General features: G+C 73.3%; 136 protein-coding genes, 1 tRNA gene, 1 rRNA gene, 6 pseudogenes and 2 riboswitches. Of the genes and pseudogenes, 93 read left to right on the top strand and 51 right to left on the bottom strand.

What is annotated here, in order from left to right; all coding sequences use genetic code 11:
• The first annotated feature begins 160 nt into the window (after nucleotides 1-160).
• The 3 genes from rrf (at nucleotide 161) to IE271_RS12535 (ending at nucleotide 1229) form a co-directional block, all read left to right on the top strand.
• Nucleotides 161-277: ribosomal RNA gene (gene rrf / locus IE271_RS12525) — 5S ribosomal RNA — on the top strand.
• Nucleotides 278-410: 133 nt separating this feature from the next.
• Nucleotides 411-1073, top strand: a complete 663-nt coding sequence (locus tag IE271_RS12530) for a DegT/DnrJ/EryC1/StrS family aminotransferase (RefSeq protein WP_190190457.1) — start codon at nucleotides 411-413, stop codon at nucleotides 1071-1073.
• 83 nt (nucleotides 1074-1156) lie between these two features.
• Nucleotides 1157-1229: transfer RNA gene (locus IE271_RS12535), tRNA-Thr, on the top strand.
• A gap of 80 nt (nucleotides 1230-1309) precedes the next feature.
• On the opposite strand, the gene IE271_RS12540 is transcribed toward IE271_RS12535, so the two are convergent.
• A complete protein-coding gene (locus IE271_RS12540; RefSeq protein WP_190190337.1) occupies nucleotides 1310-4060 on the bottom strand; it encodes a SpoIIE family protein phosphatase in 2751 nt (916 codons plus the stop codon).
• A gap of 298 nt (nucleotides 4061-4358) precedes the next feature.
• Here IE271_RS12540 and IE271_RS12545 point away from each other — a divergent pair, with 298 nt between their 5' ends.
• The 9 genes from IE271_RS12545 (at nucleotide 4359) to IE271_RS12585 (ending at nucleotide 19412) form a co-directional block, all read left to right on the top strand.
• The gene (locus tag IE271_RS12545; RefSeq protein ID WP_190190338.1) at nucleotides 4359-9854 is read left to right on the top strand and encodes a HAMP domain-containing protein; all 5496 of its coding nucleotides are present in this window, start codon (nucleotides 4359-4361) and stop codon (nucleotides 9852-9854) included.
• Nucleotides 9855-10142: 288 nt separating this feature from the next.
• A complete protein-coding gene (locus tag IE271_RS12550) occupies nucleotides 10143-10826 on the top strand; it encodes a response regulator (RefSeq protein ID WP_190190339.1) in 684 nt (227 codons plus the stop codon).
• A gap of 485 nt (nucleotides 10827-11311) precedes the next feature.
• A complete protein-coding gene (locus IE271_RS12555) occupies nucleotides 11312-14056 on the top strand; it encodes a DNA translocase FtsK (RefSeq protein ID WP_190190340.1) in 2745 nt (914 codons plus the stop codon).
• A gap of 263 nt (nucleotides 14057-14319) precedes the next feature.
• A complete protein-coding gene (locus tag IE271_RS12560) occupies nucleotides 14320-15201 on the top strand; it encodes a helix-turn-helix domain-containing protein (RefSeq protein WP_190190341.1) in 882 nt (293 codons plus the stop codon).
• Between the two features lie 107 nt (nucleotides 15202-15308).
• Nucleotides 15309-16781: a 30S ribosomal protein S12 methylthiotransferase RimO gene (gene rimO / locus IE271_RS12565; protein WP_190190342.1), complete on the top strand. Its 1473-nt coding sequence runs from the start codon at nucleotides 15309-15311 to the stop codon at nucleotides 16779-16781.
• Nucleotides 16778-17683 (top strand): CDP-diacylglycerol--glycerol-3-phosphate 3-phosphatidyltransferase, encoded by a 906-nt coding sequence (gene pgsA, locus IE271_RS12570; RefSeq protein ID WP_190190343.1) that lies wholly within the window; start codon nucleotides 16778-16780, stop codon nucleotides 17681-17683. The genes rimO and pgsA overlap by 4 nt, the downstream gene beginning before the upstream one ends.
• A complete protein-coding gene (locus IE271_RS12575; protein WP_190190344.1) occupies nucleotides 17680-18225 on the top strand; it encodes a CinA family protein in 546 nt (181 codons plus the stop codon). The genes pgsA and IE271_RS12575 overlap by 4 nt, the downstream gene beginning before the upstream one ends.
• 109 nt (nucleotides 18226-18334) lie before the next feature.
• A complete protein-coding gene (locus IE271_RS12580; protein WP_190190345.1) occupies nucleotides 18335-18709 on the top strand; it encodes a helix-turn-helix domain-containing protein in 375 nt (124 codons plus the stop codon).
• Nucleotides 18710-18878: 169 nt separating this feature from the next.
• Nucleotides 18879-19412, top strand: a complete 534-nt coding sequence (locus tag IE271_RS12585; protein WP_190190346.1) for an AAA family ATPase — start codon at nucleotides 18879-18881, stop codon at nucleotides 19410-19412.
• A gap of 726 nt (nucleotides 19413-20138) precedes the next feature.
• Here IE271_RS12585 and IE271_RS12590 read toward each other — a convergent pair.
• Together IE271_RS12590 and IE271_RS12595 are read right to left on the bottom strand one after the other, a co-directional pair.
• The gene (locus IE271_RS12590) at nucleotides 20139-20972 is read right to left on the bottom strand and encodes a DNA-formamidopyrimidine glycosylase family protein (protein WP_190190347.1); all 834 of its coding nucleotides are present in this window, start codon (nucleotides 20970-20972) and stop codon (nucleotides 20139-20141) included.
• A gap of 163 nt (nucleotides 20973-21135) precedes the next feature.
• Nucleotides 21136-26184: an ATP-dependent helicase gene (locus IE271_RS12595; RefSeq protein ID WP_190190348.1), complete on the bottom strand. Its 5049-nt coding sequence runs from the start codon at nucleotides 26182-26184 to the stop codon at nucleotides 21136-21138.
• Between the two features lie 292 nt (nucleotides 26185-26476).
• On the opposite strand from IE271_RS12595, the gene IE271_RS12600 reads away from it, so the two are divergent.
• Genes IE271_RS12600 through IE271_RS12610 form a run of 3 tightly spaced genes read left to right on the top strand, consistent with a single transcriptional unit; the run spans nucleotide 26477 to nucleotide 28472 of the window.
• Complete coding sequence (locus IE271_RS12600; RefSeq protein WP_190190349.1) at nucleotides 26477-27370, top strand: AraC family transcriptional regulator; 894 nt, start codon at nucleotides 26477-26479, stop codon at nucleotides 27368-27370.
• The gene (locus tag IE271_RS12605) at nucleotides 27340-28167 is read left to right on the top strand and encodes an AzlC family ABC transporter permease (protein WP_229919294.1); all 828 of its coding nucleotides are present in this window, start codon (nucleotides 27340-27342) and stop codon (nucleotides 28165-28167) included. Before IE271_RS12600 ends, IE271_RS12605 begins: the two co-directional genes overlap by 31 nt.
• Entirely contained in the window at nucleotides 28164-28472 is a 309-nt protein-coding gene (locus tag IE271_RS12610; protein ID WP_190190350.1) for an AzlD domain-containing protein, read from the top strand. Before IE271_RS12605 ends, IE271_RS12610 begins: the two co-directional genes overlap by 4 nt.
• A gap of 102 nt (nucleotides 28473-28574) precedes the next feature.
• Here the strand turns inward: IE271_RS12610 and IE271_RS12615 are convergent, their stop codons facing one another.
• Nucleotides 28575-29567: a hypothetical protein gene (locus IE271_RS12615; protein ID WP_190190351.1), complete on the bottom strand. Its 993-nt coding sequence runs from the start codon at nucleotides 29565-29567 to the stop codon at nucleotides 28575-28577.
• A 78-nt stretch (nucleotides 29568-29645) separates the two neighbouring features.
• Between IE271_RS12615 and IE271_RS12620 the strand changes: the two genes are divergently transcribed.
• The 4 genes from IE271_RS12620 to recX all read left to right on the top strand — a co-directional run bounded on the left by IE271_RS12620 (nucleotide 29646) and on the right by recX (nucleotide 33772).
• Entirely contained in the window at nucleotides 29646-29840 is a 195-nt protein-coding gene (locus IE271_RS12620) for a DUF3046 domain-containing protein (RefSeq protein WP_190190352.1), read from the top strand.
• 60 nt (nucleotides 29841-29900) lie between these two features.
• Nucleotides 29901-31169, top strand: a complete 1269-nt coding sequence (locus IE271_RS12625) for an AI-2E family transporter (RefSeq protein WP_190190353.1) — start codon at nucleotides 29901-29903, stop codon at nucleotides 31167-31169.
• Nucleotides 31170-31708: 539 nt separating this feature from the next.
• The gene (gene recA, locus IE271_RS12630) at nucleotides 31709-32833 is read left to right on the top strand and encodes a recombinase RecA (protein ID WP_190190354.1); all 1125 of its coding nucleotides are present in this window, start codon (nucleotides 31709-31711) and stop codon (nucleotides 32831-32833) included.
• A 3-nt stretch (nucleotides 32834-32836) separates the two neighbouring features.
• Nucleotides 32837-33772, top strand: coding sequence for a recombination regulator RecX (recX, locus tag IE271_RS12635; protein ID WP_190190355.1), 936 nt, complete (start codon nucleotides 32837-32839; stop codon nucleotides 33770-33772).
• A 325-nt stretch (nucleotides 33773-34097) separates the two neighbouring features.
• Here the strand turns inward: recX and IE271_RS12640 are convergent, their stop codons facing one another.
• The 8 genes from IE271_RS12640 to IE271_RS12670 form a co-directional block, all read right to left on the bottom strand.
• The gene (locus tag IE271_RS12640; protein WP_229919303.1) at nucleotides 34098-34529 is read right to left on the bottom strand and encodes a rhodanese-like domain-containing protein; all 432 of its coding nucleotides are present in this window, start codon (nucleotides 34527-34529) and stop codon (nucleotides 34098-34100) included.
• A gap of 104 nt (nucleotides 34530-34633) precedes the next feature.
• Complete coding sequence (locus IE271_RS12645) at nucleotides 34634-35215, bottom strand: cupin domain-containing protein (RefSeq protein ID WP_190190357.1); 582 nt, start codon at nucleotides 35213-35215, stop codon at nucleotides 34634-34636.
• Between the two features lie 68 nt (nucleotides 35216-35283).
• Nucleotides 35284-35583, bottom strand: coding sequence for a putative leader peptide (locus IE271_RS43940; protein WP_351280308.1), 300 nt, complete (start codon nucleotides 35581-35583; stop codon nucleotides 35284-35286).
• A 31-nt stretch (nucleotides 35584-35614) separates the two neighbouring features.
• Nucleotides 35615-37276, bottom strand: coding sequence for an FAD-dependent monooxygenase (locus IE271_RS12650; RefSeq protein ID WP_190190358.1), 1662 nt, complete (start codon nucleotides 37274-37276; stop codon nucleotides 35615-35617).
• Nucleotides 37277-37473: 197 nt separating this feature from the next.
• Nucleotides 37474-38424: an amino acid ABC transporter permease gene (locus IE271_RS12655; protein ID WP_190190359.1), complete on the bottom strand. Its 951-nt coding sequence runs from the start codon at nucleotides 38422-38424 to the stop codon at nucleotides 37474-37476.
• Entirely contained in the window at nucleotides 38421-39089 is a 669-nt protein-coding gene (locus tag IE271_RS12660) for an amino acid ABC transporter permease (RefSeq protein WP_190190360.1), read from the bottom strand. The genes IE271_RS12655 and IE271_RS12660 overlap by 4 nt, the downstream gene beginning before the upstream one ends.
• A 75-nt stretch (nucleotides 39090-39164) precedes the next feature.
• Nucleotides 39165-40001: a glutamate ABC transporter substrate-binding protein gene (locus IE271_RS12665; RefSeq protein ID WP_190190361.1), complete on the bottom strand. Its 837-nt coding sequence runs from the start codon at nucleotides 39999-40001 to the stop codon at nucleotides 39165-39167.
• A 38-nt stretch (nucleotides 40002-40039) separates the two neighbouring features.
• Nucleotides 40040-40816 carry an amino acid ABC transporter ATP-binding protein gene (locus IE271_RS12670; RefSeq protein WP_190190362.1) on the bottom strand — a complete coding sequence of 259 codons (777 nt, stop codon included), beginning with the start codon at nucleotides 40814-40816 and terminating at the stop codon, nucleotides 40040-40042.
• 288 nt (nucleotides 40817-41104) lie between these two features.
• Here IE271_RS12670 and IE271_RS12675 point away from each other — a divergent pair, with 288 nt between their 5' ends.
• Together IE271_RS12675 and IE271_RS12680 are read left to right on the top strand one after the other, a co-directional pair.
• The gene (locus IE271_RS12675) at nucleotides 41105-41791 is read left to right on the top strand and encodes a response regulator transcription factor (RefSeq protein ID WP_190190363.1); all 687 of its coding nucleotides are present in this window, start codon (nucleotides 41105-41107) and stop codon (nucleotides 41789-41791) included.
• Nucleotides 41792-41800: 9 nt separating this feature from the next.
• The gene (locus IE271_RS12680; protein WP_190190364.1) at nucleotides 41801-43222 is read left to right on the top strand and encodes a sensor histidine kinase; all 1422 of its coding nucleotides are present in this window, start codon (nucleotides 41801-41803) and stop codon (nucleotides 43220-43222) included.
• Here IE271_RS12680 and IE271_RS12685 read toward each other — a convergent pair.
• The gene (locus tag IE271_RS12685) at nucleotides 43212-44210 is read right to left on the bottom strand and encodes a TAXI family TRAP transporter solute-binding subunit (RefSeq protein ID WP_190190365.1); all 999 of its coding nucleotides are present in this window, start codon (nucleotides 44208-44210) and stop codon (nucleotides 43212-43214) included. The two genes, IE271_RS12680 and IE271_RS12685, sit on opposite strands and share 11 nt — an antisense overlap.
• A 159-nt stretch (nucleotides 44211-44369) precedes the next feature.
• On the opposite strand from IE271_RS12685, the gene miaB reads away from it, so the two are divergent.
• Together miaB and IE271_RS12695 are read left to right on the top strand one after the other, a co-directional pair.
• Nucleotides 44370-45887, top strand: coding sequence for a tRNA (N6-isopentenyl adenosine(37)-C2)-methylthiotransferase MiaB (gene miaB, locus IE271_RS12690; RefSeq protein ID WP_190190366.1), 1518 nt, complete (start codon nucleotides 44370-44372; stop codon nucleotides 45885-45887).
• A gap of 343 nt (nucleotides 45888-46230) precedes the next feature.
• Nucleotides 46231-46956 carry a class III extradiol dioxygenase subunit B-like domain-containing protein gene (locus IE271_RS12695; RefSeq protein ID WP_190190367.1) on the top strand — a complete coding sequence of 242 codons (726 nt, stop codon included), beginning with the start codon at nucleotides 46231-46233 and terminating at the stop codon, nucleotides 46954-46956.
• A gap of 142 nt (nucleotides 46957-47098) precedes the next feature.
• Here IE271_RS12695 and IE271_RS12700 read toward each other — a convergent pair whose 3' ends face one another.
• On the bottom strand, nucleotides 47099-47527 hold the full coding sequence (locus IE271_RS12700; RefSeq protein ID WP_190190368.1) for a hypothetical protein: 429 nt from the start codon (nucleotides 47525-47527) through the stop codon (nucleotides 47099-47101).
• 181 nt (nucleotides 47528-47708) lie between these two features.
• Between IE271_RS12700 and miaA the strand changes: the two genes are divergently transcribed.
• The 6 genes from miaA to hflX all read left to right on the top strand — a co-directional run bounded on the left by miaA (nucleotide 47709) and on the right by hflX (nucleotide 56054).
• Nucleotides 47709-48647 carry a tRNA (adenosine(37)-N6)-dimethylallyltransferase MiaA gene (miaA, locus tag IE271_RS12705; RefSeq protein WP_190190369.1) on the top strand — a complete coding sequence of 313 codons (939 nt, stop codon included), beginning with the start codon at nucleotides 47709-47711 and terminating at the stop codon, nucleotides 48645-48647.
• A 108-nt stretch (nucleotides 48648-48755) separates the two neighbouring features.
• Nucleotides 48756-49307 (top strand): hypothetical protein, encoded by a 552-nt coding sequence (locus IE271_RS12710; protein ID WP_190190458.1) that lies wholly within the window; start codon nucleotides 48756-48758, stop codon nucleotides 49305-49307.
• 254 nt (nucleotides 49308-49561) lie between these two features.
• Nucleotides 49562-50431 carry a diaminopimelate epimerase gene (dapF, locus tag IE271_RS12715; RefSeq protein ID WP_190190370.1) on the top strand — a complete coding sequence of 290 codons (870 nt, stop codon included), beginning with the start codon at nucleotides 49562-49564 and terminating at the stop codon, nucleotides 50429-50431.
• A gap of 202 nt (nucleotides 50432-50633) precedes the next feature.
• On the top strand, nucleotides 50634-52763 hold the full coding sequence (locus IE271_RS12720) for a RelA/SpoT family protein (protein ID WP_190190371.1): 2130 nt from the start codon (nucleotides 50634-50636) through the stop codon (nucleotides 52761-52763).
• 67 nt (nucleotides 52764-52830) lie between these two features.
• Complete coding sequence (locus IE271_RS12725) at nucleotides 52831-54336, top strand: M1 family metallopeptidase (protein WP_190190372.1); 1506 nt, start codon at nucleotides 52831-52833, stop codon at nucleotides 54334-54336.
• A gap of 221 nt (nucleotides 54337-54557) precedes the next feature.
• Nucleotides 54558-56054, top strand: coding sequence for a GTPase HflX (gene hflX, locus IE271_RS12730; RefSeq protein WP_190190373.1), 1497 nt, complete (start codon nucleotides 54558-54560; stop codon nucleotides 56052-56054).
• A 126-nt stretch (nucleotides 56055-56180) separates the two neighbouring features.
• On the opposite strand, the gene IE271_RS12735 is transcribed toward hflX, so the two are convergent.
• The gene (locus IE271_RS12735) at nucleotides 56181-57404 is read right to left on the bottom strand and encodes a trypsin-like serine peptidase (protein WP_190190374.1); all 1224 of its coding nucleotides are present in this window, start codon (nucleotides 57402-57404) and stop codon (nucleotides 56181-56183) included.
• 352 nt (nucleotides 57405-57756) lie between these two features.
• Between IE271_RS12735 and IE271_RS12740 the strand changes: the two genes are divergently transcribed.
• From IE271_RS12740 to IE271_RS12750, 3 genes are all read left to right on the top strand, one after another.
• On the top strand, nucleotides 57757-59157 hold the full coding sequence (locus IE271_RS12740; RefSeq protein ID WP_190190375.1) for an aminotransferase class III-fold pyridoxal phosphate-dependent enzyme: 1401 nt from the start codon (nucleotides 57757-57759) through the stop codon (nucleotides 59155-59157).
• A gap of 75 nt (nucleotides 59158-59232) precedes the next feature.
• Nucleotides 59233-60072 carry a GNAT family N-acetyltransferase gene (locus IE271_RS12745; protein ID WP_190190376.1) on the top strand — a complete coding sequence of 280 codons (840 nt, stop codon included), beginning with the start codon at nucleotides 59233-59235 and terminating at the stop codon, nucleotides 60070-60072.
• Between the two features lie 108 nt (nucleotides 60073-60180).
• Nucleotides 60181-62154 carry an ATP-dependent DNA helicase gene (locus IE271_RS12750; RefSeq protein ID WP_190190377.1) on the top strand — a complete coding sequence of 658 codons (1974 nt, stop codon included), beginning with the start codon at nucleotides 60181-60183 and terminating at the stop codon, nucleotides 62152-62154.
• A gap of 172 nt (nucleotides 62155-62326) precedes the next feature.
• Here the strand turns inward: IE271_RS12750 and lexA are convergent, their stop codons facing one another.
• Nucleotides 62327-63109: a transcriptional repressor LexA gene (lexA, locus tag IE271_RS12755; protein ID WP_190190378.1), complete on the bottom strand. Its 783-nt coding sequence runs from the start codon at nucleotides 63107-63109 to the stop codon at nucleotides 62327-62329.
• A 528-nt stretch (nucleotides 63110-63637) separates the two neighbouring features.
• On the opposite strand from lexA, the gene nrdR reads away from it, so the two are divergent.
• Together nrdR and IE271_RS12765 are read left to right on the top strand one after the other, a co-directional pair.
• Nucleotides 63638-64198 carry a transcriptional regulator NrdR gene (nrdR, locus tag IE271_RS12760; protein WP_190190459.1) on the top strand — a complete coding sequence of 187 codons (561 nt, stop codon included), beginning with the start codon at nucleotides 63638-63640 and terminating at the stop codon, nucleotides 64196-64198.
• Between the two features lie 152 nt (nucleotides 64199-64350).
• Nucleotides 64351-67245 carry a vitamin B12-dependent ribonucleotide reductase gene (locus IE271_RS12765; RefSeq protein ID WP_190190379.1) on the top strand — a complete coding sequence of 965 codons (2895 nt, stop codon included), beginning with the start codon at nucleotides 64351-64353 and terminating at the stop codon, nucleotides 67243-67245.
• A 235-nt stretch (nucleotides 67246-67480) separates the two neighbouring features.
• On the opposite strand, the gene IE271_RS12770 is transcribed toward IE271_RS12765, so the two are convergent.
• Nucleotides 67481-68014: a TerD family protein gene (locus tag IE271_RS12770; protein WP_190190380.1), complete on the bottom strand. Its 534-nt coding sequence runs from the start codon at nucleotides 68012-68014 to the stop codon at nucleotides 67481-67483.
• A gap of 154 nt (nucleotides 68015-68168) precedes the next feature.
• Between IE271_RS12770 and IE271_RS12775 the strand changes: the two genes are divergently transcribed.
• From IE271_RS12775 to IE271_RS12790, 4 genes are all read left to right on the top strand, one after another.
• A complete protein-coding gene (locus tag IE271_RS12775) occupies nucleotides 68169-68774 on the top strand; it encodes a YdbC family protein (RefSeq protein WP_190190381.1) in 606 nt (201 codons plus the stop codon).
• Between the two features lie 338 nt (nucleotides 68775-69112).
• Nucleotides 69113-69796 carry a histidine phosphatase family protein gene (locus IE271_RS12780; RefSeq protein ID WP_190190382.1) on the top strand — a complete coding sequence of 228 codons (684 nt, stop codon included), beginning with the start codon at nucleotides 69113-69115 and terminating at the stop codon, nucleotides 69794-69796.
• Nucleotides 69786-70757, top strand: coding sequence for an ADP-ribosylglycohydrolase family protein (locus IE271_RS12785; RefSeq protein ID WP_190190383.1), 972 nt, complete (start codon nucleotides 69786-69788; stop codon nucleotides 70755-70757). The genes IE271_RS12780 and IE271_RS12785 overlap by 11 nt, the downstream gene beginning before the upstream one ends.
• Before the next feature lie 692 nt (nucleotides 70758-71449).
• Nucleotides 71450-72910 carry a DUF4153 domain-containing protein gene (locus tag IE271_RS12790; RefSeq protein ID WP_229919295.1) on the top strand — a complete coding sequence of 487 codons (1461 nt, stop codon included), beginning with the start codon at nucleotides 71450-71452 and terminating at the stop codon, nucleotides 72908-72910.
• 242 nt (nucleotides 72911-73152) lie between these two features.
• Here the strand turns inward: IE271_RS12790 and IE271_RS12795 are convergent, their stop codons facing one another.
• Nucleotides 73153-74703, bottom strand: a complete 1551-nt coding sequence (locus IE271_RS12795) for an MFS transporter (protein ID WP_190190385.1) — start codon at nucleotides 74701-74703, stop codon at nucleotides 73153-73155.
• Nucleotides 74704-74898: 195 nt separating this feature from the next.
• Here IE271_RS12795 and IE271_RS12800 point away from each other — a divergent pair, with 195 nt between their 5' ends.
• From IE271_RS12800 to IE271_RS12810, 3 genes are all read left to right on the top strand, one after another.
• Complete coding sequence (locus tag IE271_RS12800) at nucleotides 74899-75564, top strand: TetR/AcrR family transcriptional regulator (protein ID WP_190190386.1); 666 nt, start codon at nucleotides 74899-74901, stop codon at nucleotides 75562-75564.
• Between the two features lie 116 nt (nucleotides 75565-75680).
• Nucleotides 75681-76382 carry a ribonuclease HII gene (gene rnhB, locus IE271_RS12805; RefSeq protein ID WP_190190387.1) on the top strand — a complete coding sequence of 234 codons (702 nt, stop codon included), beginning with the start codon at nucleotides 75681-75683 and terminating at the stop codon, nucleotides 76380-76382.
• Between the two features lie 68 nt (nucleotides 76383-76450).
• Nucleotides 76451-77086 (top strand): hypothetical protein, encoded by a 636-nt coding sequence (locus IE271_RS12810; RefSeq protein WP_190190388.1) that lies wholly within the window; start codon nucleotides 76451-76453, stop codon nucleotides 77084-77086.
• Nucleotides 77087-77608: 522 nt separating this feature from the next.
• Here IE271_RS12810 and IE271_RS12815 read toward each other — a convergent pair.
• Nucleotides 77609-78235 (bottom strand): hypothetical protein, encoded by a 627-nt coding sequence (locus IE271_RS12815; RefSeq protein ID WP_190190389.1) that lies wholly within the window; start codon nucleotides 78233-78235, stop codon nucleotides 77609-77611.
• A 425-nt stretch (nucleotides 78236-78660) separates the two neighbouring features.
• Entirely contained in the window at nucleotides 78661-80817 is a 2157-nt protein-coding gene (locus IE271_RS12820) for a RecQ family ATP-dependent DNA helicase (protein ID WP_190190390.1), read from the bottom strand.
• A 133-nt stretch (nucleotides 80818-80950) separates the two neighbouring features.
• Here IE271_RS12820 and IE271_RS12825 point away from each other — a divergent pair, with 133 nt between their 5' ends.
• The 7 genes from IE271_RS12825 to IE271_RS12855 all read left to right on the top strand — a co-directional run bounded on the left by IE271_RS12825 (nucleotide 80951) and on the right by IE271_RS12855 (nucleotide 93004).
• Nucleotides 80951-82981 carry a DUF4192 domain-containing protein gene (locus IE271_RS12825; RefSeq protein ID WP_190190391.1) on the top strand — a complete coding sequence of 677 codons (2031 nt, stop codon included), beginning with the start codon at nucleotides 80951-80953 and terminating at the stop codon, nucleotides 82979-82981.
• A gap of 233 nt (nucleotides 82982-83214) precedes the next feature.
• Complete coding sequence (locus IE271_RS12830; protein WP_229919296.1) at nucleotides 83215-85332, top strand: glycogen debranching N-terminal domain-containing protein; 2118 nt, start codon at nucleotides 83215-83217, stop codon at nucleotides 85330-85332.
• A 129-nt stretch (nucleotides 85333-85461) separates the two neighbouring features.
• The gene (locus IE271_RS12835; protein WP_190190393.1) at nucleotides 85462-86223 is read left to right on the top strand and encodes an NUDIX hydrolase; all 762 of its coding nucleotides are present in this window, start codon (nucleotides 85462-85464) and stop codon (nucleotides 86221-86223) included.
• 120 nt (nucleotides 86224-86343) lie between these two features.
• Nucleotides 86344-88446, top strand: coding sequence for an ABC transporter ATP-binding protein (locus IE271_RS12840; RefSeq protein ID WP_190190394.1), 2103 nt, complete (start codon nucleotides 86344-86346; stop codon nucleotides 88444-88446).
• 163 nt (nucleotides 88447-88609) lie between these two features.
• Nucleotides 88610-89497: a FadR/GntR family transcriptional regulator gene (locus tag IE271_RS12845; protein ID WP_190190395.1), complete on the top strand. Its 888-nt coding sequence runs from the start codon at nucleotides 88610-88612 to the stop codon at nucleotides 89495-89497.
• 958 nt (nucleotides 89498-90455) lie between these two features.
• Nucleotides 90456-92000 carry an RNA polymerase sigma factor gene (locus IE271_RS12850; protein ID WP_190190396.1) on the top strand — a complete coding sequence of 515 codons (1545 nt, stop codon included), beginning with the start codon at nucleotides 90456-90458 and terminating at the stop codon, nucleotides 91998-92000.
• A gap of 173 nt (nucleotides 92001-92173) precedes the next feature.
• A complete protein-coding gene (locus IE271_RS12855; RefSeq protein WP_190190397.1) occupies nucleotides 92174-93004 on the top strand; it encodes a S1 family serine peptidase in 831 nt (276 codons plus the stop codon).
• A 138-nt stretch (nucleotides 93005-93142) separates the two neighbouring features.
• On the opposite strand, the gene IE271_RS12860 is transcribed toward IE271_RS12855, so the two are convergent.
• Nucleotides 93143-93373, bottom strand: a complete 231-nt coding sequence (locus IE271_RS12860) for a DUF7455 domain-containing protein (protein ID WP_190190398.1) — start codon at nucleotides 93371-93373, stop codon at nucleotides 93143-93145.
• 442 nt (nucleotides 93374-93815) lie between these two features.
• On the opposite strand from IE271_RS12860, the gene IE271_RS12865 reads away from it, so the two are divergent.
• The 3 genes from IE271_RS12865 (at nucleotide 93816) to IE271_RS12875 (ending at nucleotide 98445) form a co-directional block, all read left to right on the top strand.
• Entirely contained in the window at nucleotides 93816-95939 is a 2124-nt protein-coding gene (locus tag IE271_RS12865; protein ID WP_190190399.1) for a DNA gyrase/topoisomerase IV subunit B, read from the top strand.
• Between the two features lie 431 nt (nucleotides 95940-96370).
• Complete coding sequence (locus tag IE271_RS12870; protein WP_229919298.1) at nucleotides 96371-96856, top strand: DUF485 domain-containing protein; 486 nt, start codon at nucleotides 96371-96373, stop codon at nucleotides 96854-96856.
• Nucleotides 96853-98445 (top strand): monocarboxylic acid transporter, encoded by a 1593-nt coding sequence (locus tag IE271_RS12875; RefSeq protein WP_190190400.1) that lies wholly within the window; start codon nucleotides 96853-96855, stop codon nucleotides 98443-98445. The genes IE271_RS12870 and IE271_RS12875 overlap by 4 nt, the downstream gene beginning before the upstream one ends.
• A 66-nt stretch (nucleotides 98446-98511) precedes the next feature.
• Here IE271_RS12875 and IE271_RS12880 read toward each other — a convergent pair.
• The 6 genes and pseudogenes from IE271_RS12880 to IE271_RS12905 form a co-directional block, all read right to left on the bottom strand.
• Nucleotides 98512-98679 (bottom strand): annotated as a pseudogene (locus IE271_RS12880) (helix-turn-helix domain-containing protein); the annotation flags it as partial.
• 19 nt (nucleotides 98680-98698) lie between these two features.
• A complete protein-coding gene (locus IE271_RS12885; RefSeq protein ID WP_190190401.1) occupies nucleotides 98699-99382 on the bottom strand; it encodes a response regulator in 684 nt (227 codons plus the stop codon).
• Complete coding sequence (locus IE271_RS12890) at nucleotides 99379-101100, bottom strand: sensor histidine kinase (RefSeq protein WP_190190402.1); 1722 nt, start codon at nucleotides 101098-101100, stop codon at nucleotides 99379-99381. The genes IE271_RS12885 and IE271_RS12890 overlap by 4 nt, the downstream gene beginning before the upstream one ends.
• 116 nt (nucleotides 101101-101216) lie before the next feature.
• The gene (locus IE271_RS12895; protein WP_190190403.1) at nucleotides 101217-102167 is read right to left on the bottom strand and encodes a ferredoxin family protein; all 951 of its coding nucleotides are present in this window, start codon (nucleotides 102165-102167) and stop codon (nucleotides 101217-101219) included.
• 232 nt (nucleotides 102168-102399) lie between these two features.
• Nucleotides 102400-102636, bottom strand: coding sequence for a hypothetical protein (locus IE271_RS12900; protein ID WP_190190404.1), 237 nt, complete (start codon nucleotides 102634-102636; stop codon nucleotides 102400-102402).
• Between the two features lie 280 nt (nucleotides 102637-102916).
• Entirely contained in the window at nucleotides 102917-103429 is a 513-nt protein-coding gene (locus tag IE271_RS12905; protein WP_190190405.1) for a DUF6082 family protein, read from the bottom strand.
• 350 nt (nucleotides 103430-103779) lie between these two features.
• Between IE271_RS12905 and IE271_RS12910 the strand changes: the two genes are divergently transcribed.
• On the top strand, nucleotides 103780-104994 hold the full coding sequence (locus IE271_RS12910; RefSeq protein WP_190190406.1) for a CobW family GTP-binding protein: 1215 nt from the start codon (nucleotides 103780-103782) through the stop codon (nucleotides 104992-104994).
• Between the two features lie 7 nt (nucleotides 104995-105001).
• On the opposite strand, the gene IE271_RS12915 is transcribed toward IE271_RS12910, so the two are convergent.
• A complete protein-coding gene (locus IE271_RS12915) occupies nucleotides 105002-107455 on the bottom strand; it encodes a DNA gyrase/topoisomerase IV subunit A (RefSeq protein WP_190190407.1) in 2454 nt (817 codons plus the stop codon).
• 286 nt (nucleotides 107456-107741) lie between these two features.
• Here IE271_RS12915 and IE271_RS12920 point away from each other — a divergent pair, with 286 nt between their 5' ends.
• The 4 genes from IE271_RS12920 (at nucleotide 107742) to IE271_RS12935 (ending at nucleotide 112569) form a co-directional block, all read left to right on the top strand.
• Nucleotides 107742-109115, top strand: a complete 1374-nt coding sequence (locus IE271_RS12920) for a M16 family metallopeptidase (protein ID WP_190190461.1) — start codon at nucleotides 107742-107744, stop codon at nucleotides 109113-109115.
• Nucleotides 109112-110500 carry a M16 family metallopeptidase gene (locus tag IE271_RS12925; protein ID WP_190190408.1) on the top strand — a complete coding sequence of 463 codons (1389 nt, stop codon included), beginning with the start codon at nucleotides 109112-109114 and terminating at the stop codon, nucleotides 110498-110500. The genes IE271_RS12920 and IE271_RS12925 overlap by 4 nt, the downstream gene beginning before the upstream one ends.
• Nucleotides 110501-110692: 192 nt before the next feature.
• A riboswitch (cyclic di-AMP (ydaO/yuaA leader) is annotated at nucleotides 110693-110853 on the top strand.
• 12 nt (nucleotides 110854-110865) lie between these two features.
• Nucleotides 110866-111633: a M23 family metallopeptidase gene (locus tag IE271_RS12930; protein WP_190190409.1), complete on the top strand. Its 768-nt coding sequence runs from the start codon at nucleotides 110866-110868 to the stop codon at nucleotides 111631-111633.
• Nucleotides 111634-111882: 249 nt separating this feature from the next.
• Complete coding sequence (locus IE271_RS12935) at nucleotides 111883-112569, top strand: GntR family transcriptional regulator (protein ID WP_190190410.1); 687 nt, start codon at nucleotides 111883-111885, stop codon at nucleotides 112567-112569.
• A gap of 345 nt (nucleotides 112570-112914) precedes the next feature.
• Here IE271_RS12935 and IE271_RS12940 read toward each other — a convergent pair whose 3' ends face one another.
• Nucleotides 112915-113196 carry an HPr family phosphocarrier protein gene (locus tag IE271_RS12940; RefSeq protein WP_190190411.1) on the bottom strand — a complete coding sequence of 94 codons (282 nt, stop codon included), beginning with the start codon at nucleotides 113194-113196 and terminating at the stop codon, nucleotides 112915-112917.
• Nucleotides 113197-113356: 160 nt separating this feature from the next.
• On the opposite strand from IE271_RS12940, the gene IE271_RS12945 reads away from it, so the two are divergent.
• From IE271_RS12945 to IE271_RS12960, 4 genes are all read left to right on the top strand, one after another.
• Nucleotides 113357-116167 (top strand): bifunctional acetate--CoA ligase family protein/GNAT family N-acetyltransferase, encoded by a 2811-nt coding sequence (locus tag IE271_RS12945; RefSeq protein ID WP_190190412.1) that lies wholly within the window; start codon nucleotides 113357-113359, stop codon nucleotides 116165-116167.
• 105 nt (nucleotides 116168-116272) lie between these two features.
• Nucleotides 116273-116860 carry a DUF5998 family protein gene (locus IE271_RS12950; protein ID WP_190190413.1) on the top strand — a complete coding sequence of 196 codons (588 nt, stop codon included), beginning with the start codon at nucleotides 116273-116275 and terminating at the stop codon, nucleotides 116858-116860.
• On the top strand, nucleotides 116860-118098 hold the full coding sequence (locus IE271_RS12955) for an alkaline phosphatase family protein (RefSeq protein ID WP_190190414.1): 1239 nt from the start codon (nucleotides 116860-116862) through the stop codon (nucleotides 118096-118098). Before IE271_RS12950 ends, IE271_RS12955 begins: the two co-directional genes overlap by 1 nt.
• Nucleotides 118099-118132: 34 nt before the next feature.
• Nucleotides 118133-118801, top strand: coding sequence for a thymidine kinase (locus IE271_RS12960; RefSeq protein WP_190190415.1), 669 nt, complete (start codon nucleotides 118133-118135; stop codon nucleotides 118799-118801).
• A gap of 13 nt (nucleotides 118802-118814) precedes the next feature.
• Here the strand turns inward: IE271_RS12960 and IE271_RS12965 are convergent, their stop codons facing one another.
• Nucleotides 118815-119618, bottom strand: coding sequence for a VOC family protein (locus IE271_RS12965; RefSeq protein ID WP_190190416.1), 804 nt, complete (start codon nucleotides 119616-119618; stop codon nucleotides 118815-118817).
• A gap of 324 nt (nucleotides 119619-119942) precedes the next feature.
• Here IE271_RS12965 and IE271_RS12970 point away from each other — a divergent pair, with 324 nt between their 5' ends.
• Nucleotides 119943-120770 (top strand): sulfurtransferase, encoded by an 828-nt coding sequence (locus IE271_RS12970; RefSeq protein WP_190190417.1) that lies wholly within the window; start codon nucleotides 119943-119945, stop codon nucleotides 120768-120770.
• A 131-nt stretch (nucleotides 120771-120901) separates the two neighbouring features.
• On the opposite strand, the gene sepH is transcribed toward IE271_RS12970, so the two are convergent.
• The 3 genes from sepH to IE271_RS12985 form a co-directional block, all read right to left on the bottom strand.
• Nucleotides 120902-121915 carry a septation protein SepH gene (gene sepH / locus IE271_RS12975; protein ID WP_190190418.1) on the bottom strand — a complete coding sequence of 338 codons (1014 nt, stop codon included), beginning with the start codon at nucleotides 121913-121915 and terminating at the stop codon, nucleotides 120902-120904.
• A gap of 487 nt (nucleotides 121916-122402) precedes the next feature.
• A complete protein-coding gene (locus IE271_RS12980; RefSeq protein ID WP_190190419.1) occupies nucleotides 122403-123722 on the bottom strand; it encodes a D-arabinono-1,4-lactone oxidase in 1320 nt (439 codons plus the stop codon).
• Complete coding sequence (locus IE271_RS12985; RefSeq protein ID WP_190190420.1) at nucleotides 123682-124920, bottom strand: MFS transporter; 1239 nt, start codon at nucleotides 124918-124920, stop codon at nucleotides 123682-123684. Before IE271_RS12985 ends, IE271_RS12980 begins: the two co-directional genes overlap by 41 nt.
• Nucleotides 124921-125059: 139 nt before the next feature.
• Here IE271_RS12985 and IE271_RS12990 point away from each other — a divergent pair, with 139 nt between their 5' ends.
• Complete coding sequence (locus IE271_RS12990; protein WP_190190421.1) at nucleotides 125060-126187, top strand: ferrochelatase; 1128 nt, start codon at nucleotides 125060-125062, stop codon at nucleotides 126185-126187.
• Between the two features lie 8 nt (nucleotides 126188-126195).
• The gene (locus IE271_RS12995; RefSeq protein ID WP_190190422.1) at nucleotides 126196-126996 is read left to right on the top strand and encodes an inositol monophosphatase family protein; all 801 of its coding nucleotides are present in this window, start codon (nucleotides 126196-126198) and stop codon (nucleotides 126994-126996) included.
• Nucleotides 126997-127089: 93 nt separating this feature from the next.
• Here IE271_RS12995 and IE271_RS13000 read toward each other — a convergent pair whose 3' ends face one another.
• Nucleotides 127090-127263, bottom strand: coding sequence for a hypothetical protein (locus tag IE271_RS13000; RefSeq protein ID WP_190190423.1), 174 nt, complete (start codon nucleotides 127261-127263; stop codon nucleotides 127090-127092).
• Between the two features lie 404 nt (nucleotides 127264-127667).
• On the opposite strand from IE271_RS13000, the gene IE271_RS13005 reads away from it, so the two are divergent.
• The 4 genes from IE271_RS13005 to IE271_RS13020 all read left to right on the top strand — a co-directional run bounded on the left by IE271_RS13005 (nucleotide 127668) and on the right by IE271_RS13020 (nucleotide 131159).
• Nucleotides 127668-128321, top strand: a complete 654-nt coding sequence (locus IE271_RS13005) for a response regulator transcription factor (protein WP_190190424.1) — start codon at nucleotides 127668-127670, stop codon at nucleotides 128319-128321.
• A 5-nt stretch (nucleotides 128322-128326) separates the two neighbouring features.
• Nucleotides 128327-129574 carry a sensor histidine kinase gene (locus IE271_RS13010; RefSeq protein WP_190190425.1) on the top strand — a complete coding sequence of 416 codons (1248 nt, stop codon included), beginning with the start codon at nucleotides 128327-128329 and terminating at the stop codon, nucleotides 129572-129574.
• Between the two features lie 393 nt (nucleotides 129575-129967).
• On the top strand, nucleotides 129968-130264 hold the full coding sequence (locus tag IE271_RS13015; RefSeq protein WP_003997302.1) for a DUF4193 domain-containing protein: 297 nt from the start codon (nucleotides 129968-129970) through the stop codon (nucleotides 130262-130264).
• 13 nt (nucleotides 130265-130277) lie between these two features.
• A complete protein-coding gene (locus tag IE271_RS13020; protein WP_190190426.1) occupies nucleotides 130278-131159 on the top strand; it encodes a hypothetical protein in 882 nt (293 codons plus the stop codon).
• Nucleotides 131160-131356: 197 nt separating this feature from the next.
• Here the strand turns inward: IE271_RS13020 and IE271_RS13025 are convergent, their stop codons facing one another.
• Nucleotides 131357-131815, bottom strand: a complete 459-nt coding sequence (locus tag IE271_RS13025) for a DUF3093 domain-containing protein (protein WP_190190427.1) — start codon at nucleotides 131813-131815, stop codon at nucleotides 131357-131359.
• Nucleotides 131816-131872: 57 nt separating this feature from the next.
• Between IE271_RS13025 and IE271_RS13030 the strand changes: the two genes are divergently transcribed.
• The 6 genes and pseudogenes from IE271_RS13030 (at nucleotide 131873) to IE271_RS13055 (ending at nucleotide 136196) form a co-directional block, all read left to right on the top strand.
• The gene (locus IE271_RS13030; RefSeq protein ID WP_190190428.1) at nucleotides 131873-132457 is read left to right on the top strand and encodes a PaaI family thioesterase; all 585 of its coding nucleotides are present in this window, start codon (nucleotides 131873-131875) and stop codon (nucleotides 132455-132457) included.
• 26 nt (nucleotides 132458-132483) lie between these two features.
• Nucleotides 132484-132978 (top strand): dUTP diphosphatase, encoded by a 495-nt coding sequence (gene dut, locus IE271_RS13035; RefSeq protein ID WP_190190462.1) that lies wholly within the window; start codon nucleotides 132484-132486, stop codon nucleotides 132976-132978.
• Between the two features lies 1 nt (nucleotide 132979).
• On the top strand, nucleotides 132980-133738 hold the full coding sequence (locus tag IE271_RS13040; protein ID WP_190190429.1) for a DUF3710 domain-containing protein: 759 nt from the start codon (nucleotides 132980-132982) through the stop codon (nucleotides 133736-133738).
• 323 nt (nucleotides 133739-134061) lie between these two features.
• Nucleotides 134062-134785 (top strand): annotated as a pseudogene (locus IE271_RS13045) (alginate lyase family protein); the annotation flags it as partial.
• 229 nt (nucleotides 134786-135014) lie between these two features.
• Nucleotides 135015-135413: an OB-fold nucleic acid binding domain-containing protein gene (locus IE271_RS13050; RefSeq protein WP_190190430.1), complete on the top strand. Its 399-nt coding sequence runs from the start codon at nucleotides 135015-135017 to the stop codon at nucleotides 135411-135413.
• 3 nt (nucleotides 135414-135416) lie between these two features.
• Nucleotides 135417-136196, top strand: a complete 780-nt coding sequence (locus tag IE271_RS13055) for a DUF3159 domain-containing protein (protein ID WP_190190431.1) — start codon at nucleotides 135417-135419, stop codon at nucleotides 136194-136196.
• Between the two features lie 434 nt (nucleotides 136197-136630).
• Here IE271_RS13055 and IE271_RS13060 read toward each other — a convergent pair whose 3' ends face one another.
• Together IE271_RS13060 and IE271_RS13065 are read right to left on the bottom strand one after the other, a co-directional pair.
• Nucleotides 136631-137308, bottom strand: a complete 678-nt coding sequence (locus IE271_RS13060) for a potassium channel family protein (RefSeq protein ID WP_190190432.1) — start codon at nucleotides 137306-137308, stop codon at nucleotides 136631-136633.
• Complete coding sequence (locus IE271_RS13065; RefSeq protein ID WP_190190433.1) at nucleotides 137308-137979, bottom strand: potassium channel family protein; 672 nt, start codon at nucleotides 137977-137979, stop codon at nucleotides 137308-137310. Before IE271_RS13065 ends, IE271_RS13060 begins: the two co-directional genes overlap by 1 nt.
• A 446-nt stretch (nucleotides 137980-138425) precedes the next feature.
• Here IE271_RS13065 and IE271_RS13070 point away from each other — a divergent pair, with 446 nt between their 5' ends.
• On the top strand, nucleotides 138426-140471 hold the full coding sequence (locus IE271_RS13070) for an APC family permease (RefSeq protein WP_190190434.1): 2046 nt from the start codon (nucleotides 138426-138428) through the stop codon (nucleotides 140469-140471).
• Nucleotides 140472-140745: 274 nt separating this feature from the next.
• Nucleotides 140746-142074 (top strand): class I SAM-dependent RNA methyltransferase, encoded by a 1329-nt coding sequence (locus IE271_RS13075; RefSeq protein WP_190190435.1) that lies wholly within the window; start codon nucleotides 140746-140748, stop codon nucleotides 142072-142074.
• 364 nt (nucleotides 142075-142438) lie between these two features.
• On the opposite strand, the gene IE271_RS13080 is transcribed toward IE271_RS13075, so the two are convergent.
• The 3 genes from IE271_RS13080 to IE271_RS13090 form a co-directional block, all read right to left on the bottom strand.
• A complete protein-coding gene (locus IE271_RS13080) occupies nucleotides 142439-142963 on the bottom strand; it encodes a hypothetical protein (protein WP_229919299.1) in 525 nt (174 codons plus the stop codon).
• A 557-nt stretch (nucleotides 142964-143520) separates the two neighbouring features.
• Nucleotides 143521-144201, bottom strand: a complete 681-nt coding sequence (locus tag IE271_RS13085; RefSeq protein ID WP_190190436.1) for an NAD-dependent epimerase/dehydratase family protein — start codon at nucleotides 144199-144201, stop codon at nucleotides 143521-143523.
• Nucleotides 144202-144397: 196 nt separating this feature from the next.
• Nucleotides 144398-145276, bottom strand: a complete 879-nt coding sequence (locus tag IE271_RS13090; RefSeq protein WP_190190437.1) for a helix-turn-helix domain-containing protein — start codon at nucleotides 145274-145276, stop codon at nucleotides 144398-144400.
• Nucleotides 145277-145406: 130 nt separating this feature from the next.
• Here IE271_RS13090 and IE271_RS13095 point away from each other — a divergent pair, with 130 nt between their 5' ends.
• On the top strand, nucleotides 145407-146333 hold the full coding sequence (locus IE271_RS13095) for an alpha/beta hydrolase (RefSeq protein WP_190190438.1): 927 nt from the start codon (nucleotides 145407-145409) through the stop codon (nucleotides 146331-146333).
• A 540-nt stretch (nucleotides 146334-146873) separates the two neighbouring features.
• Entirely contained in the window at nucleotides 146874-147434 is a 561-nt protein-coding gene (locus IE271_RS13100) for an AAA family ATPase (protein ID WP_229919300.1), read from the top strand.
• A 90-nt stretch (nucleotides 147435-147524) separates the two neighbouring features.
• Here the strand turns inward: IE271_RS13100 and IE271_RS13105 are convergent, their stop codons facing one another.
• Entirely contained in the window at nucleotides 147525-147854 is a 330-nt protein-coding gene (locus IE271_RS13105; protein WP_190190439.1) for a hypothetical protein, read from the bottom strand.
• 96 nt (nucleotides 147855-147950) lie between these two features.
• Nucleotides 147951-148625 (bottom strand): hemerythrin domain-containing protein, encoded by a 675-nt coding sequence (locus tag IE271_RS13110; protein ID WP_190190440.1) that lies wholly within the window; start codon nucleotides 148623-148625, stop codon nucleotides 147951-147953.
• Nucleotides 148626-149081: 456 nt separating this feature from the next.
• Between IE271_RS13110 and IE271_RS13115 the strand changes: the two genes are divergently transcribed.
• The 3 genes from IE271_RS13115 (at nucleotide 149082) to IE271_RS13125 (ending at nucleotide 151889) form a co-directional block, all read left to right on the top strand.
• The gene (locus tag IE271_RS13115; RefSeq protein ID WP_190190441.1) at nucleotides 149082-149453 is read left to right on the top strand and encodes a DUF8129 domain-containing protein; all 372 of its coding nucleotides are present in this window, start codon (nucleotides 149082-149084) and stop codon (nucleotides 149451-149453) included.
• Between the two features lie 151 nt (nucleotides 149454-149604).
• Nucleotides 149605-150009, top strand: a complete 405-nt coding sequence (locus IE271_RS13120) for a DUF2795 domain-containing protein (RefSeq protein WP_190190442.1) — start codon at nucleotides 149605-149607, stop codon at nucleotides 150007-150009.
• A 272-nt stretch (nucleotides 150010-150281) separates the two neighbouring features.
• Nucleotides 150282-151889, top strand: coding sequence for a serine/threonine-protein kinase (locus IE271_RS13125; RefSeq protein WP_190190443.1), 1608 nt, complete (start codon nucleotides 150282-150284; stop codon nucleotides 151887-151889).
• 82 nt (nucleotides 151890-151971) lie between these two features.
• On the opposite strand, the gene IE271_RS13130 is transcribed toward IE271_RS13125, so the two are convergent.
• The 5 genes and pseudogenes from IE271_RS13130 to IE271_RS13150 all read right to left on the bottom strand — a co-directional run.
• Nucleotides 151972-152838, bottom strand: coding sequence for an energy-coupling factor ABC transporter ATP-binding protein (locus IE271_RS13130; RefSeq protein ID WP_190190444.1), 867 nt, complete (start codon nucleotides 152836-152838; stop codon nucleotides 151972-151974).
• A gap of 12 nt (nucleotides 152839-152850) precedes the next feature.
• Nucleotides 152851-153609, bottom strand: coding sequence for a cobalt ECF transporter T component CbiQ (cbiQ, locus tag IE271_RS13135; protein WP_190190445.1), 759 nt, complete (start codon nucleotides 153607-153609; stop codon nucleotides 152851-152853).
• A gap of 6 nt (nucleotides 153610-153615) precedes the next feature.
• Nucleotides 153616-154044 carry an energy-coupling factor ABC transporter substrate-binding protein gene (locus tag IE271_RS13140; RefSeq protein WP_229919304.1) on the bottom strand — a complete coding sequence of 143 codons (429 nt, stop codon included), beginning with the start codon at nucleotides 154042-154044 and terminating at the stop codon, nucleotides 153616-153618.
• A gap of 161 nt (nucleotides 154045-154205) precedes the next feature.
• Nucleotides 154206-154925, bottom strand: a complete 720-nt coding sequence (locus IE271_RS13145; protein ID WP_190190446.1) for an energy-coupling factor ABC transporter permease — start codon at nucleotides 154923-154925, stop codon at nucleotides 154206-154208.
• 31 nt (nucleotides 154926-154956) lie between these two features.
• Nucleotides 154957-155139: riboswitch (cobalamin riboswitch) on the bottom strand.
• Between the two features lie 140 nt (nucleotides 155140-155279).
• A pseudogene (locus IE271_RS13150) lies at nucleotides 155280-155600 on the bottom strand (MarR family winged helix-turn-helix transcriptional regulator); the annotation flags it as partial.
• Here IE271_RS13150 and IE271_RS13155 point away from each other — a divergent pair.
• The 3 genes and pseudogenes from IE271_RS13155 to IE271_RS13165 form a co-directional block, all read left to right on the top strand.
• Nucleotides 155600-156439: pseudogene (locus tag IE271_RS13155) on the top strand (MFS transporter); the annotation flags it as partial. The pseudogenes IE271_RS13150 and IE271_RS13155 overlap by 1 nt on opposite strands.
• Before the next feature lie 400 nt (nucleotides 156440-156839).
• On the top strand, nucleotides 156840-157181 hold the full coding sequence (locus IE271_RS41955) for a DUF7010 family protein (protein ID WP_229919301.1): 342 nt from the start codon (nucleotides 156840-156842) through the stop codon (nucleotides 157179-157181).
• Nucleotides 157182-157305: 124 nt separating this feature from the next.
• Entirely contained in the window at nucleotides 157306-158340 is a 1035-nt protein-coding gene (locus tag IE271_RS13165) for a zinc-dependent alcohol dehydrogenase family protein (RefSeq protein WP_190190447.1), read from the top strand.
• 136 nt (nucleotides 158341-158476) lie between these two features.
• On the opposite strand, the gene IE271_RS13170 is transcribed toward IE271_RS13165, so the two are convergent.
• Nucleotides 158477-162808 (bottom strand): bifunctional nitrate reductase/sulfite reductase flavoprotein subunit alpha, encoded by a 4332-nt coding sequence (locus IE271_RS13170; protein WP_229919305.1) that lies wholly within the window; start codon nucleotides 162806-162808, stop codon nucleotides 158477-158479.
• Between the two features lie 294 nt (nucleotides 162809-163102).
• Here IE271_RS13170 and IE271_RS13175 point away from each other — a divergent pair, with 294 nt between their 5' ends.
• From IE271_RS13175 to IE271_RS13190, 4 genes and pseudogenes are all read left to right on the top strand, one after another.
• Nucleotides 163103-163492: a cell division protein SepF gene (locus IE271_RS13175; protein WP_190190448.1), complete on the top strand. Its 390-nt coding sequence runs from the start codon at nucleotides 163103-163105 to the stop codon at nucleotides 163490-163492.
• 449 nt (nucleotides 163493-163941) lie between these two features.
• Nucleotides 163942-165105, top strand: a complete 1164-nt coding sequence (locus tag IE271_RS13180; RefSeq protein ID WP_190190449.1) for an AAA family ATPase — start codon at nucleotides 163942-163944, stop codon at nucleotides 165103-165105.
• Nucleotides 165102-165422 (top strand): annotated as a pseudogene (locus IE271_RS13185) (nucleotide pyrophosphohydrolase); the annotation flags it as partial. The gene IE271_RS13180 and the pseudogene IE271_RS13185, both read left to right, overlap by 4 nt.
• A 485-nt stretch (nucleotides 165423-165907) precedes the next feature.
• Nucleotides 165908-166378 (top strand): annotated as a pseudogene (locus tag IE271_RS13190) (DUF6099 family protein); the annotation flags it as partial.
• 434 nt (nucleotides 166379-166812) lie between these two features.
• On the opposite strand, the gene IE271_RS13195 reads toward IE271_RS13190, so the two are convergent.
• On the bottom strand, nucleotides 166813-166980 hold the full coding sequence (locus tag IE271_RS13195) for a hypothetical protein (protein ID WP_190190450.1): 168 nt from the start codon (nucleotides 166978-166980) through the stop codon (nucleotides 166813-166815).
• Nucleotides 166981-167269: 289 nt separating this feature from the next.
• Between IE271_RS13195 and IE271_RS13200 the strand changes: the two genes are divergently transcribed.
• The 6 genes from IE271_RS13200 to IE271_RS13225 all read left to right on the top strand — a co-directional run bounded on the left by IE271_RS13200 (nucleotide 167270) and on the right by IE271_RS13225 (nucleotide 177164).
• Nucleotides 167270-168193: an LLM class F420-dependent oxidoreductase gene (locus tag IE271_RS13200; RefSeq protein ID WP_190190451.1), complete on the top strand. Its 924-nt coding sequence runs from the start codon at nucleotides 167270-167272 to the stop codon at nucleotides 168191-168193.
• A 317-nt stretch (nucleotides 168194-168510) separates the two neighbouring features.
• Nucleotides 168511-170046 carry a 3' terminal RNA ribose 2'-O-methyltransferase Hen1 gene (locus tag IE271_RS13205; RefSeq protein WP_190190452.1) on the top strand — a complete coding sequence of 512 codons (1536 nt, stop codon included), beginning with the start codon at nucleotides 168511-168513 and terminating at the stop codon, nucleotides 170044-170046.
• Complete coding sequence (locus IE271_RS13210; protein WP_229919302.1) at nucleotides 170043-172751, top strand: polynucleotide kinase-phosphatase; 2709 nt, start codon at nucleotides 170043-170045, stop codon at nucleotides 172749-172751. Before IE271_RS13205 ends, IE271_RS13210 begins: the two co-directional genes overlap by 4 nt.
• 396 nt (nucleotides 172752-173147) lie before the next feature.
• Nucleotides 173148-174371 carry an arginine deiminase gene (locus tag IE271_RS13215; protein WP_190190453.1) on the top strand — a complete coding sequence of 408 codons (1224 nt, stop codon included), beginning with the start codon at nucleotides 173148-173150 and terminating at the stop codon, nucleotides 174369-174371.
• Between the two features lie 76 nt (nucleotides 174372-174447).
• Nucleotides 174448-175455, top strand: coding sequence for an ornithine carbamoyltransferase (gene argF, locus IE271_RS13220; RefSeq protein WP_190190454.1), 1008 nt, complete (start codon nucleotides 174448-174450; stop codon nucleotides 175453-175455).
• Nucleotides 175456-175643: 188 nt separating this feature from the next.
• Nucleotides 175644-177164, top strand: a complete 1521-nt coding sequence (locus IE271_RS13225; RefSeq protein ID WP_190190455.1) for an amino acid permease — start codon at nucleotides 175644-175646, stop codon at nucleotides 177162-177164.
• Here IE271_RS13225 and IE271_RS13230 read toward each other — a convergent pair.
• Entirely contained in the window at nucleotides 177130-177579 is a 450-nt protein-coding gene (locus tag IE271_RS13230; protein ID WP_190190456.1) for an ATP-binding protein, read from the bottom strand. The genes IE271_RS13225 and IE271_RS13230 overlap by 35 nt on opposite strands.
• A gap of 395 nt (nucleotides 177580-177974) precedes the next feature.
• Nucleotides 177975-178829, bottom strand: an 855-nt coding sequence (locus tag IE271_RS13235; protein WP_444546143.1) for an elongation factor 1-alpha C-terminal domain-related protein, incomplete at its 5' end; no start/stop codon positions are given.

Here is a 178829-nt window from a genome sequence, read left to right on the forward strand (position 1 = left end):
GGTTGATAGGCCAGATATGGAAGCACGGCAACGTGTGGAGTTGACTGGTACTAATAGGCCGAGGGCTTGTCCTCAGTTGCTCGCGTCCACTGTGTTGGTTCTGAAACCACGAACAACCCCGTCATGTCATGTGACGGTGCGGTTGAGAGTTTCATAGTGTTTCGGTGGTCATAGCGTGAGGGAAACGCCCGGTTACATTCCGAACCCGGAAGCTAAGCCTCACAGCGCCGATGGTACTGCAGGGGGGACCCTGTGGGAGAGTAGGACGCCGCCGAACAATTCTTCAAAGAGCTGGTCCGTGAACATCGTTTCACGGACCAGCTCTTTTTTTGTGTGTCACTTGGGGTTTGTCCCGCGTCACGTGGCGTTCACATTGCGCCAGGACCATCCGAGCCATGGGCACTGTAGGAATGCTGAGGGCCGCGGGCATCGGACCCGCCGACGAGGTCGTCGTGCCGGCGTTCGGGAATCCCGAGGTCGCCGAGGCCGTGATACAGACCGGCGCGACACCCGTGTACGCCGACATAGACCCGGCCACGTACTGCCTGAACCCCGACTTCGTCGACGCGGTCGTCGGTCCCCGTACCGCCGCCGTCGTCGTCGTGCACCGCTTCGGCCGGCCGGCCGACGTCGCGCGGCTGCACCGGCTCGGACAGCGCCGTGGCCTCCTGGTCATCGAGCAGAGCGAATCCGACGCGCCGTACGCCGAGGCCGAGCGGCGTCGGGCGAACGCGGCCTATCTGACCGCGCGGCTGAGCGGGGTGCGCACGCCCGAGGACGGCGACGCGCACACCTACCAGCAGTACGTCGTGCGGGTGCCGGGCAACGGAAGGCCCGACCGCGACGCCTTCGCCCGGGCCGTGCGGGCCAGGGGCGTCGAGTGCCGGGTGCCGGTGAAGACGCCCGTGCACCGCGTGCCGCTGTTCCGGCGGGACGTGTGCCTGCCGGAGACCGAGCGGGCCGCCGACGAGACGCTCTCGCTCCCCGTGGACGCCTCGCTGACCAGGCGCGAGCTGCAGCGCGTGGTGTCCGCGTGCAACGCGCTCGGAGGGCTGCTCCAGCCGGCTTTCTGAACCGGTCGGACGTGGTTGGGAGCACGTCTGTGTTCGGGGTATGATCTATTTCGTCGAAGCGGGGGGAACCCCGAAAGCGACAGGCCCCTATAGCTCAGTCGGCAGAGCGTCTCCATGGTAAGGAGAAGGTCAACGGTTCGATTCCGTTTGGGGGCTCAAAGAAAAAGGCCTCCGCCCTTTCGGGCGGGGGCCTTCGTCGTATTCCGGCCCGTCTCGCACGGGCCGGTTCCCTTCGGTCAGTCCTTCTGCAGTCCGGGCACGCGCATCGCCAGAATGGCCATGTCGTCGGACGGGGCGTCGGAGGCGAAGCGCTCCACCGCGCGCATGATGCGGGCGGCGACCGCGCCCGCCGTCAGACCGGTGCAGGTCGTCAGCACGTCCGCGAGACCGTCGTCGCCGAGCATGCGCGTGCCCTCGCGGCGCTCCGTCACGCCGTCCGTGACGCACAGCAGGACGTCGCCCGGGTCGAGCGTCACCGTCTCCTCGTACAGCTCCAGGTCGTCCATGACGCCGAGGAGCGGCTGCGGCTCGGCCGCCGACTCGACCGTGCCGTCCTGCCGCAGGCGCAGCGGCAGCGGGTGACCGGCGCAGACCACCTTCAGGACGGCGCTGCCGTCCTCCTGGGGCCACAGCTCGCCGTACAGGAGGGTCAGGAAGCGGCTGCGTTCGCCCTCGTCGAGGATCGCGGAGTTCAGGCGCTCCAGGACCGCGGGGCCGCCGAAGCCCTCGCGCGCCAGCAGGCGCAGGGCGTGCCGGGCGAGGCCGGTGACCGCGGCCGCCTCCGGGCCCGTGCCGCAGACGTCGCCGATGGCGAAGCCGTACGCGCCGTCGCGGATCGGGAAGATGTCGTAGAAGTCGCCGCCGACCTCGTTGCCCTCGCCGGCCGCCCGGTAGATGACGTCGACCTCGACGCCGGGGACGTCCGGGAGACCGGGCGGCAGCAGGCTGCGCTGCAGGGACTGGCTGATGGCCGTGCGCTCGGAGTACAGGCGCGCGTTGTCCAGGGCGAGCGCGGCCCGGCGGCTGAGGTCCTCGGCGAGCTCCAGGATCTCCTGGCGGAAGTGCTCGTCGGTGGGCTTGCCGAGCGTCAGCATGCCGATGACGCGGTTGCGGGCCACCAGCGGCAGGACGACCGTCTCGCCGCCGACCGCGGCGGCCGTCGCCAGCGTCGTGCCGATACCGGAGCTGACCGTCGCGGGTTCGTTCAGGCCCAGGCTGCGCATGGAGGTGCGCAGTGCGGCGTCGTGGGCGGCCGTGGCGGGCGCGGACCAGACGCGGGCGCCCGGGGTGGGCACCGGCGGCGGCGGGTCGATCTTCGCCAGCAGGGCCTTGAGGCCGTCGATGCGCTCCTCGTCCTCGTGCAGGACGTACGAGAGCTCCGGCTCCGAGGCCTGGTCGGCGATCGTGTAGACGGCGCACCAGGTGGCGAGGGTCGGAACGGTCATCTGCGCCATCAGGGCGAGGGTCTGGTCGCGGTCCAGCGTGCCCGCGAGCAGGTCGGAGGCCTCGACCAGGAACGACAGCGAACCGCGGCGCAGCCGCTCCAGCTCGCCCAGGCGCGCGGACTCCACGGCCAGCGCGATCCGGTCGGCCGCGAACTGCAGGCGCAGGGCCTCCTCGTTCGAGTACCGGGAGGGCGCCTCGGCCGCGACGCCCAGGGAGCCGGTGAGGCGGCCCTCGACCTTCAGCGGGACCGTGACGACGGAGCGCATCCCCGTGCCGTTCAGCAGCGGGACGGCGCCCGGGACGGCGGTGAGGTCGTCGTGGACGGAGGGCATGCGGGCCGAGCCGTAGCGGCCGGGGCCGGCCTCCACGGGGACGCGGGCGAAGCGCTGGCGGGCCGAGGGGAGCCCGGTCGAGGCGCGGACCTCGAGCTCGGTCTCGTCGTCGGTGGCCAGGAGCAGGAAGGCGGAGTCGCCGTCGAGCATGTCCCGGGCGCGCTCCACGGTGCGCTGGAGGAGGCCGTCCAGGTCGTCCGGGGCGGGGGAGCCGATGAAGACCTCGAACGGATCGGCGCCCTGGCCGCTCTCGGGAAGTGTCGTGGACTCCGAGGCGGGTAGGCGCAGCGGAGTCTGGAGGACGGCGCGCTCGTGATCCCGTACCAGCAGGCACACGGTCGACGGCTCGCCTCCCGTGTCGCGCACCCGCAGGTGGGAGGCGTATACAGGGATCACCCGGCCGTGGGCGCCGCGGATGCCGTAGCTGCCCTCCCAGCGGGAGAGTCGGAGGGCTTCGGCGATGCCGGTGCTGGTGCCGGGGGTGTGCGGCCATGCGGCGAGGTCGGTGAGCGGCTTGCCCGTGACCTGCTCGGCCGTGTACCCGAAGAGCTCCTCGGCGTCCTCGTTCCAGGCCGTGATGGTGCCGGGGCGGTCGATCTGGACGACGGCGACCCGGACCCGGCCGTCGGCGAGGGGCAGGAGGTCGGCGGGGAGCGAGGGGCCCGCGGCGCGGGTGCCGACCGGGCGCGCGGGCAGATCGAGCCGGAACCAGACCGTCTTGTGCGTGGGCGTGTACTCCACGCCCCAGCGGCCGGCGAGGGCCGCGCAGAGCTGCAGGCCGCGGCCGCCCTCGTGGTCGGGGCTGCTCATGCTGACCGCGGTGGACTGCAGGGGGACCTCGCGGTCCGGGTACCGGTCCGCGACCTCGATGCGCACGCCCTCGTCGCTGCGCAGGCACAGGACGTCCGCGGCGGTGCCGGCGTGCACGACGGCGTTGGTCACCAGCTCGCTGGTGAGGACCACGGCGTCGTCCACGATGTCGCCGAAGCCCCAGCCCTGGAGGGTGTCGCGGACGAAGGAGCGGGCGGTCGCGACGGACCGCCCCACAGGGGCGAAGCTGGCAGCCGCGCGCGCGGTGATCACAGAACTCCTTGTCCGGTTCTCTACGTACAGGCCCTCCCCATCGGCCTGCTCCTGCCGGGGCAGGGTCTCATGTCCCGTCGGCCGGGACTCCCGGGGCTGGTTCCCGGGATGCAGTCCGGTGGTCATGGTGCGGCCGCCCCTCCGATGCCTGCCCGCTCGTTCTCGTGCCACCGCCCAGGCCGGACGGACCGGCGCGGCTGGACAGCCGCATGCAAGGTTACTTACCTTCGCCGTCCGTGCGGATGCCGGTCACCAGTGTTTTGGTCCGGTGGGCGTGTGCGGACGATGTGCGAAGCTGCCGAACTGTTATGGCCTGGTTCAGCCATGGTGAAACACTGGGCAGGCTTCAGGAGAAGGTCCGAGGACGCGGAGCGGTACCCGAGCACGCCGAGCAGGAATGGTCGACCCTTGCGGGAGGGACACAGTGGAGTCTGGCGCAGCGACGCGGGGCGGCAAGACGCGCGCGAAAGGCGGACAGTCCCTGAGTAATGCGCGTAAACCACGCAATGGCACCACGACGGTCGACACGGCGGCTCTGAACCGCCTGCTGTCCGCCCTGGAGTCGATGCGCGACGGGAACTTCCGCAAGCGCCTGACGGTGTCCGGCGACGGCGTGATGGCCGAGATCGCGGCGGTCTTCAACGAGGTGGCCGACCGCAATCTGCACCTCACCGGCGAGCTGTCGCGGGTGAGGCGCATGGTGGGGCGTGAGGGGAAACTCACGGAGCGCCTGGAGACGGGAGTCTGCGAGGGCTCGTGGGCGGCCGCCATCGATCACTCCAATGCGCTGGTGGAAGACCTCGTGCGCCCCGTGTCCGAGGTGGGCCGGGTGCTGTCCGCGGTGGCGGACGGCGACCTGTCGCCGCGCATGGAGCTGCGGACGCCGACGGCCGACGGGAACGGGCAGCCGCTGCGCGGCGAGTTCCTCAAGGTCGGGCGGACGGTCAACAACCTCGTCGACCAGCTGTCGTCGTTCACCGACGAGGTCACGCGCGTGGCCAGCGAGGTCGGCACGGAGGGCAAGCTGGGCGGGCAGGCCCGGGTGCGCGGCATGTCCGGCTCCTGGAAGGACCTCACCGACTCCGTCAACACCATGGCGTACCGGCTGACGGCGCAGGTGCGCGACATCGCCCTCGTCACCACGGCCGTCGCCAAGGGCGATCTGTCCCGCAAGGTCACGGTGCACGTGGCCGGCGAGATGCTGGAGCTGAAGAACACCGTCAACACGATGGTCGACCAGCTCTCGTCGTTCTCGTCCGAGGTGACCCGCGTCGCCCGCGAGGTCGGCACGGAGGGCGAGCTCGGCGGCCAGGCGCAGGTGCCCGGGGTGGCCGGCGTCTGGAAGGACCTCACCGACTCGGTGAACCTGATGGCCGGCAACCTCACGGCTCAGGTGCGCGGGATCGCCCAGGTCACGACGGCGGTGGCCAACGGCGACCTGTCGCGGAAGGTCACGGTGAGCGCGCGCGGCGAGGTCGCGCAGCTCGCCGAGACGATCAACCAGATGACGGAGACGCTGCGCACGTTCGCCGACGAGGTGACGCGTGTGGCCAACGAGGTCGGCGGCGAGGGACGGCTCGGCGGCCAGGCGAACGTGCCGGGTGCGGCGGGCACCTGGAAGGACCTCACGGACTCCGTCAACACGGTCTTCCGCAACCTCACCACGCAGGTGAGGGACATCGCGGCCGTGACGACGGCGGTGGCCAACGGCGACCTGTCGCAGAAGGTCACGGTCGACGTGGCCGGCGAGATGCTGGAGCTGAAGAACACCGTCAACACGATGGTCGACCAGCTCTCCTCCTTCGGCGACGAGGTCACCCGCGTCGCCCGGGAGGTCGGCGTCGAGGGCGAGCTGGGCGGCCAGGCGAACGTGCCGGGCGCTGCGGGCACCTGGAAGGACCTCACGGACTCCGTCAACACGGCGTTCCGCAACCTCACCGGCCAGGTCCGCAACATCGCCCAGGTGACGACGGCGGTCGCGAACGGCGACCTGTCGCAGAAGGTCACGGTCGACGTCTCCGGCGAGATGCTCCAGCTGAAGAACACCGTGAACACGATGGTGGACCAGCTGTCCTCCTTCGCCGACCAGGTCACGCGCATGGCCCGGGACGTGGGCACGGAGGGCCGCCTCGGCGGTCAGGCGCGCGTCGACGGCGTGTCGGGCACCTGGAAGGAGCTGACCGACTCCGTCAACTTCATGGCGGGCAATCTGACGTCCCAGGTGCGGCAGATCGCCCAGGTGACGACGGCGGTGGCGCGGGGCGACCTGTCGCAGAAGATCGACGTGGACGCGCGCGGCGAGATCCTGGAGCTGAAGAACACCATCAACACGATGGTCGACCAGCTCAGCGCCTTCGCCGAGCAGGTCACCCGGGTGGCCCGCGAGGTGGGTACGGACGGCCGCCTCGGCGGTCAGGCGCAGGTGCCCGGCGTGGCCGGCGTCTGGCGCGACCTGACCGACTCCGTGAACGGCATGGCGGGCAACCTCACCGCCCAGGTGCGCAACATCGCCCAGGTGGCCACGGCGGTGGCGCGGGGCGACCTGTCGCAGAAGATCGACGTGGACGCGCGCGGCGAGATCCTGGAGCTGAAGAACACCCTCAACACGATGGTGGACCAGCTCTCGAACTTCGCCGAGCAGGTGACGCGGGTGGCCCGTGAGGTGGGCACCGAGGGCATCCTCGGCGGCCAGGCGGAGGTCCAGGGGGTCTCCGGCACCTGGAAGGACCTCACCCAGTCCGTGAACTTCATGGCGAACAACCTGACCATCCAGGTGCGCAACATCGCCGAGGTCACGACCGCGGTCGCCAAGGGCGACCTGTCCAAGAAGATCACGGTCGACGCCAAGGGCGAGATCCTGGAGCTGGTCACGACCGTCAACACGATGGTCGACCAGCTCTCCAGCTTCGCCGAGCAGGTGACGCGGGTGGCGCGCGAGGTGGGTACCGAGGGCATCCTCGGCGGCCAGGCGCACGTCCCGGGCGTCACCGGCATCTGGAAGGACCTCAGCGACAACGTCAACCTGATGGCCAACAACCTGACCATGCAGGTGCGCAACATCTCGCAGGTCGCGGCGGCCGTCGCCAACGGCGACCTGACCCGGACGGTGACGATCGAGGCGCGCGGCGAGGTCGCGCAGCTCGCCGACACCTTCAACACCATGGTCAAGACGCTGAGTTCGTTCGCGGACCAGGTCACCAAGGTCGCCCGCGAGGTGGGCACGGACGGCATCCTGGGCGGCCAGGCCCGCGTACCGGGCGTCTCCGGTACGTGGAAGGACCTGACCGAGTCCGTGAACGGGATGGCGTCCAACCTGACCGGACAGGTGCGCAACATCGCGATGGTCACCACGGCCATCGCCAAGGGCGACCTGACCAAGAAGATCGACATCGACGCGCGCGGCGAGATCCTGGAGCTGAAGACGACCATCAACACGATGGTCGACCAGCTGTCGTCGTTCGCCGAGGAGGTCACCCGGGTGGCCCGCGAGGTGGGCACCGAGGGGCAGCTGGGCGGCCAGGCGCGGGTCCGCGACGTCGACGGCACCTGGCGCGACCTGACCGAGTCCGTGAACGAGATGGCCGGGAACCTCACCCGGCAGGTGCGCGCGATCGCGCGCGTGGCCACCGCGGTGACCCGCGGCGACCTCAACCTGAAGATCGACGTGGATGCCTCCGGGGAGATCCAGGAGCTCCAGGACTACATCAACAAGATGATCGCGAACCTGCGCGACACCACCATCGCCAACAAGGAGCAGGACTGGCTCAAGGGCAACCTCGCCCGCATCTCCGGTCTGATGCAGGGCCGCCGCGACCTCGACGACGTCGCCTCGCTGATCATGAGCGAGCTGACCCCGGTGGTCTCGGCGCAGCACGGCGCGTTCTTCCTGGCGATGCCGCTGGACGACCACCGGGAGGTGGGCGCCGGGCACGACGACGCCTACGAACTGCGCATGCTCGGCTCGTACGGCTATTCGATGGGATCGATGCCGACTTCCTTCCGGCCCGGTGAGACGCTGATCGGGACGGCGGCCAAGGAGCGGCGCACGATCCTCGTCGAAAACGTGCCGCCGGGGTACCTGAAGATCGCCTCCGGGCTCGGCGAGGCGCCGCCCGCGCATGTCATCGTGTTGCCGGTGCTCTTCGAGGGACAGGTCCTCGGCGTGATCGAGCTGGCCTCCTTCCAGCCGTTCACGCAGATCCAGAAGGACTTCCTCAGCCAGATCGCCGAGATGATCGCGACCAGCGTCAACACCATCGCGGTGAACACCAAGACCGAGGTGCTGCTCAAGCAGTCGCAGGAGCTGACCGAGCAGCTGCGCGAGCGCTCCGCCGAGCTGGAGAACCGGCAGAAGGCCCTCCAGGCGTCCAACGCAGAGCTGGAGGAGAAGGCCGAGCTGCTGGCCCAGCAGAACCGCGACATCGAGGTGAAGAACACCGAGATCGAGGAGGCTCGCCAGGTGCTGGAGGAGCGCGCCGAGCAGCTCGCCGTCTCCATGCGCTACAAGAGCGAGTTCCTGGCGAACATGTCGCACGAGCTGCGCACACCGCTCAACTCCCTGCTGATCCTGGCCAAGCTGCTCGCCGACAACGCCGACAGCAACCTGACGCCCAAGCAGGTGGAGTTCGCCGAGACGATCCACGGGGCCGGCTCCGACCTGCTCCAGCTGATCAACGACATCCTGGACCTGTCGAAGGTCGAGGCGGGCAAGATGGACGTCTCTCCGACCCGGATCGCGCTCGTCCAGCTCGTCGACTACGTGGAGGCCACCTTCCGGCCGCTGACCGCGGAGAAGGGCCTGGACTTCTCCGTACGGGTGTCGCCGGAGCTGCCCGCCACGCTGCACACGGACGAGCAGCGCCTGCTGCAGGTGCTGCGCAACCTGCTGTCCAACGCGGTGAAGTTCACCGACACCGGTGCGGTCGAGCTGGTCATCCGGCCCGCGGGCACCGACGTGCCGGTCGCCATCCGGGAGCAGCTGCTGGAGGCCGGCTCGCTGCAGGACCCGGACGCGGACCTGATCGCGTTCTCCGTGACCGACACCGGCATCGGCATCGCGGCCAGCAAGATGCGCGTCATCTTCGAGGCGTTCAAGCAGGCGGACGGCACGACCAGCCGCAAGTACGGCGGTACGGGCCTGGGGCTGTCCATCTCGCGGGAGATCGCGCGGCTGCTGGGCGGCGAGATCCACGCGCAGAGCGAGACGGGCCGCGGCTCCACCTTCACGCTGTACCTGCCGCTGCACCCGAGCGAGCTGCCGCCGCAGGGCTACGGGCACCAGACGGAGACGGTGCCGGACCCGGACGCCGAGCTGGAGGGGCCGGCCGGCGACGTCCGGGCACCGCGCGTGGAGACGCCCGCCGAGGTGAAGTCCTACCAGGAGACGCAGAACGGCGCCGCCGCGCTCTTCCGGCGCCGCCGCAGGGCGCTGCCGGAGGCCGAGCAGCGGCCCGCCCTTCCGGGGCGGCCGGCGCAGCCGCAGGAGCAGCAGTGGTCCGGCAGCGGCCAGGAGGCGAACGGGGCGTCCCGGGGCGCCTTCCGCTTCGAGGGCGAGAAGGTGCTGATCGTCGACGACGACATCCGCAACGTCTTCGCGCTGACCAGCGTCCTGGAGCAGCACGGCCTGTCGGTGCTGTACGCCGAGAACGGCCGCGAGGGCATCGAGGTCCTGGAGCAGCACGACGACGTGACGGTCGTGCTGATGGACATCATGATGCCCGAGATGGACGGGTACGCGACGACGACGGCGATCCGCCGGATGCCCCAGTTCGCGGGCCTGCCGATCATCGCCTTGACCGCGAAGGCGATGAAGGGCGACCGTGAGAAGGCGATCGAGTCGGGCGCCTCGGACTACGTGACCAAGCCGGTCGATCCGGATCACCTGCTCGCGGTGATGGAGCAGTGGATGCGGGAACGGTGAAAGGAACAGGACGGTGCCCGCGCCGGGCACCGTCGGGCAGGTGATGACTGACCGTGCCCGGGGCAGTGTAAAAAGCCGGGAAAGCGGGAACCTTCTGGTCTCCCACCGCGTTTCTGCTACGTGCACGGTGACATCGCGGTGACAGGGTGTGGTGACGAACGGGGTGCGGCTACCATGACCGGCACAAGGACGGGCGGCTCAAGGGAGCCGTCCCTCGGGGCGGCCCCGGGCGCCGCCCCCAGTCCTGCGGACAGGGGAGGCCCCATGCCGGGGCGAGGAGGGCGGGCCATGGTGCAGAAGGCCAAGATCCTCCTGGTCGATGACCGGCCGGAGAATCTGCTGGCGCTGGAGGCCATCCTCTCTGCGCTCGATCAGACGCTCGTCCGGGCATCGTCCGGGGAGGAAGCGCTCAAAGCACTGCTCACGGACGATTTCGCGGTCATCCTGCTGGATGTCCAGATGCCGGGCATGGACGGGTTCGAGACCGCCGCGCACATCAAGCGGCGCGAGCGGACCCGGGACATCCCGATCATCTTCCTGACCGCGATCAACCACGGGCCGCACCACACCTTCCGCGGGTACGCGGCGGGCGCGGTGGACTACATCTCCAAGCCGTTCGACCCGTGGGTGCTGCGGGCGAAGGTCTCCGTGTTCGTCGAGCTGTACATGAAGAACTGCCAGCTGCGCGAGCAGGCGGCGCTGCTGCGGCTCCAGCTGGAGGGCAGCGGCAGGACGGCGGTCGGCGACGGAAAGGAGTCGGCCGGGCTGCTGGCCGAGCTGTCCGCGCGGCTCGCCGCGGTCGAGGAGCAGGCCGAGGCGCTGTCCAAGCAGCTCGACGACGACGCGGCGGACGCCGCGGCGGTGGCGACCGCGGCCCATCTGGAGCGCAAGCTCACGGGCCTGCGCAGGGCCCTGGACGCACTGGAGCCCGGCACGGGGAGCGGCGCGCCCTCGGTGCCTTCGCAGAGCTGACGGCAGGGCCGCGGGCCGAGACGGATCTGCAGGCCGGGACGGGTTCGGAGGTCGGGGACGCCCGGTTCTCGGGGGTCCGTCCGTTCCACACGCCCGGCTCTCGGGAAAACCGTCCGTCCCGCATGTCCGGGCTTGTCTCAGCGACACCCGTACGGCTCGTCCGTACGCCTGCCTGCGCCCGACCTCCCCACGCGACACTCGTACGGGGCCGGGGCCGGGGCCGTGCACGGCCCTCCGCGACGCTCGTACGGTCCCCGTGTCCGCAGCCCCGCCGGCCCGTTCCCGTTGCGCCGAACGGCCTCCTCGGCCGGGCGCCGCACCCGGACTCCGCGTACGGTCGTCCCGCCTCTCCCCCCGGCTTCCGCACGGCGGCGGGGTACGGCCCATGAGGCACCGTCAGTTCCCGGCCACCGGGAGGACGACACGAACGGGTGAAGCAGTGGGCACACGTGTCCGCAGGGGACTCCACCGGTAACCTCACACCCATGGCCCCACGTCAGCCCGCAGCCAGGAAGCCGCCCGCGAAGAAGGCGGCCGCACCGACGAAGGCAGTGGCGAGGAAGGCCCCCGCGAAGAAGGCACCGGCGAAGAAGGCGCCCGCCAAGAAGGCCGCGGCGAGGAAGCCCGCGCCCAGGCCGGCGCCCAGCCCCACCGGGGGCGTCTTCCGCCTGCTGCGCGCGGTGTGGCTCGGCGTCGCGCACGCCGTCGGCGCCATGTTCCGCGGCATCGGACAGGGAGCGCGGGGCCTGGACCCCGCGCACCGCAAGGACGGCGTGGCCCTGCTGCTGCTCGCCCTCATGCTGATCGTCGCGGCCGGCACCTGGTCCAGCATCCAGGGACCGGTGGGCGACCTCGTCGAGATGCTGGTGACCGGCGCGTTCGGCCGGCTGGACCTGCTGGTGCCGGTCCTGCTCGGGGTCGTCGCCGCGCGCCTGATCCGGCACCCCGAGAAGCCCGAGGCCAACGGCCGCATCGTCATCGGCCTGTCCGCGCTCGTCATCGGCGTGCTCGGCCAGATCCACATCGCGTGCGGCTCGCCCGCGCGCGCCGAGGGCATGCAGGCGATAAAGGACGCGGGCGGCCTCATCGGCTGGGGCGCGGCCACCCCGCTGACGTACACGATGGGCGACGTCCTGGCCGTACCGCTCCTCGTCCTGCTGACCGTCTTCGGGCTCCTGGTCGTCACCGCGACGCCCGTCAACGCCATTCCGCAGCGGTTGCGGCAGCTCGGCGTCCGGCTCGGCGTCGTCCAGCCGCGGCCGGAGGACGAGCCGTACACCGAGGACGACGAGCGCTACGACGAGCAGTGGCGCGAGGCGCTGCCCGCGCGTCCCCGCTCCCGCGGCCGGGGTCCCGCGCCTCAGGCGTACGACCCCGACGTCGCCGAGCAGGAGGCGCTCACCAAGCGCCGCGGCCGGCCCCGGCGGTCCGCCGTGCAGCAGCCCGACATGAACCGGCCGTTGGACGCCGTGGACGTGGCCGCGGCCGCCGCCGCGGCGCTCGACGGCGCCGTCCTGCACGGTATGCCGCCCTCGCCGGTGGTGGCGGACCTGACCAAGGACGTGGCCGTCGAGCGCGGCGAGCGCACGGAGACCACGCCGGTGCCCGCCGCGCGCGGGAAGAAGGCCCGGCCCGAGCCGCAGCGGCAGCCGCAGGAGGCGGCCGCCGACTCCGGGGTGCCCGACCTCACCAAAGCCGCCCCGGAGGTGCCGCGCGACCTGCCGCCGCGCGCCGAGCAGCTCCAGCTCTCCGGTGACATCACCTACGCGCTGCCCTCGCTCGACCTGCTGGAGCGCGGCGGCCCCGGCAAGGCGCGCAGCGCCGCCAACGACGCGGTCGTCGCCTCGCTCACCACGGTCTTCACCGAGTTCAAGGTCGACGCCCGGGTCACCGGCTTCACCCGCGGCCCGACGGTCACCCGCTACGAGGTCGCGCTGGGCCCGGCCGTGAAGGTCGAGCGCATCACGGCGCTCACCAAGAACATCGCGTACGCCGTCGCCAGCCCCGACGTGCGGATCATCAGCCCGATCCCCGGCAAGTCCGCGGTCGGCATCGAGATCCCGAACACCGACCGGGAGATGGTCAACCTGGGCGACGTGCTGCGCCTCGCGGACTCCGCCGAGGACGACGACCCGATGCTGGTCGCCTTCGGCAAGGACGTCGAGGGCGGGTACGTCATGCACTCGCTGGCGAAGATGCCGCACATGCTGGTCGCCGGTGCCACCGGCTCCGGCAAGTCGTCCTGCATCAACTGCCTGATCACGTCGATCATGGTGCGGGCCACCCCCGAGGACGTCCGCATGGTGCTCGTCGACCCCAAGCGCGTCGAGCTGACCGCCTACGAGGGCATCCCGCACCTGATCACGCCGATCATCACCAACCCCAAGCGAGCCGCCGAGGCGCTCCAGTGGGTCGTGCGCGAGATGGACCTGCGCTACGACGACCTCGCCGCCTACGGCTACCGGCACATCGACGACTTCAACCGCGCGGTGCGCGAGGGCAAGGTCAAGCCGCCCGAGGGCAGCGAGCGCGAACTCCAGCCCTATCCGTACCTGCTGGTGATCGTCGACGAGCTGGCCGACCTGATGATGGTCGCGCCCCGCGACGTCGAGGACGCCATCGTGCGCATCACGCAGCTCGCGCGCGCCGCCGGCATCCACCTGGTGCTCGCCACCCAGCGGCCGTCCGTGGACGTCGTCACCGGTCTGATCAAGGCGAACGTGCCCTCCCGGCTCGCGTTCGCCACGTCCTCGCTCGCCGACTCGCGGGTCATCCTCGACCAGCCCGGAGCCGAGAAGCTGATCGGCAAGGGCGACGGCCTCTTCCTGCCGATGGGCGCCAACAAGCCCGTCCGCATGCAGGGCGCGTTCGTGACCGAGGAGGAGGTCGCGGCCGTCGTCCAGCACTGCAAGGACCAGATGGCGCCGGTCTTCCGGGACGACGTCGTGGTCGGCGGCAAGCAGAAGAAGGAGATCGACGAGGACATCGGCGACGACCTCGACCTGCTGTGCCAGGCCGCCGAGCTGGTCGTCTCCACCCAGTTCGGCTCGACCTCCATGCTGCAGCGCAAGCTGCGCGTGGGCTTCGCCAAGGCCGGCCGCCTGATGGACCTCATGGAGTCCCGCAACATCGTGGGGCCGAGCGAGGGTTCCAAGGCGCGTGACGTTCTTGTGAAGGCCGACGAGCTGGACGGCGTGCTCGCGCTGATCCGGGGGGAAACTCAACCGTAGGAAACAAGTCGGCCCGGACACCGGCCGGATGAGGGGAAGACGGCCGGGTATCCGATCCGTGACCCACCCGTGAGGAAACAGGGAGCAACCGTTTCCCCTCGGTGCACGTCAAGTTGAGCGAGGGGGCAGATCATGGCCCCCGCTGTCGGAATGTCCGGCCATTCCGATGGCGTACAAAGTCGTACCGCCCGGTTGCCTCACCCTTTCGTACCCCCCCTAGACTGAACCTCCAGCAGGTGGCTACACGCTCGAAAGGCGCCCCCGTGTCCATCGGCAACTCCCCTGACGGCAACTCCTTCGAGGACGAGCGCCCCGTCCGAGACGAGTTCTTCGTCGACGACGAGCACCCCGTCGAGAACGACCGGCCGTCGATCGGCCGGGCCCTGCAGCAGGCGCGCCTGGACGCCGGGATGACGGTCGACGAGATCAGTACCGCCACCCGGGTCCGCGTCGCCATCGTCCATGCCATCGAACAGGACGACTTCGCCCCCTGCGGCGGTGACGTCTACGCCCGCGGCCACATCAGGACGCTGGCGCGCGCCGTGCACATCGACCCGGCCCCGCTCCTGGAGCAGTACGCCGCCGAGCACGGCGGGCGGGCCGCGCCCACGCCCGCGGCACCGCTGTTCGAGGCGGAGCGCATCCGTCCGGAACGGCAGCGGCCGAACTGGACCGCGGCCATGGTCGCGGCGATCGTCGTCGTGATCGGCTTCGTCGGCTTCACCCTCGTCAACAGCGGCGACGACAAGAGCGGGGACACGGCGAAGGTCGCCGAGGGCGCCACGGCCGTCACCAGCCGGCCCGCCACGCCGAAGCCCAGCGCGAGCAGGCCCGCCGACCCCAAGCCCGACCCCTCGGACAGCGCCATCGCCGCCGCGCCCCAGGACAAGGTGACCGTCCAGGTCAGCGCCGCCGACGGCCGCAGCTGGATCTCGGCCAAGGACCACAACGGCCGGCTGCTGTTCGACGGCACCCTGGAGCAGGGCGACAAGAAGACGTTCCAGGACAAGCAGAAGATCGACCTCGTCCTGGGCGACGCCGGCGCCGTCCAGCTGTTCGTGAACGGCAAGGAGATCGAGGACGAGTTCCAGCCGGGCCAGGTGGAGCGGCTGACGTACACGAAGGGCGACCCCGAGGTCGGCTGACGGCCGCACGGGACGCACGGGCGCAGGAGCGCGGAACGACGGGGTTGGCCGGACTCGGCCAACCCCGTCGACATGGGCCCTCCGCGGGACGAAGTAGTCTTGAGCCCATGCCTGAACGCCGTACCGTCGCACTCGTCACCCTTGGCTGCGCCCGTAACGAGGTGGACTCGGAGGAGCTCGCAGGCCGCTTGGAGGCGGACGGCTGGCACCTCGTGGAGAACGCCGAGGACGCGGACGTCGCCGTCGTCAACACGTGCGGCTTCGTCGACGCCGCCAAGAAGGACTCCGTCGACGCGCTGCTGGAAGCGAACGATCTCAAGGGGCACGGCAGAACCCAGGCGGTCGTCGCCGTCGGCTGCATGGCCGAGCGGTACGGCAAGGAGCTGGCGGAGGCGCTGCCCGAGGCCGACGGCGTGCTCGGCTTCGACGACTACGCGGACATCTCCGACCGCCTGCAGACGATCCTGTCCGGCGGCATCCACGCCGCGCACACGCCGCGCGACCGCCGCAAGCTGCTGCCGATCAGCCCCGCCGAGCGGCAGGGCGCGGGCGCGGACGTCGCCCTTCCGGGCCACGCCCCGGCCGACCTGCCCGAGGGGATCGCCCCCGCCTCCGGGCCGCGGGCCCCGCTGCGCCGGCGCCTGGGCGGCTCCCCGGTCGCCTCGGTGAAGCTGGCCTCCGGCTGCGACCGGCGCTGCTCCTTCTGCGCCATCCCGTCCTTCCGCGGCTCCTTCATCTCGCGCCGCCCCAGCGACGTGCTGAACGAGACGCGCTGGCTCGCCGAGCAGGGCGTCAAGGAGATCATGCTGGTCTCCGAGAACAACACCTCGTACGGCAAGGACCTCGGCGACATCCGGCTCCTGGAGTCCCTGCTGCCGGAGCTGGCCGAGGTGGACGGCATCGAGCGGGTGCGGGTCAGCTACCTCCAGCCCGCCGAGATGCGCCCCGGTCTGATCGACGTGCTCACGTCGACGCCTAAGGTCGCGCCCTACTTCGACCTGTCCTTCCAGCACTCCGCGCCGAACGTGCTGCGCGCGATGCGCCGCTTCGGCGACACCGACCGGTTCCTGGAGCTGCTGGACACGATCCGCTCCAAGGCCCCGCAGGCGGGCGTGCGGTCCAACTTCATCGTCGGCTTCCCCGGCGAGAGCGAGGCCGACCTGGCGGAGCTGGAGCGCTTCCTGAACGGCGCGCGCCTGGACGCCATCGGTGTCTTCGGCTACTCCGACGAGGAGGGCACGGAGGCCGCCACGTACGACGGCAAGCTGGACGAGGACGTCGTCGCCGAGCGCCTGGCGCACGTGTCGCGGCTCGCCGAGGAACTGGTCTCGCAGCGCGCCGAGGAGCGCGTCGGGGAGACCGTGCACGTGCTGGTCGAGTCCGTCGACCCCGAGGAGGGCGCGGTCGGCCGCGGCGTCCACCAGGCGCCCGAGACGGACGGCCAGGTCCTGCTCACGAGCGGCGAGGGACTGACGGTCGGCCGTATGGTCGAGGCGAAGGTGGTCGGTACGGAGGGTGTCGACCTGGTGGCCGAGCCCCTGCCGGGCTCGTCCGCGGGGACCGAGGAGGCGGGGAGATGACCGGAGTTCCGGCGTCCGCGGCGCACGGAGCCGGCGCGTCCGGCGTCCCGGGCACGACGGGCGCGCCGGGCGTCGGGGCCGTCGTGCCCGGCACCGGAGGCGTCGCCGCCCGGCTCGTCGGCGGCGACGGCGGACGCGAGGAGGCGAAGCCGATGCGGGGAGGACCCGAGAGAGCGGAGCCGCCGCGCGGTGCCACGGGGAGCGCCGAGTCCGTGCGCGCCGCGGCCGCGGCCGAGGAGGCCGTCCCCGCGCCCGGCGAGGCCGAGGGGACCAGGCCCGCGCGCGGCGGGAAGATCGCGGCCGCCGCCGTGAACCAGGCCAGCCTCTGGAACATCGCCAACATACTGACCATGGTCCGGCTCGTGCTCGTGCCGGGCTTCGTGGCGCTGATGCTCGCCGACGGCGGGTACGACCCGGCCATGCGCGCCTGGGCCTGGGCGGCGTTCGCGGTCGCCATGATCACCGACGTGTTCGACGGCCACCTCGCGCGCACCTACGACCTCGTCACCGACTTCGGGAAGATCGCCGACCCCATCGCCGACAAGGCGATCATGGGGGCGGCGCTGATCTGTCTCTCCTCCCTCGGCGATCTGCCGTGGTGGGTGACCGGGGTGATCCTGGGGCGCGAGCTCGGGATCACCCTGCTGCGTTTCGTCGTCATCCGGTACGGCGTCATCCCCGCCAGCCGCGGCGGGAAGCTGAAGACGCTGACGCAGGGGGTGGCCGTGGGGATGTACATCCTGGCGTTGACGGGGCCGCTGGCGACCCTGAGGTTCTGGGTGATGGCCGTGGCGGTCGCGCTGACCGTGGCGACCGGTCTCGACTATGTGAGACAGGCCATTGTGCTCCGGCGGCGCGGTCTGGCAGCGCGCAGGGCGGCGGCACAGGAGGCGGGCGCATGACCAACGCCGCCGCCGACGTGCTGCGACTACTGACGGTGAGGGGCGAGACCCTGGCCGTCGCCGAGTCGCTGACCGGCGGCCTGGTGGCGGCCGAGCTGGCGGCGGTGCCCGGGGCGTCCAAGGCCTTCCGGGGCTCGGTGACCGCGTACGCCACCGACCTCAAACGGAACGTCCTGGGCGTGGACGGTGCGCTGCTGGAGGCGCGCGGGGCCGTGGACCCGCAGGTCGCGGCCCAGATGGCGACCGGGGTGCGCAAGGTGCTCGGCGCCGACTGGGGGATCTCCACGACCGGCGTCGCGGGCCCCGAACCGCAGGACGGACAGCCCGTCGGCACGGTCTACGTCGCCGTCGCGGGACCCGCGGGAGCCCTCTCCGGCACGACTTCCGGCGAGAAAGTGACGCCATTGAGGTTGAACGGCAGCCGGACGGAAATCCGTAGAGAGAGTGTACGGAGCGTGCTCGCCCTGCTGCTGGAGCAGCTGGCGGGCGGACAGACCGGAAACGAGCGGGCACAGGATACGGAACAAAACGGGGGGACTTGATGTTTACAGCCCTGAGTGAACACGACATCGCTCCCCGCACGGCCGCAGCGCTAGGCGGTACGGTGGGGCGTGAAGGATGCGGCTACGCGGTCCGAGGAGGGAGCCACCGATGATTCTGCTCCGTCGCCTGCTGGGTGACGTGCTGCGTCGGCAGCGCCAGCGCCAGGGCCGTACTCTGCGCGAAGTCTCCTCGTCCGCCCGAGTCTCACTCGGCTATCTCTCCGAGGTGGAGCGGGGGCAGAAGGAGGCTTCCTCCGAACTGCTCTCCGCGATCTGCGACGCGCTGGACGTACGGATGTCCGAGCTCATGCGGGAAGTGAGCGACGAACTCGCACTCGCCGAGCTGGCCCAGTCTGCTGCGGCCACCGAGCCCGTGCCGAACCCGGTTCGGCCCATGCTGAACTCCGTGTCGGTGACCGGTGTGCCACCGGAGCGGGTGACGATCAAGGCGCCCGCCGAGGCGGTGGACGTGGTCGCGGCCTGACGTGCGTCGGCGCCCCTGACGACAGCACGGCACCGAGATACGTGGGAGGACCCCGTCCGGGGCTTCTCCGGGGACACCCGGAGGGGCGCGGACGGGGTCCTCGTGCGTGCGGGGCCGCGTGGTCTTCAGGGTCAGGGCTTCTAATGCGTCGTCCGAGTGGGGGAAATCCGTGATCGTCTGGGTGAACGGCGCGTTCGGCAGTGGCAAGACGACCCTCGTCGAGGAGTTGCGCCGCCGCCGGCCCGAGGCGCTGGTCTTTGACCCGGAGCAGATCGGCTACGTGCTCCGCGAGGTGGTCGACGTCCCCACGGGGAACTTCCAGGACCTGCCGCTGTGGCGGCGGCAGGTGGGCTCCATGGCCGCCGGACTCGTCGAGGAGTACGGGCGGACGGTGTTCACCCCCATGACGCTCGTCCGCCCGGACTACGCGGACGAGATCTTCGGGATGCTCCGGGCGGCCGGGATCACGGTCCATCACTTCTATCTCGACGTCCCCGCAAAGACCCTGACCCGGCGGATCGACGCGCGGGACCTCGTCCCGGGCGATCCGGCGCGCAACGAGGCGGTGAAGGCCTGGTGCAAGGCGCGTGTCGCCGAGTGCGCGGTGGCGGCGAAGGCGCTGCCCGAGGACACGGTGCGGCTGGACGGGGAGCGGCCCGTGGCCGAGCTGGCCACGGAGGTGCTGCGGCGGCTGGAAGCGTAGCCGTCCTTCTCTGGATGCGCGCGCCGGGAGAACGGGTGAGACTGGCGGTAACGGTCGTGCGCCGACGGACCGCGAACCCGTCGCTGTCCGTGTGCCCTCCCGCCGGGGGCGCCGGCACCTGGCGTCGGGCTGGAGGTGGCGGCCATGGCAGGGCGGATAGGGCGGTGGGGGCTGGCCGTGGGATTCGGCGGCCTGTGGTGGTGGGCGGTGCTCCGGCTGGTCCTGGCGCCCGGCGCCGGCGTGGTCGAGGGGACCGTCGCGGCCGGCGGGTGGGGGCTGAGCCTGCTGCCCGTGCACTGCGCGCCGAAGAAGGCGCGGGGGGCTTGGGCGGTGGGAGACGCCGACGCGGCCGGGACGGGTGCGACGGGGGAGGACGAAGGGATCGAGGGGGACGGGCCGTCTCCGGGGGATAGGGAGGACGGGGCGGTCCTGAGCGGGGCGGACGGACCGCCGCCTGCTACGGACGCGGAGGAGGCGTTCCCGAGGGGCGGCGGCGAACTGTTCCCCGGAGGCGGGGACGAGCCTCTTCCCGGGGGCGGGAGCGGGGGCGAACTGTTCTTCAGAGGTGGGGACGAGCCTTCTCCCCGAGGTGGGGACGAGCCGTTTCCCAGGGGCGGGGGCGGGCCTGGGGCGTCGGGTGCGGTCGGCGGCTGAGGGGCCTCGGCGCGCCGTCCCGTCCGGCCCCGCCCGGCAGCGTCCGCGGAGCCCCCGGCGTCCGCAGAGTCCTCAGCGTCCGCTGAGGGTGCGCCGGGACGTCGTCCGGCGGGCGGGGGACGGGCCCGACTGGCAGGTCGGGCACCAGTACGTGGGGCGGTCGCCGGTGCCGTCGCTCTGGTCCGCCTTGCGGACGGACGTACGGCAGCGCAGGCAGGGCCGCGGCGCGCGCCCGTACACGAAGAAGTCGATGTCGCGCAGGCCGGTGGTGTTGCGCCTGGGGCGTTCGCGGTTGGCCCCGAGGAGCTTGTGGGAGAGGACGGGAACCCGCGCGAGGAGCCCGGCGGGCAGCTCTCCCACGGGGAGCCAGGGGGTGACCCTGAGCAGGAAGCACAGCTCGCACTTGAAGACGTTGCCGATCCCGGCGAGGTTGCGCTGGTCCAGCAGGGCCTCGCCGAGGGGGCGGGCGGGGTCGCGCAGCAGGTTCTCCAGGGCCTTGCCGGGGTCCCAGTCCGGGCCGAGGAGATCGGGGCCGAGATGCCCGACCGCCCGCTCCTCGTCGGCGGTGCGGAGCAGCTCCACGACCGGCAGCCGGTAGCCCACCGCCGTGTGCTCGGCGTTGCCGAGGACCGCCCGGATCTGGTAACCGGGACCGCCGCTCCAGCGCTCGCCGGGCGCGTAGATCCGCCAGGCGCCGTCCATGCGCAGATGCGTGTGCAGCGTGAGGCCGCCCTCGACGCGGGCGAGGAGGTGCTTGCCGCGCGGCGTGACGTCGAGGACCGTGCGCCCGGTCAGGTCGGCCGTGGCGAACCTCGGCACCCGCAGGTCCGAGTGCGTCAGCACCCGGCCCGCGAGCGCGGTGTGCAGGTGGCGGGCCGCCTGCCAGACGGTGTCTCCTTCGGGCATGGCTCCAGGGTGGCACGGGGGACGCACGGACGGCTGAGCACTGCTCGGCGCTCGGCGTCCGGTTTCCGATGGCTGAGGGGGGACGGACGGGCAGGGCGGGGTGCGCGGGGCGATCGGGACAGCCTGGGTGTGGCCTTGCCCCCGTCCCCGTCCCTGCCCCCGCTCACGCGCGCAGGCGCAGGCCCCGCGGGGTCGCGTGGAAACCGGCTCCTTCCAGCAGCGTGCCGAACGGTGAGGTCAGGGCCGCCTCGCCGTTGACCTTCTCCACCGTGACCGTGCCGAGCGAACCCGCCCGGGCGGCCTCGGCCAGGGCCTCGGCGGCGGCGCGCAGGCGCGGGTCGTCCGCGGCGGTGCCGTCCGCGGACGAGGGCCAGACCAGCAGCGTCTTGCCGCCGCGCTCCATGTAGAGCGCCGGCTCGCCCTCGACGAGGACGACGAGGGAGCCCGCCTTGCGCCCCGGCTTGTGGTTCGCCCCCGCGGGCGGCTCGGGCCAGGGCAGGGCCGCGCCGTACGCGTTCGCCGGGTCGGCGGCGGCCAGCACGGTGCCGCGCGGACCGCCGCCGCGCCGGTCGCCGGGACGGTGGCGGGATGCCGGGCCGCCGGGGAAGCCGTAGGACGGCGTCTGCCGGCCGGGGCCGCCCGCGGGGGCGTACGCGTCGTAGGGGGAGGCACCGCCGTACGGAGAGGCGGCACCGGCCGGGGAGGCGGCACCGGCCGGGGCCGCCACGGTGTCCCAGGAGGCACGGCTGCCGGACGCGCCCTCCGGGACCGGGCCCGCCGGGGTGTCCCAGGTCCCGCCGTCGCCGGGTGGGGCGCCGACGGTGTCCCAGGAGGTGCCGGCGTCGGTGAACGCGTCCGGGGAACCGTGGGACCGGCCGTCGGGCCACCCCGGTGCGCCCGGTGCGACGGGTGCTGCGGGCACGGGGGGAAGGGCCTCGCCCGGTGCCCCGGCGAAGGCCGGCTCGGGCAGGGACTCACCGCGCTCACGGGCGTTCGCCACCGCGCGCAGCCGGTCCACGGCGCCGTCCATCGCGAACTGCGCGGCGCCGAGCCCCTCCACCACGTAGCCGCGGCGGGCCTGGCCGCTCTCCTCGAAGGCGGACAGGACGCGGTAGACCGCGGAGAAGCCGCCCTCCACCCCTTCCGCGGCGACCGCGCCCCGGGTCACCACGCCGTGCCGGTCCAGCAGGGTGCGGGCCAGCGCGTGCGCGCGCACGGTGGCGTCCGGTTCGGGACCGGGCAGCAGCGACCAGCGGCCGGCGACGGTCGGCGGACCCGAGCGCGAGGCGGAGCGCGCGGCCGCGGCGAGGCCGCCGTACCGCCCGCGCGGCACGGTGCGCTTCGCCCGGTGGGCGGTGGACCCGGCGGTGCGTCCCGAACCGAGGAGGGCCCGCATCGGGCCCAGGGTGTCGTTGGTGAGCCGGCCGGACCAGGCCAGGTCCCAGATCGCGTCGGCGAGCTGCGGGTCGGTGGCCTCGGGATGCGTCGTGGCGCGGACCTGGTCGGCGATCTGGCGGAAGAACAGGCCGTAGCCCCCTGCGAGCGCGGCCAGGACCGACTCGTGGAGCGCCGTCGGCTCCAGGGGGTGCGGCGCGTGCAGCAGGAGGGGCGCCGCGTCCGCGAGGTACAGCGAGACCCAGCCGTCCTTGCCGGGCAGGGCGCCGGCACCGGCCCAGACGACCTCGCCGGAGGCGGTCAGCTCGTCCAGCATCGCCGGCGTGTAGTTCGACACCCGGGACGGCAGGACGAGTCTTTCGAGGGCGGACGCGGGCACGGAGGCGCCCTGCAACTGCTCCACGGCGCGCACGAGTCCGTCGACGCCGCGCAGCCGGTGCCCGCCGCCCACGTGCTGCCACTGCGGCAGGAACTGGGCGAACGCGGCGGGCGGCACCGGCTCCATCTCGTGCCGCAGCGCCGCGAGCGAGCGGCGCCGCAGCCGCCGCAGCACCGCCGCGTCGCACCACTCCTGGCCGACGCCCGCCGGATGGAACTCGCCCTGGACGACCCGGCCGGCCGCCCCGAGCCGCTGCAGCGCGCCCTCCGTGACCGCCGTGCCGAGGCCGAAGCGGGCGGCCGCCGCGGCCGACGTGAACGGGCCGTGCGTGCGGGCGTAGCGCGCGAGGAGGTCGCCCAGCGGGTCCTTGACCGGTTCCGTGAACGCCTCGGGGACGCCGACGGGCAGGGCGGTGCCGAGAGCGTCGCGCAGCCGGCCCGCGTCCTCGATCGCCGCCCAGTGCTCGGTCCCGGCGACGCGCACGCGGATGGCGCGGCGGGCGGCGGCGAGCTCGGCGGCCCACCCCGCGTCCGCTCCGCGCTCGGCCAGTTCGGCGTCGGTGAGCGGGCCCAGCACCCGCAGCGCGTCGGCCACGCCCTCGACGTCCTTGATCCGCCGGTCCTCGGCGAGCCACTGCAGCTCGCGCTCCAGCTCCGTGAGCACGTCGGCGTCGAGCAGCTCGCGCAGCTCGGCCTGGCCGAGCAGCTCGGCCAGGAGCCGGGAGTCCAGCGACAGCGCGGCCGCGCGCCGCTCGGCGAGCGGGGAGTCGCCCTCGTACAGGAACTGCGCCACGTAGCCGAACAGCAGCGACCGGGCGAAGGGCGAGGGCTCGGGGGTGGTGACCTCGACGAGCCGCACCTTGCGGGACTCGATGTCGCCCATCAGCTCGGTCAGGCCCGGGACGTCGAAGACGTCCTGGAGGCACTCGCGGACGGCCTCCAGGACGATCGGGAACGAGCCGAACTCGCTCGCCACCTCCAGCAGTTGCGCGGCGCGCTGGCGCTGCTGCCACAGCGGGGTCCGCTTGCCCGGATTGCGCTTGGGCAGCAGCAGCGCGCGGGCGGCGCACTCGCGGAACCGGGACGCGAACAGGGCCGAGCCGCCGACCTGGTCGGTGACGATCCGGTCCACCTCGCCCTTGTCGAACGCGACGTCGGCCGCGCCCACGGGGGCCTGGTCCGCGTCGTACTCCCGGCCCGTGCGGACGGGCTCCTGGTCGAGCAGGTCCAGGCCCATCAGGTCGGCGTCGGGCAGGCGCAGCACGATGCCGTCGTCGGCGTGCATGACCTGGGCGTCCATGCCGTACCGCTCGGAGAGGCGGGCACCGAGCGCCAGCGCCCACGGTGCGTGCACCTGGGCGCCGAAGGGGGAGTGCACGACGACCCGCCAGTCGCCCAGCTCGTCGCGAAAGCGCTCCACCACGACGGTCCGGTCGTCCGGGACGTGGCCGCAGGCCTCCCGCTGCTCGGCGAGGTAGGACAGGACGTTGTCGGCGGCCCAGACGTCGAGTCCGGCGTCCCCCAGCCGCCGCCGGGCCTTCTCCTCGGGCAGGGAGCCGATCTCACGCAGGAACGCGCCCAGGGCGCGGCCCAGTTCGAGCGGGCGGCCCAGCTGGTCGCCCTTCCAGAACGGCAGCCGTCCCGGCACGCCCGGCGCGGGCGAGACCAGGACGCGGTCGCGGGTGATGTCCTCGATCCGCCAGGAGCTGGTGCCGAGGGTGAAGACGTCGCCCACGCGCGACTCGTAGACCATCTCCTCGTCGAGCTCGCCGACCCGGCCGCCGCCCTTCTTGGGGTCGGCGCCCGCGAGGAAGACCCCGAAGAGGCCGCGGTCGGGGATGGTGCCCCCGGAGGTGACGGCGAGGCGCTGCGCCCCGGGACGGCCGGTGACCGTGCCGGCCACGCGGTCCCACACCACGCGCGGGCGCAGCTCCGCGAAGGCGTCGGAGGGGTAGCGGCCCGCCAGCATGTCGAGCACGGCCGTGAACGCCGACTCCGGGAGCGAGGCGAACGGGGCGGCCCGGCGGACCGTGGCGAGCAGGTCGTCGACCTGCCAGGTGTCGAGCGCCACCATGGCCACGAGCTGCTGGGCGAGGACGTCCAGCGGGTTGGCGGGCACCCTGAGGGACTCGATGCCGCCGCTGCGCATGCGCTCGGTGACCACCGCCGCCTGCACCAGGTCGCCCCGGTACTTGGGGAAGACGACGCCCGTGGAGACCGCGCCGACCTGGTGGCCCGCGCGGCCGACGCGCTGGAGGCCGGAGGCCACCGACGGCGGCGACTCGACCTGCACGACGAGGTCCACCGCGCCCATGTCGATGCCCAGCTCCAGGCTGGAGGTGGCGACCACGGCGGGCAGCCGGCCCGCCTTCAGGTCCTCCTCGACCTGGGCCCGCTGCTCCTTGGAGACCGAGCCGTGGTGGGCGCGCGCGATGACGGGAGGGGCGCCCTGGGCCGCGCCCGAGCCGCCCATCAGCTCCGCCGGGGCGTGGTGTTCCTCCAGGGACTCGCCGGTCGCCCGCTCGTACGCGATCTCGTTGAGCCGGTTGCACAGGCGCTCCGCGAGGCGCCGGGAGTTGGCGAAGACGATCGTCGAGCGGTGCGCCTGCACGAGGTCGGCGATGCGCTCCTCGACGTGCGGCCAGATCGACGGGCGCTCGGCGCCCCCGTCCGCGTCGGCCGCCGGGGAGCCGCCCAGCTCGCCGAGGTCCTCGACCGGCACGACCACGGAGAGGTCGAACTCCTTGGCCGACGGGGGCTGGACGATCTCCACCTTCCGCCGGGGCGAGAGGAACCGCGCCACCTCGTCCACCGGGCGGACCGTCGCGGACAGGCCGATGCGGCGGGCGGGTGCGGGCAGCAGCTCGTCCAGGCGCTCCAGGGACAGCGCGAGGTGGGCGCCGCGCTTGGTGCCCGCGACCGCGTGCACCTCGTCCAGGATGACCGTCTCCACGCCCGTCAGCGCGTCGCGCGTGGCCGACGTCAGCATCAGGAACAGCGACTCCGGCGTGGTGATCAGGATGTCCGGCGGGCGCGTGGCCAGGGCGCGGCGCTCGGCCGCGGGGGTGTCCCCGGAGCGGATGCCGACCCGCACCTCGGGCTCGGGCAGGCCCAGGCGCACGGCTTCCTGCCGGATGCCGGTCAGCGGGCTGCGCAGGTTCCGCTCCACGTCGACCGCGAGGGCCTTGAGCGGGGACACGTACAGCACGCGGCAGCGCTTCTTCGGGTCGGCCGGGGGCGGGGACGAGGCGAGCTGGTCGAGCGCGGCGAGGAACGCGGCCAGGGTCTTGCCGGAGCCGGTGGGCGCGACCACCAGGACGTCCGAGCCCTCGCCGATGGCCCGCCACGCGCCGGTCTGGGCCTCGGTGGGCGCGGAGAAGGCACCCGTGAACCAGCCGCGGGTCGCGGGCGAGAAGGCATCGAGCGCAGACCTGACCATGCACCCATCCTGCACCCGCGCACTGACAATAGGCCTGATCTGCACAAATGTGTTCGCTCCGATATGTCCCGGCCAGGGCGGCCCGAGAGCGGCGGGGCGGATCCGGCGAGCCGGCGGCGGGCCCCGGCCAGGCGGACGCCGTAAAGGCCGCCCCGGCGGACGCCGTGCGGGCCGGTCCGTGCCCGGCGCCCGATGCCGTACGGGCCGGTCCGGCGGACGCCGCGCCGGCCGGTCCTGTGCTCGGAGCCGAAGGCCGTGCGGGCCGGTCCTGCGCCTGGCGCAGAATGGGGGCATGGCGGGTTCCGGGGAGCGGGCGCGGCACTGGCAGTACGCGGAACTGCCCGGTGTCGACCTGCTGCGCGCCCGCTACATCCGCAAGACCTTCGTGCGCCACACCCACGAGCACTTCGTCATCGCGGCGATCACCGACGGGGTCGAGGTCTTCCACTGCGACGGCGCGGACCGGTACGCGGGACCGGGCTCGCTGGCCCTGGTCAACCCCGACACCACGCACACCGGCCGGGCGGGCGTTCCCGAGGGCTGGCGCTACGGCGCGGTCTACCCCCCGCCCGAGCTGGTCGCCGAGATCGCCGCGGAGACCACCACGGTCCGCGGCACGCCCGGCTTCACCGCCCCGGTGCTCGACGACCCGTACGCGGCCGGACTCGTCCACGAGGTGCTGCGGGCCGCGGACGAGGGCAACGCCCTCGCCGCCGACACCCTGCTCAGGGTCGCCGTGACCCGGCTGCTGCGGCTGAACGGCGGACCGCTGCCGCAACGGGTGGTCCGTACCGCGGGCGCCAGGACCGCGGCACGCGCGCGGGCCGTGCTGGAGGAGCGCATGGCCGATCCGCCGCCCCTGGAGCGGCTCGCCGCCGACCTCGGCACCAGCCCCTTCGCACTGCTGCGCGCCTTCCGGGACGCCTACGGCATGCCGCCGCACGCCTGGCTCACCGACGCCCGGGTGCGCCGGGCGCGCCGCCTCCTGGACGCCGGCGCCTCGCCCGCCGAGGCCGCCCTGAGCGTGGGCTTCACCGACCAGCCGCACCTCAACCGGCACTTCACCCGGATCGTGGGCGTGCCGCCGGGGGCGTACCAGCGCGAGCGCAAGAACGTACAAGACCCGTACGCGCCCCCTGCCCTACCGTCCCGGGTGTGGCAGAACAGACAGCTCTCGCAGACATAAGCCAGGAAGACGCAGGAAAACCCGACTCCGCCGTCCTCAGGGACGCGCTCGGGGTCGGGGTGGCCGTCGGACTGTCCGGGTTCGCCTTCGGGGTGACGTCGGCCGGCAGCGGGCTCTCCCTGCTGCAGACCTGCGCGCTCAGCCTGCTGGTGTTCACCGGGGCCTCGCAGTTCGCCCTGGTCGGCGCGCTCGCGGCCGGAGGAAACCCGTTCACCGCGGCCGCGGGGGCGTTCTTCCTGGGCGTGCGCAACGCGTTCTACGGGCTGCGGCTGTCGCAGTTGCTGGCCCTCCCGCGCGCAGTGCGGCCGTTCGCCGCCCAGTGGGTCATCGACGAGACGACGGCCGTCGCGCTCGCCCAGTCCACCCGGCGCGGCGCCCGCATCGGCTTCACCGTCACCGGCCTCACCCTCTACCTGCTGTGGAACCTCACCACGCTGCTCGGCGCGCTGGGCGCCGACGCCCTCGGCGACACCGACGCCTGGGGCCTGGACGCCGCCGGTCCCGCCGTCTTCCTGGCGCTGCTCGCGCCCATGCTGAAGACCTTCACGGAGCGGGCCGTCGCGGCCCTCGCCGTCGTCCTGGGCCTCGGCCTGCTGCCGGTCCTGCCCGCGGGCGTCCCCGTCCTGGTGGCCGCGCTCGCGGCGCCGGCCGTCCTCTGGGCGGAGGGCCGCCGCGCCCGCAGCCGCCGCGGGACGGACGGGAGCGAACCGGCGGGGGACCACGAGGACCACGAGGACGCGGACGCGCACGGTACCGCGCACCGCAACGACCACGACGCACACGAGGAGGACCGTTGACCGTCTGGATCGCCGTCGCGCTCACCGCCGTCGGCTGCTACGCCGTCAAGCTCATCGGCCTCCTGGTGCCCGCCGGCGTGCTGGAGCGGCCGCTCGTCAAACGCCTGGCCGCCCTGCTGCCCGTGGCCCTGCTGGCCGCGCTCACGGCCCAGCAGACCTTCGCCGACAGCCGCGTACTGGTGCTGGACGCGAAGGCCGCGGGGCTCGCGGCGGCCGCGGTCGCCCTGCTGCTGCGCGCGCCCTTCCTGCTCGTCGTGGCCGCCGCCGTCCTCGTGACGGCCGGGGTGCGGGCGATGACGGGCTGACGCGCCACGGGACCGACGCACGACGGATGACGCACGACGGCTGGCACACGACGCACGACGCACGACGCATGCGCGCGTGCGTCGTGCGTCATCCGGGACCGGTCAGTCACCGGGGGCCGGTCGGCCGAGGGGCCGCCCGTACGCCCGCAGGGTCCGCAGCGCCTCGACCGTGACGATCGGACGCACCTCCAGGACGACGCCCGGGGACCACTGTCCCCGGGAGCGATCCTCACGCGCCGGGGAGCGAGGGGGGAACGGCCAGCCGCCGTCTTCCTGCTGCCCGCCTTCCAGGAAGTCCAGCGCGCGGGAGACCTCCTCGTCGGTGAACCACGCGCGCGCGAGCGACCGCGGAGTGCGCGCGTAGTGGTACGGCAGGCGGAGCCCGTCCTGTGCCGTGCCGTACGCCCCGAGGGGGTGTTGCGGCCCCTCCGGCACCCGCGCCACGAGCCGCTGCGCGCGCACCAGGCGGCCGAGCCGGCCTGCGGCCGCCTCCGCGCGCCGGCGGTCGGGCACGGCGTCCAGGAAGGCGACGGCCGCCTCGGCCTCGTCCGGACGGGGCCTCTCCAGGGACTCGACCGCCTGCCAGCAGAAGTCGGTGGCACGGAACAGCCAGGCGTGCCACACCTCGTTGCGGTGGAGAAGGCCCACCGCGGGCTCGGTGGCGAGCAGCCCGCCGGACTGCTCGCCGACGGCGGGCGCGGCCCTCCCCGCGCCGTGCGGCCGGTCGCCCGGACCGGCCGCCGGCAGGGCGCCGTCGGACGTCGAGACGGACGCCAGGTACCGGCACAGGCGCTCCGCCCGCTGCCCGCCGCACAGGCCGATCGAGTCGAGGACGCGCAGCGCGTGCCCGGCGTGGGGCGGTCTGCTGGCCGGGCCGCGCAGACCGGGGTCGAGCCCGTGCCCGTACCCGCCGCCCTCGTTGCGGTAGGCGGCGAGCGCGGTGTCGACGGTCTCGGCGCCGCCACCGAGGAAGTGGTGCGCGAAGCGGCGCTGCTCCAGCACGCGGGCGGTGAGCCGGACGAACCGCTCGGCACGGCTCAGCGCGGAGCCGGCCCGGGGCTGCGGGGGGAGCGGGGAGCCTCCTGTTTCGGCCATGCGTCAGACCGTAGGGCGGGAGACGCCCCGGCAGGCGGCCCGGCGGATCTCCACCCTCGGGAGCGGGATACTGGAGGCATGCGGTTGACGGTCTTCTGGCAGCGGATGGCGGATCACTTCGGTCCGGGGTACGCCGACACCTTCGCGCGCGACCACGTGATGTCGGGACTCGGCGGACGTACGGTCCTCCAGGCGCTCGACGCGGGCTGGGACGCGAAGGACGTCTGGCGCGTGGTGTGCACGACCATGGACGTCCCCCAGGAGAAACGCTGACGACGGCCCGGAACAGGGGTGTGGTGACCGGACACCCTTGAAGTGGGCCAGACTTGGACCGTGGCATCGACAGACGAGACCGCGCAGGTCGGGCAGCACGCGTCCCCCTTCGGCAGCGCACCGCCGCCGCAGCCGCCCCCGGCCGGTGACGCGGCGCGCGGCGCGCGCATGCCGCGCTGGCTGCCGCGGGCCATGGTGCTCGCGCTCACCCTCATCGCCTGCTTCCAGCTGGGCAGTTGGGCCTTCCACCAGCTGACCGGGCTGCTGATCAACATTCTGATCGCGTTCTTCCTGGCGCTCGCCGTCGAGCCCGCGGTGAGCTGGATGGCCGCCCACGGGGTGCGCCGCGGCGTGGCCACCGCCCTGGTCTTCCTCGCCGTGGTGATCGCGAGCACGGGATTCGTCGTCCTGATGAGCTCGATGCTCGCGGGACAGATCGTCAACATGGTCGAGGAGTTCCCGGAGTACCTCGACTCGGTGATCAACTGGATCAACGCGACGTTCCGCACGGAGCTCAGCCGCGTCGACATCCAGGACAGCCTGATCCACTCCGACTGGCTGCAGAAGTACGTGCAGAACAGCGCGAGCGGTGTGCTGGACGTGTCCGCGCAGGTGCTCGGCGGCCTCTTCCGGCTGCTCACGATCCTGCTGTTCTCGTTCTACTTCGCCGCCGACGGGCCCCGGCTGCGGCGCGCGCTGTGCTCGGTGCTGCCGCCCGCCCGCCAGGCGGAGGTGCTGCGCGCGTGGGAGATCGCCGTCGACAAGACCGGCGGCTACCTGTACTCGCGCGGTCTGATGGCGCTGATCTCGGGCATCGCCCACTACGTCCTGCTGCAGGCACTCGAGGTGCCCTACGCGCCCGTGCTGGCCGTGTGGGTGGGACTGGTCTCCCAGTTCATCCCCACCATCGGCACGTACCTCGCCGGCGCCCTGCCGATGCTGATCGGCTTCACGGTCGACCCCTGGTACGCGCTGTGGGTGCTGATCTTCGTCGTGATCTACCAGCAGTTCGAGAACTACATGCTGCAGCCCAAGCTGACCGCCAAGAGCGTGGACATCCATCCGGCGGTCGCCTTCGGGTCGGTCATCGCGGGCACCGCCCTGCTCGGCGCGGTCGGCGCGCTGATCGCCATCCCCGCGGTCGCCACCCTGCAGGCGTTCCTGGGGGCGTACGTGAAGCGGTACGACGTCACGGACGACCCCCGGGTGCACGGACGCCGGCAGCGCGGTTCGGGCGCGGCGCTCAAGCGCGTCCGGCAGGCCCTGAACGGGCCGCGGGGCAGGGTGACGCAGCCGGACGAGGAGGCGCAGGGCCCCGCCGCCCGGTAGGGCTCGCCGGGGCGAAGGGGACCCGCCGGGCCGACGGCCTGCCGGGCGGACCGCACCCGGCCGGTTCGGCCGCGGCTCGGCCGCCATCTGCCGACCGCCATCCGGCCGTCACCTGTCGATCACCGCGGACCGCGGCTCGGCCGCCACCGGTAGATCACGCCGACCACGGCTCGGCCGGCTCCCGCCGGCCGCTGCCGCCCGGCTCGATCACCTCCCGCCGACCGCTGCCGGACGGCTCCCGCCGACACCGCTCGCGGTGGCTCCCGGTCCGTCACGGCTCTCCATGGTCAAGGCCGGGCCGGGGGCCGGCGAACCCCCGCCGGAGACCGCGTGGCGCGCTTGACACAAAAATCGAACATCTATTCTTATAAAGGCTCCGGCGGGACGTTGCCCGAGTGATTCATGGGATTTTGTCCTGTTTCAGAGAGGGCGATGTCCGAGTTATCCACAGGCCGGACGGGCGTCGGGGCGCATTGTCAGTGGCAGGCGTTAGCGTCTTTGACGTGAAGCGATCGACTCAAGCAAACCGGGTGGAACCCATGGCAGGAACCGACCGCGAGAAGGCGCTCGACGCCGCGCTCGCACAGATTGAACGGCAGTTCGGCAAGGGCGCGGTGATGCGCCTGGGCGAGCGGCCGAACGAGCCCATCGAGGTCATCCCCACCGGATCGACCGCGCTGGACGTCGCCCTCGGCGTCGGCGGTCTGCCGCGCGGCCGCGTGGTGGAGGTGTACGGCCCGGAGTCCTCCGGTAAGACGACCCTGACCCTGCACGCCGTGGCCAACGCGCAGAAGGCCGGCGGCCAGGTGGCCTTCGTGGACGCCGAGCACGCCCTCGACCCCGAGTACGCGAAGAAGCTGGGCGTCGACATCGACAACCTGATCCTCTCCCAGCCGGACAACGGCGAGCAGGCGCTGGAGATCACGGACATGCTGGTCCGCTCCGGTGCGCTCGACCTGATCGTCATCGACTCCGTGGCCGCCCTGGTGCCGCGCGCGGAGATCGAGGGCGAGATGGGCGACTCGCACGTGGGTCTCCAGGCCCGCCTGATGAGCCAGGCGCTCCGGAAGATCACCAGCGCGCTCAACCAGTCGAAGACCACCGCGATCTTCATCAACCAGCTGCGCGAGAAGATCGGTGTGATGTTCGGCTCCCCGGAGACCACGACCGGTGGCCGGGCGCTGAAGTTCTACGCCTCGGTGCGTATCGACATCCGCCGCATCGAGACCCTCAAGGACGGCACGGAGGCGGTCGGCAACCGCACCCGCTGCAAGGTCGTGAAGAACAAGGTCGCGCCGCCCTTCAAGCAGGCCGAGTTCGACATCCTCTACGGCCAGGGCATCAGCCGCGAGGGCGGTCTGATCGACATGGGCGTGGAGCACGGCTTCGTCCGCAAGGCCGGCGCCTGGTACACGTACGAGGGCGACCAGCTCGGCCAGGGCAAGGAGAACGCCCGCAACTTCCTGAAGGACAACCCCGACCTCGCCAACGAGATCGAGAAGAAGATCAAGGAGAAGCTGGGCGTCGGCGTGAAGCCGGAGGAGCCGGCCGGCGAGCCGGGCGAGGACGCGGCGGTGCCCGCTGCCCCGGCCGAGCCCGCGAAGGCGGTGCCCGCTCCGGCCGCGAAGGCGGCCAAGGCCAAGGCCACGGCGGCCAAGAGCTAGTCCGTGACACGGCGGACCGACTGGGCCGAGTACGACCACCCCGCCGCCCCATGGGGGCAGGGGCGCGGGGGAGACGGCGCTCGGACCGTAGACGGTGAGAGACCGTACGGCGAAGATCCGTACGGCGACGGACCGTACGGGGGCGGATCGTACGGTGACGATGACGGAACACACGGCGGTGAGCCGTACGACGACGGGACGTACGGCGACGGAGCCGCCGACGGCGGCGGTCTGTCGGACGACAGACCGCCCCGGGGCGACGGGCTCCGCCGGAGCGGCGGGCGGTCCGGCGCCGGGCGGCGCGGCAGCGGTGGCCGGGGGGACGGCGCACGCGGCCGGGGCCGCCGCCGGAGCGGACCCGGTTCCGGCGAGTCCTCCGGCGCGCCGGAGGACGGGGACCTCCCCTCCTCGCCGAGGGGCGCGAAGGAGGAGCCTTCGACGGACCCGGCCGAGCGCGCGCGGGCGATCTGTCTGCGCCTGCTCACCGGGACCCCGCGCACCCGCAAGCAGTTGGCGGACGCGTTGCGCAAGCGCGAGATCCCGGACGACGTGGCGGACGAGGTGCTGTCCCGTTTCGAAGAGGTCGGGCTGATCAACGATGGCGCGTTCGCGGACGCCTGGGTGGAGTCCCGGCACCACGGACGGGGCCTGGCCCGGCGGGCGCTCGCGCGGGAGCTGCGGACGAAGGGCGTGGACTCGGCGCTGATCGACGAGGCCGTCGGACAGCTCGACTCCGAGCAGGAGGAGGAGACCGCGCGCGAGCTCGTCGCCCGCAAGCTGCGCTCCACCCGCGGTCTCGACCGCGACAAGCGGATACGGCGCCTCGCCGGCATGCTCGCCCGCAAGGGCTACTCCGAGGGCATGGCCCTCCGGGTGGTCCGGCAGGCACTGGAGGAAGAGGGCGAGGACACCGACTTCCTGCCGGGGGAGGACTACTGACCGGGTAAGGACTACGGGGAGTCGTCGGCGGACGGTGACGTGACGGCGCGGCGACGCGCTCGCCACCACGGAGACGCGCCGCGATGCCGCGGCGGTGTACGACACGACGGCCTGCCGTGACAGCGGGGCGACGCGCCTTCGGCACGGCGGCGGGGCGATGCGCCACCACCGCCACGGCGGCGTGGTGACGCGCGGCCGCGGCGGCACCGCATCCACCCGGTCACGTCGTTCGGTCACCCGGCCGGTGAGGCGCCACCTCGGCACCCCACCGTCACCGTCCCAGCGCAGCGCGGCGTACGCCGGACGCCCGCGCACACCGCACGGCTCAGCGCGTCACCGGCAGTCCCGCCGCGCGCCACGCCTGGAAGCCGCCGACGAGATCGGTGGCCCGGCGCAGTCCCAGCTGGTGCAGGGAGGCCGCGGCGAGGCTGGAGGCGTACCCCTCGTTGCAGATCACGACGACGCGCAGGTCGTGGCCGGTGGCCTCGGGCACGCGGTGGCTGCCCTGCGGGTCGAGGCGCCACTCCAGTTCGTTGCGCTCGACGACGAGGGCGCCGGGGATCAGGCCGTCCCGCTCGCGCAGCGCCGCGTACCGGATGTCGACCAGGAGCGCCTCGCCGGCCTGCGCGGAGGCATGGGCGTCCGCCGCCTCGATGCGCGCGTAACCCGAGCGCACGCGCTCCAGCAGCTCGTCGATCCCCACGGGCGCCTCGGACCCCGCATGAGCTTCGATCCCCGCGGGTGCCTCGGATCCGATGGGAGCTTCGATCCCCGGGGACGCTCCGGGCCCCGCGGAGGCCGCGGTCCCTGCGGATGCTTCGGACGCCACAGGCGCTCCGGACTCCCCAAACGCTTCGGGACTCACTGCCAGTCCTCCGGTCCCTCGACCTGCTCCAGGCGCAGGACCTGGCCCGTACGGCTGTAGCGGCGGATCCGCGGCAGGGGCGGGTAGTAGGCGTGCACGGAGACCGCGTGCTCCGTGGTGGACTCGTTGAGGACCTCGTGCACGTGATGGCGGCCGAAGGCGCGGCCCCTGCCGGCGGGCAGGCTCCGCTCCCGGTCCACGTCCTCGGTCAGTTCGAGGGTCCGCCAGCCGTCCGTGGGCAGCCGGGCGGCGAGGGAGTTCTCCTTCAGCTCACCCGAGGCGGTGAGGAAGGCGCCGACCGAGTCGGCGTGGTCGTGCCAGCCGGTTCCGGTGCCGGGCGGCCAGCCGATGAGCCAGGCCTCGCTGCCGCCGGGACCCTCCAGCCGCACCCAGGTACGGCCCTCGGGGTCGAGCGGGAGGGAGGCGATCAGATCGGCGTCGGCGGCGGTCCGCCGGACGAAGTCGAGCAGGTCGGCCTGCGTGGGCGCCTGGGCGGGAACGGCCGCGGCGGCCGGGGAGGCCGCGGCCGGGGGCCCGGCGGGAGCGGAGGGCGCGGGAACAGCGGGGGAGACAGACATGGGTACCGTCCTGAGGGTTCGCGTGGGCGCGCGGCAGCACGGAGCGGCGCGCGGAGGGGGATGCGAATTCAGCAGGACGGACGACACACGCAGCCCGCATAACGGACGAGGTCCATGTGGACCCTCCGCCACAGGCGCGCATAGGTGTCGGTCACGTTCCGGAGTACACCATGGAGGTCCGGGCGGGTCAACTCGCCATGACCGTTCCGGACGGCGTGCCCCTGCGAGCCCCGAGGCACCTGCCACGACCGGGGCGGACGGGAGCCGCGACAGGTGCGGCGCGGGGCGCGGGGGACGCCCGCCGGTCCTCGCGCGGCCCGCTCCCGGCCCCCGTCCTCAGCCGGTCCGCCCCTGGCCCCCGGCGACATGTCACCGGACTCCTGCGCACTCCTCGACGTCCTATTCACCGCCTCCCGAAGACGTCCTCGAAGACGTCTTCGAGGCCGGGCCCGAGGCCGGGCCCGGGGGTGAGCCCGAAGCCGCCCGCGCGGCTCTTCGCGGTCCGCCCACGGCGGCCTCGGCGGCCGCGTACAGGTCGTCCGGGTGGACCCCGCTCAGCGCGGTGACCAGATGGCCGTCCGGTCTGACCAGCAGGACGGTGTGGGCGGCGGCGCCCGGATAGCTCTCGGCGACCAGCAGCTCGGCGGCGTGCGGCAGCGCGGCCACGGCGGCCGCGAGCCGCGGCATGATCCCGGCCGACACCCAGTGCTCGCGCGCCCACACCCCGGTGCCCGGCGCGATCAGGACCACGAGCAGGGCCCCGCGGCCCATCCGGTCCCTCAGCTGCACGAACGAACCGTCCTCGGCGGTCACCCGCACGTCCTCGACCGGGGCCCCCGGCAGTGTGGCGACCTCCGTCTCCGACGCGGTGACAGGCGCCGCGAGCGGCGAGTCGGCGTACGTCCCGGGCGCGCCGAGCGGCCCGGTCCCGAGGTGCCCGTCGGTCAGCAGCGTGTCGTGGCCGCGCGCGGAGCCGGGGACGTACGAGCGCAGGGCCGAGCCGCCGCGCAGTATCGGCAGCGCCTGGTCGGCGGCGCGCAGCCGGGCGGCGACGACGGCGCGCCGCTCCTCCTGGTAGCTGTCGAGCAGTGCCTCGTGCGGGCCGTGGTGCCAGGCGAGCGCGAGCTTCCAGGCGAGGTTGTCGGCGTCGCGCAGCCCCTCGTCGACCCCCTGCGTGCCGAGCGCGCCGAGCAGGTGTGCGGCGTCCCCGGCGAGGAACACCCGGCCGGCCCGCCAGCGTCTGGCGAGGCGGTGGTGGACGGTGTGGACGCCGGTGTCCAGCAGCTCGTACGGCGGTGTCGAGCCGCCGCACCAGCCGGCGAGGGTCTCCCGGACGCGCGCCACCAGCAGCTCGGGCGTGACCAGGTCCTTGCCCGGGGGCAGCAGCCAGTCCAGGCGCCACACCCCGTCGGGCAGGGGCCGTCCGGTGATCTCCCCGGCGGACGGCCCGGACATCCGCCACGGCGGCATCCGGTGCAGCAACGCGTCGGCTCCCCAGGGGAGTTCCGTGCGCAGTGCCGCCACGGCGTGGCGTTCGACGGCCGTGCGCCCGGGGAAGCGGATGTCCTGGAGCTTGCGCACCGTGGAGCGCGGCCCGTCGCAGCCGACGAGGTAACTCCCTCTCCACCAGGTGCCCTTGGGCCCGCGGGTGTGCGCGGTGACCCCCGACGCCTCCTGCTCGACGGCGTCGACGCGGCTGTCGACGACGACGCGCACCAGCCGCTCCCCGGCGAGGGTCTCGCGCAGCGCGCCGGTCAGCACGTGCTGGGCGAGGTGCAGCGGGGCCGGCTCGCCGTCGTCGAACGTGATCTCGCGCATCACCTGCTTGCGCCGCAGGGACCGCCATCCGGCCCAGCGGCAGCCGGCCTCGCCGATCGGGAACCCGGTCAGCCGCTCCAGCAGCGCGGCGGTGTCCTCGCGCAGGACGACGCTGCGCGCGAGCCGCTGCTCGTCCTTGCCGGGGCCCTCGTCCAGGACGACGGAGGGGACCTCCTGGCGGGCCAGTGCCAGGGCCAGCGTGAGCCCGACGGGCCCCGCCCCGACGATGATCACCGGGTCCACGGCGCGGCGCCCCCTGCCCGGAACGGTGTCCAGAGTGTCTTGCCGTAACTGACGGGTGGGGCGGGGTGCGCGATCACAGAACGTATGCAACCTATTGCCGGTGCTTGCGTCAAGTGACGGAGGGCAGTGGCGATCATGCCACTGCCCTCCGTCGTTCACATTCCGTCAGCTTCCCGGCCGACGTGCGCTTTTACGCGTCAGGGGGTTTTGCGCACTCCCCCCGTACCTCCGCCGCCGCCGGCCTCGGGGCCCCGGTCGGTGCCGTGCGCGCCGACCAGCTCGCCCGCCACGTTGGTGTCCTCGACGTCGTCGACGTGGAGCACCGCGCCGGTGCTCTTCTTGCTGCGCCGGAGCCTGCCCTCCAGCCAGGAGGCGAAGCTGGTGAGGAGGAAGTTCAGCACGATGAAGACGACCGCCACCACGATGAAGCTGGGGACGACGTTCGCGAAGTTCGCCGCCAGCGTCTTGCGGGCGTTGAGCAGTTCGGTGAAGTTCAGCACGGCGCCACCGAGCGCCGTGTCCTTCACGATGACCACGAGCTGGCTGACGATCGCCGGCAGCATCGCGGTCACGGCCTGCGGCAGCAGGATGCTCGTCATGACCTGCGTCTTGCGCAGACCGATCGCCTGCGCGGCCTCGTTCTGCCCCTTGGGCAGCGACAGGATGCCCGCGCGGACGATCTCGGCGAGCACCGAGGCGTTGTAGAGGACCAGGCCCGTGACCACCGCGTACAGCGGCCGGGACTCGCTGTCGACGCCGCTGTAGTCCGAGTAGAACTGGTTGGCGAAGATCATCAGCATCAGCACCGGGATGGCGCGGAAGAACTCGACGATCACGGCGGCCGGCACCCGTACCCACCGGTGGTCCGACATCCGGGCGATGCCGAGGGCCGCGCCGAGCGGCAGGGCGATGACCATCGCCAGGGCCGCCGCCTTGAGCGTGTTGCCGAGGCCGGGCAGCAGGTACGTCGTCCAGGCCGGGCCCTCGACGAAGGGCCGCCACTTGTCCCCGTCCAGCTGCCCCTTGTCGGACATGGTCTGCCACACCCACCACAGCAGGAGCGCCAGCAGGACGGCGAAGACCACCGAGAGGATCAGGTTGCGCCGCTTGGCCCGGGGGCCGGGTGTGTCGTACAGGACGGAACTCATCGCTTCACCGCCAGTCGCTTGCCGAGCCATCCGAGAAGCAGGCCGGTCGGCAGCGTCAGCACCACGAAGCCCAGGGCGAAGATCGTGGAGATGAGGAGGAGCTGCGCCTCGTTCTCGATCATTTCCTTCATCAGCAGCGCGGCCTCTGCCACGCCGATGGCCGCCGCCACCGTGGTGTTCTTGGTCAGGGCGATCAGTACGTTGGCCAGCGGGCCGATCACCGTGCGGAACGCCTGCGGAAGCACGATGAGCGTGAGCACCTGGGAGAAGCTCAGACCCAGGGCGCGGGCCGCCTCCGCCTGGCCGACGGGCACCGTGTTGATGCCGGAGCGCAGCGCCTCGCACACGAACGTCGAGGTGTAGGCGATCAGGCCCAGCACGGCGAGCCGGAAGAACTTCGCCTCGAAGTCGTCGGCCGCGCCGAGGGCGACGCCGAAGATGTTGGAGAGGCCGAGCGAGGTGAACACGATGATGACGGTGAGCGGAATGTTCCGCACGATGTTCACGTAGGCCGTGCCGAAGCCACGCATCAGCGGCACGGGACTGACCCGCATCCCGGCCAGGACCGTGCCCCAGATCAGGGAGCCGACGGCCGAGAGCAGCGTCAGCTGCACTGTGGTCCAGAACGCCCCTAGGACGTCGTAGCCTTCAAGAAAGTCGAACACGATCTCCCGCGCTTCCGCGTGTGCCGAGGGCGGGGGCGGGCCGCCGTACCGAGCGGCCCGCCACCCCTTCCTGCCTTACTTGACGATGTCGCCGATCTTCGGGGCGGGCTCGTTCTTGTAGTCGGCCGGGCCGAAGTTGTCCTCGACGGCCTTGTCCCAGGCCTTGTCGGCGACCATCTTCTCCAGCGCGGTGTTGATCTTGTCGACCATCTCGGTGTCGCCCTTCTTGACACCGATGCCGTAGTTCTCGTTGCTCAGCTTCAGGCCGGCCAGCTTGACCTTGCCCTTGTACTGCTCCTGCGACGCGTAGCCGGCGAGGATCGAGTCGTCGGTGGTCAGGGCGTCGACCGCACCGCTCACCAGTCCGTCCATGCACTCGGAGTACGTGCCGGTCTGCTGCAGCTGGGCCTTGGGCGCGAAGTCGTTCTTGACGTTCTGCGCGGAGGTGGAGCCGGTGACCGAACACAGCTTCTTGCCGTTGAGGTCCTCGCCCTCGGTGACCTTCTCGTCCGAGCGGACCAGCAGGTCCTGGTGGGCGAGCAGGTACGGGCCGGCGAAGTCGACCTTCTTCTTGCGCTCGTCGTTGATCGAGTAGGTCGCCACGATGAAGTCGACGTCGCCGCGCTCCAGGGCGGTCTCGCGGTCGGCGCTCGGCGTCTCCTTCCACTCGATGTCCGACTCCTTGTAGCCCAGTTCCTTGGCCACGTAGGTCGCGACGTCGACGTCGAAGCCCGAGTAGCTGCCGTCGGGCTCCTTCAGGCCCAGGCCCGGCTGGTCGAACTTGATGCCGATGGTGATCTTGTCCCCGCCCCCGGAGGAGCCGCTGTCCTTGTCGCCGGAGCCGCACGCGGTGGCGGTGGCGGTGAGGGCGAGCACGACGGCCGAGGCGGCGGTGACCTTGCGGAGCTTCATGGTGAATGTCCTTTGCGTGGTGAAGAGAAGACAGGCCGTCAGTGGTGCAGGATCTTCGACAGGAAGTCCTTGGCCCGGTCGCTGCGCGGGTTGCTGAAGAACTGGTCGGGCGCGGCCTCCTCGACGATGCGCCCGTCGGCCATGAAGACCACCCGGTTCGCCGCCGATCGCGCGAAGCCCATCTCGTGGGTGACGACGACCATGGTCATGCCGTCGCGGGCCAGCTGCTGCATGACCTCGAGGACCTCGTTGATCATCTCGGGGTCGAGGGCCGAGGTCGGCTCGTCGAAGAGCATCACCTTCGGATCCATCGCCAGCGCGCGGGCGATCGCGACACGCTGCTGCTGGCCGCCGGACAGCTGCGCCGGGTACTTGTCCGCCTGCGTGCCCACGCCCACGCGGTCCAGCAGGGCCCGTGCCTTCTCCTCGGCCGCCCGCTTGTCCGCCTTGCGGACCTTCAGCTGGCCCAGCATCACGTTCTCGAGCACCGTCTTGTGCGCGAAGAGATTGAACGACTGGAACACCATGCCGACGTCGGCGCGCAGCCGGGCGAGCTCCTTGCCCTCCTGGGGCAGCGGCTTGCCGTCGATGGTGATGTCCCCGGAGTCGATGGTCTCCAGGCGGTTGATCGTGCGGCACAGGGTGGACTTGCCCGACCCGGACGGACCGATGACCACGACGACCTCGCCACGGGCGATGGTCAGGTCGATGTCCTGGAGCACGTGCAACGCACCGAAGTGCTTGTTCACGTTCTTCAGCACGACCAGGTCTTCGGCCGTGGATACGGCGTCCTTGGTCACCGATACTTCGGTCATCGGCCTCTTGCTCCGTCCTCCTCGGTTGCGGAGGACAGTAGTAACCCCGTGAGAGCAGCGTCATTACATCTGAGGGGAATCTGAGCATAACGATCGGGTAGCAACCGGCCACCGACCGTGATGACCTGCGAAGAGCCGCGTACCGGCTGGGTAACGGAAGCCCCTCGAGCGTGGCGGGGCCTTGACGCCGTCCGCCCTCATCGGCGTGACTGCCGTGGTGCACGCGCGCGCGTGCGCCGTGCCCGCACACGGACCGTACGACCGCGAACTGAACAAGAGGGGGCCGGAATGAGACTGCTGCTCGTCGAGGACGACAACCATGTGGCCGCCGCCCTGTCAGCGGTCCTGGCCCGGCACGGGTTCGACGTCACGCACGCCCGCAACGGGGAGGAGGCGCTGCGCGCGCTCGTTCCCGAGAGCGACGGCTTCGGTGTCGTCCTGCTCGACCTGGGACTGCCCGACCAGGACGGCTACGAGGTGTGCGGGAAGATCCGCAAACGCACCACCACCCCGGTGATCATGGTGACCGCGCGCGCGGACGTGCGCTCCCGCATCCACGGGCTCAACCTGGGCGCCGACGACTACGTGGTGAAGCCCTACGACACCGGGGAGCTGCTCGCCCGCATCCACGCCGTCAGCCGGCGCACCGCCTCCGAGGAGACGGCCTCGTCCCCCGAGACGGCGGTCCGGCTCGGCCCGGTCCTCATCGAACTGCCCACCCGCCAGGTCAGCGTGGGGGGCGCGGTGGTCCAGCTGACCCGCAAGGAGTTCGACCTGCTGGCCCTGCTCGCCCAGCGCCCCGGCGTGGTGTTCCGCCGGGAGCAGATCATCAGCGAGGTGTGGCGCACCAGCTGGGAGGGGACGGGACGCACCCTGGAGGTGCACGTCGCGTCGCTGCGCTCCAAGCTGCGCATGCCCGCGCTCATCGAGACCGTACGCGGCGTCGGCTACCGGCTCGTCGCCCCGGCGGCCTAGCGGGGACAGGTGCGCACCAGACTCCTCCCCCTGCTCATCGTCCTGATGGCGGCCGTGCTGCTCGCCCTCGGCGTCCCGCTCGCGGTGAGCGTGGCCGCCGCCGAGCAGCAGCGGGTCGTCGTCGACCGGATCGACGACACCGCGCGCTTCGCCGCCCTCGCCCAGTTCGTCACCGACCGGCGCGGCGGCTCCCGTCTGACCAGCAGCGACGAGCGCACCGAGACCCTGGGCAAGGAACTGCAGACCTACTACGACCTGTACGGCATCCGGGCCGGCGTCTTCTACCGCGAGTCCGACGAGGTGATGGCGAACGCGCCGGTGAACTGGTACGTGCCCAAGGAGGGCGAGGGGCGGGACGCCTTCGAGGAGGCGCGTCTGGGCCGCCGCAGCCACGATCCCGAGCAGGTGTGGCCCTGGCAGCGCGACCGGCTCGTCGTGGCCTCCCCGGTGATCAGGGACGGCGACGTCGTCGCGGTCGTGGTCACCGACTCGCCCACCGACCAGATGCGCACCAGGATCCTGCGCGGCTGGCTGGTCATCGCCGCGGGCGAGACCGCCGCCATGCTCCTCGCCGTCGGCGCCGCCCTGCGCCTGACCGGCTGGGTGCTGCGGCCCGTGCGCGTCCTGGACGCCACCACCCACGACATCGCCACCGGCCGGCTGAAGTCCCGCGTCGCGGCCGCCGGCGGCCCGCCGGAACTCCAGCGCCTGGCCCACTCGTTCAACGAGATGGCGGACCACGTCGAGGACGTCCTGGAGCAGCAGCGCGCCTTCGTCGCCGACGCCTCCCACCAGCTGCGCAACCCCCTGGCCGCCCTGCTGCTGCGCATCGAGCTGCTCGCCCTCGAACTGCCCGAGGGCAACGAGGAGATCGCCTCGGTCCGCGCCGAGGGCAAGCGGCTCGCCCGGGTCCTCGACGACCTGCTCGACCTCGCCCTCGCCGAGCACGCCGAGGCGGACCTGATGCTCACCGACATCGGCGACCTGACCGCCGAGCGCGTCGCGTCCTGGACGCCGCTCGCCGACGACAAGGGCGTACGCCTGGTCGGGACCTGCCCGCCCACGACCGCCTGGGCCGACCCGGTGGCCCTGTCCAGCGCCCTGGACGCGGTGATCGACAACGCGCTGAAGTTCACGCCGCCCGGCGAGAGCGTCGAGGTCGAGGTCGCGGCCGACGGCGAGACGTCCACCGTCGTGGTCACCGACCACGGCCCCGGCCTCGCCGACGACGAACTCGCCCGCGTCGGCGACCGCTTCTGGCGCAGCGGCCGCCACCAGAACATCAAGGGCTCGGGCCTCGGCCTGTCCATCTCCCGGGCCCTGCTCGCGGCCGGCGGCGGCACCATCGCCTACGCGCGCCACGAGCCGCACGGGCTCAGGGTGACGGTCACGGTGCCGCGCTCGGCGCCGCCCCCGGCGGCTACGGTTTGACCGAGCGGTAGTAGCGCCGCGCGCCCTCGTGCAGGTCGAGCGGGTCGGTGTAGACGGCCGTGCGCAGGTCCACCAGTTGCGCGGCGTGCACCTCGCGGCCGATCGTCCCGCGGCTGTCGATCACCGTGCGGGTCACGTCCTCGGTCAGTCCGGCGTCGGTGTCCTCCCGCGTGATGAGGAGGTTGGCCACCGCCAGCGTCGGCACGGACTGGCCCTTCTGCGCCTCCCGGTAGGCGTCGGCGGGCATCACGGAGGCCCGGTAGTAGCCGGACGCGCCGCCCTGCTCGTGCATCTCCTCCACCAGGGACTCCTCGATGGGCACCAGCCGGATGCCGAACTCCTGCGACAGGCTCGTCACCGCGCGCGTGGGCAGCCCGCCCGACCAGAAGAAGGCGTCGATCCTGCCCTCCTCCAGCAGCCGCGGCATGGCGCCGATGCCCTCGGACGACTGCTCGATGTCCGTGCGCGGGTCGAGGCCGGCCGCCTTCAGCACGTGCTCGGCGATCAGCCGTACGCCGGAGCCGCCCGGGCCTATCGCCACCCGCAGACCCTTCAGGTCCCGGACCGACTTCACCTGCGAGGTGTCCGCCACGACCACGTGCACGTAGTCGTCGTAGAGCCGCGCGCAGGCGCGCAGCAGGTCCGCGCCCGGCCGGTCGTCCGCGACGTACTGCTGCACGGCGTCCGCGGCGGCGATGGCGAAGTCGGCCTCGCCGGTGGCGACGCGGGCGATGTTCTCCTGGGACCCCTCGCTGTCCCTCAGCTCGATGTCCAGCCGCGGCAGCCGGTCCGCGAGCTCGTCGTCCAGCAGCTCCCCGTAGCGCTGGTAGACGCCGTTCCGGGTGCCCGTGCTGAAGGTCACCCTGCCGCTCGGCGAGCTCTCGCCCAGCGGCAGCAGCCACCAGGCCAGCAGCCCGAGGACGACGAGCCCGGCGGCCGAACCCCACAGGGCCCGGCGCCGGCCGACAGGGAGGAGCGCCTTGGACATGCGCGCGATCCTGCCAGGCGGGCGCCGGGCTGACCAGGGCCGGACGCCGGGGCCGGGCGGGACGGGGCACCCGGGACCGGGCGGTGGGGCGGGCGGTCCGCGGGGCCCTTCGTCCACGGGCGGGACGGGAGCACGTCCGGCACCGCCTACCCTTGTTGCATGAGCAGCAGCGACCGGAGCCTGGAAGTGGGCGTGAAGACTTACGAGGTGCGCACGTACGGGTGCCAGATGAACGTCCACGACTCCGAGAGGCTCTCCGGGCTGCTGGAGGACGCCGGGTACGTCCGGGCGCCCGAGGGCTCGGACGGCGACGCGGACGTCGTGGTCTTCAACACCTGCGCGGTGCGCGAGAACGCCGACAACCGCCTCTACGGCAACCTCGGCCGGCTCGCCCCGAAGAAGGCCGCGCGGCCCGGCATGCAGATCGCCGTCGGCGGCTGCCTTGCCCAGAAGGACCGCGACACCATCGTGAAGAAGGCGCCCTGGGTCGACGTCGTCTTCGGCACGCACAACATCGGCAAGCTGCCCGTCCTGCTGGAGCGCGCCCGCGTGCAGGAGGAGGCGCAGGTCGAGATCGCCGAGTCGCTGGAGGCATTCCCCTCCACGCTGCCGACCCGCCGCGAGAGCGCGTACGCCGCGTGGGTCTCCATCTCCGTCGGATGCAACAACACCTGCACGTTCTGCATCGTCCCCGCCCTGCGCGGCAAGGAGAAGGACCGCCGCACCGGCGACATCCTGGCCGAGATCGAGGCCCTGGTCGGCGAGGGCGTCTCCGAGATCACCCTGCTCGGCCAGAACGTCAACGCCTACGGCAGCGACATCGGCGACCGCGAGGCCTTCAGCAAGCTGCTGCGGGCCTGCGGACAGATCGACGGCCTGGAGCGGGTCCGCTTCACCTCGCCGCACCCGCGCGACTTCACCGACGACGTGATCGCCGCCATGGCCGAGACGCCGAACGTGATGCCGCAGCTGCACATGCCGCTGCAGTCCGGCTCCGACCCGGTCCTGAAGGCCATGCGCCGCTCCTACCGCCAGGAGCGCTACCTGAACATCATCCGCAAGGTGCGCGAGGCCATCCCGCACGCGGCGATCACCACCGACATCATCGTGGGCTTCCCCGGCGAGACCGAGGAGGACTTCGAGCAGACGCTGCACGTGGTCCGCGAGGCCCGCTTCGCCCAGGCGTTCACCTTCCAGTACTCCAAGCGCCCCGGCACCCCGGCGGCCACCATGGAGAACCAGATCCCCAAGGAGGTCGTCCAGGCGCGCTACGAGCGCCTCGTCGCCCTCCAGGAGGAGATCTCCTGGGAGGAGAACAAGAAGCAGGTCGGCCGCACCCTGGAGCTGATGGTCGCCGAGGGCGAGGGCCGCAAGGACGGTGCCACGCAGCGCCTGTCCGGCCGTGCCCCCGACAACCGCCTGGTGCACTTCACCAAGCCGGAGCAGGAGGTGCGCCCCGGCGACGTGGTGACCGTCGAGGTCACGTACGCCGCCCCGCACCACCTCCTCGCCGAGGGCCCCGTCCTGGACGTGCGCCGCACGCGCGCGGGCGACGCCTGGGAGAAGCGCAACGCGGCCGAGGCCGCGAAGCCCCAGGGCGTGATGCTGGGCCTGCCGAGGATCGGCGTCCCCGAGCCGCTGCCGGTCGCGGCGGGCAGCGCCTGCGGCTGCGACTGACCACGGCCCCGCCCTCGGCCCGCCTCCGTCCGGCCTCTTTGAGGGTTCCGGCCGCCCCGGCCGGCCTTTGACCGGCCCGGGCCCGGCCCGCCCCCGGACGGCCGGGCCGGTCCCGGCCGGATTTGTCCGGCCGGCCTCCGACCGGTCCGTTCCGGTCGGCCCGGCCTGATCACGGCCTGTCCCGACCCGTCCGGCCTCATCCCGGTCCAATCACGGCCTGCCCGTGACCGGGCCGGTCACAGGCAGGCCGCGCGGGGTTCCCGGCCCCGGGCTTGAGGTCGTTCCGGTGGCTTCGGCCCGGTTCCCGGCGGTGTCCGCCGCCGGGGCGCGTACGCTGCCGATCATGCTTGTCGCCGCAGCCGTCTGCCCCTGCCCGCCGCTGCTCGTGCCCGAGGTCGCCTCGGGCGCGGCACCCGAGCTGGACGCCGCCCGCGCCGCGTGCACGGACGCCCTCGGCGTGCTCTCCGCCGCGCGCCCCGACCTGCTGGTCGTCGTGGGGCCCGCCGAGCAGAGCGGCCGCGGCGTCCACGCGGAGGGCGCGCGCGGGTCGTTCCGCGCCTTCGGCGTGGACCTCGGCGTACGGCTGGGCCGCGCGGGGCGGGGCCGGGGACCGGAGGTCGCCGACCGCGAGCTGCCGCCCTCCCTCGCCGTGGCCGCCTGGCTGCTGGAGCACGCCGGCGGCATCGACGCGCCCGTCGAGGGGCTGGGCGTCGGCGACCCGCTGGACCCCGTGCTGTGCCTCGACGCGGGGCGGGAGGTCGCCGGACGGGCCGGACGGGTGGCCCTGCTGGTGATGGGCGACGGCAGCGCGTGCCGGACGGTCAAGGCGCCCGGGTACCTGGACGAGCGGGCGGAGCCCTTCGACGCGGAGGTCGCGCGGGCGCTGGGCACGGCGGACGTGGCGGCGCTGAAGGCGCTGGACACCGGCCTGGCGCACGAGCTGAAGGCCGCGGGCCGCGCCCCCTGGCAGGTGCTCGCGGGAGCGGCCGAGGGCGCGTCCCTGACCGGCGAGCTCCTGTACGAGGACGCGCCCTACGGCGTGGGATACGTGGTGGCCGCCTGGACGTAGGCGGTACAGGCGCCCGCCGCGTACCGGACCGCCGGACCGCGGCGGAGGGGAGGCGAGGGGCACTGGGCCCCCGCCTCCCCCTCCTCCTCGCCGCCGGGACCGGCCGCGGACGTACGGCGACGGCCCTCCGTCCGCGGAACGGTCAGCTGCGGGCGGCCTCGCCCGCGGGCTCGTTGTCGACGGCCCGCTCGGCCGACTGCTGCCGCGGGATCTCGACCTCGCCCGACGCCTCGTCCGGCGCCCCGCCCGACACCCTGTCCGGGGCCTCGTCGGCCGCCTCCCCGGGCGCGGCCTGTGCCGCCGACCCGGTCCGCGCCTCGTCACCGGCGGTCTCACCGGCCGTCTCCCCGGCCGTACCCGGCGCCTCCTGCGCCGTCCCCTCTTCCCGCTCTCCCCGGGGCGCCTCGGCCCCGGTCCCGGTTCCGGCCGCCGCCCCGGCCCCGGTCTCCGGCCCGGTCGCCGGTGCGCTCTTCGTGCCCTCGCCGTCGGCCACCACGGTGGCCGCCGTCTCGGCGGCCGGTGCCTCTGCGGTGGCCTTCGACCTGCGCAGGAGTCGCGCGAAAATACCCATATCCGCTCCATGTAGTGCTCGTGCGGGCGATATCCCGCGCATCCCGGTGTGCCTCGTTGCCTCGCCCGGGGCGCCGGTCCTCGAACCGGCGGTTGAAACCTCGCAACAGGCAACGAACCCGGAGCCGTGGCGTCACGTCGCTCGTTCGAGAAGGGGCGTGCGGGTTTGCGAGACTGTGGCGGTGAGTAGTGCAGCCCCCGCTCCGCGGGTCATCGCCGTCGTCGGTCCCACCGCCGCGGGAAAGTCCGATCTGGGTGTCCACCTGGCGCAGCGTCTCGGCGGCGAGGTCATCAACGCCGACTCGATGCAGCTCTACCGGGGCATGGACATCGGTACCGCCAAACTGACGCCCGAGGAGCGCGGCGGGGTCCCGCACCACCTCCTCGACGTCTGGGACGTCACCGTGACGGCGAGCGTCGCCGAGTACCAGAGGCTCGCCCGCGAGCGGATCGACGCACTGCTCGCCGAGGGGCGCTGGCCGATCCTGGTCGGCGGCTCCGGCCTGTACGTCCGCGGCGCCGTGGACCACCTGGAGTTCCCGGGCACCGACCCCGAGGTGCGGGCCCGCCTGGAGGAGGAGCTCGCGCTGCGCGGCTCCGGCACGCTGCACGCCCGGCTGGCCGCCGCCGACCCCGAGGCCGCGCGGGCCATCCTGCCCGGCAACGGCCGCCGCATCGTGCGGGCCCTGGAGGTCATCGAGATCACCGGCAGGCCGTTCACCGCGAACCTGCCCGGCCACGACTCGGTGTACGACACCGTGCAGATCGGCGTCGACGTGCCCCGTCCCGAGCTCGACGAGCGCATCGCCCGGCGCGTCGACCGCATGTGGGAGGCCGGCCTCGTCGACGAGGTGCGCGCGCTGGAGGCCCAGGGGCTGCGGGAGGGGCGTACGGCATCGCGCGCGCTCGGCTATCAGCAGGTGCTCGCGGCGCTCGCAGGGGAGTGCGGTGAGGACGAGGCGCGCGCCGAGACCGTGCGCGCCACCAAGCGGTTCGCCCGGCGCCAGGACTCCTGGTTCCGGCGTGACCCCAGGGTGCACTGGCTGAGCGGGGCCGCGACGGACGCCGGGGAACTTCCGGGGCTGGCTCTCACGTTGGTCGAACGACCGGTTACAGCCTGATCACGTCATGGCATCGGGACGCCCCGCCCGCCGTTGGGGCCTCCGGCGCCGTGCCATCATCGAGCTTCGATCGACCAAGTGGAGTCCGAGTTGGGAGGGCGCGTGGCGATGGAGGCCGGCCCTCGCGACACCGCACCAGGCGGCAAGAACGTCACCGCCGAGGGCGGTGCGCACGTCACCGTGCCGGAGCCGGTCGACGACCGGCTGGACCCGGACGGCGACCGACTGGCGCCGGACGGTGACCGGCTGACCCCGGACGGGCCGGACGATCCCCCCGGCGTGACCGACGACGGGCCCGGGCCCGACGAGATGTTCGCGGAGCCCGAGGTCGAGGTCGAGCTGCGCCCGCAGCGCAGGCTGCGCATCTGGCAGCTCGCGCCCATCGTGGGGCTCTCCGCGCTCGGCTCCCTGATGTTCGCGTTCCCGCTCGCCTTCGACTTCGGCGAGAGCGGCGCCATGATCGCCATGCTCGGCCTGCTGATCTGCTCGTGCGCGGCGGGCTGGGGCATGATGGCCGCCCGCCGCGTCGGCCACACCTGGCCCGGGCTGGCCCAGCGCGGCTCCGACCGCCGCCGGGACTGGCGGGTCGTGCTCCTGTACGCCGTGGTGGTCACCGCCGTCGTGGTGCTCGCGGTGTGGCGGGTGGCCCGCCTGCGCTGACCGGCACCGCCCCGCCGGACGCGTCCTGCGTCCCGGCGGGCCCGAGCCCGTCACCGCCTCTCCGGGAACCGTCTCCGGAGAAGCCTCCCCGAGAAGCCGTCTCGGAAGCGGCCTCTCCGAGGCACCGTCCCGGGGGCCGCCGCACCGCCTCCGCGAGCCGTCGCGCCGGCACCGTCCGGAGCGTGGCGCCGGCCGGCGTGCGACGTCGCGCCGGCCCGGCGCGAGGCGGCCCGCGGACCCCGTACGATCGAGGAATGAGCACGCGGATCGCCTTCCTCAAGGGGCACGGCACCGAGAACGACTTCGTGATCGTCCCGGACCCCGACAACACCGTCGACCTGCCCCCGGCCACCGTGGCCGCCCTGTGCGACCGCCGCGCGGGCGTCGGCGGCGACGGCGTGCTGCACGCCGTGCGCTCGGCGGCGCACCCCGAGGCCCGGGAGATGGCGGCCGAGGCGGAGTGGTTCATGGACTACCGCAACGGCGACGGCTCGGTCGCCGAGATGTGCGGCAACGGCGTACGGGTCTTCGCGCGCTACCTCCAGCACGCCGGGCACGTCACCGAGGGGGACCTCGCGATCGCCACGCGCGGCGGCGTGAAGAGGGTCCACCTCGCCAAGGACGGCGACGTCACCGTCGACATGGGCCGGGCGCTCCTGCCCGAGGGCGAGGTCTCCGTGCGCGTCGGCGGGCGCAGCTGGCCCGCCCGCAACGTGAACATGGGCAACCCGCACGCGGTCGCCTTCGTCGACGACCTCGACCACGCCGGCGACCTGCTGAGCCCGCCGCCCGTCAGCCCGGCGGCCGCCTACCCGGACGGCGTGAACGTGGAGTTCGTCGTCGACCGCGGACCCCGGCACGTCGCGCTGCGCGTGCACGAGCGCGGCTCCGGCGAGACCCGTTCGTGCGGCACGGGCGCGTGCGCCGTGGCCGTCGCCGCCGCGCGCCGGGACGGCGTCGACCCGGCCGCGACCGGGACGCCCGCCACGTACACCGTCGACGTGCCCGGCGGACGGCTGGTGATCACCGAGCGCCCCGACGGCGGGATCGAGATGACGGGGCCCGCGGTGATCGTCGCCGAGGGCGAGATCGACACGGAGTGGCTCGAAACGGTCCGGCGGTGAACCACTTCGAGATCCAAAACCGGCCAGGTCTGAACCTTCGCTCGAATGGGTGATCCGTTTCACGCTCGGCGAGAGGCGGTCGGCCGGGCGTGGTGGGCTCGGTAGCATCAAGGACCGGCCCGGACGGGGGAACGACACGGTCCCCTTCGGCGCGTACGCCGTGGGGCACCCCGTCCGCCGGTCCACGCAGCCGGAGGTGCCCATGAGTGCGGAGGCGACGAATCCCGCGACGCCAGGTCCAGTACCGGGAGCGCGGCGCAGGCGCGGCCGCCCGCGCATCGACCTGCGCCGCATCGGCCGGGCGGCGCTCCTGGGACCCGCGGCCCGCGACCGGCTGCCCGACGCGATCGGGCACGTCGTCGAGGCCCACCGCGCGCACCACCCCGAGGCCGACCTGGACCCCCTGCGCCGGGCGTACGTCCTGGCCGAGTCCTCGCACCGCGGCCAGATGCGCAAGAGCGGCGAGCCCTACATCACGCACCCGCTCGCGGTGACCCTGATCCTGGCCGAACTGGGCGCCGAGACCACGACGCTGACCGCCTCCCTGCTCCACGACACCGTCGAGGACACGGAAGTGACGCTCGACCAGGTGCGGGACCAGTTCGGCGAGGAGGTCCGCTACCTGGTCGACGGCGTCACCAAGCTGGAGAAGGTCGACTACGGGGCGGCGGCCGAGCCCGAGACGTTCCGCAAGATGCTCGTGGCCACCGGCAACGACGTCCGCGTGATGTCGATCAAACTGGCCGACCGGCTGCACAACATGCGCACCCTGGGCGTCATGCGGCCCGAGAAACAGGCCCGCATCGCCAAGGTGACCCGCGACGTCCTGATCCCCCTCGCCGAGCGGCTCGGCGTCCAGATGCTCAAGACGGAGCTGGAGGACCTCGTCTTCGCGATCCTGCACCCCGAGGAGTACGCGCGCACCCGGGAGCTCATCGCCGCCAACGCCGCCCGGGACGGCGACCCCCTCGCCGAGGTCGCGGAGGAGGTGCGCGGCGTCCTGCGCGAGGCCGGGCTCCAGGCCGACGTGCAGATCAGGCCCCGCCACTTCGTCTCCGTGCACCGCATCTCGCGCAAGCGCGGCGACCTGCGCGGCACCGACTTCGGCCGCATCCTGGTGCTCGTGAACGAGGACGCCGACTGCTACGGCGTCCTCGGCGAGCTGCACACCTGCCTCACGCCGGTGGTGTCGGAGTTCAAGGACTTCATCGCCGTCCCCAAGTTCAACCTGTACCAGTCGCTGCACACGGCCGTGGCCCGCCCCAGCGGCGAGATCGCCGAGGTGCTCATCCGCACCCACCAGATGCACAAGGTCGCCGAGGCCGGCGTGATCGCGCTCGGCAACCCCTACGCCGGGCCGCCGGAGGACCAGGCCGACAGCGACGGCGAACGCGCCGACCCGACCCGCCCCGGCTGGCTCTCCCGCCTCCTCACCTGGCAGGAGGCGGCCCCGGACCCCGACACGTTCTGGTCCACCCTGCGCGCCGACCTCGCCCAGGACCGGGAGATCACCGTCTTCCGCGCCGACGGCGGCTCGCTGGGGCTGCCCGAGGGCGCCAGCTGCGTCGACGCCGCCTACGCCCAGTACGGGGAGGACGCGCACGCCTGCATCGGCGCCCGCGTCAACGGCCGCCTCGCGACCCTGAGCACGGTCCTGCGCGACGGTGACACCGTGCAGCTCCTCATGGGGCAGGACCCCGCCTCCGAGCCCTCCAGGGAGTGGCTGGAGCACGCGCACACGCCCACCGCCCGCATCGCCATCCAGCGCTGGCTCGCCACCCACCCCGCGGCCGCCGAGACGGCCGCCGACACGCCCCGGAGCGGCGGTTCCCCCGACCGGCGCCCGCCCGCCGACGGCCCCGCCCCGCGCCCCGCCGCCGCGGACGTCGTCGTCGACCGGCCCGGCGCCTCCGTGCGCCTCGCCGGCTGCTGCACGCCCGTACCGCCCGACGGCATCACCGGCTTCGCCGTGCGCGGGGGAGTGGTGACCGTGCACCGCCTGGAGTGCGCGGGGGTCCGGCGCATGAAGGTCACGGGGCGCACCGAGGTCGCGGTGCGCTGGGGGGACACCACGGAGTGCCGCGTCACCCTGGTCGCCGAGTCCTTCGGGCGGGCCCACCTGCTCGCCGACCTCACCGAGGCCATCGCCGTGGAGGGCGTCGCCATCGTCTCCGCGACCGTCGAGCCCCCCAGCCAGCAGCGCGTACGGCACACCTACTCGCTCCAGCTGCCGGACGCCGCCCGGCTGCCCGCCCTGATGAGGGCGATGCGCAACGTGCCGGGCGTGTACGACGTGCGGCGCGCGCAGTACGCGGCGGCGGCCGCGCGGTAGCACCCGTTCGGGTGGGTGGGACGCGCGTCGCCGCCGTGGGGCGTGCGGCCGCTGATAGCCGTGGTGCATGCTGCGCACCCTCCGGACCAGGACCAGGATCCCGCGACGGCCGGCGGCGGCCCTGCTCGCCTCCGCCGCCTCCCTCTGCCTCCTCGCCGCGAGCGCCCCGCCGGCCCCGCTGGGCGTGGGCGACCGGCTCTACCCGCACCTGGGCAACCCCGGCTACGACGTCACCGCCTACGACCTGGCCTTCACCTACCCCGGCGGCAACAGCGAGCCGCTCCCGGCCGTCACCGTGATCACCGCCCGGGCGACCGCCTGGCTGGAGCGGATCAATCTCGACCACTCCCACGGGAAGGTGCGCTCCGTCGAGGTCGACGGTGCGCCGGCGGTGTTCCGGTCCGTGGGCGAGGACCTCGTGGTCACGCCCCGCGTCCCGCTGCCGCCGGGCCTCCCCTTCCGCGTCACCGTGCGGCACGACAGCGACCCGGCCCCCGGCAAGGGCGTCGAGAGCGGCTGGGTGCGCACCGCCGACGGGCTGGCCATGGCCAACCAGGCCGACGCCGCGCACCGCGTCTTCCCCGGCAACGACCACCCCTCCGACAAGGCGTTCTTCACTTTCCGGATCACCACCCCCAAGGGGTACACGGCCGTCGCCAACGGTCTGCCGACGGGCACGCGCCGGGCCGCCGGCTCCGCCACGACCTGGACGTACCGCACCCGCCACCCCATGGCCACCGAACTCGCCCAGGTCTCCGTCGGCCGCTCCGCCGTCGTGCGCCGCGAGGGACCGGACGGGCTGCCCGTCCGCGACGTGGTCCCCGCGAAGGACCGCCGGAGGCTGGAGCCGTGGCTCGCGAAGACCCCCGGCCAGATCCGCTGGATGGAGCGGAAGGTCGGCGGCTACCCCTTCGAGAACTACGGGCTGCTGGTCGCCGAGGCGCAGACCGGGTTCGAACTGGAGACGCAGACGCTCTCGCTCTTCGAGAAGCACCTGTTCACCGAGCCCGCCTACCCGAAGTGGTACGTCGAGTCGATCATGGTGCACGAGCTGGCGCACCAGTGGTTCGGCGACAGCGTCACCCCGCGCACCTGGTCCGACCTGTGGCTCAGCGAGGGGCACGCCACCTGGTACGAGGCCCTGTACGCAGAGGAGACCGCGGACCGGCCTTTGAAGGACCGGATGCGGGCCGCCTACCGGGCCTCCGACGCCTGGCGCGCCTCCGGCGGCCCGCCCGCGCGGCCCGAGGCCCCGAAGGCCGGAAGCGGCAAGATCGGCATCTTCCGGCCCAACGTGTACGACGGCAGCGCCCTGGTGCTGTACGCGCTGCGCCAGGAGATCGGCCGCCCGGCCTTCGAGCGGCTGGAGCGGGCCTGGGTGGGCACGCACCGGGACGGCACGGCGACGGCGGCGGACTTCGTGCGGCTCGCGTCGGAGATCGCAGGGCGTGACCTGGACGGCTTCTTCGAGGGCTGGCTGTACGGCGAGAAGACCCCGCCGATGCCTGGGCACCCGGACTGGCGCAGCCGGGCGCCGGAGGCGAAGGCCGGGGCCGGGGAGCAGGGGCGGTGAGCGCGGGCCGGCGGGCGCGGGCCGGGCGGCGGGAGCGCCGCCCGGCAGGACACGGGCGATAACCGGGTGACGAGACGGGCCGTACCGTGCGACCATCGTCAGGTCGACGGCGCGGCCCGCGACCGGGGCCGGGCGGAGGGAATCTCCGGGCCCTCCCGGGCGTTGTCCACTGTGACGGACGCGGTCCGTCGCACCACGTATCCCACAGACGTAAGGATCCAATGACCTCCTCTTCTTCCTTTTCCCAGGACGCGCAGAGCAGGTTCGCTCACAGTTCTCCCGAAGCGCTTCGGGCCGACGCCCTGATGGAAGAGGACGTCGCCTGGAGCCACGAGATCGACGGAGAGCGGGACGGCGACCAGTTCGACCGCTCCGAGCGCGCGGCCCTGCGGCGCGTCGCGGGCCTCTCCACCGAGCTCGAGGACGTCACCGAGGTCGAGTACCGCCAGCTCCGCCTGGAGCGCGTCGTGCTCGTCGGCGTGTGGACCTCCGGGACCGTGACCGACGCGGAGAACTCCCTGGCCGAGCTGGCCGCTCTCGCGGAGACCGCGGGCGCGCTGGTGCTCGACGGCGTCGTCCAGCGCCGTGACAAGCCGGACGCGGCCACGTACATCGGTTCCGGCAAGGCCAACGAGCTGCGGGACATCGTCCTGGAGTCCGGCGCGGACACCGTCATCTGCGACGGTGAGCTCAGCCCGGGCCAGCTCATCCACCTCGAGGACGTCGTCAAGGTCAAGGTGATCGACCGGACCGCCCTGATCCTCGACATCTTCGCCCAGCACGCCAAGTCCCGCGAGGGCAAGGCGCAGGTCGCGCTCGCGCAGATGCAGTACATGCTGCCGCGGCTGCGCGGCTGGGGCCAGTCGCTGTCCCGGCAGATGGGCGGCGGCAAGGGCGGCGGTCTCGCCACCCGCGGTCCCGGTGAGACCAAGATCGAGACGGACCGGCGGCGGATCCGCGAGAAGATGGCGAAGATGCGCCGGGAGATCGCGGAGATGAAGACCGGCCGCGAGATCAAGCGCCAGGAGCGCCGGCGCAACAAGGTGCCGTCGGTGGCCATCGCCGGCTACACCAACGCCGGCAAGTCCTCGCTGCTCAACCGCCTCACGGGCGCGGGCGTCCTGGTCGAGAACGCACTGTTCGCGACCCTCGACCCGACCGTCCGCCGCGCCGAGACCCCGAGCGGGCGGCTGTACACGCTGGCGGACACCGTCGGCTTCGTGCGCCACCTGCCGCACCACCTCGTCGAGGCGTTCCGCTCCACCATGGAGGAGGTCGGCGACTCCGACCTGATCCTGCACGTGGTGGACGGCTCGCACCCGGACCCGGAGGAGCAGCTGGCCGCCGTGCGCGAGGTGATCCGGGACGTCGGCGCCACCGACGTGCCCGAGATCGTCGTGATCAACAAGGCGGACGCGGCCGACCCGCTGGTGCTCCAGCGCCTGCTGCGGATCGAGAAGCGCTCCATCGCCGTCTCGGCCCGCACCGGCGCCGGCATCGACGAACTGCTGGCCCTCGTCGACAACGAGCTGCCGCGGCCCTCGGTCGAGATCGAGGTGCTCGTGCCGTACACCCACGGCAAGCTCGTCGCCCGCGCCCACACCGAGGGCGAGGTGATCTCCGAGGAGCACACCCCGGAGGGCACGCTGCTCAAGGCCCGGGTGCACGAGGAGCTGGCCGCGGACCTCGCCCCGTACGTGCCGGTCCCGGCGGTCTGACCTCCGAATTCCGGCCAGCGCGGACCAAGTGGACCACGACGGGAGCCCCGTCGCGGACGACGGCGGAGGCCCGGCCCCTTTCCAGGGGCCGGGCCTCCGCCGTGTCCTGTCCGGACGCTCACACCGTCACTGACCGGCGAACTTCTCGCTCACCGAGTCGTACACGCCCTTGGCCTCCTGGCCCAGGTGCGGACCCGCCAGCCAGCCGGCGCTGGACGGGCCGATCGAGGTGTTGGACACCAGCGCCGGCTTGCCGTCCGAGCCCGTGGCGACCCAGCCGCCGCCGGACGAACCGCCGGTCATGGTGCAGCCGATGCGGTACATCGTCGGGTCGCTCTCGTTGATCGACAGCCGTCCGGGCGCGTCGGCGCACTGGTACAGCGTCTGCCCGTCGTACGGGGCCGCCGCCGGGTAGCCCGTCGCCGTCAGGCTCTTCACCTCGGCCACCGCCGGGGCGTCGAAGTCCACCGGGAGCGCCGAGCCGACCGTCTCCTCCAGGGACTTGCCGTCACCGCCCTGCTCCGGGGTCACGTGGATCACCGCGAAGTCGTACGGGGCGCCCTGGCCGCCCGTGGCGCTGCCCTGCTCGATCCACTGGTCGGAGGTCTGCGCCCAGTCGCCCCACCAGACGCCGTAGGGAGCGACCTCCTCCTGGCCCGCGGTCTCCAGCTCGGTGGCCGACAGACCGCCGTCGTTGTACGAGGGCACGAAGGCGATGTTGCGGTACCAGCCGCCCTCCTTGCCGGCGTGCACGCAGTGGCCCGCCGTCCACACCAGGTTGGACCTGCCGGGGTTGGCCGGGTCCTCGATCACGGTCGCCGAGCAGACCATCGTGCCGTCGGGGGCGTCGAAGAACACCTTGCCCGCCTCGGGGGCGTTGGCGTGGTACGGCGCCGACACCGCCCGCGCGTCCACCGGCGCGGGCTCGGGGTCGGTGACGCCCTGGTCGACGGAGATGTCGTTCTCGTCGACGGACCGGCTCGGGTCCTCGGCCTCCCGCATCCGGTCCGGGTCCCACAGGTCCTTGATGATCGGGTTGAAGTACTCCTCGGCCTCGCGCAGCCAGTCGTCCTTGTCCCAGTTCTTCCAGGCGCCGTCCTTCCACTTGTCCAGGTCGAAGCCGTGCTCCTTGAGCCGCTCCTTGATGTCGTCCGGAATCTTGATCTTGCCGTCGCCGTTGCCCGCGGCGGTGGCGCCGGCCGCTGCGTCCGCGCCGGTGTCCTCCCCCGAGCAGGCGGTGGCGGTGAGGGCCAGGACGGTGGCGAGGCCGGCGGCCGCCAGGGCGTGGGGAGCTCTGCGCCGCGTACTCCTGCCCCGGCGGTCGGCGAAGAGCGGGCGTATGGATCGCATGGTGTGTACTCCCCCTGGAGGTCGGAGACTTCCGGCCGCACCGGCGGTCCGGCACGGATCGGCCGAACCGTGTCCTCCCGCGGTGCCCGTACCTCTCCGGTATGGACGAAAGGTGCTGATCAGCGCGTCTGTCGAGACACGCCGAACGGCATCACACCCTATGCCGTCGCCGTGCGGGAGTTCCGACGGAACGGCAACTATTGCGTCACGGCGGGATCTTGGTCGCGCCGTTGCCCCGCGCCGCCGCCGTCGTTGGTGTGTACGGGGGCGGCGCGTCCGCGTGTCTCCCCTCCCGGCCGCACCGCAGGGGCGGCCGGGCGACTCTCCTCCGGACAGCGGGAGGCTCCACGACATGGCGGCGACCGAGGCCGTGCCCGGGACGGGGACGCGCGGGGAGCGCCGGGTGCGCGAGGGCGCCCCGGGACCGGACCCCGTGGCGCGCGAGTGCACCGCCCGCACCTACGCGCGCGCCCTGCCCGTCGTCCCCGTACGGGCCCGCGGCATGACGATCGAGGGCGCGGACGGGCGCCGGTACCTGGACTGCCTCTCCGGGGCCGGCACGCTCGCGCTCGGGCACAACCACCCGGTGGTGCTCGACGCCCTCCGCGGGGTCCTCGACGCGGGCGCCCCGCTCCACGGCCTCGGCGGACCGACGCCCGTCGAGGACGCCTTCGTCGCCGAGCTGCTGCGGACGCTGCCGGCCGGGCTGGCGGACCGGGCGCGGGTGCGGTTCTGCGGACCCGGCGGGGCGGAGGCGGCCGGGGCGGCGGCGCGGCTGGTGCGCGCGGCGACCGGCCGCACGGAGGTGCTGGAGGTGCCGGGCGCGCCGGAGGCGGGGCCGCCGGACGACGGCGCCGCGTTCCCGCCCGGCGCCGCCGGGTCCGGCGCGCCGCCCGCCGGAGCGGTCGTGGAACCGGTCCGCCTGCGGGACGGGGACGGGGCGTCCGCGGCGGACGCCCGGCTGCGCCGCCTGCGGCACGCCACCGCGGCGCGGTCCGTGCCGCTGATCGCCGACGAGACGCGTACGGGCGTGGGGCGCACCGGCGCGTTCTGGGGCGTGCAGCACAGCGGAATCACCCCGGACGTGATGATGCTTTCCCGCGCCATCGGCGGCAGCCTCCCGCTGGCCGTCCTGGTCCACCGCGACGACCTCGGTCCCGGCCGGTCCGACGGCCGTACGGACGTGTCCGCGGGCAACCAGCTCGCCATGGCCGCGGGCACCGCGACCCTGGCGTACGTCCGCGAGCACCGCCTCGCCGAGCGCGCCGCGGCCCTCGGGGCCCGGATGGCCGCGCGGCTCGGGGAACTGGCGGCGGAGCATGCGTGCGTGGGCGGCGTACGAGGGCGGGGGCTCATGCTCGGCGTCGCGTTCGTCCGGCCGGACGGCGTCGCCGGGCCCGGGGAGCCGGGCGGTGCCGCAGAACCGGGCGGTCCGGGCGGTGCCGTCGATCCGGCCGGTCCGGGCGGTGCGGCCGACCGTCCGGCGGCCGGGGCGCGTCCGCCGGCGCCCGGCCTGGCCGGGGCCGTGCAGCGGGAGTGCCTGCGGCGCGGGCTCATCGTCGACCTCGCCGGACCGCGGTCCGGCGTCGTCCGGCTGCTGCCGCCGCTGACGATCAGCGACGAACAGGCGGACGCCGTGCTGGAGCGCCTCGCCGACGCGGTACGGGCGGTGGCCGCCGGAGCCGACACCGGCACCGGCCCCGGTCGGCGGCACGGGCCGCCCGGCGCCCGGACGCCGTCGTACCGCGACTGACCCCGGACGGACGTCCGTCCCGTCCCCGTGCGGGGCGCCCCGCACGGGCGTCCCCGACAGAACAGGAGCGCCGCCGTGGCTTCCACCGACACGAGCACCGGCGCGGGCACCGCCGCCCCGCACGCCCGTACGGCCGCCCCGGGCGCCGAAGGCCCGGACGCGGGCGCCGAGGACACCCTGGACCTGCGGCTGCCCGACGGCTTCCCCGGCCGGGTCCCGCCGACGCTCCCCGTCCCGGCCCCGTCCCCGGCTCGCTCCGGGCTCCGGTCCGGGGCGGAGCCCGGCCCCGGGCGGGACGGACCGCGGCGGCCTCCCGCCGCCCCGGCCTGCGGCGGCCTCCTCGACCCCCTCCTCGGCCGCGTGGAGGAGTGGGGGCCGGTGACGACCGCCGTGGGCGTCCTCCGGCTCGTGCCCGTCCACGGGGAGCGCGACGTCCCGTTGGTCAGCCGCTGGATGAACGACCCCGCCGTCGCCCCCTTCTGGGGCCTGGCGGGACCGGAGGCGGTGACGGCGCGGCACGTGCGCGCCCGGCTCGACGGCGACGGGCGCGCCGTGCCCTGCCTCGGCCTGCTGGACGGCACCCCGATGAGCTACTGGGAGATCCACCGCGCCGACCTCGACGTCCTGGCCCGGCACTGTCCGCTGCGCCCGCACGACACGGGGGTGCGCCTCCTCGTCGGCGGTGTCGGCGGCCGGGGGCGGGGCGTCGGGAGCACGCTGCTCAGGGCCGTCGCGGACCTCGTGCTCGACCGGCGGCCGTCGTGCGCGCGCGTCCTCGGGGACCCCGACCTGCGCAACGCGCCGTACGTGTCCGCCTTCCTCGGCGCGGGCTTCCGCTTCTCCGCCGAGGTGGACCTCCCGGACCGGCGGGCCGCCCTCATGATCCGCGACCGGGCCCTGCGCGATGTGCTCTGAGGCCTCGCGCCGGGGCTGCCCGGGGCGCGGAGCGCGCGTCCTGATCCCGTCCCCGGTTCCCGCCTTGATCGCCCGCTTGTCGGTGCCGCCCCGTAGGGTGGTCGCGCTATGACGAAGCCCTCTCTCCCCGAACTCCTCCACGCCGCCGTCGCCGCCGTCGGCGGTACGGAGCGCCCCGGCCAGGTGACCATGGCCGAAGCCGTCGCCCAGGCCATCGACGACGGCTCCCATCTGCTCGTCCAGGCGGGCACCGGCACCGGTAAGTCGCTGGGCTACCTGGTGCCCGCGCTCGCGCACGGGGAGCGGGTCGTCGTGGCGACGGCCACCCTGGCGCTCCAGCGGCAGCTCGTCCAGCGGGACCTGCCCCGCACGGTCGAGGCGCTGCACCCGCTGCTGCGCCGGCGCCCGGAGTTCGCGATGCTCAAGGGCCGGTCGAACTACCTGTGCCTGCACCGGCTGCACGAGGGCGTGCCGCAGGACGAGGAGGACGGCCTCTTCGACCAGTTCGAGGCGGCGGCCCCCACCAGCAAGATCGGGCAGGACCTGCTGCGGCTGCGCGACTGGTCGGACGAGACCGAGACCGGGGACCGCGACGACCTCACCCCCGGCGTCTCCGACCGCGCCTGGTCGCAGGTCTCCGTCTCGTCGCGGGAGTGCCTGGGCGCCTCCAAGTGCGCGTACGGCGCCGAGTGCTTCGCCGAGATGGCCCGCGAGCGCGCCAAGCTCTCCGACGTCGTCGTCACCAACCACGCGCTGCTCGCCATCGACGCCATCGAGGGCGCGCCGGTGCTGCCGCAGCACGAGGTGCTCATCGTCGACGAGGCCCACGAGCTGGTCTCCCGGGTCACCGGCGTGGCCACCGGCGAGCTCACGCCCGGCCAGGTCAACCGCGCGGTGCGGCGCGCCGCCAAGCTCGTCAACGAGAAGGCGGCCGACCAGCTGCAGACCGCCGCCGAGGGCTTCGAGAAGCTGATGGAGCTGGCGCTGCCCGGCCGCCTGGAGGAGGTCCCGGAGGACCTCGGGTACGCGCTGATGGCCCTGCGGGACGCGGCCCGTACGGTGATCTCGGCGATCGGCAGCACCCGCGACAAGTCCGTGCAGGACGAGGACGTGGTGCGCAAGCAGGCGCTGGCCTCCGTGGAGAGCGTGCACGACGTGGCGGAGCGGATCACCAACGGCTCCGAGTGGGACGTCGTCTGGTACGAGCGGCACGACCGGTTCGGGGCCTCCCTGCGGGTCGCGCCCATGTCCGTGTCGGGGCTGCTGCGCGAGAAGCTCTTCACGGACCGCTCCGTGGTGCTGGCCTCCGCGACGCTGAAGCTCGGCGGCGACTTCAACGGGGTGGGGGCCTCGCTCGGCCTCTCGCCCGAGGGCACGGAGGGCGACGACGTCCCGCAGTGGAAGGGCGTCGACGTCGGCTCGCCGTTCGACTACCCCAAGCAGGGCATCCTCTACGTCGCCAAGCACCTGGCGCGCCCCGCGCGGGACGGCGACCGCGCCGACATGCTCGACGAGCTCACCGAGCTGATCCAGGCGGCGGGCGGGCGCACGCTCGGCCTGTTCTCCTCCATGCGCGGCGCCCAGCTCGCCGCCGAGGAGATGCGCTCCCGCATCCCCGAGTTCCCGGTCCTCCTCCAGGGCGAGGAGACGCTGGGCGAGCTGATCAAGAACTTCGCGGAGGACCCGAGGACCTGCCTGTTCGGCACGTTGTCGCTGTGGCAGGGCGTGGACGTTCCCGGTCCCAGCTGCCAGCTGGTCGTCATGGACAAGATCCCGTTCCCGCGTCCCGACGACCCGCTGATGAGCGCGCGCCAGAAGGCGGTCGAGGAGGCGGGCGGCAACGGCTTCATGGCCGTGGCGGCCACCCACGCCGCCCTGCTCATGGCCCAGGGCGCCGGCCGTCTGGTGCGCGCGACGGGCGACCGCGGTGTGGTCGCCGTCCTGGACCCCCGCCTGGCCACGGCCCGCTACGGCAGCTATCTGAAGGCGTCGCTGCCGAACTTCTGGTACACGACGGACCGCAACCAGGTGCGCCGCTCCCTGGCCGCCATCGACAAGGCGGCGGCGACGGAGGGCAAGTAGGCGGACGGCGGGAGGCGGACGCCCGCACCGCGCAGGGAACGGTTCCCGCACCGCGTAACGGTCCCCGTGTCGCGGAGGAGCGGTTCCCGCGCAGCGGAGGGACGACCCCGCACAGCATTGGGCCCCGGAACCGGCGCAGTTGGTTCCGGGGCCCGGTCGGGGGGACGGGTGGTCAGACCCGGCGGAGGACCGCCACCACCTTGCCGAGGATCGTCGCCTCGTCGCCGGGGATCGGCTGGTACGCGGAGTTGTGCGGCAGCAGCCACACATGGCCGTCCTCGCGCTTGAAGCGCTTGACCGTGGCCTCGCCGTCGAGCATCGCGGCGACGATGTCGCCGTTCTCCGCGACGGGCTGGCGGCGGACCGTGACCCAGTCGCCGTCGCAGATCGCGGCCTCGATCATCGAGTCGCCGACGACCTTGAGGACGAACAGCTCGCCGTCGCCGACCAGCTGCCGGGGGAGGGGGAAGACGTCCTCGACCGACTCCTCGGCGAGGATGGGGCCGCCGGCGGCGATACGGCCGACGAGCGGGACGTACGACGCGGCCGGCTTGCCCGCGGTGTCCGTGGGCTGGACGGAGGAGGACTGGTCGGAGCCCCGGACCTCGTACGCGCGGGGGCGGTGCGGGTCGCGCCGCAGGAAGCCCTTGCGCTCCAGCGCCATCAGCTGGTGGGCGACCGAGGAGGTGCTGGACAGGCCGACCGCCTGGCCGATCTCGCGCATCGACGGCGGGTACCCCCGCCGCTGCACCGAGTCACGGATCACCTCGATCACGCGGCGCTGCCGGTCCGTGAGCCCCGAACTGTCGGCCCGGATGCCGGGAGGTCGGCCCGGCAGCGAGCGCGCAGGCTTGGATCCCTCCGCGTTCATGTCGTTCACGGCGTGCACCGGCTCGAGTCGGCCCTGGGAGCGGTCCTGGGCGGTGATGGCGGCGCTGTCTGCGGTGGTGGTCACGTCGGCCCCTCTCGATGGTCTCCCTGCTGCACAACGGTAGATGCTTTCGAAAGGTTGCGCCAAACACACGTTCGAGTGAAAAATCGCGGTCTGCCTGACGCGATCACTTCCCCGGGTGTATAGCTGCGCATCGTCACCCGACGTGACCGCCGGCGCCCTCGCGGTGTCCCCGGCCGGTGAGGGGGTACGCGTGCCCGTGCGGGCGCCGCGCACGCGTGGGCCCAGTCTGCCATCCGCCCCCGCGCCGCCCGGGAACCGGCACCCCCTCCGTGCGGCGTCCGCCGTGTCCCCGTGCATCCCCTACGGGAACTGGCGTACGGGACGTCCGATCCGGGCACGACACGCGCGTTGGGGCCGAATGGCGGGGCAATCACCACATGTAGTGGTTGCATGTTCACCGCAGCCCAGAAGTTGTGGTGACCCGGGTCTTCGAGCCCGGGATCATCGCCTATGCTTGGGGCTGCTTCGAGGGGCTCCTGAGCCCCGCGAGGCCATTGTGTCGTGCACTGAAAGGGGATGGGGAGTTCCATGCACTGCCCCTTCTGCAGGCACCCCGACAGTCGCGTCGTCGACAGTCGTACGACCGACGACGGCACGTCGATCCGCAGGCGCCGCCAGTGCCCCGACTGCTCCCGCCGCTTCACGACGGTGGAGACGTGCTCACTCATGGTGATCAAGCGGTCCGGGGTCACCGAGCCCTTCAGCCGCACCAAGGTCATCAACGGCGTGCGCAAGGCGTGCCAGGGGCGGCCGGTCACCGAGGACGCGCTCGCCCAGCTCGGCCAGCGGGTCGAGGAGGCCGTGCGGGCCACCGGGAGCGCGGAGCTGACCACCCACGACGTGGGGCTGGCCATACTCGGCCCGCTGCAGGAACTCGACCTCGTGGCCTATCTGCGGTTCGCGTCCGTGTACCGGGCGTTCGACTCGCTCGAGGACTTCGAGGCCGCCATCGCGGAACTCCGTGAGGAGACGCACCGCCCCGCCGCGGCCGACGACGACGCGGGACCGGGGTGCCCGGGGTGCGCGGGAGCCGACCGGGGCTCCGGAGGGGCCGTCGGGGTCCCCGCGCCCACCACCGCCGCCGATTAGACGGGCGGGCCGGCCAGGGGCCGGCCGTTCGGCGGCGACCACAGACCTGCTGCGGCGGCCGCGCACACGGGCGCGCGCAGCACTGGACAGACACCATGCCACGGGAAGATCGTGGTATTTAGGGGCGTTTTAGCCCTGTATAGGGAGGCGGCATGACAGAGACGGCGAGCGGCCCGGCACGAGGCTCACGGGCCAAGGGTGCGAAGGCGAGCAAGGGGCTGCGTGTCGAGCGCATCCACACCACCCCCGGCGTGCACCCGTACGACGAGGTCCAGTGGGAGCGCCGTGACGTCGTCATGACCAACTGGCGCGACGGCTCGGTCAACTTCGAGCAGCGTGGCGTCGAGTTCCCCGACTTCTGGTCGGTGAACGCGGTCAACATCGTCACCAGCAAGTACTTCCGGGGCGCCGTGGGCACCCCGCAGCGCGAGACCAGCCTGCGGCAGCTGATCGACCGCATCGTGAAGACGTACCGGAAGGCCGGTGAGGACTACAAGTACTTCGCCTCGCCCGCCGACGCCGAGATCTTCGAGCACGAGCTGGCGTACGCCCTCCTGCACCAGATCTTCAGCTTCAACAGCCCCGTCTGGTTCAACGTGGGCACCCCGCAGCCCCAGCAGGTCTCCGCCTGCTTCATCCTGTCCGTCGACGACTCCATGGAGTCGATCCTCGACTGGTACAAGGAAGAGGGCATGATCTTCAAGGGCGGCTCCGGGGCCGGCCTGAACCTCTCCCGCATCCGCTCCTCCAAGGAGCTGCTGTCCTCCGGCGGCAACGCCTCCGGTCCCGTCTCCTTCATGCGCGGCGCCGACGCCTCCGCGGGCACCATCAAGTCGGGCGGCGCCACCCGCCGCGCCGCCAAGATGGTCATCCTCGACGTCGACCACCCCGACATCGAGGACTTCATCGAGACCAAGGTGAAGGAGGAGGAGAAGATCCGCGCCCTGCGCGACGCGGGCTTCGACATGGACCTGGGCGGCGACGACATCACGTCCGTCCAGTACCAGAACGCCAACAACTCGGTCCGCGTGAACGACGAGTTCATGAAGGCGGTCGAGCAGGGCGGCAAGTTCGGCCTGCGCGCCCGTATGACCGGCGAGGTCATCGAGGAGGTCGACGCCAAGGCGCTCTTCCGCAAGATGGCCGAGGCCGCCTGGGCCTGCGCCGACCCCGGCATCCAGTACGACGACACCATCAACCACTGGCACACGTGCCCGGAGTCCGGCCGCATCAACGGCTCGAACCCGTGCAGCGAGTACATGCACCTGGACAACACGTCCTGCAACCTCGCCTCGCTGAACCTGATGAAGTTCCTGAAGGACGACGGCAAGGGCCACCAGTCCTTCGAGGTCGAGCGCTTCCAGAAGGTCGTCGAGCTGGTCATCACCGCGATGGACATCTCGATCTGCTTCGCGGACTTCCCGACCCAGAAGATCGGCGAGAACACCCGCGCCTTCCGCCAGCTCGGCATCGGCTACGCCAACCTCGGCGCCCTCCTCATGGCGACCGGCCACGCGTACGACTCCGACGGCGGCCGCGCCCTGGCCGGCGCCATCACCTCCCTGATGACCGGCACCTCGTACAAGCGCTCCGCCGAGCTCGCCGCGGTCGTCGGCGCCTACGACGGCTACGCCCGCAACGCCGAGCCGCACCAGCGCGTCATGCGCCAGCACGCCGACGCCAACACCAAGGCCGTCCGCATGGACGACCTGGACACCCCGATCTGGGCCGCCGCCACGGAGGCCTGGCAGGACGTGCTCCGCCTCGGCGAGAAGAACGGCTTCCGCAACGCCCAGGCGTCCGTCATCGCCCCGACCGGCACCATCGGTCTCGCGATGTCCTGCGACACCACCGGCCTGGAGCCCGACCTCGCGCTGGTCAAGTTCAAGAAGCTGGTCGGCGGCGGCTCGATGCAGATCGTCAACGGCACCGTCCCGCAGGCCCTGCGCCGCCTGGGCTACCAGGAGGAGCAGATCGAGGCGATCGTCGCCCACATCGCCGAGCACGGCAACGTGATCGACGCCCCGGGCCTCAAGCCGCAGCACTACGAGGTCTTCGACTGCGCCATGGGCGAGCGCGCCATCTCCCCGATGGGCCACGTCCGCATGATGGCCGCGATCCAGCCCTGGATCTCCGGCGCCCTGTCCAAGACGGTCAACATGCCGGAGACGGCGACCGTCGAGGAGGTCGAGGAGATCTACTTCGAGGCCTGGAAGATGGGCGTCAAGGCGCTCGCGATCTACCGCGACAACTGCAAGGTCGGCCAGCCGCTCTCCGCCAAGAAGAAGGAGGACGAGAAGGCCGAGGTGACCGCGAAGATCGAGGCGACGATCCGCGAGGCCGTCGAGAAGGTCGTCGAGTACCGCCCGGTCCGCAAGCGCCTCCCGAAGGGACGTCCCGGCATCACCACGTCGTTCACCGTCGGCGGCGCCGAGGGCTACATGACCGCCAACTCCTACCCGGACGACGGCCTCGGCGAGGTCTTCCTGAAGATGTCGAAGCAGGGTTCCACGCTCGCGGGCATGATGGACGCCTTCTCCATCGCCGTCTCGGTCGGCCTGCAGTACGGCGTGCCGCTGGAGACGTACGTCTCGAAGTTCACCAACATGCGCTTCGAGCCGGCCGGCATGACGGACGACCCGGACGTGCGGATGGCGCAGTCGATCGTCGACTACATCTTCCGCCGCCTGGCGCTGGACTTCCTGCCCTTCGAGACCCGCTCGGCGCTCGGCATCCACTCCGCCGAGGAGCGCCAGCGCCACCTGGAGACGGGTTCGTACGAGCCCGCCGAGGACGAGGTCGACGTCGAGGGCCTGGCCCAGTCCGCGCCGCGCGCCCAGGAGCTGAAGGCCGTGGTGACGCCGCAGGCCGAGACCGAGGCGGCCAAGCCCGCCCCGCGGCAGGCCCACACCAGCGCCGAGCTGGTGGAGATGCAGCTGGGCATCCAGGCGGACGCCCCGCTGTGCTTCTCCTGCGGCACCAAGATGCAGCGGGCCGGCTCCTGCTACATCTGCGAGGGCTGCGGCTCGACCAGCGGCTGCAGCTGATCCGGCGTCCCGGGAGGTCCTGCGGCCTCCGGAGGGACACCATGACTGAGGGGCGCACGGCTTCGGCCGTGCGCCCCTCGGCGCTGTCGGGGACGGCGGGTGTGCCGCGCACGCCCGCCGGAACCCGGACCGGCGAAGCGCGCCCGCCCGTCGGTGCGGGAACGACACGGTGCGCCCCTGGGCCGGGACCTACGGGCGCACCCGCCGGCCAGGACCGGCGGGACGCGCCCATCGGTCAGGCCTGGCGGGACGCGCCCATCAGGCGGGGGAACTCCTCCAGGTCCGCGTCGAAGCCCCGGACGCCGGAGCGGAAGTCCCACTCCCCGGAGTCGTCGCGCACGAACTCCGCGACCGTCGCCGCCGTCGCGTCCCGCACGCCGCCGAAGTCGTCCCCGGCCAGCTCCGTGTAGCCCTCACGGATCCGCAGGCCCGGACGGACGACGTCGGCGAAGGTCCTGCGGCCGCCGCGCTGCTGGATGGCGACGCCGACCACCACGCGCCCGTACCGGCCGGCGAGCCGTTCGAGCTCCAGGATCATGACCTCGTCCCAGCCGAGGCCCAGGCCGTCGCGGCTGTCCCGGTTCAGGTAGATGGTGCCGTCCGGGGAACGGCTGTCGAAGTGCACGACGTAGTCGGGCGCGCCGTGCGGATCGTCCGCCAGGTAGGTCGCCGCCACGAGGTCGAGATCCGTGGCCTGCTCCGTGCGGGGACTCGGGTCCCACTTCACCGAGATCTCGACCTTCTCCACGCCTTTGCTGAGCCCGCTCACCGGTGGGTCCCTCCCCGTCGACGGCTTGTCCGGCACTCCAACTGCCGGTCGGCGGGAGTGCGTTGTCCATCGTGCCATGCGCATCAGGGCGCTCGCCCCGGTGCGCCCTCCCCGCGCGTGACCGGCGCCACGCGCGGGGCCGTACCATGGCGCGGTGCTGGTCAAGTGGATTCGCTGCGTCGTGGTGGACCGCCGGGGGTTCGAGCGGGGGCAGCGGAAATGGGCGGGACTGCCCGGGGAACCGGGGTTCCGGGGGCAGGGCGGCGGCTGGAGCCGGATACGTCCGGGCGTGGCCCATGTCTTCTCCTTCTGGGAGAGCCGTGCCTTCTACGACTCCTTCATGGCCCGCTCCCACGACCGCCTGGCCGCCGCGCAGTCCGGCACCTTCAAGGACGGGCAGGTCAAGCTGTTCGACCACCGGTTCGACGTGAAGACGGGCTTCGAGCCCCGGTTCACGGACGCCGACCTCGTCCGCGTGGCCCACTGCCGCGTCCACGAGGAGCGGGCCGAGCACTTCGCGCTGATGCAGGAAAAGGTGTGGAACCCCGCGATGGCCGGGTCGCCCGGCATGGTGCGCGGCCTCTTCGGCGAGGCCCCGGGCCACGAGTTCCTCGTCCTGTCGATGTGGCAGGCGGCCGCGGAGCACGGCAAGTACCGGCAGGAACGGGTGGAGAGACTCGCCCTGAGAGCCCAGATAGAGGCCGACGTGGCGGCCCTCACCGGCGACATCGTGGAACTGGAGCCGTCCTGGACGGTCTGACGCGGACGATCCCCGACGCCGCCCGCCCCGCCGGTCCGGCCGGTTCCGCCGCTTCGTCCGACCCCGCCGGTTCCGCCGCTTCGTCCGACCCCGCCGGTTCCGCCGCTTCGGCCGGCCTCGCCTCTCCTGCCGGTTCCGCTGCTTCGGCCGGCCTCGCCTCTCCTGCTGGTTCCGCCTCTTGGGGCGGCCTCGCCTCTTCGGCCGGTTCCGTCTTTTCGGCCGGCCTCGTCTCCTCGGCCGGCCGGACCGGGCGCACGGTCCGGCGTGACCGGTGCGACCTCCACCGTACGGACCGGGCCGACTCCGCGATCCGCTCCCGATCGATCTAGGGTTCTGGCATGGCTCGACCACGTCGCATCGTCCTTGTCCGGCACGGCGAGTCGGCGGGCAACGTCGATGACACCGTCTACGAGCGCGAACCCGACCACGCGCTCCCGCTGACCGAGACGGGGCGGCGGCAGGCCGAGGAGACGGGTGAGCGGCTGCGCGAGATCTTCGGTGAGGAGCGCGTGAGCGTGTACGTCTCCCCCTACCGGCGCACCCACGAAACCCTCGCCGCCTTCCGGCTCGACCCCGGCCGGGTGCGCGTGCGCGAGGAGCCCCGGCTGCGCGAGCAGGACTGGGGCAACTGGCAGGACCGCGACGACGTACGCATGCAGAAGGCCTACCGCGACGCCTACGGGCACTTCTTCTACCGTTTCGCCCAGGGCGAGTCCGGCGCCGACGTGTACGACCGGGTCGGCGGCTTCCTGGAGAGCCTCTTCCGCAGCTTCGAGGCCCCCGACCACCCGCCGAACGTGCTCCTGGTGACCCACGGCCTCGCCATGCGGCTGTTCTGCATGCGCTGGTTCCACTGGACGGTCGCGGAGTTCGAGTCCCTGTCCAACCCCGGGAACGCGGAGATGCGGATGCTCCTCCTCGGGGAGGACGGCAAGTACCGGCTCGACCGGCCTTTCGAGCGCTGGCGGGATCCCGAGCCCTACTGGATGGCCCCGATAAGCTCTCAGGGCGATGACCGCTGACACCTCCTCCGCCTCTTCCGTCCCTTCTCCCTCCTCCGACGAGCGCCTGAGCCGCGCCCTGGCCAGCCTGCGCGGGCTCTCCGTCGGGGACGCCCTCGGCTCCCAGTTCTTCGTGCCGGAGAACTACCCGCTGCTCAAGAACCGGGCACTGCCGCCGGGCCCCTGGCAGTGGACGGACGACACCGAGATGGCCTGCTCGGTGGTGGCCGTGCTGGCCGGGCACCGCCGTGTCGACCAGGACGCGCTGGCCCGCTCCTTCGCCGAGCACCACGACTTCGACCGCGGCTACGGCCCGGCCGTCAACCGGCTGCTCCGGCTGGTCCGCGAGGGCGGCGACTGGCGGGAACTGGCCAGCGCCCTGTTCCAGGGCCAGGGCTCCTGGGGCAACGGCGCGGCCATGCGCATCGCGCCCCTGGGCGCCTGGTACGCGGACGACCCGGAGCAGGCGACGCACCAGGCGGAGATCTCCGCCTACCCCACCCACCAGCACCGGGAGGCCGTGGTCGGCGCCATGGCCGTGGCCGCGGCGGCCGCCCTGGCGGGCGCGCCGGACGGCCCCCCGAGCGCCGGGGACCTTCTCGACGGCGTCATCGCGCTCGTACCGCGCAGCGCGGTGACCGCGGGTCTGCGGCGCGCCCGGGACATGCTCGACTACGACGACGCCGGGACGGTCGCGGCCGTCCTGGGCTGCGGCCGCCGGACGACCGCCCACGACACCGTGCCGTTCGCCCTCTGGGCGGCCGCGCGGTCCCTGGGGGACTACGAGCGGGCCTTCTGGACGACCGCCCAGGTGGGCGGCGACGTGGACACGACCTGCGCCATCGTCGGCGGGGTGCTCGCCGCCGGAAGGACGGGCGCACCGCCGGCCGTGTGGGCGGAGCGGACCGAGGAACTGCCGGGGTGGGCGCCCGGAGCGTCCGGATCGCCCGGGGCACCCGGTTCCTCGCCCGAGGGGGCGTGACCTCGTGCCAGGAGGCGCGTGACCTCTCGCCCCGGGGCGCGTGGCCTCTCCTCCTCGGTGCGTGACGCATGTCCTTCCGTCTGTCCTCTCGGCCGGGTGCACGAGTCCCGCACGTTCCGTACGGGAGCGCGAGGACGCCGCCGGCCGTTCGGGCCGCATTGCCCTGGTTTCCCCTGGCGTGAACTCCCGCGACTGTCACAGGCCTGCCACAGAGGCTCCCGTCTCCGTTCGGCTCTCCGTACCGGGACTAGCCTGACCGCCACGCACGCTTGTTGATCATGAGGCGTGTGCCGACGAGACACCGGTACCGCCGGATCCGCGCGGCTCCGACGCGCGACGCACCGTACGCGGGCCGGTCGGGAGGGGGTCCCGTGTCCGACAGACCGTCCGAGGGGGAGCAGGAGAGGCAGGCGGAGCAGGGGGAGCGGGACCGGCCGGAGGGGCCGAGGGAGCCGGACAGGGCCGGGAAGCCGCAGGGGGCCGACGCCGGCGTCGGCCCTGAAGCCGATCCCGAGCCCGGTTCCGACCCCGGCACCAGGGCCGACCCAGGTCCTGGTCCTGATCCCGGCACCGAGACCGATCCAGGTCCTGGTCCTGATCCCGACACTGAGACCGACCCAGATCCTGGTCCTGATCCCGGCCCTGGGACCGGGACCGACGCCGGTCCCGTCGGCTGGTTCGCCGACCTGCGGATGAGGTCCCCCGGGCCCGTCCCCACCGCCACCCTGTGGGCCGCGCTGGCCACGGGCGTCCTGAGCATGGTCATGTTCGGCGACGGCCTGGCGGTGAACCTGCTGCTCGTAGCCCTGCCCGCCACCCTGGCGGCGTACTGGGCGGCCCGTCCGTCCGGCCGCCGGCCGCGCCGCTGGACGCTGATCTGGGGTGTGGGCGGCCTCGCGCTGCTGGCGGTGCCCGCGCTGCGCGACGCGGACTGGCCGTCGTTCCTCGCGGTCGTGACCGCCGTGGCGGCGGGATCGCTCGCCCTGCACGGCGGCCGCACCTGGCCCGCCGTCCTGTTCGGCCCGATCGGCCTGTGCAACGCGATCGTCACCGGCCCGGTCTGGGGCTGGCACGGGCTGCGCGAGCGGTCCGGCGGCGCCCGGGCCGCCCTGGGGCCGCTGCTGCGCGCCCTCGTGGTGGCCGCCGCCCTGCTGCTGGTCTTCGGCGCGCTGTTCGCCTGGGCGGACGCCGCCTTCGCGGATCTCCTCGGCGGCTTCGTGCCGGACGCGTCCGTCTCGGGCACGCCCTGGCGGGTCCTGCTGTTCGCGTGCGGCGTCGTCGGCGCGCTGGCGGCGGCCCACACGGCCGCCGCGCCCGCCCCGTGGGACCGGGTGCGGGTACCGCGGGGGCGGGCGCGCGGCCGCGTCGAGTGGGCGCTGCCCCTGGTCGTGCTCGCGGTGCTCTTCGCCGCCTTCAACGCCGTCCAGCTCGTCGTCCTGTTCGGCGGCTACGACGCGGTCCTGGACAGGACCGGGCTGTCGTACGCCGAGTACGCGCGCCAGGGGTTCTGGCAGCTGCTCCTGGTCACCCTCCTCACGCTGCTGGTCATCGTGCTCGCCCTGCGCTGGGCCCCGCGCGCGGGGGCGCGCGACCGGGTCCTCGTGCGCTCCGTGCTGGGAACCCTCTGTGTTCTCGCGCTCGTTGTCGTGGCATCGGCGGTGCGCCGCATGGACATGTACGTGGAGGCCTATGGACTGACGCGGCTGAGGATCTCGGTGGTGGCCGTGGAGCTGTGGCTCGGCCTGGTCATCGTGCTCATCATGGCGGCCGGGGTGTGGGGCGCCCGCCTGCTGCCGCGCGCTGTCGCGGCGAGCGTGGTGGCGGGGGTGCTCGCGTTCGGGCTGGCGTCCCCGGACGCGCTGATCGCCGAGCGCACCGTGCAGCGGTACGAGGAGACCGGCACCGTCGACCTCGACTACGCGCGCGACCTGTCCGCCGACGCCGTACCGGCGCTCGACCGGCTGGACGAACCGGCACGCTCCTGCGCCCTGCGGTCGATCGCCGCCGACCTGGCCGAGGACGACACGCCCTGGTACGCGACCAGCTGGGGCGAGGCCCGCGCCCGTGACATCCTCGCGGACCGGCCCCTGTCACCGAAGGCCGACTACACCACCTGCGCGCGCGTGGAGAGCGAGCTCCTGTACGAGCGGTGAGGCGCGTACGGGCACGCACGCCGTTCCGCGGAGACCGGCCGGTCCTTGCCCGATGCCGCCCCCGGCGAGGACCCCGGGCGAGGACCGAACCGTCCGGGCCTGCCTCGGACGAGGACGACGACCGGACCTGTGCTCGCCGTCCTCGGCGTCCTCGGCGTCCTCGCCGTGCTCGGCACGAGGAGGAAGACCCCTGTGTGCCGCCCCTCACCGTGAGGGCAGGGGTGCCGGTCCCCGCGAACCGGTCACGCCCCGGCGGCGGGTCCGGCCGTGCCGGCCAGCGCGTCGAGGTCGCTTCTGCGGACGCGGATCACCAGCGCGGCGGTGGCCAGCGCCAGTACGGCCATGGCGACCGCCGGGACGAACGCGGTCGAGATGCCCTCGGCCAGGATTTCATGACCCCAGGGAGCGGGCAGTTGCTGCGTCCGGGCGAGCTCGGCCTTCTGCTCGGCCGTGCCGTCGGCGAGGAAGGACGGCAGCTGCCGTTCGGCCTCGTCCCGGCTCGCCGTGCCGAAGACCGTGGTCAGGATGGACAGTCCGAGCGAACCGCCCACCTGCTGCGTGGCGTTCAGCAGACCGGAGGCCGCGCCCGCCTCGTGCGCGGCGACGCCGGAGACCGCGGTCAGGGTCAGCGTGACGAAGTTCAGCCCCATGCCGAAGCCGAACAGCACCATCGGTCCGAGCACCCCGCCGAGGTAGGAGCTGTCGGGACTCATGAACGTCAGCCAGGTCAGTCCCACCACCACGATCGCCGAGCCGGTGACCAGGAAGGGCTTCGGGCCGAGGACCGGCAGGAACCGCTGCGACAGGCCCGCGCCGGTCACGATCGCCAGTGTCACCGGGAGGAAGGCGAGGCCGGCCTCGATCGGCGTGTATCCGAGCACGTTCTGAACGAAGAGGACGATGAAGAAGAACATGCCGAACATCGCCGCGGCCAGACTGAGCATGATCACATACGTGCCGGAGCGGTTGCGGTCGGTGAACATCCGCAGCGGAGTGATCGGTTCCTTCGCCCGCATCTCGATGAGGACGAAGGCCAGCAGCAGGATCACCGCGGCGCCGAACGACGCGAGCGTGAGGTCGTCGCGCCAGCCCTCCTCCGAGGCCCGGATGAAGCCGTACACCAGCGAGGTCATGCCCAGCGTGGAGGTGAGCGCGCCTGCGATGTCGAAGCGTCCCGGGTGCCGCTCGGACTCCTGGATGTAGAGCGGGGCGAGCACGGCGATCAGTACGCCGATGGGCACGTTGACGAAGAGCACCCACCGCCAGTCGAGCCACTCGGTGAGCATGCCGCCCGCGAGGAGGCCGATGGCGCCGCCGCCGGCCGAGACCGCGGCGAAGACCCCGAACGCCCGGTTGCGCTGCGGCCCCTCAGGGAACGTGGTCGTGATGAGTGCCAGCGAGGTGGGCGACGCGATCGCGCCGCCCACGCCCTGCAGGGCACGTGCGGCCAGCAGCTGCCAGGGCTCCTGGGCCAGGCCGCCGAGCAGGGAGGCGAGGGTGAACAGCAGGATGCCGGTCATGAAGACCCGGCGCCGGCCGAGGATGTCCCCGGCCCGGCCGCCGAGCAGCAGCAGGCCGCCGAAGGTGAGCGTGTACGCGCTGACGACCCAGGTGAGATCGGTGGTGCTGAAGGAGAGAGCGTCTTGAATGTGCGGAAGCGCGATGTTCACAATCGTCGCATCGAGTACCACCATGAGTTGGCAGGCGGCGATGACGGTGAGCGCGATGCCGGGACGCCCCTCCCGGCGGGCCGCTTTCGGCTTCGGATCCTGGACCAACGGAGAGGTTGCCATACGAGTCCCCCACGCATGTCTTAGTGAACGCTTGCGTTCACTGTTTCGCGGAACGGTAGTGAGTCCCCACTAGTGAACGCAAGCGTTCACTTGAGTTGTTGCCGCCCGCGCGTCGCCCGACCGCACGGGGATGCCCCGATCCCCGACCCCCGCGGCACCCGCGTGTGCCGCCCGCCGCTCAACGGAGAGACACAGATGGGTACTTCGAGCCGGACGGCCGCCTCCGCTCGGCAGGCCGCCGCCCCTTCCCGGCAGGCCGCCGCCTCCGCTCGGCCGGCCGCCCCGCGCCGGCGCGGAGCCGTCCTCGAACGCGCGATCCTCGACGCCGCGCTGGACCAGCTCGGCACCGTCGGCTGGAACGGCCTCACGATGGAGGGCGTCGCCGCCGGGGCCCAGACCGGCAAGGCCGCGGTCTACCGCCGGTGGCCGTCCAAGGAGGAGCTCGTCGCGGACGCGCTGAGGTCCGGGCTGTCGACGGTGGAGGAGCCCCCCGACCTCGGCAGCGTGCGCGAGGACCTGCTGGAGCTGTGCCGCCGGGTGCGGGAGGCGATGTACTCGCGCCCCGGGTTCGCCCTGCGGGCCGTCCTTCACGAATGCGACTCCGAGTCGGCCGAGCACTTCCAGAACGTCATCCTGGAAGGTGTCGTGCAGCCGACCGTACGCCTGCTCATGGAGGTCATCCGCCGTGGAATGGAGCGGGGAGAGGTGCGGTCCGACGCCGCCAACGCCTACGTGTGCGACGTCGTCCCGGCAATGCTGATGTACCGCTCCAAAGTGTGCGCGAGTGAATGGACCGACCAGGACCTGGAGGAAATGATCGACTGCGTGATGGTGCCGCTCCTGCGGGCCGACGGCACCTGACGCGCGGCCGTCCGGCCGGCGTCCCGGTCCTCGGGGAACGCGTGATCCGTTCCCCGAGGGGCACGGGGGAACCTGGTTGTCGAGTGGTGTGCCGGACGGCGTAGTCTGGTGACGCCATGCCGTACGAAGCACCCACCCACACCGTCGAGCGCTCCCTGCGAGCCACCACCGGAGCGAAGATCATCGCCGGTGTCGACGAAGTGGGGCGCGGCGCGTGGGCCGGTCCGGTCACCGTCTGCGCGGCGGTCACGGGGCTGCGCCGTCCGCCCGAAGGCCTCACCGACTCGAAGCTCCTGACCGTCAAGCGGCGCACCGCCCTTGCCGTGGAGCTGGAGAAGTGGGTGACCTCGTACGCTCTGGGCCACGCCTCCCCCGAGGAGATCGACGATCTGGGGATGACGGCCGCGCTGCGGCTGGCCGCCGTGCGTGCCCTGGAGGCCCTGCCGGTCCGTCCCGACGCGGTCATCCTCGACGGGAAGCACGACTACCTGGGGACGCCCTGGCGGGTGCGTACGGTGATCAAGGGCGACCGGTCCTGCGTCGCCGTGGCGGCGGCCTCGGTGATCGCCAAGGTTCGGCGCGACAAAATGATGGCCGAACTGGGTATCGACCATGCAGACTTCGGTTTCGCGGCCAACGCCGGGTATCCGTCACCGGTGCACCGGGCCGCGCTGGAGGAACGGGGCCCCACCCCGCACCACCGGCTGTCGTGGGCGTATCTTGATGCGCTGCCCCAGTGGCGGCACCTCAAGAAGGTCCGCAGCTGGGCGGACGAAAGCGTTCCAGAGATCGAGGGGCAGCTCGGCTTCGATTTCTGACGGTTTCGTGCGCACATATGTGCCACCCGCCTGCGCGACTCGCACCGGCGTTTGATAAACAACAGCTCATGCCTCTCATTCCCGAGGAGCCTCAGATTCACGAGAGTGCCCAGGGTCCCCGCGCCACTCCGGCCAGCGGCCGCAGCGCGCCGACCCCTCGCCCCGTACCCGGCCCCCGTCCCGCGGCTCCGCCGCGTCCCGGTCGTCCGGGTGCCGCCCGGCCCATGCCGCCGGCGCAACGCGCGTCACGCGACCAGGCCGCGGCCAAGCCGGGGCCGTCCGCCCCGGCCGCCCAGCGGGCCGCGTCCCCTGCCACGCCGCAGATCCAGCTGATCCCGGCCTCGGCCGAGGGCGCGCTGGACGCCGCCGAGGAAGCGGTCGACCTGCTGCTGGAATCGGGCCGCGCTCCCGGTGAGGTGCTGGTGATCACCACCGGCGAACCGCACCCGTGGGCCGCCCACGAACTGTCCTTCGGCGAGGCCGCGTACTGGGCCCAGCACGACGCGGGCGACGACGTCTTCTACGTCGACGCCTCCGCCGCGCAGCGCGCCGGGTCCCGGCCCGTGGTCGTGGTCGCCGCCAACGGCGGCACCGCCGCCGCGGTCGCCGCCGCCCTGCCGCTGGCTCTCGGCCGTGCCGGCACCCTGCTGATCGTCTGCGGTGACCCGCAGCAGATCAACTCGGTACTGGGCACGGCTGCCTGAGCCGGTCCCGGCGCGGACGCGGAGACCGCTTCCCGTCCACCGGCCGGCCGTCCACCGGTCGTCCGCCGACCGTCCGGTCGTCGGCTGACCGGCCCGTGGGCTCGACCGGCTCGTCCGTTCATCCACCAGCCCGTCCGTGCTCCCTCCGACGGGGGAGGGTGCTCGGATCCCGGGTTGCGGCTTCGGCGCCGAAAGGCCGGGCGTCGGGGCGGACGCAGGAGTGCCGAGTGCTTCGGGGACCCGGCGACGGCTCTCGTGATGACGCGGGCGCAGACGTGGCGGACGCGGCCCTTGGTGGCGCGCACGCGAGCGCGGGCCCGTGGTGAGGCAGGCGCGGACGCGGGCCCGTGGTGACGCGTGCACACGCACGAACCGGGGTGGAGCGACGCGGGTGCGGACGGTCCGGAGCACCACGAAGGTGTGCTTCCCCGGCTGTTCGTCGGCGGCTTCGACGCCGACGGGCCACTGCCGTGACCTGTCGACGCGACGTACCGAAGGGCTCCGGCGGCGGAGGCCGTCGGCTCAGCGGGCCGCCGCGCGGCGCAGTACCTCCGAGGCGACGCCGCCCGTGCGGGGCTGGACGACGTCCACCCCCGCGACCGAGTCGAGCGGCTCCGGCCGGGAGTCCGCGCTGGGGCGCCGGCCGCCGCGGCCCTCGCCCAGCACCTGCCAGCCGTCACGCGTGAGCGTGATGTACGCCCCGCAGCGCAGCCCGTGCAATGTGCAGGCGTCCCGCAGCCCCCACATCCACGCACCGTCCTCCTCCGTCCAGCGCGTGTCGCCCTCGCGGCAGTAGAGCAGGACGGCGGTACGGACCGGTGTTCGGCGCCGCAGGTCGTGCGGGATCACCCGGCGCAACTGGGCCAGCAGTGCGTTGCGGAAGACCCAGCCGTCCGCCGGGGCGGGGCGCCGCGTGAACGAGGCGCTCGCGCGCAGTCGTTCGTCCGGGTCGAGAACGGCCACCACCGCGGTCGCCGGACGCGGCCGGTGCCGGGAGTGCAGCCCGCTGACGACCTCTCGGGGATTGCGCAGCAAGGGGATCCCCGCGGCCGCCCATTCGGCGGGTTCGAGTATGCGCGTCTGTGGATTGGCGGTGACGGCGGACGTCGACATCGACGCCGCCGAGGACGGAGCGAATCCGAAGGTCACGGTCCTCCCTTCGGCTACGCGCCCACACTGCGGGCGGGGTCGGACTGGGGAGCGCACCGCGGTATGGCCCAACCGGGCCATGAATGAGCCGTGCGGGGAACACGTCCAATTCTTCCTGCCGTACCGGCTTGCGGCAACGAGCAATTGGAGCGCCCGCCCGGATTCTGGCGATGCATCCCCTATATCCATGCCCGGCCCGTCCGGTGGTGATGCGCGAGGCCGTCGGTTGTGCGGCGGGATGCCGTTGACCGCGGGACGGAATGCCGCCGGAGGTGCGGTGAAGCACCGCGGGGACGTGGTCGAAGACTGTCTGCGCCGCGGGCCGAGACGCCGGGTGATGGCGTGAACACGCGCCATTGGTCATGCGCGTGACCGCCCCGGCGGCCATGGTCTCCCGCCCGGGAGCACGGTCTCCGACTCCCCGGTCAGCCCTGGACGGCGAGGACCAACGGCAGCACCCCCTCGGCGCCGGCCTGCCGGAGCAGACGCGCGGCCACGGCGAGCGTCCAGCCGGTCTCCGTCGCGTCGTCGACGAGCAGGACGGGTCCCCGGGTCTCCGCGAGAGCGGCGGCCAGGCCGGGCGGCACGGCCAGCGCTCCGTGGAGTGCCTTCAGCCGCTGCGCGCTGTTGCTGCGCGAAGCCGGTACGGTCTCGGCCGTGTACGCGAGGGAACCCAGCAGGGGAAGGCGGCCCACCTCGGCGATCCGCGCTCCCAGCGACTGGATCAACCGCGGTCTGCCGTGCGAGGCCATGGTGACCACACCGACCGGGCGCGGCTGCGCGTCCGGCTGCCCGGAGGCCCAGCCGCCGGGGCCCTTCGCCCAGTCGGCCAGCACGCCCACCACAGCCTGCGCGACATCGTCCGGCACGGGTCCGTCCGGTGCCTGGGGCGCGAGGAGCGGCCGCAGTCTGTTGCCCCAGCCGATGTCCGAGAGGCGACCCAGCGCCCGGCCCGGTGCCGCCTGGTCACCGGCCGGGATGCGCCCCTTGAGGTCGACGCCGATCGCCGGAAGTCCCGTGGGCCACATCTTGCGCGGCTCGACCTCCACCCCCGCGCGGTTCAGCTCGCCGCGCGCGGCGTCCAGGGCGGCCGGGCTCACGGAGTCGGCGAACCGCGCTCCCGCGCAGTTGTCGCAGCGGCCGCAGGGAGCCGCCTCCTCGTCGTCCAGCTGCCGCCGCAGGAACTCCATGCGGCAGCCCGTCGTCGTCACGTAGTCCCGCATGGCCTGCTGCTCGGTCTCGCGCTGCTTGGCCACCCAGGCATAACGCTCGGTGTCGTACGTCCACGGGACGCCGGTGGAGATCCAGCCGCCCTTGACGCGCCGTACCGCCCCGTCCACGTCGAGCACCTTGAGCATGATCTCCAGTCGGGACCTGCGCAGCTCCACCAGCGGCTCGAGCGCGGGCAGGGAGAGCGGCCGGCCCGCCTGCGCGAGCGCGTCCAGGGTGTGCCGCACCTGCTCCTCCGGAGGGAACGCGATCGAGGCGAAGTACTGCCAGATCGCCTCGTCCTCCTTGCCCGGAAGGAGCAGCACCTCGGCGTGCTCCACTCCGCGGCCCGCACGTCCCACCTGCTGGTAGTAGGCGATGGGCGAGGAGGGCGACCCCAGGTGCACCACGAAGCCGAGATCCGGCTTGTCGAACCCCATGCCCAGCGCCGAGGTCGCGACGAGGGCCTTGACCCGGTTGGCGAGCAGGTCCTCCTCCGCCTGCTGGCGCTCGGCGTTCTCCGTCTTGCCGGTGTACGACGCCACGGTGTGCCCGCACTGGCGCAGGAACGCGGTGACCTCCTCGGCGGCGGCCACGGTGAGTGTGTAGACGATCCCGGAGCCGGGCAGGTCGCCGAGGTGCTCGCCGAGCCAGGCCATCCGGTGGGCGGCGTCCGGCAGCCGCAGCACGCCGAGGCTGAGACTCTCCCGGTCCAGCGGACCGCGCAGGACGAGGGCGTCCGTGCCGCCTCCCGTGCCCAGCTGTTCCGCCACGTCGGCCGTCACGCGCGCGTTGGCCGTCGCGGTCGTGGCCAGCACGGGGACGCCGCCCGGCAGCTCGGCCAGCATGGTACGCAGCCGGCGGTAGTCCGGCCGGAAGTCGTGCCCCCAGTCCGAGATGCAGTGCGCCTCGTCGACCACGAGCAGGCCGGTCGCGGCGGCCAGCCTCGGAAGCACCTGATCGCGGAAGTCGGGGTTGTTCAGCCGCTCCGGGCTCACCAGGAGCACGTCCACGGTGCCCGCGGCCACCTCCTCCTGGACGGTGTCCCACTCCTCCGTGTTGGACGAATTGATCGTGCGCGCGTGGATTCCGGCCCGCGCCGCCGCCTCCACCTGGTTGCGCATCAGCGCGAGCAGCGGGGAGACGATGACGGTGGGTCCGGCGCCCCGCGCCCGCAGCAGAGCGGTCGCGACGAAGTACACGGCGGACTTGCCCCAGCCGGTCCGCTGGACGACCAGGGCCCGGCGCTTCTCCGCGACCAGCGCTTCGATGGCGCGCCACTGGTCCTCGCGCAGCCGGGCCCGGTCCGCCGGGGCGCCGACGAGACGGGCGAGTACGGCATCGGCCTCGGTTCGCAGCTCTGCGTTGCTCATGGCTCCATGCAACCCGATGGCTCCGACATCGCGCGAACGGCCCCGCTGAGCTGTGGACAACTCCTGACGTGAGCATGGTCCAGGTTGTCCACAGGGTAAAGCGGAATCTTGAGATCCGCGGGATGGTCGCCGCATGACGAATCACAGCGAACCGTCCGGCGTTCCCGTCGGCGGCGACATCACCACATGCGGCGAGCCCGCCCGCGAGCAGACGGCGCGGGAGCCCGGCCGCCACCGCCGTCACCGTGATCCCGTCGAGGGAGCCGACAGGGCGGACAGGGCGGACACGAAGGACAGGACGGAGAAGCGGAGGGCGGGGCAAGGGGCGGAGGAGGGGGTGGGGAAGGAGGCGACGGAGCGCGTGAAGAAGAAGGGGGAAGCGAGTCGCGGCAAGGGCCCGGACGGTGGGGCCGGTCGGCTCGACGGGACCGGTGGGTCCGGTGGGTCCGGCGGCCGGGACGTGCCGAGCGCTCCCGTCGTTCCCGGTGCTCCGCGTGCCGAGCACCAGGTCACGCTCCGCACGCCCGCCGAACTGGCCGACGCCCTGCCGTACCTGCTCGGGCACCGTCCCGACGACAGCATCGTGCTCGTCGCCGTGCACGACAGCGACGGGAACGGCCGTTTCGGCGGACGGGCCCGGCTGGGCATCCCCGACAACGCGCACGACTGGGCGGCCGCGGCGGAACAACTGGCTCGCGGACTCGTGCGGGGCAGCGAGCGCAGGACCGGCCGGCCGGACGGCATCGTCGCCTTCCTGTGCCGGGACTCCGAGACGGGCGAGACGGCACAGGACGTCATGGAACGACTGCGTCCGCTCGCGCAGCGACTGCGTACGGCATGCGGTCGGCTCGACGTGCCCGTGGTCGAGGCCCTGTGCATCACGGACGGCCGCTTCTGGTCCTACTGCTGCCCCGACCGGAACTGCTGCCCGCCGGACGGTACGGCCATGGGCCTGCCCGGCACCTCGGTGCTCGCGGCCGCGGCCGCCTACGCCGGGATCCAGGTCCGCGGCGGCCTGCGGGAGCTGCGGGCCCGGCTGACTCCGTGGGAGACGGCCGCGGCGCTGGAGCAGGAGGCCGCGCTCGACGCGGTCAGCATGTCCCTGATCCCCCGCATCCTGGACGACGGGAGCCGCGCCGAAGTGGCGGCGCAGACCCTCGGGCTGGCCCGGCGGACCGTGCGCCGCCTCGCCGGCGCTCCGCCCGTGACCGGCGCGCTCCCGTCGGACCTCCGTGACGACGGACTGATCCCGCACGACGAGGCGGCCGTACTGCTCCTCGGCCTGCAGGACCGCACGACGCGCGACCGCGCCGCGGAGTGGATGGAGGGCGACGAGGCGGAGCCCGCGCTGCGTCTCTGGCGCGCCCTCGCCCGCCGCTGCGTCGGCCCGTACGCCGAGTACGCGGCGGCGCCGCTCACCCTCGCCGGCTGGGTGGCGTGGTCCTGCGGGGACGAGCTCGAAGCCAGGGAGGCGCTGGCCATGGCGCTCGCCGCCGACCCCGAGTACCTCTTCGCGCGCCTCCTCCACCAGGCGTGCAACGAAGGCCTGGACCCCGAGGCGGTGCGCCGTTGCCTGCGCGGAGAACGCGACGGCCGCGCGGACGCGGCGGACAGGCAGACGGACAGCGGCGGTGACCGCGGCGAGGACAGCGCCGGCCTGCGGGCCGGTGACCGGGAGGACGGAGCCGAGAAGGGCGCGGACGAAGGGAGCGCAACGGATCCCGGACGGCGGCGCGTGCCCGGCGCCGAAACGACCACGGACCGGCCGAGTGCCGAAGCATCCACGGACCGGTCGAGCACAGGAGCGTTCGCGGGCCGGTCGAGCACCGAAACCTCCGTGGATCGGCCCCTCACCGGCACCGGCGCTGATACCGGCATCGCCGGGGGCGGCGAACAGCGGCCCGCACGTGTGCTCCGTCGCCGTCGTAGGCCGCGCCCAGCGACGGCTCCCTCGGACCGGACGAACAAGGTGAACCAGACGTCGCGTCAGCGTCCGCTGCCACCGGCGGGCGTGCGTCGCTCCCGTCCGGAGCCGGTCGCCCCCTCCGGGCCGGAGGGCCCGCGCCCGACAGCCGGTGTCGCGGACGACGGCGCACGTTCCGCGCACACGTCCGACCGCCACGACACGACTCCCCGTCGTCGTGGAACGGAGAACCGCGCATGACGTCCCCGCTCCGGTCCGGGCTCCGGTGCCGGCGCCAAGCGCCCTCCCTCTCCCGTCACCCCCATACGGTTGGTATTCGCCGATGTCGGCGTGACCTGCGACGGCTCCTGTGCGTTCACCTGAGTGGAGCAGTCCGCAGCCGGGCTGTGCCGTCGCACCGCCTCGCACCTCCGGAGCCACCCACCCGACGCCGAGCGCGCACGCAGCGCATGGAGCGCAGAGGAACTCGTCCCATGTCCCCGCCCACCCGACCCCCCGCCTTCGAAGCGGGCCCGGACCGGCCGCCCCGGCACGGCCCCGGCGCCCACCCGGCGGGTCCCGCCGACCCTGTCGCCCGGCACCCGCAGAGCACGGGTGCGACGTACGCACCGGTACGTCGCCCCCCTTCCGCGCCGCACCCGGCCGCGCAGCTGCCGTCCGCCCACACCGCGCTGATCTGTGTCGCGCTGCCGGCGCTGGCCGTCTCGACCGAGCAGGGGCAACTGACCGGCCAGGGCCTGGAGGGCGTCTACCTCGACGGTCGGCGGGTGCTCTCCCGGTGCCGACTGCGCGTGGCGGGCAGGGAACCTCTCGCGGTACAGGCCCGCATGGTCACGGCGGACCGGGCACACTTCGTGGCGACCTGGCGTTCGTCCGCCGACCAGGGGCCCGACCCCGATGTCGTCGTCGAACGGACACGGCATGCGGACGGCACCGAGCGGATCACCCTGCGCAGCGCCGCCCGCCGCCCGCTCCGGCTACCCGTCGAGATCGCGCTCGGCACGGACCTGGCCGACATGGGCGCGGTCGCCTCCGGCACGGCCGGACCGGAACTGCCGGCCAGCGTCCACGACTCCGGGATGCGGTGGTCCGACGGGACGGCGACGTCCGTCCTCACGGCCGACCCGCCGCCCACGGACGCGCTCGCCTCCGCCGGACTGCTGCGCTGGGAGATCGAGCTTCCGCCCGGCGCCACCAGAAGCGTGGAACTGCGCGTGCGGCCGGACGGCGCGGGCCCGGTCAGGACGGCGGCGCGCGGCACGACCGGCCCGTTCGCCCCCGCACGGGCCGTGAGCGACGACCCGAGGGTCGCGCCCCTCCTGCGGACGAGCCTGGCGGACCTGCAGGCGCTGCTGCTGCGCGATCCCACCCACCCCGGTGATGTGTACGTCGCGGCCGGCGCCCCGTGGCGGTGCGGCATGGCACCGGCCGAGGCGCTCGCGACGGCACGGATGGCGCTGCCGCTCGGCACCCGGCTCGCCGCGGGCACGATGCGCGCCCTCGCCCGCACCCAGCTCACCGGTTCGGGCACCCTGTCCGGACTGATCCCGGGCCCCAGACGGCACACGGGTGTGCTGCTGCCGCCGAGCTGTACGGGTGTCGAGGCGACCCTGCTGTTCCCGGTGCTGCTCGCGGAGGCGCGGCGCTGGGGACTCCCGGAGCAGGAGACCGAGGAACTGCTGCCCGCGGCCGAGAACTGCCTGCGCTGGCTGCGGACCGCGACGGGCAGCGGTGCATACGTGGCCGACCCCTTCCCCGACGGGCCCCTGCGCTGCGAAACGCAGGCACATGCGCACCGGGCGGCGCTGCTGGGGGCGGACCTCCTCGACGCGTACGACCGGCCGGGCGGGGCCGGGCTGCGCCAGTGGGCTCAGGAGTTGCGGACGGTGTTCCGCGACGACTTCTGGATCGATGACCGGGCCGGTGGCAGACCGGCGGCCGCCCGCACCGCGGACGGCCGTCCCCTGCCCCATCTGGGCGCGGGCAGCGTGCACCTGCTCGATCTCGGACTGCTCGGTTCCGGCGGGTTCGCCGAGGGACTGCTCGACAAGGTGCGGACCGAGCAGCTCGCACGTCTTCTCGGCGGACCCGCCATGGACTCCGGCTGGGGCCTGCGCAGCCTCGGCGCCAAGGAGGCGGTCTACAACCCGTTCGGGCACCACGCGGGTGCCGTGCGGGTCCACGAGACGGCGGTCGCCGTCGCCGGTCTGGCTGCGGCCGGCTACGACAAGGAGGCCGCTTCGCTGCTGAGAGGCCTGCTGTCGGCGAGCGACGCCTTCGGTGGCCGGCTGCCGGAGATGTACGCGGGGGAGGAGCGCACGGCGGGCGGTCTCCCCGTACCCCATCCGGCGGCCTGCCGCCCCGCGGCCACGGCCGCCGCGGCCGGGGTGCTGCTCCTCAACACCCTCGCCGGCGTCCGGCCCGACGTGCCCGCGGGGACGGTCGCCCTGCGTCCGATCCGCAGCGCGCCGCTGGGGGAGATCGGCCTCACGGGGCTGCGGGTCGCGGGAGCCCCTTTCTCCGTACGCATCGGCAGACTCGGCCTCGCCATGGTCGAGGAGGCGGCCGAGGAGCTGCAGCTGGGGATCTGACCTGCGGCGGGACCAGACGGAGAGGGGACGGCGGGAGCCGTGGCACACATGCCCGGACGCAGCGGACCGGCCATCGACGGGGCCGACGAAGGAGGTGTTTATCGTCAGGAAGACGACTATGATCGCGGCATGCCCTACGACCCGTCAGCCTATCCACCCTTCGCCGTCACCGTGGACCTGGTCGTACTGACCGTGCGCCGCCATTCCCTGTGCGCGCTGGCGGTGCGGCGGGGGGAGTCGCCCTTCCAGGGACGGTGGGCGCTTCCGGGCGGTTTCGTACGGCCCGACGAGGACCTGACGCAGGCCGCTGCGCGCGAACTGAGCGAGGAGACGGGGCTGCGCGTGCACGACCCGGACGTCGTTCCCGCCCAGGACAACGGCGCGCACCTGGAACAGCTCGCGACCTACGGCGACCCCAAGCGCGATCCGCGGATGCGGGTGGTCAGCGTCGCGCACCTCGCACTCGCGCCGGACCTGCCCGCCCCCAAGGCGGGCGGCGACGCCAACAGTGCGCGCTGGGCGCCCGTGGAGGAGCTGCTGCGGCAGGACGGTTACGGCCGCGACGGCGAGCAGGCCGCTCCGCTCGCCTTCGACCACGCGCAGATCCTGGCGGACGGCGTGGAGCGCGCCCGTTCCAAGATCGAGTACTCCTCGCTGGCCACCGCGTTCTGTCCGACCGAGTTCACGGTGGGCGAGCTGCGCCGCGTCTACGAGGCGGTGTGGGGCGTCGCGCTGGACCCGCGCAACTTCCACCGAAAGGTCACGGGCACCCCCGGGTTCCTCGTGCCCACCGGCGGCACGACCACGCGGCAGGGCGGCCGCCCCGCCCAGCTGTTCCGCGCGGGTGGCGCCACGCTGCTGAACCCGCCGATGCTGCGCCCCGAGGTCTGACGCCTCAGCGGCGGCCCGGCCGAAGGGAAGCCCGACAGCGGTCCGGCCGATGGGAAGCTCCGCGGAAGCGCGCCTGCGGGATGCCCGAAAAGCCGTACATGTCGCGCTATCTTGCTTCGGGTGATCGAGGCCACCGGACTGACCAGCAATCCCCGCAAGGAGCTGCCGCCCGCCGTCGACGACGTGTCGTTCGAGGCGCACGCCGGCCACGTCACGGCACTCCTCGGCGCGCCCGGCGCGGGCAAGACGACGGTGCTGAGGCTGATGCTCGAACTCCAGCGAGGCCGTGGAATCACCCGCTTCAGGGGGCGGCCGCTGCACCGCATCGCCCACCCGTCGCGCGAGGTGGGCGTGCTGCTCGGAGACGTGCCCGGCCATCCCGGGCGCACGGTGCGCGGTCATCTGCGCATGCTGTGCGCGGCGGCGGGCGTGCGCAGCGCCCGGGCCGACGAGGTTCTCGAGGCGATGGACCTCGTGGACCTGCGCGACGAGCGCCTGGGCACCCTCTCGCGGGGCATGGACCGACGGCTGGGGGTGGCGTGCGCCCTGTTGCCCGACCCGCACACCCTGGTGCTCGACGAGCCGACCCGCGGGCTGTCGGCCGAGGAGGGCCGCAGCCTGCACGACGTCCTGCGCGCCCACGCCGACCGGAAGGGCACCGTGCTCTTCACCACGGCCGACCCCAGGGAGGCCGCGCGCGCCGCCGACCGCGTCGTCACCCTGGAGGCGGGCAGGGTCGTCGCGGACCAGGCCGCCCCCGACTTCGCCCGTACCAGGCTGCGGCCCCGCGTGGCCGTCCGCAGCCCGCACGCCGCACGCCTCGGCGTCCTGATCGCCAAGGAGGCCCGTGCCGCGCGCCGTTCGGTGGAGGTCGTCCACGAGAGCGGCACCCGCCTCTCGGTGTACGGCAGCACCTGCGCCGACGTGGGGGAGACCGCGTACCGCCACCACATCCTCGTGCACCAACTCGCCGACGAGACCGGGGACATGGGCCCCGAGGTCGTCACGCCGGCCGGTGGTGAACGCGAGGCCGCTTCCTGGCGCCGGACCATCCCGCTCCCGGCACCGCAGAGCACGTACGGCGCTGCTCCGGCTCAGCCGCCCGCAGCGGGAGCGACGGACCCGGACGCTCTCCAGCTCGCACGGCTGACGACCGCAGAGCTCGACGCTCCGCAGCCCGCGCGGCCGGCGATCGCGGGATCCGGCGCAGCCGCGCCTCCGTGGTCGGCGACCGCACCGTCCGGCACAGCCGCGCCTTCGCAGCCGGCGGCCGCGATGCCCGACGCGACCGCGCTCTCGCGACCGGTGACCGCGATGCCCGGCGGCCCTGCGTCCCCGCAGTCGCAGCCGGCGGCCGCACCGCTCGACGCCGCCGCGCCCGCGCGATCGGTGATCACACTTCCCGACCCCCCGTCCCCGTCCCCCCTCCCGCTCCCCATCACCGTCCGCCCCGGAACCGGTCCCGCCCGTCCGCTGCGGTACGAGCTGCGCCGGGCCGCCGGGATCGGGACCGGCTACCTCACCGGCGCCGCCGTACTCGTCGCGTCGGCCCTCGTCTCGGTGGTCGCGGCACGGATGGGGCACACTCCGCAGCCGCGTCTGCTCGCCGCGTGGCCGCGGGAACTGCCCCTGCCGCCCGCGGCGCTCGGCGCGGGGCTGCTGGGCGCGCTCGCCTCCGGCGACGAGTTCCGCCATCCCGCGCTGGCCGCGGACCGTGGCACCGTCCCCCGCCGCCTCGGGCTGCTCGCCGCCAAGCTCCTCGTCGCGGCCGCCACCGCACTCCTCCTGGCCGTCCTCACGGTGGGCGTGGACACCGGACTGCTCTGTCTCGTCCACGGACGGGAGCTCGCCGAAGTTCCCGCCGACTGGCTTGCGCTGAGCGCCGGTTGGCTCGGGCTGGTCGTGGGCTGCGCCTGGGCGGGCGTGCTGGCCGCCGGCCTCTTCCGGTCGACCACCGCCGGACTCGCGGCGGTGGTCGCCGTACCGGTGGTCCTCGCGCCCCTGGTGCGGAAAGGGCTGCACGGCCCCTCCGCGCGCTCGGCGGAGGGACTGCCGGCGCGGCTGCGCGAGCTCTTCCTCGTGCAGTGGCCGTTCGGCGGCGAGCGCTATCTGGCCGCCGGAGTGCGAGTGATCGCCCAACCCGTGGCTACTGCGCTGACGTTGTCGATCACGGCCCTGCTCTGTGCGTATCTGTTCATGATCGTGCGCAGTAGGACTCGATGACGACCGGTAGGGCTCATTTCTGCCTCACGAGGCTCACAACTCCCCACAAAACGCCCATTTCTCTCCGATAAGGCGTCAAGTAGGGCAGGGTGAGCGATCACCCTTTCGTGTGCTTTTCACCAAAGCCCTCAAGGCAGTTGGAGGCACGGCCGACAAAGGATGCGTGACTACCCTTGCGCACTCCATGATGACCGCCGCCCGCTCCGCAGACTCCGGCCTGGCGAACCCGGGCGAACTCGACCGCTACCCCTACGCGGAGGCTTCCGGGGCCGACCGCGTCGGTGCCCCGGCATGGGACGGCGCGGAGCCCGAACTGGGCCGCGTCGGCCGGCGCGCCGCAGGCACCCGTGGACGCGGTCTGCACGGCCAACTCGTGCAGCAGCTCGGCCAGATGATCGTCTCCGGCGACCTGGGCGCCGACCGCCCGCTGGTGCCCGAGGAGATCGGCCAGCGGTTCGAGGTCTCCCGGACCGTCGTCCGCGAGTCGCTCCGCGTCCTGGAGGCGAAGGGCCTGGTGAGCGCCCGTCCCAACGTCGGTACGCGGGTCCGCCCCGTCAGCGACTGGAACCTGCTCGACCCGGACATCATCGAGTGGCGGGCCTTCGGACCGCAGCGCGACGACCAGCGGCAGGAGCTGAGCGAGCTGCGCTGGACGATCGAGCCGCTGGCCGCCCGCCTCGCCGCCGGGCACGGGCGCGAGGAGGTGCAGCAGCGCCTCGCCGACATGGTCGAGATCATGGCCCATGCTCTGGGGCAGGGCGACGCGATGACGTTCTCGCGCGCCGACGCCGAGTTCCACTCGCTGCTGATCCAGATCGCCGGCAACCGCATGCTGGAGCACCTCTCCGGCATCGTCTCGGCCGCCCTCCAGGTCTCGGGCGGCCCCGTCACCGGCTGCGACCGGCCGAACGAGACGTCCGTCGCCCACCACGGCCGGATCGCCGACGCCCTCGCCGCGGGCGACGGCGCGGCCGCCGAGGCGGCCATGCGCCAATTGCTCACGGCCCACCCCGAGGTGGAGCGCGTGGTCCCGGCGCCGCGCGAGCACTGACGTTCCGCGTCGGCGTCCGCACCGCGAACGGCGTGCCCAGGAGGATGCCCCGCGTGGCGGCGCGGGGCATGCGGACCGGACGGATCGCCTTCCGGCGGACTGCCTCCCGGCGGCCCCGCCGAGCGGCCGACTCCGCCGAGCGGGCCGGCCCCACCGAGAGATCCGGGCCCGTCGAGCGATCCGGCCCCATCGGATGAGCCGGGCCACCGGACCAGCCGGACCGGTCGAACCTGCCGGGCAGGCCGGATCAGTCGAACCTGCCAGGTCGGCCGGACCCCCGAACCGACCACCTGCCGGTCCTACCGGACCGGTCGGATCGGCCGGACCCACCGGACCGGCCGCCCCCGACCCGCCAGGGCGACCGGACCGGCCAAGTTCCCAGGAGCGAGCCGAACCCGCCGGGCCAGCCCCCCGCCGGACCAGGGAATCCCGCCAGGTCTACCGGACCCACAAGACCGGCCGGCCCCTGCCGGACCGGCGGACCCCGCCAGCCCCGCCGGACCCGCCGGACCCGCCAGACCAGTCACCCCGGTCGCCTCGGTCGGACGGGTCGTCCCGGCCGGACCGGTCGGACCGACCGGTCCGGCAAGCCCCCTCCGGGGCGAGCCGAACCCGCCGAGCCCGCCGAACGCGGTCATCGCGCCGGCCCCCTCCCCGTGCGGTCCGGCGGGCGGATGGGTGGGCTGATCGCTTCCGACGTCGTTTGGCCGCCTGTGGCAGGTTCTGCCCACTTACGGGGTGTGACTCGGGCCACGCAAATTCGGCGTAACGCTCCTCGGAACAACGCGATGACCTAAGAGGTGACAGCCGAGGAAGGAATACGGACGCCGTCGGAGGCGCTGTGCATCTTCCCGGTCCCCGCCCGCGCCGTCGGCTCATCCCTCAGTCGGCGGTCGTCGGCTCCGGTCCACAGTGGACGGGGCCGGAAGCCGTTTTCCAACGTTCCGAGAGGTTGTTCGTGTCGGCCAGCACATCCCGTACGCTCCCGCCGGAGATCGCCGAGTCCGTCTCTGTCATGGCGCTCATCGAGCGGGGAAAGGCTGAGGGGCAGATCGCCGGCGATGACGTGCGTCGGGCCTTCGAAGCCGACCAGATTCCGGCCACTCAGTGGAAGAACGTACTGCGCAGCCTCAATCAGATCCTCGAGGAAGAGGGTGTGACGCTGATGGTCAGTGCCGCGGAACCCAAGCGCACCCGGAAGAGCGTCGCGGCGAAGAGCCCGGCCAAGCGCACCGCCACCAAGACCGTCGCGGCGAAGACGGTCACCGCCCGGAAGGCCACCGCCACCGCCGCCCCGGCCGCGCCGGCCACCGACGCCTCCGCCGACGACGCCGCACCCGCCAAGAAGGCCACGGCCAAGAAGACGACCGCGAAGAAGGCCGTCGCCAAGAAGACCGTGGCCAAGAAGGCGACGGCCAAGAAGACCGCCGCCAAGAAGGACGACGTCGAGCTGCTCGACGACGAGGTCATCGAGGAGACCCCCGGCGCGGGCAAGCCCGGCGCCGAGGAGCCCACGGAGGACGGCGCCCAGGGCTTCGTCCTGTCCGACGAGGACGAGGACGACGCGCCCGCGCAGCAGGTCGCCGCGGCCGGCGCCACCGCCGACCCGGTCAAGGACTACCTCAAGCAGATCGGCAAGGTCCCGCTGCTCAACGCCGAGCAGGAGGTCGAGCTCGCCAAGCGCATCGAGGCCGGTCTGTTCGCCGAGGACAAGCTGGCCAACGCCGACAAGCTGGCCCCCAAGCTCAAGCGCGAGCTGGAGATCATCGCCGAGGACGGCCGCCGCGCCAAGAACCACCTGCTGGAGGCCAACCTCCGCCTCGTGGTCTCCCTGGCCAAGCGCTACACCGGCCGCGGCATGCTCTTCCTGGACCTCATCCAGGAGGGCAACCTCGGTCTGATCCGCGCGGTGGAGAAGTTCGACTACACCAAGGGCTACAAGTTCTCCACGTACGCCACCTGGTGGATCCGTCAGGCGATCACCCGCGCCATGGCCGACCAGGCCCGCACCATCCGTATCCCGGTGCACATGGTCGAGGTCATCAACAAGCTGGCCCGCGTCCAGCGCCAGATGCTCCAGGACCTGGGCCGCGAGCCCACCCCGGAGGAGCTGGCCAAGGAGCTCGACATGACCCCGGAGAAGGTCATCGAGGTCCAGAAGTACGGCCGCGAGCCCATCTCGCTGCACACCCCGCTCGGCGAGGACGGCGACAGCGAGTTCGGTGACCTCATCGAGGACTCCGAGGCCGTCGTCCCGGCCGACGCGGTCAGCTTCACGCTCCTCCAGGAGCAGCTGCACTCCGTGCTCGACACCCTGTCCGAGCGCGAGGCCGGCGTGGTCTCGATGCGCTTCGGTCTCACCGACGGCCAGCCGAAGACCCTCGACGAGATCGGCAAGGTGTACGGCGTGACGCGTGAGCGCATCCGTCAGATCGAGTCGAAGACGATGTCCAAGCTGCGTCACCCGTCCCGCTCCCAGGTGCTGCGCGACTACCTCGACTGAGCCCCGGCACACGTCGCAGAGGGCCCGGCCTCCTCCAGGAGGCCGGGCCCTCTGTCCTGCGCGGTCCCGTTCCGGCCGGGACGCCGGGCATTTTGTCCGATGCGCGGGATGCGGACGACCGTCCGCTGCACCACTCTGGGTTACTCAAGGCAACCCGAGAGTGAGGATGGCGTATGCGTCGCACCTTCGCCCGAGCCCTGGCCCTCGTGGCCGCCGCGGCGGGGATATCCATGGCGTCTCCGGGCCCCGCGGCGGCCGGGAGCGTGGTCGTCGGCGGTTATCCCGTCGAGATCTCCGCCGCCCCCTGGACGGTGGCCCTGTCCAGCCGTGAGCGGTTCGAGGGCGTACGGGCCGGCCAGTTCTGCGGCGGGGTGGTGATCGCCCGGGCGGCCGTGCTCACGGCCGCGCACTGCCTGAGCGAGGAGGTGCTGGGCGCGGCGCGGCAGGACGTTCGGGACCTGAAGGTGATCACGGGGCGGGGTGATCTGACGGCCGAGACCGGCAAAGAGATAGCCGTGCGCTCGACCTGGGTCAATCCGGCGTACGACTCTTCCACCAATGCGGGTGATTTCGCCGTACTGACCCTTGCGGAGTCGCTGCCGACGGACTCGGTCATCGGCATGGCGGGGCCGGACGACGCCGCGTACCAGCCGGGCACGAGCGCGGCGGTCTACGGGTGGGGCGACACGACGGGGGGCGGGGCGTACGCCCAGGAGCTGCGCGCCACACGGGTGCAGGTGCTCCCCGACGCGGACTGCCTGGAGGCCTACCCCGGCAGCGCGGACGGCACGTACACGGCGGACTCCATGCTGTGCGCGGGCCAGCCGGACGGAGGCCGGGACGCCTGCCAGGGGGACAGCGGGGGTCCGCTGGTGGCCCGGGGGAGGTTGATCGGTCTGGTGTCGTGGGGGAGTGGGTGCGGACGGGCCGACAGCCCCGGCGTCTACACGCGGGTCTCCGGCGTCGTCCGTGCGCTCGGACCGGACCGCGGGGCGGACCGGTGAGCGGTGCGCTGAGCAGGACCCGAGCACTCACACGGGGCCTTTCCGAGTGACGAGCGAGGGCGGCCGTCCCTGAATGGCGGGGGCGGCCGCCCTGTCACCGGCCTGTGCCGGAGATGGCTCGTCGTGGATGCCGAAGTGTCAGCGCTCTTCGTCGTCGGCGCTTGCCGGAACGGACGTCAGCCGCTCCGTCTCGTCCTGTATCTCAGCGGCGATCTTCTTGAGTTCCGGCTCGAACTTGCGACCGTGATGGGCGCAGAAGAGCAGTTCACCGCCGCTGAGAAGGACGACGCGCAGATATGCCTGGGCGCCGCAACGGTCGCAGCGGTCAGCGGCCGTCAGCGGGCTCGCGGGGGTCAGAACAGTAGTCACGTCGCCTCTTCTCTAGCTCGACGAGCTGTCGTACCAGGGTCAACATCCAACCAGGCCGAAAACGTTCCCGCTCGTGCCTCTTCCTCGAAAAAATTTCTCCCGAGGCGGCTGTCTGCTGCCGGTTGGCGGCGAATGAGCCGTAGTGCGTGTCTGTGCGTCGTACGGGTTCGCGCTTCTGTCAGGTTCTCGTCCTCCCGGCTGGGTTGCCGGTTGTTCATGAGGACGTGCCCGGAGCCTAAATGGTTCATGCCTCGAAGGGAACGTGATGTGCACTTCACTCCTTGGAAGGATCGAACATCCATACGACTGTGGATTACCCTGAAGACCGAACGAGGGTGGTGTTACAACGGCTCTACCTGGCCTCGGTACCCTCGGACCGGCGACCGAAGCCGGGGCCTTACCCCAATGGGCCCCACCTGAAATTCAGCGAGGAGCGAACCGCGTGACCGCCGAGACGTCCGTGCCGTCCACTGCGCTGCTGACCGGAGCAGATCGGGACGGTTCCAACTACACCGCGCGGCACCTGCTCGTCCTCGAGGGGCTCGAGGCCGTGCGCAAGCGCCCCGGTATGTACATCGGCTCCACCGACAGCCGCGGCCTGATGCACTGCCTGTGGGAGATCATCGACAACTCCGTCGACGAGGCCCTGGGCGGCTTCTGCGACCACATCGAGGTGATCCTGCACGACGACGCCTCCGTGGAGGTGCGGGACAACGGCCGCGGCATCCCCGTGGACGTGGAGCCCAAGACCGGCCTGTCCGGTGTCGAGGTCGTGATGACCAAGCTGCACGCCGGCGGCAAGTTCGGCGGCGGCTCCTACGCCGCCTCCGGCGGCCTGCACGGCGTGGGCGCCTCCGTGGTGAACGCCCTGTCGGCCCGCCTCGACGTCGAGGTCGACCGCGGCGGCCACACCCACGCGGTCAGCTTCCGGCGGGGCACCCCCGGCATGTTCAAGGCGAACGGCCCGGAGGCGGCCTTCGACCCGTCGGGCGGCCTGCGCAAGCTGAAGAAGATCCCGAAGTCGCGTACCGGCACGCGCGTGCGCTACTGGGCCGACCGCCAGATCTTCCTCAAGGACGCCAAGCTCTCCCTGGAGAACCTCCACCAGCGGGCCCGTCAGACGGCGTTCCTGGTGCCCGGCCTGACGATCGTCGTCCGGGACGAGTTCGGGCTCGGTGAGGGCGGCAGCAAGGGCGAGGAGTCCTTCCGCTTCGACGGCGGCATCAGCGAGTTCTGCGAGTACCTGGCCGCCGACCGGCCCATCTGCGACGTCCTGCGCTTCTCGGGGCAGGGCACCTTCAGGGAGACCGTCCCCGTCCTGGACGAGCACGGGCAGATGACCCCCACCCAGGTCACCCGTGAGCTGGGTGTCGACATCGCGCTGCGCTGGGGCACCGGCTACGACACGACCCTGAAGTCGTTCGTGAACATCATCGCCACCCCAAAGGGCGGTACCCACGTCGCGGGCTTCGAGCAGGCCGTGGCCACCACCGTGAACGAGGTGCTGCGCGCCAAGAAGCTGCTGCGCGTCGCCGAGGACGACATCACCAAGGACGACGCCCTGGAGGGGCTCACGGCGGTCGTCACGGTGCGTCTGGCCGAGCCGCAGTTCGAGGGCCAGACCAAGGAGGTCCTCGGTACCTCGGCGGCCCGCCGCATCGTGGCGAACGTGGTCTCCAAGGAGCTCAAGGCGTTCCTGACCTCCACCAAGCGGGACGCGGCGGCCCAGGCGCGTGCCGTCCTCGACAAGGCCGTGGCCGCCGCCCGGACGCGTATCGCGGCCCGCCAGCACAAGGAGGCGCAGCGCAGGAAGACGGCTCTGGAGTCCTCCTCGCTGCCCGCCAAGCTGGCCGACTGCCGCAGCGACGACGTCGAGCGCAGTGAGCTGTTCATCGTCGAGGGGGACTCGGCGCTGGGCACCGCCAAGCTGGCGCGCAACTCCGAGTTCCAGGCGCTGCTGCCGATCCGGGGCAAGATCCTCAATGTGCAGAAGGCGTCCGTCGCGGACATGCTCAAGAACGCCGAGTGCGGCGCGATCATCCAGGTCATAGGAGCCGGTTCCGGGCGGACCTTCGACATCGACGCGGCCCGCTACGGCAAGATCATCATGATGACCGACGCCGACGTGGACGGCTCCCACATCCGCACCCTGCTGCTGACCCTCTTCCAGCGCTACATGCGGCCCATGGTCGAGGCCGGCCGGGTCTTCGCCGCGGTGCCCCCGCTGCACCGGATCGAGCTGACGCAGCCCAAGAAGGGCCAGGACAAGTACGTCTACACGTACTCGGACCGGGAGCTGCGCGACAAGCTGATGGAGTTCCAGAGCAAGGGCATCCGCTACAAGGACACCATCCAGCGCTACAAGGGCCTGGGCGAGATGGACGCCGACCAGCTGGCCGAGACCACGATGGACCCGCGCCACCGCACCCTGCGCCGGATCAACATCTCCGACCTGGAGGGCGCCGAGCAGGTCTTCGACCTGCTGATGGGCAACGACGTGGCGCCCCGCAAGGAGTTCATCTCCAGCTCCGCCGCCACGCTCGACCGCTCGCGCATCGACGCCTAGAGCAGCCGGCCGGGCGCGGTGGCCCCGGAACCGGTGCCACCGCGCGACGGCCGACCGGGGCGCTCCGTGCCCGGCCGTCCCTCCGGCCGGGCACGGAGCGCTCTGCTCTGCCGTCGGCGGTCCTGTTCCCGCCGGCGGGCGGCCGGGCGCGGAGCGCCTCGCCCGGCTGATCGGTGGCCCCGTCGTCCCGCCGGTGGGCGGGCGGCGCGTGCCGGAACCGGGCGGCGCCCCGGTGCTCCGGCCGGCGGGCCGCTTCGGCGCACGCCGCTCCCTCGCCGAACGCTTCGCAGCGCCCGCCGGAACGACACCGTCACACCACGTGATCATTCGGTCACCTGATGGGGTGAAGAGGCGGAGAGCGGGGCCTGGGCCCCGCTCCTTCTGCCCATCCTTGGCACGCGGCCGCACGGGCCGCGGACAAGGAGACAGCGGTGGAGAAGCACGACGGTCCCGGCGCGGGGAGGACGGGACCCGGCGACCCGTGGTACGAGCCCGTTCCGGGCTGGGGCGCGGTGGACGACGCGGAGGCCCGGGCCGGCGCCGTGCCCGCCGCGCGCCGCGCGCCGGGGACCGGGGGCGGCCACGCGGCCGGCATCTACCTGGAGGTGCAGCGGAGCGCGGCGTTCCAGGAGGTGCGCGGCCGGTACCGCCGGTTCGCGCTGCCCGGCGCCGCCGTCTTCCTCGCCTGGTACGTGACGTACGTGGTCGCCGCGACGACGGTCCCGGAGGTCATGGCGCGGCCCGTCGCCGGCGCGGTGAACGTGGCGATGCTCGCGGGCCTCGGCCAGTTCCTGAGCACGTTCCTGTTCACGTGGGCGTACGCGCGCCACGCGAGGCTGCACAGGGACCGGGCCGCGCTGGAACTGCGCTGGGAGACTCAGGAGATGACGCGCGGCGTCCCGGGCGGTGAGCGATGACGAGCCATCACCAGACGCTGGCACTGGTGCTGTTCAGCGCTTTCGTCGCGGTCACGCTGGGGATCACGGTCTGGGCGGGACGCAGACGGCACGGGTCGGCGGAGGAGTTCTACGTCGGCGGACGTCTGTTCACCCCGATGGAGAATGGTTTCGCCCTCGCCGGCGACTATCTGTCGGCGGCCTCCTTCCTGGGCATCTCCGGGCTCATCGCGCTCTTCGGCTACGACGGGCTGCTGTACTCGGTGGGGTTCCTCGTCGGCTGGCTCGTGGTGCTGTACCTCGTGGCCGAGCTGGTGCGCAACTGCGGCCGGTTCACCCTCGCCGACGTCGTGGCGGCGCGGATGAGGCAGCGCCCGGTGCGCATCGCGGCGGGGACCTCCTCGGTGACCGTGTCCGTCCTGTACCTGGTGGCGCAGATGGTGGGGGCGGGCAGCCTGGTCGCGCTGCTGCTGGGCGGCACGGACGGCGCGGCGCGGACGTGGACGATCGTCGGCGTCGGCGCGCTCATGGTCGTCTACGTGTCGCTGGGCGGGATGCGGGCCACCACCTGGATCCAGATCGTGAAGACGGTCCTGCTGACGGGCGGCGCCGTCACGCTGACCGCGCTGGTGCTGACGCGCTTCCACGGCGACTTCGACCTGCTGCTGCGCACGGCGGCGCAGCGCAGCGGGCACGGGGAGGCGTTCCTGGCGCCCGGCCTGAACTACGGCGGCGACTGGACCGCGCGCCTGGACTTCATCAGCCTCGGCCTCGCCCTGGTGCTGGGCACGGCCGGGCTGCCGCACATCCTGTCCCGCTTCTACACCGTGCCCACCGCGCGGGCCGCGCGCCGCTCCGTCGTCTGGGCGGTCGGCCTGATCGGCGGCTTCTACCTGATGACGATCGTGCTGGGCCTCGGCGCCGCCGCGCTCGTCGGCCCCGAGGCCGTGCGCGCGTCCAACGCCGCTGGCAACACGGCGGTCCCGCTGCTGGCCCTGGACCTGGGCGGAGGGGCGTCCTCCACCGGTGGAACGGTTCTCTTCGCGGTCGTGGCCGCGGTCGCCTTCGCCACCATCCTCGCCGTGGTCGCCGGGATCACCCTCGCCTCCTCGGCGTCCGTGGCGCACGACCTGTACGCCTCGCTGCGGCGCCGGCGCGGCGGGCCGGGCGGCGAGGTCGCCGTGGCCCGGATCGCCTCCGTCGGCATCGGCGCGGTCGCCATCGCCCTCGGACTGCTGGCCCGGGACCTCAACGTGGCGTTCCTGGTCGGGCTCGCGTTCGCCGTGGCCGCGTCGGCCAACCTGCCCGTCCTGCTGTACTCGCTGTTCTGGCGCGGCTTCACGACGCGGGGCGCGGTGTGGTCGGTGTACGGGGGACTGGTGCCCGCCCTGGTGCTCGTCGTGCTGTCGCCGGTCGTGTCGGGCAGCCCCGGTTCGCTGTTCCCCTCCGTGGACCTGCAGTACTTCCCACTGGAGAACCCCGGGCTCGTCTCCGTCCCGCTGGGCTTCGCGGCGGGCTGGCTCGGCACGGTGACCTCGCGCGAGGAGCCGGACGAGGCCCGTCACGCGGAGACGGAGGTGCGGTCGCTCACGGGAGCGGGGGCGGCCTGAGGGGGTTCCGACGCGCGTCGCTCACGGGAGCGGGGGCGGCCCGAGGGCGTCCCCGGCGCGCGCCGCTCACGGTGCCGCCCAGGCGTACCGGTGCTCCGGCCGCCCCGTGTCGCCGTACTTCAGGGAGAGCCGCAGCCGTCCGGCCTCCTCCAGGTGGCGCAGACAGCGCTGGGCGGTGGACCGCCCCAGACCCGTCTCGGCCGCGCCCTCGTGCGCCGACAGCGGCCGCCGACCCGGCGCAGCGCCGCGCGGATCAGCTCCGCGGGTCCCACTCGTACCGGTGCTCCGGGCGGCCCGCGTCGCCGTACCTCAGGGACAGCCTGGCCCGCCCCGTGCGCTCCAGGAGCTTGAGGTAGCGCTGGGCGGTCTGCCGGCTCAGCCCCGTCCGCTCGGCGATCTCCTGGGCGGACAGCGGCCCCTCGGCGTGCACGAGCGCCCGGCGCACGGTGTCGGCGGTGGCGAGGGAGTGGCCCTTGGGCAGGTCGGCGGGGCGCGAACCGGCCGACAGGGCGCCGAAGATCCGGTCCACCTCGGCCTGCTCGGCCTCCCCGCCGCCGTCGAGGGTGCGGCGCAGCGCCGCGTACGCCTCCAGCTTGGCGCGCAGCCCCGCGAAGGCGAACGGCTTGACCAGGTACTGGAGCGCGCCGTGCCGCATCGCCGCCTGCACGGTGGCCACGTCCCGTGCCGCCGTCACCATGATCACGTCGGCCTGGTGGCCGCGCCGCCGCATCTCCCGTACGACCGTGAGCCCGGTGTCGTCCGGCAGATAGTGGTCCAGGAGCACCAGGTCCGGCCGGGGGGAGGCGTCCAGCAGGGCCAGCGCCTCGGCCGCGGAGTGCGCCCGGCCCGCCACGTGGAAGCCGGGCACCTTGGCCACGTAGGCGGCGTTGACCCGCGCGACCCTGGTGTCGTCGTCCACGACCAGTACCTCGATCACCGCGGTTCCTCCTCGCCGGCCGTCGCGGCCCGCGCTCCCTGTCCCTGCTCCCGGCCGGACCCGTGTCCGGCCTCCTCGGCCTCCTGCCCGGGTTCCCGCGCGGCCAGCGCCTCGGGCAGCACGACCGTGAACCGCGCACCGCCGCCCTCCGCCTCGGCGACCCGGGCACTGCCGCCCTGCCGCTCGGCGAGCCGGCGCACCAGGGACAGCCCGATGCCGCGCCGGCCGTGCGCGGGCGGCTCCTTGGTCGACCACCCGTCCGCGAAGACCAGTTCCCGCTGCTCGGCGGGGACGCCCGGACCCGTGTCGGTGACGTGCAGGACGGCCGTGCGTCCCTCGGCGCGCAGTTCGACCTCCACGCGCGCGTGCGGCGCGCCCGCGACGGCGTCGAGCGCGTTGTCGACCAGGTTCCCGACGATCGTGACCAGCCCGCGGGGGTCGACCAGCCGGTCGGGCAGGCGGGTGGCGCCGGAGAGCCCCAGGGCCACCCCGCGCTCCGCCGCGACGGTGGCCTTGCCGACCAGCAGGGCGGCGAGCAGCGGGTCGTGGACCTTCTCGGCGACCTGCTCCGCGGTGGCCCGGTGGTCGCCCACCACCTCGCCGACGAACTCCACGGCCTCCTCGTACATCCCCAGTTCCAGCAGGCCGAGGAGGGTGTGCATGCGGTTGGCGTGCTCGTGGTCCTGGGCGCGCAGGGCGTCGATCAGCCCGCGCGTGGAGTCGAGTTCGCGGCCGAGCTGCTCCAGCTCCGTACGGTCGCGCAGGGTGGCCACGGCGCCGCCGTCGTCCGTGGGCATCCGGTTGGCGACCAGCACGCGCTGCCCGCACACGGTCAGCAGGTCGGTCCCGGTGACCCGCCCGGCCAGCACGTCGGTCGTACGCCCCGCGCCGAGCGCCTCGTCCAGGGGCCGCCCGACCGCCTCCTCGCCGATGCCCAGCAGGCGCGCGGCCTCGTCGTTGACGAGCCGGACGCGGCCGCCGCGGTCCAGGGCGACGACGCCCTCCCGGATGCCGTGCAGCATCGCCTCGCGTTCGGCGAGGAGGGCCGCGATGTCCGAGAAGGCCAGGTCGCGGGTCTGGCGCTGGACCCGCCTGGCGATCAGCCAGGCCGCGAGGGTGCCGACCGCCAGCGCCCCGCCCGCGTACGCGAACAGCCCGGGGACGGTGTGGAGCAGGCGGGCGCGCACGCTGTCGTACTCGATGCCGACGGAGACCGCGCCGACGATCCCGCCGTCCGCGTCGCGCAGGGGCACCTTGCCGCGCGCCGAGCGCCCCAGGGTGCCGTTGTCGATCTGCATGACCTCCCGGCCGGCCAGCGCCTCGCTCGGGTCGGTCGAGACGACCCTGCCGATCTCGCCGGGGTCGGTGTGCGACCAGCGCACCCCGCGCGTGTCCATCACCACGACGTACTCGGCCCCGCTGGCCTCGCGGATGCGCTCGGCCTCGGTCTGCACGGGGCCGTCGGCCGAGGGACGTGTCGACCGCAGGTCCTCGGCGATCCGCGACTGCGCGGCCGTGGTCTGCGCGATCGCGAGGGCGCGCCGCATCGCCTGGTCGTCGAGCTGGTCGCCGAGCGGCGCGAGGAACAGCCCGGTCGCCAGCACGGCGACCCCGGCGGCGATCGCCACCTGCATCAGCAGCACCTGCGAGAACATCCGCCGGGGCAGCCCGAGGCGCAGCCGCCCGGGCGGGCGGCGGGCGAGGGGAGTGCGGCTCATGCCCATGACGGTACGGGCCCGGTCGCCGCGGACCGCGCGGAGGGGCACGGATGCCGTACGGCAGGGGCGCGCGAGCCGCGGTCGGCGGCGCGCGGCGATGTGCGGGGGGGCGCCGCTCAGCGGTGCGCGACGGCCCCGGCGTCCGCGCCGGTCAGCTCCCGCACGGCCAGGACCTCCATGCGCCCCGGGGTGCCGAGGACGGAGCCGCAGCTCTCGGGGCGGGGCGGCAGCGAGGCGCCCTGGGCGACCGCGACGCGCCAGGCGCGGCCGTCGGCGTGGGCTACGGTCACCTCCCAGCCGGGGGCCCGGCCGTCGGTGTGGACGACGGTCAGCGCGCCGGCGGCCTCCTCGCCGGTGGCCGCGCGCACCGCCAGCTCCGCGGCCTGGGCGGGCCGCTCCCAGGCGGAGTTGCCGCGGCACCCCTCGACGACGACCCGTCCGTGCCGTACGGCTTCGAGGACCTCCTTGACGGTGTGGGCCTCGGCACGGCCGTACGCGTAGCCGAAGGGCAGCACCAGCAGCGTGGGCGAGAAGCGGTGGCCGCCGAGGTGGGTGACCTCCCAGGCGCCCGCCACGTCGCTGGCCGCCAGTTCGGCGGCGAGGGGGCGGCCGAGCAGCGCGCAGCAGCGGTCGCGCCTGCCGTTGGTGCAGACGAGCGCGAGGGGGTCGCCGGTGTGGGGCCGCCCGTCGAGGCAGGCGTCGAAGGCGCCGCTGTCGCCCCGGCCGAGCGCGGCGAGGTCGAGGTCGAGCAGCCGTGCCGGATCGCGGGTCGTGGCGGTGTGCAGCCAGGTGCGGCCCGGAGTCGTGTGGGCCGCGTACACCCGGCGCTCGGCCGCCGTGCGGCGGTCGGCGTGGCGGCCGGGGCGGCGGATCAGCGCGACGCGGACGCCGGTGCCCTTCGCCGCGGCCTCCAGCGCGCGGCCCACCGCCGGGTCGAGGTGGCTGGAGGTGAGGGCCTTGGCACCCCACGGGCCGGGCTGCTCCAGCAGCAGCCAGGTCCTCGCCGTGGCCGCCGTTCCGGCCAGGGGCTCGTCCAGGTCCCGGGAGACCGTCGCGCACGCACTCACATAGGTGAGCCTAACCTGACTCTCGTCGAACGGCCGACGGATCCGGCGTGGCGTCGCGCGGGAGACGGAGAGGGGCCCGGACCCGCCGTCGCGCGAGCGTCCGTGACGGGGTCCCGGCCCGGTCTCGGGAGGAGGTGTCCCGGGGGCACGGGGACCGTGCGTCTTCAGGGCTCGTCTCCCGGGGTGGCGGCGAGCCCCGAAGGCCCCAGCAGGGGCGGACGCGGCGTACTTCTCAGGCGTCGGGGATATCCGCTTTGGCGCGTACCAGGGTTTCGCGTGTGATGACCACGATGCGTTCGTAATCGGCGCGGGCGGCGTCGGGAGGCAGTTCGCCTTCGAGTTTTTCCGTGGCTTCCGTGCCGATGACGGCGAAATTGCCGTCGCTCAATTCGAAGATGTCCGGGCACGTCTGCCCCGAGCCGCTGCCGCGTTCCCGGGGGGAGGCGCCTACTCGACGCACGATCTTCAAGTCCGTTCCTAGCCTGAGTGGAGGGACGGGCCGACGGATGCGCCGGACGCTGCGCTGGCTGATGACCTCTCGTTGCGTCCGGTGAAGCTCATGAGGTGGGCCCACGGATGCTCATGAGTGGGCCATGCGTCCTTGTGAGGACAACAGCCCTACGCAGTGAATGCCTTGCCCCGTCCCACACTTGATGTTTGGCGGGATGGGCCGAGGGGTAGCAGAGTACTCCCCCTGCGAGGCTCGCGCCGCCCCCGGCGGGTGATGTCGGCGCCAATCGGTCACAAGGTCACTCGCCCGGGGGCTCTCCGACCACCCACCACTCGTCGTCGCCGTCGTCGTCCTGGCCCAGGCTGCTCATGTCCTGGACCAGGGCGTCCATCATCCTGCCCAGTTCCGCCTCTTCGGAGGAGTCCGGAAGGCTTTCACGGTGGTGCCTGGTGGCCGCCCAGTATTCGCGGAATATCTTGTTCCGGCAGATGACCCTGAGATGGCCGTACAGCTCCGTGAGGCTGAATGCGCCTATTCTGTGGAAATACAGCGCGTTGACGTAGAGGATGTTCGCAAAAAGATATTGACGTTGCCTCTCGGGCGCGATGTCGGACTCGTACGTGTCGAGGACGGCGGCCAGGGCCGGGTCGTCCATCGCCTTGCAGAGGAGATCGAAGTGCAGGCGGTGCTGTTCCGTGAGCGCGGCGCGCCTGCGGTGGCGCGAGGTGCGCTCCGTGACGGCGCCGGCGGTGGACGCAAGACGGGACTTCGCGGCCGAAAGCCCCCGTGTCCACAGTTTCTGTGTGGCCATGTCAACCCCCGAGTCAGGCGACCGTCGCCGGTCGTCGGTGCGGGTCGACAGGGAGCGGACCGGCGAGCGGTGGGCGGCGCGCTTGCCGTCTCCCAGAGTGCCGAGCGGCTCTGATCGGCGGGGAGGCGTTGAGGCGGGCGCACGGAGGGATGCGCGGGTCACGCGTCCCGGCGCCATGCCGGATGTGTGCCCCACGGGCGCCGCCAACAACCGTTCGCTCCGAGGTGTTTCGAACGGCTCGTATCCTGGCCGACGTCCAGTCCTCGCAGGCGAGCCGGTACGCGAGCCGGACGCGTGCGGGGGGCCGGTCCGCGAACCGGCGCACGCATCGGTGTGAAAGAGGTCGCGCGTTGAGTCAGGCGAGCCCCCAGCAGATCCCGGTCATCGTCCTCGCCGGTTTCCTCGGCTCCGGCAAGACGACCCTGCTGAACCACCTCCTCCACAGCAGCGGCGGCAGCCGCCTCGGAGCGATCGTCAACGACTTCGGGGCCATCGAGATCGACGCCATGGCGGTGGCCGGGGCGCTCGGCGACTCCACGGTCTCGCTCGGCAACGGCTGCCTGTGCTGCGCCGTCGACGTCAGCGAACTGGACGGCTACCTCGACCGCCTCACCCGCCCCTCCGCCCGCATCGACGTCGTCGTCATCGAGGCCAGCGGTCTGGCCGAGCCGCAGGAGCTCGTGCGGATGGTGCTCGCCAGCGAGAACCCGCGCGTCGTCTACGGCGGCCTGGTCGAGGTCGTGGACGCCGCCGAGTTCGACGCCACCCGCGCCAGGCACCCCGAGATCGACCGGCACCTGGCCCTCGCCGACCTCGTCGTCCTGAACAAGACCGACCGCGTCGCGGACGGCGGGCGCGTCCACGGGACCGTCGCCGGCCTCGCCGGGCGCGCCGCCGTGGTCCCGGCCTCCTACGGGCGCGTCGACCCGGAGTTCCTCTTCGACTGCCGGCCCACGCAGGAGCGGATCGGGCAGCTGTCCTTCTTCGACGACCTCCACGCGCACGGCGAGAACCCCGGCGGGCACGCCGGGCACCTCCACAGCGCGTACGAGTCCGTCGACTTCACCTCCGACGTGCCCCTCGCGCCGCGTCCGCTGATGGACTTCCTCGACAGTCGGCCCGAGGGCCTGTACCGCATCAAGGGCCACGTCGACTTCGGCGTCGCGGACCCGTGCAACGCGTACGGCGTGCACGCGGTGGGACGGTTCCTGCGCTTCTACCCGCGGCCCTGGGAGCCCGGCGAGGACCGCCGCACCCAGCTCGTCCTGATCGGGTCGGGCGTCGACGCCGCCGCCCTCCGCGCGGGGCTCGAGGGGTGCCGGGACGCCGCCCTGGCCGCCGACCCGCGGTCCGGTGCCGACGCCGCGCACGCCGACGCCCCGCCGGCCGGTGAGCACGGCATGTGGGGCGTCCTGCGGTACGTCCGGGACCGGGAGCCCGAGCGGGGCGGCCCGGACGTCTCCGGCGAAGGCCCCGGTGCGGAACCGGACCCCGACGAGGAGCCCGCAGCGGACCGCGGGCTCCACGAGGAGGCGGAGCCCGCGGTCCGCCACGGCGCGTCCTAGGACGGGCCTACGCCGGGCCCGCCACCGCCGCGACCTTCTTCGGGAGCGGCACGCCCGAGCCGTCGCGGCGCGGGTCCGGCTCCGGCAGCTCGGCCGGCGCGCCGTTCTTCTGCGCGGCACGGGCCGGGGCCGGGCCCGCCCAGGCCAGCGACAGGCAGTCCTCGCCCTTCAGGAACCGCTGGACGCGGACGCCGCCCGTCGCGCGGCCCTTGCGCGGGTACTGGTCGAACGGGGTGAGCTTGGCCGTCGTCTGGACCGAGTCGTCGAGCGTGCCGCGCGAGCCCGCCACCGTGAACACCACCGCGTCCGCCGCCGGGTCGACCGCCGTGAAGGAGATCACCTTGGCGCCGTCGGCCAGCTTGATGCCCGCCATGCCGCCCGCGGCCCGGCCCTGCGGGCGCACCTGGGAGGCCTGGTAGCGCAGCAGCTGGGCGTCGTCCGTGATGAAGACCAGGTCCTCCTCGCCCGTGCGCAGCTCGGCCGCGCCGACGATCCGGTCGCCCTCCTTGAGGGTGATGACCTCCAGCTCCTCCTTGTTGGCCGGGTAGTCCGGCACCACGCGCTTGACGACGCCCTGCTCCGTACCGATCGCCAGGCCCGGGGAGGACTCGTCGAGCGTCGTCAGGCAGACGATGCGCTCGCCGTCCTCCAGGGTGAAGAACTCGGCGATCGGGGCGCCGCCCGAGAGGTTGGGCGCGGCGGCCGTCTCGGGCAGCTGCGGGAGGTCGATGACGTTGAGCCGGAGCAGCCGGCCGGACGACGTGACCGCGCCGATCTCGCCCTGGGCGGTCGCGGGGACGGCGGACACGATCAGGTCGTGCTTGACGCGCTTGCCGTCGCCCTGCGCGAAGGGCTCGCCGTTGGCCGTACGGGCGAGCAGGCCAGTGGAGGAGAGCAGCACCCGGCACGGGTCGTCGGCCACCTGCAGCGGCACCGTGACCGCCGGGGCGCCGGAGGACTCCTGGAGCACCGTGCGCCGCGGCGTGCCGAACTTCTTGGCGACCGCGGCCAGCTCGGCCGAGACCAGCTTGCGCAGCTCGGCGTCCGACTCCAGGATGCGGGTCAGCTCGTCGATCTCGCTGTTGAGCCGGTCGCGCTCGGACTCCAGCTCGATCCGGTCGAACCTGGTCAGCCGGCGCAGCGGCGTGTCCAGGATGTACTGCGTCTGGACCTCCGACAGGGAGAAGTGCTCCATCAGGCGCTCCTTGGCCTGCGCGGAGTTGTCGCTGGAGCGGATCAGGCGGATGACCTCGTCGATGTCCAGCAGGGCCACCAGCAGGCCCTCGACCAGGTGCAGCCGGTCGCGCTTCTTGCCGCGGCGGAACTCGCTGCGCCGCCGCACGACCTCGAAGCGGTGGTCGAGGTAGACCTCGAGCAGCTCCTTGAGGCCCAGGGTGAGGGGCTGGCCGTCGACCAGGGCGACGTTGTTGATGCCGAAGGACTCCTCCATCGGCGTCAGCTTGTAGAGCTGCTCCAGGACCGCCTCCGGCACGAAGCCGTTCTTGATCTCGATGACCAGGCGCAGGCCGTGCTCGCGGTCGGTGAGGTCCTTGACGTCGGCGATGCCCTGCAGCTTCTTCGAGCCGACCAGGTCCTTGATCTTGCTGACGACCTTCTCCGGGCCGACCGCGAAGGGCAGCTCCGTGACGACCAGGCCCTTGCGGCGCGCCGTCACGTTCTCCACGGACACCGTGGCGCGGATCTTGAAGGTGCCGCGGCCCTTCTCGTACGCGTCCCGGATGCCGGACAGGCCGACGATCTGCCCGCCCGTCGGCAGGTCGGGACCCGGGACGTGCTTCATCAGCGTCTCCAGGTCCGCGCCCGGGTACCGGATGAGGTGGCGGGCGGCGGCGATCACCTCGCCGAGGTTGTGCGGCGGCATGTTCGTGGCCATGCCGACGGCGATGCCCGACGCGCCGTTGACCAGCAGGTTCGGGAAGGCGGCCGGCAGGGTCACCGGCTCCTGCTCCTGGCCGTCGTAGTTCGGGGCGAAGTCGACGGTGTCCTCGTCGATGGACTCGGTCATCAGCGACGTGGCGTCGGCCATGCGGGCCTCGGTGTACCGCATGGCGGCCGGCGGGTCGTCGTTGCCCAGCGAGCCGAAGTTCCCGTGGCCGTCGACCAGGGGCACGCGCATCGAGAAGGGCTGCGCGAGGCGGACCAGGGCGTCGTAGATCGAGGCGTCGCCGTGGGGGTGGAGCTTGCCCATGACCTCGCCGACGACGCGGGCGCACTTGACGTAGCCGCGCTCGGGGCGCAGGCCCATCTCGTTCATCTGGTAGACGATGCGGCGGTGCACCGGCTTGAGGCCGTCGCGGGCGTCGGGCAGGGCGCGGGAGTAGATGACGGAGTAGGCGTACTCCAGGAAGGAGCCCTGCATCTCGTCGACGACGTCGATGTCGAGGATCTTCTCCTCGTACGCGTCGTCGGGCGGCGGGGTCTTCGTGCTGCGGCGGGCCATCGCTGCGCGGCTCCTTCACCAACATGAACGGGAACTGTCGCGGACCATTGTGGACCGCTCCACTGACATCACGGACCGCGACCCGTGTCCACCACCCGGCGTCGCGGCCCTCCTGCGCACCGTGACCGGATCCGGCCGCCGCCGCGCGCCGTGGGTGATTCTCGCTCTCGGCGTATGCGGTGCGGGAACTTCGCCAGGCGTCCGCGCGCTTGCATACAGTGGCAGAACCGGCGGGAATGCAGCAGTTCTCCGCGAAGTATCCGCGATCGAAGGGACGTACATGCCCATGGGTCACACGGCCACAGCCGAGGCAGGCTCCGGCGGCCTGACAGCGACCGAGCACCGCCTGGCCAACGGCCTGCGCGTGGTGCTCTCCGAGGACCACCTGACCCCGGTCGCGGCGGTGTGCCTCTGGTACGACGTCGGCTCCCGTCACGAGGTCGAGGGGCGCACGGGCCTGGCCCACCTCTTCGAGCACCTGATGTTCCAGGGGTCGAAGCAGGTGCACGGCAACGGCCACTTCGAGCTGGTGCAGGGGGCCGGCGGCTCCCTGAACGGCACGACCAGCTTCGAGCGCACCAACTACTTCGAGACCATGCCCGCCCACCAGCTGGAGCTCGCCCTCTGGCTGGAGGCCGACCGCATGGGCTCCCTCCTCACCGCGCTCGACGAGGAGTCCATGGAGAACCAGCGGGACGTCGTCAAGAACGAGCGCCGCCAGCGCTACGACAACGTCCCCTACGGGACGGCCTTCGAGCGGCTGACCGCGATGGCCTACCCGGAGGGCCACCCGTACCACCACACCCCGATCGGTTCCATGGCGGACCTGGACGCGGCCACCCTGGAGGACGCGCGGAACTTCTTCCGCACCTACTACGCGCCCAACAACGCCGTGCTCTCGGTCGTCGGCGACATCGACCCCGGGCAGACGCTCGCCTGGATCGAGAAGTACTTCGGCTCCATCCCCGGGCACGACGGCAAGCCCGCGCCGCGCGACGGCTCCCTGCCGGAGACCATCGGCGGGCAGCTGCGCGAGGTCGTCGAGGAGGAGGTCCCGGCGCGCGCCCTGATGGCCGCCTACCGGCTCCCCGAGGACGGCACCCGCGCGGCCGACGCCGCCGACCTGGCGCTGACGATCCTGGGCGGCGGCGAGTCCTCCCGCCTGTACAACCGCCTCGTGCGCCGGGACCGCACCGCCGTCGCGGCCGGCTTCGGCCTGCTGCGGCTGGCCGGGGCGCCCTCTCTGGGCTGGCTGGACGTGAAGACCTCCGGCGACGTCGAGGTGCCCGTGATCGAGGCGGCCGTGGACGAGGAGCTCGCCCGGTTCGCCGCGGAGGGCCCCACGGCCGAGGAGATGGAGCGCGCCCAGGCCCAGCTGGAGCGCGAGTGGCTGGACCGGCTCGGCACGGTCGCGGGCCGCGCCGACGAACTGTGCCGGTACGCCGTCCTGTTCGGCGACCCGCAGCTCGCCCTGACCGCCGTGCAGCGCGTGCTGGACGTCACGGCGGAGGAGGTCCAGGAGGTCGCCGCGGCCCGCCTGCGCCCCGACAACCGCGCGGTGCTCGTGTACGAACCCCTGGCAGGCACAGCGGGCACGGCGGGCGAGGCCGCCGAAGACACCGAAGCCGTTGCGGACACCGACGAGGAGGCGGCGAAGTGACCGAGCTCGCCCCGATGGACTTCCACCCGCGGCCCCGGGCGGGCGAGGCGCGCCCCTGGGCGTTCCCGGCCCCCGAGCGCGGCACGCTCGGCAACGGCCTGACGGTGCTGCGCTGCCACCGCCCCGGCCAGCAGGTCGTCGCCGTCGAGGTGGTGCTCGACGCGCCGCTGGACGCCGAGCCCGCCGGCCTCGACGGCGTCGCCACGATCATGGCCCGCGCCTTCTCGGAGGGCACCGACAAGCACTCCGCCGAGGAGTTCGCCGCCGAGCTGGAGCGCTCCGGCGCCACGCTCGACGCGCACGCCGACCACCCGGGCGTGCGGCTCTCCCTGGAGGTGCCCGCCTCCCGGCTGCAGAAGGGCCTCGGGCTGCTCGCCGACGCGCTGCGGGCGCCGGCCTTCGCGGACGGCGAGATCGAGCGCCTGGTGCGCAACCGCCTCGACGAGATCCCGCACGAGACCGCCAACCCCGCACGCCGCGCCGCCAAGGAGCTCTCCCGGCAGCTGTTCCCGGCGGACTCGCGCATGTCCCGGCCGCGCCAGGGCACCGAGGAGACCGTCGCCGGCATCGACTCGGCGGCCGTGCGGGCCTTCTACGAGAAGCACGTGCGGCCCGCCACGGCCACCGCCGTGGTCGTCGGCGACCTCACCGGGATCGACCTCGACGCGCTCCTCGCGGACACGCTGGGCGCCTGGACCGGCTCGGCCGCCGAGCCGCGCCCCGTGCCGCCGGTGACCGCGGACGACACCGGCCGCGTGGTGATCGTCGACCGCCCCGGGGCCGTCCAGACGCAGCTGCTCATCGGCCGCGTGGGCCCGGACCGGCACGACCGGGTGTGGCCCGCCCAGGTGCTCGGCACGTACAGCCTCGGCGGCACCCTCACCTCCCGCCTGGACCGCGTCCTGCGCGAGGAGAAGGGCTACACCTACGGCGTGCGGGCCTTCGCCCAGGTGCTGCGCTCCGCCCCGGACGGCACGGGCGCCGCGATGCTCGCCATCAGCGGCTCCGTGGACACCCCGAACACCGGCCCCGCGCTGCAGGACCTGTGGACGGTGCTGCGCACCCTCGCGGAGGGCGGCCTGACCGACGCCGAGCGCGACGTCGCCGTGCAGAACCTGGTCGGCGTGGCCCCGCTCAAGTACGAGACGGCGGCCGCCGTGGCGAGCACGCTCGCCGACCAGGTCGAGCAGCACCTGCCCGACGACTACCAGGCCACGCTGTACCGGCAGCTCGCCGCGACGGGCACGGTGGAGGCCACCGCCGCCGTCGTGAACGCCTTCCCGGTGGACCGCCTGGTGACCGTCCTGGTGGGCGACGCCGCGCAGATCGCGGAGCCCGTCCGGGCCCTCGGGATCGGCGAGGTGAGCGTGGTGGCCGCCGAGTAGGGCGGTCCGGAACGAGCGGGCCCCGGTGGCCGAAAACCCACCGGGGCCCGCTTTCGTCCGTATTGAGGGCAAGAGTGGCTGTCTGCCCTGTGGCGTACGCTACAAATCCGATGATCCGTTTGTTGATCTTATGAAGCCCCGTTTAGCGTCGGTCCGGCTGTTCGTCAGGCAGTGCGCCGCGCCCGCGGCACCGGACAGTCATCGCCGAGTCCCCGTACGGCGCGAGCCAGGGGAGCCGGGGACCCACAGTCCCTTGGGGTGAATCGGCCGCCTTCACGCCGTGGAGGAGGCCGTAGGAGACCTTCCTGCTCCGAACCCGTCAGCTAACCCGGTAGGCGAGAGGGAAGGAAAGGACCAGCCCTTTCATGGCGTTCACCCGTGCCACCGGGAAGCATCGTCGTCCGAGCAGGATCAGCCGCGCGACCACCAGGACCGCGGGCGTGGCGGCGCTCACCACCACCGGTGTCATCGGAACCCTGGCCGCCCCGGCGCTCGCCGCGGAGACGGCCGTCGAGCAGAGTGGCCTGACCAAGGCCGTCACCATCGGCGACGCGGTCGCCGAGCAGGTCGACGCGCAGGCCGCCGCCCAGGCGCAGGCCGCGGCGGAGGCCGCCGCGGAGAAGGCGGCCGCCGAGCGTGCCGCCCGCGAGCGCGCCGAGGAGAAGGCCAAGGAGGAGCGCGAGGCCAAGGAGCGCGCCGCCCGCGAGGCCGAGCGCAAGCGCCTGATGTCCTACGTCGCCCCGATCTCCGGCTCGTACGTCTCCACGGGCTACCGGACCGGCGGCTCCGTGTGGTCCTCCGGCACCCACACCGGCGTCGACTTCCACGCCGCCTCCGGGACCTCCGTCCACGCCGTCGGCTCCGGCACCGTCGTCGAGGCCGGCTGGGGCGGCGCCTACGGCAACAACATCGTCATCAAGATGAACGACGGCACGTACACCCAGTACGGCCACCTGTCGTCCATCGGCGTCTCCGTCGGCCAGCAGGTCACCCCGGGCCAGCGGATCGGGCTCTCCGGGTCCACCGGCAACTCCACCGGGCCGCACCTCCACTTCGAGGCCCGCACCTCCGCGGAGTACGGCTCGGACATCGACCCGGTCGCCTACCTCCGCTCGCACGGCGTCAAGATCTGACGACCGACCCCCGCACCGCCCACGAGGGCCCCGGCTGACCGAGCCGGGGCCCTCGTGCTGTCGCCGCCGCCGGGGGAGCGGTCCCGCCGGAGCGCACGCCGCCCACCGGTCCCGGCCGTTCCCTGTTCCGCTGTCCAAAAAATATCCATGGATTCCGGTGTGCCATCGGAAATTCCGGCCGTCTGCAATAGAGTCGCTGAACAAGCGTCAATCGACCGCGTTTCGCGGGTATTAAGCGGAGGTCCGGCCATGCGCATTCCGGCACACTCGGTATGCACGGCGATCCGTGACGACATCGTCGCGGGTGTCTACGAGCGCGGCAGCCGGCTCACCGAGGAACTGCTCGCCCGCCGCTACGGCGTCTCGCGCGTCCCGGTGCGCGAGGCGCTGCGCACGCTGGAGGCCGAGGGCTTCGTGGTCACCCGGCGGCACGCGGGCGCGTGCGTCGCGGAGCCCACCGAGCAGGAGGCCGCCGACCTGCTGGAGATGCGGATGCTGCTGGAGCCCCTGGGTGCGGCGCGCGCCGCCCAGCGCCGCACCGAGGCCCATCTGAAGGTCCTGCGCGGCCTGGTCAGACTCGGCCAGGAGCGCGCCAGGCGCGGCAACAGCGAGGATCTGCGCTCGCTGGGCTCCTGGTTCCACGAGACGCTCGCCCAGGCCTCCGGCAGCCCGGCCCTGACCTCGACGCTCGCCCAGCTGCGGCACAAGATCGCCTGGATGTACGCGGTGGAGGCGCCCGCCGACCCGGTGGAGTCCTGGGCCGAGCACGGCGGCATCGTCGACGCGGTCGCCCGCGGGGACGGCGAGCGGGCCCGGGCGGTCACCGCGCTGCACACCGAGCGCTGCACCGCCGCGCACCGGCTGCGCTTCCCGGACCGCGCGGAGCGCGTGAGGACTTCGCAACACGCCGTAAACACGGCGGGCCCGCGTCATTAACAAAAGGGCCGTATACAAAGAGGTAATTCGGCGGGGCGTATTTATGCTGCCCTCTTTTTCATGCGTTCTCCGGGGTCCGGAATTTTGTCGGTCCGCCATTTCCGGCCGAGCCGGGAACGCGGGGCGGGCGGCCCGCGAATTGACGCGCGAACGTGCCGCGAAAACATGCGCGAACACCCCTGCCGGACGGCATCGGCGCCCGCTGCACGGGCGGCGGACGCCCGCAAGGCGCCCCCCGATGCCCGCCCCCGCCCGTGCGTGCGGGCGCGGCCCATACGGCGGAAACGGCGGAGCCGCGTCGCCCCGCCGGGGGTGACGCGGCTCCGCCGCACGGTGTCCGAGGGGTCAGACCGTCTCGGGCAGCTCCTCCAGGCCCTCGGAGACCAGCTTGGCCAGGCGGTCGAGCGCGGCGTCGGCGCCCTCGGCGTCGGAGGCCAGGACGACCTCCTCGCCGCCCTGGGCGCCCAGGCCGAGCACGGCGAGCATGGAGGCGGCGTTGACGGGCTTGCCGTCCGCCTTGGCGATCGTCACGGGGACGCCCGCGGCCGTGGCGGCACGGACGAAGAGGGAGGCGGGGCGGGCGTGGAGGCCCTCGGCCCAGCCGACGTTGACGCGGCGCTCAGCCATGTGATGCTGCCCTTCAGGTGTTCCGGGTTGTCTAGACCAGTCTTCCACATCGCGGCGCGGGCGCGGGAGGACGTACGGGCCCGGCGCGGGCCCGCGCACCGCCGCCGGTTCCCCGGCCTGCCCCGTACCCCGCCCGGACGCGAGCCGTACTCTTGGCCCCATGCAGATCCCGTCGGACCGGCACACCTACCCCGCGCACTGGGAGGCCGACGTGGTGCTGCGCGACGGCGGCACCGCGCGCGTCAGACCCATCACGACCGAGGACGCCGACCGGCTGGTCAGCTTCTACGAGCAGGTGTCGGACGAGTCGAAGTACTACCGCTTCTTCGCGCCGTACCCGCGCCTGTCCGCCAAGGACGTCCACCGCTTCACGCACCACGACTTCGTGGACCGGGTGGGACTCGCGGCCACGGTGGGCGGCGAGTTCATCGCCACCGTACGCTACGACCGCATCGACGCCCGCGGCCTGCCGGCCTCCGCGCCCGCCGACGAGGCCGAGGTCGCCTTCCTGGTCCAGGACGCGCACCAGGGACGCGGGGTCGCCTCGGCCCTCCTGGAGCACATCGCGGCCGTCGCCCGGGAGCGCGGCATCCGCCGCTTCGCCGCCGAGGTGCTGCCCGCCAACACCAAGATGATCAAGGTGTTCACGGACGCCGGGTACACGCAGCAGCGCAGCTTCGAGGACGGCGTCGTCCGCCTGGAGTTCGATCTGGAGCCCACCGACCGGTCGCTCGCCGTGCAGCGCGGCCGCGAGCAGCGCGCCGAGGCCCGGTCCGTGGCGCGGCTGCTGCGGCCCGGCTCGGTCGCGGTCGTCGGCGCGGGCCGCGCCCCCGGCGGCGTCGGGCGCAGCGTCCTGGCCAACCTGCGCGAGGGCGGCTTCACCGGCCGCCTGTACGCGGTGAACAGGGCGGCCGACGGGACCGAGGTGGACGGCGTGCCCGTCCACCGCTCCGTGCGCGACATCCCCGAGCCCGTCGACCTCGCCGTCGTCGCCGTGCCCGCGCCGGCCGTCCCCGAGGTCGTCGCGGAGTGCGGCGAGCGCGGCGTGCAGGGACTCGTCGTGGTCTCCGCCGGGTACGCCGAGAGCGGCCCCGAGGGGCGCGAGCGCCAGCGCGAGCTGGTGCGGCAGGCCCGCTCGTACGGCATGCGGATCATCGGGCCCAACGCCTTCGGCGTCATCAACACCGCGCCCGGTGTGCGGCTCAACGCCTCGCTCGCCCCCGAGATGCCCCGCACCGGCCGGATCGGCCTGTTCGCGCAGTCCGGCGCCATCGGCATCGCCCTGCTCTCCCGGCTGCACCGGCGCGGCGGCGGCGTCACCGGCGTGACCGGCGTGTCCACCTTCCTCTCCTCCGGCAACCGCGCCGACGTCTCCGGCAACGACGTCCTGCAGTACTGGTACGACGACCCCGACACCGACGTCGCGCTGATGTACCTGGAGACCATCGGCAACCCGCGCAAGTTCACGCGCCTGGCCCGGCGCACGGCGGCGGTCAAGCCGGTGGTCGTGGTCCAGGGCGCGCGGCACGGGGGAGCGGCGCCCCAGGGCCACCGCGTACGCACCACACGGCTGCCGCACGCGACCGTCTCGGCGCTGCTGCGGCAGGCCGGCGTGATCCGCGTCGACACCATCACCGAGCTGGTCGACGCGGGCCTGCTGCTGGCCCGCCAGCCGCTGCCCGCCGGACCGCGCGTGGCGATCCTCGGCAACTCCGAGTCGCTGGGCCTGCTGACGTACGACGCCTGCCTCGCCGAGGGGCTGCGCCCGCTGCCGCCGCTGGACCTCACCACGGCGGCGTCCGCGGAGGACTTCCACCTCGCCCTGTCCCGCGCCCTGGCCGACGACGCCTGCGACGCCGTCGTGGTCACCGCCATCCCGGCGGTGGGGGAGACCTCCGCCGCCGACGCGGCCCTGGCCGAGGCCCTGCGCTCGGCGTCCGCGGCGGCCCCCGCCAAACCGGTCCTCGTGGTCCACGTCGAGCTGGGCGGGCTCGCCGAGGCGCTGTCCGCGGCCGCGAGCACCGCGCCCCAGGCCGCCGGGCCGCCGACGGCCGCCGTTGAGCAGCCGCCCGTCGTGCCCGAGGCGCCGCTCGCCGCCGACCGGCGGCTCATTCCCGCCTACCCGGCCGCCGAACGGGCCGTGAGGGCGCTCGCCGAGGCGGTCCAGTACGCCCAGTGGCGACGTGACGCCGCCGAGCCCGGCCGGGTGCCCGAGTACGACGACATCGACGAGAGGGGCGCCGCCGGGCAGATCCGCGCCCTCCTGGGCGAGGGCGCCACGGTCGGCCTCACCCTCACCGCCGACGACACCGCCGCCCTGCTCGCCCGGTACGGCGTCCACGTCCGGCCCGCCCTGCCCGCGCCCACCCCCGACGAGGCCGTGGCCGCGGCGGGGAGCCTGGGCTACCCGGTGGCCCTCAAGACCACCGCCCCGCACCTGCGCCACCGCGCCGACCTCGGCGGCGTCCGTCTGGAGCTCGGCGACGAGGAGCAGCTGCGCCGGGCCTACGCCGAACTGACCGGCCTCTTCGGCGAGCCCGAGGAGCTGCGCCTCGTGGTGCAGGCGATGGCCCCGCGCGGCGTCGACACGGTGGTGCGCGCGGTCGTCGAGCCGGCCGTCGGCGCCGTGCTCTCCTTCGGCCTGGCCGGGGCACCGTCGGAGCTGCTCGGGGACACCGGCCACCGGCTGATCCCGGTCACCGACCGCGACGCCTCCTCCCTGATCCGCTCCATCCGCACCGCGCCGCTGCTGTTCGGCTGGCGCGGCTCGGCGCCCGCGGACACGGCGGCCCTGGAGGAGCTGATGCTGCGCCTGTCGCGCCTCGTGGACGACCATCCCGAGGTCGTCTCCGTGACGCTGGAGCCCGTCGTCGTGGCGCCGCGCGGCCTGAGCGTGCTCGGCGCCTCCGTACGGCTCGCCCCGCCGCCCGCCCGCGACGACCTCGGACCGCGCACCCTGCCCGGCTACTGAGGCCGGGGCATCGCACCGCCCGCGCCGGAGCACCGGCGCGGGCCGGAACGATCGCCGCCGTGAGCGGTGCCCCCGCAGTCGGCGCACCCCCGTAGGATGGAGCGCATGGCCAAGACCAGTACGACGACCCAGGGGCTGCGGGCGGCGATCGAGCGCAGCGGCTACTACCCGGCTCTCGTGGCCGAGGCGGTGGAGGCCGCCGTCGGCGGCGAGACCATCCGGTCGTACCTGGTCCACCAGGAGACGACGTTCGACGCCAACGAGGTCCGGCGGCACGTGACCGTACTGGTCCTCACCGGCACCCGGTTCATCGTCAGCCACACCGACGAGCAGGCGGCGGACAGCACCTCCCCGACGCCGTACGCGACGACGTCCACGGAGTCCGTGAAGCTCGGCCGGATCTCGTCGGTCGTGCTCAGCCGCGTCGTCGCCAACCCCGAGAAGTACGTGCCCGGCACCCCGCCCCGCGAGGTCGTGCTGACCATCGGCTGGGGCGCCGTCTCCCGCATCGACCTGGAGCCCGCCGCCTGCGGCGACCCCAACTGCGAGGCGGACCACGGCTACACGGGCAACTCCACGGCCGACGACCTCAGCCTGCGCGTCAGCGAGGCCGGCGACGGCCCGGACGCCGTGCGCCAGACCCTCGCCTTCGCGCAGTGCCTCTCCGAGGCGACCGCGGACACCGCGCGCTGATGTCCGACGCGTCCTACTCCGCCCCCGACCAGGGGCGCTACGCACCCGCCGCGCCCGCTCCCGCCTGGGGCCACCCGGAGCCGCTCGCCCTCGGCTCCGCGCCCGTGCCCGAGTACGGCTCCGGTTCGCTCGCCGACCTGCTGCCCACCCTCGCGGCCGGCCTGGGCGTGCCCGGACTCGAACCCACCCTCACGGAGCTGGAGCCCGCCGACCGCGTCTGCGTCTTCCTGATCGACGGCCTCGGCTGGGAGCAGCTGCGGAGCCACCCCGAGGACGCGCCGTTCATGACGTCGCTGCTCGGTTCCTCGCGCGGCGGCACCGGCCGGCCGATCACCGCGGGCTATCCCGCGACCACCGCGACCTCCCTGGCCTCCGTCGGCACGGGCCTGCCGCCCGGCGCGCACGGCCTGCCCGGCTACACGGTGCGCGATCCCGGGACCGGCGAGCTGATGAACCAGCTGCGCTGGACCCCCTGGACGCCGCCGCACGCCTGGCAGCCGTACCCCACGGTCTTCCGGCGCGCCCACGAGGCCGGCGTGCACACCGCGCAGGTCTCGGCCCCCTCCTTCGAGACCACCCCGCTGACACAGGTCGCGCTGAGCGGCGGTACCTTCCACGGCCGCCTGTCCGGCGAGGACCGCATGGACCTCGCCGCCGAGCAGCTGGCCGCGGGCGACCGCGCGCTGGTCTACACGTACTACTCCGAGGTCGACGGCAAGGGCCACCGCTTCGGCGTCGACTCCGACCCCTGGCGCGGCCAGCTCGCCTACGCCGACCGCCTCGTCCAGCGCCTCGCGGAGCAGCTGCCGCCGCGCACGGCCCTGTACGTCACCGCCGACCACGGCATGATCGACATCCCGTTCACCGAACAGCACCGCATCGACTTCGACGAGGACTGGGAGCTGCGCGCGGGCGTCGCCCTGCTCGGCGGCGAGGGCCGCGCCCGGCACGTCTACGCGGTCCCGGGTGCCGCCGGCGACGTCCTGGCCGTCTGGCGCGAGGTGCTGGGGGAGCAGTTCTGGGTGGCCTCGCGGGACGAGGCGATCGCGGCCGGCTGGTTCGGCCCGCACGTCGACGAGCGGGTGTACGCCCGCCTCGGCGACGTGATCGCGGCCGCCCACGACGACGTACTGATCGTCGCCTCCGAGCGGGAGCCGAAGGAGTCGGCCATGGTCGGCAACCACGGCTCGATGACCCCGGCGGAACAGCTCGTCCCGCTGCTGCAAGTACGCTCCTGAAGCCCCCGATCCCCCGAAAGGTCCTCAACCCCCCATGCCCGAGCTGGTGTTCTTCTCAGGAACCATGGACTGCGGGAAGTCGACGCTGGCCCTGCAGATCGAGCACAACCGCTCGGCGCGGGGGCTCCAGGGCATGATCTTCACCCGCGACGACCGGGCCGGCCAGGGCAAGCTCTCCTCGCGCCTGGGCCTGGTCACGGACGCCGTGGAGGTGGCGGACGACCTGGACGTGTACGCGTACCTCGTCGACCACCTCTCGCGGGGCTCCCGCGCGGACTACGTGATAGCCGACGAGGCGCAGTTCCTGGCGCCCGAGCAGATCGACCAGCTGGCCCGCGTGGTCGACGACCTGGGCATCGACGTCTACGCCTTCGGCATCACCACGGACTTCCGCTCCAAGCTCTTCCCCGGCTCGCAGCGCCTGGTCGAGCTGGCCGACCGCGTCGAGGTCCTGCAGGTGGAGGCCCTGTGCTGGTGCGGCGCCCGCGCCACGCACAACGCCCGCACGATAGGCGGCGCGATGGTCGTGGAGGGCGCCCAGGTGGTGGTCGGCGACGTCACCCACTCCCCGGACGAGGTCGCCTACGAGGTCCTGTGCCGCCGCCACCACCGCCGCCGCATGACGGCGGCCACGGCGCGGGCGGGCGCGCTGTCACCGGACGTCCTGCCGGTGGACACGCCCGCCGAGCCCGTGCGCGGCTGACGGCGCCGGACGGTCAGAGGCCCGCGTCCACCAGGCCGAACAGCGCGCCCTCCGGGTCCGTCGCCGCCGCGGCCCGTCCCAGCGGGGTGTCGTGCGGCCGCCGGGCGACACGGCCGCCGAGGGCGGTCAGCCGCTCCGCCGCCGCGTCCACGTCGGGCACCGCGAAGTACGTGATCCAGTGCGAGCCCCGGTCGCGCGGCAGGACCCTGCCCATGCCGCGGATCTCGGCGACCGGACGCCCGTCCAGCAGCAGGGAGACGCAGTCGAAGTCGGCCGACACGTGCGGCCGCTGCTCGTAGCCGAACACCGAGCGGTAGAACCGCGCGACGACCGCCGCGTCCCGCGTGATCAGCTCGTGCCGGGCGGGGGCGCCCGGCACGCCGGCGGCCCCCTCGCGCAGCGGGCCCGTCGCCTGCCAGAGGCCGAAGACGGCACCCGAGGGGTCCACGGCGACCGCCATCCGCCCGGCGTCGGCGGCGTCCAGCGGTCCCACCCCGACCGTGCCGCCGCAGGAGCGCACCGCGGCCGCCGTCAGGTCGACGTCGTCCGAGGCCAGGTACGGCGTCCACGCCACGGGAAGGCGCCGGCCGGGCGGCAGCTGCCCGATGTCCGCCACCTCGCGGCCGTCGAGCATCGCCCGCACGTACGGGCCCGGTTGCCGGGGGCCGGGCCGGAACTCCCAGCCGAACAGGGCCCCGTAGAACTCCTGGGTCGCGGCCAGGCCGTGCACCATCAGGCTCACCCGGCACGGTGCGCCGGGCGCGTGCCGGCCGTACCCGGTGCCGTTCGGACCGGTCAACTCCGGTGCCTCGGTCATCGTCACCCTCTTCTCGGCCCCTCATGGCGCCGTGTCACTACCGCTTCCCCGTGCGCGCCCGTTCACGCGTCCGCGCTCCGCCCGGGTGCGCATGGTCGCACCACCGGGGCCGCAGGACGCCTCGGCCACGCCGTCGCCGCTCCGCGCACGGCGGGAGGGCGTCCGCCCTGCCGGCCCGCGGCCGCGTCCGGGCGGCCCTCCGGAGACGCCCGCCACCTCGCACCCTGCGTGTCCGCGCCGGTACGCCGGGTGGCCGGGACGATCCGGCGGAGCAGAGTAGCCGGACCCGGCGGCCGGGGCCAGTCCGTGCGCGAGGATGGGTCCATGAATCCTCTCGTCTCCGCGTCCCGACTGGCCCACGACCTCGCGGGACCGACCCCGCCGACGGTGCTCGACGTCCGCTGGCAGCTGGGCGGCCCGAACCTGCGCTCCGCGTACGAGGAGGCCCACATCCCAGGGGCCGTCTATGTGGACCTGGACACCGAACTCGCTGGTCCGGCGGGGTCCGGGGGCCGGCATCCGCTGCCCGACCCGGAGGCGTTCGGGGCGTCGATGCGGGCGGCCGGCGTCCGCGCGGACCGCTCCGTCGTCGTCTACGACGGCGGGCTCGGCTGGGCCGCCGCACGCGCGTGGTGGCTGTTGCGCTGGACGGGTCACCCCCAGGTGCGCGTCCTTGACGGCGGGCTCGCCGCCTGGGACGGACCGCTGGAGTCCGGACCGGCCGCCCCCGCACCCGGCGACTTCGAGCCGAAGCCCGGCGGACTGCCGGTGCTCGACGCGGACGCGGCCGCGGCGCTGGCCCGCGGCGGCCTGCTCCTCGACGCCCGCGCGGCCGAGCGCTACCGCGGCGACGTGGAGCCGATCGACCGGGTGGGCGGCCACATCCCGGGCGCGGTCTCGGCCCCGACGACGGAGAACGTCACGGAGTCCGGCTTCTTCCGCCCCGCGTCCGAACTGGCCGCCCGCTTCGGCTCATTGGGCGCGTCGGCCGGCACGGAGGTCGGCGTCTACTGCGGCTCCGGCGTCTCCGGCGCCCATGAGGTCCTCGCCCTGGAGATCGCGGGCATCCCGGCCGCGCTGTACGCGGGCTCGTGGTCGGAGTGGTCCTCGGACAAGACCCGTCCGGTGGCCACGGGCCCCGCCCCGCAGTAGGCCCGTACGCGGGACCGCCGGACGCGCCCGGCGCCGGCGAAGGGCCGCCCCGGACGCCGGAGAGGGGCCGCACCGTACGGTGCGGCCCCTCTCCGGCGGGATACCGGGATCCTTGGGCGGACCCGGTCCTCTCAGTCCTGCTTCTTGCGCCGGGTGCCGAAGACGATCTCGTCCCAGCTGGGCACCGCGGCCCTGCGGCCTGGGCGGACGCCGTCCGCCTCGGCCTGGCGGTCGGTGGCGCCGACGAGCCGGTCGCGGTGGCTGGTCACCGAGCGCGGCATCAGCACGTCCGCGTAGGCCGAGCCGGCCGAGGCCGCGGGCGCCGGCGGCTCCTCCGCCTCGGGCTCGTCCGCAGGTTCGTCCGGGTCCTCCGCGGGTCGCTCCGGCACCACCAGATCGCCGCGGAAGCTGGGCACCGCCTCCAGGAGACTGGTCAGCGAGTCGCGCTCGCCGGCGCTCTCCTCGGCGGGCTCCGGCGCGGGCGCCGGCACGACGGGACGTTCCGCCTGGCGGTCCCGGGGGAGCCGGGCGATGCGCGGCACGAACGGGAAGCTGGGCTCCGGCGCGGCGAGGTCGTCGGACTCGCCGATCAGCGAGCGCGCCTCGTCGTCGACGGCCTGCACGAGCCGCCGGGGCGGGTCGTAGGTCCAGGTGGCCGCGTGGGGTTCGCCGGCCACGCGGTAGACCAGCACGACCTCCCAGGTGCCGTCGTCGCGGCGCCAGGAGTCCCACTGCACGGTGTCCTTCTCGGCGCCGCGCAGCAGCAGCCGCTCCTGGACGGCCTCGCCGAGCTGGGGCCCGGCGTTCTCACCGGGGCGGCGGACCGGGGTCTTGCGGGCCCGCTCGGCCATGAACGCGCGCTCGGCGAGCACGGGCCCCTCGAAGCGGCGGACGCGGTCGACGGGGATGCCGGCGAGCTGGGCGACCTCTTCGGCGGAGGCACCGGCACGTATGCGCGCCTGGATGTCGCGGGGGCGGAGGTGGCTCTCCACCTCGATCTCGATCTGCCCGAGCCGGGGACGGTCGCCCCGCACGGCGGCACGGAGCCGCTCGTCGATCGGAAGCGTGTACTCCGTGCTGTCCGCAGCCTTGAGCACCAGCCGTGTGCCGTCGTTAGAGACGGCCACGACACGCAGTTCGGGCATGGGGACCTCCCGGGTGGTGCCTGCCGACGTCACGTGCGTCGCTGCTTCCGCTAGTCGAGTGTGGCCTGCCCGGGTGCAGCCTGCCACAACCTTGCCGAGTTGCCCGGCGTGTCGGGCACGGGCCCAAGATCGCCGTTATGGCACGGTTACCTGTTTGCAACGCTAAGTGACGAATCTGGTCACCCTGTGCAACGATCCCCCTCCCGGCGGCCCTGGATGGTCCCGAACGCCCTGGCGGGTGTCCGGTCCCAGGGCTCGCAACAGTACTCCATTCGGGCCATGTACGTGGATCGGCGCGCCGCCCGACTTTTCGTGCGGGGCGACGGCCGTCCGTCCGTGGCGGCGTCCGCGCTCCGCGCGCGTGACGTGCTTCACGGGATCGCCCGAAGTGGAGTGGATCGTTTCGCCTATATGTCCCTTGTTCGACGAGTGCTGCTTATGCGGCTTTACGGGTGGTCCGGTATCCGGACGTGGGTACGAAGCGTGACTAGGCCCCCAGGACGCGGCGCAAGTAGGGGTTGCCGAAGCGCCGCTCGGGGTCGAGCCGGTCCCGCAGGGCCGTGAACTCCCCGAAGCGCGGGTACAGGGCGGCGAGGTCCTCCGCGGTGCGGGTGTGCAGCTTGCCCCAGTGCGGCCGCCCCCCGTGCGCGATGAAGATCCGCTCGGCGGCGGTGAAGTAGGCCCGGTACGGCGTGCCGGTGAACATGTGGACGGCGACGTACGCGCTGTCCCGCCCGGACGCGGTGGACAGCGCGATGTCGTCCGCGGGCGCGGTGCGCACCTCGACCGGGAGGCCCACGCGCAGCGGGGAGCGGTCCACCATGCGCTTGAGCTCACGCACCGTGTCCACCAGGGCCGCGCGCGGAACGGCGTACTCCATCTCCACGAAGCGCACCCGGCGCGGGGAGGTGAAGACCTTGTAGGGGATGTCGGTGTACGTCCGCGCCGACAGGGCCCTGCTGCAGATCCGGGCGATCCCCGGGACCGTGGCGGGCACCGCCCGGCCCACCGCGCCGGCCACCTGGAGCGCGCCGTTGGAGAGGAACTCGTCGTCGAGGAAGCCGCGCAGGCGGCCGACCGGCCGTGCGGGGCCCGCGCTGCGGTTGTTGCGCTTGGTGTTGCAGTTGCCGGTGTGCGGGAACCAGTAGAACTCGAAGTGCTCGTTCTCGGCGTGGAGGGCGTCGAAGTCCGCCAGGACCCGGTCGAGGCGCATCGGCTCCTCGCGGGCGGTGAGCAGGAAGAGCGGCTCCACGGCGAACGTGATCGCGGTGACGACGCCCAGGGCGCCGAGGCCGATCCGGGCCGCCGCGAAGACGTCGGGGCACTCCGTCGCGGAGCAGGTGAGCACCGAGCCGTCGGCCGTCACCAGTTCGAGGCCCGTGATCTGCGCGGCGATCGAGCCCGAGTCGCGGCCCGTGCCGTGCGTCCCCGTGCTGGTCGCCCCGGAGACCGTCTGCTCCATGATGTCGCCCATGTTCGTGAGCGACAGGCCCTCGCGGGCCAGCGCCGCGTTCAGGCGCTTGAGCGGGGTCCCGGCCTCCACGGTGACGGTGCCCGCCGCGCGGTCGATCCGGCGGATCCCGGTGAGCAGGTCCGGGCGGATCAGCAGGCCGTCGGTCGCGGCGGCGGCCGTGAAGGAGTGCCCGGAGCCGACGGCCTTCACCCGCAGGCCGTCCTCGGCGGCCGCGCGCACGGCGGCGGCCAGTTCGTCGACGGAGGCGGGGGCGGCCACGCGCGCGGGCCGCGCGGCGACGGTCCCCGACCAGTTACGCCACGTGCCGCTGTTCCCGCTCGACGTGCTCCTCATCGGTCCCCTCCCGCTGCGGAGCCGGCCTGCTCAGCCGGCGGTGGCCCAGAAGCCCGATCACGACCGCGACGGCCCCGGCCACCGCGGGGACCCCGTACCCGGCGTCCGCCCCGGCGGCGTCGATCACCCAGCCGGCCACGGAGGAGCCGAGCGCGACCCCGACCGCGAGCCCGGTGCTCACCCAGGTCATGCCCTCGGTCAGTTTCGCGCGTGGTACGTGCTGTTCGACAAGGGCCATGGTCGTGATCATCGTCGGCGCGATGGACAGGCCCGCCACGAACAGCGCCACGGCCAGAAACGGAAGGTTCCCGACCAGTAGGAGGGGGATCATACTCACGGCCATGGCGCACACGCCCAGTCCCCAGCGCCGGGCGGGCGGTCCAGTGAGGCGAAGCAGGCCGAAAACCGCCCCCGCGACGCAGGATCCGGCCGCGTAGACGGCCAGAACCAGACTCGCCGCGCCCTTGTGGCCCTGCTCCTCGGCGAAGGCCACCGTGACCACGTCGACGGCCCCGAAGATCGTTCCGGTCGCCACGAAGGTGGCCACCAGCACCTGGAGGCCGGGGGAGCGCAGGGCGGAGCCGCCCGTGTGGTGCTCGCGGGGGTGCGGCTCGGGCTCGGTGGCGCGCTGGGCCGTCAGCCAGAAGACGCCGGCCGCCAGGAAGCACGCGGCGAGCAGCGGCCCCGCCTCCGGGAACCATGCCGTGGACAGCCCGATGGAGATGATCGGCCCGAGGATGAAGCAGACCTCGTCGATCACGGACTCGAAGGCGTACGCGGTGTGCAGCCGCGGCGAGCCCCGGTAGAGCTTGCCCCAGCGGGCCCGCGTCATGGAGCCGATGCTCGGCGTGCAGCCGATCCCGGCGCAGCAGAGGAACAGCACCGGATCCGGCCAGCCGAGGCGCACGGCGAGCAGCAGCGCGGCCGCGGCGGTCAGCGACAGGAGCGTCGCGGGCCGCAGCACCCGCCGCTGACCGTGGCGGTCCACCAGGCGCGAGACCTGCGGACCGAGCGCGGCGGCGGACAGCGCGATCGTCGCCGACAGCGCGCCCGCGAGCCCGTACCGGCCCGTGACCTGGGAGATCATTGTCACGACGCCGATGCCCATCATGGACAGCGGCATCCGGCCGAGGAGACCCGCGGCGGAGAAGGCCGCAGCGCCGGGAGCGGTGAACAGGGCGCGGTAAGGGCTGGGCACGGGGTCTCTCGCAACGTCCGGTAAGGCGTGTGGGCAGTTGACACAGCTTACGCATCCGAGGAGGCCCCTGCATGTCCGGTACAAGACATGCGGGTGGCCCTTTGCCGCGCCGCCGACGGCGGATGGCAGGATCGAAGACATGCCAGACGTGCGTGATGTCACCCCCTACGATGCCCTCCTCCTGCTGTCCTTCGGCGGCCCCGAGGGCCCCGACGACGTGGTCCCGTTCCTGGAGAACGTGACGCGGGGACGCGGCATCCCCAAGGAGCGCCTCAAGGAGGTGGGGCAGCACTACTTCCTGTTCGGCGGCGTCAGCCCCATCAACGACCAGAACCGCGCCCTCCTCGACGCCCTCCGCAAGGACTTCGCCGACCACGGCCTGGACCTGCCGGTGTACTGGGGCAACCGCAACTGGGCGCCCTACCTGACCGACACCCTGCGCGACATGGTGAACGACGGCCGCCGCCGCATCCTGGTCCTCGCCACCAGCGCGTACGCCTCGTACTCGGGCTGCCGGCAGTACCGGGAGAACCTCGCCGAGTCGCTCGCCGCGCTGGAGGCCGAGGGCCTGCCGCTGCCGAGGGTCGACAAGCTGCGCCACTACTTCAACCACGAGAGCTTCGTGGAGCCCATGGCCGAGGGTGTGCTGCGCTCCCTGGCGGAGCTGCCCGAGGACGTGCGCGACGGCGCCCACATCGCCTTCACCACGCACTCCATCCCCACCTCGGCCGCGGACACCTCCGGGCCGGCCGAGGAGCACGGGGACGGCGGCGCGTACGTGCGCCAGCACCTGGACGTCGCGCGGCTGATCGCCGACGCCGTGCGCGAGCGGACCGGCGTCGACCACCCGTGGCAGCTGGTCTACCAGTCGCGCTCCGGCGCCCCGCACATCCCGTGGCTGGAGCCGGACATCTGCGACCACCTGGAGGAGCGGCACGCCGCCGGGGTGCCGGCCGTCGTGATGGCCCCCATCGGCTTCGTCTCCGACCACATGGAGGTCCTGTACGACCTCGACACCGAGGCCCAGGCCAAGGCGGAGGAGCTGGGGCTGCCGGTGCGCCGCTCGGCCACCGTCGGCGCCGACCCGCGGTTCGCCGCGGCGATCCGCGACCTCGTCCTGGAGCGGGCCGCCACCGAGCGGGAGGAGGCCGTGACGCCGTGCGCCCTGGGCGCCCTCGGCCCCAGCCACAACGTGTGCCCGGTCGGCTGCTGCCCCGCCCGCGCCCCCAAGCCCGCCGCCGCGGGCGCCGACAGCCCCTACGCGTGAGGAGCGCCGTGACCGACCAGCTCAAGGCCGACCTGCTCGCACTCGCGCTGGAGGCGGCCCGCCGCGCGGGCGACTTCCTGCGCGACGGCCGCCCCGAGGACCTCGGCGTGGCCGCGACCAAGACCAGCGCCGTCGACGTCGTCACGGAGATGGACATCGCCTCCGAGAAGCTGATCACCGACTTCCTGGCCGACCGCCGGCCGGAGGACGGGGTGCTCGGCGAGGAGGGCGCCAGCGTCGAGGGCACCAGCGGCGTGCAGTGGGTGATCGACCCGGTCGACGGGACCGTGAACTACCTGTACGGGCTGCCCAGCTGGGCGGTCTCCGTCGCCGCCCGCAAGGACGGCGAGACCCTCGCCGGCGTGGTGTACGCCCCGATGCGCGGCGAGACCTTCCGCGCGGCCCTCGGGGAGGGCGCGTACCTGAACGACCGGCCCGTGCGCGTGCGGCCCGCCCCCGCCTTCGGGCTGGCCCTGGTCGGCACCGGCTTCGGCTACCTCGCCGAGCGCCGGGCCCGGCAGGCCGAGGTGGTCCGCCACCTGGTCCCGCAGGTGCGGGACATCCGCCGCGGCGGCTCGGCCGCGATCGACCTGTGCGACGTGGCGGCGGGCCGGCTGGACGCGTACTACGAGCGCGGCCTCAACCCCTGGGACTACGCGGCGGGCGACCTGATCGCCCGCGAGGCGGGCGCCCGCACGGGTGGCCGCCCCGGAGAGCCGCTCTCGCCCGAGCTGACGATCGCCGCGCCGCCCGGCCTCTTCGAGCCCCTCCAGGCCCGCCTGGAGGAGCTGGGCGCCTGGCACGACTGACGCGGAGCAGGGTGCGGAGGTCGCCGCACCCCGGCACACGAAGCGGGGCCCCGGTCTGGATCTGCCGGGGCCCCGCTCTCGTGCGGAACACGGTCAGGCGTGCGTCGCGGCGACCTCCACGCCGTGCTCGGCGGCGAGGCGGTGCAGGTCGTCGAGCTCGCCCTGCTCGACCTCCACGAGGAAGTCGTCACCGGTCTCGCGAGCACGCGTCAGGTCGGACTCGGTCGCCTTTATGCGCTGCAGAAGTCCTGCGGTGAATGCGTCCATGCTGCGCCCCCTCGTCCTGGGTCGTGGGTCGGTGGCACGGGGGTGTGCCTTCGGGAGGGGCGATCACTGCTCGGAGCGCGTGCCCGGCACTGCCCGGCCGGGCGGCGACAGTGCCGGACATCCACGCCCGCCCTGCGGAAGCGAGTCGTGAGTGCACGGACCCTGCGGAAGCGGTTCGTGGGTGCACGAAACAGAGCGTGATCGCGGGTGTAAAGCCGTCCTCCCCCCGCGCTGCGCCCGGGAAACCTCGGCAGGACGAGAAAATCCCGCCCCACGGGCCCCATCCCCCGTCTTACAGCCGGTTTATGGCCGAAAAGGGCAGGATGGGGGTCTCACCCATGACGGACCCCGCTCGCCCGCACGCGACAGCTGTGGCGCGGGCGGACACAGGAAGGACAAGCGACGTGCGCGTACTCGTCGTCGAGGACGAGCAACTGCTCGCCGATGCGGTGGCCACCGGACTGCGCCGGGAGGCCATGGCCGTCGACGTCGTGTACGACGGTGCGGCCGCACTGGAGCGCATCGGCGTCAACGACTACGACGTGGTCGTCCTCGACCGCGACCTCCCGCTCGTGCACGGCGACGACGTCTGCCGCAAGATCGTCGAGCTGGGCATGCCCACGCGCGTGCTCATGCTCACGGCCTCCGGCGACGTCAGCGACCGCGTGGAGGGCCTGGAGATCGGCGCCGACGACTACCTCCCCAAGCCCTTCGCCTTCAGTGAGCTGACGGCCCGCGTGCGCGCCCTGGGACGGCGTACGAGCGTGCCGCTGCCGCCCGTCCTGGAGCGCGCCGGCATCAAGCTGGACCCCAACCGCCGCGAGGTCTTCCGCGAGGGCCGCGAGGTCCAGCTGGCGCCCAAGGAGTTCGCCGTCCTGGAGGTGCTGCTGCGCAGCGAGGGCGCCGTCGTCTCCGCCGAGCAGCTCCTGGAGAAGGCCTGGGACGAGAACACGGACCCGTTCACGAACGTCGTGCGCGTCACCGTCATGACCCTGCGCCGCAAGCTGGGCGAGCCGCCCGTCATCGTCACCGTGCCGGGCTCCGGCTACCGGATCTGATCCACGTGGCAGCGACACCCGCACCCCCGACGGCGCCCCCGAAGCCCACCTGGGACCCGAGCAGGCCCGCCCCGCCGTTCCCCTGGCTGCGCCCCACCATCCGGATACGGCTGACCCTGCTGTACGGCGGCATGTTCCTGATCGCCGGCATCCTGCTGCTGTCGATCATCTACCTGCTCGCGGCCCAGGCCCTGGACACGGGAAGCCAGCCGCTGTTCAAGATCGCTGGTGGCACGGACATCAAGGTCACCAGCGAGAACTGCCCCACGGTCAACGCGACCCGCCTGTCGCTGGACGACTTCAACGCGGCGATCAGCGACTGCATCGACCATCAGCGTCAAGTTGCCTTGGACAACCTTCTCAGCCGCTCGCTGATGGCCCTGCTGGGGCTCGCCGTGATCGCCTTCGCCTTCGGCTACGCGATGGCCGGCCGGGTCCTGTCCCCGCTCGGCCGGATCACCCGCACCGCGCGCGCGGTAGCCGGCTCGGACCTGTCCCGGCGCATCGAGCTGGACGGACCGGACGACGAGCTGAAGGAGCTCGCGGACACCTTCGACGAGATGCTGGAACGGCTGCAGCGGGCCTTCACGGCGCAGCAGAGGTTCGTCGGCAACGCCTCGCACGAGCTGCGCACCCCGCTCGCGATCAACCGCACGCTCCTGGAGGTGCACCTGTCCGATCCGGGCGCCCCCGTGGAGCTGCAGCAGCTGGGCAAGACGCTGCTGGCCACCAACGAGCGCAGCGAGCAGCTCGTCGAGGGCCTGCTGCTGCTCGCCCGCAGCGACAACCAGATCGTCGAGCGCAAGCCCGTGGACCTCGCCGAGGTCGCCTCGCAGGCCATCGACCAGGCGCACGCCGAGGCCGTGGCCAAGCACGTCGAGATCCGGGGCGAGCGCAGTCCGGTGGTCGTCCAGGGCAACGGCGTCCTGCTGGAGCGGATCGCCCTGAACCTCGTCCAGAACGCGGTGCGGTACAACGTACCCGAGGGCGGCTGGGTGGAGGTCACCACGGAGAGCCGGCACGGCCAGGCGGTCCTGGTGGTGTCCAACACGGGGCCCGTGGTGCCCGCGTACGAGATCGACAACCTCTTCGAGCCGTTCCGGCGGCTGCGGACCGAGCGGACCGGCAGCGACAAGGGCGTGGGGCTCGGCCTGTCCATCGCCCGGTCGGTGGCCCGTGCCCACGGCGGCCACATCGGCGCCCATCCGCGCGAGGGAGGCGGCCTCGTGATGCGCGTCACCCTGCCGATCTGAGATCATGCCGTCGACATGCGGGGACGTTCGCTTTGCGCTGAATTTTCCGAAGCGCTTCCGTGGGTACCCCGTGTGCGATCGATCACATGGACGAAGTCTCGCCGTCCACTCTCCGTGATCACTCAGACTGGCGGAAAGCCGGGAAAATCCGGGTTTTCGGCGGTCGTGATGACGGGAAGTACACGGTGAGACGCCTTTGAAGAGCGGCATTCGGACCGTGTACGGTCCCGTTCGCCATCCAAGCCGATCACCCGTGCGGAGTCCGGTTGGGTGTCGATTGAGTAACAGACCTTGATGTGAGGCAAAATCTCCGCCTCGGGTCGGGCACAAGTCCGGCCTCTCACGCGTTACGTGCGCTGGAGACACCGCAGACACCCAGAGGGGGAGAGCGACATGGCAACGGATTACGACACCCCACGCAAGACCGACGACGACGTCGACTCGGACAGCCTGGAAGAACTGAAGGCACGACGGAACGACAAGTCCACGTCGTCCGTCGACGTCGACGAGTTCGAGGCCGCCGAGGGACTGGAGCTGCCCGGCGCGGACCTCTCGAACGAGGAGCTGGCCGTCCGGGTGCTGCCGAAGCAGCAGGACGAGTTCACCTGCATGAGCTGCTTCCTGGTCCACCACCGCAGCCAGCTGGCCCGCGAGAAGAACGGCCAGCCGATCTGCCGCGACTGCGACTGAGGCAGGGTCGGCCGTGACCGGCTCGACCCCGCCCTGGAAACGCCGCTTCCGCGACCGGGAAGCGGCCGGTGGTCCGTCCTCGGACGGCGTGCGTGACGACGAGCGAGGCCGCGAGGCCTCGCTCGAAGCAACGAGCGAGGGCGCCTTCGGCGCCCTCGGACCAAAGGCCGGGTCCCCCGTGACCAGGAGCCGTGCCGCGGCCGTCAGGGAAGGCGTCCGCAAGGGCGGCAGCCGGGCCAGGGCGGGCCTGGCCTTCCTCGCCGACCGCATCGTCGAGAACGCCCCGCGCGTTCCCGTACGCGACCTGCAGACGCTCCGCAGGCAGTTCCCGGGCCTCGGGCCCGAGGAGCTCGCCGACAAGCTCGTGGCGGGCGCGTGCAGGGCCACGGGCGCGGTGGGCGCCGGCGTCGGCGCCGCGGCGATGCTGCCGGCTCCGCCGGCGATGCCCGCAGAGCTCGCCGCGGAGATCACCGGCGTCGCCGCGATCGAGTTCAAGCTGATCGCCGAACTGCACGAGGTGTACGGCCTGCGGGCCCCCGGCACGCTGGCGCAGCGCTCCTCGGTGTACCTCACCGCCTGGACACAGGAGCGCGGGGTCGACGTGCGCAAGCCGTCGACGATCGACACCGCCCTGGGCGGCCGGATGAAGCGCGAGCTGCGCCGACAGATCATGAAGCGCATGGTGCGCAACCTGCCGAACCTGATGCCGTTCCTGGTGGGCGCGGCCGTCGGCGCCGTGATGAACCGCCGGGACACCAGACGCCTCGCGGACCGTGTCCGCGCGGACCTGCGCGCGATGCAGGTCCCCTGGGACCGGCTCACCGGGCTCCCGCGCCTGGAGCAGCCCGCCGATCCCCTGGACCTGGACGAGCCGCGCGGGGAGCTGGGCGCCTGAGGGATGCCGCAGGCGAAGCCGGACGGCGGCCCCGGCTCCGCCCCGGCGCCCCGACCCGCTTCCCGGACCGCCGTTCCTCCCGGACCGGCGCCGCGGCCTGTGTCCCGGGCCGGTGCCGCCGTGCCGCGGACGGACCCCGTACCGCGCCTCGCGGCCGGCAGGGCCCGGTGAGACCGGGGACCCGGGTCCCCTTCCGGCTACGCCGTGCGGACGGCCTTCAGGGCCGCCGCCAGCCGCTCCGGCTCCCGCGTGGACAGGTACAGGTACGGGGTCGGGTCCTCCGGGTCGACGACCTCCACGCGCAGCGCGGTGGGCACGTAGGCGCGCAGCAGCATGAAGGCGCGCGGGTCCGCCTTGTACGAGCGCCAGGCGCGAGCCTCCTCCGGGTCGAGCACGTGCGCTCCGCCCAGCGCCGACAGCGGGATCCGGGCCTCGCCCGCGACCAGCGAGTCGCCCACGACCCGGATGCGCACGGAACCGTACGAGCTGGTCACGACCGCCGCCACCGCGGTGCCGCCGACCAGTCCGCCCAGCAGCGGCAGGGTGCCGAAGGGCAGCAGGGTCAGCGCCATCGCGACGCCCACCAGCAGGCAGGCGAACCACCAGGAGCGGGGCGCGGTCAGACGTTCTTCGTACGGAGCGCTCGTGTGCTGCATGGGATCCAGCTTGGCACGGTGCGTACGCCCGCTGACGCGGAGGTAAGGTCTGCGCCTGTGAGTGGTACGTCTTCGGTCCTGAATCCCCCCGCCGACGCGGTGGCGCCCGTGCGGCACCCCGACGCCCCGGCCCCCGGCGAGCTGCTCGGCACGCACTACGAGCACTGCTTCGGCTGCGGCGGCGGCCAGGAGCACGGGCTGCACCTGGCCGCGCGCGCGGGCGAGGGCGTCTCGGTCACCGCCGAGTTCACGGTGCGGGCCGCCCACCAGGGCGCCCCCGGCCTCGCCCACGGCGGCATCCTCGCGACCGCCCTCGACGAGACCCTCGGCTCGCTGCACTGGGTGCTGCGCACCATCGCCGTCACCGGCCGGCTGGAGACCGACTTCCTCCTCCCCGTCCCCGTGGACACCGTGCTGTACCTGGAGGCCGAGGTCACGGCCGTGCACGGGCGCAAGATCTACTGCACGGCCACCGGCCGGCTCGGCGGTCCCGACGGGGACGTGGCGGTCCGCGCGGACGCCCTGTTCATCGAGGTCAAGGTCGACCACTTCATCGACAACGGCCGCCCCGAGGAGATCCGGGCCGCCATGGAGGACCCCGACCAGGTGCGCCGGGCCCGCGCCTTCGAGGTGAACCCGTGACGGCGGCCGGCCGCGCGGAGGTCCCCGTGCCGATCCGCCGCGTCGACCCGGACGTGCCCCTGCCCGCGTACGCGCACCCGGGCGACGCCGGAGCGGACCTGCGCACCACCGAGGCGTGCGACCTCGCACCCGGCGAACGGGCCGTTCTGCCCACCGGGGTGTCCATCGCCCTCCCCGAGGGGTACGCGGCCTTCGTGCACCCGAGGTCGGGGCTCGCCGCCCGCTGCGGTGTCGCCCTCGTGAATGCCCCGGGGACGGTTGATGCCGGGTACCGTGGGGAGATCAAGGTGATCGTGGTGAATCTCGACCCGCGCGAGTCCGTGCGGTTCGAGCGCTTCGACCGGATTGCCCAACTGGTCGTCCAGCAGGTCGAGAAGGTGCGCTTCCAGGAGGTGGCGGAGCTTCCCGACTCGGCGCGGGCCGAGGGGGGCTTCGGGTCCACCGGCGGTCATGCCGCCGTGGGCGGCCGCGAGGGTGGGAATCGATACGCTTCGGTCGTATCCGACCGGGAAGGACAGTGACGTGTTCGGACGTCGCAAGAAGGGCAGTGCCGCCGAGGACGCGGCGGGCGAGGCCGAGCAGGTCGTCGACGGAGTCGACACTGAGGCGGACGAGACGGAGCGGGAGCGGGTGCGGCTGGAGCCGGAGCCGCGTCCCGACGGTCCCTGGGACAGCTCCGAGGTCCGCGACCCCGCCGAGGGCCGGGTGAACCTGGGCGGTCTGTACGTCCCCGGGGTCGAGGGCATGGAGCTGCGCGTCGAGGTCGCGGGCGACGCGATCGTCGCCGCCACCGTGGTGCTGCGGGACAGCGCCATCCAGCTGCAGGCGTTCGCCGCCCCCAAGCGCGAGGGCATCTGGGGCGAGGTCCGCGAGGAGATCGCCACCGGCATCACCCGGCAGGGCGGCGTCATCGACGAGGTCGAGGGTCCGCTGGGCTGGGAGCTGCGGGCGCAGGTGCCGGTGCAGCTGCCGGACGGCACGGGCGGCTTCCAGGTCGTCCGGTTCGTCGGCGTGGACGGTCCCCGCTGGTTCCTGCGCGGTGTGATCTCCGGCCAGGGCGCGGTGCAGCCGCAGGCCGCCGGGCTGCTGGAGCAGATCTTCCGCGACACCGTCGTGGTCCGCGGCGAGGGCCCGATGGCGCCCCGCGACCCGATCGTCCTGAAGCTTCCCGACGACGCCCAGATGGTTGCCGAGGGCGCCCAGCAGGAGCAGGGCGGGTCCCGCTTCGCCGGCGGCATGGGCCAGCTGCAGCGGGGCCCGGAGATCACCGAGGTCCGCTGACGCACGGCGCGCGGCGCGGCGTACGGAGCCGCGCGCGGCGGTCCGGCCGTCCGGCCGGGCACCCGGCGCGGTGCCGTCGTCCGGAGCCCGGCGAGGCACCGGCCTCCGGTGCCGGGCACCGGCAACGGCAGCGGCACAGGTACGCGGTCAAGAGGGCCGCACCCTTCCCAGGGTGCGGCCCTTTCGCTTGCTCGCGTTCTCGTACGTGAACAGCGGTCGGGGGTGCCCGAAAGACCCCGTAGGGAAACCGTCGGCGAGAACCCTTGACGGGCAACTGGTCTGTACCTATGGTCACCGACCACCGCGCGCGTTCAGCTCTCAGAGCTTCGTTGCCGAAGGCCGCCGAGATCATCAAGTACACGTACACCGGCGGCTGGCCGGACTCCGGGCGCTTCGCGGCCATGCTGCGCGACGTCTACCTGCCCGAGATCATCAACGGCTCGAACTCCAACGGGAACCGGGAGCTGTCGATGATGGAGGCCGCCGTCGGCATCGCGGTCTTCCTGGCGGACCGGGCCTCGTACGACAAGGCCATGGCGAAGTTCCGCACCCGTACGGCCGCCTACGTCTACCTGGCCTCCGACGGCGCCCTGCCCAAGACCGTGCCGAGCCAGAACCTCGACACCAAGGACAAGATCGTCAAGTACTGGCAGGGACAGTCCACCTTCGTGACCGGGCTGACCCAGGAGACCTGCCGCGACCTCACGCACACCGGCTACGGCATCTCCGCCATCGCGCACGTCGCCGAGACCAGCCGCATCCAGGGGCAGGACCTGTACGGCACGGACGTCGGCGAGCGGCTGCGGCAGGCGCTCGGCTTCCAGTCCCGCTACCGAACTCGGCGAGGCGCCGCCGAGCCGGCTGTGCGGCGGCTCGCTCCATCCGGGGCTCGGGCCCGTCACCGAGGTCGGGTACAACGCCCTGCGCAACCGGCTCGGGATCGCGATGACCAACACCGAGAAGCTGACCCTGCGCAACCGCCCGGCCGGCAGCAACAACCTCTTCGTGGCCTGGGAGACGCTGACGCACGGGGACAACCCGAACTGAGGCGCGCCGCCGGACGCCGGCCCTCCCGGCGGCGCCCGGTCCGCCGCCGCGGGCCCGCCGCGGGCGCGGGCTCCGCGGCGGTCCGGGGCGGGGCCGTGGCGGTCCGGGGCGGGGCCGTGGCGGTCCGGGGCGGGTTCCGGCCGGGGTTCGGACGGGAAGGAGAGCAGGAGACGGCGGAGACGAGCACGTCTGTTCCTCGGGCTCCACGGGACCCCGGTACGCTTCAGACATGAGTGCTTCTCCTCGTTCCGACAAGCCGGCGGGCCGGTTCCGGCGCATGCTCGACCGGCTCTCCTCGTCGCAGGAGGACCTGGAGTCCGAGGAACTGCGCGAGGACGCCGAGACCGCCGGGTGCACTCGCATCGGTGACTGTCAGGACCGTCAGATCGTTACGGTTACTGGTACCTTGCGCACGGTCACCCTGCGTCCGAGGGCCGGCGTCCCGGCCCTGGAGGCCGAGCTGTTCGACGGCTCGGCCGCCCTGGACGTGGTGTGGCTGGGCAGGCGCTCGATCGTCGGGATAGAGCCCGGGCGCAAGCTGATCGCGTCGGGCCGGGTCTCGATGAGCCGGGGCCGCCGCGTGCTGTTCAACCCGAAGTACGAACTACGACCCCTCGGACGGGAGTAGCCGGTGACGTCGCTCGACAAGCCGACCGAAGACACCCAGCACGATTCGCGGGCGGTGACCGAGGCCGCGCTCTTCGAGGCGTTCGGCGGCGTCCGGGGCATGGTCGAGACCGTGGTCCCGGGCCTCCTCTTCGTCACGATCTACACGGTCAACAAGGACCTGCACATCTCGGCGATCGCGGCCCTCGCGGTCTCCCTGCTGCTCGTCGTGGTCCGCCTGGCCATGAGGGACACCGTCAAGCACGCCTTCAGCGGCGTCTTCGGCGTCGCCTTCGGCGTGGTCTTCGCGATGATGACCGGCAACGCGAAGGACTTCTACCTGCCGGGCATGCTCTACACGCTCGGCCTGGCCCTCGCCTACATCATCACGACCCTCGCGGGCGTCCCGCTGATCGGCCTGATCCTCGGGCCGGTCTTCAAGGAGAACCTCTCCTGGCGCACCCGCAACCCCGGCCGCAAGGCCGCGTACGCGAAGGCGAGCTGGGCCTGGGGCCTGATCCTGCTCGCCAAGTGCGCCATCCTCTTCCCGCTGTACTGGTGGGCCGACACCACCCAGCTCGGCTGGGTCCTGGTCGCGCTGAAGATTCCGCCGTTCCTGCTCGCCGTCTGGCTGACCTGGGTCTTCCTGGCGAAGGCGCCCGCGCCGATCGACGTGTTCGCGGAGATGGAGGCCGAGGAGCGGGCGGAGAAGGAGCGCAAGGCGGCGGCCGCCGCGGAGACCTCCGGCACCGCGCCGGCCACCGGCACGGACACGGCACCGGGACGGCACCGCCGGGAGGCGTGAGCCCCGGAGCGGGCCGCCCGAGGGCTTGCAGGACCTCCGGCCGGGGCCCGGCACCGGGACGGCACCGCCGGGAGGCGTGGGTCCAGGGGCGGGCCGCCCGCGGGCCTGCAGGACCTCCGGCCCGCGGGCCCGGCACACCGACCGTCGACCGGGGAAACGGCGGTCATGCCAACCGGCCGCCGGCCAGGCCGCGGCGCGGCCGACCATCGCAGGCGACCGCGAGGGGGTGCCGGCCCCCGTCGGCGCACGGCACCGGCGGTTCCGGTGACGGTGACGCCGGCGGACGGGACGGCACCGGAAGAGCCCCGGCGGCAGAGCCGCCCGTACGCGGGGCGGAACCGTCCGCGGACATGGGGAAGCCGTCCGCGGAAGCGGGGGTGGGGCACCTGGAGGACTCTCCCGGCGCCCCACCCCCGCTTCCCTCCCGGGACGGGCTAGCGCTGGGCGTCCTCGCGGCGGACCGACAGCAGGTCCTCCAGCTGCTCCTCGCGGGCCTGGGCGGCCACGAAGAGGAGCTCGTCGCCGGCCTCCAGCGAGTCCTCCTGGCTCGGGGTCAGCACGCGCGTCCCGCGGATGATCGTGACCAGCGAGGTGTCCTCGGGCCACTCCACGTCGCCGACCTGCGTGCCCGCCAGGGCCGACTCCTCCGGCAGCGTCAGCTCGACCAGGTTGGCGTCGCCGTGGCTGAAGCGCAGCAGCCGGACGAGGTCGCCGACGCTGACCGCCTCCTCGACGAGCGCGGACATCAGGCGCGGCGTCGAGACGGCGACGTCCACGCCCCACGCCTCGTTGAAGAGCCATTCGTTCTTGGGGTTGTTGACGCGGGCGACGACCCGCGGCACCCCGTACTCGGTCTTCGCCAGCAGCGAGACGACCAGGTTGACCTTGTCGTCGCCGGTGGCCGCGATGACCACGTTGCAGCGCTGCAGCGCCGCCTCGTCCAGGGAGGTGATCTCGCAGGCGTCGGCGAGCAGCCACTCCGCCTGCGGGACGCGCTCGACCGAGATGGCGGTCGGCGCCTTGTCGATCAGCAGGACCTCGTGCCCGTTCTCCAGCAGCTCGCCCGCGATCGAGCGGCCCACGGCGCCGGCGCCGGCAATGGCGACCCTCATCAGTGACCGCCCTCCCCTTCGGGACCCTCGGCGAAGGCCGCCTCGACCTTCTCGACGTCGTCGGTGCGCATCATCACGTGCACCAGGTCGCCCTCCTGCAGAACCGTCTGCGAGGTCGGCAGCATCGCCTCGCCGAGCCGGGTGAGGAAGGCCACGCGCACGCCCGTCTCCTCCTGCATCCGGCTGATCTTGTGACCGACCCAGGCGGGGGACGCGTACACCTCGGCGAGCTGGACGCCGCCGGTGGGGTCGCGCCACAGCGGCTCGGCCCCCGAGGGGAGCAGCCGCCGCAGCATCTGGTCGGCGGTCCAGCGGACCGTGGCGACCGTCGGGATGCCCAGGCGCTGGTAGACCTCGGCGCGGCGCGGGTCGTAGATCCGGGCCGCGACGTTCTCGATGCCGAACATCTCGCGGGCCACCCGGGCGGCGATGATGTTGGAGTTGTCGCCGCTGGAGACGGCGGCGAAGGCGCCCGCCTCCTCGATGCCCGCCTCGCGCAGGGTGTCCTGGTCGAAGCCGACCCCGGTGACACGACGGCCGCCGAACCCGGAGCCCAGTCGTCGGAAGGCGGTGGGGTCCTGGTCGACCACGGCGACCGTGTGCCCCTGTTGCTCCAGGGTCTGGGCGAGGGCGGAACCCACCCTTCCGCAGCCCATGATGACGATGTGCACGACCGTCCTTCCGGTGTCAATAGTCACTGCTCAGGCTAAACAGGGTCTCAGACCGTCGCCCAAGCTACACACGCACGGTCCGCGGAGGGCACCCCCGTGCACGGGACCGCGGCTCTCCGCGGGCCGGCCCGCGGACCGGCGCGCCCTCGCGGGCGCGGACGCGCCGCGCCGGCGAGAGCGTACGCGATCAGCGGCGGCCGATGCTGCGGACGCTGATCAGGGTGAGGACGCCCAGGCCGAGGAGTGCCGCGGCGGCGCCGATGAGTTCCGCGGTCGCGTCCAGCATGAGAGCTCCGGTGGGGGTGCGGGGAAGGGGTTTTGTCATATAGGCACGCGACCGCCATGTGAGACGGCTTCCGCGACGGGGGGCCCCGCTTTTTCACTCGGGAGGCAGATGCCGGGTGGCGGGTGGGCGGCCCCCCGTTCGAACGCTTACGATCCTCTGCGTGTCCAAACTGACCGACGTGCCCAAACGGATCCTGATCGGGCGCGCACTGCGCAGTGACCGGCTGGGCGAGACGCTCCTGCCGAAGCGCATCGCTCTACCTGTCTTCGCCTCCGACCCCCTCTCCTCCGTGGCGTACGCGCCGGGGGAGGTGCTGCTGGTCCTCTCCATCGCGGGGGTGTCGGCGTACCACTTCAGCCCCTGGATCGCGCTCGCGGTCGTGGTGCTGATGTTCACCGTCGTGGCCTCCTACCGGCAGAACGTCCACGCCTACCCCAGCGGCGGCGGCGACTACGAGGTGGCGAACACCAACCTCGGGCCCAAGGCGGGCCTGACCGTCGCCAGCGCGCTGCTCGTCGACTACGTCCTGACCGTCGCCGTCTCGATCTCCTCCGGCATCGAGAACCTCGGCTCGGCCGTCCCCTTCGTCGTCGAGCACAAGGTCTTCTGCGCGTCCGCCGTCATCGTGCTGCTGACCCTGATGAACCTGCGCGGGGTCAGGGAGTCCGGCAAGCTCTTCGCGATCCCGACGTACGTCTTCGTGGCGGGCGTCTTCCTCATGATCGTCTGGGGCGCGTTCCGCGGCCTCGTCCTGGGCGACACCATGCGGGCGCCGACCGCCGACCTGGAGATCAATCCCGAGCACCAGGGGCTCGCCGGGTTCGCCCTGGTCTTCCTGCTGCTGCGTGCCTTCTCCTCCGGCTGCGCGGCGCTCACCGGCGTCGAGGCGATCAGCAACGGCGTCCCGGCCTTCCGCAAGCCCAAGTCGAGGAACGCCGCGACCACGCTGTCGATGATGGGCCTGCTGGCCGTCACCATGTTCTGCGGCATCATCTTCCTGGCCACCGCGACCAAGGTCCGCATGGCCGAGAACCCGGCCGCAGACCTGGTCCGCGACGGCGTCGCGGTCGGCTCCGACTACGTCCAGAACCCGGTGATCTCCCAGGTCGCCGCGGCCGTCTTCGGCGAGGGCACCTTCCCGTTCGTCGTGCTGGCCGCCGCCACCGCGCTCGTGCTGTTCCTGGCCGCGAACACCGCGTACAACGGCTTCCCGCTGCTCGGCTCGATCCTCGCGCAGGACCGCTACCTGCCGCGCCAGCTGCACACCCGCGGCGACCGGCTGGCCTTCTCCAACGGCATCGTGCTCCTCGCCGGCGCCGCCATGCTGCTCGTCATCATCTACGGCGCCGACTCCACGCGGCTGATCCAGCTCTACATCGTGGGCGTCTTCGTCTCCTTCACCCTCAGCCAGACCGGCATGGTCCGGCACTGGAACCGCCACCTCGCCACCGAGAAGGACCCCGCCAGGCGCCGCCACATGGTGCGCTCCCGGGCGATCAACGCCTTCGGCGCCTTCTTCACCGGCCTGGTCCTCGTCGTCGTCCTGCTCACCAAGTTCACGCACGGCGCCTGGGTCGCCCTGCTCGGCATGGTGATCTTCTACGCGACGATGACCGCGATCCGCCGCCACTACGACCGGGTCGCCGAGGAGATCGCAGCCCCCGCCGAGCCGACCGACGACAGCCTGCGCCCCTCGCGCGTCCACTCCGTCGTCCTCGTCTCCAAGCTGCACCGGCCCACGCTGCGCGCCCTCGCGTACGCCAAGCTGATGCGCTCCGACAGCCTGGAGGCGCTCAGCGTCAACGTCGACCCGGCCGAGACCAAGGCCCTCCAGGAGGAGTGGCAGCGCCGGGGTATCGCCGTGCCGCTGAAGGTCCTCGACTCGCCCTACCGCGAGATCACCCGGCCCATCGTCGAGTACGTCAAGAGCCTGCGCCGGGAGTCGCCGCGCGACGTCGTCTCGGTGATCATCCCCGAGTACGTCGTCGGCCACTGGTACGAGCACCTGCTCCACAACCAGAGCGCGCTGCGGCTGAAGGGCCGGCTCCTGTTCAGCCCGGGCGTGATGGTGACCTCCGTCCCGTACCAGCTGGAGTCCTCCGAGGTGGCCCGCAAGCGGGCCCGCAGGCGGCAGGAGTGGAGCGCCCCCGGCGCGGTCCGGCGCGGTCCCGCGGAGCACGCGCGCAAGGGCGGCGGCGAGGGCTGAGACGGGCCCGGGCACCCGGGTCCGCGGACTCCGGGGGAGCCCGGGTCCGCGGGGCCGGGGGAGCCCGGTTCCGCGGGTCCAGGAGAGCCCCGGGCCGCTCGTGGCGCCGGTCCGCCCGGCGCCGACGTAGACTGGTGGGCTGTTGTCCGGACGCGGTCACCGTCGCCAGACGGTCGGACCCGCGTCCCGGACGTCCCCCGGCACCCGCTTCCGCCGCCGCGGTCGCGCCGTGCCGCCCTTCCGTCCTTCTCGTCGTCTTGGGAGTTTCCCCGCCATGCAGGCAGAACCGAAGAAGTCGCTGGTCGGGGTCGAGTACGAGGTCGAGATCGGTCCCGTCGCCCACGGCGGGCACTGCATCGCCCGCACCGACACCGGCCAGGTCCTGTTCGTCCGGCACGCGCTGCCCGGCGAGCGGGTCGTGGCGCGCGTGACCGAGGGCGAGGAGGGCGCGCGGTTCCTGCGCGCCGACGCGGTCGAGGTCCTGGACGCCTCCAAGGACCGCATCGAGGCCCCCTGCCCCTTCGCCGGTCCGGGCCGCTGCGGCGGCTGTGACTGGCAGCACGCCAAGCCGGGCGCGCAGCGCCGCCTGAAGGGCGAGGTCGTCGCCGAGCAGCTGAAGCGGCTCGCGGGCCTCACGCCCGAGGAGGTCGGCTGGGACGGCACGGTGATGCCGGCCGAGGGCGACAAGGTGCCCGCCGGCGAGGTGCCGCAGTGGCGTACGCGCGTGCAGTACGCGGTGACGCCCGACGGCCGCGCGGGCCTGCGCCGCCACCGCTCGCACGAGGTCGAGCCGATCGACCGCTGCCTGATCGCCGCCGAGGGCGTCAGCGAGCTGGGCGTCGAGCGGCGCGACTGGTCGGGCATGGAGTCGGTCGAGGCGATCGCGGCGACGGGCTCGCAGGACCGCCAGGTGGTCCTCACGCCGCGGCCGGGCGCCCGGCTGCCGCTGGTGGAGCTGGACAGGCCGGTGTCGGTCCTGCGCGTGGGCGAGAAGGACGGCGGGGTCCACCGCGTCCACGGCCGCCCCTTCGTGCGCGAGCGCGCGGACGACCGCACCTACCGCGTCGGCAACGGCGGCTTCTGGCAGGTCCACCCGAAGGCGGCCGCCACGCTGGTGACGGCGGTCATGCAGGGTCTGCTGCCGCGCAAGGGCGAGACGGCGCTCGACCTCTACTGCGGCGTGGGCCTCTTCGCGGGCGCGCTCGCCGACCGGGTCGGCGAGAAGGGCGCGGTCCTCGGCGTCGAGTCCGGCAAGCGCGCGGTGGAGGACGCCCGGCACAACCTCGCCGGCTTCGACCGCGTCCGCATCGAGCAGGGCAAGGTCGAATCGGTTCTGCCGCGCACCGGCATCACCGAGGTCGACCTGATCGTCCTCGACCCGCCGCGCGCGGGCGCGGGCAAGCAGACCGTCCGCCACCTGGCCTCGCTGGGTGCGCGCAGGATCGCGTACGTGGCCTGCGACCCGGCGGCCCTGGCCCGCGACCTCGCGTACTTCCGCGAGGGCGGCTACCGGGTGCGGACGCTGCGGGCGTTCGACCTCTTCCCGATGACGCACCACGTGGAGTGCGTGGCGATCCTGGAACCGGCCGCAAAGGGCTCCTGACCTGCGGTTTCTTCCGTGCGGATTATGTGCGGTGTGGGCGTTACGGGCGATGTCTTGACGCTCGTAACGCTCAAACGACGCTCGTTCTGACGGGACGCCACATGGCTTTTCGTGCAGGTCACGTTGGCTGGGAGGCGCGCTCCCGTGGGCGGGTTTTGCGGGAACTTGAAGAAGATTCCGCCGGGTTACGGCGCCCGCCGCTAATTGCGGTGGTGGCAGGCAGCGCTGCTGCCGTACTTCGGCGGGCCGGACGTGTGGCGGAGCGGGCGTCAGTAGGTGGGGCCGTAAGGGCTCCAGTGCCCGAGGAAGGGCTTCAGGTCTTCGGGGCGTGGCTCGGGAACGTCGGGCAGCCGGGCCGGTGTGTTCAGTGGGTCGAGGCTCTCCACGCGGGCTGCTGCCCGGTCGATCCAGGCTTCGGCTTCGGCCGGGTCTGGCCTGGGGGCATGGCCTCGGCCCGGGTGCGTACAGCGTTCACGTACTCCGTCAGTCGGGTGGCGTGGCGCCATGTCGCTTCCTGCGCCTCGAAGTGCCTGACGCGGTACGCCTCGGCGTACCGGATTCGGGCTTCTTCCATGGCGGCTTCCCAGCGGATGCGCTCCTGGCGTGCCACTTCGATCTCGTCCAGGCGTCTGCGTTCGGCGGCTTCGCCGCGGAGGGTGACCTCCTGGGCGATCTCGGCGAGCTGGTCTTCCAAGGGGTGGCCGGGGGTATCGGACCATTCGCTGCCCCGATGCGGTTGGCCGCCGCTGAGAACGAAGAGGAGACGCTCCGACGGGGTGTAGTCGAAGCGAGGGATCCTGACCCAGGAGTCCTTCTCGGCCGCGGTGAGTTCCTTCTCGGTGGCGACGTGCTCGGCCCGGTCTTGCTCCTGGAGGACAAGGAACCCCACAGTCTGGTCCTGTGCGGTGACGGTGAAGTGGGGAGATGCCCCCTACGACGGCGATGAGACGGGGGCGCGAAGCCGGTCTGTCCTGCCGAGCTGGAATGTCCTTCGACCTCGGCAGCGGTGATCAGCGCCTGGACGAGCCGGAGGGCACGTCCTTGGACGGGCTTCGTGAAGCCCAGTGGCTGTTGTTCGGTCTGCATGGCTCGGACCACGGTGTGCGGCCGTGTGAGCCGGGAGGTAACGGGGACGGGTTCGAGACTGGCGAGGCGCCAGGCGGGGATGTCGACGGGCTTGATCTCGTACCCGCCCTGGCACCAATCCCCGTACAGCTCCTTCGTCTCCGGAATCCTTCCGGACCTGCGTGCCGCGGCGACGCGGGACGGCCACTTCTCCAAGTCCGGCCCGCCTCCGCTCTTGACGATCCTGCCGCCGGCCTCCGCGAGCTCTTGCAGCAGCTGCTCCCTGAACGTCACCCACCAGGCTTTGAGGATCGCTGAACCCGGGGGGTCTGCGACCCGGTGCGCCACCCGGGGCCGACAGTCCGTGGGGCGACATACTGGTTACGGTGTCGGCGGTCGGTGGGCGGCCGCTTCGTTGATGTCTGTCGTTTCCAGGACCCGGCGTGGTGCTCCGGCACGGGCGATCTGGAGCATGGCCTTGCCCAGTTGCACCGTGGTGGTGACGTAGCGGGGTACGACACGGCGGAGCAGCGGATACAACGGGGTCACGATCCGGTACAGCAGGACGTAGGACTTGGTCTTCGCCTTGGTTCCCGGCAGGGGGAAGACGAACGCGGGGCGGAACGCGTAAGCCCGTGGGGAGAGCTCCAGCAGGGCGTTCTCGGTCTCGCCTTTCACGCGGGCCCACATCATGCGGGTCCTGCCCGTGCCGTCGGTGCCGACGCCGGAGACGTAGGCGAAGGTGAGGCCGGGGCTGGAGGCCAGCAGGGCCCGGGCGGCGGCCAGCGTGTAGTCGTAGGTGATCACCCGATAGTCGGCTTCGTTCATGCCGACGGCGGAGGTGCCCAGGCAGTAGAAGCAGGCGTCATGACCGGTGAGTTGGCTCTTGATCGGGGTGAAGTCGGTGAAGTCCTGATGGTGGAGCTCGCGGAGCTTGGGGTGGGTGCGTCCGGTGGGTGTGCGGCCGATGACGAGGACCTCGGTGACCTGCTCGTCACTCAGGCAGGTGTCCAGTACTCCCTGGCCCACCATGCCGGTGGCGCCGAAGACGATGATGCGCATGGGTTCCTGTTCTGTGGTGCTTTCTGATCCGCGGTTGCCTGCGCGTGGGCGGAGGCTACGGCTCAGACGGGAAAGGCGACGTGGGTGAGTTCTTCGGCGACGGCCCACAGGCGCTGCTGAATGGCCGTGCCGTGGGACTTCTTGCTGGAGGCGACCGCCTTGGGGTATCCGCGGCCGGACGCGTCGGACCGCCGGATCAGTCGTGGTGGGTGTCGGCCGGATGTGCAGTCGGGGCGGGGGCGGTCTGCCAGGAGCTGAGGATCCGCAGTGCGTGGTCCTCAGGGGTGCCAGGTTCGGCGGTGAGGACCATGAACATGACGTCGGGGTCGTTCGGACTGGTCCAGGTGTCGCAGTCGAGGGTGAGGGGGCCGGCGAGGGGGTGCCGGAAGCGTTTGGGGCCGTAGGTGGTGTGGGAGACGATCCGTCCGTTCCACCACTCGCGGAATTCGGGGCTGCGTACCGACAGTTCGCCGACCAGTGTGGCCAGGCGCGGGTCGTCGGGGTTGCTGGCGGTCTCCATCCGCAGCAGTGCCGCGCTGAGCCGGCCCGTGTCCTCCCAGTCGGTGAAGAGGCTGCGCATGGCCGGGTCGAGGAACAGCAGTCTGGTGTAGTTGCGCTCGGATGGCGTCAGTTTGCCGAAGTCCTGGTAGAGGGCCGCTGCGGCCGTGTTCCAGGCGAGGATGTCGTTGTAGCGGCCCAGCACCATCGCCGGCAAGTGGCCGAGGGCGTCGAGCATCCGCTGCACCGACGGCCGCACCCGATGCCCAGCGCGGCGGCGCGGGGCGGGGGTCTTGCCCGCCAGCTCGTACAGGTAAGCCTGCTGTGCCTCGTCGAGCCGCAGCGCCCGTACCAGGGAGGCAAGGACGGTCGCGGAGGCCCGCACGCGCCCCTGCTCGATGCGGGTGTAGTAGTCGGTGCTCATCGTGGCAAGGCGGGCGACCTCGTCGCGGCGCAGCCCCGGGACACGCCGCAGGGTCCCGTCATCGGCGAGACCCACCTGCGCGGGCGTCAGCTCGGCCCGGCGAGCCTTGAGGAACGCACCGAACTCGGATCGGGATGAACGCGAATCGGACATGACACCACTATGCTCGGCCTGTGCCGCGGACTCGGGCCGTCAAGGGGGGAAAGAATCTTCCCCGGCACGCCTTTCCCCAGGCAGGAACCCTCCTCTCCCGCACACCGGTCACGGCGGGCACGGTGGGGTCATGCGAACCGATGTGACCTTCACCAGCGCCGGGATCACCCTCGCCGGCCACCTGTACACCCCCGACACCGCTGCCGACGGCCCGCTCGCCGCCGTGGTCGTCGCTCACCCCGGCGGCGGCGTCAAGGAGCAGACCGCCGGCGCCTACGCCCAGCGACTTGCCGACGCCGGATTCGTCGCGCTCACCTACGACGCCGCCTACCAGGGCGAGAGCGGCGGCACCCCCCGCGGCACCGAGGACCCCGCCCAGCGTGTCGAGGACATCAAGAACGCCGTCTCCTACCTCACCACCCGCCCGGAGATCGACTCCGACCGGATCGGCGCCCTGGGCATCTGTGCCTCCGGCGGCTACGTCATTCCCGCCGCGGTCACCGACCACCGCATCCGCGCGGTCGCGACGGCCAGCGCCGTCGACCTCGGACTGTACTTCCGGGTCGGCCCCGACGGCACCCAGGACCCCGCCGTCCTCCAGGCGCTGCTCGACGCGGCGGCCGCGGCACGCACCACCGAGGCGGCCGGCGAGCCGCTCCCGACGATGTCCGTGCTCCCAACTGAGGAAGAGGCACGCGCCGGCGGCCGCTACTCCTACGAAGCCTGGGAGTACTACAGCACCGACCGCGGCCGGCACCCGCGCCAGGCCGACGAGTTCACCTTCTCCAGCGTCGACAAGATCGTGAACTTCGACGCCTTCCACCTCATCGGTCTGCTCGCCCCGCGTCCGCTCCTGATGATCGCCGGCAGCGAAGCGGCCACCGCCTGGATGTCCGAGGAAGCGGTCAAGAAGGCGAACGAGCCCAAGCGGCTGCACTGGATCGAAGGAGCCAGTCACGTCGACCTCTACGACCGCTACGTACCCCAGGTCACCACCGAACTCCTCCCGTTCTTCACCCAGAACCTCGCGGCGCAGACCGCGCACGCGACGGTCTGACACCCCCACCTCCCCGGCGTTTTAGTCCTGACATGGGCGGAGTCGAGGACCACGCGCGAGACGTCGATGAGGCCGGCGTCATCGAGTCGGTGCAGGACCGGCACTTCTCCCGGTACAGCGCGAGGTCCTCGCCTCCGCCCCCGAGAGGTTCTTCGGCATGGGTGCGGGGTGTTGTGGGCTGGAGGGCATGCCTCCATTCTGGGGCCGGAGTATCTGGGGCCGGAGTAGTGGCGCTGGTCATGATGGGCCAGCTGGCCTCTGGAGTGAGCGGGACGGAGCCTGCTGGGGCAACTGGTCGTGGCAGCTCGGTCTGGCCCGAGTTGGCGGGACGGGCTGTCGGCCATGACGCTCGTTTGACGCTCTGGGCGCCCTCACGCTGCGCGGTGAGCCGAGAAAGCTGCTCTGACCCGGTCTTTTCCACGACTCTCTCAGACCGACATCTTTCCGATGACGCACCACGTGGAGTGCGTGGCGATCCTGGAGCCCGCGGCGAAGGGCTGACGGACGGGACCGGGCCCGGACACGGAAGCGGACACGGTCGTGGAAACGGACACGGGCATGGACGTGGCCGTGCTCGTCGGGCTGCAGGCGTCCGGGAAGTCGACCTTCTACAGGGAGTGCCTGTCCGGGCGGTACGGGCTGGTCAGCAAGGGCCTGTTCCCCCGGAGCGCCCGCGACAGGCAGGGGCGTCAGATGCGGCTGGTGGAGGAGCACCTGGCCGCCGGGCGGCCGGTGGCCGTGGACAACACCAACCCGTCCCCGCGGGAGTGGGCCCCGCTGGTGGAACTGGCCCACGCGCACGGCGCCACGGCGACGGCGTACTGGTTCCCGCCGGACGTGGCCGGCTCACTGTGGCGCAACGCCGCCCGCGAGGGGCGCGCCCGCGTCCCGGACGTCGGCGTCCTGGCCACGCTGAAGCGGCTGCGCGAGCCGTCGCCCGCGGACGGGTTCGACGCGGTGCGCCAGGTGCGGTTCGACGGGCGGGGCGGCTTCGAGGTGCGGGGCCGAGCCGCCTCGGCACCGCGCGGGACCGCCGCACGGAGGGCCCCGGCCTCCGGGCGTGAGCGGCTGCTCCGCGTGAAGGGGAGGCGGTCTCCGTGAAGGGGGAGGCGGCCGGCCGTCACGGACCGCCGTTCGTCGGCTTCTGCCGTCCGTCGGTTCCTTGAAGCAGGGAGCGAAGACGGCCGGCCGTCACGGACCGCCGTCCGCCGGCTCCTCGCCGTCCGCCGGCTCCTCGCCGCCCGTCGGCTCCTCGAACTCGGGCGCGAGCGGGCCGCGGTCCTCCGCGTCCTCTCCGGTGAGGACGTCCGTACCGGTGTCGTCGTCGACGGCCCTGCGCACGGAGGGCTCCTCCTCCACCACGTCGGCCGTCCCCTCCGCCGCGCCGGCCGTCTCCTCCTGCGGCGACCCGCTCTCCGCGCCGGTGCGCCGGGGCCACCCGGCGTCGTCCCGGGTGACGTGGTCGTCGTGGTCCGCCCGCATCCCGGACGCCGGGGCGGGCTCTCGGTCCTCGTCGGTCATGGGGTCTCCCGTGTCGGCGGGCCCTGCCTCCCGTACGGCGGGCTGATCCACCGCACGGGACGCCGGGCGTTCGGGGCAGGGGCCGGGCGCGCCGGCTCAGTGCCGTTTGCGCAGGACCGCGACGGCCGCGGCGACGGCGAGGGCCCCGGCCAGTCCGGTGAGCGCCTTCTTGCCCGCCGCCCCGGAGACGTCGAGTCCGAACGCGTCGCGTGCCCGGTCGTAGGCGCTCAGCGGCACTCCCAGGACGGCGTTGCCGGGAGGGCGCCGCGGGACGACGGGGTGAGGATGCGTGGGCGCGCTCTTGCGCACCGCCTCCCAGGCCGCGCCGAGCCGGCGCAGCCGAGCGGAGTCCAGCGCGTCCTGCAACCGCGGGAGCAGCAGGTCCTCCTCGTCCCTGACGTCCTCCTGGATCAGCGCGAAGACCCGCTCCACCTTCGCTTCGCGCTCCGGGTCCCCGGCGTCGAGGCGCTCGATGCCGGAGACGAGGTCGTTGATCTGCTGGTGCTCCTCCTCGACCCGGGAGGTCAGCTCCTCACCCTCCGGGACGGACCGCCGTACGACCGGCCACAGCACGGACTCCTCGGCGAAGGCGTGGCTGAAGACGAGCTGGACGAGGTCCTTCAGGGCCCGTTCGCGCTCCTCGCCGTCGTCCAGGGCCCGGTACAGGTTCATCAGGCGGTCCATCTCGGCATGGTCGCGGCGCTGCCGCACCAGGATGCTGTTCGGGCCGCCCAGCTGCTCGACGGTCTGCTCCTCGATGGTCCTGGACATGGATCACGCCTTTCCGCTCACCGGCCGCCGGGGACGAAGGCGGTACCGGCGCTCAGGCGGTCGCCGGTGCCCGCAGGCGACGCGAGTACCCCGGCGCGGCGCGGCACACCGTACGAGCGGCGTTTTCTTCGGTTCCCTCCCGGATCCGCGCACGCCCCGGCCGTGAACCCACGGGCGGCGCGGGGATCGCGGGTGCCGAAGGGTGCCACGGGCGTCCCGTCGCGTCCGGGGAGCGGCCGGGAGCCGGCCGGGCGGGGGGTCCCTTCCGGACCCGTCGGCCGCGGGACACGAGGCGATCATGAAAGGCAGGTTTTGACGGCCTCGGGCGCGGGACTTGCACAGGTGTCCGCATGAGTGGTTTCTGGCGATTTCAGGCACTGCCGTCCACGGCGTGCCCGGGAGTCGGCCGGTCCGCCCGGAGCCCGCGGCGAAGCCCGCCGGAGAAAGGACGTCTTCATGCCCGAGGGAAAGACTCAGACACACGCGCCCGAGCACGACGCGCTGCCGCTGCCGGACTACGACCACCTTCCGCTGGGCAGCCTCCAGCACCGGGTCCGCACGCTCGACGAGGCGGGGTTGCGGGACGTGCTCGCCTACGAGGAGGCGCACGGGCACAGGCTTCCCGTCCTGCAGGTGCTGCGCGGCCGGCTCCAGGAGCTGAGCGAGGGCGCGGAACCGTCCGAGGGCTCGCCCCTCGCGCCCGCCCCCGAGCACGCTCCTCCGGCCGACGCCGGGTCCCAGGTCTCGCCCGACACCTCGGGCCCGGCGATGAACCCGCCGTCCCACGGCACCCCCGAGAACCCGGCGCAGCCCCGTCCCACGGGCTGACACAGGGCGAGCCCCCGTGGCCGGCCGCGCGTGCGGACCACGCCTCCGCCGTGGCGCACGGGAGGGGGCGGAGCGGCCCGGGGAACCGGCAGATTGCGAGCCGCTCGCCGTGGTGACACGGCGAGGGAAGGAAGAAGGGAGCGGGACAGCCATGGAGCGTGGCAGTAATCCGGTGAGCCGTCGCAAGGACGACGAGATGAAGCACGAGCTGCAGGGACACCTGAGGTCCGGGCAGCACACGCACGTCGAGGAGGCCGTCGACCCGGAGCCGGAGGCGGACGACGACATCCGTCTGACCAGGAGTGGACCCGTGCCGCCGCCCGGACCGGAGCGGGAGCGCGCCCAGCGGCAGGCCGAGGACCAGGAACTGCACCTGGAGATGGCCCGTCACCTGGACCGCACCGTGTACCCCGCCGACCGGGGCACCCTCCTGCGCGCCCTGGAGGAACGGCAGGCGCCCGACCCCCTGGTGCAGGCGGCACGGGACCTTCCGGAGAAGGGCACCTACCACAACGCGCACGAGATCGTCTCCGCGCTGCGGCACCGGTCCTCCTGACCAGCAGGACGGCGGACGGCGAACGGCGGACCACCCGGACGGAGGGCGGGGTCCGGCCGACGGGGTCTGAAAGGCCCCGGCACGCTCCCCGGTTCCGGCACACCCGTGCCCGGAGCCGGGGAGCGCGGCGTGTGAGCACCCGCCGCACCGGACGGCCCGCGGCGGGCGGCAAGCGCACGCCGGGGATGGTGCGGCTCGTTCGGGGAACGCGAATGTCTGATTCCGGATTACCGATCCGGAATCGGACGCCGTCTCCGTCGTGAGGGAAGCGCATGCCGGTACACCCGTGGTCCGCGGAGTCGGGCCCCCGTCTCCGCAACGAGGTGCTGGCGGGCCGGTACCGGCTGGACGCCCTGCTCGGGCGGGGCGGCGCCGCCGACGTCCACGAGGGATTCGACCTCCGGCTCGAACGACCGGTGGCGGTGAAGGTGTTCCGGACGGCCGGCGAGGCACGGCCGGAGGAGGAGCGCTTCAGCGAAGAGGCGTTCCTGCAGGCCCGTCTGCAGCACCCCGGGCTCGTCACCGTCTACGACTCCGGGCGGGAGGAGGGAACCCCCTTCCTGGTCATGGAACTCATCAAGGGCCCGACGTTGCGCGCGCGCATATCCGGGGAGGGCGGGGGCGCCCTCAGCCCCGCCGAAGTGGGCGTCCTCGGCGCGGCCCTGGCACGCGCCCTCGCCCACGTGCACGCCGCCGGGGTGGTGCACTGCGACGTCAAGCCGTCCAACATCCTCATCGACGAGACGGGCGCCCCGCACCTGGCCGACTTCGGCATAGCGCGCCCGGCCGACGACACCGTGCGCACCGCCCCCGGAGTGCTGACCGGCACCGCCGCCTATCTGGCCCCCGAGCAGGTCATGGGCCGGGAGGTCGGGCCCGCCGCGGACGTCTACGCCCTCGGCCTGACCCTGCTGGAGTGCCTCAAGGGGGAGTTGGAGTACGCCGGCGCCCCGCTGGAGGCGGCGATCGCACGCCTGCACCGCCCTCCGGTCGTCCCCGCGTTCCTCGACGGCGGCCCGGCCCGTCTGCTGACGGCCATGACCGCGCAGGACGAGCGCGAACGCCCCGACGCCCGTACGTGCGCCGAGGCGCTGGCGGCCATGAGCGAGGAGGGAGCCCTCGGCGGGCTCCCGGCCGGGGCGTCCGGCGCCCACCCGGCGGGAGGCGCCCCTGCTCCGGTGTTCCCCGTGCACTCAGGCTCCTTCGGTCCCTCTGGCGCTTCCGGCGTCTCCCGGCCCTCCGGTCCTTCCGGCGTTTCCGGCGTTCCTGGGCCCTCCGTTTCCTCCGGCGTCTTCGCCCCGGTGGGCACCGCGGCCGCCGCGTACGAGGCCCCCGCCGTCCGCCGCCGCGACCGGCGCACCCTGGTGACGGTCGGCGCCGCGCTCACCACCCTGCTCGGCGTCGCCCTGACCGGCTCGATCGGCGGCCTGCCCGGCCACGGCACCGACGCGGCCCCGGGCGCGGTCGCCGGACACGAGCCGGCCGGCCCGGCCGCCGAGCCGTCGGGCACCCCCTCGGCGCCGTCGGACGCGGAGGCGCGACCGGGCCCCGGGGCACCGCTCCCGCAGGACCCCCAGGACCCCCAGGACCCGCGGGACTCCCCCGTCCCGCAGGAGCGCACCCTCTCCTCCGTACGCGGCGTCTCCTCGGTCCCGTCCGCCTCGGCCCGGGAGGGCGACGCGGCGCGCGACCGCGTCGCGGCGGCCTCCGCGCGGACCGGACCGGAGCCGCGCGTCGGGCCCGGGAAGCACGAGGCGCCGACGAGGACGGAGAAGTCCGAGCAGCTCGTCGGGTTCGAGAAGCCCGTGGAGCGCGGCAAGCCCGAGGAGCCCGGGACGCGGGGCGCGCACGAACCGGGGAAACCGGAGGAGCGGGGATGAGCGCGCGCTGAGCGACGGCCGCCGGCGCCGGCCGGGTACGCGCCGCGCAGCGGCGGACGGACGGGCCGGGCTCCGGCGCGCCTCACCCGCCGACGCGGCCGGTCACCCCGCCGTACGTCCCCGGCACCGCCGCCGCCAGTTCCTCCGCCGTGCGCGGTCCCGGCGCCGTGTCCGCCAGCAGCCCCTGCGCGCGCAGCAGACGGGCCGCCGCGACGCCCCACGGCAGCCGCAGTCCCGCCTCCCGGAGCAGCTCCGCGCGGGTCAGCAGGACGGGGGCCGGGCCCGTGCGGGGGCCGGACGGGGTCAGCACCGCCGCGTCGTCCGCCCAGCGCAGGGCCAGGTCCACGTCGTGGGTGGCCATGACCACCGTCGTGCCACCGGCGCGGAGCGCGTCGAGGGTGGTGAGCAGGCGCTCCTGGCCGTCCGGGTCGAGACCCGCCGTCGGCTCGTCGAGGATCAGGACGCGGGGCCGCATCGCCACCGCGCCCGCGATCGCCGTGCGCTTGCGCTGCCCGTAGGAGAGCAGGTGGGTGGGGCGGTCGGCCAGCTCCGCGATGTCCAGGGCGGTCAGGGCCTCGTCGACGCGGGAGCGCACCTCCGCGTCCGGCAGGCCCAGGTTGAGCGGGCCGAACGACACGTCCTGGGCCACCGAGGCGGCGAAGAGCTGGTCGTCCGGGTCCTGGACCACCAGCTGCACCGTCGTCCGCAGGCGGGTCAGGCCCCTCCTGTCGTACGTCACCGGCCGGCCCTCGACGGACAATCGCCCCGTGCGCGGCCGGAGGCCGCCGCTGAGCAGGCGCATCAGGGTGGTCTTGCCGCTGCCGTTGCGGCCGAGGAGCGCGAGCGCGCGTCCCTCGCGCACCTCGAGGTCGAGGCCGTCGAGCACGGCCGGGCCGTCCTCGTACGCGAACGACGCGCCCCGCAGGGCGACGAGGGCGGGCTCGCTCATGTCGGCGGCCTTTCAGAACGAGTCGGGTACGAACGAACGCAGTGCGAAGGTGAGCGCGGCCACGGCCGCCAGCAGGGCGGCGCTCGCGGCCGTGAAGCGGACGGACGGCCGGGCCTGCGGGACCAGGACGCGCAGGGTGCCGTCGTAGCCGCGCCCCGCGAGGCCCGCCTGCAGCCGCGCCGCCCGGTCGAAGGCCCGGACGAACGCCGTCGCGCCGAGCCCGGCGAGCGAGCGCCACTCGGCCGCCCGGCTGCCGTGCCCGAGCCGGGCCGCCTGCGCCTCCCGGACGCGGCGCACCGAGTCCAGAAGCAGGAAGCTCATGCGGTACGTCACCAGCGCGACGTCCACGACGGCCGCCGGCACGCCCGCCCGCACCAGGCGCGGCAGGAGGTCGGACATCGGGGTGGTGAAGGCGAACAGGAGGACGCCCAGGGAGGCCGCCGAGGTGCGGAGGAGGAGCTCCCCGGCGCGGGCCGGGCCGTCGGCGGCCAGGGACACGAAGCCCCCCGGGCCGCCCACCTGGACGAGCAGGGTGAGCGCTCCCGTCGCGCAGAAGCCCAGCGGCACCCGGTACGCGCGCCACAGCCGGCGCCCGGGCACGCCCGCCGGCCCGAGCAGCACGGCCAGCGCGGTCAGCAGGACGAGCGCAGCTCCCGGCCAGGGCGGCAGCGAGATCGCGAGCACGGTGAGCCCCAGGCCGAGGACGGCCTTGTCCACGGGGTGGCGGCGGCGCCAGCGACTGCTGTGCGCCGCCGCGTCGATCGGCAGCACGAGGGGTCAGACCCGCCCGTCGGCCTCGGTGCTGCCGGCGGCCTTCCGGTCACCGCCGGACGGCACGGCCTCCGTCCCCGGCCTTGTCCCCGGCCCCGTCTCCGCTTCCGGGGGGCTGTCCTGCCGTGCCGGCGCCCGCAGTTGGCCCTGGCGCCGCCCCCTGCGCAGACCGAAGTAGTACGCCAGCACGCCCGCGCCGACGGCCGCCTGCAGGGCGAACAGCGCCGACTCGATCTCGCCGGACGGCGGCTCGTACAGGGGCGAGAACCACGGCTCGTAGTCGGGCTCGATCTCGGTGATCGCCGTCTCCGCCTGGGCGTCGGCGCCCGTGAACGGCTCCTCCTGGCCGTCGCCGAGACCGAGGGCCAGGGGGAGGACGGCGAGCGCGGCGACGGCTAGCAGCAGCAGGAGGTTGATCCTCGCGTTCCGGCTCAGCGTCTTCCGGCCGGCCGGGCCCCGGTCCGCCGGGTTCCCGCCCGTCGCGTTCCGGTCGGCCGGGCTCCGGTCCGCGGGGTTCTCGCTCACCGGGGTCCCGCTCGACGGATTCCGGCTCACCAGGTCCTGGCTCACCGGGTCCTGGCTCATCGGGCTCTGGCTCATCGGGCCACCGCCTCGGTGCCGGTTCCGGCACCGGCACCGGTCCGTTCCTTCCGCCCGCTCAGCAGGACGCCGAGCCGGGTCAGCTCGCCCTTGCTCGACTGCACGAGCAGGCGCATCACCAGCACCGTGAGCAGGCCCTCGCTCACCGCCAGCGGGATCTGCGTGACGGCGAAGATGGAGCCGAACTTGCCCAGGGCGCCCAGGAAACCGCTGCTCGGGTCCGGGAAGGCGAGCGCCAGCTGCACGCTCGTCACGCAGTACGTCGACAGGTCGGCGACGAACGCGCCCGTGAACACCGCGGCCATCAGCGGCGCGTCGTACCGCCGCAGCAGTCTGTACGCCCCGTACCCGGCCCACGGCCCGACGATCGCCATCGAGAAGACGTTGGCACCGAGCGTGGTCAGGCCGCCGTGCGCGAGCAGCAGCGCCTGGAACAGGAGGGTGATGGTGCCCAGGACCGCCATGACCGGCGGCCGGAAGAGGATGGCGCCCAGGCCCGTGCCGGTGGGGTGCGAGCAACTCCCCGTGACGGACGGCAGCTTGAGGGCCGACAGGACGAACATGAAGGCTCCGGAGGCCCCCAGCAGCAGGGTGCTCTCCGGGTGCTCCCTGACCTCACGTGTCAGGGACCTCGCTCCGTGGACGACGAACGGCGCGGACGCTACGCCCCAGGCGATCGCGTGCGCCGGAGGCAGGAAACCCTCGGCTATGTGCATGGCTCAGCAGACCCTCTCCAGCACCTCGTGGATGGTACGACGCGCCTTGGCCGGTCTCCTGGCTGACGGGTGTCACCGCCCGTGCTCCGCCTTCCCGGGTCCGTGGACCCAGTGGCTGCCCGCGAGGGCCGGAGCCGGACTTCCCGATCACAGTGGCGAGGGCCGCACCGGCATCACACCGGATTTCCCGTTCACCAAGGCTTGGTGACAGTAGTCCCCACCCGAGGGCGGGCACAACCGCGCGTGAGCGGGCGGCCGGCGGCGTCCGCCTCCTTCCCGCTCCCTCCCGGTCCACGGCCGTGTCCGGCGTGCCCGGTGTCCCGTCCCCTCATGGACGGGACCGGAGCCGGCCGGTCACGGGCGGGGCCAGGGCCGGCCGCCCAGGCGCTCGATGTCGGTGCTGAAGCGTCGCAGGCAGGCGGCGAAGCCGGCGATGTCCTCGTCCGACCAGTCCGCCATGACGCGGTCCAGGGACTCGACGGTGCGCTCGCGCTCCTCGTCCAGCATGCGGGCGCCCTTGTCGGTGAGGCGGAACTTGCGGGCCGTGCCGCCGTCGGGGTCCGGGACGCGCTCGACGAGACCGGCCCGCATCGCCGAGGCGGTCTGACGGTTGAGCGTGGAGGCGCCGAGGCCGAAGGCGTCGCTCAGCTCGCCGAGCGACATGGGCCCCTGGACAACTGCCGCAGATCCTGCACACCACGCCCTCGAACTCCGCGTGGGTGATCACGGTCACCCTGCTCGTGGCCGCCGTCTGCGTACCGGTCACCGGACGCCTGGGCGACCTGCTGGGCAAGCGCCGGATGCTGCTCGCGTGCGCCGTCCCGCTGATCGCGGGGTCCGTGGTGTGCGCGGTCGCGACCTCCGTCGTCCCGATGATCGTCGGGCGCGGTCTGCAGGGCATGGGCATGGGCATGGTGCCGCTGGGCATCGCCCTGCTGCGCGACGTGGTGCCCGCCGAGCGGCTCAGCGGCTCGATCGCCCTGGTCGGCGCCTCCATGGGCATCGGCGGCGGTCTCGGCCTGCCGATCGCCTCGGGGGTCGCCCAGTACGTGAGCTGGCGCGTCCTCTTCTGGGGCTCCGCCGTCCTGGCGGTGATCATCGCGGCGCTGATCCGGTTCCTGATCCCGGACGTGCCCGCGAGCGCCAAGGGCCAGCGCTTCGACGCGCTCGGCGCCCTCGGCCTCGCCTACGGCGCGATGCCCGCCCTCATCATGAGGGCGGTCCCGCTCGGCGAGACCGCCGCCGCCAACGGCTTCAACACCCTCATGCGCTCGCTCGGCACCTCCGTCGGCGCCGCCGTGATCGGCGTGGTCCTGGCCCAGATGACCACCACCATGGGCGGCTTCACCTCCGCCTCCGAGGACGGCTTCCGCACCGCGCTGGTCATCGGCGGCGGTGTGGCCCTGGTCTCCGCGCTGATCGCGTCGGTCATCCCGGCCGCCCGCACCACCGCGGCCGACGGCGGGGCGGACGACACCGCCCGCGCGCCGGAACAGGCCGCCGTCGAGGCCTGATCCGCACCGGGAGGAGCGGTACGGCTCCGCCCGCCCCGGGGTGGGCGGAGCCATGGCGCGTCGTGGCGGACGTGGTGATTCCGCTCGTGTGCGCCCAGGACGGTCCCGCCGGAACGCCCGGACGGAGCGTGAAGACCGTTGTACGCTCCGCCGATGACGCCCACGACACCGGCGACCGGACCCACGCCCGACGACGCGTGCCTCGCGCTCACCCGCACGCTGCGCCGCAGGGGCACCCTCGTGCTCTGCGTGTTCGCCCTGGTGTGGGCCTTCGCGGCGGCGTCGGGAACGGGGTCGGCCACGGACGTCGTCCCCTTGGCGACGGAGGCCGCGGCCGTCCTCGTCACGGCGGGGACGGTATACCTGGGGTATCGAAAGGGGTGCCGCTCCCTCGCCCCGCGTGGTGAGCCCGCCGCCGAACTGGGCGCGCGGCGTGGGCATCGTCAACACCGTCGAACTCGTGGCCGTCCTCGCGGTGATCGCGGCGTCCAACGCCTCGGGGCACCCCTCCCTCATCCCCGTCGGCGTCGCCCTGGTCGTGGGCCTGCACTTCTTCCCGCTGGCGCGGCTGTACGACCAGAGGCAGTACCGCTGGACGGCGGCCCTGCTGACCGCCGTCGCGGTCGTCGGCCTCGTGCTCGTCGCCGCCGGCCTGAGCGCCGAGGGCGTCCGGGGGGTGGTCGGCCTGGCCTGCGCGGTGGTGCTCTGGGGCACCGCCTGTCACCTGGCCGTACGGGGTTAGCGCACCGCAGCCGTACGCACCTGCGTGCCCGTTCGTACCTCCTTCCTCCCGCGCATCTGCCGTCCCATCGGGGTACTCGACGCGACGGAACACCCCGGAACAGCTCAGAGCGGGAGGAAACGCCATGCGAGCGACCTTGATCTACGGTGCCGGCGACGTGCGGGTGGAGGAGGTGCCCGATCCGCGGATCCAGGAGCCCACGGACGCGGTCGTCCGCGTGCTGCGCTCCTGCGTCTGCGGCAGCGACCTGTGGCCCTACGCCTCCAAGGAGCCCTCCGAGCGGGGCGCCCGCATCGGCCACGAGTTCCTCGGCGTCGTCGAGGAGACCGGTTCGGAGGTGTCCGGGCTGCGGGCCGGCGACGTCGTCGTGGCGCCCTTCGTCTGGTCCGACAACACCTGCGACTTCTGCCGTGAGGGCCTGCAGACCTCCTGCCGGCACGGCGGCATGTGGGGCGGGGACGCCCTCGACGGCGGCCAGGGCGAGGCCGTCCGCGTGCCGCAGGCCACGGGCACCCTGGTGAAGCTGCCCGTCGGCGAGGACTCCGAGCCGCTGCCGTCGCTGCTCACCCTGTCCGACGTCTTCCCCACCGGGCACCACTGCGCGGTCACGGCCGGGGTCGGGCCCGGCACGACCGTGACGGTCATCGGGGACGGCGCGGTCGGCCTGTCCGCGGTGCTGTCCGCCAAGCGTCTGGGCGCGGAGCGGATCATCCTCATGGGGCGGCACAAGGAGCGCACGGACCTGGGGCGCGACTTCGGCGCCACCGAGGTGGTCGCCGAGCGCGGCGAGGAGGGCGTCGCGAAGGTCCACGAGCTGACCGGCGGCGACGGCACCCACGCGGTGCTGGAGTGCGTCGGCCTGTCCCAGGCGATGGAGACCGCCCTGGAGATCGTCCGGGACGGCGGCACGGTCAGCCGGGTCGGCGCCCCGCAGTACGGGCAGGTGCCGATGGGCGGCTCGACGTTCATGCGCAACATCACCCTGACCGGCGGCGTGGCCCCGGCCCGCGCCTACATCGAGGAGCTGCTGCCCGACGTGCTGGAGGGCAGGGTCGAGCCCGGCCGGGTCTTCGACCGCACCGTCGGCCTGGACGAGGTCCCGGACGGCTACCGCGCCATGGCCGACCGCGAGGCCCTGAAGGTCCTCATCGTGCCGTGATGCGTGCGGCCGGTGCGATGCGGGCGTGCGCGCCGGCTGCGGGACGCGTCTCCGCGAGCGCGCCGGCCCGCGCGTACGGACCTCGGTGCACGCCTCACGCGTACGGACCTCGGTACACGTCCTGCGCCTACGGACCTCAGTACACGTCCCGCACGTACCGCTTGTCCGCGGCGAGCTGTTTGACGTACGCGGTGGCCTCCGCCTCGGTCAGGCCGCCGTGGGCGACGGCGATGTCCCGCAGGGCCCGGTCCACGTCCTTGGCCATGCGGGAGGCGTCGCCGCAGACGTAGAGGCGGGCACCGTCCCGGAGCCAGTGCCACAGCTCGGACCCGTGCTCGCGCATCCGGTCCTGGACGTAGACCTTGGCGCGCTGGTCGCGCGAGAAGGCCGTGTCGAGCCGGGTGAGGGTGCCGTCGCCGAGGAAGGAGGCCAGCTCCTCCTCGTAGTAGAAGTCGGTGGCCCGGTGCTGCTCCCCGAAGAACAGCCAGGCGGGGGAGCGGTGGCCGAGGGCCCGGCGTTCCTCCAGGAAGCCCATGAAGGGCGCGACGCCCGTGCCGGGCCCGACCATCACGAGCGGCGTCGCCGGGTCGGACGGCGGCCGGAAGTGCGGCGCGCGCTGCACGAACACCGGGACCCGCGTCCCCTGCGCGGCGTCGGCGAGGAACGGCGAGCAGACCCCGCCGCGCGGCACGCCCCGCAGGTTCTCGTACCGCACGACGGACACCGTCAGCGACACCAGGTGCGGGTCGGTGAGCGGGCTGGAGGCTATGGAGTACAGGCGCGGCTGCAGCCGCCGCAGGACGCCCGCCCACTCCCGCGCGTCCGCCCGCACCGGGTACTCGGCCAGTACGTCGACGGCCTGGCGGCCCCAGCACCACTGGGCGAGGCCGTCCTTGTTGTCCGGGCGCAGCAGCCGCTTCAGCTCGTACCGGTCGCGGGTGCGGTCGCAGACGAACCGCAGCAGGCCGGGGGTGATGCGGGTGATGTCGAGGTGCCGGCCGAGCGCCTCGGCCAGGGGGATCTCGCCGACCCCGTCCACCGGCACGGCGGTCGCGCCGTCCAGGCCGGTCACGGCCAGCCACTCGTCCACCAGGGCGGGGGAGTTGACCGGCCGGACGCCCAGCGCGTCCCCCGCCTCGTACGTCAGGGGCGTCCCGTCCGCGCCGAGGTCGAAGGTGAACCTGCGGACCTCCTTGTCCGCGCCCGGCAGGCTGAGCAGCCGGTTGCCCACGAGGCGGGCGGTAGCGGTGACGGGCTTGCGGGACGCCGCCTTCGTGGGAGCGGGCGCGGACGTCGCGGACGAGGTGGGCGAGGAGGAGGGCGTCGCCGGGCCGTCCGCGGGAGACGGGCCGTCCGCGAGGGACAGGCCGTCCGCGGCAGACAGGCTGTCCGTGCCGGACGGACTCCCCGTGCCGGACGGACTCCCCGTGCCGGACGCGCCCCGTACGCCGGACGGGCCGTCCGTGAGGGCGGTGATCACCTGGTCCAGCCACGCCCGCGCGGACGGCTCGTAGTCCGGCTCGCAGTCCGTGCGCGGGGCGAGCCGCACCGCGCCCAGCTCGCCGAGGCGCCGGTCCAGCCGGCGCCCGTGCCCGCAGAAGTCGTCGAACGAGGAGTCGCCGAGGGCGAGGACGGCGTAGCGGACACCGTCAAGGCGCGGCGTCTCCGCCGTGGTCAGCGCCTCCCAGAAGCCGGAGCCGTTGTCGGGCGCGTCGCCGTCGCCGAACGTGCTGGTGATCAGCAGCAGATCGGCGCCCGTGGGCAGCCGGCGCGGATCGGCCTCGTCCATCCCGACCAGGCGCACGGTGCGCCCGGTCGCGGCGAGCCGGTCCACGGCGGAGGCCGCGAACTCCTCGGCGTTCCCCGTCTGCGAGGCCCACAGCACGACGACCTCGCGCACGGCGCCGGGCACGCCGTCCGGCGCACCGGGCTCGGCCGCGGGCGCGGACGACCGGGAGTGCATCCCGGCGAGCACGCCGTTCACCCACAGGGCGTGGTCGGGCTCGAAGGGGGCGTCCGGCGGCAGGACGGGGACCCCGGACGCGGACCTGCCGGAGGCGAGACCGGCGAGGAACCCGGTCAGGTACCGGCGTTCGCGCGCGCTGAGCACGGGGGGCGGCGGCGCGGGCGCGAGGCCGAGCGCGGCGGCGGCGCCGGAGACCTCCGCCGGGACCGCCGCGGCCGCCGCCAGGACCTCCCCTGCCGCCGCGTCCCCGCCCTCGCCGTCCTCCCGGGCCGCCGCCGGTCCCGGCCGGTGCACCCGCGCCAGCGCCACCGCGCATACCTTCAGCTCCGGCTGGAACGACAGCGGGTCGACCGCGTCGCTGGTCACCGCGTTGACGCTGAGGTACTCGCCGAACAGGTCGTTCCAGTGGAAGGGGGCGAAGCAGCTCCCCTCCCGCACCCGGTCGGAGACCACGGCGGGCAGCACCGCGCGCCCGCGCCGCGACGACACCTCCACCGCGTCGCCGTCCGCGATCCCCAGCGCGGCCGCGTCGCGCGGATGGACCTCCACGAACGGCCCGGGGTCCAGCCGGTTGAGCCTGGCCACCTTCCCGGTCTTGGTCAGCGTGTGCCACTGGTGCGGGAGCCGCCCGGTGTTGAGCACGAACGGGAAGTCGTCGTCGGGCAGTTCGGCCGGCGGCATGTGCGGCCGCGCGTGGAACACCGCCCGGCCGTCGGCCGTGGGGAACCGCAGCCCGCGGCCCGCGCCGCCCTCTCCGCCCGCACCACCACCCGTACCGCCCGTACGGGACAGGTCGCCCGTACCGCCCGTGCCTCCCGGTCCGTCCGTACCGGACGGGCCGGTCACGTACCGGATCGGATTGCGGTCCGGCCCGTCCTCGCGCGCGGCCGGCCACTGCACGGGCGTCCGGCGCAGCCGCTCGTACGTCACCCCGCGCAGGTCCCAGCCGGTCGCCGGGTTCCACGCCCGCTTGATCTCCTCGAAGACCTCCTCCGCGCTCTCGTACGCGAAAGCCTCCCCGTACCCCATCAGCTGCGCCACGCGCGCGATGATCCGCCAGTCCGCCGTCGCCTCGCCGGGCGCGTCCACGGCGGGCCGGGCGAGGGTGAGGTTGCGCTCACTGTTGACGAGGACGCCCTCGGCCTCCGTCCACAGGGCGCCGGGCAGGACCACGTCGGCGTACGCGTTGGTCTCGGTGTCGGCGAAGACGTCCTGGGTGACGACGAACTCGGCGGCCTCCAGGCCCTCGATGACCGTCCTGCGGTGGGCGACCGAGGCGACGGGGTTGGTGCAGATGATCCAGCAGGCCTTGATCTCACCGTCCGCCATCCTGCGGAACATGTCGACGGTGCCCTCCCCCGCCCCGTCCGCGCGGATCGTGCCGGGCGGCAGCCCCCACAGCTCCTCGGTGAAGGCGCGGTCCTCGGCGACCAGCGCGGACCGCTGGCCGGGCAGACCGGGGCCCATGTAGCCCATCTCGCGGCCGCCCATCGCGTTGGGCTGACCGGTGAGGGAGAAGGGGCCGGAGCCCGGGCGGCAGATCGCGCCCGTCGCCAGATGCAGGTTGACCAGGGCGTTGGTGTTCCAGGTGCCGTGCGTGGACTGGTTGAGGCCCATCGTCCACAGGCTCGTCCACTCGCCCGCCTCGCCGATGAGCCGCGCCGCCTCCCGGATGCCCTCCTCGGGGAGGCCGGTGATCCTCGCGACGGCGTCCGGCGCGTAGTCGGCGAGGAACTCCGGCATGCCCTCCCAGCCGGTGGTGTGCGCGGCGATGAAGTCCGGGTCCGTGTGCCCGTTCTCGTGCAGCAGGTGCAGCAGGCCGTTCAGCAGGGCCAGGTCCGTGCCGGGCGCGATCTGCAGGAACAGGTCGGCCTTCTCGGCGGTGGTGGTGCGCCGCGGGTCGACGACGATCAGCTTGGCGCCGCCCGTCCTGACCCGCTCCATCAGGCGCAGGAAGAGGATGGGGTGGCAGTCGGCCATGTTGGAGCCGACGACCAGGAAGACGTCCGCCCTGTCGATGTCCTCGTACGAGCCGGGCGGGCCGTCCGCGCCCAGGGACAGCTTGTAGCCGGTGCCCGCGCTCGCCATGCACAGCCGCGAGTTCGACTCGATGTAGCGGGTCCGCAGGAAGCCCTTGGCCAGCTTGTTCGCCAGGTACTGCGCCTCCAGGCCCAGCTGCCCCGACACGTAGAGCGCGACGGCGTCCGGACCGTGCTCGTCCACGGTCGCGCGCAGCCGGCGGGCCGTCTCGGCGAGCGCCGCGTCCAGCGGCGCGGGCGCCGCCTCCTCGCCCCGGCCGGCCCGCACCAGCGCGGTGGCCAGCCGGCCCGGCGCGGCGAGCATCTCCGCGGTGGTGGCGCCCTTGGTGCACAGCCGGCCGGAGTTGGCGGGGTGTTCCTTGTCGCCGGACGCCTTCAGCACCGTGCGCCGGCCGTCGGGGCCCGTCCCGACGTCCAGGACCAGCCCGCAGCCCACACCGCAGTACGAGCAGACCGTCCGCACCCGGGTAGGCTGCACACCCTGCGTACCGGCCGCCGCGTTGACGCTCTGTCCGTTCTCCGCGGCCACGTGCTGCCCCTCTCCGCTCGGTGCCTGGCCCGAGGAGCGTACGGACGGCCCGTTACGCCGCTGTCACGACGCATGATCACGAGGGGTTACGCGAGGCACACAGCGGGCGGTGGCGCGATGTGAGGCGCGCCGCCGTCGCGGACCGTGTCGTTGTTGGGCCGAACGGGTGACTTGGCGTAAGAATTGCCGGGTGCAGGCAAACAGTGCGAGTCGGATCGGGGGGAGCCGGTGAACAGCCACGACGTCACCGATGAACAGTGGGAGGGGCTCGCCCAGGTCGTTCCGTTGCGCGGCCGGGACGCCTGGCCCTCCGCGGTGGACCACCGGGCCCTGCCGGACGCGGAGACGGAGGCGCGGCGGCGCTTCATGGTGCTCCGGGTCAACGTGTTCGCGGACGCCCGCGACGTCGCCGAGACGTTGATGGCGGGCATACCGGTCCTGCTGGACCTCACCGGGGCCGAGGTCGAGGTCGCCAAGCGGGTGCTGGACTTCAGCACGGGCGTCGTCTTCGGCCTGGCCAGCGGGATGCACCGGGTCGACAAGAACGTGTTCCTGCTGACCCCGAACGGGACCGAGGTGCGCGGACTGATGGAGGGGGCGGGGGTCCCCGGAGTCTGACGGACGCGGAGCCGGCGGGGCGACACCGCCGCTGGGGCGACACCGCCGCTGGGGCGGCACTGCCGCCGGGGCCTGCGGAACGGGTGCGTCCGGCGCGGCCTGCGGCGAGTTCGGCGGACTTGCGGTGGCCTGCTGCGGGTGTGCGGCGGCGTGCTCGGCGGGCTTGCGGTGGGCGGCGGCGAGTCCGGCGGGCTGCGTGGGCGGCTGCGGCGGGCTCGATCGGCCTGCGTGCTCGGCGGGCCTGCGGCGGGCTTCGTGGGTGTGCCGGGACCGGCGGGACGTCGGAAGGCGCGGGGAGCGGGCGCGGTACGCCGTGTGACCAGGGCGGCGCCGCCCGGCGCCCGGCCCCGCTCCGGCGCCCCGCGGTACCGCGGGGGCCATCGCCCGATCGTAGGAAGACACCGCTGGCGAAACGGTTCGGCCGATCATCGGCCTTCTACGGTCCCGGCATGACCGTGCCTTGTCCCCAGGGGACCGCCGCCGCCCGCACCGCGTCGCGACCGGACCGGCCGAGCATCACGGAGCTGCGGCTCTCCGCCTTCGCCGCGCACAGGGGAGCGGCCTTCCCGCTCGGATCGCTCACCCTCCTCACGGGCCCCAGCGGCAGCGGCAAGAGCTCCGCGCTGCGGGCGTACGAGGCACTGGCGCGGCTCGGCGGCGGCGCCCCGCTGGCCGAGGTCTTCCCGGATCCGGCCTTCTGCGTGCCCGAGCAGGCGCGGCCCGACGCGCAGCGGCGGCGCGGCTTCCGCATCGGCTGCACGGTGGACGGCCCCGCCGGACCCGTACGCCTCGACCTCGCCGTCCAGGCCGAGCCCGAGCTCCGCGTCGTGGGCGAGCGGCTGACCGCCGGATCGCGGACCCTCCTGGAGACGGCCCTGCGCGACCCGGGCCGGCGCACCGTGCAGGCGGCCTGGCACACGGCCGGTTCCTCCGCCGTGACCAGGGCGCCGCTGCCGGACGACCGCCTCGGCACGGCCCTGCTGCCGCTGCGCGTCGCGGGCCGGACCGCGGAGCAGCGGCGGGTGCTCGCCGCGGCCGAGCAGGTGGTGGTCGCGCTGCGATCCGTCTTCGCGTGCGACCCGGTGCCCGGACGCATGCGCGCCGCCGTCCCGCTCGGCGAGGGGCGGCTGCTCCCCGGCTGCGACAACCTCGCCGAGGTGCTGTGGCGTACGCGCACCGAGTGCTCGCGGCGGCACGCGCAGCTGGTCGCCGCGGTGCGCTCGGGATGCGGCGGCACGGTCCTGGACGTACGGGCGGAGCGGGCGGCCGACGGTTCGGTGCGCGCCGTGCTGGACCGCGGGGACGGGGTGCGCACGCCGCTCGGAGTACTGGGCGACGGAGAGCTGCGCTATCTGGCGCTGGCCCTGGTGCTGTTCACCGGGCCGGGGGTGCTGGACGTCGACCCGGCGGGGGAGGTCCCGGCCGCCCTGCAGACGCTGACCGTGCTGGCGGACGGCTTCGACCGGGGGCTCGATGCGCGGCAGCGGGGCGAACTGCTGCGGGTCGCCGCCCTGATGTGCGCGCGCGGACACATCCGGCTGGTGGGCGCGGTGGGCGACGCGTCGTGGGCCGTGGGGACGGACGGGGTGACGGTGGTAGACCTGTCGCCGTGACCGAACTGGATGTGGCGTCGCTGCAGCGGAGACTGGCCGCGTTCGCGGCGGCGCGGAACTGGCAGCCGTACCACACGCCCAAGAACCTCGTGGCCGCGCTGAGCGTGGAGGCGTCCGAACTCGTCGAGATCTTCCAGTGGCTGACGCCCGAGCAGTCGGCGCGGGTGATGGACGACCCGGACGCCGCGCACCGGGTGAAGGACGAAGTCGCGGACGTGCTCGCGTACTTGCTGCAGTTCTGCGAGGTGCTGGGCGTCGACCCGCTGGCCGCTCTGGACGCGAAGATCGACCGGAACGAACGGAGGTTCCCGGTCGGGGGCGGTGCCCCGGCCCCGGCTCCGGTCCCGGCTCCGGTCCCGGATCCGGCTCCGGTCCCGGCTTCGACCTCCGGGCCCGCTGCCGACCTCATCCCGGATGCGGATGCGGATGCGGATGCGGATTCGGAGTCGGGATCGGGGACAGAACCGGGCGTCGGTGGCGAGGGCCCAAGCGGACGTCGGGGGAGTGAGGGAGAGCGAGGTGAGCGAGGGGGATCGGGGGAGTGAGGGAGATCGGGGGAGTGAGGGAGGACCAGGACAGTGAGCGGACCGAGCGGAGCAGGGCGAGCGAGGGGAGTGGGTCACTGAAGGGCTTCGACGCCCGTTGTCACTCTCCGAAGTGATGATGTTGTCCACATCGAATTGGTTGTCCACAGATTTCGGTCTTCCTCTGGCTTTTCGTCCCGCCGCACTTCACTCTGGGTAATGGACAGCGGAGTTCGGGCAGACGTGTGAAAGTGCGTCGGACAAGACAGGGGCAGCGCATGGACGCGGTGCGGCTCATCGGCGCGAGCAGGCGTGCCCTGGCGGAGAGCCACGACACGGTCGGCATCATGACGGAGGCATGGCAGGCCCAGTCGCTCGCGCAGGCCATCGGCAGTCGTCTGGCCGTGTCCGGACCGCCCGAACTGCGCGGTGAGGCACTGGGATTGATGGAGCTGGCGGGACGCGGCTGCGGCGTCCTCGACGCTCCGGCGGGCGGTACCGAGGCACTGCGCGCCGCGCGGCTGACGGGCCTCGGCGACGCGCGGAAGACCCTGCTCGGCCTCGGCGGACTCCTCGGCGAGGTCGGCATGGCCCTCGTCGGCATCGCCGCCGCGGCGGACGACGAGGGGACGTACTGGCAGTGCATGGAGGCGATCGACGCCGCCGACGAATCCAGGGACAGGGTCCTGGAGTTGCTGCGCAAGCTCGCCGCACGGGAGGCGCGGGCGCGCTCGGCTCTGCCGGCGGGCGAACAGGACCGGTTCGTCCCGCGCTTACGCCAGGTCGAGGAGACACCGGGGACCGGGGGGACGGGAGGGACCGGGCGCATACGGAAGGCCGAGGAGATACGGAAGGCCGAGGGAGCACGGGGGATCGAGGGGGCACGGGAGACCGGGGAGGCGTCGGCGGGCGGCGCGGCACCGAAGGTCCGGGGGATACCGCAGACCAAGGGGGCGCCGCAGGCCAGGGGAGTGCCGGAGGCGGTGGACCTTCCGGAGAGGCGGCGGGACGAGGAGCGCCGGGACGCGAGCTGAGCGGCGCCGGGACGCGAGTCGGGCGTCGCGTTCCAGGCCGGTCGGTCGCCGTGCCCGTCACGGTCGATCGCGGCCGCCGGTGCCGCCGCGGCCGGTGCCGTCGCGGTCGTCGCCGGTCCGAGGCGGGCGTCCCTTCTCCGGAGCGGGCACTAGTCGGCCGTCCGGTCCGGTTCCGGTTCCGCTTCCGGGGCTGTGGCCGGCTGGCTGCGGAGGTCGGCGTCGAGCCGGGTGAGGTCCGCGTCGAGTGCCGCCATCAGCTCCTCCATCTGCTCCAGCAGACTTTTCGGCTGCGCAGAGGGTGCGGCTTCCTGGGTCATCGGGCCTCCTCGGCCTGTGCCCTCCCCGGAGGGGAGAAGCGGGGACGCGCCGGGCGACGGCCGGCGCGGGCGCCGGACGGTCCGGCCCCGCCCGAGCCAACGATCACTCTTCCGGTCGGTCACCGGGATGGGCTCGCCCAGCCGTGCGGAGGACGTGTTTTCACCCGACGGAGGGGCGGAGGGCCGAACGGCCGGGGGCGTCGGCGGTCACCGGGATTTCACCCGGCCGGGGCCGGGACACCGGAGGACCGCCGAGGGCGGCCGGCGCACGGGAGTGCAGGATGGGGGTATGGATCTTCGCATCTTCACCGAGCCCCAGCAGGGGGCGACCTACGACACCCTCCTCACCGTGGCCAAGGCCACCGAGGACCTCGGCTTCGACGCTTTCTTCCGTTCCGACCACTACCTGAAGATGGGTTCCGTGGACGGGCTGCCGGGCCCCACCGACGCCTGGATCACGCTCGCCGGCCTCGCCCGTGAGACCAAGCGCATCCGGCTGGGCACGCTGATGACCGCCGGCACGTTCCGGCTGCCCGGTGTGCTCGCCATCCAGGTCGCGCAGGTCGACCAGATGTCGGGCGGGCGCGTCGAACTGGGCCTGGGCGCCGGCTGGTTCGAGGAGGAGCACAAGGCGTACGGCATCCCCTTCCCGAAGGAGAAGTTCGCGCGCCTGGAGGAGCAGCTCGCGATCGTCACCGGCCTCTGGGCGACCGAGGTGGGGCAGACCTTCACCTACGAGGGCACGCACTACCAGCTCACCGACTCGCCCGCACTCCCCAAGCCCGCGCAGGCGAAGGTGCCCGTGCTCATCGGCGGCCACGGGGCGACCCGTACGCCGCGTCTCGCGGCCCAGTACGCCGACGAGTTCAACATCCCGTTCGCGTCGATCGAGGACAGCGAGCGACAGTTCGCGCGGGTGCGGGCCGCCGCCGAGGAGGCGGGCCGCAAGGGCGACGACCTGGTGTACTCCAACGCGCTCGTGGCCTGTGTCGGCAAGGACGACGCCGAGGTGGCCCGCCGGGCCGCCGTGATCGGCCGCGAGGTCGAGGAGCTGAAGGCCAACGGCCTGGCCGGTTCGCCCGCCGAGGTCGTCGACAAGATCGGCCGGTACGCCGAGATCGGCTGCCGGCGCGTCTACTTCCAGATCCTCGACCTCGACGACCTGGACCACCTGGAGCTGATCTCCTCCCAGGTGCAGTCGCAGCTCACCTGAGCCGCCGGACACCGAGTCCGGAACCGTGCCGGCGCCGGACCCGGGACCGTTCCGGCGTCGCAGCCGGAATCGCCCCGGCGCCTCGGCGTTGTGCCCGGAAGTCCCCCGGCGTCGCGGCCAGGACCACCCGGTGTCGCGGCCTGGACCGCGTCCCCGGCCGCACGGCCGTTGCCGCGCCCCGTCGCACGCGGGCCGGCCGTGCGGCCCGCGGCCGGGGCGCGGTACCGGGCGGCCGTGTCGGACCGGGCCCGCGCCGCCGTTCCGTTGCCGGTAAAACCGCTGGTGGCGGGGTGGTGGACGCGGCCATACTCGGACGCGTGTTCCTGACGATCAGTACCACCGGTACACCTGAGCGCCCCGCCACCGATCTCGGCTTCCTGCTGCACAAGCACCCCGATCGGGCGCAGGCGTTCTCCACGTCGCACGGCACGGCGCACGTCTTCTACCCCGAGGCGGGCGCCGAGCGCTGCACGGCGGCGCTGCTGCTGGAGGTCGACACGGTGGCACTGGTCCGGCGCGGCAAGGGCAGGGGCCGCGGCGGCGCCCCCGACGCGGCGCTCGCGCAGTACGTCAACGACCGGCCGTACGCCGCCTCCTCGCTCCTCGCGGTCGCGCTGAGCAACGTCTTCTCCAGCGCGATGAAGGGGCAGTGCGCGGCCAGGCCGGAGCGTGCGGAGCAGCCGCTGCCGCTGCGGATCGAGGTGCCCGCGCTGCCCGCGCGCGGCGGCCCCGAGCTGGTCCGCCGGCTCTTCGAGCCGCTGGGCTGGACGGCGGACGTCCAGGAGGTCGCGCTGGACGCGGAGTTCCCCGAGTGGGGCGCGTCCCGGTACGTGGGCCTGGTGCTGGAGGGGGAGCGGCGGCTCGCCGAGGCGCTGCGCCACCTGTACGTGCTGCTGCCGGTGCTCGACGACGCCAAGCACTACTGGGTCTCCTCCGACGAGGTCGACAAGCTGCTGCGGGCCGGTGACGGCTGGCTGCCCGGGCACCCCGAGCAGAAGCTGATCACCAGCCGCTATCTGTCCCGCCGCTGGTCGCTGACCCGGCGGGCCATGGAGCGCCTGGAGCTCGTACGGCTCGCCGAGGCCGACGACAGCACGGTCGAGGAGATCGACAACGCCGTGGACGAGCGGACGGACACCGAGGAGAGCCCGGTGCCGCTCGCGGTGCGGCGGCGGGAGGCGATCGTCGCGGCGCTGCGCGAGGCGGGCGCGGGCCGGGTGCTCGACCTCGGCTGCGGTCAGGGCCAGTTGGTGCAGGAGCTGCTGAAGGACCGGCGGTTCACCGAGGTCGTCGGTGTCGACGTGTCGATGCGCGCGCTCACCGTCGCCGCGCGCCGGCTGCGCCTGGAGCGCATGGGCGAGCGGCAGTCGAGCCGTGTCCGGCTGTTCCAGGGGTCGCTCGCCTACACCGACAGCCGGCTCAAGGGGTACGACGCCGCCGTGCTCAGCGAGGTCGTGGAGCACCTCGACCCGCCGCGGCTGCCCGCGCTCGAGTACGCGGTCTTCGGCTCGGCGCGTCCCCGCACCGTGCTCGTGACCACGCCGAACGTCGAGTACAACGTCCGCTGGGAGTCGCTGCCCGCCGGGCACGTCCGGCACGGCGACCACCGCTTCGAGTGGACGCGGGAGGAGTTCCGCGCCTGGGCGGCGGCGGTGGCCGGACGGCACGGGTACGGCGTGCGGTTCGTCCCCGTCGGTCCCGACGACCCCGAGGTCGGCCCGCCGACCCAGATGGCCGTCTTCACCCTGGACGCCGCCCCCGGCCCCACCGCCCCGGGCCCGGACACCCCCGACCCGGACCCGAACACCCCGCACCCGGACGCCCCGGCCGCGAAGGAGGAGAAGGCCGCATGACCGACGAGACCGGTACCGCCGCGCGTGACGGCGCCGCGCATGACGTCCCCGCCGAGAATGCGGCCACGCATGACGTCCCCGCCGAGGACGCGGCCGCGCACGATACCTCCGCCGAGGACGCGCACGTCACCCCCGCCGAGGGCGCGGCCGCGAACGGGACGGCAGCGCAGGACGCGGCCGCCGGGCGCGTCCTGCCCGTCACCGACCTGTCCCTCGTGGTGCTGATCGGGGCGTCCGGTTCGGGCAAGTCCACCTTCGCGCGCCGTCACTTCAAGCCCACCGAGGTGATCTCCAGCGACTTCTGCCGCGGGCTCGTCGCCGACGACGAGAACGACCAGAGCGCCAGCGGGGACGCCTTCGACGTCCTGCACTACATCGCGGGCAAGCGGCTCGCGGCCGGCCGGCGCACCGTCGTCGACGCCACGAGCGTGCAGCAGGACAGCCGCCGGCAGCTGATCGAACTGGCGAGGAAGCACGACGTGCTGCCCATCGCCATCGTGCTGGACGTGCCCGAGGAGGTGTGCGCGCGGCGCAACGCGGCCCGCGCCGACCGGGCCGGCATGCCGCGCCGCGTCATCCAGCGCCACACCCGCGAACTGCGCCGCTCCCTGCGTCACCTGGAGCGCGAGGGCTTCCGCAAGGTGCACGTCCTCAGGGGCGTGGCGGAGGTGGAGAACGCGCGGACCAGCACCGAGAAGCGGTTCAACGACCTCAGGCACCTCACCGGCCCGTTCGACATCGTCGGCGACGTCCACGGCTGCTCCGCCGAGCTGGAGGCGCTGCTCGGCAGGCTCGGCTACGTCGACGGCGTGCACCCCGAGGGGCGTACGGCCGTGTTCGTCGGCGACCTTGTCGACCGCGGCCCGGACTCGCCGGGCGTGCTGCGCCGGGTGATGTCGATGGTGGAGGCGGGCACCGCGCTGTGCGTGCCGGGCAACCACGAGAACAAGTACGGCCGCCACCTCAAGGGCCGCAGGGTCCAGCTCACGCACGGCCTCGCCGAGACGGTCGCGCAGATGGAGGGGGAGAGCGAGGAGTTCCGGCAGCGGGTGCGGACGTTCATCGACGGGCTCGTCAGCCACTACGTGCTGGACGGCGGGCGGCTCGTCGTCTGCCACGCCGGACTGCCCGAGAAGTACCACGGCCGCACGTCGGGTCGGGTGCGCTCGCACGCGCTGTACGGCGAGACCACCGGGGAGACGGACGAGTTCGGGCTGCCGGTGCGCTACCCGTGGGCGGAGGACTACCGGGGCCGGGCCGCGGTCGTCTACGGCCACACGCCGGTCTTGCAGGCCACCTGGCTGAACAACACCATCTGCCTGGACACCGGCGCCGTCTTCGGCGGGAAGCTCACCGCGCTGCGCTGGCCGGAGCGCGAGCTGGTCGACGTACCGGCCGAGCGGGTCTGGTACGAGCCGGTCAGGCCGCTGCGCACCGAGGCGCCCGGCGGGCACGACGGCCGGCCGCTGGATCTGGCGGACGTGCACGGCCGCCGGACCGTGGAGACCCGCCACGCGGGCCGGGTGGCGGTCCGCGAGGAGAACGCGGCCGCGGCCCTGGAGGTGATGAGCCGCTTCGCCGTCGACCCGCGGCTGATGCCGTACCTGCCGCCGACGATGGCGCCGACGCCGACCTCGCGCGTCGAGGGGTACCTGGAGCACCCGGCCGAGGCGTTCGCCCAGTACGCCGAGGACGGGGTCGAACGGGTCGTGTGCGAGGAGAAGCACATGGGCTCGCGGGCCGTGGCGCTGGTGTGCCGGGACGCGGCGGCGGCACGGGACAGGTTCGGCGTGGACGGCCCGACCGGCTCGCTCTACACCCGCACCGGCCGGCCCTTCTTCGACGACGCGGCCGTCACCGAGGAGGTCCTCGGGCGGGTGCGGGACGCCGCCGGCGCGGCCGGGCTCTGGGAGGAGCTGGCCACGGACTGGCTGCTGCTCGACGCCGAGCTGATGCCGTGGTCGCTGAAGGCGTCCGGACTGCTGCGCACGCAGTACGCGGCGGTGGGCGCCGCGGCCGGGGCGGTCCTCCCGGGCGCGCTGGCCGCGCTCGACGCCGCGGCGGCCCGGGGCGTCGACGTGGACGGCCTGCTGTCCCGGCAGCGGGGGCGGGCCGCCGACGCGGCGGCGTTCACGGACGCCTACCGGCGCTACTGCTGGCCGACGGACGGGCTGGAGGGCGTGCGCCTCGCGCCCTTCCAGATCCTCGCCGCCCAGGGCCGCAGCCTCGCCGCGCTGCCGCACGACGAGCAGCTCGCGCTGATCGACCGCATGGTCGAGCACGACGGCTCGGGACTGCTGCAGACCACGCGGCGGCTGTTCGTGGAGACGGGCGATCCCGAGTCCGTACGGGCCGGGACCGACTGGTGGCTGGAGATGACCGGGCGCGGCGGCGAGGGCATGGTCGTCAAGCCGGCCGGGGCCGTGGTGCGCGGGCCGCAGGGACGGCTCGTGCAGCCGGGCGTCAAGTGCCGCGGACGCGAGTACCTGCGGATCGTCTACGGCCCGGAGTACACCCGCCCGGAGAACCTGGAGCGGCTGCGCCACCGCTTCCTGAACCACAAGCGGTCGCTCGCGGTCCGGGAGTACGCGCTGGGCCTGGAGGCCCTGGACCGCCTGGCGGACGGCGAGCCGCTGTGGCGGGTGCACGAGGCGGTGTTCGGGGTCCTGGCACTGGAGTCGGAGCCGGTGGACCCGCGCCTGTGAGAGCGGGTCCGCGACGCGGAGTCCCGGGGAAGACCCCGGGACTCCGCCCCTGCTCCGCCCCCGTTCCGTCCCTGCTCCGCCCCTCGGCCGCTCCTGCCGCCCTCTCCTGCGGGTCCCGTCTCCCCCGCGGTGGACGGGTCCCCCCCGGCGCGGCGGACGGAACCGCGCCGACCCACCGCCGTGCCTCGGCTCCGCCCTTCGCGGTGGACGGGTCCCGCCCCGGCGTGGCGGACGCAGCCGCCCCGGCTCTCCGCCGGCCCTCGGGTCCACCCCTCGTGGCGCGGCGGTCTCGTCCCTGCACCACGGCTGACCGGCCCCTTCCGCTGTGACGGACCCCTCCCGTCCCGCCCGGCGATCGGTGGGTGAACCACCGTTCCTGCGGTCAGGATGAAAGGCATGGGATTCCACGTCGACTCCGAGACCGGGCGGCTGCGCCGCGTCATCCTGCACCGGCCGGACATCGAGCTCAAGAGGCTCACCCCCAGCAACAAGGACGCCCTGCTCTTCGACGACGTGCTGTGGGTGCGCCGGGCACGCGCGGAGCACGACGGGTTCGCGGACGTGCTGCGCGACCGCGGCGTCGTCGTGCACCTCTTCGGCGACCTGCTCACCGAGACCCTGGAGATCCCCGAGGCCAGGACGCTGGTCCTGGACCGGGTCTTCGACGAGAAGGAGTACGGCCCGCTCGCCACCGACCACCTCCGGGCGGCCTTCGAGCCGCTGCCGGCCGGGGAGCTGGCGGAGCTGCTGGTCGGGGGCATCACCAAGCGGGAGTTCCTGGACGCCCACCCGGAGCCGACGTCCGTGCGCTTCCACGTCATGGAACTGGACGACTTCCTGCTGGGCCCGCTGCCCAACCACCTCTTCACCCGGGACACCTCCGCCTGGATCTACGACGGCGTCTCCATCAACGCCATGCGCTGGCCGGCGCGGCAGCGCGAGACCGTGCACTTCGAGGCGATCTACCGGCACCACCCGCTGTTCCGGGACGAGTCCTTCCGCCTGTGGTCGGAGGGGCTGGCCGACTACCCGTCCACCATCGAGGGCGGGGACGTGCTGGTCATCGGCAACGGCGCCGTGCTCATCGGGATGAGCGAGCGCACCACCCCGCAGGCCGTGGAGATGCTCGCCCACAAGCTCTTCGCGGCCGGCTCGGCGCGCACCATCGTGGCGCTCGACATGCCGAAGCGGCGGGCGTTCATGCACCTGGACACCGTGATGACCATGGTCGACGGCGACACCTTCACGCAGTACGCGGGCCTCGGCATGCTCCGCTCGTACACCATCGAGCCGGGCGTCGGCGAGAAGGAGCTCAAGGTCACCGACCACCCGCCGGAGCACATGCACCGCGCGATCGCCGCGGCCCTCGGCCTCAACGAGATCCGCGTGCTGACCGCCACCCAGGACGTGCACGCCGCCGAGCGCGAGCAGTGGGACGACGGCTGCAACGTGCTCGCCGTCGAGCCGGGCGTCGTCATCGCCTACGAGCGCAACGCCACGACCAACACCCATCTGCGCAAGCGCGGCATCGAGGTGATCGAGATCCCGGGCAGCGAGCTCGGCCGGGGCCGGGGCGGCCCGCGCTGCATGAGCTGCCCGGTCGAGCGGGGCCCCGCGTGACGGCCTCCGTATAAAAATGTTTACCGTCGTATAGAATTTCAGAGTCCTGTCCGCCGCATCAGCTGGAGCGCCCCTCATGGCGACTGTCCCCCACGCCCTCGCCGGGCGCCACTTCCTCAAGGAGCTGGACTTCACCGAGGACGAGTTCCGCGGTCTGGTCGAGCTGGCCGCCGAGCTCAAGGCGGCCAAGAAGGGCGGGACGGAAGAGCAGTACCTGCGCGGCCGCAACATCGCGCTGATCTTCGAGAAGACCTCGACGCGCACGCGCTGCGCGTTCGAGGTGGCGGCGGCCGACCAGGGCGCCTCGACGACCTACCTCGACCCGTCCGGCTCGCAGATCGGTCACAAGGAGTCCGTGAAGGACACCGCCCGCGTGCTCGGCCGGATGTTCGACGCGATCGAGTACCGCGGGGACAGCCAGGCGGGCGTGGAGGAGCTGGCCGCGTACGCGGGCGTGCCCGTCTACAACGGCCTCACCGACGACTGGCACCCCACCCAGATGCTCGCCGACGTGCTCACCATGACCGAGCACAGCGACAAGCCGCTCGGCGGGATCTCCTTCGCCTACCTCGGCGACGCCCGCTTCAACATGGGCAACTCCTACCTGGTCACCGGCGCGCTGCTGGGCATGGACGTGCGCATCGTGGCGCCGAGGGCGTACTGGCCGGCCGAGGCGGTCGTCGAGCGGGCCCGCGCGCTGGCCGAGAGGAGCGGGGCCCGCGTCACGCTGACGGAGGACGTCGCCGAGGGCGTCGCGGGCGCCGACTTCGTCGCCACCGACGTCTGGGTCTCCATGGGCGAGCCCAAGGAGGTCTGGGACGAGCGCATCGCCGCGCTGGGCCCGTACGCCGTCACGATGGACGTGCTGCGCGCCACCGGCAACCCGGACGTGAAGTTCCTGCACTGCCTGCCCGCCTTCCACGACCTGGGCACCGAGGTCGGCCGCGAGATCCACGAGCGGCACGGCCTGGAGTCCCTGGAGGTCACCGACGAGGTCTTCGAGTCGGCGCACTCGGTGGTCTTCGACGAGGCCGAGAACCGTCTGCACACGATCAAGGCGGTCCTGGTCGCGACCCTGGCCTGACCGGCCCCGGGCCCCGGCCCGTCCCGGTGCGCGGCGATCTGCCGCACACTGGGGACCGGGCCCCCCGTACGCGACCCGCACGCGCACAGGACCACCCCGTACGACCGCCCGGTCCGGAACCACCCCTCTCCGGACCCGGCCCGCGGCCCACCCGGCCGCGACCGCACCACCAGAAACGAGAACCCCCCATGTCCGGCCTCCGGATCAAGTCCCCCCGCCTGCTCGTCGCCGAATCCGGCGCGGATCTCGAAGGCCACGGGCTCAGGCGCACCCTGGGCCTGTTCCAGCTCGTCTGCTTCGGCGTCGGCGCGATCGTCGGCACCGGCATCTTCGTCGGCCTGTCCGACTCCGTCGGCCACGCGGGACCGGCCGTCGTCGTCTCCTTCGTGCTCGCCGCGATCACCTGCGTGCTGACCGCCTTCGCCTTCGCGGAGCTGGGCGGCGCCATCCCCGTCTCCGGCTCCTCGTACTCCTTCGCCTACGCGAGCCTCGGCGAGCGCGCGGCCTTCCTCGTCGGCTGGTGCCTGCTCCTGGAGTACGGCGTGTCGATGTCGGCCGTCGCGGTCGGCTGGAGCCAGTACCTCAACGAGCTGCTCGGCAGCGTCCTCGGGCACGAGCTGCCCGCCGCGCTCAGCGCCGCGCCCGGCGAGGGCGGCGTGATCAACCTGCCCGCCGTCGTCGTCATCCTGCTCGCCGCGCTGCTGCTGGTGCGCGGCGTGCGGGAGAGCGCGCGGGCGACCGCGGCCATGGCCGTCCTCAAGATCGCGATCCTGCTGCTGTTCTGCGCCATCGGCTTCAGCGCCTTCGAGGACGGCAACCTCACCCCCTTCTCGCCCGCCGGCCTCGGCGGCATCGGCGCGGGCACCACCGCCGCCTTCTTCTCGTACATCGGCTTCGACGCGATCACCACCGCGGGCGAGGAGGCCAGGAACCCGCGCCGGGACATCCCCGTCGCCATCCTCATCTGCATCGGCCTGGTCACCCTGCTGTACTGCGCCGTGGCCCTCGCCGCGATCGGCGCCATCGGCGGCGACGAGGTCGGCGGCCGCCCCGCCGCGCTGTCCTACGTGGTGAACCAGGTCACCGGCTCCTCCGCCGGCGGCGCGGTCATCGCCTTCGGCGCGGTCGTCGCCATCGTCTCGGTGGTCGTCGCGGTGATGTACGGCCAGACCCGCATCCTGATGTCGATGTCGCGCGACGGCCTCGTCCCGCGGGTCTTCGAGCGGGTCTCCCCGAAGACGGCGACCCCGGTCTCGAACACCCTGATCGTCGCGGCCGTCTTCGCCGTCCCCGCGGCCTTCTCCTCGCTGGACGCCGTGGTCGACCTGACCACCATCGGCACGCTGGCCACCATGGCCGTCGTCAACGTCGCGGTGATCGCCCTGCGCCGCCGCGACCCCGGCCTGCCCCGCACCTTCCGCGTCCCGCTCTACCCGGCCGTCCCGCTGCTCGGCATCGCCTTCTGCCTCTACCTGATGTACGAGACGGGTCCGGCGGCCTGGCTCCAGTTCGGGGTGTTCCTGCTGGTGGGCTGGCTGGTCTACGAGGTCTACGGACGCCGGAACTCGCGGTTCGCGGCGACGGCGGACACGCGCGGCCCGAAGGGCGGTCCCGCCGGGGGCGACGCCGGTCCGGACGCCGGGGCCGTTCCGGACGCCGGGGCCGGGGAGGCGGCTACGCGTACCGCGGAGGCAGAGCGGCGAGCCTGAACCAGACCGCCTTGCCGGACGCGGTGGGGCGGTGGCCGCAGGAGGAGCTGAGGGCGCGGATCAGCAGCAGGCCGCGTCCGTGCTCCTGCCAGGGGTCGACCGGCTCCGGGGACTCGGGGACCGTGAGGTCGGCGGGCGGCTCGGGGTCCGGGTCGTGCACCTCGACCCGGCAGCCGGTCGGCAGCAGCTCCACGACCAGTTCTATCGGACCGTCGGCCGCGGTGTGCTCCACCGCGTTGGCGACCAGCTCCGCCGTGAGCAGCTCCGCGGTGTCGCAGTCGGCCGAGTGCTCCAGCTCCGCCAGGGCCGAACGCACCAGGGCGCGGGCGACCGGCACGGCCGCGGAGGTGTGCGGCAGCGCGACGCGCCAGGAGGCGGGGGCGGAGGGAGGCTCGTGCAAGGTCGGTCCGTTCATCAGCAGGTGATCCTGCTTTCAATTAAGAAATGGTACGGCGTCGTCCGGTAGAGGCGTTCGGCGGGCGCCGCCCGGGACGTCGGTCCTGGTGGGAGGCGGCTTACCCGGGGAACGGCGCGACTCGCCCGGAGTGTGCCCGTCGTTACGGTCCCGTCGGGAACCGGTGACTCCGTCACGGCGCGGCCCCCGCTCCATGACACGTCCGTGACGGTGGCCACAGGTGGCTGATGGGTTCGTCTGCCGGTGCCGGTGCCGGTGCCGGTGCCGGTGTCGGCGTCGTCGCCTCCGCCGCGCACGACGACGGCCTGCTCTGTCGGCATATCGACAGAGCAGGCCGTCGCGGAGGCGCATCCGAGGCAGGGGGCGCCGGAAGGGCGGGCGGTCGCCGCCGGTTCTCAGGCCGCCGGGCCGGGACCGCCGAGGTCGGCCATGCCCGCCGTGAGCGTCGCCCCGTCCGCCGGGTCGATCAGCAGGAACGCGCCCGTGCTCCGCGAGAGCGCGTAGTCGTCGAGCGCCAGCGGCTCGGCGGTGCGCAGGGTGATCCGGCCGAGGTCGTTCACGGTCAGCTCGGCTGCTCCCGTCAGGTCGTCCACGATCTCCTTCACGGTCCGGGTCGTGTGCCGGACGAGCACCCGGTCGCCGACCCGCAGCGGGCGGTCGGCCAGGTGGCAGACGTTCGCGCGCACCTGACGCGTCAGCGTCGGCGCCTCCGTGCCCGCGGTGATCATGTCGCCGCGCGCCACGTCGCGCTGGTCCGCCAGGCGCAGCGTCAGCGACTGCGGCGCGTACGCCGTCTCCACCGCCTCGCCCAGGACGTCGATGGCGGTGATCGTCGAGGTCTCGCCGGACGGGTGCACCGTCACCCGGTCGCCGGTCCGCAGCGAGCCGGAGACCAGCCGGCCGGCGTAGTACCGCCGCTCGTCGTGGCGGATCACGTACTGGACGGGGAGACGGGCGGGCTCGGCGGCCGTCGTGCCGCCGACCGGGACGGTCTCCAGGTGCTCCAGGAGCGTCGGGCCCTCGTACCACTCCGTGCGTGCGGAGCGCTCCACCACGTTGTCGCCGGTGAGGGCGGGCACCGGGACGGGGATGAAGCCGGGCAGGCCCAGCTCGGCGGCGTGGCCCGCGAAGTCCTCGGCGATCCGCTCGAACTCCTTCTCCTCGTCGCGGCGGCCGCCGCCGAAGACCGCGTCGAACCTCTCGTGCTGGATGGTCTCGGTCAGGGGCAGGGTCTGCAGCGGGTTGCGGGT

This window comes from Streptomyces minutiscleroticus (assembly GCF_014650875.1).
Taxonomy (GTDB): Bacteria; Actinomycetota; Actinomycetes; order Streptomycetales; family Streptomycetaceae; genus Streptomyces; species Streptomyces minutiscleroticus.

Excerpts from the sequence above, each read along its gene's own strand:
- IE271_RS13165 (WP_190190447.1), top strand. The coding sequence starts at position 157,306 with ATGCGAGCGACCTTGATCTACGGTGCCGGCGACGTGCGGGTGGAGGAG.
- IE271_RS12820 (WP_190190390.1), bottom strand. The coding sequence starts at position 80,817 with ATGAGCAACGCAGAGCTGCGAACCGAGGCCGATGCCGTACTCGCCCGT.
- IE271_RS12960 (WP_190190415.1), top strand. The coding sequence starts at position 118,133 with ATGCCCGAGCTGGTGTTCTTCTCAGGAACCATGGACTGCGGGAAGTCG.
- IE271_RS12685 (WP_190190365.1), bottom strand. The coding sequence starts at position 44,210 with ATGTCCAAGGCGCTCCTCCCTGTCGGCCGGCGCCGGGCCCTGTGGGGT.
- IE271_RS12830 (WP_229919296.1), top strand. The coding sequence starts at position 83,215 with ATGTCCCCGCCCACCCGACCCCCCGCCTTCGAAGCGGGCCCGGACCGG.
- hflX (WP_190190373.1), top strand. The coding sequence starts at position 54,558 with ATGACCTCCTCTTCTTCCTTTTCCCAGGACGCGCAGAGCAGGTTCGCT.
- IE271_RS12750 (WP_190190377.1), top strand. The coding sequence starts at position 60,181 with ATGACGAAGCCCTCTCTCCCCGAACTCCTCCACGCCGCCGTCGCCGCC.
- IE271_RS12905 (WP_190190405.1), bottom strand. The coding sequence starts at position 103,429 with ATGGCCACACAGAAACTGTGGACACGGGGGCTTTCGGCCGCGAAGTCC.
- IE271_RS12920 (WP_190190461.1), top strand. The coding sequence starts at position 107,742 with ATGGGTCACACGGCCACAGCCGAGGCAGGCTCCGGCGGCCTGACAGCG.
- IE271_RS12785 (WP_190190383.1), top strand. The coding sequence starts at position 69,786 with ATGACCGCTGACACCTCCTCCGCCTCTTCCGTCCCTTCTCCCTCCTCC.
- IE271_RS13200 (WP_190190451.1), top strand. The coding sequence starts at position 167,270 with ATGGATCTTCGCATCTTCACCGAGCCCCAGCAGGGGGCGACCTACGAC.
- IE271_RS13060 (WP_190190432.1), bottom strand. The coding sequence starts at position 137,308 with ATGAGGGTCGCCATTGCCGGCGCCGGCGCCGTGGGCCGCTCGATCGCG.
- IE271_RS13090 (WP_190190437.1), bottom strand. The coding sequence starts at position 145,276 with ATGTCCGATTCGCGTTCATCCCGATCCGAGTTCGGTGCGTTCCTCAAG.
- nrdR (WP_190190459.1), top strand. The coding sequence starts at position 63,638 with ATGCACTGCCCCTTCTGCAGGCACCCCGACAGTCGCGTCGTCGACAGT.
- IE271_RS12615 (WP_190190351.1), bottom strand. The coding sequence starts at position 29,567 with ATGGCCGAAACAGGAGGCTCCCCGCTCCCCCCGCAGCCCCGGGCCGGC.
- IE271_RS12810 (WP_190190388.1), top strand. The coding sequence starts at position 76,451 with ATGCCTCTCATTCCCGAGGAGCCTCAGATTCACGAGAGTGCCCAGGGT.
- IE271_RS12695 (WP_190190367.1), top strand. The coding sequence starts at position 46,231 with ATGCTTGTCGCCGCAGCCGTCTGCCCCTGCCCGCCGCTGCTCGTGCCC.
- IE271_RS13130 (WP_190190444.1), bottom strand. The coding sequence starts at position 152,838 with ATGAGCGAGCCCGCCCTCGTCGCCCTGCGGGGCGCGTCGTTCGCGTAC.
- IE271_RS13000 (WP_190190423.1), bottom strand. The coding sequence starts at position 127,263 with ATGGACGCATTCACCGCAGGACTTCTGCAGCGCATAAAGGCGACCGAG.
- IE271_RS12915 (WP_190190407.1), bottom strand. The coding sequence starts at position 107,455 with ATGGCCCGCCGCAGCACGAAGACCCCGCCGCCCGACGACGCGTACGAG.
- IE271_RS12665 (WP_190190361.1), bottom strand. The coding sequence starts at position 40,001 with ATGAAGCTCCGCAAGGTCACCGCCGCCTCGGCCGTCGTGCTCGCCCTC.
- IE271_RS12795 (WP_190190385.1), bottom strand. The coding sequence starts at position 74,703 with ATGGCAACCTCTCCGTTGGTCCAGGATCCGAAGCCGAAAGCGGCCCGC.
- IE271_RS12765 (WP_190190379.1), top strand. The coding sequence starts at position 64,351 with ATGACAGAGACGGCGAGCGGCCCGGCACGAGGCTCACGGGCCAAGGGT.
- IE271_RS12740 (WP_190190375.1), top strand. The coding sequence starts at position 57,757 with ATGGCGGCGACCGAGGCCGTGCCCGGGACGGGGACGCGCGGGGAGCGC.
- IE271_RS12835 (WP_190190393.1), top strand. The coding sequence starts at position 85,462 with ATGCCCTACGACCCGTCAGCCTATCCACCCTTCGCCGTCACCGTGGAC.
- IE271_RS13120 (WP_190190442.1), top strand. The coding sequence starts at position 149,605 with ATGGAGCGTGGCAGTAATCCGGTGAGCCGTCGCAAGGACGACGAGATG.
- IE271_RS12790 (WP_229919295.1), top strand. The coding sequence starts at position 71,450 with ATGAGGTCCCCCGGGCCCGTCCCCACCGCCACCCTGTGGGCCGCGCTG.
- IE271_RS12940 (WP_190190411.1), bottom strand. The coding sequence starts at position 113,196 with ATGGCTGAGCGCCGCGTCAACGTCGGCTGGGCCGAGGGCCTCCACGCC.
- IE271_RS43940 (WP_351280308.1), bottom strand. The coding sequence starts at position 35,583 with ATGTCGCCGGGGGCCAGGGGCGGACCGGCTGAGGACGGGGGCCGGGAG.
- IE271_RS12945 (WP_190190412.1), top strand. The coding sequence starts at position 113,357 with ATGCAGATCCCGTCGGACCGGCACACCTACCCCGCGCACTGGGAGGCC.
- IE271_RS13210 (WP_229919302.1), top strand. The coding sequence starts at position 170,043 with ATGACCGACGAGACCGGTACCGCCGCGCGTGACGGCGCCGCGCATGAC.
- IE271_RS13195 (WP_190190450.1), bottom strand. The coding sequence starts at position 166,980 with ATGACCCAGGAAGCCGCACCCTCTGCGCAGCCGAAAAGTCTGCTGGAG.
- IE271_RS12780 (WP_190190382.1), top strand. The coding sequence starts at position 69,113 with ATGGCTCGACCACGTCGCATCGTCCTTGTCCGGCACGGCGAGTCGGCG.
- IE271_RS13050 (WP_190190430.1), top strand. The coding sequence starts at position 135,015 with ATGAGTGCTTCTCCTCGTTCCGACAAGCCGGCGGGCCGGTTCCGGCGC.
- IE271_RS13105 (WP_190190439.1), bottom strand. The coding sequence starts at position 147,854 with ATGACCGACGAGGACCGAGAGCCCGCCCCGGCGTCCGGGATGCGGGCG.
- IE271_RS13015 (WP_003997302.1), top strand. The coding sequence starts at position 129,968 with ATGGCAACGGATTACGACACCCCACGCAAGACCGACGACGACGTCGAC.
- IE271_RS12725 (WP_190190372.1), top strand. The coding sequence starts at position 52,831 with ATGCTGCGCACCCTCCGGACCAGGACCAGGATCCCGCGACGGCCGGCG.
- IE271_RS12875 (WP_190190400.1), top strand. The coding sequence starts at position 96,853 with ATGACGAGCCATCACCAGACGCTGGCACTGGTGCTGTTCAGCGCTTTC.
- IE271_RS12990 (WP_190190421.1), top strand. The coding sequence starts at position 125,060 with ATGCCAGACGTGCGTGATGTCACCCCCTACGATGCCCTCCTCCTGCTG.
- IE271_RS12580 (WP_190190345.1), top strand. The coding sequence starts at position 18,335 with ATGATTCTGCTCCGTCGCCTGCTGGGTGACGTGCTGCGTCGGCAGCGC.
- IE271_RS12595 (WP_190190348.1), bottom strand. The coding sequence starts at position 26,184 with ATGGTCAGGTCTGCGCTCGATGCCTTCTCGCCCGCGACCCGCGGCTGG.
- IE271_RS12720 (WP_190190371.1), top strand. The coding sequence starts at position 50,634 with ATGAGTGCGGAGGCGACGAATCCCGCGACGCCAGGTCCAGTACCGGGA.
- IE271_RS12700 (WP_190190368.1), bottom strand. The coding sequence starts at position 47,527 with ATGGGTATTTTCGCGCGACTCCTGCGCAGGTCGAAGGCCACCGCAGAG.
- dapF (WP_190190370.1), top strand. The coding sequence starts at position 49,562 with ATGAGCACGCGGATCGCCTTCCTCAAGGGGCACGGCACCGAGAACGAC.
- IE271_RS12825 (WP_190190391.1), top strand. The coding sequence starts at position 80,951 with ATGACGAATCACAGCGAACCGTCCGGCGTTCCCGTCGGCGGCGACATC.
- IE271_RS13025 (WP_190190427.1), bottom strand. The coding sequence starts at position 131,815 with ATGCAGCACACGAGCGCTCCGTACGAAGAACGTCTGACCGCGCCCCGC.
- IE271_RS13215 (WP_190190453.1), top strand. The coding sequence starts at position 173,148 with ATGGGATTCCACGTCGACTCCGAGACCGGGCGGCTGCGCCGCGTCATC.
- IE271_RS12655 (WP_190190359.1), bottom strand. The coding sequence starts at position 38,424 with ATGAGTTCCGTCCTGTACGACACACCCGGCCCCCGGGCCAAGCGGCGC.
- IE271_RS12590 (WP_190190347.1), bottom strand. The coding sequence starts at position 20,972 with ATGCCCGAAGGAGACACCGTCTGGCAGGCGGCCCGCCACCTGCACACC.
- IE271_RS12855 (WP_190190397.1), top strand. The coding sequence starts at position 92,174 with ATGCGTCGCACCTTCGCCCGAGCCCTGGCCCTCGTGGCCGCCGCGGCG.
- IE271_RS12890 (WP_190190402.1), bottom strand. The coding sequence starts at position 101,100 with ATGAGCCGCACTCCCCTCGCCCGCCGCCCGCCCGGGCGGCTGCGCCTC.
- IE271_RS12530 (WP_190190457.1), top strand. The coding sequence starts at position 411 with ATGCTGAGGGCCGCGGGCATCGGACCCGCCGACGAGGTCGTCGTGCCG.
- rimO (WP_190190342.1), top strand. The coding sequence starts at position 15,309 with ATGCCTGAACGCCGTACCGTCGCACTCGTCACCCTTGGCTGCGCCCGT.
- IE271_RS12800 (WP_190190386.1), top strand. The coding sequence starts at position 74,899 with ATGGGTACTTCGAGCCGGACGGCCGCCTCCGCTCGGCAGGCCGCCGCC.
- IE271_RS12540 (WP_190190337.1), bottom strand. The coding sequence starts at position 4,060 with ATGACCACCGGACTGCATCCCGGGAACCAGCCCCGGGAGTCCCGGCCG.
- IE271_RS12710 (WP_190190458.1), top strand. The coding sequence starts at position 48,756 with ATGGAGGCCGGCCCTCGCGACACCGCACCAGGCGGCAAGAACGTCACC.
- IE271_RS13180 (WP_190190449.1), top strand. The coding sequence starts at position 163,942 with ATGACCGTGCCTTGTCCCCAGGGGACCGCCGCCGCCCGCACCGCGTCG.
- IE271_RS13115 (WP_190190441.1), top strand. The coding sequence starts at position 149,082 with ATGCCCGAGGGAAAGACTCAGACACACGCGCCCGAGCACGACGCGCTG.
- IE271_RS13225 (WP_190190455.1), top strand. The coding sequence starts at position 175,644 with ATGTCCGGCCTCCGGATCAAGTCCCCCCGCCTGCTCGTCGCCGAATCC.
- sepH (WP_190190418.1), bottom strand. The coding sequence starts at position 121,915 with ATGCCCGAACTGCGTGTCGTGGCCGTCTCTAACGACGGCACACGGCTG.
- IE271_RS12675 (WP_190190363.1), top strand. The coding sequence starts at position 41,105 with ATGAGACTGCTGCTCGTCGAGGACGACAACCATGTGGCCGCCGCCCTG.
- IE271_RS12965 (WP_190190416.1), bottom strand. The coding sequence starts at position 119,618 with ATGACCGAGGCACCGGAGTTGACCGGTCCGAACGGCACCGGGTACGGC.
- rnhB (WP_190190387.1), top strand. The coding sequence starts at position 75,681 with ATGCCGTACGAAGCACCCACCCACACCGTCGAGCGCTCCCTGCGAGCC.
- IE271_RS12575 (WP_190190344.1), top strand. The coding sequence starts at position 17,680 with ATGACCAACGCCGCCGCCGACGTGCTGCGACTACTGACGGTGAGGGGC.
- pgsA (WP_190190343.1), top strand. The coding sequence starts at position 16,778 with ATGACCGGAGTTCCGGCGTCCGCGGCGCACGGAGCCGGCGCGTCCGGC.
- IE271_RS12970 (WP_190190417.1), top strand. The coding sequence starts at position 119,943 with ATGAATCCTCTCGTCTCCGCGTCCCGACTGGCCCACGACCTCGCGGGA.
- IE271_RS13230 (WP_190190456.1), bottom strand. The coding sequence starts at position 177,579 with ATGAACGGACCGACCTTGCACGAGCCTCCCTCCGCCCCCGCCTCCTGG.
- IE271_RS12955 (WP_190190414.1), top strand. The coding sequence starts at position 116,860 with ATGTCCGACGCGTCCTACTCCGCCCCCGACCAGGGGCGCTACGCACCC.
- IE271_RS12600 (WP_190190349.1), top strand. The coding sequence starts at position 26,477 with ATGGCGGGTTCCGGGGAGCGGGCGCGGCACTGGCAGTACGCGGAACTG.
- IE271_RS12620 (WP_190190352.1), top strand. The coding sequence starts at position 29,646 with ATGCGGTTGACGGTCTTCTGGCAGCGGATGGCGGATCACTTCGGTCCG.
- IE271_RS12735 (WP_190190374.1), bottom strand. The coding sequence starts at position 57,404 with ATGCGATCCATACGCCCGCTCTTCGCCGACCGCCGGGGCAGGAGTACG.
- IE271_RS13110 (WP_190190440.1), bottom strand. The coding sequence starts at position 148,625 with ATGTCCAGGACCATCGAGGAGCAGACCGTCGAGCAGCTGGGCGGCCCG.
- IE271_RS13095 (WP_190190438.1), top strand. The coding sequence starts at position 145,407 with ATGCGAACCGATGTGACCTTCACCAGCGCCGGGATCACCCTCGCCGGC.
- IE271_RS12930 (WP_190190409.1), top strand. The coding sequence starts at position 110,866 with ATGGCGTTCACCCGTGCCACCGGGAAGCATCGTCGTCCGAGCAGGATC.
- IE271_RS13085 (WP_190190436.1), bottom strand. The coding sequence starts at position 144,201 with ATGCGCATCATCGTCTTCGGCGCCACCGGCATGGTGGGCCAGGGAGTA.
- miaB (WP_190190366.1), top strand. The coding sequence starts at position 44,370 with ATGAGCAGCAGCGACCGGAGCCTGGAAGTGGGCGTGAAGACTTACGAG.
- IE271_RS12555 (WP_190190340.1), top strand. The coding sequence starts at position 11,312 with ATGGCCCCACGTCAGCCCGCAGCCAGGAAGCCGCCCGCGAAGAAGGCG.
- argF (WP_190190454.1), top strand. The coding sequence starts at position 174,448 with ATGGCGACTGTCCCCCACGCCCTCGCCGGGCGCCACTTCCTCAAGGAG.
- IE271_RS12645 (WP_190190357.1), bottom strand. The coding sequence starts at position 35,215 with ATGTCTGTCTCCCCCGCTGTTCCCGCGCCCTCCGCTCCCGCCGGGCCC.
- IE271_RS13125 (WP_190190443.1), top strand. The coding sequence starts at position 150,282 with ATGCCGGTACACCCGTGGTCCGCGGAGTCGGGCCCCCGTCTCCGCAAC.
- IE271_RS12980 (WP_190190419.1), bottom strand. The coding sequence starts at position 123,722 with ATGAGGAGCACGTCGAGCGGGAACAGCGGCACGTGGCGTAACTGGTCG.
- IE271_RS12935 (WP_190190410.1), top strand. The coding sequence starts at position 111,883 with ATGCGCATTCCGGCACACTCGGTATGCACGGCGATCCGTGACGACATC.
- recA (WP_190190354.1), top strand. The coding sequence starts at position 31,709 with ATGGCAGGAACCGACCGCGAGAAGGCGCTCGACGCCGCGCTCGCACAG.
- IE271_RS12550 (WP_190190339.1), top strand. The coding sequence starts at position 10,143 with ATGGTGCAGAAGGCCAAGATCCTCCTGGTCGATGACCGGCCGGAGAAT.
- IE271_RS13075 (WP_190190435.1), top strand. The coding sequence starts at position 140,746 with ATGCAGGCAGAACCGAAGAAGTCGCTGGTCGGGGTCGAGTACGAGGTC.
- IE271_RS12670 (WP_190190362.1), bottom strand. The coding sequence starts at position 40,816 with ATGACCGAAGTATCGGTGACCAAGGACGCCGTATCCACGGCCGAAGAC.
- IE271_RS13145 (WP_190190446.1), bottom strand. The coding sequence starts at position 154,925 with ATGCACATAGCCGAGGGTTTCCTGCCTCCGGCGCACGCGATCGCCTGG.
- IE271_RS12950 (WP_190190413.1), top strand. The coding sequence starts at position 116,273 with ATGGCCAAGACCAGTACGACGACCCAGGGGCTGCGGGCGGCGATCGAG.